This is a genomic window from Pseudomonas sp. HTZ2, from assembly GCF_033173945.1.
In the GTDB taxonomy this organism is placed as follows: Bacteria; Pseudomonadota; Gammaproteobacteria; order Pseudomonadales; family Pseudomonadaceae; genus Aquipseudomonas; species Aquipseudomonas guariconensis.
Genome location: NZ_CP137332.1, coordinates 1541128 through 1768466 on the forward strand (window position 1 = coordinate 1541128; position 227339 = coordinate 1768466).

At 62.8% G+C, this 227339-nt stretch carries 205 protein-coding genes, 1 tRNA gene, 1 other RNA gene and 5 pseudogenes (2 of these 212 only partly in view); 119 read left to right on the forward strand and 93 right to left on the reverse strand.

Annotated elements, in window-relative coordinates; all coding sequences use genetic code 11:
- Together R6G97_RS07265 and R6G97_RS07270 are read right to left on the reverse strand one after the other, a co-directional pair.
- Positions 1 to 2: a 2-nt sliver of a VOC family protein gene (locus R6G97_RS07265; RefSeq protein ID WP_043214049.1), read on the reverse strand. Its footprint begins 409 nt before the window's first position; a 2-nt sliver of its 411-nt coding sequence is all that appears in the window; its start codon straddles the left edge of the window (only 2 of its three bases are visible, at positions 1 to 2); its stop codon lies off the left edge, out of view.
- 84 nt (positions 3 to 86) lie between these two features.
- Positions 87 to 1013 carry an alpha/beta fold hydrolase gene (locus R6G97_RS07270; RefSeq protein ID WP_043214052.1) on the reverse strand — a complete coding sequence of 309 codons (927 nt, stop codon included), beginning with the start codon at positions 1011 to 1013 and terminating at the stop codon, positions 87 to 89.
- A gap of 193 nt (positions 1014 to 1206) precedes the next feature.
- Between R6G97_RS07270 and R6G97_RS07275 the strand changes: the two genes are divergently transcribed.
- Positions 1207 to 6177, forward strand: a complete 4971-nt coding sequence (locus R6G97_RS07275; RefSeq protein WP_317847947.1) for a dermonecrotic toxin domain-containing protein — start codon at positions 1207 to 1209, stop codon at positions 6175 to 6177.
- Here R6G97_RS07275 and R6G97_RS07280 read toward each other — a convergent pair.
- Positions 6171 to 8642 carry a UvrD-helicase domain-containing protein gene (locus tag R6G97_RS07280; protein ID WP_317847948.1) on the reverse strand — a complete coding sequence of 824 codons (2472 nt, stop codon included), beginning with the start codon at positions 8640 to 8642 and terminating at the stop codon, positions 6171 to 6173. The two genes, R6G97_RS07275 and R6G97_RS07280, sit on opposite strands and share 7 nt — an antisense overlap.
- Positions 8643 to 8862: 220 nt before the next feature.
- Between R6G97_RS07280 and R6G97_RS07285 the strand changes: the two genes are divergently transcribed.
- Entirely contained in the window at positions 8863 to 9561 is a 699-nt protein-coding gene (locus R6G97_RS07285; RefSeq protein ID WP_043214056.1) for a pirin family protein, read from the forward strand.
- An 11-nt stretch (positions 9562 to 9572) separates the two neighbouring features.
- On the opposite strand, the pseudogene R6G97_RS24920 reads toward R6G97_RS07285, so the two are convergent.
- From R6G97_RS24920 to R6G97_RS07295, 3 genes and pseudogenes are all read right to left on the reverse strand, one after another.
- Positions 9573 to 9668, reverse strand: a pseudogene (locus tag R6G97_RS24920) (AraC family transcriptional regulator); the annotation flags it as partial.
- A gap of 54 nt (positions 9669 to 9722) precedes the next feature.
- Positions 9723 to 10598: an alpha/beta fold hydrolase gene (locus R6G97_RS07290; protein WP_317847949.1), complete on the reverse strand. Its 876-nt coding sequence runs from the start codon at positions 10596 to 10598 to the stop codon at positions 9723 to 9725.
- Between the two features lie 21 nt (positions 10599 to 10619).
- A complete protein-coding gene (locus R6G97_RS07295; RefSeq protein ID WP_102081731.1) occupies positions 10620 to 11240 on the reverse strand; it encodes a LysE family translocator in 621 nt (206 codons plus the stop codon).
- Positions 11241 to 11385: 145 nt separating this feature from the next.
- Here R6G97_RS07295 and R6G97_RS07300 point away from each other — a divergent pair, with 145 nt between their 5' ends.
- From R6G97_RS07300 to R6G97_RS07320, 5 genes and pseudogenes are all read left to right on the forward strand, one after another.
- A complete protein-coding gene (locus tag R6G97_RS07300) occupies positions 11386 to 11868 on the forward strand; it encodes a GNAT family N-acetyltransferase (protein WP_043214063.1) in 483 nt (160 codons plus the stop codon).
- A 180-nt stretch (positions 11869 to 12048) separates the two neighbouring features.
- The gene (gene mexE / locus R6G97_RS07305; RefSeq protein ID WP_043214066.1) at positions 12049 to 13293 is read left to right on the forward strand and encodes a multidrug efflux RND transporter periplasmic adaptor subunit MexE; all 1245 of its coding nucleotides are present in this window, start codon (positions 12049 to 12051) and stop codon (positions 13291 to 13293) included.
- A 12-nt stretch (positions 13294 to 13305) separates the two neighbouring features.
- Positions 13306 to 16485, forward strand: a complete 3180-nt coding sequence (locus R6G97_RS07310) for an efflux RND transporter permease subunit (RefSeq protein WP_317847950.1) — start codon at positions 13306 to 13308, stop codon at positions 16483 to 16485.
- Positions 16482 to 17903 (forward strand): efflux transporter outer membrane subunit, encoded by a 1422-nt coding sequence (locus R6G97_RS07315; RefSeq protein WP_102081732.1) that lies wholly within the window; start codon positions 16482 to 16484, stop codon positions 17901 to 17903. The genes R6G97_RS07310 and R6G97_RS07315 overlap by 4 nt, the downstream gene beginning before the upstream one ends.
- A gap of 209 nt (positions 17904 to 18112) precedes the next feature.
- Positions 18113 to 18220 (forward strand): annotated as a pseudogene (locus tag R6G97_RS07320) (IS3 family transposase); the annotation flags it as partial.
- A 908-nt stretch (positions 18221 to 19128) separates the two neighbouring features.
- On the opposite strand, the gene yacG reads toward R6G97_RS07320, so the two are convergent.
- Genes yacG through R6G97_RS07340 form a run of 4 tightly spaced genes read right to left on the reverse strand, consistent with a single transcriptional unit; the run spans position 19129 to position 22025 of the window.
- Entirely contained in the window at positions 19129 to 19329 is a 201-nt protein-coding gene (yacG, locus tag R6G97_RS07325; protein ID WP_043209639.1) for a DNA gyrase inhibitor YacG, read from the reverse strand.
- A complete protein-coding gene (gene coaE, locus R6G97_RS07330) occupies positions 19326 to 19949 on the reverse strand; it encodes a dephospho-CoA kinase (RefSeq protein WP_043209638.1) in 624 nt (207 codons plus the stop codon). Before coaE ends, yacG begins: the two co-directional genes overlap by 4 nt.
- On the reverse strand, positions 19949 to 20815 hold the full coding sequence (locus R6G97_RS07335) for a prepilin peptidase (RefSeq protein WP_043209636.1): 867 nt from the start codon (positions 20813 to 20815) through the stop codon (positions 19949 to 19951). The genes coaE and R6G97_RS07335 overlap by 1 nt, the downstream gene beginning before the upstream one ends.
- Position 20816: 1 nt before the next feature.
- Positions 20817 to 22025: a type II secretion system F family protein gene (locus R6G97_RS07340; protein ID WP_043209633.1), complete on the reverse strand. Its 1209-nt coding sequence runs from the start codon at positions 22023 to 22025 to the stop codon at positions 20817 to 20819.
- A 218-nt stretch (positions 22026 to 22243) separates the two neighbouring features.
- Between R6G97_RS07340 and R6G97_RS07345 the strand changes: the two genes are divergently transcribed.
- The 3 genes from R6G97_RS07345 to R6G97_RS07355 all read left to right on the forward strand — a co-directional run bounded on the left by R6G97_RS07345 (position 22244) and on the right by R6G97_RS07355 (position 23965).
- Complete coding sequence (locus R6G97_RS07345) at positions 22244 to 22654, forward strand: pilin (protein ID WP_317847951.1); 411 nt, start codon at positions 22244 to 22246, stop codon at positions 22652 to 22654.
- A gap of 82 nt (positions 22655 to 22736) precedes the next feature.
- Positions 22737 to 22812, forward strand: a tRNA-Thr gene (locus R6G97_RS07350).
- Positions 22813 to 23527: 715 nt separating this feature from the next.
- Positions 23528 to 23965, forward strand: a complete 438-nt coding sequence (locus R6G97_RS07355) for an acetyltransferase (RefSeq protein WP_317847952.1) — start codon at positions 23528 to 23530, stop codon at positions 23963 to 23965.
- Between the two features lie 333 nt (positions 23966 to 24298).
- Here R6G97_RS07355 and R6G97_RS07360 read toward each other — a convergent pair whose 3' ends face one another.
- The gene (locus R6G97_RS07360; RefSeq protein WP_043209622.1) at positions 24299 to 24517 is read right to left on the reverse strand and encodes a hypothetical protein; all 219 of its coding nucleotides are present in this window, start codon (positions 24515 to 24517) and stop codon (positions 24299 to 24301) included.
- Between the two features lie 596 nt (positions 24518 to 25113).
- Between R6G97_RS07360 and R6G97_RS07365 the strand changes: the two genes are divergently transcribed.
- Positions 25114 to 25338 (forward strand): hypothetical protein, encoded by a 225-nt coding sequence (locus R6G97_RS07365; RefSeq protein WP_090346812.1) that lies wholly within the window; start codon positions 25114 to 25116, stop codon positions 25336 to 25338.
- Between the two features lie 167 nt (positions 25339 to 25505).
- On the opposite strand, the gene R6G97_RS07370 is transcribed toward R6G97_RS07365, so the two are convergent.
- Both R6G97_RS07370 and R6G97_RS07375 read right to left on the reverse strand, forming a co-directional pair.
- Complete coding sequence (locus R6G97_RS07370) at positions 25506 to 27200, reverse strand: hypothetical protein (protein ID WP_317847953.1); 1695 nt, start codon at positions 27198 to 27200, stop codon at positions 25506 to 25508.
- A 93-nt stretch (positions 27201 to 27293) separates the two neighbouring features.
- Complete coding sequence (locus tag R6G97_RS07375) at positions 27294 to 28847, reverse strand: methylenetetrahydrofolate reductase C-terminal domain-containing protein (protein ID WP_317847954.1); 1554 nt, start codon at positions 28845 to 28847, stop codon at positions 27294 to 27296.
- A gap of 261 nt (positions 28848 to 29108) precedes the next feature.
- Between R6G97_RS07375 and metE the strand changes: the two genes are divergently transcribed.
- Positions 29109 to 31403, forward strand: a complete 2295-nt coding sequence (gene metE, locus R6G97_RS07380; protein ID WP_317847955.1) for a 5-methyltetrahydropteroyltriglutamate--homocysteine S-methyltransferase — start codon at positions 29109 to 29111, stop codon at positions 31401 to 31403.
- Positions 31404 to 31579: 176 nt separating this feature from the next.
- On the opposite strand, the gene R6G97_RS07385 is transcribed toward metE, so the two are convergent.
- Positions 31580 to 32758, reverse strand: a complete 1179-nt coding sequence (locus tag R6G97_RS07385) for an acetyl-CoA C-acetyltransferase (protein ID WP_043209612.1) — start codon at positions 32756 to 32758, stop codon at positions 31580 to 31582.
- 218 nt (positions 32759 to 32976) lie between these two features.
- Between R6G97_RS07385 and R6G97_RS07390 the strand changes: the two genes are divergently transcribed.
- From R6G97_RS07390 to R6G97_RS07405, 4 genes are all read left to right on the forward strand, one after another.
- Positions 32977 to 33252 carry a PepSY domain-containing protein gene (locus R6G97_RS07390; RefSeq protein WP_317847956.1) on the forward strand — a complete coding sequence of 92 codons (276 nt, stop codon included), beginning with the start codon at positions 32977 to 32979 and terminating at the stop codon, positions 33250 to 33252.
- Positions 33252 to 33785 carry a cytochrome b/b6 domain-containing protein gene (locus tag R6G97_RS07395; protein WP_317847957.1) on the forward strand — a complete coding sequence of 178 codons (534 nt, stop codon included), beginning with the start codon at positions 33252 to 33254 and terminating at the stop codon, positions 33783 to 33785. Before R6G97_RS07390 ends, R6G97_RS07395 begins: the two co-directional genes overlap by 1 nt.
- A 152-nt stretch (positions 33786 to 33937) precedes the next feature.
- Positions 33938 to 35149: an enoyl-ACP reductase FabV gene (gene fabV, locus R6G97_RS07400; RefSeq protein ID WP_070576356.1), complete on the forward strand. Its 1212-nt coding sequence runs from the start codon at positions 33938 to 33940 to the stop codon at positions 35147 to 35149.
- Positions 35150 to 35362: 213 nt separating this feature from the next.
- Positions 35363 to 36271, forward strand: coding sequence for an alpha/beta hydrolase family protein (locus tag R6G97_RS07405; RefSeq protein ID WP_182942296.1), 909 nt, complete (start codon positions 35363 to 35365; stop codon positions 36269 to 36271).
- Positions 36272 to 36304: 33 nt separating this feature from the next.
- On the opposite strand, the gene R6G97_RS07410 is transcribed toward R6G97_RS07405, so the two are convergent.
- The 4 genes from R6G97_RS07410 to R6G97_RS07425 form a co-directional block, all read right to left on the reverse strand.
- Positions 36305 to 36646, reverse strand: coding sequence for a HopJ type III effector protein (locus R6G97_RS07410; protein ID WP_317847958.1), 342 nt, complete (start codon positions 36644 to 36646; stop codon positions 36305 to 36307).
- The gene (locus R6G97_RS07415) at positions 36639 to 36935 is read right to left on the reverse strand and encodes a DUF1244 domain-containing protein (protein WP_043209604.1); all 297 of its coding nucleotides are present in this window, start codon (positions 36933 to 36935) and stop codon (positions 36639 to 36641) included. Before R6G97_RS07415 ends, R6G97_RS07410 begins: the two co-directional genes overlap by 8 nt.
- Before the next feature lie 10 nt (positions 36936 to 36945).
- Complete coding sequence (gene folM, locus R6G97_RS07420) at positions 36946 to 37638, reverse strand: dihydromonapterin reductase (protein WP_317847959.1); 693 nt, start codon at positions 37636 to 37638, stop codon at positions 36946 to 36948.
- A 78-nt stretch (positions 37639 to 37716) separates the two neighbouring features.
- A complete protein-coding gene (locus R6G97_RS07425) occupies positions 37717 to 38289 on the reverse strand; it encodes an antibiotic biosynthesis monooxygenase (protein WP_043209601.1) in 573 nt (190 codons plus the stop codon).
- Between the two features lie 180 nt (positions 38290 to 38469).
- Between R6G97_RS07425 and R6G97_RS07430 the strand changes: the two genes are divergently transcribed.
- A complete protein-coding gene (locus R6G97_RS07430) occupies positions 38470 to 39438 on the forward strand; it encodes a MerR family transcriptional regulator (protein WP_090346821.1) in 969 nt (322 codons plus the stop codon).
- On the opposite strand, the gene R6G97_RS07435 is transcribed toward R6G97_RS07430, so the two are convergent.
- Together R6G97_RS07435 and R6G97_RS07440 are read right to left on the reverse strand one after the other, a co-directional pair.
- Complete coding sequence (locus tag R6G97_RS07435) at positions 39435 to 40028, reverse strand: hypothetical protein (RefSeq protein ID WP_043209597.1); 594 nt, start codon at positions 40026 to 40028, stop codon at positions 39435 to 39437. The genes R6G97_RS07430 and R6G97_RS07435 overlap by 4 nt on opposite strands.
- A 59-nt stretch (positions 40029 to 40087) precedes the next feature.
- Positions 40088 to 40525, reverse strand: a complete 438-nt coding sequence (locus R6G97_RS07440) for a PAS domain S-box protein (protein WP_043209595.1) — start codon at positions 40523 to 40525, stop codon at positions 40088 to 40090.
- 105 nt (positions 40526 to 40630) lie between these two features.
- Here R6G97_RS07440 and R6G97_RS07445 point away from each other — a divergent pair, with 105 nt between their 5' ends.
- Complete coding sequence (locus tag R6G97_RS07445; protein ID WP_043209593.1) at positions 40631 to 41086, forward strand: flavodoxin; 456 nt, start codon at positions 40631 to 40633, stop codon at positions 41084 to 41086.
- Between the two features lie 102 nt (positions 41087 to 41188).
- On the opposite strand, the gene R6G97_RS07450 is transcribed toward R6G97_RS07445, so the two are convergent.
- The gene (locus R6G97_RS07450; RefSeq protein WP_090346823.1) at positions 41189 to 42076 is read right to left on the reverse strand and encodes a LysR family transcriptional regulator; all 888 of its coding nucleotides are present in this window, start codon (positions 42074 to 42076) and stop codon (positions 41189 to 41191) included.
- 98 nt (positions 42077 to 42174) lie between these two features.
- Between R6G97_RS07450 and R6G97_RS07455 the strand changes: the two genes are divergently transcribed.
- From R6G97_RS07455 to R6G97_RS07470, 4 genes are all read left to right on the forward strand, one after another.
- Positions 42175 to 42561, forward strand: a complete 387-nt coding sequence (locus R6G97_RS07455) for a CidA/LrgA family protein (protein WP_043209588.1) — start codon at positions 42175 to 42177, stop codon at positions 42559 to 42561.
- Positions 42551 to 43237 carry an LrgB family protein gene (locus R6G97_RS07460; RefSeq protein ID WP_070576323.1) on the forward strand — a complete coding sequence of 229 codons (687 nt, stop codon included), beginning with the start codon at positions 42551 to 42553 and terminating at the stop codon, positions 43235 to 43237. Before R6G97_RS07455 ends, R6G97_RS07460 begins: the two co-directional genes overlap by 11 nt.
- A 176-nt stretch (positions 43238 to 43413) precedes the next feature.
- Positions 43414 to 44319, forward strand: coding sequence for an alpha/beta fold hydrolase (locus tag R6G97_RS07465; RefSeq protein WP_043209585.1), 906 nt, complete (start codon positions 43414 to 43416; stop codon positions 44317 to 44319).
- A 354-nt stretch (positions 44320 to 44673) separates the two neighbouring features.
- Positions 44674 to 47841, forward strand: a complete 3168-nt coding sequence (locus R6G97_RS07470) for a hypothetical protein (protein WP_317847960.1) — start codon at positions 44674 to 44676, stop codon at positions 47839 to 47841.
- Positions 47842 to 47881: 40 nt separating this feature from the next.
- Here R6G97_RS07470 and R6G97_RS07475 read toward each other — a convergent pair whose 3' ends face one another.
- Complete coding sequence (locus R6G97_RS07475; protein WP_182816385.1) at positions 47882 to 48664, reverse strand: IclR family transcriptional regulator; 783 nt, start codon at positions 48662 to 48664, stop codon at positions 47882 to 47884.
- A 198-nt stretch (positions 48665 to 48862) separates the two neighbouring features.
- Here R6G97_RS07475 and hmgA point away from each other — a divergent pair, with 198 nt between their 5' ends.
- From hmgA to maiA, 3 genes are read left to right on the forward strand one after another with little or no spacing between them, the layout of a single operon-like run.
- On the forward strand, positions 48863 to 50164 hold the full coding sequence (gene hmgA, locus R6G97_RS07480) for a homogentisate 1,2-dioxygenase (protein WP_102081605.1): 1302 nt from the start codon (positions 48863 to 48865) through the stop codon (positions 50162 to 50164).
- 3 nt (positions 50165 to 50167) lie between these two features.
- On the forward strand, positions 50168 to 51460 hold the full coding sequence (gene fahA, locus R6G97_RS07485; RefSeq protein WP_317847961.1) for a fumarylacetoacetase: 1293 nt from the start codon (positions 50168 to 50170) through the stop codon (positions 51458 to 51460).
- 12 nt (positions 51461 to 51472) lie between these two features.
- Positions 51473 to 52105 (forward strand): maleylacetoacetate isomerase, encoded by a 633-nt coding sequence (maiA, locus tag R6G97_RS07490; protein WP_090346825.1) that lies wholly within the window; start codon positions 51473 to 51475, stop codon positions 52103 to 52105.
- Here the strand turns inward: maiA and R6G97_RS07495 are convergent.
- Positions 52099 to 52905, reverse strand: coding sequence for a SirB1 family protein (locus tag R6G97_RS07495; RefSeq protein ID WP_043209573.1), 807 nt, complete (start codon positions 52903 to 52905; stop codon positions 52099 to 52101). The genes maiA and R6G97_RS07495 overlap by 7 nt on opposite strands.
- A 124-nt stretch (positions 52906 to 53029) precedes the next feature.
- On the opposite strand from R6G97_RS07495, the gene R6G97_RS07500 reads away from it, so the two are divergent.
- Positions 53030 to 54049 carry a Leu/Phe/Val dehydrogenase gene (locus R6G97_RS07500; protein WP_090346826.1) on the forward strand — a complete coding sequence of 340 codons (1020 nt, stop codon included), beginning with the start codon at positions 53030 to 53032 and terminating at the stop codon, positions 54047 to 54049.
- A gap of 7 nt (positions 54050 to 54056) precedes the next feature.
- On the opposite strand, the gene R6G97_RS07505 is transcribed toward R6G97_RS07500, so the two are convergent.
- Entirely contained in the window at positions 54057 to 54317 is a 261-nt protein-coding gene (locus tag R6G97_RS07505; protein ID WP_043207364.1) for a YebG family protein, read from the reverse strand.
- A 239-nt stretch (positions 54318 to 54556) separates the two neighbouring features.
- On the opposite strand from R6G97_RS07505, the gene R6G97_RS07510 reads away from it, so the two are divergent.
- Positions 54557 to 55027 (forward strand): phosphate-starvation-inducible protein PsiE, encoded by a 471-nt coding sequence (locus R6G97_RS07510; RefSeq protein WP_043207367.1) that lies wholly within the window; start codon positions 54557 to 54559, stop codon positions 55025 to 55027.
- A gap of 572 nt (positions 55028 to 55599) precedes the next feature.
- Here R6G97_RS07510 and R6G97_RS07515 read toward each other — a convergent pair.
- A complete protein-coding gene (locus tag R6G97_RS07515) occupies positions 55600 to 55872 on the reverse strand; it encodes a DUF4225 domain-containing protein (protein ID WP_090346827.1) in 273 nt (90 codons plus the stop codon).
- Positions 55873 to 56083: 211 nt separating this feature from the next.
- On the opposite strand from R6G97_RS07515, the pseudogene R6G97_RS07520 reads away from it, so the two are divergent.
- A pseudogene (locus tag R6G97_RS07520) lies at positions 56084 to 56209 on the forward strand (phosphate-starvation-inducible protein PsiE); the annotation flags it as partial.
- A gap of 3 nt (positions 56210 to 56212) precedes the next feature.
- Here R6G97_RS07520 and R6G97_RS07525 read toward each other — a convergent pair.
- The 3 genes from R6G97_RS07525 to R6G97_RS07535 form a co-directional block, all read right to left on the reverse strand.
- Positions 56213 to 56515: a DUF3509 domain-containing protein gene (locus tag R6G97_RS07525; protein WP_043207369.1), complete on the reverse strand. Its 303-nt coding sequence runs from the start codon at positions 56513 to 56515 to the stop codon at positions 56213 to 56215.
- Positions 56516 to 56641: 126 nt separating this feature from the next.
- Complete coding sequence (locus tag R6G97_RS07530; RefSeq protein WP_090346828.1) at positions 56642 to 56989, reverse strand: HPF/RaiA family ribosome-associated protein; 348 nt, start codon at positions 56987 to 56989, stop codon at positions 56642 to 56644.
- A gap of 209 nt (positions 56990 to 57198) precedes the next feature.
- Positions 57199 to 58074: a helix-turn-helix domain-containing protein gene (locus R6G97_RS07535; protein ID WP_090346829.1), complete on the reverse strand. Its 876-nt coding sequence runs from the start codon at positions 58072 to 58074 to the stop codon at positions 57199 to 57201.
- Positions 58075 to 58319: 245 nt separating this feature from the next.
- Between R6G97_RS07535 and R6G97_RS07540 the strand changes: the two genes are divergently transcribed.
- The 4 genes from R6G97_RS07540 to R6G97_RS07555 all read left to right on the forward strand — a co-directional run bounded on the left by R6G97_RS07540 (position 58320) and on the right by R6G97_RS07555 (position 62131).
- Positions 58320 to 59222, forward strand: a complete 903-nt coding sequence (locus R6G97_RS07540) for a DMT family transporter (protein WP_043207378.1) — start codon at positions 58320 to 58322, stop codon at positions 59220 to 59222.
- A 106-nt stretch (positions 59223 to 59328) separates the two neighbouring features.
- Positions 59329 to 60831 (forward strand): glucosyltransferase domain-containing protein, encoded by a 1503-nt coding sequence (locus R6G97_RS07545; RefSeq protein ID WP_317847962.1) that lies wholly within the window; start codon positions 59329 to 59331, stop codon positions 60829 to 60831.
- Positions 60828 to 61196 (forward strand): GtrA family protein, encoded by a 369-nt coding sequence (locus tag R6G97_RS07550; protein WP_306106463.1) that lies wholly within the window; start codon positions 60828 to 60830, stop codon positions 61194 to 61196. Before R6G97_RS07545 ends, R6G97_RS07550 begins: the two co-directional genes overlap by 4 nt.
- On the forward strand, positions 61193 to 62131 hold the full coding sequence (locus R6G97_RS07555) for a glycosyltransferase family 2 protein (protein ID WP_043207384.1): 939 nt from the start codon (positions 61193 to 61195) through the stop codon (positions 62129 to 62131). The genes R6G97_RS07550 and R6G97_RS07555 overlap by 4 nt, the downstream gene beginning before the upstream one ends.
- Positions 62132 to 62184: 53 nt before the next feature.
- On the opposite strand, the gene R6G97_RS07560 is transcribed toward R6G97_RS07555, so the two are convergent.
- The gene (locus R6G97_RS07560; RefSeq protein WP_043207386.1) at positions 62185 to 63159 is read right to left on the reverse strand and encodes a 2-hydroxyacid dehydrogenase; all 975 of its coding nucleotides are present in this window, start codon (positions 63157 to 63159) and stop codon (positions 62185 to 62187) included.
- 110 nt (positions 63160 to 63269) lie between these two features.
- Positions 63270 to 64211, reverse strand: coding sequence for a LysR family transcriptional regulator (locus R6G97_RS07565; RefSeq protein ID WP_043207389.1), 942 nt, complete (start codon positions 64209 to 64211; stop codon positions 63270 to 63272).
- A gap of 180 nt (positions 64212 to 64391) precedes the next feature.
- Between R6G97_RS07565 and R6G97_RS07570 the strand changes: the two genes are divergently transcribed.
- Genes R6G97_RS07570 through R6G97_RS07585 form a run of 4 tightly spaced genes read left to right on the forward strand, consistent with a single transcriptional unit; the run spans position 64392 to position 69153 of the window.
- Positions 64392 to 65918 carry an efflux transporter outer membrane subunit gene (locus R6G97_RS07570; protein ID WP_090346832.1) on the forward strand — a complete coding sequence of 509 codons (1527 nt, stop codon included), beginning with the start codon at positions 64392 to 64394 and terminating at the stop codon, positions 65916 to 65918.
- A complete protein-coding gene (locus R6G97_RS07575) occupies positions 65915 to 68092 on the forward strand; it encodes an FUSC family protein (RefSeq protein ID WP_102081613.1) in 2178 nt (725 codons plus the stop codon). Before R6G97_RS07570 ends, R6G97_RS07575 begins: the two co-directional genes overlap by 4 nt.
- On the forward strand, positions 68082 to 68282 hold the full coding sequence (locus R6G97_RS07580) for a DUF1656 domain-containing protein (RefSeq protein ID WP_043207396.1): 201 nt from the start codon (positions 68082 to 68084) through the stop codon (positions 68280 to 68282). The genes R6G97_RS07575 and R6G97_RS07580 overlap by 11 nt, the downstream gene beginning before the upstream one ends.
- 10 nt (positions 68283 to 68292) lie before the next feature.
- Entirely contained in the window at positions 68293 to 69153 is an 861-nt protein-coding gene (locus tag R6G97_RS07585) for an efflux RND transporter periplasmic adaptor subunit (protein WP_043207398.1), read from the forward strand.
- A gap of 80 nt (positions 69154 to 69233) precedes the next feature.
- Here R6G97_RS07585 and R6G97_RS07590 read toward each other — a convergent pair whose 3' ends face one another.
- Positions 69234 to 69683 (reverse strand): universal stress protein, encoded by a 450-nt coding sequence (locus R6G97_RS07590; protein ID WP_102081615.1) that lies wholly within the window; start codon positions 69681 to 69683, stop codon positions 69234 to 69236.
- Between the two features lie 179 nt (positions 69684 to 69862).
- On the opposite strand from R6G97_RS07590, the gene R6G97_RS07595 reads away from it, so the two are divergent.
- The 4 genes from R6G97_RS07595 (at position 69863) to R6G97_RS07610 (ending at position 75119) form a co-directional block, all read left to right on the forward strand.
- Complete coding sequence (locus R6G97_RS07595; RefSeq protein WP_043207404.1) at positions 69863 to 70771, forward strand: LysR family transcriptional regulator; 909 nt, start codon at positions 69863 to 69865, stop codon at positions 70769 to 70771.
- 281 nt (positions 70772 to 71052) lie between these two features.
- Positions 71053 to 72594 carry an MFS transporter gene (locus R6G97_RS07600; protein WP_043207406.1) on the forward strand — a complete coding sequence of 514 codons (1542 nt, stop codon included), beginning with the start codon at positions 71053 to 71055 and terminating at the stop codon, positions 72592 to 72594.
- A 27-nt stretch (positions 72595 to 72621) separates the two neighbouring features.
- Positions 72622 to 73683 carry an HlyD family secretion protein gene (locus R6G97_RS07605; protein WP_043207407.1) on the forward strand — a complete coding sequence of 354 codons (1062 nt, stop codon included), beginning with the start codon at positions 72622 to 72624 and terminating at the stop codon, positions 73681 to 73683.
- A complete protein-coding gene (locus R6G97_RS07610) occupies positions 73680 to 75119 on the forward strand; it encodes an efflux transporter outer membrane subunit (protein WP_317847963.1) in 1440 nt (479 codons plus the stop codon). Before R6G97_RS07605 ends, R6G97_RS07610 begins: the two co-directional genes overlap by 4 nt.
- A 113-nt stretch (positions 75120 to 75232) precedes the next feature.
- Here the strand turns inward: R6G97_RS07610 and R6G97_RS07615 are convergent, their stop codons facing one another.
- The 15 genes from R6G97_RS07615 to yaaA all read right to left on the reverse strand — a co-directional run bounded on the left by R6G97_RS07615 (position 75233) and on the right by yaaA (position 94544).
- A complete protein-coding gene (locus R6G97_RS07615; protein WP_090346835.1) occupies positions 75233 to 76057 on the reverse strand; it encodes an SDR family oxidoreductase in 825 nt (274 codons plus the stop codon).
- Positions 76058 to 76147: 90 nt separating this feature from the next.
- A complete protein-coding gene (locus tag R6G97_RS07620) occupies positions 76148 to 76612 on the reverse strand; it encodes a hypothetical protein (protein WP_043207411.1) in 465 nt (154 codons plus the stop codon).
- 161 nt (positions 76613 to 76773) lie between these two features.
- Positions 76774 to 78228 carry a mannose-1-phosphate guanylyltransferase/mannose-6-phosphate isomerase gene (locus R6G97_RS07625; protein WP_317847964.1) on the reverse strand — a complete coding sequence of 485 codons (1455 nt, stop codon included), beginning with the start codon at positions 78226 to 78228 and terminating at the stop codon, positions 76774 to 76776.
- A 33-nt stretch (positions 78229 to 78261) separates the two neighbouring features.
- On the reverse strand, positions 78262 to 78909 hold the full coding sequence (locus tag R6G97_RS07630; protein ID WP_043207413.1) for an alginate O-acetyltransferase AlgF: 648 nt from the start codon (positions 78907 to 78909) through the stop codon (positions 78262 to 78264).
- Between the two features lie 13 nt (positions 78910 to 78922).
- On the reverse strand, positions 78923 to 80080 hold the full coding sequence (locus R6G97_RS07635; protein ID WP_317847965.1) for an alginate O-acetyltransferase: 1158 nt from the start codon (positions 80078 to 80080) through the stop codon (positions 78923 to 78925).
- Positions 80081 to 80090: 10 nt separating this feature from the next.
- Positions 80091 to 81548, reverse strand: coding sequence for an MBOAT family O-acyltransferase (locus R6G97_RS07640; RefSeq protein ID WP_070576265.1), 1458 nt, complete (start codon positions 81546 to 81548; stop codon positions 80091 to 80093).
- Positions 81549 to 81670: 122 nt separating this feature from the next.
- A complete protein-coding gene (locus tag R6G97_RS07645; protein ID WP_043207417.1) occupies positions 81671 to 82777 on the reverse strand; it encodes a mannuronate-specific alginate lyase in 1107 nt (368 codons plus the stop codon).
- 7 nt (positions 82778 to 82784) lie between these two features.
- Entirely contained in the window at positions 82785 to 84230 is a 1446-nt protein-coding gene (locus tag R6G97_RS07650) for an alginate O-acetyltransferase (RefSeq protein ID WP_182942310.1), read from the reverse strand.
- A 13-nt stretch (positions 84231 to 84243) separates the two neighbouring features.
- Positions 84244 to 85806 carry a mannuronan 5-epimerase AlgG gene (algG, locus tag R6G97_RS07655; protein ID WP_317847966.1) on the reverse strand — a complete coding sequence of 521 codons (1563 nt, stop codon included), beginning with the start codon at positions 85804 to 85806 and terminating at the stop codon, positions 84244 to 84246.
- Between the two features lie 19 nt (positions 85807 to 85825).
- On the reverse strand, positions 85826 to 87304 hold the full coding sequence (locus R6G97_RS07660) for an alginate export family protein (protein ID WP_317847967.1): 1479 nt from the start codon (positions 87302 to 87304) through the stop codon (positions 85826 to 85828).
- Positions 87301 to 88812 (reverse strand): alginate biosynthesis TPR repeat lipoprotein AlgK, encoded by a 1512-nt coding sequence (algK, locus tag R6G97_RS07665; protein WP_317847968.1) that lies wholly within the window; start codon positions 88810 to 88812, stop codon positions 87301 to 87303. Before algK ends, R6G97_RS07660 begins: the two co-directional genes overlap by 4 nt.
- 13 nt (positions 88813 to 88825) lie before the next feature.
- The gene (locus tag R6G97_RS07670; protein WP_317847969.1) at positions 88826 to 89989 is read right to left on the reverse strand and encodes an alginate biosynthesis protein Alg44; all 1164 of its coding nucleotides are present in this window, start codon (positions 89987 to 89989) and stop codon (positions 88826 to 88828) included.
- Positions 89990 to 90025: 36 nt separating this feature from the next.
- A complete protein-coding gene (locus R6G97_RS07675) occupies positions 90026 to 91507 on the reverse strand; it encodes a glycosyltransferase family 2 protein (RefSeq protein ID WP_043207422.1) in 1482 nt (493 codons plus the stop codon).
- Between the two features lie 62 nt (positions 91508 to 91569).
- Positions 91570 to 92886, reverse strand: a complete 1317-nt coding sequence (locus R6G97_RS07680) for a nucleotide sugar dehydrogenase (RefSeq protein ID WP_043207423.1) — start codon at positions 92884 to 92886, stop codon at positions 91570 to 91572.
- 878 nt (positions 92887 to 93764) lie between these two features.
- Positions 93765 to 94544 (reverse strand): peroxide stress protein YaaA, encoded by a 780-nt coding sequence (yaaA, locus tag R6G97_RS07685; protein ID WP_317847970.1) that lies wholly within the window; start codon positions 94542 to 94544, stop codon positions 93765 to 93767.
- Between the two features lie 137 nt (positions 94545 to 94681).
- On the opposite strand from yaaA, the gene R6G97_RS07690 reads away from it, so the two are divergent.
- The 6 genes from R6G97_RS07690 to R6G97_RS07715 all read left to right on the forward strand — a co-directional run bounded on the left by R6G97_RS07690 (position 94682) and on the right by R6G97_RS07715 (position 99758).
- Positions 94682 to 95797: a polysaccharide deacetylase family protein gene (locus R6G97_RS07690; RefSeq protein WP_182942316.1), complete on the forward strand. Its 1116-nt coding sequence runs from the start codon at positions 94682 to 94684 to the stop codon at positions 95795 to 95797.
- Positions 95798 to 96069: 272 nt separating this feature from the next.
- Entirely contained in the window at positions 96070 to 97464 is a 1395-nt protein-coding gene (locus tag R6G97_RS07695; protein ID WP_043207427.1) for a PhoH family protein, read from the forward strand.
- Between the two features lie 165 nt (positions 97465 to 97629).
- Complete coding sequence (gene moaC, locus R6G97_RS07700; RefSeq protein ID WP_043207428.1) at positions 97630 to 98100, forward strand: cyclic pyranopterin monophosphate synthase MoaC; 471 nt, start codon at positions 97630 to 97632, stop codon at positions 98098 to 98100.
- Complete coding sequence (locus R6G97_RS07705; RefSeq protein WP_182943271.1) at positions 98100 to 98345, forward strand: MoaD/ThiS family protein; 246 nt, start codon at positions 98100 to 98102, stop codon at positions 98343 to 98345. Before moaC ends, R6G97_RS07705 begins: the two co-directional genes overlap by 1 nt.
- A 2-nt stretch (positions 98346 to 98347) precedes the next feature.
- Positions 98348 to 98794 carry a molybdopterin synthase catalytic subunit MoaE gene (moaE, locus tag R6G97_RS07710; protein ID WP_043207430.1) on the forward strand — a complete coding sequence of 149 codons (447 nt, stop codon included), beginning with the start codon at positions 98348 to 98350 and terminating at the stop codon, positions 98792 to 98794.
- A gap of 187 nt (positions 98795 to 98981) precedes the next feature.
- The gene (locus R6G97_RS07715) at positions 98982 to 99758 is read left to right on the forward strand and encodes an ABC transporter substrate-binding protein (RefSeq protein WP_090346842.1); all 777 of its coding nucleotides are present in this window, start codon (positions 98982 to 98984) and stop codon (positions 99756 to 99758) included.
- Positions 99759 to 99838: 80 nt separating this feature from the next.
- Here R6G97_RS07715 and R6G97_RS07720 read toward each other — a convergent pair whose 3' ends face one another.
- From R6G97_RS07720 to R6G97_RS07740, 5 genes are all read right to left on the reverse strand, one after another.
- Positions 99839 to 100465, reverse strand: coding sequence for a helix-turn-helix transcriptional regulator (locus tag R6G97_RS07720; protein ID WP_182942318.1), 627 nt, complete (start codon positions 100463 to 100465; stop codon positions 99839 to 99841).
- A gap of 73 nt (positions 100466 to 100538) precedes the next feature.
- Positions 100539 to 101669, reverse strand: coding sequence for an NAD(P)/FAD-dependent oxidoreductase (locus R6G97_RS07725; protein WP_090346844.1), 1131 nt, complete (start codon positions 101667 to 101669; stop codon positions 100539 to 100541).
- A gap of 10 nt (positions 101670 to 101679) precedes the next feature.
- Positions 101680 to 102630, reverse strand: coding sequence for an ornithine cyclodeaminase family protein (locus R6G97_RS07730; protein ID WP_043207434.1), 951 nt, complete (start codon positions 102628 to 102630; stop codon positions 101680 to 101682).
- Positions 102631 to 102867: 237 nt separating this feature from the next.
- Positions 102868 to 104307 carry an ATP-dependent RNA helicase RhlB gene (rhlB, locus tag R6G97_RS07735; protein ID WP_043207436.1) on the reverse strand — a complete coding sequence of 480 codons (1440 nt, stop codon included), beginning with the start codon at positions 104305 to 104307 and terminating at the stop codon, positions 102868 to 102870.
- A gap of 102 nt (positions 104308 to 104409) precedes the next feature.
- Positions 104410 to 105066: an alpha/beta hydrolase gene (locus R6G97_RS07740; RefSeq protein WP_043207438.1), complete on the reverse strand. Its 657-nt coding sequence runs from the start codon at positions 105064 to 105066 to the stop codon at positions 104410 to 104412.
- A gap of 337 nt (positions 105067 to 105403) precedes the next feature.
- On the opposite strand from R6G97_RS07740, the gene R6G97_RS07745 reads away from it, so the two are divergent.
- The 4 genes from R6G97_RS07745 to R6G97_RS07760 all read left to right on the forward strand — a co-directional run bounded on the left by R6G97_RS07745 (position 105404) and on the right by R6G97_RS07760 (position 109559).
- On the forward strand, positions 105404 to 106432 hold the full coding sequence (locus R6G97_RS07745) for an amino acid ABC transporter substrate-binding protein (protein ID WP_043207439.1): 1029 nt from the start codon (positions 105404 to 105406) through the stop codon (positions 106430 to 106432).
- Between the two features lie 65 nt (positions 106433 to 106497).
- Positions 106498 to 107676: an amino acid ABC transporter permease gene (locus R6G97_RS07750; protein WP_090346849.1), complete on the forward strand. Its 1179-nt coding sequence runs from the start codon at positions 106498 to 106500 to the stop codon at positions 107674 to 107676.
- A 10-nt stretch (positions 107677 to 107686) separates the two neighbouring features.
- Positions 107687 to 108784 (forward strand): amino acid ABC transporter permease, encoded by a 1098-nt coding sequence (locus R6G97_RS07755; protein WP_070576229.1) that lies wholly within the window; start codon positions 107687 to 107689, stop codon positions 108782 to 108784.
- Positions 108785 to 108794: 10 nt separating this feature from the next.
- A complete protein-coding gene (locus R6G97_RS07760; protein WP_043207442.1) occupies positions 108795 to 109559 on the forward strand; it encodes an amino acid ABC transporter ATP-binding protein in 765 nt (254 codons plus the stop codon).
- Positions 109560 to 109659: 100 nt separating this feature from the next.
- On the opposite strand, the gene algW is transcribed toward R6G97_RS07760, so the two are convergent.
- The gene (algW, locus tag R6G97_RS07765) at positions 109660 to 110820 is read right to left on the reverse strand and encodes a Do family serine endopeptidase AlgW (protein ID WP_043207443.1); all 1161 of its coding nucleotides are present in this window, start codon (positions 110818 to 110820) and stop codon (positions 109660 to 109662) included.
- Between the two features lie 263 nt (positions 110821 to 111083).
- Between algW and R6G97_RS07770 the strand changes: the two genes are divergently transcribed.
- From R6G97_RS07770 to cysN, 3 genes are all read left to right on the forward strand, one after another.
- Positions 111084 to 111842 carry a Nif3-like dinuclear metal center hexameric protein gene (locus R6G97_RS07770; protein WP_182942322.1) on the forward strand — a complete coding sequence of 253 codons (759 nt, stop codon included), beginning with the start codon at positions 111084 to 111086 and terminating at the stop codon, positions 111840 to 111842.
- 216 nt (positions 111843 to 112058) lie between these two features.
- Complete coding sequence (cysD, locus tag R6G97_RS07775) at positions 112059 to 112976, forward strand: sulfate adenylyltransferase subunit CysD (protein ID WP_043207446.1); 918 nt, start codon at positions 112059 to 112061, stop codon at positions 112974 to 112976.
- A gap of 15 nt (positions 112977 to 112991) precedes the next feature.
- Positions 112992 to 114893, forward strand: coding sequence for a sulfate adenylyltransferase subunit CysN (gene cysN, locus R6G97_RS07780; RefSeq protein WP_317847971.1), 1902 nt, complete (start codon positions 112992 to 112994; stop codon positions 114891 to 114893).
- Between the two features lie 285 nt (positions 114894 to 115178).
- Here the strand turns inward: cysN and R6G97_RS07785 are convergent, their stop codons facing one another.
- Together R6G97_RS07785 and R6G97_RS07790 are read right to left on the reverse strand one after the other, a co-directional pair.
- Positions 115179 to 115442, reverse strand: a complete 264-nt coding sequence (locus R6G97_RS07785; RefSeq protein WP_043207449.1) for a bacteriocin immunity protein — start codon at positions 115440 to 115442, stop codon at positions 115179 to 115181.
- The gene (locus tag R6G97_RS07790; RefSeq protein WP_317847972.1) at positions 115439 to 117787 is read right to left on the reverse strand and encodes an S-type pyocin domain-containing protein; all 2349 of its coding nucleotides are present in this window, start codon (positions 117785 to 117787) and stop codon (positions 115439 to 115441) included. Before R6G97_RS07790 ends, R6G97_RS07785 begins: the two co-directional genes overlap by 4 nt.
- Positions 117788 to 117943: 156 nt before the next feature.
- Between R6G97_RS07790 and R6G97_RS24925 the strand changes: the two are divergent.
- Positions 117944 to 118063, forward strand: a pseudogene (locus R6G97_RS24925) (hypothetical protein); the annotation flags it as partial.
- Between the two features lie 1735 nt (positions 118064 to 119798).
- On the opposite strand, the gene R6G97_RS07795 reads toward R6G97_RS24925, so the two are convergent.
- Positions 119799 to 120278: an Lrp/AsnC family transcriptional regulator gene (locus R6G97_RS07795; RefSeq protein WP_043207451.1), complete on the reverse strand. Its 480-nt coding sequence runs from the start codon at positions 120276 to 120278 to the stop codon at positions 119799 to 119801.
- A 127-nt stretch (positions 120279 to 120405) separates the two neighbouring features.
- On the opposite strand from R6G97_RS07795, the gene R6G97_RS07800 reads away from it, so the two are divergent.
- Together R6G97_RS07800 and mdeB are read left to right on the forward strand one after the other, a co-directional pair.
- The gene (locus tag R6G97_RS07800; RefSeq protein ID WP_102081625.1) at positions 120406 to 121602 is read left to right on the forward strand and encodes a methionine gamma-lyase; all 1197 of its coding nucleotides are present in this window, start codon (positions 120406 to 120408) and stop codon (positions 121600 to 121602) included.
- Between the two features lie 68 nt (positions 121603 to 121670).
- Entirely contained in the window at positions 121671 to 124361 is a 2691-nt protein-coding gene (gene mdeB / locus R6G97_RS07805) for an alpha-ketoglutarate dehydrogenase (RefSeq protein WP_317847973.1), read from the forward strand.
- Between the two features lie 158 nt (positions 124362 to 124519).
- Here the strand turns inward: mdeB and R6G97_RS07810 are convergent, their stop codons facing one another.
- On the reverse strand, positions 124520 to 124957 hold the full coding sequence (locus R6G97_RS07810) for a YhcB family protein (protein ID WP_043207459.1): 438 nt from the start codon (positions 124955 to 124957) through the stop codon (positions 124520 to 124522).
- Between the two features lie 135 nt (positions 124958 to 125092).
- On the opposite strand from R6G97_RS07810, the gene R6G97_RS07815 reads away from it, so the two are divergent.
- From R6G97_RS07815 to zapE, 3 genes are all read left to right on the forward strand, one after another.
- On the forward strand, positions 125093 to 125728 hold the full coding sequence (locus R6G97_RS07815; RefSeq protein WP_102081626.1) for an alpha/beta hydrolase: 636 nt from the start codon (positions 125093 to 125095) through the stop codon (positions 125726 to 125728).
- A gap of 25 nt (positions 125729 to 125753) precedes the next feature.
- A complete protein-coding gene (locus R6G97_RS07820; RefSeq protein ID WP_090344882.1) occupies positions 125754 to 127100 on the forward strand; it encodes a tryptophan--tRNA ligase in 1347 nt (448 codons plus the stop codon).
- Positions 127101 to 127352: 252 nt separating this feature from the next.
- Positions 127353 to 128447, forward strand: a complete 1095-nt coding sequence (gene zapE / locus R6G97_RS07825; RefSeq protein WP_090344884.1) for a cell division protein ZapE — start codon at positions 127353 to 127355, stop codon at positions 128445 to 128447.
- A gap of 103 nt (positions 128448 to 128550) precedes the next feature.
- On the opposite strand, the gene R6G97_RS07830 is transcribed toward zapE, so the two are convergent.
- Both R6G97_RS07830 and R6G97_RS07835 read right to left on the reverse strand, forming a co-directional pair.
- On the reverse strand, positions 128551 to 129447 hold the full coding sequence (locus R6G97_RS07830) for a GlxA family transcriptional regulator (RefSeq protein ID WP_167358094.1): 897 nt from the start codon (positions 129445 to 129447) through the stop codon (positions 128551 to 128553).
- A gap of 278 nt (positions 129448 to 129725) precedes the next feature.
- Positions 129726 to 130766: an NADP(H)-dependent aldo-keto reductase gene (locus R6G97_RS07835; RefSeq protein WP_043207467.1), complete on the reverse strand. Its 1041-nt coding sequence runs from the start codon at positions 130764 to 130766 to the stop codon at positions 129726 to 129728.
- A gap of 256 nt (positions 130767 to 131022) precedes the next feature.
- Here R6G97_RS07835 and rplM point away from each other — a divergent pair, with 256 nt between their 5' ends.
- The 7 genes from rplM (at position 131023) to R6G97_RS07870 (ending at position 135898) form a co-directional block, all read left to right on the forward strand.
- A complete protein-coding gene (gene rplM, locus R6G97_RS07840) occupies positions 131023 to 131451 on the forward strand; it encodes a 50S ribosomal protein L13 (RefSeq protein ID WP_043207468.1) in 429 nt (142 codons plus the stop codon).
- A gap of 14 nt (positions 131452 to 131465) precedes the next feature.
- Entirely contained in the window at positions 131466 to 131858 is a 393-nt protein-coding gene (gene rpsI / locus R6G97_RS07845; protein ID WP_043207470.1) for a 30S ribosomal protein S9, read from the forward strand.
- A 267-nt stretch (positions 131859 to 132125) separates the two neighbouring features.
- Entirely contained in the window at positions 132126 to 132719 is a 594-nt protein-coding gene (gene petA / locus R6G97_RS07850; protein ID WP_043207473.1) for a ubiquinol-cytochrome c reductase iron-sulfur subunit, read from the forward strand.
- Positions 132719 to 133930: a cytochrome b gene (locus R6G97_RS07855; RefSeq protein WP_043207474.1), complete on the forward strand. Its 1212-nt coding sequence runs from the start codon at positions 132719 to 132721 to the stop codon at positions 133928 to 133930. Before petA ends, R6G97_RS07855 begins: the two co-directional genes overlap by 1 nt.
- Positions 133930 to 134712, forward strand: coding sequence for a cytochrome c1 (locus R6G97_RS07860; RefSeq protein WP_070576202.1), 783 nt, complete (start codon positions 133930 to 133932; stop codon positions 134710 to 134712). Before R6G97_RS07855 ends, R6G97_RS07860 begins: the two co-directional genes overlap by 1 nt.
- Before the next feature lie 123 nt (positions 134713 to 134835).
- The gene (locus tag R6G97_RS07865; protein ID WP_043207478.1) at positions 134836 to 135459 is read left to right on the forward strand and encodes a glutathione S-transferase N-terminal domain-containing protein; all 624 of its coding nucleotides are present in this window, start codon (positions 134836 to 134838) and stop codon (positions 135457 to 135459) included.
- Between the two features lie 10 nt (positions 135460 to 135469).
- A complete protein-coding gene (locus R6G97_RS07870; protein ID WP_043207479.1) occupies positions 135470 to 135898 on the forward strand; it encodes a ClpXP protease specificity-enhancing factor in 429 nt (142 codons plus the stop codon).
- A gap of 52 nt (positions 135899 to 135950) precedes the next feature.
- On the opposite strand, the gene R6G97_RS07875 is transcribed toward R6G97_RS07870, so the two are convergent.
- The 5 genes from R6G97_RS07875 to R6G97_RS07895 all read right to left on the reverse strand — a co-directional run bounded on the left by R6G97_RS07875 (position 135951) and on the right by R6G97_RS07895 (position 139733).
- Positions 135951 to 136169: a YgdI/YgdR family lipoprotein gene (locus R6G97_RS07875; RefSeq protein ID WP_043207481.1), complete on the reverse strand. Its 219-nt coding sequence runs from the start codon at positions 136167 to 136169 to the stop codon at positions 135951 to 135953.
- A 118-nt stretch (positions 136170 to 136287) separates the two neighbouring features.
- The gene (locus R6G97_RS07880; RefSeq protein WP_043207483.1) at positions 136288 to 136866 is read right to left on the reverse strand and encodes a BON domain-containing protein; all 579 of its coding nucleotides are present in this window, start codon (positions 136864 to 136866) and stop codon (positions 136288 to 136290) included.
- Positions 136863 to 137456 carry a phosphoheptose isomerase gene (locus R6G97_RS07885; RefSeq protein WP_102081628.1) on the reverse strand — a complete coding sequence of 198 codons (594 nt, stop codon included), beginning with the start codon at positions 137454 to 137456 and terminating at the stop codon, positions 136863 to 136865. The genes R6G97_RS07880 and R6G97_RS07885 overlap by 4 nt, the downstream gene beginning before the upstream one ends.
- An 88-nt stretch (positions 137457 to 137544) precedes the next feature.
- Entirely contained in the window at positions 137545 to 137916 is a 372-nt protein-coding gene (locus R6G97_RS07890) for a YraN family protein (RefSeq protein WP_043207488.1), read from the reverse strand.
- Positions 137916 to 139733: a penicillin-binding protein activator gene (locus R6G97_RS07895; protein WP_090344886.1), complete on the reverse strand. Its 1818-nt coding sequence runs from the start codon at positions 139731 to 139733 to the stop codon at positions 137916 to 137918. The genes R6G97_RS07890 and R6G97_RS07895 overlap by 1 nt, the downstream gene beginning before the upstream one ends.
- 221 nt (positions 139734 to 139954) lie before the next feature.
- Between R6G97_RS07895 and rsmI the strand changes: the two genes are divergently transcribed.
- From rsmI to lpxC, 18 genes are all read left to right on the forward strand, one after another.
- Entirely contained in the window at positions 139955 to 140797 is an 843-nt protein-coding gene (gene rsmI / locus R6G97_RS07900) for a 16S rRNA (cytidine(1402)-2'-O)-methyltransferase (protein WP_208599412.1), read from the forward strand.
- 67 nt (positions 140798 to 140864) lie between these two features.
- Positions 140865 to 141224, forward strand: an RNA gene (gene rnpB / locus R6G97_RS07905) — RNase P RNA component class A.
- 311 nt (positions 141225 to 141535) lie between these two features.
- A complete protein-coding gene (gene mraZ / locus R6G97_RS07910; protein ID WP_011535546.1) occupies positions 141536 to 141991 on the forward strand; it encodes a division/cell wall cluster transcriptional repressor MraZ in 456 nt (151 codons plus the stop codon).
- Positions 141988 to 142935: a 16S rRNA (cytosine(1402)-N(4))-methyltransferase RsmH gene (gene rsmH, locus R6G97_RS07915; protein ID WP_090344890.1), complete on the forward strand. Its 948-nt coding sequence runs from the start codon at positions 141988 to 141990 to the stop codon at positions 142933 to 142935. The genes mraZ and rsmH overlap by 4 nt, the downstream gene beginning before the upstream one ends.
- Entirely contained in the window at positions 142932 to 143225 is a 294-nt protein-coding gene (ftsL, locus tag R6G97_RS07920; protein WP_043207496.1) for a cell division protein FtsL, read from the forward strand. Before rsmH ends, ftsL begins: the two co-directional genes overlap by 4 nt.
- Positions 143225 to 144955 carry a peptidoglycan D,D-transpeptidase FtsI family protein gene (locus tag R6G97_RS07925; RefSeq protein WP_167358096.1) on the forward strand — a complete coding sequence of 577 codons (1731 nt, stop codon included), beginning with the start codon at positions 143225 to 143227 and terminating at the stop codon, positions 144953 to 144955. Before ftsL ends, R6G97_RS07925 begins: the two co-directional genes overlap by 1 nt.
- Entirely contained in the window at positions 144955 to 146418 is a 1464-nt protein-coding gene (locus R6G97_RS07930) for a UDP-N-acetylmuramoyl-L-alanyl-D-glutamate--2,6-diaminopimelate ligase (protein WP_197852769.1), read from the forward strand. Before R6G97_RS07925 ends, R6G97_RS07930 begins: the two co-directional genes overlap by 1 nt.
- Entirely contained in the window at positions 146411 to 147778 is a 1368-nt protein-coding gene (locus R6G97_RS07935; protein WP_043207503.1) for a UDP-N-acetylmuramoyl-tripeptide--D-alanyl-D-alanine ligase, read from the forward strand. The genes R6G97_RS07930 and R6G97_RS07935 overlap by 8 nt, the downstream gene beginning before the upstream one ends.
- Positions 147778 to 148860 (forward strand): phospho-N-acetylmuramoyl-pentapeptide-transferase, encoded by a 1083-nt coding sequence (gene mraY, locus R6G97_RS07940; protein ID WP_043207506.1) that lies wholly within the window; start codon positions 147778 to 147780, stop codon positions 148858 to 148860. The genes R6G97_RS07935 and mraY overlap by 1 nt, the downstream gene beginning before the upstream one ends.
- Before the next feature lie 6 nt (positions 148861 to 148866).
- Positions 148867 to 150213, forward strand: coding sequence for a UDP-N-acetylmuramoyl-L-alanine--D-glutamate ligase (gene murD / locus R6G97_RS07945; RefSeq protein WP_043207556.1), 1347 nt, complete (start codon positions 148867 to 148869; stop codon positions 150211 to 150213).
- Positions 150210 to 151424, forward strand: coding sequence for a putative lipid II flippase FtsW (gene ftsW, locus R6G97_RS07950; RefSeq protein WP_043207508.1), 1215 nt, complete (start codon positions 150210 to 150212; stop codon positions 151422 to 151424). The genes murD and ftsW overlap by 4 nt, the downstream gene beginning before the upstream one ends.
- Positions 151414 to 152493: an undecaprenyldiphospho-muramoylpentapeptide beta-N-acetylglucosaminyltransferase gene (gene murG / locus R6G97_RS07955; protein WP_317847974.1), complete on the forward strand. Its 1080-nt coding sequence runs from the start codon at positions 151414 to 151416 to the stop codon at positions 152491 to 152493. Before ftsW ends, murG begins: the two co-directional genes overlap by 11 nt.
- A complete protein-coding gene (murC, locus tag R6G97_RS07960) occupies positions 152486 to 153940 on the forward strand; it encodes a UDP-N-acetylmuramate--L-alanine ligase (protein ID WP_102081629.1) in 1455 nt (484 codons plus the stop codon). The genes murG and murC overlap by 8 nt, the downstream gene beginning before the upstream one ends.
- Positions 153937 to 154893, forward strand: coding sequence for a D-alanine--D-alanine ligase (locus R6G97_RS07965; RefSeq protein ID WP_070576174.1), 957 nt, complete (start codon positions 153937 to 153939; stop codon positions 154891 to 154893). The genes murC and R6G97_RS07965 overlap by 4 nt, the downstream gene beginning before the upstream one ends.
- Positions 154894 to 154898: 5 nt before the next feature.
- Positions 154899 to 155768 carry a cell division protein FtsQ/DivIB gene (locus tag R6G97_RS07970; RefSeq protein ID WP_043207518.1) on the forward strand — a complete coding sequence of 290 codons (870 nt, stop codon included), beginning with the start codon at positions 154899 to 154901 and terminating at the stop codon, positions 155766 to 155768.
- A 14-nt stretch (positions 155769 to 155782) separates the two neighbouring features.
- The gene (gene ftsA, locus R6G97_RS07975; RefSeq protein ID WP_043207521.1) at positions 155783 to 157039 is read left to right on the forward strand and encodes a cell division protein FtsA; all 1257 of its coding nucleotides are present in this window, start codon (positions 155783 to 155785) and stop codon (positions 157037 to 157039) included.
- A 56-nt stretch (positions 157040 to 157095) separates the two neighbouring features.
- Entirely contained in the window at positions 157096 to 158292 is a 1197-nt protein-coding gene (gene ftsZ / locus R6G97_RS07980; protein WP_043207523.1) for a cell division protein FtsZ, read from the forward strand.
- 112 nt (positions 158293 to 158404) lie between these two features.
- The gene (gene lpxC / locus R6G97_RS07985) at positions 158405 to 159316 is read left to right on the forward strand and encodes a UDP-3-O-acyl-N-acetylglucosamine deacetylase (protein WP_070092350.1); all 912 of its coding nucleotides are present in this window, start codon (positions 158405 to 158407) and stop codon (positions 159314 to 159316) included.
- 60 nt (positions 159317 to 159376) lie between these two features.
- On the opposite strand, the gene R6G97_RS07990 is transcribed toward lpxC, so the two are convergent.
- Positions 159377 to 159838, reverse strand: a complete 462-nt coding sequence (locus tag R6G97_RS07990; protein WP_043207527.1) for a DUF721 domain-containing protein — start codon at positions 159836 to 159838, stop codon at positions 159377 to 159379.
- Between the two features lie 368 nt (positions 159839 to 160206).
- Here R6G97_RS07990 and secA point away from each other — a divergent pair, with 368 nt between their 5' ends.
- From secA to R6G97_RS08010, 4 genes are all read left to right on the forward strand, one after another.
- Entirely contained in the window at positions 160207 to 162945 is a 2739-nt protein-coding gene (gene secA, locus R6G97_RS07995; protein WP_043207530.1) for a preprotein translocase subunit SecA, read from the forward strand.
- Between the two features lie 229 nt (positions 162946 to 163174).
- The gene (argJ, locus tag R6G97_RS08000) at positions 163175 to 164392 is read left to right on the forward strand and encodes a bifunctional glutamate N-acetyltransferase/amino-acid acetyltransferase ArgJ (RefSeq protein ID WP_043207533.1); all 1218 of its coding nucleotides are present in this window, start codon (positions 163175 to 163177) and stop codon (positions 164390 to 164392) included.
- A 117-nt stretch (positions 164393 to 164509) separates the two neighbouring features.
- Complete coding sequence (locus R6G97_RS08005) at positions 164510 to 165142, forward strand: glutathione S-transferase family protein (protein WP_043207534.1); 633 nt, start codon at positions 164510 to 164512, stop codon at positions 165140 to 165142.
- A complete protein-coding gene (locus R6G97_RS08010; RefSeq protein ID WP_182816336.1) occupies positions 165139 to 166083 on the forward strand; it encodes a Nudix family hydrolase in 945 nt (314 codons plus the stop codon). Before R6G97_RS08005 ends, R6G97_RS08010 begins: the two co-directional genes overlap by 4 nt.
- A gap of 74 nt (positions 166084 to 166157) precedes the next feature.
- Here R6G97_RS08010 and R6G97_RS08015 read toward each other — a convergent pair whose 3' ends face one another.
- From R6G97_RS08015 to R6G97_RS08025, 3 genes are read right to left on the reverse strand one after another with little or no spacing between them, the layout of a single operon-like run.
- Positions 166158 to 166724, reverse strand: a complete 567-nt coding sequence (locus R6G97_RS08015) for a cob(I)yrinic acid a,c-diamide adenosyltransferase (protein WP_043207538.1) — start codon at positions 166722 to 166724, stop codon at positions 166158 to 166160.
- Position 166725: 1 nt separating this feature from the next.
- The gene (locus tag R6G97_RS08020; protein WP_043207541.1) at positions 166726 to 168756 is read right to left on the reverse strand and encodes a sensor histidine kinase; all 2031 of its coding nucleotides are present in this window, start codon (positions 168754 to 168756) and stop codon (positions 166726 to 166728) included.
- Positions 168757 to 168795: 39 nt separating this feature from the next.
- On the reverse strand, positions 168796 to 169713 hold the full coding sequence (locus R6G97_RS08025) for a putative 2-dehydropantoate 2-reductase (RefSeq protein ID WP_090344903.1): 918 nt from the start codon (positions 169711 to 169713) through the stop codon (positions 168796 to 168798).
- Positions 169714 to 169810: 97 nt separating this feature from the next.
- Between R6G97_RS08025 and R6G97_RS08030 the strand changes: the two genes are divergently transcribed.
- From R6G97_RS08030 to R6G97_RS08040, 3 genes are all read left to right on the forward strand, one after another.
- On the forward strand, positions 169811 to 170296 hold the full coding sequence (locus R6G97_RS08030) for a YajQ family cyclic di-GMP-binding protein (RefSeq protein ID WP_043213519.1): 486 nt from the start codon (positions 169811 to 169813) through the stop codon (positions 170294 to 170296).
- Between the two features lie 112 nt (positions 170297 to 170408).
- Positions 170409 to 171251, forward strand: coding sequence for a mechanosensitive ion channel family protein (locus R6G97_RS08035; protein ID WP_043213521.1), 843 nt, complete (start codon positions 170409 to 170411; stop codon positions 171249 to 171251).
- 193 nt (positions 171252 to 171444) lie between these two features.
- Positions 171445 to 172686, forward strand: coding sequence for an MFS transporter (locus R6G97_RS08040; RefSeq protein WP_070576162.1), 1242 nt, complete (start codon positions 171445 to 171447; stop codon positions 172684 to 172686).
- Positions 172687 to 172766: 80 nt separating this feature from the next.
- Here the strand turns inward: R6G97_RS08040 and R6G97_RS08045 are convergent, their stop codons facing one another.
- Positions 172767 to 174314 (reverse strand): AmpG family muropeptide MFS transporter, encoded by a 1548-nt coding sequence (locus R6G97_RS08045; protein ID WP_317847975.1) that lies wholly within the window; start codon positions 174312 to 174314, stop codon positions 172767 to 172769.
- Positions 174315 to 174357: 43 nt separating this feature from the next.
- Positions 174358 to 174711 carry an MGMT family protein gene (locus tag R6G97_RS08050; RefSeq protein WP_070576155.1) on the reverse strand — a complete coding sequence of 118 codons (354 nt, stop codon included), beginning with the start codon at positions 174709 to 174711 and terminating at the stop codon, positions 174358 to 174360.
- Positions 174712 to 174864: 153 nt separating this feature from the next.
- On the opposite strand from R6G97_RS08050, the gene R6G97_RS08055 reads away from it, so the two are divergent.
- The 5 genes from R6G97_RS08055 to groL all read left to right on the forward strand — a co-directional run bounded on the left by R6G97_RS08055 (position 174865) and on the right by groL (position 179539).
- Positions 174865 to 175872 (forward strand): DUF481 domain-containing protein, encoded by a 1008-nt coding sequence (locus R6G97_RS08055; protein ID WP_043213529.1) that lies wholly within the window; start codon positions 174865 to 174867, stop codon positions 175870 to 175872.
- Between the two features lie 143 nt (positions 175873 to 176015).
- Complete coding sequence (locus R6G97_RS08060) at positions 176016 to 176747, forward strand: HugZ family pyridoxamine 5'-phosphate oxidase (protein WP_090344909.1); 732 nt, start codon at positions 176016 to 176018, stop codon at positions 176745 to 176747.
- Positions 176748 to 176813: 66 nt separating this feature from the next.
- Entirely contained in the window at positions 176814 to 177275 is a 462-nt protein-coding gene (locus R6G97_RS08065) for an FxsA family protein (RefSeq protein ID WP_043213533.1), read from the forward strand.
- A gap of 276 nt (positions 177276 to 177551) precedes the next feature.
- Positions 177552 to 177845 carry a co-chaperone GroES gene (locus R6G97_RS08070; RefSeq protein WP_009395550.1) on the forward strand — a complete coding sequence of 98 codons (294 nt, stop codon included), beginning with the start codon at positions 177552 to 177554 and terminating at the stop codon, positions 177843 to 177845.
- A gap of 50 nt (positions 177846 to 177895) precedes the next feature.
- Entirely contained in the window at positions 177896 to 179539 is a 1644-nt protein-coding gene (gene groL, locus R6G97_RS08075) for a chaperonin GroEL (RefSeq protein ID WP_043213539.1), read from the forward strand.
- A 158-nt stretch (positions 179540 to 179697) separates the two neighbouring features.
- Here the strand turns inward: groL and R6G97_RS08080 are convergent, their stop codons facing one another.
- A complete protein-coding gene (locus tag R6G97_RS08080; RefSeq protein WP_043213542.1) occupies positions 179698 to 180426 on the reverse strand; it encodes a phosphatase PAP2 family protein in 729 nt (242 codons plus the stop codon).
- 177 nt (positions 180427 to 180603) lie between these two features.
- On the opposite strand from R6G97_RS08080, the gene colR reads away from it, so the two are divergent.
- The 5 genes from colR to R6G97_RS08105 all read left to right on the forward strand — a co-directional run bounded on the left by colR (position 180604) and on the right by R6G97_RS08105 (position 184324).
- Positions 180604 to 181287 (forward strand): two-component system response regulator ColR, encoded by a 684-nt coding sequence (colR, locus tag R6G97_RS08085; RefSeq protein WP_043213544.1) that lies wholly within the window; start codon positions 180604 to 180606, stop codon positions 181285 to 181287.
- Complete coding sequence (locus R6G97_RS08090; protein ID WP_317847976.1) at positions 181277 to 182605, forward strand: sensor histidine kinase; 1329 nt, start codon at positions 181277 to 181279, stop codon at positions 182603 to 182605. Before colR ends, R6G97_RS08090 begins: the two co-directional genes overlap by 11 nt.
- A gap of 106 nt (positions 182606 to 182711) precedes the next feature.
- Positions 182712 to 183392 carry a class I SAM-dependent methyltransferase gene (locus R6G97_RS08095; protein WP_182816332.1) on the forward strand — a complete coding sequence of 227 codons (681 nt, stop codon included), beginning with the start codon at positions 182712 to 182714 and terminating at the stop codon, positions 183390 to 183392.
- Positions 183393 to 183398: 6 nt separating this feature from the next.
- Positions 183399 to 184100 (forward strand): lipopolysaccharide kinase InaA family protein, encoded by a 702-nt coding sequence (locus R6G97_RS08100; RefSeq protein ID WP_043213550.1) that lies wholly within the window; start codon positions 183399 to 183401, stop codon positions 184098 to 184100.
- Positions 184097 to 184324, forward strand: a complete 228-nt coding sequence (locus R6G97_RS08105; protein ID WP_070576137.1) for a hypothetical protein — start codon at positions 184097 to 184099, stop codon at positions 184322 to 184324. The genes R6G97_RS08100 and R6G97_RS08105 overlap by 4 nt, the downstream gene beginning before the upstream one ends.
- A 116-nt stretch (positions 184325 to 184440) precedes the next feature.
- Here the strand turns inward: R6G97_RS08105 and R6G97_RS08110 are convergent, their stop codons facing one another.
- From R6G97_RS08110 to R6G97_RS08150, 9 genes are all read right to left on the reverse strand, one after another.
- The gene (locus tag R6G97_RS08110; protein ID WP_197852781.1) at positions 184441 to 187506 is read right to left on the reverse strand and encodes a multidrug efflux RND transporter permease subunit; all 3066 of its coding nucleotides are present in this window, start codon (positions 187504 to 187506) and stop codon (positions 184441 to 184443) included.
- Positions 187507 to 187519: 13 nt separating this feature from the next.
- Positions 187520 to 188671, reverse strand: a complete 1152-nt coding sequence (locus R6G97_RS08115) for an efflux RND transporter periplasmic adaptor subunit (RefSeq protein WP_317847978.1) — start codon at positions 188669 to 188671, stop codon at positions 187520 to 187522.
- A 191-nt stretch (positions 188672 to 188862) separates the two neighbouring features.
- Positions 188863 to 189960, reverse strand: a complete 1098-nt coding sequence (locus tag R6G97_RS08120) for a DUF1513 domain-containing protein (RefSeq protein WP_317847979.1) — start codon at positions 189958 to 189960, stop codon at positions 188863 to 188865.
- Between the two features lie 2 nt (positions 189961 to 189962).
- Positions 189963 to 191027: an imelysin family protein gene (locus R6G97_RS08125; RefSeq protein WP_043213561.1), complete on the reverse strand. Its 1065-nt coding sequence runs from the start codon at positions 191025 to 191027 to the stop codon at positions 189963 to 189965.
- Positions 191028 to 191045: 18 nt separating this feature from the next.
- On the reverse strand, positions 191046 to 192473 hold the full coding sequence (locus R6G97_RS08130) for a di-heme oxidoreductase family protein (protein ID WP_182816323.1): 1428 nt from the start codon (positions 192471 to 192473) through the stop codon (positions 191046 to 191048).
- Positions 192474 to 192666: 193 nt separating this feature from the next.
- Entirely contained in the window at positions 192667 to 194001 is a 1335-nt protein-coding gene (locus tag R6G97_RS08135) for an imelysin family protein (protein WP_102081634.1), read from the reverse strand.
- A gap of 140 nt (positions 194002 to 194141) precedes the next feature.
- On the reverse strand, positions 194142 to 196193 hold the full coding sequence (locus tag R6G97_RS08140; RefSeq protein ID WP_090344922.1) for a putative bifunctional diguanylate cyclase/phosphodiesterase: 2052 nt from the start codon (positions 196191 to 196193) through the stop codon (positions 194142 to 194144).
- A gap of 306 nt (positions 196194 to 196499) precedes the next feature.
- Positions 196500 to 197096 (reverse strand): superoxide dismutase, encoded by a 597-nt coding sequence (locus R6G97_RS08145; RefSeq protein WP_043213571.1) that lies wholly within the window; start codon positions 197094 to 197096, stop codon positions 196500 to 196502.
- Positions 197097 to 197353: 257 nt separating this feature from the next.
- Entirely contained in the window at positions 197354 to 197953 is a 600-nt protein-coding gene (locus tag R6G97_RS08150; protein WP_043213572.1) for a LysE/ArgO family amino acid transporter, read from the reverse strand.
- A 125-nt stretch (positions 197954 to 198078) separates the two neighbouring features.
- Here R6G97_RS08150 and R6G97_RS08155 point away from each other — a divergent pair, with 125 nt between their 5' ends.
- From R6G97_RS08155 to R6G97_RS08165, 3 genes are all read left to right on the forward strand, one after another.
- Complete coding sequence (locus R6G97_RS08155; protein WP_070576115.1) at positions 198079 to 198969, forward strand: LysR family transcriptional regulator ArgP; 891 nt, start codon at positions 198079 to 198081, stop codon at positions 198967 to 198969.
- 49 nt (positions 198970 to 199018) lie between these two features.
- Positions 199019 to 200014 carry an NAD-dependent epimerase/dehydratase family protein gene (locus tag R6G97_RS08160; RefSeq protein ID WP_090344926.1) on the forward strand — a complete coding sequence of 332 codons (996 nt, stop codon included), beginning with the start codon at positions 199019 to 199021 and terminating at the stop codon, positions 200012 to 200014.
- Between the two features lie 87 nt (positions 200015 to 200101).
- A complete protein-coding gene (locus R6G97_RS08165; RefSeq protein ID WP_043213579.1) occupies positions 200102 to 200926 on the forward strand; it encodes an ATPase in 825 nt (274 codons plus the stop codon).
- Positions 200927 to 200989: 63 nt separating this feature from the next.
- On the opposite strand, the gene R6G97_RS08170 is transcribed toward R6G97_RS08165, so the two are convergent.
- The 3 genes from R6G97_RS08170 to R6G97_RS08180 are packed head-to-tail and all read right to left on the reverse strand — an operon-like array spanning position 200990 to position 203544.
- Entirely contained in the window at positions 200990 to 202039 is a 1050-nt protein-coding gene (locus tag R6G97_RS08170; protein WP_043213581.1) for an alkene reductase, read from the reverse strand.
- A 19-nt stretch (positions 202040 to 202058) separates the two neighbouring features.
- On the reverse strand, positions 202059 to 203228 hold the full coding sequence (locus R6G97_RS08175; RefSeq protein WP_090344930.1) for an MFS transporter: 1170 nt from the start codon (positions 203226 to 203228) through the stop codon (positions 202059 to 202061).
- 13 nt (positions 203229 to 203241) lie between these two features.
- Positions 203242 to 203544 carry an ArsR/SmtB family transcription factor gene (locus R6G97_RS08180; protein WP_043213583.1) on the reverse strand — a complete coding sequence of 101 codons (303 nt, stop codon included), beginning with the start codon at positions 203542 to 203544 and terminating at the stop codon, positions 203242 to 203244.
- A 153-nt stretch (positions 203545 to 203697) separates the two neighbouring features.
- Here R6G97_RS08180 and R6G97_RS08185 point away from each other — a divergent pair, with 153 nt between their 5' ends.
- Positions 203698 to 204270, forward strand: a complete 573-nt coding sequence (locus R6G97_RS08185) for an acyl carrier protein phosphodiesterase (protein WP_182819140.1) — start codon at positions 203698 to 203700, stop codon at positions 204268 to 204270.
- 113 nt (positions 204271 to 204383) lie between these two features.
- Here the strand turns inward: R6G97_RS08185 and R6G97_RS08190 are convergent, their stop codons facing one another.
- Positions 204384 to 205172: a lysophospholipid acyltransferase family protein gene (locus R6G97_RS08190; protein WP_317847980.1), complete on the reverse strand. Its 789-nt coding sequence runs from the start codon at positions 205170 to 205172 to the stop codon at positions 204384 to 204386.
- Positions 205172 to 205927: an L-ornithine N(alpha)-acyltransferase gene (gene olsB / locus R6G97_RS08195; protein ID WP_070576097.1), complete on the reverse strand. Its 756-nt coding sequence runs from the start codon at positions 205925 to 205927 to the stop codon at positions 205172 to 205174. The genes R6G97_RS08190 and olsB overlap by 1 nt, the downstream gene beginning before the upstream one ends.
- A 134-nt stretch (positions 205928 to 206061) precedes the next feature.
- Here olsB and R6G97_RS08200 point away from each other — a divergent pair, with 134 nt between their 5' ends.
- The 6 genes from R6G97_RS08200 to R6G97_RS08225 all read left to right on the forward strand — a co-directional run bounded on the left by R6G97_RS08200 (position 206062) and on the right by R6G97_RS08225 (position 210804).
- Entirely contained in the window at positions 206062 to 206949 is an 888-nt protein-coding gene (locus tag R6G97_RS08200) for an acyl-CoA dehydrogenase (protein WP_043214961.1), read from the forward strand.
- Between the two features lie 42 nt (positions 206950 to 206991).
- Positions 206992 to 208080 (forward strand): serine hydrolase domain-containing protein, encoded by a 1089-nt coding sequence (locus tag R6G97_RS08205; protein WP_414628456.1) that lies wholly within the window; start codon positions 206992 to 206994, stop codon positions 208078 to 208080.
- On the forward strand, positions 208077 to 208373 hold the full coding sequence (locus R6G97_RS08210) for a hypothetical protein (RefSeq protein WP_043214957.1): 297 nt from the start codon (positions 208077 to 208079) through the stop codon (positions 208371 to 208373). Before R6G97_RS08205 ends, R6G97_RS08210 begins: the two co-directional genes overlap by 4 nt.
- A 44-nt stretch (positions 208374 to 208417) precedes the next feature.
- The gene (locus R6G97_RS08215; protein WP_043214956.1) at positions 208418 to 208999 is read left to right on the forward strand and encodes a YceI family protein; all 582 of its coding nucleotides are present in this window, start codon (positions 208418 to 208420) and stop codon (positions 208997 to 208999) included.
- Position 209000: 1 nt separating this feature from the next.
- Entirely contained in the window at positions 209001 to 210158 is a 1158-nt protein-coding gene (locus R6G97_RS08220; protein ID WP_070576082.1) for a phospholipase D-like domain-containing protein, read from the forward strand.
- Positions 210159 to 210237: 79 nt separating this feature from the next.
- Positions 210238 to 210804, forward strand: a complete 567-nt coding sequence (locus R6G97_RS08225; protein WP_070576079.1) for a DJ-1/PfpI family protein — start codon at positions 210238 to 210240, stop codon at positions 210802 to 210804.
- Positions 210805 to 210987: 183 nt separating this feature from the next.
- On the opposite strand, the gene R6G97_RS08230 is transcribed toward R6G97_RS08225, so the two are convergent.
- Positions 210988 to 211386 (reverse strand): nuclear transport factor 2 family protein, encoded by a 399-nt coding sequence (locus tag R6G97_RS08230; protein ID WP_043214944.1) that lies wholly within the window; start codon positions 211384 to 211386, stop codon positions 210988 to 210990.
- A 115-nt stretch (positions 211387 to 211501) separates the two neighbouring features.
- Between R6G97_RS08230 and R6G97_RS08235 the strand changes: the two genes are divergently transcribed.
- The gene (locus R6G97_RS08235) at positions 211502 to 212092 is read left to right on the forward strand and encodes a GNAT family acetyltransferase (protein WP_043214941.1); all 591 of its coding nucleotides are present in this window, start codon (positions 211502 to 211504) and stop codon (positions 212090 to 212092) included.
- A complete protein-coding gene (locus R6G97_RS08240) occupies positions 212089 to 212961 on the forward strand; it encodes a carbon-nitrogen hydrolase family protein (protein WP_182816315.1) in 873 nt (290 codons plus the stop codon). Before R6G97_RS08235 ends, R6G97_RS08240 begins: the two co-directional genes overlap by 4 nt.
- A gap of 121 nt (positions 212962 to 213082) precedes the next feature.
- On the opposite strand, the gene R6G97_RS08245 is transcribed toward R6G97_RS08240, so the two are convergent.
- Positions 213083 to 214606 carry a fumarate hydratase gene (locus R6G97_RS08245; protein ID WP_043214937.1) on the reverse strand — a complete coding sequence of 508 codons (1524 nt, stop codon included), beginning with the start codon at positions 214604 to 214606 and terminating at the stop codon, positions 213083 to 213085.
- A 255-nt stretch (positions 214607 to 214861) separates the two neighbouring features.
- Between R6G97_RS08245 and R6G97_RS08250 the strand changes: the two genes are divergently transcribed.
- Positions 214862 to 215794, forward strand: a complete 933-nt coding sequence (locus tag R6G97_RS08250; protein ID WP_102081637.1) for an iron-sulfur-binding ferredoxin reductase — start codon at positions 214862 to 214864, stop codon at positions 215792 to 215794.
- Positions 215795 to 215911: 117 nt separating this feature from the next.
- On the opposite strand, the gene pyk is transcribed toward R6G97_RS08250, so the two are convergent.
- Positions 215912 to 217363, reverse strand: a complete 1452-nt coding sequence (pyk, locus tag R6G97_RS08255) for a pyruvate kinase (protein ID WP_043214932.1) — start codon at positions 217361 to 217363, stop codon at positions 215912 to 215914.
- Positions 217364 to 217544: 181 nt separating this feature from the next.
- On the opposite strand from pyk, the gene R6G97_RS08260 reads away from it, so the two are divergent.
- The 3 genes from R6G97_RS08260 (at position 217545) to sbcB (ending at position 219930) form a co-directional block, all read left to right on the forward strand.
- Entirely contained in the window at positions 217545 to 217928 is a 384-nt protein-coding gene (locus R6G97_RS08260; protein ID WP_043214930.1) for a tetratricopeptide repeat protein, read from the forward strand.
- Positions 217929 to 218049: 121 nt separating this feature from the next.
- Complete coding sequence (locus R6G97_RS08265; RefSeq protein WP_070576060.1) at positions 218050 to 218409, forward strand: PilZ domain-containing protein; 360 nt, start codon at positions 218050 to 218052, stop codon at positions 218407 to 218409.
- A 90-nt stretch (positions 218410 to 218499) separates the two neighbouring features.
- A complete protein-coding gene (gene sbcB, locus R6G97_RS08270; protein ID WP_102081638.1) occupies positions 218500 to 219930 on the forward strand; it encodes an exodeoxyribonuclease I in 1431 nt (476 codons plus the stop codon).
- A gap of 70 nt (positions 219931 to 220000) precedes the next feature.
- Here the strand turns inward: sbcB and mvaT are convergent, their stop codons facing one another.
- Positions 220001 to 220378, reverse strand: coding sequence for a histone-like nucleoid-structuring protein MvaT (gene mvaT / locus R6G97_RS08275; RefSeq protein ID WP_043206401.1), 378 nt, complete (start codon positions 220376 to 220378; stop codon positions 220001 to 220003).
- Between the two features lie 302 nt (positions 220379 to 220680).
- Here mvaT and purU point away from each other — a divergent pair, with 302 nt between their 5' ends.
- Positions 220681 to 221532, forward strand: a complete 852-nt coding sequence (purU, locus tag R6G97_RS08280; protein ID WP_043206402.1) for a formyltetrahydrofolate deformylase — start codon at positions 220681 to 220683, stop codon at positions 221530 to 221532.
- 145 nt (positions 221533 to 221677) lie between these two features.
- Here the strand turns inward: purU and R6G97_RS08285 are convergent, their stop codons facing one another.
- The 5 genes and pseudogenes from R6G97_RS08285 to R6G97_RS24935 all read right to left on the reverse strand — a co-directional run.
- Positions 221678 to 222670, reverse strand: coding sequence for a lysylphosphatidylglycerol synthase transmembrane domain-containing protein (locus tag R6G97_RS08285; protein WP_317847981.1), 993 nt, complete (start codon positions 222668 to 222670; stop codon positions 221678 to 221680).
- On the reverse strand, positions 222667 to 223431 hold the full coding sequence (locus tag R6G97_RS08290; RefSeq protein WP_090344953.1) for a DUF2334 domain-containing protein: 765 nt from the start codon (positions 223429 to 223431) through the stop codon (positions 222667 to 222669). The genes R6G97_RS08285 and R6G97_RS08290 overlap by 4 nt, the downstream gene beginning before the upstream one ends.
- The gene (locus tag R6G97_RS08295; protein ID WP_371906704.1) at positions 223424 to 224536 is read right to left on the reverse strand and encodes a glycosyltransferase family 4 protein; all 1113 of its coding nucleotides are present in this window, start codon (positions 224534 to 224536) and stop codon (positions 223424 to 223426) included. The genes R6G97_RS08290 and R6G97_RS08295 overlap by 8 nt, the downstream gene beginning before the upstream one ends.
- Before the next feature lie 229 nt (positions 224537 to 224765).
- Entirely contained in the window at positions 224766 to 225530 is a 765-nt protein-coding gene (locus R6G97_RS24930; RefSeq protein ID WP_442800216.1) for a methyl-accepting chemotaxis protein, read from the reverse strand.
- Positions 225531 to 225620: 90 nt separating this feature from the next.
- Positions 225621 to 226640, reverse strand: a pseudogene (locus R6G97_RS24935) (HAMP domain-containing protein); the annotation flags it as partial.
- A gap of 166 nt (positions 226641 to 226806) precedes the next feature.
- Here R6G97_RS24935 and R6G97_RS08305 point away from each other — a divergent pair.
- Positions 226807 to 227339 carry the 5' portion of a helicase HerA-like domain-containing protein gene (locus R6G97_RS08305; RefSeq protein WP_043206407.1) on the forward strand. It continues 943 nt past the right edge of the window, so only the first 533 of its 1476 coding nucleotides appear in the window; it begins with the start codon at positions 226807 to 226809; its stop codon lies beyond the right edge, outside the window.

Below are 227339 nucleotides of genomic sequence, written 5' to 3' on the forward strand. Positions count from 1 at the left end.
ATGCCGCTGCTCCATATGGCGGACCCTGAAAGGGTACCCAGGCAACATAGCCCATCCCAACGCCTGCCGACAGCCCCGCCTTTTGCTTACTCGTTGACCAGACGCTGCAACTGGGCGCTGTCGTGGCTGGCCAGCACCCGCAGGATCTGGTCGACCAGCGCTCGGTCAGGCGCCTCAAGATGGAAGTGATGACCACCTGGGTGCCAGGTGATCCGGGCATGCTCGGGCAAGGCGCCCTGGCGCTGCTCGAAGCCGTCGCCAGCGAACGCCCCCTGGCGCCCCAGCATCAGGTACAGCGGGCAGGCAATCTGGCGGAGCAAGTCACAGGCCTCATGCTCGGTCAACGGCATCGGTTCGGGCAAGACCAGGCGCGGGTCGTGGCGCCAGCAGTAGCCATCGCCCACCTGCAGCAGATCGCGTAACGCCAAAAGACGTGCCGCCTCGCTCGACAACGTACTGTCCAGACGGTTGCGCCGCTGCATCAACGCCGACTCCACGTCATCGAACTGACAGCCGCCAGGCTCGGCGAACCCCTGCAGCCGGCTGCGCCGGACCATACGCTTGAGACGGTAGGCCCGGGCCAGGTGCTGGACGCGGTCATCGGCCGCCACGGTAAACGGCACGCCCATGCCATCGAGGAAGATCATGCTGGCGATGCTGCTGGTGAGCGCCGCCAGCAGCGAAGCGATGCCGGTGCCCATGCCGTGGGCCACCACATGAAAATGCCCGAGCCCCAGGCTGTCGACAACGGCCAGCATGTCCTCGGCGTGTTCCCACAAGTAATAGCCGCTGTCATCGCGCCGGTGGTCCGACCGACCATGGCCGGCCAGGTCCGGCGCCACCACGAAGCACCCATCGAGCAAAGGTGCCAGCCGCTCGAACGAAGCGGCATTGTCCAACCAGCCGTGCAAGGCGAGCACGGGGATGCCGTCCTCCGGCCCCCAGCAACGCACGGCAATTTCGACGCCATCGAGGTCTAGCAGGTGATCCTTGGGACTGCACTGCGAACGCATGAACTCTCTCCCTTGGCTTTGGCCTGGCACCCGCGCATCAGGCCGGTAACCTACCTTGGCGCAGGCAGCCTAGGCTCGCTGGCCCGCGACCGACGGTAACGTGTTCGACACCGACCCCTTGGGTGTTATCTCGCTATCACCCGCGCCACGCACCGAGACCGCTCAATGGCAGCTCTTTGTAATGGAGTTGACCATGACCACCGAGCCCCCCTTCCATCACGCACAGATCGTTCGTTCCTTGCCGACCTGGTGCAAGGCCCTGCCCGCCCAGCGCGTGCCCGACCTGCTGAGCCGGCTGCGCAAGGACTATCTCCAGGCCGATGGCAGCGCCCACGCCTGGTACACCAAAGCCAGCGCCGAGGATCAACAGGCTCTGAACACTGCCATCGACCGCCGGGACGCCAGCCGCAGGACCCTCCAGGATGCGCTGAAGCCACTCAAGGGCATCACTGACTTCTGCAAGCCACTGCTCGAAGCGCGCTTGGGCATCGATCAGCCCGTCGATCAGGCGCAGTACCACTTCCAGCCGTTCAGGCAAATCATCGAGGTGCTCACAGAAACGACCGCCGCCGTTGCCGCACAGACTGACACAGCACGCTATGAACGCGACCCCGAGGGCAAGCCGCGCAGGCTCAGCCTGCTGGAAGCGGCGCTGCACAATTTCGAAAGCGCGGACGAAGCCGGCCCCTTCAGTACCTTGCAGCGCAGCAAGAACGACGCCAGCCCGGTGACAGGCCCCGTGGCCGGGCTGACCGCTGCCGGATTCGTCAAAATCTGCCGCGACCTGGACCTTGGTCGGCAGTACCAGACGCATCTCAGCGCCCTCTATGACGGTCCTGCCTCGGCCTGGATCCAGCGCCTGTCCATCCAGGCCAGCCAGGACGAGCTGCGGGTCCAGGCATGGATTGCCCGACTGCGTGAAAAGGTGAGCGACGCAGGGCATGCTGCGCTCATGCAACTGTGCGAGAACGCCGCCAAGCCGAACTCCCAAGGCCACACTCTGAAATGCTGGCGCGTCAACCTGTTCAAGACGCCCCTGAACGAAGTGTTGGTGATCGGCCCGGACCAGGTGGAGGGGACCAACCCGTGCATGGTCTACATTCCCGGCGCACCGGATGCGCCTTTGCAGGAGTATCCGTCGGCGAGCCAAGCGGCAAGCGATCTCGCCAAGCGCATGCAGGACACTGACCTGTTGCGCTTGATGATCGGCTTCGCCCCTCACAACCTGCAAGGCGAGTTGACCACCAAGCTGCGTCAGGCCTTGTTCGTCCAAAAGCGCTTGTTCGGACGCAAGGTCCGGCTGAACAAGAAGGCGCCCAGGCTCCTCTATGAGCGCGTGGCATTGCCCGATGCTCCCTGGGTCACCCTGCACCGCGACCACGTACGCCGACTCAAGAGCGATGCCGCCAGCATTGCGGTACCCACCGCCGATGCCGATTCCAAGTCGCGCCTGGAGCGTCTGGAGCACTGGCTGTCGGTGGGGCTGGACGTGCTTAACGTCGCGGCGATGTTCGTTCCGCTGCTCAACCCGATCATGATGACCATCGGTGCAGCGCAAATCATGGGCAGCGTGTTCCATGGCATCGAAGCCTGGGAGGACGACGATACCGCCCAGGCCCTGGCCCAGGTGGAATCCATCGCGGTCGACATCGCCAGCGCAGCAACCCTTGGTGCCGGCCTCAAGGCACTGAAGGCGTCGGGCTTCGTCGATGCCCTGCAATCGATCCGACACGATGGGGAAGAACGCCTGTGGCGCCCTGATCTTACGGCTTACCAGAGCCCTGTCGAGCTGCCTGCCGAGCTGTCTGCCGATGCTCAAGGCCTGTATACGCTGGACGGTAAGCACTACGTACGCATAGAAGGCCATATGTATGCCCTCGAACAAAGCGAGCACGGCGAGTGGTCCCTGCTCCAACCCGATTCCACCGATGCCTACCGTCCGCGCCTGAGCCATAACGGCCACGGTGCTTGGCGTCTGACCCTGGAACAACCGCTGGACTGGAGCGATCTTCAACTGATGCGTCGTCTCGGGCCTGTGACCGACGGGCTGGAAGATACCGACCTGATCACGGCCATGGCTGCCACCGGTACCGATGCCGATGTGCTGCGTCGCGTGCACATCGATGGACAACGGCCACCGGCGCTGCTCATCGACGCGCTCAAGCGTTTGCGCACCGACCAGGAGACTGACGATGTCATTTCCCGTGTGCGCCACGCCAAGCCGCTTGCCGCCTACAAGCACTATGCGCTTCCGGCCCTGCCCACATTGGCAGGCTGGCCTGAGGATCATGTGATCCTCGCTTTCGAAGGCGCAGAGTCAACCGGTAACGCCACTCGATATGGCGCTGCACAAACCGCTGGCGAGGTGCAAATCAAGATTACGCGCACCGAGCTGGAACAGGGCCAACTCAGTCAGACGGTCATATCGCAGATGGCCCCGCAGGCCATCCGTGCGCTACTGTCGGGCCATAACGTGAACGAACAAAACGCCTCGGCCCTCAACGAGATCCTGGCCAATCATTTGGCGGGCCAGCGCGCGTCAATGTTCGAAAGCCTCTATAAAAGTCGCCAACCGGCCTTGAGTGCGCCAGCCCAAGTGTTGGCCCGTCAGTTTGGTGGCTTACCCGTCGATGCCCTGGACGCGATCATCGACAACGCCAGCGCCACCGAAAAACAGCGCCTGGCAGCAGGCCGCGTGTCGTTGCGCATCGCCGAGGAAGCACGGCGCCTTCAGGCCCGTGCGCGGCTGGATCGGGCCTTGTTGGGGCTTAATCGGGCAGACCTGGCCAACGCCGACAGCCAGCGCCTGGCTGACGCCTTGGCGGTGGAACAACCCGATGCCAGCCCGGATGAACGTCTTGCAGCGGCGCAGGCAGACCGGAACCTGGCAGCTCGATTGATAGGCCAGCAACCGATCAAGCCTCGTTGGCGCTCGCCGATGCGCCTGAGCGACGGGCGGGCGGGCTATCCGCTGAGCGGCAGATTCCGTTTTTCCAACCTGCTAAGAAGCGGCAGGGACGCTATCCATACCCACCTGCAAAGCCTGTATCCGGGGCTCAACCGGGAGCAGATCCGTACGCTGGCCCGAGACATGGCCCGCCACGGCGATGTTGCGGGGCAAATCAGGGTGTTGGGTGAACAACGCACCACCCTGGCCGAAACGCTGCAAAACTGGACCGATACGGGCACGGAGGATGAATACGATAACCGCCGCAGGCTCAGCCGCCTGCTCAACCGCACGTGGAGCCGCGAGGGTGGTCAGCACCTGCATCTGGACTATCTGGTGCTCGATACCCTGCCTTCGTTGCCAGTCCCGTTTCCCCATATCACCGAGCTCTCCATGGACAGTGTGCATTTGCAGACGATTCCAGAGGACTTCCTGCAGAGCTTTCCGAACCTGCAACGGTTGGAGCTGGCCAATAACCCGCAACTGGACACACGCGCCCTGTTCCGGGCACTGCGCAGCGCGCCAGGGCTACGAGCGCTGGCCCTTAACCGCACACCGCTCCAGCAACTGGATGCAGCGGCCCGCGAGGTACTGGGCGCCATGCGACACCTGCACACGTTGCACATCTCCCATGCCGGTTTGACCCTGAGCGTTGCCGACATGCAGATGCTGGCCAGGCTGCCGCTGCAGATACTGCAACTCAACACCAACGCCATCGACCTCACCCCCGGCTTGGCAGCGCATTTCAGCCAGATGACATCGCTGCGCGAACTGAGTCTCTCGGACAATCCACTGGGAAACGCCCCGCTGCTGGGTGAACTGCACAATCTCGAAGGGCTCTACCTGGACGACTGCCTGCTCACCCAATGGCCGACCGGCCTGACCGAACTGATGGAGCGGCAAGACTGCCGATTGCGCGACCTGCAGCTGAGCAACAATCACATCACCGAGTTCCCGGCGCTTGAGCGGATCCTGCAAAGCCACTTCGTCAACGAATTGCGCACCGGCAGGCGCTTGATCATCTGGACCTTCTTCGACAACGGTATCCCCGAAGAGACGGCCGAGCGCTTGCGTGGAGCAGGCGTCAGGATTCTGGAAACACGCGAGCTGCTACCTCAGCCCCCGGCGGCGAACGTGCCCGCAGTGCCCCCTGAAGTCGCGCCGGTGCAGTGGCTGGCTAACGCGACCGACGCGCAACGCGAATTGTGGAACCACATGTTCGAGGATGGCGCCTACCCGTACCTACGTGAGGTCATCGAGCGCTCCGGACGCTCGGCACAGGCACGGACCAGCCCGCAAGGGTTGGCCCGGCAAATCTGGGGGTTGCTGGAAACGGCGAGCCAGGATGAACACTTGCGTGCCCATCTGGATCGGATCGCCAGTGAGTTCCCGACCACCTGCGGCGATGCGGCTACCGACGGGCTGAGTACCCTCGAGGTAGAAGTCTTGGCGTATGACGAAAGCACCGATGGTGAGGTTGCCGGGCCACGCTTGTTCACCTTCTACGGTCGCCTGTACCGGCGCCACCAAGTAAACAAGCTGGCATCGCGTATCTATGCAACCCGGCTGAAACGTCAGGCGCAATACCTTGAATGGAAAAACCTCCCAGCCATGCAGAGGGGGCCTCTCCCAGCACTTCCTCCCCTCGATCCGCTGGATGACATCGGTCTGGAGCAATTGGGGCAAAGCCTGGTCGATGACATCGAAATACGCTTGGCCTTGCGTCAGGCAGTAGCTGCTCGGCTGGAATTTCCAGAGCCTAGCCACGAGATGCTCTACCGTCAGACCGCGATGATCTCCGATCACACGGCGGACGAGGTGGTGAACGCCGTCGAACGGTTCGAGGAGGACGAAAAAAGCGACGGGCCGCGGCAGGTCTGGATCGCCACAGAGCCGAGCTGGCAGCGGTTTCTCAAAGATCGCTATGCCCAAGACTTCGACGCCCTGACCAAGCGCTGGCAGTCAGGCCTGGATTACCTGGAGTACTGCATGGATTCTGAAGCGGAGCCTGTCGAATTTCTGGACGAGGCCGTGATCAAGGTGCTGGAGCCCGTATTGCCAGAGCAGCCATTGGATGCAGCTGGCCAGCCGCGCCGGGTAGCGGTCAACGAGGGCGTGCATCTCAAAGCGACCAGTGTACTGCTCAAAGCTCGTCGGGAAGAGGAAGAGGCCCTGCTGCTCGAGCTGACCAAGCAACAGGACCCGAACGCTCATTGACCGCGGAGGTCTTCGAAAAACGCGTGCCGGCCAGCCACCTGGCCGGACGCGCGAGGCGCACCCGCCGACTCGCCGTTGGCGGCTTCCACGTGCCAATAGCAGTGCCTGACCGCGCGGGTCACCGCGACATAGGCCAGGCGCTGCACCTCTTCCTTTTGCGCCGTGTCGAACGGCTGGGCATCACCGGCACGCCCCAGACCGGCCATGCGGTACGCCTGGTTCTTGTACGGCGAGCTGGTCAGGTACTGACAGTCGCCGAGCATGAATACGGCATCGGCCTGCAACCCTTTAGCGCTGTGATAAGTGAGCTGGCGCAGCCGACGTTGGTCGGGCGGCAAGCTAGAATCAGCTTTATAAACAGACGATAAATGCTGCTCTATCAAAGACTTATCCGAACTTCTTCGAAACAGCATCATCACCGTTTCGCCACGCGCGTAATGCTCCATCAAGGTCTCGGCCAGGGCTGCCTCATCGCGGTCGAAGACTTTGACCGGCGACAACGGCAGCTCGGCGGCCAGACCACTGGCCTTGGCCTTCTTGCCGGTGATGGCCGGCGCGCCTTTGACCAAGTGCTCGGCGGCATCGATGATGTGCTGCTGGCTGCGGTAGTTCTCCACCAACATGACTCGGGTATTGGCCGGTGACGGAAACGCCTTGGTGAACTCCATGAAGTATTTCGGCGAGCTGCCCCGCCAGCCGTAGATCGATTGCCAGTCGTCCCCCACGCACATCAATGAACTGTGACCGGCGTTGCACCCGAGGTGCATGGCCGGGCCACGTCGGCGGATCTCGGCCAGGCTCGCCCGTAGCCAACTGACGATCTGCGGGGAGACATCCTGGAACTCGTCGATCATCAGGTGCGCCAGCGGGCGCAGCAGCGGGTCGGGCAACAGGCGCAAGTTCTCCGGATTGTTCTCGCCGAACAGGGCGAACATACGGTTGTAGGTCATTACCGGTGGCGACTGGGCCAGCAGGTGCGCCTCCAGGGCTTTCCAGAACAATGCCAACGCCTCGAAGAACGCTGCATCACTGTCATCGGCCGAGAAGCTCATGCCGGCCACCGCAGTGTTCACTTCCAGCCCCAGGTTCTCGATGAAGCTGGCGGCTGCGACGAACGCATCCAGAAGCGGCGCCGGTGCCAGCTCGCCTTTGACCTTGTACTCAAAGCCGGGGCCCGCTATCGCATCACCGGCCAGCGAAGCTGCCAGGCGCTTTGCGGAGGTGTAATTGTCTAGCCATATCAGTGGCTTATCGCAGAAAGCTTGAAACAACGTTCGCTTTACAGCCCACTCCGCCCGCACCCCGAGCTTGGCGCCGGGGCGTTGGTACTGGGCACTTTCGGATGGGTCGAAACCGAGCACCACCCAGGCGTCCAGCCCTTCCAAACGGCCATGCACATGAAAACGACTGCCACGGATCTGCACCGTGTCGCGACAGGGCTCGATGCCTTTGATCGGCCAGGCCCCCGCGGCGAACCACAGGTCCTCGATCACGTCGCACAGTTCTTCGTCGCGCTGGGCCGCCAACTGGGTCACTTGTCCGCGCTTCTGCACATCGGGGTGGTCGGGGTCCAGGGGTTTTAGCTGCAATGCCTCCCGGCGCAACGTGCCGATGAGCTCGGCGAAGCGGGGGCTGGCTTGCAACAGATCGCGGTAGCAGAGATTGAGCTGTTGGCGCTGGGCATCGTTCAGGCGCAGGTCGAACGGGTTGCCGTCGGCGTTGGCTTCGCCACCTGCGGGCAGTTCCTGGCCCAGGGTCTCGAAGGCCCGCAGTTGGCCGAAGCCTGGCAGGCTGCGCACCAACGGCAGGATGCGGGAATGGAAGGTGCGCACCAGTTCCCGGGCCTGGGCTGGCTGCAGGTCGAGCTGCCACAGGGCAAAGACCTGCACCAGGCGCTTGATGAAATCCTTGCGCGATTCGCGAGTGAAGGTCACCACGGTCATGGCGTCCAGCTCATAGCCCAGGTAATGGCGCAGCAACAGGATGCGCAGCACCAGGGAGGTGGACTTGCCCGCGCCGGCGCCGGCCACCACACAAGTGGAGGGGGTGTCGCTGAAGATCAGCTTCCACTGGGCGGCGCTGGGTTGGGCCGAAGCTGGCAGGCGCTGGGCAACATCAGCCTTGAAGCGTTTTTTCAGCTCGGCGGTCAGTGGGAGACGCCAGTCGTCGAACAGGTTGGAGTCCTGGCCGGGAACGGCCGCCGCCTCGGGGCGCAGGTCACGAATCACCAGCACCTGGCGCCCCGCCTCATAGCCCTCGACGCGGCCACGCTCGTAGCCTTCACGCAGGCCATCGGCATGGCCGCTGCGCTGGCCGGTGACATGGCCCAGGAACCAGGAGTCGCGGTGCTGTGCCTGCAATCGGGTCAGGCCGCGGCCCAACAGGCGGGCGGCCAAGCGGCGAAACCAAGGCAGTTGGGCGGGTGGCGTCAGCTCGGCCGGAGCCGGGGGATGCTCGTGGGACACAGTCACTCCGTTGAAGATCGAATCAGCGGGCCATGTTCACCTCATCCGTAAAAAATCGCCAGCGAATGCTTTCAGATCAGGGTATTAGGCGATGAATCGCATGTATTTGCGCACCTAAAAGAATCTAATAAATAGATAAAAACAAGCCGATATTTACGCTTATTTTCGATCTTTGTTTGGCGCATCATGACGCCATTCCATCCATTCAAGGAGCACGACCATGCTGCAACTGCGCCCGTTCGAAAGCCTCGGCCACGCCAACCACGGCTGGCTCGATGCCCATCATCATTTCTCGTTCGCCGAGTACTACGACCCAGCGCGCATGAGCTGGGGCAACCTGCGGGTCTGGAACGATGACTTGATCGCGGCGGGCAGCGGCTTCCCGCCTCACCCGCACCGCGACATGGAAATCATCACCTATGTACGTGAAGGCGCCATCACCCACCAGGACAGCCTGGGCAACAAAGGCCGCACCGAGGCGGGGGACGTTCAGGTGATGAGCGCAGGCACCGGGATCGTGCACAGCGAGTACAACCTGGAAAAGGTCGACACTCGGATCTTCCAGATCTGGATCATGCCTGAGCGCGTCGGCGAAGCGCCTTCCTGGGGTACCCGGCCCTTCCCCAAAGGCGAGCGCGGCGAAGGTTTCGTGACCCTGGCCAGTGGCCGGGACGGCGATGAAGACAGCCTGCACATCCGCACCGACGCGCGCCTGGTGGCCGCCACCTTGCGTGCCGGTGAAACCGCCGAGTACCGCTTCGACGCCGGCCGCCGGGGCTACCTGGTGCCAGCCAAGGGATTGGTCGAGGTCAATGGGCTCAGGGCCAAGGCGCGTGATGGCGTGGCCATCGAACAAGAAGACGTGCTGCGGGTCATTGCGATCGAGGACAGCGAAATCGTCCTGGTGGATGTGGCCTGACTCCGGCCTTCACGCCCGAAGTAGGCTGACGGTGAAACCCCAAGCGTTCGGCGAAACAGTACGCTGAACGCGCTGGGGCTTTCATGGCCCACGTCCGGCGCGAGCTCACCGGATGCGATTAATCAGATGCTCCGCTCAAAGCGGACCGACTGTCGAAGGGCTCAGCGGGTTTGCAGGAAACTCATGACCTGCTCGGCCGCCGCTGCCGGGTCTTCCTGCATGAAGCAGTGCCCTCCGGCCACCTGCTGGGCACTCACCTGATGGTTCAATGCGGCCAGCCGCTGCACCGAGTGGGGTACGAAGGGATAGGTATGTTCACCGTAAAGGATGCGGGTGGGGGTCTGGATCCGCGTCAGATGGGTCCACATCCGCTCGGGAAACGAACTGAAGATTTCGACCTCGCGGCTAGGCCGGCACTTGAGCACGACACCTTCACCACATTCACCGATGGCATGCTCCACATAGGCGTGCAACGAGGCATCGGTCCAGCCTTTGAAAATGCCACGCCCTTGCAGCGAGGCCAACGCCGCCTCCCGATCCGGCCAGTGGCTGCGGCGGGTCGCAGCCTTGCGTGCCAGGGCATGGCGACGGTGCAGCCCGACCAGCGCGGCGGCACCCATCACGCCGATCATGCGACGGCTGAACAGCACCGGGTCCAGCAGCACGGCGCGCTCGAACAGGCGCGGCTCAGTGGCCAGAATCAGGCCGGTCAGCACCCCGCCAAAACTGTGCCCGACCGCGAAGCGGGGCACGTCGCCGTATTCGCCGCGTCCAGCGTCGAAGGCTTCCACCGCCAGCGCCGCGCTGCGATTCCACCCACGAAACACCCCGCCGTGGTCACTGTCGCCATGCCCCTGAACATCACTCAGCCACAGATCGAAGTGTTCACCCAAGTGCATCAGCAAGGGCTGGTAGGCCAGGCAGCAAAAACCGTTGCCGTGCATGAAGTGCAACAAGGGCCGCCCGCTGGCTGGCGAGCGCCAGCCACGCAAGGTGAAACCTTCGGAGCTTTCGTGGGACCAGGGAATCAACTGCATCGGCCTTGTGTACTCATCGGTTCAGGAAAACGCCGATTCTACAAATAGCAGCGGGTACAGCGAAATCACCAGCAGCAAGGCCATCAGGACATTGAACAGCATCAGCCAGCGCGGGTTCTGCAGGAAGTTGCGCAAAGCACTGCCAAACATCACCCAGATCCCGACGCTGGGCAAATTGACCAGTGCGAACAAGGCTGCGATGACGATCACGTTGAGCACATAGCCCTGGGCCGGCGTATAGGTGGTAATCGCCCCCACTGCCATCACCCAGGCCTTGGGGTTGACCCACTGGAACGCCGCCGCCCCCCAGAAGCCCAGAGGCTTGCGTGTGTGTGCGGCATCGCCGGAGATCGGCCCGGAGGTGGCGATCTTCCAGGCCAGGTACAGCAGATACACGGCGCCCGTGTAGCGCAGGATGCTGTACAGCGCCGGCCAGGCAGTGAACAACTGGCCCAGGCCGAAGCCCACGCCCAGCACCATCACCATGAAGCCAATGCTGATACCCAGGGCATGAGGGATCGACCGGCGCACACCGAAGTTCACCCCCGAAGCCAGCAGCATGGTGTTGTTCGGCCCTGGGGTGATCGATGAAACGAAGGCAAAGAGCACGAAGGCGGTGAGCAGATCGGCTGATCCAAGCATGGCAGGCTTCCACAAAGGGTTGTTGTGTTGTCACACTAGCCGAGCGCTTTTCTGCGCGACCCGTACAGTTGCAACAAATTGCACCGATACACATGACTGTATCTGCTTCAAACGACTTGCCCTGCCCCCTCAAGGACGTCTGCACATGAGCTTGACCATTCGCCCTGCCGTGCGTACCGATGCTGCGCAAATCCTCGCCTTCATCACTGAGCTTGCCGAATACGAACGCGCGCGCCATGAAGTGGTGGCCACCGTTGCCGACATCGAACACAGCCTGTTCGACGAAGGCAGCACCGTCCACAGCCTGATCTGTGAGCGCGACGGTGTGGCCATTGGCTTTGCCGTGTACTTCTACAGTTACTCCACCTGGCTTGGACGCAACGGCATCTACCTGGAAGACCTTTACATCACGCCCGAACAACGCGGCGACGGCGCCGGGCGGCAAGTTTTGCGGCACATTGCCCGCGAAGCCGTGGCCAAAGGCTGCGGGCGTATGGAGTGGAGCGTGCTGGACTGGAACGAGCCAGCCATCGGTTTCTACAAGTCCCTCGGCGCCGAGCCTCAGGATGAGTGGGTGCGTTACCGGCTCGATGGGGAGCGGTTGGCGCAATTTGCTGCGCAGACCTGAGACCCCGGGGCCGCGTCCCGGCCCTTACCCGTCCGGGACGCCTGGCGTCCATGTGTCCTGATCGATGATGCATGGCCACATATCATTCCGCTTGATAATAACCTTCGCGCCGTTCGATTCGTTCCCCGCGCGCAAGACTCGCAGAATCCGCCCACTATCCAATCATTGGCGGAGTTCTCCATGGAACAATCACTCAAACCCCTGCGCTTTCCCCTCGCTGCCCTGGCAGTGCTGGTGATCGCCGCGTGCGGTCGTACTCCGGAGGCTGTACAGGCTCCTGCCGCGCCCAAGGTCAGCGTGGCCAAGGTGATCGAGCAGCCGATCAACGAATGGGACGAGTTCACCGGTCGCCTGGAAGCGCCGGAAACCGTCGAGGTGCGTCCGCGAGTCTCCGGCCAGATCGACCTGGTGGCTTTCACCGAAGGCGCCCAAGTGCAAAAAGGTGACCTGCTGTTCCAGATCGACCCGCGTCCGTTCCAGGCCGAGGTACGCCGTCTGGAGGCGCAACTGCAACAAGCCCGCGCCACGGCGCTGCGTAGCGAGAACGAAGCCCGTCGTGGTGAACGCCTGCGTGACAGCAACGCGATTTCCGCAGAGCTGGCCGAATCGCGCAGCAGCGCCGCCGCCGAGGCTCGCGCCGGCGTCGCGGCGATCCAGGCGCAACTGGACCTGGCCCGCCTGAACCTGAGCTTCACCCGAGTGACCGCGCCGATCAGCGGCCGTGTCAGCCGCGCCCAGTTCACCGCCGGCAACATCGTCACCGCAGACGTCACGCCGCTCACCTCCGTGGTTTCCACCGACAAGGTCTACGCCTACTTCGACGCCGACGAGCGGGTCTACCTCAAGTACACCCAGCTGGCCCGCGACGGTCAACGCGGCCAGAGCACCCCGGTGTACCTGGGCCTGACCAACGAGACCGGCAATCCGCACCTGGGCCAGATGAACTTCGTCGACAACCAGGTCAACCCACGCACCGGCACCATTCGTGGCCGCGCGGTGTTCGACAACCGCGACGGCCGGTTCACTCCCGGCCTGTATGCCCGCCTGAAGCTGGTCGGCAGCGCCAAGTACGACGCCGTGCTGATCAACGACGAGGCCGTGGGCACCGACCTTGGCAAGAAGTTCGTACTGGTCATGGACAAGGACAACAAGGCCGCCTACCGCGCTGTGGAACTTGGGCCCAAGCTCGAAGGCCTGCGGATCGTGCGCAGCGGCCTGAGCAAGGATGACCGCATCGTGGTCAAGGGCCTGCAGCGCGTACGCCCCGGCTCGCCGGTCACGCCACAGGAAACGCCGATGGCCAGCGAAGAGACCCTTGCCACCCTGGCCCGCCAGCGCCAGGCCCTGGAAGCCAGCAACAAGGCAGCACCGGCCGTCGCCGGCGCTCGTGAAAACGTCGCCAGTGCCCAGGCACCGCGCGGTTAAGGGACCCCACCGATGAACTTTTCGAAATTCTTCATCACCCGGCCGATTTTCGCCGCCGTGCTTTCGCTGGTGCTGCTGATCGCAGGCTCCATCGCGCTGTTCAAGCTGCCGATCAGCGAATATCCGGAAGTGGTGCCGCCTACCGTGGTGGTGCGCGCCAACTTCCCCGGCGCCAACCCCAAAGTGATCGGCGAAACCGTCGCCGCACCGCTGGAGCAGGCGATCACGGGCGTCGAGAACATGTTGTACATGTCCTCGCAGTCTACCGCCGACGGCAAGCTGACCCTGACCATCACCTTCGCCCTGGGCACCGACCTGGACAACGCCCAGGTGCAAGTGCAGAACCGGGTCACCCGGACCCAGCCGAAGCTGCCCGAAGAAGTGACGCGCATCGGTATCACGGTCGATAAGGCCTCGCCCGACCTGACCATGGTCGTGCACCTGACCTCGCCGGACAACCGCTACGACATGCTGTATCTGTCCAACTACGCCATCCTCAACATCAAGGATGAGCTGGCGCGCCTGGGGGGCGTGGGTGACGTGCAATTGTTCGGCATGGGCGACTATTCCCTGCGGGTCTGGCTCGATCCGAACAAGACCGCCTCGCGCAACCTGACTGCCAGCGACGTGGTGGCGGCCATCCGCGAACAGAACCGCCAGGTCGCCGCCGGCCAGCTGGGCGCCCCGCCCGCCCCTGGCGCGACCAGCTTCCAGTTGTCGATCAATACCCAAGGCCGCCTGGTCAACGAGGAAGAGTTCGAGAACATCATCATCCGCGCCGGCGAGAACGGCGAGATCACTCGCCTGAAGGACATCGCCCGGGTAGAGCTGGGCTCCAGCCAGTACGCCTTGCGCTCGCTGCTGAACAACCAGCCGGCGGTGGCGATCCCGATCTTCCAGCGCCCGGGGTCCAATGCCATCGAAATCTCGGACGAAGTTCGCGCCAAGATGGCCGAGCTGAAGAAGGACTTCCCCGAGGGGATGGACTACAGCATCGTCTATGACCCGACCGTGTTCGTTCGCGGCTCCATCGAGGCCGTAGTGCACACCTTGTTCGAGGCCCTGGTGTTGGTGGTGCTGGTGGTGATCCTGTTCCTGCAGACCTGGCGCGCCTCGATCATCCCGCTGATGGCCGTGCCGGTATCGCTGATCGGCACCTTCGCGGTGATGCACCTGTTCGGCTTCTCGCTCAACGCGCTGTCGCTGTTTGGCCTGGTGCTGGCCATCGGGATCGTGGTGGACGATGCCATCGTCGTGGTGGAGAACGTCGAGCGCAACATCGGCCTGGGCCTCAAACCCATGGAAGCGACGCAAAAGGCCATGAGCGAAGTGACCGGGCCGATCATCGCCACCGCGCTGGTGCTGTGCGCCGTGTTCGTGCCGGCCGCGTTCATCTCCGGCCTTACCGGGCAGTTCTACAAGCAGTTCGCCCTGACCATCGCCATTTCGACCGTGATTTCGGCGTTCAACTCGCTGACCCTGTCGCCGGCCCTGGCCGCGGTGCTGCTCAAGGACCACCACGCGCCCAAGGACCTCTTCTCGCGGTTCCTGGAAAAACTGCTGGGCAGCTGGCTGTTCGCCCCGTTCAACCGCTTCTTCGACCGTGCAAGCCATCGTTATGTTGGCGGTGTGCGCCGGGTCATTCGTTCCAGCGGTATCGCCCTGTTCGTCTATGCAGGCTTGATGGGCCTGACGTACCTGGGCTTCTCGTCCACCCCGACCGGTTTCGTCCCGGCCCAGGACAAGCAGTACTTGGTGGCCTTCGCCCAACTGCCGGACGCCGCCAGCCTCGACCGCACCGAGGCGGTGATCAAGAAGATGAGCGAGATCGCCCTGGAGCAACCTGGCGTAGCCGACTCGGTGGCCTTCCCTGGCCTGTCGATCAACGGCTTCACCAACAGCCCCAACAGCGGCATCGTGTTCACCCCGCTCAAACCCTTCGACGAGCGCAAGGACCCGAGCCAGTCGGCGGCCGCCATCGCGGCGGCGCTGAACGCCAAGTTCGCTGACATCCAAGACGCCTACATCGCGATCTTCCCGCCGCCGCCCGTGCAGGGCCTGGGCACCATCGGTGGCTTCCGCCTGCAGATCGAGGACCGTGGCAACCTGGGTTACGAAGCGCTGTACAAGGAAACCCAGAACATCATCGCCAAGAGCCATAACGTGCCGGAGCTGGCAGGTCTGTTCACCAGCTATCAGGTCAACGTGCCTCAGGTCGATGCCGCCATCGACCGCGAAAAAGCCAAGACTCATGGCGTGGCGATCAACGACATCTTCGAGACGCTGCAGATCTACCTGGGCTCGCTGTACACCAACGACTTCAACCGCTTTGGCCGCACCTACCAGGTCAATGTCCAGGCCGAACAGCAGTTCCGTCTCGACGCCGAACAGATCGGCCAGCTGAAGGTACGCAACAACCTGGGCGAGATGATCCCGCTGGCGACCTTCCTCAAGGTCAGCGATACCTCGGGACCTGACCGGGTGATGCACTACAACGGCTTCATCACCGCCGAAATCAACGGCGGTGCCGCGCCCGGCTACAGCTCCGGCCAGGCCGAGGCCGCCATGGAGAAACTGCTCAAGGAAGAACTGCCCAACGGCATGACCTTCGAATGGACCGACCTGACCTACCAGCAGATCCTGGCGGGCAACACCGCGCTGTTCGTCTTCCCGCTCTGCGTATTGCTGGCCTTCTTGGTGCTGGCCGCCCAGTACGAGAGCTGGAGCCTGCCGTTGGCGGTGATCCTGATCGTGCCGATGACCCTGCTGTCGGCCATCACCGGCGTGATCATCTCGGGGGGTGACAACAACATCTTCACCCAGATCGGCTTGATCGTGCTGGTGGGCCTGGCGTGCAAGAACGCCATCCTCATCGTCGAGTTCGCCAAGGACAAGCAGGCCGAGGGTCTGGATCCGCTGGCTGCGGTGCTGGAGGCGTGCCGCCTGCGTCTGCGTCCGATCCTGATGACCTCGATCGCCTTCATCATGGGTGTGGTGCCGCTGGTGTTCTCCTCCGGTGCCGGCGCTGAAATGCGCCATGCCATGGGGGTGGCGGTGTTCTCGGGGATGATTGGCGTGACCGTGTTCGGCCTGTTCCTGACGCCGGTGTTCTTCTTCCTGATCCGCCGTTTCGTCGAACGTCGCCAAGCCCGCAAGGCCGAGCGCGCCCACTCGCTGGAGAGCCATGCATGAACCTGCTCAAACCCCTGACCCCGAGCCTGCTGGCATTGGCCCTGGCGGCCTGCGCGGTGGGCCCGGACTACCAGGCGCCGGCGACCGAGCCTGCGCACCTGGACGCCGAACTGCCGACCAAGGCCTTGGACCGCAGCCGCTTCGAGAGCATCTGGTGGAAGCAGTTCGACGACCCGGTGCTCAACCAACTGGTACAGGCATCGCTGGAAGGCAACCGTGACCTGCGCGTGGCTTTCGCCAGGCTCAAGTCAGCGCGCTCGATTCGCGAGGACGCCGAGAACGACCAACTGCCGGTGGTGACCAGCCGCGTCAGCAGCGACATCGGCAAAGGCCAGATCCCTGGCCAGACCGAGCAGCGAGTCAACAGTGAGCGCTATGACCTGGGCCTGGACATGGCCTGGGAGCTGGACCTGTTCGGCCGCATCCAGCGGCAAATCGAGGCCAGCCAAGCGCAGGAGGAGGCTGCTGCGGCCGACCTGCAGCAGTTGCAGGTCAGCCTCATCGCAGAACTGGTGGACGCCTATGGCCAACTGCGCGGCGCCCAACTGCGCGAGAAGATCGCCTTGGCCAACCTCAAGACCCAGCAGGAGTCGCGCAGCATCACCGAGACCCTGCGCGATGCCGGGGTCGGTAATGACCTGGACGTGGTTCGCGCCGATGCCCGCCTGGCCGCGGTGGAAGCGACCGTGCCACAGTTGCAGGCCGAACAAGTGCGCGCCCGCAACCGCATCGCCACCCTGCTTGGCCAGCGTCCGGATGCGCTGAGCGTGGACCTATCGCCCAAAGCCTTGCCGGCGATTGCCAAGGCCTTGCCGGTGGGTGACCCCGGCGAACTGCTGCGCCGCCGCCCGGACATCCGCAGTGCCGAACGCCAGCTGGCAGCGGCCACGGCCAACGTCGGTGTGGCCACCGCGGACCTATTCCCGCGGGTGAGCCTCAGTGGATTCCTGGGCTTTACAGCGGCGCGTGGGTCGCAGATCGGCTCGTCGGCGGCCAATGCCTGGGCTTTGGGGCCGAGCATTACCTGGGCGGCGTTCGACCTGGGCAGCGTCCGGGCCCGCCTGCGCGGCGCCAAGGCCGATGCCGAGGGGGCGCTGGCCAACTATGAACAGCAGGTGCTGCTGGCCTTGGAAGAATCGGCCAATGCTTTCAGTGATTACGGCAAGCGTCAGCAACGGCTGCTGGCGTTGATCCGCCAAAGCGATGCGAGTCGCAAGGCGGCTGACTTGGCGTCGGTGCGGTATCGGGAAGGGACTGTCGATTATCTGGTGCTGCTCGATGCGGAGCGGGAGCGGCTCAGTGCCGAGGATGCGCAGGCGCAGGGTGAGGTTGAGCTTTATCGGGGCATTGTGGCGATCTACAAGGCTCTGGGGGGCGGGTGGCAGCCTGAGGGGCAGGCGGTGGCCAGCGTTCGCTGAGGTTTTTCTAGGACTCCTTTGGTTGGTTCCTCCCCAACCGTTTGCCCTGCTGGCCTTTGGTCTGCGGGGCTTTTTTTTGAGGGGCTTGGGCTTTCAGGCTGTGTGAATATCCGGGTTTGGTGGGGGCGCCACCGGCGCTTTTCGCCTTTACGGCGACCTACTTTTGCTCTTGGGCAAAAGTAGGCAAAAACCGCTGGCTCCCACATCCCGATTACATCGAGATGTTCTATAACCCTAAACGCCGACACAGCAGTGCTATGCAGCTGTCTCCAGTAGAGTATGAGAAACGCTATTTCCTGAGCTTGGAGAGTGTCTAGAAAACCAGGGGCGATTCAGGGTTCTACGGCGTTATCCATTCATAAAGCCTGCGCTTTGGGGCGTGAGGAAGAATGCAAGGAAGCAAAATTTGTGGAAGGCGGAGCGTTGGTAGGTGGACTTTTCGCGAGCATAGGAGGTGGCGCTGTCGGCGGTAGCGGTGCTCAACTTATGTGCGTCACTTTTGGGGTATCGCCGGTTGGAAGGTTGGTTTGTACCGTTGTAGGTGGAGCAGTAGGCGGCTCGGTATTTGGTAGTTATGGTGAGGAGTTTGGGGCGTTGGCAGGAACTTCGTTATACGAAGGGTATCGTTGATGACAACTGCAGGATTAATAGGCTTGCTCATTTTGTCGTATATGGTTACGACGATTCTTTTGTTGGTTTATGTATCTTGGCGATACTTGAGCTACATCGAGTCGTTGATGCCGAGAAGCTTGGAGGTGATTTCCGCTAGGCAGGCTTATGCTGAGGCAGGAATGCCGGGGAAGATGATACGTCTGGTCTCCATTTGTATGATGCTTGCCTCTTCTAAATCTTATATAAAAAGAGGGTTGGTTGATGCCGAGGATATCAGGATCTTTCCGATAACGATAAAGCGAAGGCTAATCGCGCTTCTCTATTCAATTTACTTTATGCTTGGACTGATACTAGCTGCGAGTTACTTCTGGCCGAAGTGAACAGGCTGTGCTCGCTTAGGCGCTGGGCAGAAATTTATGAACTTTCGCATTTGATGACCCTGTGTAGAGACTGCTTTAAATTCTGTGTTGATAAAACTCCTAGCCCAATGCGCTTTATGGTTATGTTTCCGCATGGAACCATGCAGCATGGTGTTATGCAGATTTTTAGAGTCTTTGGTGTCAAAGAGAGTTAGAGCCGCAAAGGGGCGCAATGCGCCCCAAAACGCCACCGATCAATGCCTCGGCTCCAGATCCCCGGAATACAACTCATCCTCCGACTCTTCCGAAGCCGGAATCTTATGCTCCTCAGCCGCCCAGGCGCCCAGGTCGATCAGCTTGCAACGATCAGAACAAAACGGCCGAAACGGGCTTTTCTCGCTCCATTCCACAGGGGCCCCGCAAGTCGGGCAGTCAACGGTCAATGGCTGGCTCATGGCTGGCCTCCTCGTAAAGTCAGGTAAAAGTGATGCAGACGATCGATCTGCTCATGCAACCAGCCCAGGTCTCGGTCGTTGACCACCACGTCATCGGCATGGCGCAACCGCTCCTCGCGGGCGGCCTGGGCCTTGAGAATCGCCTGCACCTGTTCCGGGCTGGTGTTGTCGCGGGCCAGGGTGCGTTGGATCTGCAACTCCTGTGGCGCATCGATCACCAGCACACGCTGGGTCTTCGCGATCTGGCCGGACTCCACCAGCAGCGGCGATACATAGATCGCATAAGGCGATTCCGCCTTGGCCAGGTAGCTGAAGATTTCCTGGCCGATCAGCGGATGCAGCAACGCCTCTAGCCATTGGCGCTGAGCGGGGTCTGCGAAGATCAGCTTGCGCAGGGCTGCGCGGTCGAGCTGGCCGTCCTCCTGCAATACGCCCGCGCCGAAGCGCTCGACGATACTCGCCAGCGCCGGCCGGCCAGGCTCCACGACCCAACGCGCCGCCTGGTCGGCATCGACCAGATGTACACCCAGCTCGACGAATCGCTCGGCCGCAGCGCTTTTGCCGCTGCCGATGCCGCCGGTGAGCCCGAGAATCCAGGGGGTAAATGCCGCAGTGGTCATCAGTGTCCAAACAGTTGCAGGTAGGAGACGTACATTTCATCACCCCAGAGCACTGCGATCCAGCCCGCAATGGCCAGATACGGCCCAAACGGCATGGCCGACCCCATCGATGCTCGGCGCAAGCGCAACAGGCACAGCCCAATCACCGCCCCCACCACCGATGACATTACCAGCGTCAACGGCAATACCTGCCAACCGCCCCAGGCGCCGATCAAGGCCAGCAACTTGAAGTCGCCATAGCCCAGCCCTTCCTTGCCAGTGAGCAGCTTGAATAGCCAATACACCCCCCACAGGCTCAGATAGCCGATGGCCGCACCCCAGAGCGCATCGGGCAAAGGCGTGAACAGGCCAAAGGCATTGCACAACAGCCCCAGCCAGAGCGTGGGCATCACCAGTACGTCGGGCAGCAGTTGGTGGTCTGCATCGATCAAGCTCAGGCTCAGCAGGCACCAGGTCAACAACAGGGCGAACAACGCTTGCAGCGACGGCCCGAAATGCCAGGCCACCACTATCGAAAGCACTGCACAGCCCAGCTCCACCAACGGATAACGTGCATCGATGGCAACCTTGCACGCCGAGCAGCGACCGCGCAGCCACAGATAGCTCAGTACCGGGATGTTCTCCCAGGCGCGAATGCGATGGCCGCAATGGGAGCAGCGCGAGGCCGGCAGGCACAGGTCGAAGCGCTCATGCGTCACCACCGGCAGGCCCAGCACCTCCTGCGCCTCGCGCTGCCACTGACGCTCGAGCATGATCGGCAAGCGATACGCCAGCACATTGATGAAGCTGCCGAGCAACAGCCCCAGCAGCCCGGCGAAGGTCAGAAACAGCACCGGCTGATTGGCGAAAACAATCCAAAGATTCATGTCAGACCAAGTTACCCAGCTGGAAGATCGGCAGATACATGGCGACCACCAGGCCACCCACCACCACCCCAAGGACCAGCACGATGGTCGGCTCCAACAGGCCGGTCAACTGGTCGAGTGCCTGGTTGACCTGTTCCTCATAATGGGCCGCGGCCTTGTTCAGCATCTGGTCCAGCGTGCCACTGGACTCACCGATCGCCGCCAACTGCACCAGCATCGGCGGAAACAACCCATCCGCTTCCATCGCCTGATGCAGCCCCTGGCCGTTGCCCATGGCCTGGCGCAGCCGCCCAATCGCCTGTTCATGCACCGGCCCACCGCTCACCGCCGCCACCGTGCCCAGCGCATCGAGCAGCGGCACCCCAGCCCCATAGGCCGTGCCCAGGCTGCGGGAAAATCGCGCCAACGCCGCTTCGGCCAGCAACGTGCCGAGCACAGGCAAGCGCAACACCTGGCGAGATATCCACAGGCGGGCAGGGGCATGGCGTTGATACAGCTGGCGCAACGACACACCCAACATCACAAGCGCGCCCAGCAACCACGGCGCATGCCGCCCCAGCGCTGTGGATAAGTCGATCACCCATTGCGTGAACGGGGGCAGCGCCGAATCGAAACTGGCGAACAACCCCTGAAACCGCGGCACGACCTCCAGCAACAACAACGCCGATACCCCCAAGCCCGTCAGCAACAGCAGCAGCGGATACAGCATCGCCTTGCGCACCCGCCGCTGCAGCGCCCGGCGCCGCTCCAGCAGGTTGGCGAGTTGCTCGAGCTGCCGATCCAGCGTGCCGGACTGCTCACCCACCCGCACCAGGTTGCAATACAACCGGTCGAACCACCTCGGGTGACGCTGCAGCGCATCGGCCAGGCCCAGCCCTGCGCCCACATCCTGTTGCAATTGCGTCAGCAGCCGCCCCAGGTGTTCATCCCCACCGCTGCGCCCCATCACCTCGAATGCCTGCAACAGCGGCACCCCGGCCCTGAGCAAGGTCGCCAGTTGCCGGCTGAAGCCCGCCGCATCCGCCTTGTCGCGCCCAGCGCGCCAGCGCCACTGCACCCGGCTCGCCGGCCGCACGCGGGCAGCGCGGATGCCCTGGCGCTGTAACTCGGCCCGCACGAACGCCTGGCTGCGCCCCTCGGTGCGGCCATTGATCTTGTTGCCGTTGATGGTGGTGCCTTCCCAGGCGTACATGCGTGTCGAATGGCTCATGCAAACGTCCTTAATTGCCGCCCCGACAAGCCCCGTAACAGCTTGTCGCGTCCCTGACCGGGCGGGTTTCCCTGTTGATCACTAGAGTAGTCCAGCGAGCCCGGTCACCTGACGGGCAGGGGTGACAAAAGGTGTCGGTTCGGCTCTACTGCGCGCCTGTCTGCCCGGGGGCCGAGACTGCAACCCAGGCATAGCCGTATCAACAAGGAAAAGCGTTCATGAAAGGGCAACGGGGCATCACCCTGATCGAGCTGATGATTGTCGTGGCGATCATCGGCATCGTGGCGACCATCGCCATACCCATGTACACCAACCAGCAAGCCCGCGCCAAAGCCGGCGCCGGCCTTGCGGAAATCTCCGCACTCAAGACCGCAATGGACCTGCGCCTGAACGAAGGCAAGGACGTCACCGACGTCACCGCCCTCGGTGGCCAGCCCAGCACCGCCCACTGCGCCATCACCGCTCGCGGCACCGCCGCCGATGGCACGGCCAGCATCACCTGCACCCTCGCCGAGGCCCCCGCCAACGTGCTCGGCAAAACCCTCACGCTCACCCGCTCCGCCACCGGCTGGACGTGCACCACCAACGTCGAAGCAGACCTCGCCCCGACCGGGTGCAAGGCCTCCTGACCCAGGCGCCGGGGGAGGGGGAATAAGCGAGGCGAAACAGGCGTTTGCGTAACCGCCACGGCAGTGGTAGCGTTGCGCTCACGCCGGTGTAGCTCAGTCGGTAGAGCAGCGCACTCGTAACGCGAAGGTCGCAGGTTCGATTCCTGTCTCCGGCACCAAACATCAAGGCTTGCAGCAATGCAGGCCTTTTTTGTGCTTCGAAAAAGTGTGGCGCTGAGCGGGTTCGTGTCGCCCGCTGAAACTTCACACACCCAACCTGCGACTGCCCTACTCATCCCAGAGCCTGCACGATCCCTGTGTGAGCGGGTTCACCCGCGAACACGGGCGCAGCCCGCGCCATCCAATACATCATCTCTGGTTAAAGGTGGGCCGCTGACGAGCTAATCGTTTTCTATCGCTCTCACTACCCACTGCGGGCTGCGGCAATCTAAACACTAATTGGCACAATTCCCGACAAACGCCGCGTGCTTGGGAATCTGGAATGCGCCTGTGGATAACTAGCGTGAAGCCATTACGGTTCATGACTTTCTGCCTCTTTGGAGTATCCACAGTCTTCGGGCCGCCCAATGAGTGCTGTCGCTAATAGGAGGACGCTTTTGCTCACTAACAGGGCTGCATCTTAGTCCCTCGCTAGCTGGTCAAAACTGGCTGCTTTCGACCCTGCCAGCCCGACGACCGTCTGTTCCATCCGTATTTTTATTGACGCCCCGAAAGCCTCTCAGTATCGTCCGTCCTCCCTCCTTTCCGGCCACCTCTGCCGTGAACCGCCCAGGCGTTAACTCGCGAAGCGGTCATACAAGTTGCCGACACTTAATAGGGTTCGCTATCTACTAGTGCGCCTCATTACCTATATCAAGTGTAAAGGATGATTCTATGATCATTCGTCAGGCTACTAACGCCGACCATCCGTATCTGCTCAACATTTGGCTGCGCTCCGTTCGCGTCACTCATCACTTCCTGAAAGAATCCGATATTGAGGAATTGCTTCCACAGCTCCGCGATATCTACCTACCCGCTGTTGAGTTATGGGTTGCGGTAGATGCTGAGGACTGCCCGTTAGGTTTTGTCGGGCTCAATGAAAACCATGTAGAGATGCTCTTCATCGAGCCCGGTCTGCGAGGGAAAGGCATCGGTCGCACGCTGCTGGATCATGCCCGCAGATCGCGCAGTCAGATGAGTGTTGATGTGAATGAACAAAACCCCGACGCGGTAGGGTTCTATCTACATTACGGGTTCATTCAAACAGGTCGTTCTCCGCTGGATGGCGAGGGACGCCCCTTCCCCTTGCTACACCTGAGCCTGCCCGGCTAGGGATGTAGTCGTGAGTCGCTCCTAAGTTTCTGCTTCGGGGCGATTCAAAATCAGCTTAGGCCGATGTTGAGATCTTTGATTGGCCACGGCTTTTGAGGGTTGCTTGAACATCCGTAATGGGTCGAAAGCGGCCGGTCGTGAACGGCAACTTAAAATTCAAACTGGTCATCGCCGTGCAAAGTCTTTCGATCCGAATATGAAGGGGCTAGTTGGCCTGAGCTTGCAGGTAAATTAGTACGATTTTACGCTTGGGAGTTTGAAGGCTATCGAGCCTGAAACTGCCCCCGGTGCGGCACCTTCGAGAATTCTAGTGAAGGACTTTGGTGCCGCCTATCAGGCGCAAAGCACAACAACCCCATCCTCTTCCTCATCCGGCACTTCATCCGTGACAATCACCCGCGCATGAGCACTTCGCTCATCTTCGATCCGCAACCCGAAATACCGTTCATCGTTGTCATCCCAAAACGCTTCCACCTGGGCCATGGAGGCGTTTTCGAGGAGTACCTCGGCGCTGTGTTCCAGGATGATCGAGTAGCGTGTTTGGGTATTCATTACAAAGGGGCTCGCGAAGGCGGGGTGGTGGTGGGGGTCGTAAAAAATGCGATGCCATTATGCCGTCTTGCTGGATTTCAGCCCTAACCACTCATCGTTTCAATGACGTTTCTGTACCCAACGGTATGGCTATCCGTCGGGTTATGGCCGGGCGGGGTGGGATTTCGTAGCAATACCTTTCAGATCAAACCCCAGTCCTTGCGCTGATCGAGCCGCAGGGATAAATTCCCCCGGTCGCGGCAAATTCCGCGTCCGGGTTTGGCGACCCGAACGAAAAGGCGCAATGGCGCCCAGATCACGATTGCAGGCGCTTTTTTTGTGCCCGCAGTCTCGTATAATGGCGGCTGTGCGTGGGAGACCTTCGGGTCTGCCGAGTTCCTTTTCCTCGGTTCGCCAACCTGCGTACAGCTGCCACCCTAATCGTTTGGCGACGGTTGGCGTGGTGCTTCAAATGAAAAGGACCTCATGCATGACCATCACAAGTCTGTTCCGGATCCTCGCATCCGCTCTCCACCGCCCAACTCCTCGGGCTTCCCACCGCTTCTACCCCATCCACACCCAGGGCAACCCAACGCCAGCCCCAAGGCAGGTGCCCCATGACTGACCACGAACGCCTCACCACCCTGCAAAGCTACGTCTGGACCCTCGAACTGCTCGGCGAATCGCTGGTGCAGCGCGACGAGCAATTGGAGTGCGAGCACGAACCCCAACTGAGCTTTCGCGCCTCGGCGGGGATACATCAGGCGATCAAGATCATCAGCCGGTTGGCCAGTGAGCAGTGTGGCAAGTTGCTGGGCGATGAGGAGCGCGTAGGCCGTTAGCCCGTGATGCTTGATTGAAGCCGCGTCTTGTTGTCAGGACGCGGCTTTTGTTTGGGCTGTTGATAAGTGGAAGGGAGGGTTGGAGAGCGGTGGTGTTCTCTTCGCGGGTAAACCTGCTCCCACAGGGGGCGTGCTGCGCACACTGCTCCCACTGCGCACGCTGCTCCTTACTGCGGGTTGGCCACGTCTGCGGCCATGCTGCGCAGCAGGCCGGCCGAGAGGGTAGAGTCCGGCAGCGAGAGGATGGTGTCGTAGAGCAGGACCATGCTGTTGCAGGTCGCCTTGGGCTCATGGGTGAACCGCTCGGGGTTTGCCACGATTTCCACGGCGCGGCGGTCCTTGGCCATGACGCTCATCAGCACGCGGCGAAAGTCTTGCTCGTACACCGACAAGGGTTTGGCGTGTACCGGGTGTTTGGCCGTTTGCTCCACCACGTCGACCAGGGCTGCCAGGTCTTCGTTGGCCTGGGCTTTGGGGATCTGGTGAATCAGCTCGACTTTGGGCGTGTTGTTGTCCAGGCCGAGGAAGGTCAGGCAATGGGCCGGGTTGGTCTTGCCGAAGAACTTCATCTCCTCGACCTGCGCGCGCCAGTAGCGTAGCAGGGCGTGGTCGGGGGCACGGACCAGGTAGTTGGGCACGATGGAGGTGGCGATCAGCGCTTGGATGCCGGCCTGGATCTCGACGGTCGAGCGGCCGCTCTGCACGCCGTCGACCACGATCTTTCTCAGGTGGGCATAGTTGTCTGCGTCGTGGGCTGCCAGGGCCGCGAAGACGGGTTGCTTCAACAGGGCCTGTTCGATCTGGTTGGCGTCGCGCCATTGCGTCAGGCCAGACAGCCCGAAGTACCGGGAGTCGACCTGCTCGGTGATGATGTGCTGTTGCTTGAGGGTGTCCTTATCGGGGTACCACATGTCCGTGGGGCTGGTGGTGGTCGCGCGGGTGATGAATTCGGGCGAGGCGCCGACTCGCGAAAGTGCCGTTCTGAAGCTGGCGTTGACGTCCAGCTCGTCGCTGCCGGTGGCGCCATGGACCGAGGCGCTGTGAAAGCCGATCTGGCCTTTTTCACCGATGTAGCGTTCGCGCCCGGCGAGGAAGGCCAGGGCGCAGGCGCTCGAGCAACTGGTGCGGGTGTAGGTGATCAATTGGCGTTGCGCGATCAAGTCGGCGAGCTTGTTGGCTTCGTAGATGCGCCCGCCGGTGCTGTTCAGGTGGATGACGCGCACCTTTGGCGAGGCATCGAGCAGGTCGCGCACGGCGTCGGTGGTGCCGATGGGCAGGCCGCCGGCCACTTCGAGTTCGGTGTCGTCGCGCATCAGGCGCAGGGCGTAGGGCGGGATGTTGTCGGTGCCGCGGATCATGTCCACGCCTTCGCGCAGGATGGGGACGCCGTCTTTGACCACGCTGATTGCCATCTGGATGGCGCCCAGGCACACCAGCACCTTGGCCAGGATCGCCCAGAAGGCCTTGCCGCCGCGCGAAACGTGGGCCGAGGCCGAGCGGAACACGCCGACGAACTGCCAGACCGACACCGCCAGGATGCCCAGGTAATAGCCGACGATCAGCACGCCATGGCCCTGGGTGCCTAGCCTCATGGCGTCGCTGACGGTATCGATCGCCAGGGATAGGCCGATGATCAGCAGCGTCAGGAGAAAGCCGAACAGCCAGTAGGACACGCCGAGCGAGTACTCGCCGCGCCAGTGTTTGGCGATGAAGTTGGATGACTGGGACTGGCTAGGCTGTGCGTCTTGCAAGGTCGCCGTGCCGGTGTCGTGCTTGGCGACGGTCTTGCCGCAGTGGTGGCAGAAGTTGGCTTCGGCCGTGTGGGTGGCGCCGCATTGGGTGCAGTAGAGCGTTTCGTTCATGCCGGTCCTTGAACTGCGTTGGCTGTCCTGATGGCCGGTGAGTGTAAGTGGGGTGGGCGGGGAGGGCCACCTTTGGGCCCAATCGCCGTGGGTTCAGTTGTCCAGCTCGGGCACTTCGCTGGCGTGCAGGGCAGGTGCTTTGAGGGTGGCCTCGGTGGTCGACTGCGGCGCAAGGCCACTGCCACAGGGCTTGGCGATGGTGGTGGTCGCGGCGGGGGCTTGGAACCAGGTGGGCCAGGAGCTGCGGTGGCGGGTGTCGGCGTCGATGCAGGGGATCAGGCGTTCGGTGAGCACAGCGGTTTGCCGGACGGCCTTGGCGGTGCGGTACTTCACGCTGTGGATGCACTCGCGGTCGCCGAACTCGCAGCGGTTGAGCGTGGTGCCGCCGCAGGGGCCGTTGGCCAGGCCTTTGGGGCAGGTTTCCGGGCAGATGTAGAGGGTGTCTTCCAGGCGGCAGGTACCGCAGGTGTCGCACCCGACCAGAGGCCTTTTCGCACTGCGTTCCAGGCGATGGAGCACGCGGGCGCCGGTGGGGGTGTTCCACAGCGGGCGTTGCACGGCCCAGCCGAAGGCCTGGCTCAGTGGGTTGCGGCGGCTGAACAGCAGTGAATGCAGGCCGTGCAGCAGGTGATAGCGCGCGGTCTCCTTGGGTGAGGCGCTGACCTGGGACTGGCCCAGTCGCCAGTTGGCGCCGGGCGGGTGGAAGGTGACATCCGGCAGGCCGGGCATCTGCCAGCACGCTTGCCAGGCGGGGGCCCATTGCTCCAGCGAGTGCAGGCGTGCCTGCCAGTGTTCGAGGCTGCGCTCCAGGGCGTCCAGCTGCTCCAGGTCGTGGATGCCGGAGAGGTGGATGCCGGCATAGCCCATCAGGCGCAGGCCGATGATCTGCAGGGCCAGGCGTTCGAGGCTGCGGGCTTGGGCATGGGCCTTGGAGACCTCGGCTTCGGCGGCGAGCACATCGTGCATGGACGGGGTGACGACGATGCCGGCGACGTGCTCGAAGATCTTCGCGCGCCCCAGGGTGAGGCCCGTCACGCAGGCCGTGAGTGGCTTGGGGTGGGGCTGGCGGCGCATCCACTGGATGGCTTCGAGGTGCTTGCTGGCGTCATAGCCCAGTTGCAGGGCCAGAAAGTCCGCGCCGGCGGCGAGCTTCTTTTCGGCCTTGAAGTATTGGGCGCCGCCTTCTTCCTCGCGGTACTTGAACGGGTGCATGCCGGCGCCGAGTAGCCAGTCGGGGCGTGCCTGGCGCACGGTCTGCAGGGCAGCGATGGATTCGAGGTAGCGCACTGGGCGCTGGCCGGGGACGTGGCCGGGCAGGCGGTCGCCGGTGAGCAACAGCAGTTGGTCGAGGCCGGCGGCGTCCATCTGCTGCAACTGCTCGAGCAAGTGGTGGCGCTCGCGGTCCTTGCCGGAGAAGTGCAACAGGACCGGCAGGGGTTGCCTGAAGCTTGAATAGGCGTCCAGCGGCGACATTTCGAAGGGGCTGCCGACCCGGTCGGCGATGGCCACGGTCATGGGCCAGCCGCACAGGTGCTGGCGCGCCATGAGGGCTTCGAGGCTGGCGAAGCGCTCGCTGGAGGACTTGGGCACGAACTCCATGATGCAGACGAAGGTGTTGTCGTGCAGCGCGGTTTTCAGCTGGCTCATGGGCGCTCGGGTATCGGGTTGGGGCACGGTGGCATTGTGGGGCAGGGCGAGGGTTGGGTCATGTCCGGTTGCGTAGGGAAATGCGCTGAAAGAGACATTCGAGGTGGTTGTGCCGGCCCTTTCGCGGGTCCTTGTTGCGCTCGACCTGTTCGACGATCATGAGCAATTCTTGAGTTGATCTCAAATTTAATGAGTTTGTCTCACAATGGCTCAGCCGGGAAAATTCCCTCATTCAATTTCAAGATTTCTGAGGGATAAGACATGGCACTGGCGCACAACCTGGGCTTTCCGCGTATCGGTCGGGACCGCGAACTGAAGAAGGCCCAGGAGGCGTTCTGGAAGGGCGAGCTGGACGAAGCCGGCCTGCGCGCCGTGGGCCAGGCGCTGCGGGCCGCCCACTGGCAGGTGCAGAAGGACGCGGGGATCGAGCTGCTGCCGGTCGGCGATTTCGCTTGGTACGACCAGGTGCTGACCCATTCGCTGACCTTCGGCGTGATTCCGGCCCGCTTTGCTGGCCACGAGGGTGCCAAGCCGTCCCTGAACACCCTGTTCGCCATGGCGCGAGGCGTCAGCGACAGCTGCTGTGGCGGTGGCCACGCCCAGGAAATGACCAAATGGTTCGACACCAACTACCACTACCTGGTCCCGGAGTTCACCGCTGACCAAGCGTTCGCCCTGAGCTGGGAGCAGTTGTTCGAGGAGGTGGACGAGGCCAAGGCCCTGGGCCACGCAGTCAAGCCGGTGGTGATCGGCCCACTGACCTACCTGTGGTTGGGCAAGACCAAGGGCGCCGATTTCGACAAGCTCGAGCTGGTGGATCGCCTGTTGCCGCTGTACGACCAGATCTTCAACCGCCTGGCCGCCCAAGGTGTGGAGTGGGTGCAGATCGATGAGCCGATCCTGGCGCTGGATCTGCCCCAGGATTGGAAGAACGCCTACGAGCGCGTCTACAACATCCTGCAGCGCGCGCCGCTGAAAAAGCTGGTCACCACCTACTTTGGCGGCCTGGAAGACAACCTGGGCCTGGCGGCCAACCTGCCGGTCGATGGCCTGCACATCGACCTGGTGCGGGCGCCGGAGCAGTTCCCGACCATCCTCGACCGCCTGCCGGCCTACAAGATCCTCTCCCTGGGCGTGGTCAACGGCCGCAATGTGTGGCGCTGCGACCTGGACAAGGCCTTGGACGTGCTGCGTTACGCTGCCGAGCGCCTGGGCGATCGCCTGTGGGTGGCGCCGTCGTGCTCGCTGCTGCACAGCCCGGTGGACCTGGCCCGCGAAGATCAGCTCGATGCCGAGCTCAAGAGCTGGCTGGCCTTCGCCGTGCAGAAGTGCCAGGAAGTGGCGTTGCTGGCCAAGGCGATCAACACGCCCGAGGCCGATGAGGTGATCGAAGCGCTGGCCCAGAGCCGCGCCGTGCAGGCCAGCCGCGCCACGTCGCCGCGCATTCACAAGCCGGCGGTACAGGCTCGCGTAGCGGCGATCCAGCCCAAGGACAGCCAGCGTCAGTCGCCCTTCGCGCAGCGCATCGCCAAGCAGCGGGCGGGGCTCGATCTGCCGGCGTTTCCCACCACGACCATTGGCTCGTTCCCACAGACCTCTGCGATCCGCCTGGCGCGCCAGGCGTTCAAGCAGGGCACGCTGACCGAGGCCGACTATGTCGAAGCCATGCAGAGCGAGATTCGCCATGCCGTGCAGATCCAGGAACACCTCGGCCTGGATGTGCTGGTGCACGGCGAGGCCGAGCGCAACGACATGGTCGAGTACTTCGCCGAGCAGCTCGAGGGCTACGCTTTCACCCGCTTCGGCTGGGTGCAGAGCTATGGCTCGCGCTGCGTGAAGCCGGCGGTGATCTTCGGCGACCTGAGCCGGCCGAAGGCCATGACTGTCGGCTGGATCCAGTACGCCCAGGATCTGACCGACAAGGTGATGAAGGGCATGCTGACGGGCCCTGTGACTATGCTGATGTGGTCCTTCCCACGGGAGGATGTGAGCCGCGAAGTCCAGGCCCGCCAGCTGGCATTGGCGATCCGCGACGAGGTGCTGGACCTGGAGGCGGCGGGCATCAAGATCGTGCAGATCGACGAAGCCGCCTTCCGCGAAGGCCTGCCGCTGCGCCGTGGCGCCTGGCCGCACTACCTGGAATGGGCCACCGAAGCCTTCCGCCTGTGCGCCTCGGGCGTGCGTGACGAGACGCAGATCCACACCCACATGTGCTACAGCGAGTTCAACGATGTGATTGAGTCGATCGCGGCCATGGACGCCGATGTGATCACCATCGAGACCTCGCGTTCGGACATGGAACTGCTGGAGGCCTTCGAGCGCTTCGACTACCCGAACGAGATCGGCCCTGGCGTGTACGACATCCACTCACCGCGCGTGCCGAGCAAGGACGACATCATCGGGCTGCTGAACAAGGCGGCCCAGCGTATCCCCGCCGAGCGCCTGTGGGTCAACCCGGACTGCGGCCTGAAGACCCGTGCCTGGCTGGAGACCGAGGCGGCGCTGGTCAACATGGTGGCCGCGGCGCGGGAGTTGCGCCGTACGGCACTGGCCTGATTCGAGCCCTGAGCTGACGCTACATCGTGATGGATGTAGCGTTTTTTTTGTGCCGGCACGAGAGACGAAGTCCATCGCGGAGGCCTCGGGTGGCCTGGCGAGCGATGTGAAGCAGGCCAAGGGCAAGGTGTGAGGCCCAGGCCATAGGGGGCGCTCTGCGCCCCCCGGGCGATGGATCAGCGTTCGATCGCCAGGGCCACGCCTTGCCCGCCGCCGATGCACAGCGTCGCCAGGCCTTTCTTGGCGTCTCGCTTGATCATTTCGTGCAGCAGGGTCACCAGCACGCGGCAGCCCGAAGCACCGATGGGGTGGCCCAGGGCGATGGCGCCGCCGTTGACGTTGACGCGCTCGGCGTTCCACTCCAGCGCCTTGCCCACGGCCAGGGCCTGGGCGGCGAAGGCTTCGTTGGCCTCGATCAGGTCCAGCTCGCCCAGTTGCCAGCCGGCTTTGTCCAGGCAGCGCTGGGTGGCCGAGACAGGGCCGATGCCCATGATCGCCGGGTCCACGCCTGCACTGGCGTAGGCGCTGATCTTCGCCAGCACCGGCAGGCCCAGGGCCTTGGCCTTGTTCGCGCTCATCAGCAGCACCGCGGCGGCGCCGTCGTTGAGGCTGGAGGCGTTGCCGGCGGTGACGCTGCCGTCTTTCTTGAAGGCCGGGCGCAGTTTACCCAGGGCTTCGGCGGTGGTGCCGGGGCGCGGTTGCTCGTCGGTGTCGAACACCAGCGGCTCGCCTTTTTTCTGCGGCAGGACGATCGGGGTGATCTCATCCTTGAAGCGGCCAGCCTCGATGGCGGCCACCGCCTTGCGCTGGGACTCGGCGGCAAAGGCGTCCTGCTGCTCGCGGGTGAGGCTGTATTTTTCCACCAGGTTCTCGGCGGTGATGCCCATGTGGTAGTCGTTGAAGGCATCCCACAGGCCGTCGGTGATCATGGTGTCGACCAGTTGGCCGTGGCCCATGCGCTGGCCGGTACGGGCCGAGGGCAGGACGTAGGGCGCAAGGCTCATGTTCTCCTGGCCACCGGCGATCACCACCTCGGCGTCGCCGCAGCGGATGGCCTGGGCAGCCAGGTGCAGGGCCTTGAGGCCCGAGCCGCAGACCTTGTTCAAGGTCAGGGCGGGCACGCTGTAGGGCAGGCCGGCCTTGATCGCGGCCTGGCGCGCCGGGTTCTGGCCGGCGCCGGCGGTCAGCACCTGGCCGAGGATCACTTCGTCGACCTGGGCCGGGTCCAGTTGGGTCTGCTCCAGCAGGCGCTTGATGACGGCGGCGCCCAGGTCCACAGCGGGCACATTGGCCAGGGCACCCTGGAAGCTGCCGATGGCGGTACGGGTGGCGGCGACGATGACCACGTCGTTCATCTTGTTGTTCTCCGTGCAAGGGGTGGACGCCGGCTCGGCGTATTACCGGCAGCATCGGCGGGTTTGGTTCATTTGTTAAGTTTGTTTTTCTTTTGCATTGATCTGAAATTCAAATCAATGGAGTCGTTTCAGGGCGTCCAAAGGCCGCTGGCACTAAGCTTGGCTTCAGCTTCGCGTCGCACACTGCGGTTTCCAAAAACAAAACGGAGCTTCCCGTCATGCGCCAGATCCTGATCGCCACTGCCTTAATTTTCGCCAGTGCCAGTGCCAGCGCCTTCGCCGAACCCAAGTGCACCACTGCCGAGCGCAGCACCTGGCAGGACGCCGACCAGTTCCAGGCCCAGCTCAAGGAGCAGGGTTATCGCATCAACAAGTTCAAGATCACCAAGGGCAACTGCTACGAGATCTACGGCTTCGACAAGGACGGACGCAAGGTCGAGATCTACCACGACCCGGTGAGCGGCAAGGCGGTCAAGAGCGAGATCCATGACTGATGGCCAGCGTGCGGCTCTGGGACCCCTTGCTCAGGTGCTGCCACTGGTCGCTGGTGTTCGTGTTCTTCGCCAACTCGTTCTTTAACGAGGAAGGTGACGACTGGCATCAGTGGTTGGGCTATTACGCACTCGGTGTGGTGAGCGTGCGCCTGGTGTGGGGGTTCGTCGGGCCGCGCAGTGCGCGCTGGGCGGACTTCTGGCCGACCCCGACGCGCCTTGCGGCGCATGCCCGGGCCTTGCGGCGGGGTGAGCATTACCACCGACTGGGTCATACGCCGATCGGCGGTTTGGTGATGGTGCTGATGCTCACCTGCGTCGTGGGGCTGGGAGTGACCGGCTGGTTGTCCCAGGAGGTGGATGCCCTGTGGGGCGTCGATTGGCCCAACGATGTGCACAGCTTCCTGGCCAACGCGCTGCTGGCGCTGGTCTGCGTGCACCTGCTCGCGGCACTGGTCGAAAGCCTGCGCCTGAAGGAAAACCTGCCCCTGTCGATGCTCACCGGGCGACGGCGTCAGCCCCAAGACCCGCGATGACTGCATGCCTGAGCGCCAGGTTGTTTTTGAATCGCGCCAATCACCCCCGTAATATGTGTCGGATAACCTGCGGGGGTAGTCTCACCCTCTGATCAAACGGAACCGTCCCCTGCGGCGCGCTTCCTCGGCACAAACCTGAAGAGGTACAGACATTGGCCATCATTCATCCTAAGGTTCGCGGTTTCATCTGCACCACGACTCACCCGAAGGGCTGCGAGCTCAACGTCCGTGACCAGATCGAAGCCACCCGCAAGCTGGGCGTGCGCGAGGATGGTCCGAAGAAGGTCTTGGTCATCGGCGCATCCAGCGGCTACGGCCTGGCGGCACGCATCACCGCAGCCTTCGGCTTCAAGGCCGACACTCTGGGCGTGTTCTTCGAAAAGCCGGGCACCGAGACCAAGGCCGGTACCGCGGGTTGGTACAACGCCGCTGCCTTCGACAAGTTCGCCAAGCAAGCCGGCCTGTACAGCAAGTCGATCAACGGCGATGCCTTCTCCGACGAAGCCCGCGCCAAGGTCATCGAGCTGATCAAGAACGAAATGGGCGGCAAGGTCGACCTGGTCGTCTACTCCCTGGCCTCGCCCGTACGCAAGCTGCCGCAGACCGGTGAACTGGTGCGCTCGGCACTCAAGCCGATCGGCCAGCCGTACAAGTCGACCGCCATCGACACCAACAAGGACACCATCATCGAGGCCAGCATCGAGCCGGCCACCGAGCAGGAAATCGCCGACACCGTCACCGTCATGGGTGGCCAGGACTGGCAGCTGTGGATCGACGCCCTGAGCCAAGCCGACGTGCTGGCCGAAGGCGCACGCACCGTGGCTTTCAGCTACATCGGCACCGAAATCACCTGGCCGATCTACTGGCACGGCGCCCTGGGCCAGGCCAAGCAGGACCTGGACGAAACCGCCCTGCGCCTGGACAAGAAGCTGGCCAGCGAAATCAAGGGCGGCGCCAACGTAGCGGTGCTCAAGTCGGTGGTCACCCAGGCCAGCTCGGCCATTCCGGTGATGCCGCTGTACTTGTCGATGGTCTTCAAGATCATGCAGGAGAAGGGCGTTCACGAAGGCACCCAGGACCAGCTGGACCGCATGTTCCGCGACCGCATGTACCGCGCCGACGGCGCACCGATGCCGGTGGACGAGAAGGCCCGCCTGCGTCTGGACGACTGGGAACTGCGCGACGACGTTCAGGACGCCTGCAAGGCCCTGTGGCCGCAAGTGACCACCGAGAACCTGTTCCAGCTGACCGACTATGCCGGTTACAAGAAGCAGTTCCTCAATCTGTTCGGCTTCGAGCGTGCTGACGTCAACTACGACGAAGACGTCGCCACCGATGTGAAGTTCGACTGCATCGAGCTGTAAGCCTGTCGCCCCACCGTTGGGGCGATACTCGCTGAAGCCTGCAAGCCCTCTCGCAGGCTTCGCCAGTGCCCACACGCGCAGCGCCTTCCAGGTGTTGCGCGGGCTCCGTGGGAGCAGGTGTAGCCTGCGACGGGCTGCGCAGCGGCTCCTGCTAGGGGATGGCTGAAGACGCTTTTTTTGCTAGCGTTGGCGCACCACTGCAGGGAGCGCGTCATGAGCAGCCTGACCCAGCCCGCCACCGCCTTTCGCCACAGTACCGCCGACGGCTACAGCCTCGGAGGCTTCCTCTGGCGCCACGCTTCCCCCGACCCCCAGCGCCCGCTGGTGATCATCAATGCCGCCACCTCGGTGCGCTGCCGTTACTACTCGCGTTTTGCCGACTACCTGTTCGCCCAGGGCTTCGACGTGCTGACCTACGACTACCGGGGTATCGGCGAGTCGCGGCCGGCTTCGTTGCGCGGCTTCAAGGCGTCGTGGAGCGACTGGGGGCGGCTGGACTTCGAGGCGATGCTGCAACTGGCCGCCGAGCGCTTCGCGGGCCAGCCGGTGGATGTGGTGGCGCACAGTTTCGGCGGCTGCGCGGTGGGGCTGGCGCCGTCCGGCGGGCGGGTGCGACGGGTGGTGATGGTCGGCGCGCAGTTCGCTTACTGGCGCGACTATGCGGCGAACGAGCGCTGGCGGCTGGTAGGCAAATGGCATGTGGTGATGCCGTTGCTGACCCGACTGTGTGGTTACTTTCCCGGCAAGCGCCTGGGCTGGATGGAGGACACGCCGGCGGGTGTGGTGCACGACTGGACCACTCGCACGCCGCGCTACGAGCACCGCCCCAGTGGACGAACGCTGGCGCAGTTGCCGTTCGCCCAAGTGCAGGCGGCGACCTTGGCGATCAGCCTCGCGGACGACCCGTTCGGGACCGTGGCGGCGACCGAGCGGTTACTGGGCTACCTTCAGCACGCCGAGCGGCGGCACCTGCGGTTGGCGCCTGGAGATATCTCGGTCGCGCAGATCGGGCATTTCGCGTTCTTCCATGACCGCTTCCGCGAGACCCTCTGGCCGATTGCCCTGGCCTGGTTGCAGCAGGGCAGGCTGCCTGAAGCGGTACCGGGACGGATCATCAGCTGAGGTGGCCTGGGCCGCAAAGCGGCCCCGGCGATATCAGGCGTTACGCTTGAGCGGCTGCTCGGCGAAGGTGACGCCGGCCAGCCCGTGCTTGAACAGTGCACGGATGTTGCCATGGTCGCTGCCTTCGGGGGTGGCCAGCACGCTGCGGTAGTGCTCGCCGAACGCCAACAGGGCTTCCTGGTCGCTCAAGCCTTCGAGCAGGGCCAGGCCCAGGGTCTTGCACGAGCCTTCGTTCTGGCCGGCGGCGTTCTCGACGCCACCATTGCTGAAGGCCTGGGGCTGGTAGCTGTAGTTCGCGGCGATGAACGCCAGGGTGTCGGCGAAAACATGCTCGCCGCTGGCGAGGCTGTTACGCAGGGTGGACAGATCAGTCACGTGGCTTTCCTTTTTCGAACGCCGCTTGTTGGTCGGCGCTGGCTTCTTTCTGGTACTGGGCTTTCCAATCGGCATAGGGCATGCCGTAGACCTTCTCCCGGGCATCGTCCAGGCTGACGTCGATCTGGCGCTCGTCGGCGGCGGCCTTGTACCACTTGGACAGGCAGTTGCGGCAGAAGCCGGAGAGGTTCATCAGGTCGATGTTCTGCACGTCGGTACGCTTTTGCAGGTGTTCGACCAGGCGCCGGAACGCGGCGGCCTCGAGTTCGAGCTGTTGTTGCGGGGTCATGGGGCTTCCCTCAGGTCATGCGGTTCTTCAGGTGGCGGCCACCGTTGATGACCACCTGGCTGCCGGTGCTGTATTGGCTTTCGAGCAGGAACATCACCGCCTCGATCAGCGGGCGGGCGCCGGGCTCGAACTCCAGCAGGGCTTTTTTCAGGGTCTGCTGGCGGTAGGCGTCGTCGCCACCTTCCTTGAGGATCAGCAGGCCCGGCAGGATACCGTTGACGCGCACCTTCGGCGCGTATTTTTCGGCGAACGACAGCACCATGTTCTGCAGCGCGGCCTTGGTCGCGGCGTAGCCGATGTGGCTCTTGCTGCCGCGTGAGGAAGTTTCGTCGCAGATGTGGATGATGTCGGCCTTCTCGACCTTGCCTAGCAAATCGCCCAGGGCCAGGTTGAGGTGATAGGGCGCCTCGACGTGCAGGCGGAACATGGTCTGCAGGTTGTCCAGGCCATCGTCCAGCCACAGCGAGGCGTTGTGGATGATCGCGCGCAAGCCGTCGTAATGGCTTTGCAGGTACTCGATCAGCGCCTGGCGGTCGGCCTCCTGGCACAGGTCGGCGCGAAACTGCACGATGTTCGGGTGGGGCGTTTGTGGGTGAATGCTGCGGCTGGCGCTGACCACCGTATGGCCGGTCTGTGCCAGTTCAAGGGCCAGGGCCAGTCCGACGCGCTGGCTGGCGCCGGTGACGAGGATTGGGCTGTTCATGATCGGGGCGTCAACTTGTCTGTCCTTGCATTGATGCCCCAGCATACCCGAACTGTTTCGCTCTTGTGCGGCTGCGCCTCAGCGGCTGCGCAGCCCGCGCGATGCCTGGCCGGTGGCAGGTACTGTTGGGTTCAGCCAGCCGGCCAGCAGACGGGTGGACAGCGGGATGAACAGATAGACCATCACCGGCGTCAGGGCCAGGGTGCTGATCAGTACCCGTGGCAGCAGATCCAGCGGCGCCAGCCAGTGGCCGAACAGCACGTTGAACAGCAGCGAGACCGGAAAGAATGCCAGCCAGATGGCGGTTGCTTGCTTCCAGCGTGGCGGTTTTTGCACTGTATTGGTGCCGAACCAGTCGTCCAGGCCGCTGACGCGCCTCTCTTTGGGGCGCTCGAACAGGCCGTCGCCACGTTGCAGCCAGGCCCGACGCGAGGCCGAATGCTCCCAGGCGTGCAGAGTGGATTCGTTGGTGAAGCGGAAGATGATCTGGAACTCATCGCCCTCGGCCGGTGGCGCGAGGATGCCCGAGCCCAAATAGCCGGGGAAGTCGGTGGCCAACTGCTCGCCTTCATGAAGCCAGGCCAGCAGGTCCTGGTAACGGCCATGGGCGGCGCGGCGCGACACCATCAGGGTGACGGGAGGGGTAGACATCGTGTATCTCCTGGCGACGGGGCTGGCGGGTAGCTGGCCCCTAGGCTTACATCGCCCGGGGTGGTGGGCGATGCGAGCAGGCTTGCAAGAATCGGGCACGGATTATCGCTCAGGATTCGTGACCGGTCAGTGTCAGCCGGCGGATGGTTGCACTGACCTGGCGGAGTGTCCCGGCGTAGAATGCAGAATCTGAAACAAGAGGCGTTGTCCGTGCACATCAATGATCAGGTGGCCACCTCGGCCGGCCTGGAACACCAAGAGCTGTTCCCCATTCGCGAAGTGGCCCGGCTGACCGGTGTCAACCCTGTGACCCTGCGCGCTTGGGAGCGCCGCTACGGGTTGATCCAGCCCACCCGCACCGACAGTGGCCATCGTCTCTATTCCCAGGCCGATATCGACGATATCCGCAGCATCCTCGGCTGGCTGGAGCGTGGCGTGGCGGTGAGCAAGGTGGGCAGTATCCTGGCCCGCAATCAGGGCGTGACGCAGGATGGCCAAGGCGCCGGCAATGCCGAGGAGCTGGCCGGCTGGCGCGGCCAGGTGCAGGAGGCGACACAGCGTTTCGATGGCCTGGCACTGGAACGGTTGTTCGACCAAGTGTTTGCCTGCCATGCCCTGGACGCGGTGTTCGATGAGGTCTTCATGCCTGTCTGGCGCGGCTTGCGAGCGGGGCAGGGCAGTTTTGGCCGGGTCAGTGAGTGGTTGTTCCTCGACCAGTTTTTGCGAGGCAAGGTGCTGCTGAGACTGCAACTGTCGCGCGGGCCCTGGAGCCAGCGCGTGGTGCTGGCGCCGTTGTCGGGCCAATGCCATGAGCTGGAGTTGCTGGTGGCGGGGCTGTTGCTGGGCAGCGACGAGGTGGGCGTCACGGTGCTGGCGACCGGGCAGCCCATGGAGGAGCTGGCGCTGGTGTGCGAGCGCCTCGCGCCCGATGCCTTGGTGATGTTCTCCCATCAGCCCCCCACTCAGGCGCTGGGCAAGCGCCTGGCGCGGCTGACCCTCGGCGTTGGGTGTCCGGTGGTGCTGGCGGGGGAGGTGGCGGAGCTGGCCCAGGAACAGCTGGGCGGTAGCCCGGTCGCCTGCCTTGGCGCGCAAGGCAGCCTGATGCGCAGGCGCTTGCGCCAGTACCTGGCCGGGCAGTTGGATACTTAGGCGTGCATCTGCTGATGGGCCTGGAGGATGTACTCGCGCAGGCGCTCGAGGTCGTCGGCCGGGCTGCGGGACAGGTCGTAGGCGGCCAGGTCCGGGCCGATGCGCCGGCGCAGCACGCCTTTGAGGCGGATGGGTTCGATGCCCTCGGGGGCGAAGTTCAGGGCGAAGCGCACCGGCGCCTCGGGTAGATCCCGCACTTGCACCAAGGTGCCTTTGGAGGAAATGTCCCGGATCCACAGGCCGCTCTGCTTGCCATGGGTATCCAGCAGCGGGGCCGGCTGCTCCAGCGAAAGACGCCAAGGGCGCGGGGTGGGGCCTTCTTCGAAGATTTCAGGCGAACCCACCTGCAGATGCACGGCATGGAACTCGTCTTCGACCAGCTGCAGCGGGAAGCTGATCTGCTGGTTGTTGTACTGGGCCTGAAGCGTGACTTGCTCATTAGCCACCAGGCGGGCGAGCAGTTCCTGCACATGGCGGTCGCCATTGACCAGCAGACTCGACATGGAGTCGGACACATTGAACTGGGGCGAATGCTGCATGTCCTGGATGAAATCCAGTTCGTCCTGGGTCAGGAGGGCATGTGCTTGCATGATCGGGCTCGAAGGTAGCGATTTCTTCAAGGGGATTGACCGCGCGCAAAGCGCTTCGTTCAGCTACGTTCGTCGGATTCCAGCGCGTGCAGCCGGGCCTGCGCTTGGGCCAGTGCCCGCTCCAGTTCTACCTGACGGCTGACGTCCTTCTGGATGCCGATGAAATAAGTGCGCTGGTCGGCGGGGTTGTGCACCGGCGTAATCGACAGCTCGTTCCAGAAGGCGCTGCCATCTTTGCGGTAGTTGCGCAGCACCTCCCGGCATGGCCGGCCTTCGGTCAGGGCCCTGCGGATTCGCGCGCGGCCGAGTTGGTCGCGATCATCGGCCTGCAGGAAGCGGCAGTCCTGGTAGAGAATTTCGTTGCGGGCATAGCCAGTCAGGCGTTCGAACGCTGCGTTCACGTAGATCAGGATGGTGTCGTCGCCTTCCTGTTCGGCGACCACGATTCCGTCGTTCGACGCATCGATCATCGATTGCAGCAGTTGCGCGTTGATCATGTCCGGGCCTTGGGCAAGCGGGGGACTTTGGTGGGAGTGCGGCCTTTTGCCACGGGTGAATGCTAGTATCCTACGTTTTCACTCAGTTTCGGAATCCTCTGCCCGATGAAAGTCGCCATTATTTCAGGCTCGGTGTATGGCACCGCCGAAGAAGTCGCCCGTCACGCCGAGTCTGTGCTCAAAGCCGCCGGTTTCGATGCCTGGCATGCCGCCCGTGCCAACCTCCAAGACCTGCAGGGCTTTGCCCCGGATGCCTTGCTGGCCGTGACCTCCACCACTGGCATGGGTGAGCTGCCGGACAACCTGATGCCGCTGTACAGCACGATCCGCGACACCCTGCCGGCGGCCTGGCGAGGATTGCCCGGCGCGGTGATCGGCTTGGGCGATTCCAGCTATGGCGATACCTACTGCGGTGGTGGCGAGCAGATGCGCGAGCTGTTTGCCGAACTGGGCGTGCGGGAAGTACTGCCGATGCTGCGCTTGGATGCCAGCGAGACCGTGACCCCCGAGGCTGATGCCGAGCCGTGGCTGGCTGAGCTGGCGGCGGCGCTCAAGGTTTGATACGGGCGCATACCTAACACGGCCCGTTCGCGGGTGAACCCCTACAAGCTCAACGCAATCCTTGTGGGCGCGGGTTTACCCGCGAACAGGACGTCGCCGCGGCTACAGGCCTGACGCAGGCCGTTCGCGCACCAACTGCAACCACGCCTGTGCTGCTTTCGACAGGTAGGCCCCACGGCGCCAGATGAACGCGATGTCCCAGCGCAGATCCGGTGGGTTCAATGGCACCCGCACCACGCCTGGACGTTCCAGAGCCCGCGCCACGACCCGCGGCAGCAGCACCACCCCTTGCCCGGCCGCCACCAGTGCGGCCAGAAAGTCCGCTTGCCCGCTGCGTCCCCCTTCCTTGGGCGTGAAACCTAGTTGTTGGCAGGCACCGAGCAGCCGGTCATTGAGCACGAAACTGCGCTGATACAGCAGAAATGGTGTGTCCGCCAACTGCAGCAACTCGATCTGGAGCTCCTTCGCCAAGGCATGCGCCTGGGGCAACAGCGCATCGAGCGGCTCATCGCAGAATGGCTGGTACTCGAACGCCGGGTCCGTGGGCGTGATGCAACCGCCCAGCTCCAGTTCGCCACTGCTGACAGCCTGTTCCACCGTGCGGCTGCCGCCCTCGATCAGCTGGATCGAAATGTTCGGGTGACGCCGCCGGTATTCGGCGAACAAACCGGCGAACAGCGCATCGCTGCCCAGCAGCGGCAAACCCAGGCGCAGTTCGCCGCGGGCCATCTGGCTGAGATCGTCCAGCTCGTTTTGCAGCTCCTGGCGCTGGCGCAGCAATGCCTCGCCGCGTGCCAGGACGATGCGCCCGGCGGCGGTCAGGTGCAATTGCGAGCCTTGGCGCTCCAGCAAGGGCTGACCTAGGGCCTGCTCGAGTTGCGCGACTTGTTTGCTCACGGCGGACTGGCTGATGTGCAGGGTCTGCGCCGCCTGGGTGAAGCCCCCGCGGTGCACGACTTCGATGAAGCTGCGAAGCTGCTTGAATTCCATGTTTCGAATTCCGTTTTGGAATGGTGATCAGTCTAACAATTCGCTTCTGGCCTAGGCAGGGCAAATCTAGAATGGACCCCAGCCGAGGACCCTTCCCAATGAAACCCGCCTTACTGAAAAAATACCTGCGCCTGCTCGTCGAGCTGGCGGTCCTGCTTGCCTTGTTTCTGCTCGGCGGCCAGCTTTCCACTTGGCTGGGATGGCCGATCCCGGGTGGGGTGATGGGCTTGGCCTTGCTCCTGCTGTTGTTCGCCTGCGGCGTGCTCAAACCTGCCACCCTGCAGGCCGGCGCGGGTTGGTTGATGGCTGAAATGCTGCTGTTTTTCATTCCGGCGCTGATGAGCCTGCTGGACTACGGTGGCCTGCTGCGCAGCGAGGGTTGGCGCATCCTGCTGGTGATCGCAGTGAGCACCCTGATGGTGATGGTGGTGACCGCCGTCACGGTGGAACTGGTCTGCCGCTGGAGGCTGCGCCATGAGCCTTGAGCCAATGCCGTTGTTCTGGCTTGTCCTGACCCTTGTTGCTTACTTGGGCAGCCGCTGGTTGTACCGGCGCAGTGGGCGCTATGTCCTGTCGCCGCTGATTCTGGTGCCGGCATTGCTGTTGGCGGTGGCCGTGCCGCTGCACACTGCGTATGCCGAGTACGCGCGCGACACCCACTGGTTGATGGGCGTGCTGGGCCCGGTGACCGTGGCCTTCGCGGTGCCGATCTGGCAGCAACGGATGATGCTGGCGCGCCATTGGCCGGCGCTGCTGGTGGGCATGCTGGCCGGCAGCATGGCTTCGATCGCCAGCTCCTGGGGCCTGGCGCACCTGCTGGCACTCGACAATGCGGTGAGCCGGTCGTTGTTGCCGCGCTCGATCACCACGCCCTTTGCCATGCCCTTGGCCCAAGACCTGGGCGGCGTGCCGGAGCTGACGGCGGTGTTCGTCATGTTCACCGGCGTACTTGGCGCCATGTTCGGGGGCGTGTTGCTGCGCGTGCTGCCTTTGCGTACGCCCCTGGCCCGTGGCGCGCTGTTTGGCGTCGGTGCCCATGGCGCCGGGGTCAGTCGGGCGCAGGAGGTGGGCCGTGAGGAAGGCTCGGTGGCCGGCTTGGTCATGGTGCTCACCGGCCTGCTCAACCTGTTCGCCGGCCCCCTGTTGGCAAGACTGCTGTGACCGTTCGTGCCCCTGACCCGCAAAGCCAGCAAGCTGGCTGCCAACGCAAGTTTCGTCGCCCGGTGTGCTGGCTAGACTGAGCCTCGACATAGAGAGCACATGTAAGTGCCGAGGTAACTTGCAATGAACGCAGCCCTGCCTTATGACGCCAACACTTATCTACCGGGACAACACTGATGCCACTGGCCGAAATACCATTGTGCGTCTGGCGTACCCGAGCTCAGAGTTTTGCCTTTCGGGGCCAGACCATCCGCTACTGGACAGCAGGGCAGGGAGAGCCACTGCTTCTACTTCACGGTTTCCCCACGGCCAGCTGGGATTGGCACTACCTGTGGGTACCCTTGACCCAGCGCTTTCGTGTGGTCGCTTGCGACATGCTCGGCTTTGGCGACTCGGCCAAGCCGCTGGACCATGACTACAGCCTGATGGAGCAAGCCGACCTGCAACAGGCCTTGCTCGCCCATCTGAACATCGATCAGCCTGTACATCTGCTGGCCCACGACTACGGCGGCACCGTTGCCCAGGAGTTGCTGGCGCGCCACTGTGAACAACGCATCGAGATCGCCAGCTGCGCGTTCCTCAACAGTGGGCTGTTCCCAGAGTGCTACCAGGTCTTGCTGGTGCAAAAGCTGCTGCTCAGCCCCCTAGGCTGGCTGGTGTCCCGCAGCTTTGGGCGCGATGACCTGGTGCGCAACGTCAGCCATATCTATGGCCCTTGCACGCACCCGAGCGAAAGTGCCCTGGATGATTATTGGAGTCTGATCGTTGCCAATCGCGGCACGCGCATCCTGCACAAGCTGATCGGTTACCTGCCCGAGCGACGCCTGCACCGTGAGCGCTGGGTGGGCGCCTTGCTGCGACGATGTGTACCGCTGCGTTTCATCAATGGCGTGGCCGATCCGCTGTCAGGCGCGCGGATGCTCGAGCGCTACCGGCAGTTGGTACCCGATCCCGACACCGTGGCGCTGCCGGGCATTGGGCACTATCCCCACACCGAGGCTCCGCAACAGGTGCTGCGCCATTACCTGTCGTTTCGTGAACAGCCGATGATCGAGGCGCCACGCAAGGTGGCCTGGTCCTAGGGGGTTGCAGGCATAAAAAAGGCCGCTGCATCGCAGCGGCCAATCGAGACGTTAGATCAAGGAGCTTCAAAATCAACGTCGGTGAACCTTGGTGGCCCGAAAGGCTGGGGGGCGCCTTCGTACCGATCCAATGCCGTAAGAATAGGTGTATCTCGAGGTGGGAAAAACACCTCCTTATGACATTCACCTTTACATTGCCGGTGATAATCCTTCCCCTGGTCTCGAGGCTCATTGCGGCGTTTTCAGTAGGTTCTTCAGGTCTGAACGTAGGTTAGTACACCTGCATTTCCATCAGCTTTGTTCTTTCTGATTTCTGCACATTGCGATTTCCTACATTGCATTGAGACAGAAGTCATGAATTTTCCCTTGACCTTTCCTTCCACGGTCTCGCCTGTCGCTGGCCAGGATGTCCTGAGCGCTTTGGTCGTGTTGACCATGATGATGCAGGCCGAAGTTGCGCTTGCGCCCGGCTTGCCGCCTCGTGTTACGCCTGTCGACGATCCCGAGCGGTGGCTGGACGAACATTGGCAGGTCAAAAGCGATCACTGGTGGATGGAGCAGTCCCCGCTGCTGAATGAACAGCTTCGGGCGTTGCTGACTCTGCAGGTGCGAGCCCGTGCCTTGCGTCGTGGCGCTCCCAGACAGGACATCGAAGCTCTGCTGCCAGACGCTGATCCCGTCTTTGCATCCGTCTCACTGAAGACGAAAGAGGGTGAGCTGGTGCGTATTCCTGGCTTTGTGGCGTTGTGCGATAACCCCTATGACGATGAGCTGTCTTTCGTCCTCTACGGCTTGGGGGCCGGTGTCTGGTTCGATAGCCATCAACGTATGGTCGAGACATTGGTCCGCTACCTGCGGGCGGATAATTGCTGGACACAGGGTCTGCCCGCCCGAGCGCGTGCGGCCCTGACGGACACCACGTCCGTGGAGCTGGTGTTGAGGCCGCTGCGGAGTCGACCTGAGGTGTATCTGCTTGAAGATATGCAGTTGCTGCAACGCCGGCTGGTCATCGACGGGCTTGCTGCTGAGCCTGAAAACGGTGAGGGTGCCGTTGCCCTTGTGCCCTTGTTCGAACAACTCCAAGCAAGCGTGGCCGATGCCGTCGGTGCTTTGCGCAAGGACCTGGCGCCGCAGTGGTTGCGACACCTGTCGCCTGCCGAGCGCGAGCGGTTGGCGAAGCTGCATCAGGTTGTGAACGAAACCGAGCGCCAACTGGCCGAGCAAACTCAGCACAGTGACTTCTACACCTATGCCAGCCAGCAACTTGACGCTTGGTTGACCGCTAAAGGGTTTGCGCAATTGTCTGCCGAACAGGTACGACTGCATGTCAGACACGACTTCACAGCGGATGCGCCGCCGCAAATGGTTTCACTGCTCGAATGGGTCTGTGGCGGTGCTTACCATGGCAAGCGCCTGGCAATGACGATCCAGCACGAGGGCCTGCGCAATGCCCTGGGCGACCAAGGCGTATGGTCGCTCGCCAATGAATTACAGCTGCATCGAGGTTATGTCGAGCACGTCGAGCAGACCTATGCCCTCGACGAAAACCGCTATCTGCTGAGCAGAGCGCTGGATGCCAGGCTGCAACTCGCCAGGCAGGCGGCGGACTTCCAGGGCCTTGATCGCAGAGCGGTGCGGTTGCTCGAGCAGGCCACACAGGACACATGGGCGCAGCGCTCCGGAACAAGCACCATCACGGTGGCCCTGTTGTCCATCAATGGCGAAATGCTTCTGACCGATCATCTGTACATCTACAGCGATGATATCCATGTGCTCTATGCGCCCGGGTCGCCGGCGGGCGATCTGCAAGCGTTCAACTCACCTGGGCAGATGAGTTTCGCGCTGGGGGCACTGACCGCCATGCCTGCGGGGCGCGACTACCTCGTCGAGCGTGTCCGCCATGCCGACCGTCCTGCGTTGAATCGATATCTGACGCGTATAGCCAGCCTGCCTCAGGAATGGTCACGCGAGACGATCACCCTGCATCCGCAGGACATTGACGGCTGGCAGCAGGTGATCCAGCACTGGACCGAGTTGAGGGTGATGAAGATTCTCGACGATCTCGAAGAGATCCGGCCGGTGGTACCTGCCAGGCCGGACGGGACGCTGCAACGACGCGTGGACGACATCGACCACGAGTTGCGCGTGCTGATGACGGATTACCAGGCAGCTGCCCAGGTGCCGACGTTCATGGCCTATGCCCGTGACCGCGTGAGCGAGCGCATCAATCGTTTCCCGGGCAAGAAGGAGGGATGGATCGATGCCGATACCGTTCTGGTCGAGTTGGAGCATGGCGTTCGTCAGTCCTTGACCCAAGTGGTGGCCAGCGGATACCCCGCGGATTTCAATTTCAGGGACTTCGCCAGGCTGACGTCGACCGTGGGCCAGGACCTGTCCCATTTGAGCAACCGAGCGATCGATGGTTACATCCGGGCCGCCAGGCTCGGTGAGGGGTACTGCGATGAGATCCGCAAGAGTTATCTCGACCCGGACGCAGATGCCCAGTCCAGGCCGCTGGAGCTGCATCGCCACATCACAGGCATGAAAATTCAACGCGATTGTCTGGTGGAGCTGCAGAGCGGACGCCTCAGCGACGCGCATGCCGACTGGCTGAAACCGGTCTGCATGGCATTTCATCGGGGCAGTTTCGTCGACGATTGCAAATTGGCAATGCTGAAGATCAACGGGGCCGCTGTAGTCGGTGGGTACCTGCTGCAGTCGCCCCAGGCCAAGGGCACTTTGGTCTATCTCAGCGATGGGCCTGGTGGGCGGTACCTTTATACGGTCGAGGATTTTGTCGAGCAGTGGCGAAGCGATGCTCTGCAGGACTGGGTCTACGCGCATGTCTCGATTGACGATGAGCTGTTGATCCGCGAACTCAATGAGAGCGTGCGAAACGATGACTTCGCCGATGCGTCAGAAAGCAAGGGAAATGCGAGGATCGCCCGGTCGTTGCAGGTGCTGTACAACATCCGGGATCTTTCGGTTGCTCTACGCCAGCGTATACAGCGCTTGCTGGCCGATGCGAAACGCGATGCCTACAGCGCGGCGAGGCGTATCACCCAAGAGGTGTTCTGGCTGGTCGGTCTGGTGGCGGATGTCATCGCCTTGGCGTTCCCGCCGGCGCGAATCGTTCTGGGCTTCATCAAGGCCGGCGCTGGGTTCTACCGCAGCCTCGCGGCGTTGCGTGATGGCGATAAGACGGCAGCACTGTTATCCCTGCTCGGAGCCGTCGCCAGCTTGCCCGGGATTACGGATGTGGTGAAGTTCTATGGTACCCAGCTGGTTGATCGAGGCAGCAAACTCTGGTCGACGTTGTTTCCTGGGGAGTCATCCGCACTGAGTCTGTGGGTGAAGAACCAAGTCGAGGCACTCAAAGCGTTCTATGAGCGGCATGAGGTGTTCAAGGAGCTTGGCTCGGGTGCTTTCCAACCGTTGAATAAACGATTCGAGGAAGAGTTGTCGTGGTATACGCAACTGGTTGCTTCCACAGAGCAATCAGCCCCTCGTCAGTTCACCTGAGGCCGCCATCGGGGTCAGGGACGGCACCTCAACGCATGAGCTAGGCCGCTGGCTCATACCCCATACGCTTGCTGACGGCGCCTGCCGCCGCCAGCAAGCGCTTCGCCGCCGGTCCCTGTTCGTCGGCATGGAAGATCGACGTCGGACCGACCACCGTCATCACCGCGGCAATCTGGCCCATGGCGTTGAACACCGGCGCGGACAGCGCGTCCACGCCGGGCATCAGCAAACCGTGCACGTGATGCAGCCCGCGTGCACGGATCTGGGCCAGCACGGGCTCGTAGTCGCTGAATGACTGGTCCATGGCGGCCAGCTCCTGGTCGCGCAGTTCCACTGTCTCGCGTTCGGGCAGGTGGGCGGCGAACACCAGGCCTGTGGACGAACTGAGCAGCGGCAGGACCGAGCCGATCTGCGTGACCACCGTCACCGCGCGCACCGCAGGCTCGATGCTGACCACCGTCGCCCCCTGATTGCCCCACACCGCAATGAAACAGCTTTCGTTGAGCTCGTCGCGCAGTTGCGACAGGGGCAGCGCCGCGACCTTCAGCACGTCGATGCTACCCAGCGCCGCCATGCCCACCCGCAGTGCCTCACGGCCCAGCCCATAATGGTTGGTGGCAGGATCCTGCTCGGCGAAGCCGCTGGCGATCAGCGCCTGCAAGTAGCGATGCACCTTGCTCGCCGGCATGTCCACGTGTTCGGCCAGTCGCGACAGCGACGTGGATGGAGAGAGTTCGGCAAGGGCTTTGAGAATGTCGGTGCCGACTTCCGCCGAGCGGACCTTCTGCTTGCCGTTGTCGGCAGGGGAGCTGGCTTTGGCCATGGGATGGGAATCCAGGGGAGACAGGTGGGCGTCTTTATAGCTTGACGCCTTTCGGCAATCAAATTACGTTATTCGTAATCTGATTACGATAAAAACAATGCAGACGCGCTGCAACGCCTGGAGTACTCACCGGAACGCGCCGGACAGGGCCAGCAGCCAGCTGCCAGCAACGGCTCTCATCGAGCCCGGAGGCACCCGATGAATCTCGATTCTTCCCCTGATCTTCAGTACCTGAGCGGCTTCGGCAACGAGTTCGCCAGTGAAGCGCTGCCCGGCGCCCTGCCGGTCGGGCAGAACTCCCCACAGAAAGCCCCTTACGGCCTGTACGCCGAACTGCTCTCGGGTACCGCATTCACCATGGCCCGCAGCGAGCTGCGTCGTACCTGGCTGTACCGCATTCGTCCCTCGGCGCTGCACCCGCGCTTCGAGCGTCTGGAGCGTCAACCGCTGACCGGCCCGCTGGGCCAGATCACCCCCAACCGCCTGCGCTGGAGTCCCCAGTCGATCCCGTCCGAGCCCACCGATTTCATCGAAGGCTGGCTGCCGATGGTGGCCAACTCGGCCTCGGAGAAGCCGGCTGGCGTGAGCATCTACATCTATCGTGCCAATCGTTCCATGGAACGGGTGTTCTTCAATGCCGACGGCGAACTGCTACTGGTGCCGGAGCAAGGCCGCCTGCGCATCGCCACCGAACTGGGGGTGATGGAAGTCGAGCCGCTGGAGATCGCCGTGATCCCTCGGGGCATGAAGTTCCGCGTCGAGCTGCTCGACGGCCAGGCCCGTGGCTACATTGCCGAGAACCATGGTGCCCCGCTGCGCATCCCGGACCTGGGCCCGATCGGCAGCAATGGCCTGGCCAACCCGCGTGACTTCCTGACCCCAGTGGCGCGCTACGAAGAGGTCAGCGGGCCAGTGCAACTGGTGCAGAAGTTTCTCGGCGAACACTGGGCCTGCGAACTGCAGCACTCGCCGCTGGATGTGGTCGCCTGGCACGGCAGCAACGTGCCGTATAAGTACGACCTGCGTCGCTTCAATACCATCGGCACGGTCAGCTTCGACCATCCCGATCCTTCCATCTTCACCGTGCTCACCTCGCCGACCAGCGTCCACGGCATGGCCAACATGGACTTCGTGATCTTCCCGCCACGCTGGATGGTGGCCGAGAACACCTTCCGTCCACCTTGGTTCCATCGCAACCTGATGAACGAATTCATGGGCCTGATCCAGGGGGCCTACGACGCCAAGGCTGAAGGTTTCCTGCCGGGCGGTGCCTCGCTGCACGGTGTGATGAGCGCCCACGGGCCAGACGCCGAAACCTGCGAGAAGGCCATCGCCGCGGACCTGGCGCCGCACAAGATCGACAACACCATGGCATTCATGTTCGAGACCAGCCAGGTGCTGCGTCCGAGCCGTCATGCCCTCGAGTGCCCGCAACTGCAGGCCGACTACGATAGTTGCTGGGCCACCTTGCCGAGCACCTTCAACCCGAATCGGAGATAACCCATGAACCAGACCGCCATCGCCCGTAGCTGGGTCGAGCACGCCAACGGGCACAGCGACTTCCCGTTGCAGAACCTGCCCCTGGGCATCTTCAGCCGTCCAGGCCAGGCACCGCGTTGCGGCGTAGCCATCGGTGACGCGATCCTCGATCTGGAAGCCGTGCTGGGCGCCGGCCTGTTCGACGGCCAGGCCAAGGTCGCTGCCGAAGCCACCCGAGGCGGCGCGCTGAATGCGTTCCTCGCCCTGGGCCGTGAAGCCCGTGTGGCCCTGCGCGAGCGTTTGATGGTGCTGCTGGGCGAGCACAGCGAGCATCAAGCGGCCTTGAAGGCTGCCCTGTATCCGGCCAGCGAGTGCCAGCTGCACCTGCCTGCGAAGATCGGCGACTACACCGACTTCTACGTAGGCATCGAACATGCCAAGAACGTGGGCAAGCTGTTCCGCCCGGACAACCCGCTGCTGCCCAACTACAAATACGTGCCGATCGGTTACCACGGCCGTGCCTCCACCATCCGTCCCTCCGGTACCGACGTGCGCCGTCCCAAGGGCCAGACCCTGCCGGCCGGGCAGACCGAACCGAACTTCGGCCCGTGTGCGCGTCTGGACTACGAGCTGGAATTGGGCATCTGGATCGGCCAAGGCAACGACATGGGCCAGCCCATCCCGGTGAGCGACGCCGCTGAGCATGTGGCCGGCTACTGCCTGCTCAACGACTGGTCCGCGCGCGATATCCAGGCCTGGGAATACCAGCCACTGGGCCCGTTCCTGTCCAAGAGCTTCATCACCAGCATCTCGCCCTGGGTGGTTACCGCCGAAGCCCTCGAGCCGTTCCGTTGCGCCCAGGCGCCGCGTCCTGAAGGCGACCCGCAGCCTCTGTCCTACCTGCTGGACAAGCGTGACCAGGCCGCGGGTGCCTTCGATATCGAACTGGAAGTGCTGCTGGTTACCGAGAAGATGCGCGAGCAGGGCCTGCCAGCCCATCGCCTGACCCTGAGCAACACCCGCAGCATGTACTGGACCGTGGCCCAGATGGTGGCTCACCACAGTGTCAACGGTTGCCAGTTGCAGCCGGGTGACCTGTTCGGTTCGGGCACGCTGTCCGGCGCCACGCCCGGCTCGTTCGGCAGCCTTCTGGAGATCACCGAAGGTGGCAAGCATCCGGTGGAGCTGGCCAGCGGCGAGGTGCGCAAGTTCCTGGAGGACGGCGACGAGATCATCCTGCGTGCCCGCTGCATCCGTGACGGCGTGGCGAGCATCGGCTTCGGCGAATGCCGCGGCAAGATCATCTCGGCCAACTGAGAGGTCAGGGCGATGGAGCTGTTCACCTATTACCGTTCCACTTCCTCGTATCGGGTACGCATCGCCCTGGCGCTCAAGGGGCTGGATTACCAGGCCCTGCCGGTCAACCTGCTCAAGGGCGAGCAGCGTGGGGCGCACTACCTGGCGCTCAACCCCCAGGGGCGAGTGCCCGCGCTGCGGACCGATGGCGGGGAGTTGCTGGTGCAGTCACCGGCGATCATCGAGTATCTCGAAGAGGTTTATCCACAACCTGCGCTGTTGCCGGCCAGTGCCGAGTCTCGGGCCAAAGTGCGGGGTGTGGCGGCGATCATCGGCTGCGACGTCCACCCGCTGCACAACGTCAGCGTGCTCAACCAGTTGCGTCAGTTGGGCCATGACGATACCCAGGTCAACCAGTGGATCGCCCACTGGATCGGCCAGGGCCTGGCGGCGGTGGAACAATTGATCGGTGATCGAGGCTTCTGTTTCGGTGACGAGCCGGGGTTGGCAGATGTCTACCTGATCCCTCAGCTCTACGCCGCCGAGCGATTCAATGTCGACCTCAGCGGCTATCCACGCATCGCTCGCGTGGCTGCTTTGGCACAGGCACACCCGGCCTTCGCCAAGGCGCATCCCTCCTGCCAGCCGGACACCCCGGCTCAGTGAATCGAACGCTTGGTCGACGGGAGTTGGCCAAGCCGTTCGCTCAATTTCAGACGTTGGATCGGGTCGTCGGTCAGCAGCAAGGCGTGCTCCAAGTCATAGCGCTCGGCCTGGGGGCAATCCAGGTGCTGGTAGAGCGTGGCGCGGGCCAGGTAGTCGCTTGCCAGTACCGGGCCTAGTTGCATCACCCGTTCGGCGTCGATCAAGGCGGCCAGGTCGTTTTCGTTGCTGCTGTGCAGATGACGCAGGTTGCGCGACAGGCGCTGGAGCATCTGCATGGGGGCTGCGCTGTGCATGTGTTCGGCGCTCAACGGCATATGGGGACCGAACTGGCGGGCCAGCAGTTCTCGGCAGTCGGCGGGGTACAACCGTCGTCCGCCACAAGGATCGAGCAAATGGTCGGCCCCGGGCACACGCAGCAGGAAGTGGCCGGGGAAGTTCACGCCCTCCAGGGGGATCGATAGGCGTCGCGCCAGTTCCAGGGCGAGGATGGCCAGGGTCAACGGCTGGCCGCGGCGGCGCTGCAAGACTTTGTCCATCAACGCCACCTGGGGTCGCAACGGATGGTATTCATCCTGCGCGAAACCCAGGGCATTGAGTTGACGCAGCAGGGGCTGGGCCAGCTCGTGGAGCGGCAGCATTGGCAGGTTGGCGCTGATTTCTCGCTGCAAGTCGTGCACTTGGGCGAGGCTCGCCGCCGGGTCCACCGTCCGGTCGTGCTCGGCCGCTATCCACAGCGTTGCTTCCAGCAGGGCGACAGGCTCGCGATCCAGGCAGGCCAAGCAGGCTTGACGTGGGTTCATGGGCACTCTCCGCATACGCTTATCTTTTAGCCTTGGCGCGTGCTTTCGTCCAGTGGTCCGCCAGAGGCTCGGAGCCTGGCGGCCTGCCTATACTGGAAGGAGCACCTCTCGGGGGAGCCCGTTGATGTTCGCGCTCATGCAAAGCACCCGCACCCAGTCCTTGCACCTGTGCATCGACCCGCCAACAGGCCTCAAGGCCGTCGTGGTCATTCATAGCGAGCAGTTGGGCCCGGCCATGGGCGGCTGTCGCTATCTACCCTACGCCGATGATGAAAGTGCCATGACCGACGCCATCCGTCTGGCCCAGGGCATGAGCTACAAGGCGGCATTGGCGGGCCTGCCTTTGGGGGGCGGCAAAGCGGTGATCGTGCGCAATCCGCATGTGGAAAACCGCGCCGCGCTGTTCGAAGCATTCGGCCGGTTCATCGATACCCTGCAGGGGCGCTTCATCACCGCCGTGGACAGCGGCACCTCCACCCTGGACATGGACTGCATCGCCCAGACTACACCCCATGTCACCAGCACCACAGCCTCAGGCGACCCGTCGCCGCATGCCGCGATGGGTGTGTTCGCGGGCATTCGCGCCACGTCCATGGCGCGTTTGGGCAGCGATAACCTGGAGGGGCTGCGCATCGCTGTGCAAGGCTTGGGCAATGTCGGCTATGCCTTGGCCGAACAGTTGCACGCGGCGGGCGCGGAATTATTGGTCAGCGACCTGGATCCTGGACGCGTACGCCTGGCCGTGGAGCAATTGGGGGCACATCCTGTGACCAACGACGCGCTGATCAGCACTCCCTGCGACATCTTTGCCCCCTGTGGCGTCGGGCCGGTGCTCAATGGCCAGAGCGTGATGCAGTTGCGCTGCGCTGCCGTGGCAGGCGCGGCGAACAACCAGCTCACTACGCTGCAAGTGGCGGATCAGCTGGAAAATCGCGGCATCCTCTATGCGCCGGACTACGTGATCAATGCCGGTGGCCTGATCTATGTGGCCCTGACCCACCGGGGCGAGGACCTGGGCACCATCACCGCACACCTGGCGCGCATTCCCACGCGGCTGACCGAAGTGTTTGCCCATGCCCAGGCGGAGAAGCGTTCGCCAGCGCGGGTGGCGCAGATGCTGGCGGAGCGGTTGCTCTACGGATGAGCCTGGGTCATTCAGCCTGATTCTCAAGCAGCTCGGCCAAGGCATCCGGCTGGTTCTTGAAGGCCCGGGCGAACACGTCGCGGTTCTTGGCCATGTAGATGCCGGCTTCCTCGACTTGCTGTTCGCTCAACGATGGCACGGCCTTTTGCAGCACCTCGGCCAGGCGCTCGGCCAGTTCGAGCATTTTGTCGTGACGGTCTGCTTCGGCCTTATCCATGAACAAGCGCTCCGGGTCGCGGCTGCTGCGGTACACCACTTCGACGGCCATTCATCACCTCTGTGCCTTTTGCTGTTGGGGTTATGGGTTAACTGTATTTATATACAGTACTCGCTCCAGCCACCGTGATGCAACTCAAGTGATGGCCTTTTCCCTTCAGAGCCTAGCCCACAGGTGTCTTGCGGCAATTGGTCGCCTTCCAAGGCAAAGGCCTGGCCTTTTTACTGCATGCACAAGCGTCACAGAGGTGACGCATCATCCTTCAGCTCGTATCGGGGAAAACGAACATCGTGAACATCAAATGGGCAGAAAAACTACGCAAGGGCCTGCATGGCTCGGCGGACTCGCTGGGCAACCTGTGCGTCGAGGCGTTCCACTACCTGGCGTTGTTCGGCATCGGCGCCATCACTGCCTATGCGGCGGTGGTGACCTTCCTGGACATGCTGGGCAAAGGTGGGGTCAGCGTCGATGACATCCTGCTGCTGTTCATCTACTTGGAGCTGGGGGCAATGGTCGGTATCTATTTCAAGACCAACCACATGCCGATCCGCTTCCTGCTGTATGTGGCGATCACCGCGCTGACCCGTCTGCTGATCGGCGATGTCTCGCACCACAAAGCGCCAGACGTCGGGCTGCTGTATCTGTGCGGCGGCATCCTGCTGCTGGCGTTTTCGATTCTTGTGGTGCGCTACGCCTCGTACCGCTATCCGTCCACCAAGGTGCTCGATGCCAATGGCAAAGAGGTCGAGGACGGCAAGTAGGGGTCAGTTGGCCAGGCCTGGGCCATGCTGTTGTTGCTCGGTTGCGAACCCGGCGCTGAACGGGTTGAAGAGTAGCCGTGTCCCCAGGGATATGAAGTGTGTTCGCGCAAAGGCCAGACTAGGCGAAACGGGGTCAGAAAGCGAAGTGCGCTGGAGTGCATGAGCATTCCGAGCCCCGTTTAAACGTAGTATGGGCGAGTGCGGATACATTCCGTACAGAGTCTAGGTGTTCAAGGTGTGCAGCTGGGAAACATTGAGTTCACTGTCGTGACAAGTATCGTCTTGGACTGTCTTTGCTCGGCAGACAAAATATTTGAAGCAGGGCGCTTATGAACGCGATCCAGCGGATTATATAGTCACCTCCCAAAAAATCTCGGGAGGGTAGATAGAATAAAACATAGCCATAACGGGCTACGCTGAGTTGGGTCGCTCCCCAGAGTATAAGTGGTGCAAGAAAAATTAAAAATACTCTAGGGGTAAGACGTGCTCCGGAAATTATTTTTGATGTCGAGTGGAAGGCCAAGAAGGCTATCAGGGAGATCAGTAGGTATAAGGCCTCCATCAGTAACGGGTTACTGGTCACCGCTTTGACTCTCCATATATAAGGCGTTGAGGGTGGCGGTGTCGGAGATGGCTTCAAATGCTAATGCCGCTTTGCTTGATTTCTCATATCCTCGAACATAATCGCTGCGTACATACCTAAATAAACGCCATGCATCTGGTTTCAATATCAGCTTACTAAGGCTGTAGGCCGAAAGAGCCAAGTCGACGGAACCATAAGCCATATTTCCTTCCAAGGCGCCTGCTCCCACTCTTTTTGCAGCCTGTTGGTAAGCCTTCCTCACTGAGCACAATCTGAGCGACCGGCCGATAAATTGCCTCTATTTCATACATATTATTGGACATTCTGCCGTGCCCCAGCGATACGAAACTTCTGGCATAGACTGAGAAATAGTCATCGGTTTTTTTATTGCACGCAGGCGTACCGGCTCTCCGGGATCTAGTAATCGCCTGATGCTAGATAGCGTATTGGGGTGCGTTGCGCGGAAGCCGCATCTGTACCTGTGCGGCGGCATCCTGCTGCTGGCGTTTTCGATTCTTGTGGTGCGCTACGCCTCGTACCGCTATCCGTCCACCAAGGTGCTCGATGCCGATGGCAAAGAGGTCGAGGACGGCAAGTAGGGGTCAGTTGGCCAGGCCGGCGGCGGGGAAGCGGCGTGGTGTCTGGTGGGGGGCTTGGGTGAGGGCGGCCAGGACCTCCAGCGGGTTCTGGCCCAGTTCGATGGCCAGCCCCAGGCGGATGCTGTCGATCACCCGCTGCAGACGCTGCGGGTCATTGCGCTGGGCGGCGGTGATGAGGCGTTTGGCGACCACACCGCTGTCGTCGGAGAGGGTGAGCATGATGCTGCCGTCCAGGCGTTCGATGCTCAGGTTGACCCGGTACTCGGGGGCGAAGGCGTCGCTGATCTGGTCGAAGGGATTGTGCATGGTCGGGCTGTCTGCAATGAATGACTGCAGAGGTTGACCGACTGAGCGCGCGGTTGGTTCAGGGCCATTGATCGGTGGACATGAAAACGCCCGGCAAAGCCGGGCGTTCTTTGTCGATCGCGAGGTTCAGGCTTCAGGGTCGCTCATCTGAAGTACCCCACGTTTGCTGCGCAACTTGCCGTAGAAGTGCTCCAGCGCGTTGTTCAGCTTGCTGGCGGCGCCATCCACAGCCTGGTCCAGGGACGTGGCGGTGTGGGTCACGGAAATCGGTTGATGGCCTTTCGGGCGAGCCTCCATCTGGCAGCGTTTGTCATGTGGGCCGGGCTTGGCGCCGTTCTCGTCACGCAGGTGGACCTCGATGCGGGTTAGGTCGTCCTCGTAGCGTTCGAGTGTGCTTTCAAGCGTGCTGCGAACCCACTCGTTGAGCCGGATGTTGCCTTCGATGTGATTGCTGCTGTTGACCTGGATTTGCATGATTCAATCCTTATTCAGCTTGCTCGCAAGAGACGCGCCTAGGCCTTTGAGGCCCTTGGAATTTCTTCGCCTCTTGACCCTAAAGTCAGCCAACGGCGAAACGAAATCAAGCCCCTTTAGAAAATAAATTTTCTGTTGCAAATCGGCCTTGGCAAACCGCCGAAACATGCTTCTGGTGCTGATGCGCCCGGCGAACGTGCGCTCGTTGCTCAGCCGGAGAAGGCCGCCCGGTAGTCCCCGGGCGTCGCGCCCAGGGCCTGGCGGAAGCGGTTGCTGAAGTGGCTGGCGCTGGCGAATCCACATAGCAGGGCCACCTGGCCCAGCGGCAACTGGCCCAGGCGCAACAGCTGGCAGGCGCGGTTGAGGCGGCGGGCCAGCAGGTACTGGTGCGGCGGCAGGCCGAAGCTTGTACGGAACATGCGGGCGAAGTGGTATTCGGACAGGTTGCAGCGCACGGCCAGCTCGCCCAGGGTGATGGGTTGGTCCAGGTGCGCTTCGATGTACTCCACCAGCTGCCGGCGCTGGTGCGGTGCCAGGCCGCCCTTCAGGCGCAGGCCCTGGCGCAGACCTGCCTGGCTGAGCACGGCGTGGTCGACAATTTCGTGGGCCAGGCTACTGGCCAAGAGACGCTCGCCGGGTTCGTCCCAGTCCAGGGTCACCAGTTGGCGGAAGCGTCGGGCCTGTTGCGGATCATCGAGGAAGGTCGCCTCTTGCAGCTGCATTTCCCGCGGTTCGCGGTCGAGCAGGTGCAGGCAACCCAGGGCGAACTGGGCCTCGCTGATGTAGAGGTGGGCCAGGCGGATGTGCCCATTGACCACCCAGTTGGACTCGTGACCTGCGGGCATGATGCACAGTTTGTCCGGCGCGCCTTTGTCGGCCGGGCGCTGACGTCGGAAGGTGCCGGTGCCGTCGGCGATGTAGCACGACAGGGTATGGTGGCTCGGCGCCTGGTAGTCGCGGGCATCGTCGCGATTGCTCCACACCGCTGCAGCCAGGCCGTCGCCCAGGTGCGCGCTCAGCTCCAGGCGGGCATTGGGGGAGGCGTGCATGGCGTTGAAAACTTGCAATTGGGTCAGTGGGGTCATCGGCGATTCCTCGTGTTGCCATCCTACTGCGTGGCGTTCGGGCTGACAGCCCCGGGGATGGCAAATGCGCAAGTTTGTGCAAGCGCAGGCATCGGCGGCGGGTGGAGACTGGAGATCACGACGAGGGCTGGGCCCTCGATCACAGGCTTCGCCTGCAGGTGCCGCTGAGCCTTGTGGGCGCTGGCGAAGCCTGCGATGGGCTGCAACGCAGCCCCAGCTCTTGTGACCGCCACGGAAGTCCTGCCATGAACCTCTCGCTCTATCTGCTCACTGTCCTGATCTGGGGCACCACCTGGATCGCCCTGAAACTGCAGCTGGGCGTGGTCGCCATCCCGGTGTCGATCGTCTATCGCTTCGCCCTGGCCGGGTTGATCCTGTTCGCCATCCTCTTGCTCACCCGGCGCCTGCAACCGATGAACCGCCGCGCCCACCTGGTGTGCCTGGCCCAGGGTTTTTGCCTGTTCTGCGTCAACTTCATGTGTTTTCTCACCGCCAGCCAGTGGATTGCCAGTGGGCTGATCGCCGTGGTGTTCTCTACCGCCACCCTATGGAACGCACTCAACGCGCGGATCTTCTTTGGCCAGCGTATCGCCGCCAATGTGTTGGGTGGTGGTGCCTTGGGGCTGGTGGGCCTGGGCCTGCTGTTCTGGCCGGAGCTGTTCAGCCACACCGCCAGCCGCGAGACCTTGTACGGCCTGGGCCTGGCGTTGCTGGGCACATTGTGTTTCTCGGCGGGCAACATGCTTTCCAGCGTGCAGCAGAAGGCAGGGCTCAAGCCCATGACCACCAACGCCTGGGGCATGGTGTATGGGGCGATGATGCTGGCACTGTACTGCCTGCTCAGCGGCATTCCCTTCGACATGGAATGGAACACCCGCTACATCGGTTCGCTGCTGTACCTGGTGATCCCGGGGTCGGTCATCGGTTTCACCGCCTACCTGACCTTGGTCGGACGCATGGGGCCGGAGCGGGCGGCCTACTGCACGGTGCTGTTCCCGCTGGTGGCGTTGAATGTCTCGGCCGTCGCCGAGGGCTACCAGTGGACGGCGCCAGCGCTGCTGGGGCTGGTGGCGGTGATGGCGGGCAACGTGCTGGTGTTTCGCAAGCCAAAGGCCAAGGTGATGGGGCGTGCGGTCGGCGTGAGGTAGGCGACGGCCCTCTGGTGCGGTTCTTTCATGGGGAAGCCCGCGAATACCGCGCGTCAGATTCGCCGGTGTCTACACTAGGCCAGACCTTTTATCGTTGGATCCGGCCATGTCGACACTGTCAGCCTGGGACCGACACCTGTCGTACCGCCAGGTGCAGTTGCTGTGCCTGCTCGCCCTCGGCCTGCACCTGATCCCGCTGTTGCTGGCTGACTACCCGTACATGGACGACAGCTGGCGCGGGCATCTGGCCGGCAATGCCTGGGCAGTCGAGGGGCGGGTGATGAACGACCTGTTCTACGGCGCGCTTGGCTTCGGCGATGGGGCGCCGAACCTGTTCCCCTTGCCGCTGTTGCTGGCAGGCACGGCGGCCGCCCTGGCCCTGGCCCGCCTTGTGCGTCACTATTTCGTCGCTCCCACCGCCAGCGCGGTACTGGTGGTGCTGCCGCTGTGGTATCAACCGTTCTTCCTGCAAAACCTCTCTTACCAGTACGACGGACCGACCATGGCACTGGCGCTGGCCGCCTGTGTGCTGGCCATCACCCTGGAGCCTGGCAGCTGGCGACAGATACTCTGCGGCGCACTGCTGGTGGCGGTGGCGCTGGCTTTCTACCAGATCAGCCTGAACGTGTTCGCCGGGCTGTGCGGTGTGGAGGTCATGCGCCAGGTAATGCTGGGCAAGCGGTGCGGCCAGGTCTGGCGCCATGCGCTAGGGCGCCTGGGCCAGGCGCTGGGCGGTTGTGCGCTGTATGGGCTGACGGCCTATCAACTGATGACGCCCTTGCGCCAGGGCTTGCTGCCTGTCGAGGGGCCTTGGCCGTTCATCACTGTGGCACGGCTGGAGGTGATCGGCGAGCGAGTGGGGTTGTTGTTCACGCCGGGCACCACGTGGTGCTGCCTGGTGTTGATCGCGCTCGCGATCGTCGCGCTGGCCCGGCAGCTCTGGCGTGTGCTGGACGGGCAGGGCAGCGTCGGCGCCCGGGTCGGCTTATGCCTGGCGTTGCTGGTGCCGATACCGGTGATTCTGCTGCTAATCCCCGGCATCACGTTAGTGTTCGCCGATTTCAACGATGGCGCGCGCACCTTGATGGGCCTGGGCGTGCTCATGCTGCTGGTGCTGCTGCTCGCCCATGAGGCGCTCAGTGAAATCCACCCGCGCCTGGGCTGGCTGCTGGTGATACCGCTGTTGTGCATGCTGTCGTTCGCCTTCGCCTACGGCCGCGTGCTGATCGTGCAGAAGACGCTGCACCAGGCCGTCACCTTCGCCCTGGCCCACGACATCAGCGCCCAGCCCTCGCTGGCCAGCGCCCGACGCTACTACGTGCTGGGCATCGACTCTGGCGGCCAGTGGTTGCCGGCCGCCAGTGGCTCGTTCAAGGCCATGCCGGCGCTGCGTTATGTGCTCAACATCAACTACCTGCTGCTCCCGGAAATGATGCCGCGTGTAGGCCTGAGCAACTTCGGCTCGCATCCGCCGCTGGACCGTCGACAGGTGCTGGCGCGTAGCCCGCAACCTGTAGTGCGGGGCAAGTTCTATGACATCCATGGGGTGGGCGATACCGTCTACGTGCTGATGAAAAAGCCCCGCGACCCCGAGCGCTACCGTTGGTGAACCTTCGGCGCTTCGCCCGCTATGGCGTGGTCGGCCTGGTCAACACAGGCGTGCACTGGCTCGTGTTCTTCGTGCTGCACCTGGTCCTTGGGCGCAGCCAGGCGCTGAGCAATGTATTGGCCTTTGCCGGGGCGGCGAGCCTGTCCTACCAGCTCAACGCCCGCTACACCTTCTTCGCCCGGCCAGGCGGCAAGCGCTACCTGTTGTTCCTGGCGGGTATGGGAGGGCTGAGCCTGGCCATGGGGGCGGTGTCCGACTGGGCGCGCCTGTCGCCCTGGTTGACCCTCGTGGCGTTCTCCACGGTCAGCCTGGTGGTGGGCTATAGCTATTCGCGCACTGTAGTGTTCAGACGGAGGGCGCCATGAACATTTCCCTGATCGTGCCGGTGTACAACGAGCAGGACACCCTGGAGCGCTTCTACCGCGCCGTGCGGCGCGAGCCGTCGTTGCAGGGCATGACAGTGGAGATTCTGTTCATCAACGATGGCAGCACCGATGGCACCGAGGCCATCTGCGCAGACCTGGCTATGCGCGATGAATGGGTCACGGTGATCAATTTCTCGCGCAACTTCGGCAAGGAGTCGGCGCTGTTCGCCGGGCTGGAGTACGCCGAGGGCGATGCCATGGTGCCGATCGATGTCGATCTGCAGGACCCCATCGAGCTGGTCGCGCAGATGGTCGAACGCTGGCAGCAGGGCGCCGACGTGGTCCTGGCCAAGCGCCGCGACCGGGCTGCCGATACGCCGTTCAAGCGCTGGAGCGCGCGGCTCTATTACCGCCTGCACAACCGCATCGCCTCGACCCACATCGAGGAGAACGTCGGTGATTTTCGTCTGCTCGACCGCAAGGTGGTCGCCGCGATCCGCCAGTTGCCGGAGCAGCAGTTGTTCATGAAAGGGGTATTGTCGTGGGTGGGGTTTCGCACCGAAATCATCGAGTACGACCGGCCGCCGCGGGTCGCGGGCAACAGCAAGTTCAGCGTCTGGCGACTGTGGAACCTGGCGCTAGACGGCATCACCTCGTTCAGCACCGTGCCCTTGCGGCTATGGACTTACGTAGGCGGTGGGGTGTCGCTGTTCGCGTTTGCCTTTGCGGTGTACATGGTGGTCGACAAATTGCTGTGGGGGACCGATGTGCCGGGATATCCATCGTTGATGACGGCCATTTTGTTCCTGGGCGGGGTGCAGCTGATCGGCATCGGCATCCTGGGGGAGTACATCGGGCGGATCTACCAGGAAACCAAGCACCGGCCGCGCTATGTGGTGCGCAAGGTCGTCGGCAGGCGGCGCAAGATCAGGTAGTGCGGCGCTGAGGCCTTCGTGGGTTCACCCGCGAAGGCCTCCTGAAACACGACTCAGCCCTTCCAGACCTGCGGGTTGACCAGGTCCCGAGGTCGCTCGCCCAACAGCGCCGCGCGCAGGTTGTCGATCGCCCGATTGGCCATGGCTTCGCGGGTTTCAGCGGTGGCGGAACCCACGTGTGGCAGGGTCAGGGCGTTGGGCAGCGTGAACAGCGGCGAGTCGGCCAGCGGCTCTTTCTCGTACACGTCCAGCCCGGCACCGCGAATCGTGCCGCTCTGCAGCGCCTCGACCAGCGCCGCCTCGTCCACTACCGGCCCGCGGGAGACGTTGACCAAAAAGGCGCTGGGCTTCATCAGTTTGAGCTCGCGGGCACCGATCAACTTGCGCGTGGCCTCCGACAACGGCACCACCAGGCACACGAAGTCGGCTTCGGCCAGCAGTTGCTCCAGGCTGCGGTATTGGGCTCCAAGCTCCTGTTCCAGCGCGGGCTTGCGGTTGTTGCCGCTGTACAGCACCTGCATGTTGAAACCGAAGCGGCCGCGCCGGGCGATGGCGGCGCCGATGTTGCCCAGACCGACGATGCCAAGGGTCTTGCCATGCACGTCGCTGCCGAAATGGGCTGGGCCGACGGTGGCTTGCCAGTGGCCAGCCTTGGTCCAGGCGTCGAGCTCGGCGACCCGGCGCGCACAGCCCATGACCAGGGCGAAGGCCAGGTCGGCGGTGCTTTCGGTGAGCACGTCGGGGGTGTTGGTCAGGGCGATGCCGCGCTCGTTGAAATAGTCCAGGTCGTAGTTGTCGTAGCCGACCGAGACGCTGGAGACCACCTCCAGCTTGCCTGCGCCCTCGAGCTGCGCCCGGCCGAGCTTGCGACCGACGCCGATCAGGCCATGGGCCTGGGGCAGGGCTTCGTTGAACTGGGCGGCGATGTCACCGTGCTTGGGGTTGGGCACGATCACGTTGAAGTCTTGCTGCAGGCGTTCGGCCATGGCCGGGGTGATGCGGCTGAAGGCCAGGACGGTCTTTTTCATCGGGCTACTTCTCATGGCAAAAAATTGAAAGCTACAAGCTTCACGCTTCGAGCGGCAAGAAAAGCCGGGCGGCGTGGGCCTGGTTTTTTCTTGCGGCTTGAAACTTGCGGTTAGCGACCGCTCTCGTGGATCTTCAGGTCCGCCTCGTGGGCGGCGAGGATTTCCGGCAGCGAGTTGCGCAGGTATTCGACCCAGGTCTTGATCTTGGCATCCAGGTACTGGCGCGAGGGGTAGATTGCGTAGAGGTTCAGCTCCTGCAGACGGTAGTCGGGCATGATCCGCACGATGCTGCCGTCGCGCAGGCCGTCGATGGCCGAATAGATCGGCAGCACACCCACGCCCATGCCGCTGCGGATCGCCGTCTTCATGGCGTCGGCCGAATTGACCTGGAACGGCGAGCTGGTGATGTTGACCACCTCCTGGCCTTCCGGACCGTCGAACAGCCACTTCTCCAGCGGGATCACCGGGCTGACCATGCGCAGGCACGAATGCTTGAGCAGGTCGGATGGTTTGTGCGCGGTGCCGTGCTTGGCCACGTACTCGGGCGAGGCGCAGACGATGCTGTAGGTGATGCCCAGACGCTGGGAGACGAAGCCGGAATCCGGCAGCTCGCTGGCCAGCACGATGGACACGTCATAGCCCTCGTCGAGCAGGTCTGGTACGCGGTTGGCCATGGTCAAGTCGAAGGTCACGTCCGGGTGCGACTCACGGTAGCGGGCGATGGCATCGACCACGAAGTGCTGGCCGACGCCGGTCATCGAATGCACCTTCAACTGCCCGGCCGGGCGGGCGTGGGCATCGCTGGCTTCGGCCTCGGCTTCTTCGACGAAGGTGAGAATCTGTTCGCAGCGCATCAGGTAACGCTTGCCCGCCTCGGTCAGAGCGATGCGTCGGGTGGTGCGGTTGAGCAGCCGAGTTTGCAGATGGGCTTCCAGGTTGGAGACCGCCCGCGAGACGTTCGCGGTGGTCGTATCCAGTTGCGCCGCGGCGGCAGTGAAGCTACCGAGTTGGGCTACGCAACTGAAAGCACGCATGTTTTGCAGGGTGTCCATGGGTCACTCTCAAGGTAGAGGACAAAATTGTGACATGAAGTAACCAAAAGGGTCTTCAGACTAAAGCCGGATTATCACTGTTTTGGTAACAAAGATTCGCAGGAATATGCGCTTATCGCCAGTGCGACCGCCCCCTAGAATTGCCCGGCCTCTTCACCTCATCCTCGGGAAATCGCAGCTGTGCCGCGTCGCATCATCAGAGCGCTGAATGCGCTCAGTGCCTGTGCCCTTAGCCTCACCTTGAGCGGCTGTATCGGAACCTGGGGCATCGCCCCGCAAAGCAAGACGCTGCAAGCCAACACCCTGACCACCGACGACGCGATCCGCGAAGCTGCCACCGACGCCCATTGGCCGGCGCAACAGTGGTGGCGTGCCTATGGCGACCCGCAGTTGGACCGCTGGGTCGAGCTGGCCCAGAGCGGCAGCCCGACCCTGGCCATGGCCGCGGCGCGGGTGCGCCAGGCCAAGTCCATGGCCGGTGTGATCGAGTCGGCGGAAAAGCTCCAGGCCAACGGCCAGGCCACCCTCAAGCGCCACAACTGGCCGGAAGATCAGTTCTATGGCCCTGGCGCGCTGTCCGGGGCCAACACCTGGGACAACAACGCCGCCATCGGTTTGAGCTACGCCCTGGATCTCTGGGGCCGTGAGCGCAATGCCAGCGAGCAGGCCGTGGACCAGGCGCACATGAGCGTTGCCGAAGCCCGCCAGGCCCAGCTGGAGCTACAGAACAACGTGGTGCGCGCCTACATCCAGCTGAGTCTGCACTTCGCCCAGCGCGATATCGTCCAGGCCGAGCTGGAGCAGCAGGAGCAGATCCTCGCCCTGGCCAAGCGGCGTCTGGACAGCGGCCTAGGCACGCACTTCGAGGTCAGCCAGGCCGAGGCCCCTTTGCCTGAAACCCATCGTCAGCTCGACAGCCTCAACGAAGAGATCGCCTTGACTCGCAACCAGTTGGCCGCCTTGGCTGGCAAGGGGCCGGGGGAGGGCGCGCAGATCCAACGCCCCACCCTGAGCCTTGGCGCACCGCTGAAGCTGCCGTCGAACCTGCCCGCCGAACTGGTCGGCCAGCGCCCCGATGTGGTCGCCAGCCGCTGGCAGGTGGCGGCCCAGGCTCGTGGCATCGATGTGGCTCACGCGGGCTTCTTCCCCAACGTCGACCTGGTCGGCAGCCTGGGCTTCATGGCCACCGGCGGTGGCCCTCTGGAGTTTCTCACCGGGCGCAAGTTCAACTACAACGTGGGCCCGGCCATCAGCCTGCCGATCTTCGATGGCGGTCGCCTGCGCTCGCAACTGGGCGTGGCATCGGCGGGCTATGACATGGCGGTGGCGCGCTACAACGAAACCGTGGTCGGTGCGCTGAAGAACATCTCCGACCAGCTGATCCGCCGCGAGTCGATGAAAGAGCAGTCGCACTTCGCCGCACAGAGCGTGGCTGCCGCGCAGAAGACCTATGACATCGCCATGGTCGCCTTCCAGCGCGGGCTGACCGATTACCTGAATGTGCTCAACGCCCAGACCCTGCTGTTCCGTCAGCAGCAGATCCAACAGCAGGTCCAGGCCGCGCGCCTGAGCGCCCATGCCGAGCTGGTCACCGCCCTCGGTGGTGGGCTGCAGGCCGGCCAGGACGTACCGGACGAGCAACGCCAGGTGGCGCCGAAAACGCCTGCGACCCTGGCCATTTTCGACACGCCGAGCCACGCCGAATGAGCACATCGAGCCTGCCCCTGCGCTGGCTGCAGAGCCTGGAATGGCGCCGGGGCTTCTTTGCCTGGGCGCGCACCGACGGGGTGACCTGGGTCTACATCTTCAAGGTCCTGGCAGCCGCCTTCATCACCTTGTGGCTGGCCATGCGTCTGGAGCTGCCGCAACCGCGCACGGCGATGATCACCGTGTTCATCGTCATGCAGCCACAGAGCGGGCATGTGTTCGCCAAAAGCTTCTACCGGGTGCTCGGCACCCTGGCGGGCTCGGCGATGATGGTCGCGCTGGTCGCGCTCTTTCCGCAGAACACCGAGCTGTTCCTGCCCAGCCTTGCGTTGTGGGTCGGCCTGTGTTCGGCCGGCGCCATGCGCTACCGCACCTTCCAGGCCTATGGTTTCGTGCTGGCCGGGTATACCGCGGCGATGATCGGCCTGCCGGTGTTGCAGCACCCCGACCAAGCGTTCATGGCGGCGGTGTGGCGGGTGCTGGAAATCTCCCTGGGGATCCTGGTGTCGACCTTGGTCAGCGCGGCGATCCTGCCCCAGTCGGCCAGCGCCGCCATGCGCAACGCCCTGTACCAACGCTTTGGCGTGTTCGCCGGGGTGGTGGTCGAGGCCCTGCGTGGCGACAGCCAGCCGGACCGCTACGAAAGCAGCAACGTGCGTTTCATCGCCGAGGCCGTGGGCCTGGAGAGTCTGCGCAACGTCACCGCCTTCGAAGACCCGCACATGCGCAGGCGCTCGGGCCGGCTGGTACGCATGAACAGCGAGTTCATGGCCATCACCACCCGCTTCAACGCCCTGCACAGTCTGCTGGAGCGCCTGCGCGCCCGTGGGCCGTTGCAGATCGTCGGGGCCATCGAGCCGGGCCTGGCGACCCTTGCCGAATTGCTCGACCCCTATGTGGGCCGCGCCCTGACCGACGCCGATGCGCTGCGCCTGACCCTGGAGCTGGCGGCCTACAAGGAAGGGCTGCAAGCCCAGGTGCGCGGCCTGCGCGCCGACTACCTCGAGACCGAGCCCAGCGAGTCGGACCTGCTCGACTTCCACACCGCCTTCGAGCTGCTTTACCGCTTCGTCGACGAGATGTACAGCTACGCCCAGACCCACGCCTCGCTCGCCGCCCACAGGCACGAGCGCGAACAGTGGGACGAGCCCTACGTGGCCCAGACCAGCTGGCTGGTGTCGCTGGCCGCCGGCGTGCGTGCCTCGGCGGTGCTGTTGCTGCTTGGCAGCTACTGGCTACTCAGCGACTGGCCAAGCGGCGCCATGATGACGCTGATCGCGACAGTCACCGTTGGGCTGTCGGCTGCCTCGCCGAACCCCAAACGCATGTCGTTCCAGATGGCGTGCGGAACGATGATCGGCGCCTTCGTCGGCTTCTTCGAGACCTTCTTCGTCTTCCCCTGGATCGATGGCTTCCCATTGCTGTGCATGGTGCTGGCGCCGGTGTTCGTGCTCGGGGCGTTTCTGTCCTCGCGCCCGGCCTATGCTGGCTACGGGATCGGCCTGCTGGTGTTCTTCGCCATCGGCTCGGTGCCGAACAACCTGACGGTGTACGACCCCTACGTGTTCATCAACGATTACATCGGCATGGTCATCGGCATGCTGGTCTGCGCCGCCGCCGGGGCGATCATCCTGCCGCCCAACAGCCGTTGGCTGTGGAGCCGCCTGGAGCAGGACCTGCGTGAGCAAGTGCTATTCGCCATCACCGGTCGCCTGCGCGGATTGGGCTCGGCGTTCGAGAGCCGTACCCGCGACCTGCTGCACCAGGCCTACGGTTTGGCTGCCGGCCGGCCGCAGGTGCAGAGCGAGCTGATGCGCTGGATGTTCACTGTCCTGGAAATCGGCCACGCGATCATCGAGCTGCGCAAGGAACAGGTGCGCGCCCCGATCCACCCGGCCTATGCCGAAAGCCAGCCCTGGCGCCAGGCCATCCGCGTGATGGGCCGGGCCTTGGCGCGGCTGTTCCTGCAGCCCAACGCCAGCAACCACGAACGCGCCCTGGTGGCGGTTGACCATGCCATCAGCCGCGTGCAGGCCACCGACGAACCCTTCGCCCGGCACTTCGACACCTCGGTGTTGCGTCGGGTGCAGAGCTACCTGCATTTCATTCGTACGTCCCTGCTCGACCCCAAGTCGCCCCTGGCTCCGGCCAAAGGATTGCACCATGCCTCGTGAAATCGCCTTCCATGGCGTGTACATGCCCACCATGACCTTGATGTTCCTGTTCGCCGCAGGCCTGGCCTGGGGCCTGGACCGCTTCATCGCAAGCCATGACGGCTACCGCTTCTTCTGGCACCCGGCGCTGCTGCGCCTGTGCCTGTTCATCTGCCTCTTCGGCGCCATGGCGCTGTCTGTCTACTGGTGAGAATCCTTCGATGAAAAAATTCTTCAGCCTGATCGCCACCCTGCTGGTGCTGGCGGGCGCCGTGGTGATCGGTCGCCAGTTGTGGCTGCACTACATGACCACCCCCTGGACCCGTGACGGCCGGGTGCGCGCCGACATCATCAACGTCGCTGCTGACGTGCCGGGCTACGTGGTGGACGTGCCGGTCAAGGACAACCAACGCGTGAAGAAGGGGGACCTGCTGATCCAGATCGACCCCGAGCATTACCAGCTGGCGGTGGACCAAGCCAAGGCCCTGGTCGCCTCGCGCAAGGCCACGTGGGAGATGCGCAAGGTCAACGCCAAGCGCCGCGCCGACCTGGACAACCTGGTGATCTCCAAGGAAAACCGCGACGACGCCAGCAACATCGCAAGCGCCGCGCTGGCCGACTACCAGCAGGCCCAGGCCCAACTGGCGGCCGCCGAACTCAACCTCAAGCGCACGCGGATCATTGCCACGGTCGATGGCTACGTCACCAACCTCAACATCCACAAGGGCGACTACGCCCGCACCGGCGAGGCGGTGATGGCGGTGGTGGATGAGAACTCGTTCTGGGTGTATGGCTTCTTCGAGGAGACCAAGCTGCCCCACGTGAAGGTGGGCGACCAGGCCGAACTGCAGATGATGAGCGGCGAGCGCATCAAGGGGCATGTGGAGAGTATCGCCCGCGGCATCTACGACCGCGACAACCCGCAGAGCCGCGAGCTGATCGCCGACGTGAACCCGACCTTCAACTGGGTGCGTCTGGCCCAGCGGGTGCCGGTGCGCATTCATATCGATCAAGTGCCGGAAGGCTTTTTGCTGGCGGCGGGGACCACCTGCACGGTGGTGGTCAAGCCGAGCGAGGGCTGATCCGAATTCGGCATTGAGGCTCCTGACGCATTCGCGGGTTCACCCGCGAATGCGTCGGTGGCAGCACCGAGCCTGTTGGCTTATCCCGCCGCCCCGACCAACACCGGAACCTGCACCCGGTCGATCACCTTCGCGCTTATCGATGGATCCAGCAGCCGCCCGAGCCGCGACAGATGGCGGTGGCCCATGATGATCAGTTCGCATTCCAGCGCCCTGGCCTTGCCGACGATGGCCTCGACGGGCTCTGCGGCGACCATGCAGCCATGGCTGCTGAAACCTGCCTTGCGCAACGCACGTACCGCGGTGGCCACGGCCTGGTCTGCCAGGTGCTGTTCTTCGCAGGCGGCCGGATACTCCTGCTGTTCCTCTTCGGTGTAGGCCATCGGGTGATCGTGCACGGCGAAGGTCGTGTCGATGGCCAGCAGCACGTGCAGTTCGTGCTCGCCGGGCCGGCAGTAACGCTGGGCGAGGTCGAGCAGGGCGCTGGTGGCAGGGGAGGCGTCGATGGCGATCAGGACCGGGCGGGGCATGGAGGTTCCTTCGGTTCGGTGGTGGCCTTGTTGCGGGTTCACCCGCGAAGCTGTGCGCACCATTCTTGATCGTCCATCGCGTTGGATAAATGGCCCACCACGCACGGGGACATTGCGCCAGACGCAACCATCCGGCCTGATAAGATGTCCTTTCCCACAGCTGTCACGGAAAACGGCCCATGCAATTGCCCGACATGAACCTGCTCGTCGCCCTCGATGCCCTGCTCGATGAGGGCAGTGTGGTCGGCGCGGCGCAGCGCATGAACCTCAGCCCCGCCGCGATGAGCCGCACCCTGGGGCGGATCCGCGATGCCCTGGGCGACCCGATCCTGGTGCGCGCTGGCCGTGGCCTGGTGCCCACGCCCCGAGCCCTGGCCCTGCGCGAGCAGGTCTCGGCCTTGGTCGAGCAGGCCGGGCAGGTGTTTCGCAGTGGCGATGAGGTGGATCTGCCGAACCTGGAGCGGGCCTTCAACATCCGCACCAACGACCTGTTCATCGCCCTGTACGGCGCCCAGCTGTTGCGCATGATGCACGAGCAGGCGCCGCGCACGGTGCTCAGGTTCGTGCCCGAGAGCCCGGGTGGCGATGACGACAGCGTGCTGCGCGACGGGCGCACCGATTTGATCATCAGCTCGACCGTGGAGTTGGGTCCGGAGATCAAGGTGCAGAGCCTGTTTCACACCGAATACATTGGCCTGGCGCGCCGCGACCACCCGATCTTCGACGCCCAGATCACCCCGCAGCGCTTTGCCGCCTACCCGCAGATCAGCGTGTCGCGACGCGGCCGGGCTAACGGGCCGATCGATGTGGAACTGGCCAACTTCAAGGCTCAGCGGCGCGTGGCGCTGATCACCCCGAGCTTTCATTCGGCGATGTTCTCGCTACCGGATTCCGACCTGATCCTGCCGATGCCGGCCAACATCCTCAACAGCGTGAACAAGCTGGGCCTGCCGCTGCGCTCGTTCCAGATCCCGCTGCCGCTGGAGCAGGTGACCGTCATGCAGGCCTGGCACCCGCGCTTTCAGAACGACCCGGCCCATCGTTGGTTGCGTCAGACGCTCAAGGCCTGCTGCAGCGTCGATCCCTGACGGGGCCATTCGCGGATCAATCGGAGCGACGATCACCGCAGATTCATTAGGCGCGGGTTCAGCCGTGACCACGGGCGCAGCCCGTGCCATGCGCCGCGTCGTCTGATTTCGCGGGTAAGCCCGCTCACACAGGGGATATGTGGGCGCGGCGACTCCCCCCCTAACAATTGTGTCGATTGCGTCTGGTGCAACATAAAACTGCCAATAAGTCAGTTTTCGTCAGCATTCGACCTTCTTAGACTTCCCTCCTGCCTTGAATTTGTTGCTGGAGATGTCTGTCCATGAGTTCCCTGTCCGCGCCTTCCGCCGTGCCTGTCGCCGCTCCGGCGCCTGCAGCACCGGTGCAGACGGCGTTCGGCCTGCGGGTGGTGGTCGGGCTGTTCGGCGTGTTGTTGGCGGTGCTCTGCGCCGGACTCAATGAGGCGGTGACGAAAATTTCCCTGGCCGACATCCGCGGCGCCATGGGCATCGGCGCCGATGAAGGCGCCTGGCTGCTGGCGGTGTATTCGGCCGCCTCGGTCTCGGCCATGGCCTTCGCGCCTTGGATGGCCGGCACCTTTTCCCTGCGCCGCTTCACGTTATGCGCGACCGGTCTGTTCGCCGTGCTAGGCCTGGTCCAGCCCTTCGCGCCCAATCTGCACAGCCTGATGCTACTGCGCATCGTCCAGGGCCTGGCATCGGGGGCCTTACCGCCGATGCTGATGACCGTGGCGCTGCGCTTTCTGCCCCCGGGTATCAAGATCTATGGCCTGGCCTGCTATGCCCTGACCGCGACCTTCGGCCCCAACCTGGGCACGCCATTGGCGGGCTTGTGGACGGAATATGTCGGTTGGCAGTGGGCGTTCTGGCAGATCATCCTGCCGTCGGGTCTGGCCATGTTCTGCGTGGGCTGGGGCTTGCCCCAGGACCCGCTGCGTCTGGAGCGTTTCAAGCAATTCGACTGGCGGGGCGTGGTGCTCGGCCTGCCGGCCATCAGCTGCATCGTCCTGGGCTTGTCCCTGGGCGATCGTTGGGGCTGGTTCGATTCGCCGCTGATTTGTTGGCTGCTCGGTGGTGGCGTGCTGCTGCTGGTGCTGTTCATGTACAACGAATGGTCCGAGCCACTGCCGTTCTTCCAGCTGCGCCTGCTGACGCGGCGCAACCTGAGCTTTGCCCTGGTGACACTGGCCGGCGTGCTGATCGTGCTCTCGGGCGTGGGCAGCATCCCTTCGGCGTACCTGGCGCAGATCCAGGGCTATCGCCCGGCGCAGACCAGCCCGTTGATGATGCTGGTGGCCATGCCGCAATTGATCGCCCTGCCGCTCACGGCAGCGCTGTGCAACATCCGTGCGGTGGACTGCCGCTGGGTGCTGGCGCTGGGCCTGGGGATGCTGGCGGTCTCCTGCGTGGGCAGCAGCCTGTTGACCTCGCAATGGATCCGCGGCGACTTCTACCCCTTCTACCTGCTGCAGGTGTTCGGTCAGCCGATGTCGGTGCTGCCGCTGCTGATGCTCTCCACCAATGGCATGACGCCCCAGGAAGGCCCGTTCGCCTCCAGCTGGTTCAACACCGTCAAGGGGCTGGCCTCGGTGATCGCCACCGGGCTGCTGGACGCCCTGGGCACCGTGCGTCGGCATTTTCATTCCAACCATCTGGTGGACAGCCTGGGCAACGCGCCACTGGTCGATGACCAGGCGGCAGGCCTGGCCCGGCGCCTCCACGAACAAGCCCAAGTGCTGACTTCGGCCGACCTGTACCTGGTCATGGCCGGTGTCGCCGTGGCCCTGATCTGCCTGATTCCTTTCGTGCCTACCCGGATCTACCCACCGCGTGCGGTGGCCTGACGCCTGGATGAATTCGAGACTGTAGAAATGACCAACAACCGCAAGACACTCGTGATCGGCTCGGTGCTCGCCGTGGCCGTGCTGGCTGCCCTGGTGACCCCCTGGATGCTGGGCAGCGACCACCGGCAAAGCACCAACGATGCGTATGTGACCGCCGACTACACCGTAGTCGCGCCGAAGGTGCCAGGTTTCATCAAGGAAGTGCTGGTCGAAGACAACCAGCAGGTCAGCGCCGGCCAGTTGCTGGCGACCATCGATGATCGCGACTACCGCGCGGCCCTCGACGCCGCCCAAGCCCAATTGCTGGTGGCCAAGGCGCAGAGCGCCGATGCTCGCGCCACCCTCGAGCGTCAGGCGTCGTTGATCGCCCAGGCCGAAGCGGCGGTGAAGGCCGCCCAGGCCGAAATGGCCTTTGCCGATCATGAAGTGACCCGCTACAGCCGCCTGGCAGAGCAGGGCGCCGGTACCGTGCAGAACGCCCAGCAGGCGCGCAGCCGTGTCGAGCAGGCCCGCGCGCGTCTGGCCAACGCCCAGGCGGCGTTGGTCGCCACGCGCAAGCAGGTGGACATCCTCACGGCCCAGGTGGCGAGCGCCGAGGGCCAGCTCAAGCGTGCCGAGGCTGGCGTTGAGAAAGCCCAATTGGATCTGTCCTACACCCGCATCACCGCGCCGGTGGATGGCATGGTCGGCGAGCGTGCCCTGCGCATCGGTGCGTACGTCAATCCGGGCGCGCGTCTGCTCTCGGTGGTGCCGCTGCAGCAGGCCTACGTGGTGGGCAACTTCCAGGAAACCCAGCTCACTCACGTGCAGCCGGGCCAGCCGGTGAGCATCAGTGTCGATACTTTTTCCGGGGAGAAACTGCACGGCCATGTGCAGAGCATCGCCCCGGCCACCGGCGTCACCTTCGCCGCGGTCAAGCCAGACAATGCCACCGGCAACTTCACCAAGGTGGTGCAGCGTATTCCGGTGAAGATCGTCTTCGATGATGGCCAGCCACTGCTCGAGCGCCTGCGGGTGGGGATGTCAGTGGTGGCGACCATCGACACCGACGGCGACACCCTCGATGGCAAAGCGGTGAGCGCGCGATGAAGGCGGTAACACGCATTAGCCCTCTGCTGCTGGCGGTGATGCTCGCCGGCTGCACCCTCGGGCCGGATTTCAAGCGCCCCGAGAGCCAGGCGCCCCAGGCCTGGGCGCAGCTGCAAGGCGAGGCGGCGGCAAGTCAGCCGACCGCCGAGCCGCTGGAGCTGCGCTGGTGGGACAGCTTCCACGATGCCCGTCTGAGCGCGCTGATCCAGCGCGTCGCCGAACGTAACCTTGACCTGCAGATGGCCAGTGCGCGCCTGCTGCAAAGCCGCGCCTTGCGCAGCACCGTGGCGGCCGACGAGGTGCCTCCGGTGGATGTGAACGCCGGCTACAGCCGCGCGCGCAACAGCGCCGAAGGCCTGAACGACCCGTCTGGCAAAGCGGGCAAGTCTGCCTTCAATCTATGGCAGGGCGATCTGGTCGCAGGCTGGGAGCTGGACCTGTGGGGACGGGTACGTCGCCAGGTCGAGGCGGCCGATGCTTCGGTGCAAGTGGCCGAGAACGACCGGCGCGGCGTACTGCTGGCGCTGTTGTCCGAAACGGCAGGTGATTACATCCAGTTGCGCGCGGTGCAGCACACCCTGGAAGTCACCCAGGACAACCTCAAGGTCGCCCGGCACAGCCTCAAGCTGTCCCAGGAGCGTCAGGCCGAAGGCGTCGCTACGCGCCTGGACGTGGCCCAGGCCAGCGCCCAGGTGGCGTCGATCGAGGCGCGTTTGCCCACGCTGGAGGCGCGCCGCGACGACCTGATCAACGCCCTGAGCCTGCTCGCCGCGCAACCTCCGCGTAGCCTGCAAAGCGAGTTGCTGGCCCCTGGCGATTTGCCGACACCGCAGCAGCGCTTTGCCATCGGCCTGCCGTCAGCGCTCGCCGAGCGCCGTCCTGATATCCGCCAGGCCGAGGCGCGGCTGCACGCGGCTACCGCCAGCATCGGCGTGGCCAAGGCCGACTTCTACCCGAGCATTCGGCTCTCCGGCAGCGTGGGCTTGCAGGCCATGCAGCTGTCCGACTTCGGTGCGTGGGATGCCAGGCGTTTCGCCTTCGGCCCGCAGTTGTCGTTGCCGATCTTCGAAGGCGGGCGCCTGAAAGGCACGCTCGAGCTGCGTGAGGCGCAGCAGCAGGAGGCGGCGCTCAATTACCGCAAAGTGGTGCTGAGTGCCTGGCATGAGATCGACGATGTGCTGCGGTTGTACAACGCCAGCCAGTTGCGTCGCGATCATCTGGCCGAGGCGGTGAGACAGAACCGCGTCGCGCTGGAGACGGCCCAGCGACAGTACGTGGAAGGGGCGGTGGACTTTCTCAATGTGCTGACCGTGCAGAGCGCGCTGCTGGCCAGCGAGGAGCAGTGGATCGACAGTTCGGCGGCAGTGTCCCAGGCGCTGGTGGGGTTGTACAAAGCCCTGGGCGGTGGCTGGCAGGCGTTCGACGAGAAGGCCTAAGGGGCCGCTATGCGGCCCGTCCCAGGCTTCGCCAGCGCCCACAGGTACTGTGGCTTTCAAGGGCCGCAGGGCACCTGTGGGCGGGGGGTAGCCGCGAAAGGCGCTGCGCCGTATCAGAGTGGGCGCAGCAACCCGAAGCGTTTGCGCAGCACCTTGTCCAGCAACCGCCGGGGCAGCAGCCGGGCCAGCAGCGGCAGGGCCGTGCTGCCATTGCCCAGGCGTACCATGGCAGGCGTCGGGCGCTTACGGGTCGCTGCCAACAGCCCTTGGGCGAACACCGCGGCTGGCGTGGGTTTGTCCTGGGAAGCTCGGGCCCGCGCCTGGATGTAATCGCGCAACGGCCACCACGGCGAATCCGCCGCCAGCACGCCTTCGGCTTCACGTTGAGCGTTGTCGGCGAACTGCGAGGCGATGGCTCCGGGCTGCACTTCCATCACGCGAATGCCGAACGGCGCGAGCTCCAGGCGCAGGGCATCGCTCAGGGCATTCACGGCCGCCTTGGAGGCGCAGTAGGCGCCAGCGAACGGGGTGACCAGTACACCCGACACGCTGCCGATGTTCACCACCAGGCCCCGGTTGCGACGCAGCAGCGGGAACAGCGCGCGGGTGACCCCGACCACGGCAAAGACATTGGTCTCGAACTGCTGGCGCATGGCCTCGACGCCACCGTCGAGCAGGGGCCCCATGGCGCCGTAGCCGGCGTTGTTGATGAGGATGTCCAGACCACCATGGCGGTCCTGCAGCTCGTCGGCCAGACGCGCCAGGTCATCGGGGTGAGTGACATCCAACTGCCGCGCCGCAAAGCCTGCGGCGGCCAGTCGTTCGACATCCTCGGGCTTGCGGGCGGTGGCCCACACGTGGTGGCCGGCATCGCGGAAGGCGTCGGCCAGGGCGCGGCCGATGCCGCTGGAACAACCGGTGATCAGGACGGTGGGCATGGGTTCAGGCCTGTTGGCAGAGGGGATGGATATGAACTTGTGTCGGCTCCCTCGCGGGTTACTCGCGAACGGCTCGACACCGGCAACACATTAGTTGGCGAATGTACCTTGCAGATGTTCGGCACGAAATTCCAATGTCTGCGGCCGGTACCCACTGCGCAGCGGCGGCAGGGGCAGGCAGTCGGTCCATTCGGCGCCCGGTTGCAGCTCGCCGGGGCCTCGGTAGCGCGGGGCGTTGTAGGTGTTCTCGGCCAGGTTGACGGTGTCACCTGGGGCATAGGCGGCGACGCGCCAGCGCAGTTCGGTGAGGGGCACTGAATTGCCGTTCTTCATGTGCACCTGCAAGGTGCGATCGGCAGGGCACTTGTCGGGGGCGTAGCTCAGGCGCAGGTCCAGGCGCGCCAGCTGCGAGGCTTCGCGACTGTCCTGCCACACCACCCCGAGTGCCACCAACCCGAGGCCGAACACCGCCGCCAGGGAAATCGGCAAGGCCTTGGCCGGGTAGCGCAGCAGCAGAACCAGCCAGGTGAGGATGAGCAGGGCGCCAATGAGCATGTCGTCCAAATTCCGTTTCGAGGATTTGGGTATCTTGGAGTTGCGAGCTTCAAGCTTCAAGCGGCAAGCCACAAGAAAAAAGCAGGGCGGTGGTGAATCCGAATGGTCGGTTCACGCCGCCCTGCTTTTTTCTTGCAGTTTGCCGCTAGCGGCTAGCCGCTCTACTGCGCAATGGTCTTGATCGAGATGCCGCGTTCCACTGGCGTCGAGGTGCGGCCATAGACATCTTCGAAGCGCTCGATGTCATCTTCGCCCAGGTAGCTGCCGGACTGTACTTCGATGATCTCCAACGGGATCTTGCCTGGGTTGCGCAGGCGGTGGACCGAGGCGATGGGGATGTAGGTCGACTGATTCTCGGTGAGCAGGAACACGTTCTCGTCGCAGGTCACCTCGGCGGTGCCGGACACCACGATCCAGTGTTCGGCGCGGTGGTGGTGCATCTGCAGCGACAGGCTCGCGCCCGGCTTGACGGTGATGTGCTTGACCTGGAAGCGTCCGCCCATGTCCACCGAATCGTACGAGCCCCACGGGCGGTATACCTCCAGGTGGTTCTGGGTCTCGCTGCGGCCTTGCTGGTCAAGGGTGTTGACCAGTTGCTTGACGCCTTGGACCTTGTCTTTGTGGGCGATCATCATGGCGTCCTTGGTCTCGACCACCACGATGTTCTCCAGGCCGATCACCGAGACCAGCTTGCCGTTGCCGTGGATCATGCAGTTGTGGCTGTCTTGCACCACCACGTCGCCCTTGGTGACGTTGCCGTTGTCGTCTTTCTCGTGCACTTCCCACAGCGACGACCAGCAACCCACGTCGCTCCAGCCGGCCGACAGCGGTACCACGCAGGCACGCTGGGTCTTTTCCATCACCGCGTAGTCGATGGAGTTGTCCGGGCAGCAGGCGAAGGTCGCAGCGTCGATGCTCAGCACGTCGCTTTGTTCGTCGCTGCGCTCCAGGGCCAGAAGGCAGGTGTCGTAGATGTCCGGGTCGTGCTTTTTCAGCTCTTCGAGGAAGCGGCTGGCGCGGAACAGGAACATGCCGCTGTTCCAGAAGTAACCGCCGGCGCGGACGAACTCGTTGGCGCGCTTCTCGTCGGGTTTCTCGACGAACTGCGCCACGCGCGCCACGCCCTCGGGCAGCAGGGCGTCCTGGCTGGAGCGGATATAGCCATAGCCGGTTTCAGGCTTGGTCGCCGGCACACCGAACAGCACCATCTCGCCGCGCTCGGCGGCCACGGTGGCCAAGGCCAGGGCGCGTTGCAGGCCCTTCTGGTCCTCGATCACATGGTCGGCCGGCAGCACCAGCATCAGCTCGTCGCGGCCTTCGTTGACCAGCTTCATCGCGGTGATGGCCACCGCAGGCGCGGTGTTGCGACCGAAGGGCTCCATGAGGATGCCCTGGGTCTGCAAGTTGAGTGCGGCCAGTTGCTCCTGGACGATGAACTTGTGGTCCTTGTTGCAGACCACGATCGGGCTGTCCATGCCTTCGAACACCAGGCGCTCCAGGGTTTGCTGGAACAGGGTGTGCTCACCGGTCAGGGCCAGGAACTGCTTGGGGAACTGCTTGCGCGACAGAGGCCACAGACGCGAACCGCTACCACCAGAAAGAATTACCGGAATCATGATGTTTCTCCAAAAGGTCGATAGGGGTTTGAATCAGTTGCTGGCAACGGGACGGGTGACCCAGACCGGCGACAGGTTGCTGCCGGAACCTGTGACATAGAGCACCGCGGCTTCACCGCGCTCGAGGGCGACCGGCTTGAGGTCGCTGACTTTCTTGTCGCCTTCGTAGAGGGCCAGGCTGACCTTGACCGGGTTGATCTCGCGCTCGCCACGGCCTTTGGCGGCCACAGGCTTGACCACTTCGGTCTTGCCGTCGGCAGTCTTGAGGGTCAGCGACTGGTCGCTCAGGTTCTGCACGCGCACCAGGGCTTTCTGCTTGTTCTTGAACGGGGGTTCTTCGATCAGTTGCGGGCTGCCGCCAGCGTTGTTGACCAAGGTGTAGTACTTGTCCGCGGCCAGTTTGACCGGGACGCTCTTGCCGCCGACCTGGGCGGTGTAGTCACCTCCGGGCAGGAAGCTGAAGTCGCTGCTGGCCTGGGCGCCGACCGGCTTGATCTGGGTGTTGCCCACCGACGCCGCGGCAGGGCTGGAGGAGGCGTTGTACAGGCGCACGAAGGTCGAGCCTTTTGGCGCGCTCGGGCCATAGAGCGCCGCATCGGCGCCGGCCAGGGCCTGCAGCGAGAGCAGGGACAGGCCCGCAGCGAGGGTGAAGGCTTTAGCGAAGGAAGGTTTGTTGGTCATGTTGATGTCCTCTTCAGTGAACCGTCCGATTGGACGACAGGGCCAGGTTTTCTTCGGTCTTACGGGTGTTCTTCAGCTGGGCGATCCAGGTCGGATCGAAGGCGCTGAGGTCGTTCTTCATTGGCAGATAACGTTCGGGGAATTCCCACACCACCACTTGCGGGGGAGCGTCCTTGAAGGCGTCGCTCTGCAGGTACTTGAGCATTGGCAGCAGGGGGCCATGGCCGTCTTCGGCGTAGTTGGCCACGTCGCTGCGCAAGGCTTGCTGCAGGGCGCCGAGGAAGTTCCAGTGCGGGTTGGCGCTGTAGCTGGTACCGACCAGCGCCACCGGGATCCGGGTTTCGGCGAACAGCGCGTCGCCTGCTTCACCTTCGGCCTCGACCGGACGGGTGCTGCGTTGCTGCAGGTTGTCCGGTGAGGGCAACAGGTTGCTGAACAGTGGGTCCAGCGGCAGGAAGTTGGTCAGGTCGCCCTTGTAGGGGCTGGTGGCGCCGGCTTCGGTGATGAACGCCTGCGGGTCGCCATTGAGCAGGCTCTGGCGCGACACCGCCTCGGCCAGGGCCTGGGCCGCGACCTCGGCACCCATGGGCGTCCAGTGGGTGTCGGTGCGCAGGAACACCTGGCCACGGGCCTTGGCCTGCTCCAGGGGCGCGAGCAGATCCGGAGCGAAGACTCCGGCCTGGCGGGCCTGGGCGTGGAACTGGTTGTACAGGTTCTCGTGCAGGCTGGCCGGTTGGTCCTTGCCCAGGTACTCGGAATAGATCCGCGCCTTGGCCGGGACGATCGCCAGCACCAGCTGCGTGCCCTGGCGATGCAGGGTGTCGCGCACGCCGCGGATCAGCGCCAGGTTCTCCTGCATCAGCTGCTCGGCGCCGGCAGTGGGCTTGAACTCCTCATCGCTGAACAGCCACTGCTCGCGGCCCAGCACGACGCCCGGGCGGCCTTCGTTGAACAGCTTGTAGTCCAGCGCCGCCCACAGGTTGGTGCCGATGCGTTTGATCGGGAACTGCTCGTCGTAGTGGGTCTCGGCGGCCTTGGCCAGCTTGCCGTTGAGCAGGGTCATCTGCTCGGTGCGGTTGAAGCTTTCAAGGCCGCCCACCGACCAGGCGCCAAGCCCGGTCAGCAGGCCCAGGAACGACAGGGAATAGGTGATGCGTAGTGTCCGGTTCATGGTCCTGTCCTCAGAACTGGAAGTAGAGGAACGGCGAGTAGCTCTGCGCCGAGAGCTTGAGCACCGAGGCAACGAACAGCAGCAGGACCAGGGCGCGGGTCATGACGCGGGTCCAGTCCAGGCCCACGGAGCCGTCGGCGTTGATCTGCACCGGGGTGGCCTTGGGCGTGGGCTTGGCGTTGCGGTAGAAGTCGCGCAGGCCGAACACCGCCAAGGTGACGTAGGCGACCACCAAGGTCGCGACCTGCAGGCCGGTGAGCTGGGCGCGGTTGAGTTCCGACAACTGCCACTCACCGAAGCTGAACATGGCGCCGTACATGCGGCCGGCCACGTGCAGGTTCTCGGCGCGGAAGATCACCCAGCCAACCACCACCAGCAGGAAGGTAAACGCCCACTTGATCGGGTTGAAGCGCTGCGGGTTGGTGTCGATGCCCAGGGCGCGCTCGATGGCCAGCCAGGTGCCATGCCAGGCGCCCCAGATGATGTAGGTGAAGTTGGCGCCGTGCCAAAGCCCGCCCAGCAGCATGGTCAGGAACAGGTTGCGGTAGGTGTTGAAGGTGCCTTTGCGGTTGCCACCCAGGGTGATGTAGAGGTAATCACGCAGCCAGGTCGACAAGCTGATGTGCCAGCGCCGCCAGAACTCGGTGATCGACTGGCTGATGTACGGCTGCTTGAAGTTCTCCATGAAGCGAAAGCCCATCATCAAGCCCAGGCCGATGGCCATGTCGCTGTAGCCGGAGAAATCGAAGTACAGCTGCGCGGTGTAGGCCAGTGCGCCCAGCCAGGCATCGCCCGTGGTCGGGTTCTGCAGGGCGAAGCAGTGGTCGGCGACCACCGCCAGGGTATCGGCGATGAACACTTTCTTGATGAAGCCCTGCATGAAGCGGGTGCAGCCTTCGGAGAACTTGTCCAGGGTGTGGGTGCGGTTGTTGAACTGGTCGACCAGGTCCTTGAAACGCAGCACGGGGCCGGCGATCAGGTGCGGGAAGATCGCCACGAATGCCGCGAAGTCGATCAGGTTGCGCGTGGCCGGGGTGTCGCCGCGGTACACGTCGATGATGTAGCTGATCGACTCGAAGATGTAGAACGAGATACCGATCGGCAACAGCACATGGGTGAGGATGAATGGTTCCAGGCCGAACGACGTGATGATCGCGTTGAGGCTCTCGACGCCGAAGTTGGCGTACTTGAAGTAGCCCAGAATCGCCAGGTCGACTGCCACACCCAGCAGCAGCCAGCGTTGGGCCGGCTTGGTACGCACGCCCGCGGCGCCGACTTTGAGGCCGATCCAGTAGTTCCACAGGGTGACACCGGCGAACAGTGCCAGGAAGTCCACCCGCCACCAGGCATAGAAGATGTAACTGGCGATCAACAGCAGCAGGTTGCGATAGCGTTGCCCGCTCAAGTAATACAGGCCGAGGAAGATCGGCAAGAACAGGAACAGGAACACGTTGGACGAGAAGACCATCCCGGTTCTCCTTTTTTGTTCACAGCATCCGGGGCACAGCGCCCCCCAAACCCCCCACTCGAAAGTGGGAGATACCTAGGCCCTGTGGGAGCGGGCTCACCCGCTTCCCACAGGGTGTCGTGTCACTTCTTGCTCTCTGCGCTCGGGTCGTAGACCCGGGTCAGGTCTCCGCCTAAGCGGAAACTGTTGAACGGCTGCATGCCGCGCTTGCGCTGGAGGGTGTCGCCACTGCACGCATAGAGGCTGCAGTAGGGCTCCATCCACGAATACTTGCTGTCGATCTTCAGGTCGTGCATGTCCTGTTTCTCGCCGTTGCGGGTCTTGAACGCGCTCGGATCCTTCGACCCGCTGAGCACTCGTTGCGCCAAGCGCTGCAAGGCGTTGTTGTTCTCGCCACGCACGTCCACGCCGTTGACCTGGGCAAAGCTTGCGATCATCGCCAGCGGCGGCAGGGCGTAGTTGTGGTAGGCCAGGGCTCGCTGCTTGCGCTTGAGCTCGTTGGGTAAAAAGCCCTGTTCGTCCACCTGGTTGGCGCCGACCTTGTATTCCTTCACCGCCCAGTCGAACAGGTCGCGCCGGTCGGTGGCCACGGCGGTGGCCATCACCGACCAGGCCGCCCAGTAGCTGTGGTTGTTGATCTTCTCCAGCGGCAGGTCGCTCCAGTCGCGCACGGTCTGTTCGGCCAGGCGCGCCAGCCATTTCTCGATCAGCTCGGCCTCGGCCTGGTGCGCGGCCAACGGCTGGGAGTTGGAGAACTTAAGGCGCAGCCACGAGCCGCTCATGCTGCCCAGCGCCCATTTGCGCATCGACTTGCCGGTGTGGTTGTAGTCGGTGGACGCCAGCGCATCGGCCCGCGCCCAGGTACCCAGCCAGGTCAGGGCGCAGTCGAGCTGGGCCGGGCGGCCATCGCGCATGTACTGGCCGACCATCTTGCTGACGCCACGCTCGAGCGTGGTGATGTCCTCGGTGGATTGGCGGAAGGCCTTTTCGGACGCCTTGTTCAGGGTCGCACGGGCACCGTCGGAGCCTTCGTACTTGCTGCGAAACTGCAGGGGGCCGGTGTAGGGCTTGGGCGCCGGTTCGCAGCGGAAGTTGCCGTCGCCTTTCTTGAGCTTCTCGATGCCTGCGTAGTAGCCCTGTGGCGGCACCAGGCTGCCGGCCTGCGCGGCCGGGCCGAACAGGGCCAGGGCGAGCAGGGCAGGTGCGGTGATTGTGCGCAATGGGTTCATGGTCGCCTCACTGGCCGGCCTGCGCGGTGTTCTGCGCATGACCGGCGAAGTTGTTGCGTTTGCACAGCTTGGCCTCGACTTTCTGGGTGCCGGTTTCCGGCCCCTGGATCTCGAGGGCGAGCAGGTTCTGACTGGCCCAGTCCTCGTCTTCGCGCATCTGGAAGACGAAGCGGCCGTCGGTGTCGGAGGTTTCCGGCTTCTCGATCTTGATGTCCTCGTGGCGGCCGTTGAGGTACCAGAGGGTGGCCTGCAGGACCTTTACCGAGGTGTCCTCGAACTTGATGTCCAGCTGGTGATTGCGGTTGATCAGGTCTTTGATCACACCGCCCTTGCCGTTGACCATCAGCTCGTTCTTACCGGGCTTGAGGGTGGCGCTGGCGCTCATCTGGGCTGGACGGTCGTCACAGCCATCGTCGAGCAAGGCGAGGATCTGGCGCCAGATGGTTTCCTGGTCCAGGCGGTACAGCGGCGAGAACTCCCAGATGAGGATCTTCGGTGGGTTCTTTTTGAATTCTTCACTGCCCAGGTACTGGATCATCGAACCTTCCAGGCCACCACCGGGGAAGGCGACGTTGAGCACGTCGGCACCGATGTACTGCTGCAAGAAACCCGAGAAGTTGTAGTTCTTGCCGCTGTGGCTGGTGCCGACCAGGGTGATCTTGGCATTGCCCGAATCGCCGAACAGGTCGTCGCCATCGCTCGCACCGCCCTTGGGCTCGGTGGCGAACTGGTCCATGTACTGCACCGCATAGCTGGTGCCGCAAAGTTGCCCGGCGACGTTGTGCAGGGTACCGGTCTTGCCCATGCGGCCGGACTTGTGGGTTTCGAATTCCTTGCGCGGGATGCCTTCGAAGGCTGGCATCTTGTGTACGGTGTCGGCCACGATCTTGGCCGCGCGCTCAGCGCCGTAGGGCGTCCAGTGCTGGTCACCGCGGAAGTAGAAGTCCTTGCCCTGGTCGGCGGCGGCCAATTGCTCGTTGGTCAGCGGCGACAGGTCGGGCACGTTGTAGCCCATGCTGGCGAAGCGCTTGAGCATGGCCTGGTAGTTGCCCAGCGCCTTTTGATAATCGAAGGCGGCTTTCTCGGCGGGGTTGAGCATGTTGCGGTTCACCAGGCCACGGGTTGGCTGGTACACCAGCACCAGTTCCACGCCGCGTTTCTTGAACGCGTCATGTACCTGTTGCAGGCGTTTGTAGCCGGCCGGGGTGGTGTTGAATTCGGTGCGCAGGTCTTCGCGGGTACGGAACAGCCAGTCGCCTTTGGCCTGGACCAGAGTCGTGAAGTTCTGCTGGTAGCGGGTCACGTAACGGCTGGCGTCGTGGGCCTCTGGGCACAGCTGGCAGCAAGGCTCGGCGGTGAAGCTCGGGGCCTGCACATCGGCGGCGCGCACGCCCTGGCTGATGGCCAGGAGGGCGGCGGACAAGCCGAGCAGTTTCATCAGATGCGGAGTCATGGTCTGGGCTTCCTTAATCGATCATTTCGGTCTGGCGTTCGACCGGGTCGATCAGCACGGCCTTCTGCTGGCGCACCAGCAGGTCGAGGATTTCGTCCTGGCGCTCGCCGAGCACGCCGTTGAGGCTGATGCCGTTGGCCTTGCGCGGGGCGAGCATGGAGACCTTGTAGAGCTCGACCGACAGCGGCGAGTCGATCGACAGGGGACCGGAGCCATTGGCCGCCAGTTCACCGCCGACCACGATCAGCGAGACTTTGGCATCGAAGGGGTCCAGGGCGATGTCGCGGTCGGTGTCGGAGAGGTCCTTGATGTGCCCGTACACGCCCACCAGGCCGTTGGCCATGGCGAGGTTTTCGTACAGGCGGATGTTCACGCTGTTGCGCACGCGGATGCCGTGCCGGCGGTTGTTGAGCAGCTTGTTGCCGTAGATCAGGTTGTCGCCACTTTCGTACAGCGTGATGCCGTCGGTGTGGTTGCGGTAGATCTCGTTGTAGGCCACCAGGTTGTTGACGCTGTTACGGTCCAGGACCACGCCGGAGAGCTTGTTGTCGTAGCTCTTGTTGTTGATGATCCAGCTGTCGTTGACCTCACGCGAGACGATGATCCCGTGCTTTTTCTTGGTGCCGTACACAGTGTTGCCGGCGATGATCAGGCGGTGCGAGCGGTCGTGGGGGTCGATGCCGTAGACGATGTTGTCGCGATAGGTGTTGTCCTTGATCACGAAGTCCTGGGTCTCGTAGCAATAGAAGCCGTACCACATGTCGCTGAATTCGGAGCCGATGATCCAGCCGGTAGGTTCCGGACGGCCCATGCGCTTGGCCATGTTCGGCGTGTACTGGGAGATACTGACGCCATACGACTTGGACTTGGCGTAGCCGAAGCTGGCCATCTTGCTGTTGACGATGTAGGTCTCGGTACCGCCCCAGGACAACAGGAACGGACGGAACTCGTCCGGCTTGCGGAAGGTGGCGGGGCCGTTGTCCTTCTCGCGCCAGGCGGTGACCTGGGTGTCGGTGACGAACAGCTTGCCGTCGTTGATCAGGAATGACCCGCCCTCTTGGGACAGGCGCAGTTCCTTGACCTTGCCATTGATCTCCAGCACGCCCTTGCGCCCGACCACGATCGGCAGGCGTGCCAGGTACACGCCCGGCTCGGTTTCGCGCAGGTACTGCTTGGGCACCTGCTTGCTCAACTGCACCAGGTCCAAATGGCCATCATCGATGAAGATCGCCTGGGGAATGCCCTGCTGGCGACGAACCCACTCGGCGCCTTTGTTGTCGCCGCCGATGAACTCCTTGAGCGATTCCTCCTGGAGCATGCGGCGCACGCTGACCTTGCCTTTATGGCTGCGGTCGAGCTTTTTCTGAACCGCTTCGGCGGTGTAGCCGGAGAGGTCGGGCAGCTTGGGCGGGTCCATCTGCAACGGCTCGATCGGCGCGCTGGAGACCGTGTAGGTCTTGGCCTGCTGCAATTCCTTGACCACCGGCTTGACCGGCTCGGCATAGGCCAGGCCGCTGCTGGCCAGCAGCAAGGCACTGGCCAGCAGGCCATGGCGAAAATGCGGGTGAAGGTTCATGAGTGTCCTCTCCCGGGCCTCAATAGCGCCAGATCACGTCGACGAAGGCGCGGTGCATGTAGGAATCAGCTTCGCTGCCGTAGGCATAGCCTGGCTTGAACACGCCGGCACGCAGGCGCACCAGGGCCGACGGCTCGTCGATGGCTTGGCTCATCGAAGCCGGCAGCAGGCCTTGCTTGAAGTACTTGGTGACCACCACGTCCATTTCCTGGCCCAGGTCCTTCTCGCCATTGATCAGCGGACGGTTCACACCGTTGTCCTCGACCACCGCGTTGATGCCGCTGGAACCGATGTTCTGCTGGTCATCGACGCGCCAGAACTTGTGGTAGATGAAGCTTGCGTCATAGTCGTCGCGCAGTTGCCAGGAGGCGAACAGGGTGGCCGCCTGCAGGTTGCCCAGCTCGCCACGGAAGGCTTCGCCGAAGCGGTGCACGCGAGAGCGGGTGCCGGTGAAGTTGGAGCGGTTGCTCTCGAGCCCGGTCTGCTCGTAGTTGCTCGAACCGTCGCTGCCGCCACCGCCGCTGCCACGGGCATAGGCCGCACCGACCTGCCAGTTGGGGTCCAGACGCAGGCGTACACCCAAGTCGGTGGCCCAGGCGTTGACATCGCCGCTCTGCTTGCCGGTGGCAACTTGGTCGTTGCCCACGGTCTGGGTGCTGAGGGTGTCGCGATCGCCGGTCAGCCAGGTGACGCTGCCCCAATAGTTGACGGTGTGGTCGTTGCGCCAGTTGTAGGCGTCGCTGTTGGCCTCCAGGCCCAGCCAGGTCAGATCGCCCGTGCGGGTCTTGTCCAACGGGTCGACGGTTTCACCGGGGTCTTTCAGGCTGCCGCTGTCACTGGAGTGGTGGGCGCGCACGCCGACCCAGTGCCCAGGTGTCCACTGGGTGGCAACGTTGCCGTACACGTGGGTGCGGTCCTTGTCCTCGGGCGCAAGCTCGGTGAGGTCGGTGCGGTATTCGCTGAAGCGCTGTGCCACGCCCAGGTCGGCCTTGAGCAGGGTGGTGTCGAAGGTCCAGTTCAACGCTTCGATGTTGGTGTCGCGCCACATGCCGTCGTCGCTGCGCAGGCGTTGGCGGCCCAGGCGCAGCTGTTCGCCTGGGTAGGGCGTGAAGCCGCTGTAGCCGACCCAGAACTCGCGCATGGCCAGGTAGCTCTTGTCCGGCTTGCGGCTGTCATCGGCGTTGTCCACGGTGCTGCCGTCCTCGGACTGGCGCAGCGTGTCGGTCTCGATGATATCGGTGGCGGCTACTGCCTGGCCCATGGCGAAGGCGCTCCAGTTGCCGCGTTCGCCGTAGACCCAAGGGCGCAGGTCAAGGCCCAGGCCGTTGACGTCACCGCCGGAGCGGGTGCCCAGGTCGCGGTCGTCCTCGGATTGGCCGGTGATCTTGATGTCCAGGCCGAAGTTCTTCTCGGCGGTCATGTCCGCCAGGGTCGGGCACGACCACAGCAGGGCGAAGCTCAGGCCAATGCCGGCTTTCACGAAGGGATTGAGCGTCATAGCGAGTCCTCACCGTCTACTTCTTCTTTTGCGTCGTCTTGCAGGGCTTCGAAGGCCAGGGGGTTGGAACCGACCTGGGCCATGCTGCCGCGTGCCTGCTTTTCCTGGTCCAGCAGGCGCTGGGCCTGGTTGCGCTGGTCAGGGCTCAATTGCGTGTCGAGCTTTTGCAGCAGCTCGGTCGATTGCGGCGACGGGTTGGCCTGGGCCAGTTGGGCGAACACCCAGGCGTTGGCCGGAGCAGGGCGGATGCCATGACCTTCGCTGAACAGTTGGGCCAGGGCGTAGTCGGCGCTGTTCTGCCCGCCACGGGCGGCACTGAGCAGGTGGTCGACGGCTTTTTGCGGCTCGACGTGGCCCAGGTAGCCACGGCGGTACAGCTGGCCGAGGTAATAGTGGGCGCTGACCTCGCCGGCGGCGGCGGCGGCCTGCAGGTGTTCTTCGGCTTTGCTGGCGTCGGCCGGGAGCGTCTTGCCTTCGTAGTAGAGGCGGCCGAGCAACAGTTCGGCGCGGGGCTGCTGGGCCTGACGGCCCTTTTCTATGTAGGCGAGCAACTGGTCGTTGTCGCCCAGCTCCGGGAAGTCGTACACCAACTGCGCCAGGCTCACCCAGGAAGCCGGATTGACCGGGGCGACTTGCTCGAGCAGCTCCTTGGCGGTCTTTTCGTCGGTCTGGCCCAGGCTGCGGTCTGCCAGCACGCGGGCGACGCTGTCGACCCGGGTGGCCGGCACGATGCCACGACCATAGGCGGCCTTGAGCTGCTGGATCAGTGCGGCCTGCTGGTCGGGCTGGGCGCGCTTTTGGTAGACGGTGGCCAGTTCCACATAGCAGATGTCGGTGGTGTCCAGCGCGGCCTTGCAGATTTTTTCGACGTCGCCCAGGTGCTGGTCGTAGGTGCCCTGGGTGCGGTAGAGCAGCACCTGGGCCAGGCCCGCCTCGGGGTTACCGGCGGCGCGCCACTGGTCGATCTGCTGCTGGGCGTTCACCTTGGGGAAGCTCTGCGGGTATTGCAGGTAGAGCATCGCCAGCGGGATCAGGGTGTTGCGCTCGCCTTGCTGGGCGGCGAGCTTGAGCAGGGTTTCGGCCTCCTCGCGCTCGGCCTGGGTAGTGCCAGGCTTGGCCACCAGCAGGCGACCCAGGCGTGCCTGGGCTCGGGGCGAGGTGGCAGCGGCGGCGCGGTAGGTGGCCTCGGCTGCCTTGAGCTTGGCAGGGTCCTGGCTGGCGACCTGGATATCGGCCAGGCCCACTTGGGCATCGCTGTAGCCAAGGTCGGCCAGGGCCTTGTAATTGCGCTCGGCCAGGGCGGTGTCCCCGCGCTTCATGGCCTCGTTGGCTAGGCGCTGGTCGGGCAGGCCCGAGCAGCCGGCCAGGGCGACGGCCAAGGCCAGGCCGCACCAGGCCAGCGGGCGAATGCTGCGCGCAGGGCTCGATTCGATCCCTATGGGAGCGGGTTTACCCGCGAACAAGGCCCCGGCCGCTTGCAGCGGTGTCATACGGTTCGAAGGGTTCATGGTCCGATCCCTCTTACAGCCCGCGGGCTACGGCTTTGTCGATCAGCCAGTCCAGGGACGGGCCGCGATCGGCGTTGACGGCCGCCGGGCGACCGGCCAGTTCTGCCGGCAGGCCACTGTCAGGCTTGATCTGCACGCGGATATCCGAGGCCAGGTCTTCGCTGTTGAGGCTGGCGCTGCTGATGATCTTGCCGGTGCGCATCTCGTCTTCGCCGGCCACTTGGAACTGCACGCGGGTGCCTGGCTTGACCTGGTCGAACTGGCGATAGCTGAAGCGCGCCTCGACCATCGGGTTGGTGGTGCGTGGCACCAGTTGGAAGATCGGCTGGCCCTTGCTGGCGTACTGGCCGTCATCCACCAGCTGGCGGGCGACGACGCAGTCGCATGGGCTGGTGAGCGTGCCGGAGAGCTGCTTGCCGAACAGCTCCTCGACCTTGGCGGGCTCGAGCTGCGAGTCGTCCAGATGGCCTTTGAGCAAATCGAGCATGCTGGTGCTGAAGCTTGCCAGCGGCGCGCCCTTGACCACCTGGGCGCCGTTTTCCACCAGGCTCTGCACACTGCCGTCGCGCGGCATGGTGACGTTGGTGGTGGGCACCGAAACCACACCGGCCTCGGCGTGGCTGACGAAGTACATGCCGTACAGCGACTTGGCGATGAAGCCGAACGCGGCCACGCCGACCACGAACACGCCCAGGCTGACGGTCACCGCGCGCAGGCGACCGAAGGCCGAGAGCCCCGAGCCGCTGTCTTTCTGCTTGCGTGCCTTGGTGAAGTTGTCGCGTTGCAGGGTGCTGAGCACGCCGCCGACGTTGATCATCTCGCCGGACAGGAAGGTAGTGATGATATGGCGCAGGGTGGCCACGTCGCGCGGTTCGAGGTTCTGGAACTGCACGCCGGTGCGACCGGTGCTCTGGTAGGAGCGCACCTGGAACTCGACGTCCATGGACAGGCCCAGGTTGTCGACCGTGAACTGCAGGCGACCGCGCAGCACATCGCCGACGTTCAAGGGTTTGCTGGTATGGAAGGACAGGCCCCCGGCGGAGAGATCGTCCACCTTCACATCGTGCGGTTCGCGATTGCGGTCCAGGTAGCGCAGCTTGGCAGGGATACGTACCCGGACATGCTGGCGCTGGGCTTCGGACTCATGCACGACATTGGCGTTCACGGCGGTATTCATGGCGATTTCGTTCCTGTTAGATCCGTTCCGGGGGGCTCACACGACCATGAACAGCACAGCGACGAAGATGCTGGCTGCCGAGAAGGTCATGGTCCGTGAAGACCAGGTGTTGAACCATTGTTGAAAGCTTTCGAGGTCACGCTTGAGGGCAGTCGGCTGGCGGGTCCAGGACTGCTTGTCGAGGCGGAAGAACACGTAGATCTTCATCAGCGCGCCGACGATCTGGTTGTAATAGAGAATCAGCGGGTAGGCCGGCCCCACGTTATGGCCCGAGCACAGCAGCATGATGGTGAGGATCAGGCGGGTGATGCCGATCCACAGCAGGTACACGAGCAAGAAGCCCATGCCGAACTTGAGGCTGGCGATCACCGCCACCGTCAGGCCCAGCAGGCTGGTCCACATGGACACGCGCTGGTCGAGCAGGACGATGCAGGTGAACAGGCCCAGGCGCTTGAGGCCCAGCCCCAGGGCGCGGGAGTTCTGCCGCAGGTTGTTGCCGTACCAGCGGTACATCAGCTTGCGGCTGGCCTTGATGAAGCTCTTCTCCGGTGGGTGCTCGACCGTGTTGATCGCAGCGTCCGGCACGTAGAAGGTGTCGTAGCCCAGGCGCATCAGGCTGAACCAGCTGGACTTGTCATCCCCAGTGAGGAACTTGAAGCGGCCCAGGCGCCAGTGGTGCAGCGAGTCGCTTTCCACGTCGGCGATGAACTCAGGATCGGTCACCACGCTTGCGCGGAACATCGACATGCGCCCAGTCATGGTCAGCACGCGCTTGGACAGGGCCATCGAGCACATGTTGATGTGGCGCTGGGCGAAGCGCAGCTTGTGCCACTCGCTCATGATGTAGCCGCCGCGCACTTCGCAGAATTCGTTGGTGGTCAGGCCACCGACATTGGGGAACAGCTTGAACCACGGCACGGTCTTGCGGACCACGCCTTCACCGAGCACGGTATCGCCGTCGATCACCGCCACCACGGCATGCTCGTCCGGCATCATCCGCGAGATGGCCCGGAAGCCATAGGCCAGGCCATCGCGCTTGCCGGTACCGGCGATGCGCACGAAGTCCAGGTTGACGTGGGCGGGCGGGTTGTACTTGGCCCACAGGCTCTTGACCAGCAGCTCATCGGACATCTCCACCAGCGAGCAGACCACGGTGGTGGGGAAGCCGCATTCGATGGCCTCGCGGATCACCGAGCTGTACACCTGCGCGGTGGTCAGGGCATCGATGCGAAAACTGGTGACCATCAGGTACACGTGGGACGGGTCGGCAGCTTTGCCCAGCTTGCGTACCTTGCGGCGCAGATAGGGGTAGACGCCGTAGAGGAACACCATGCCACGGATGAAGTGGGTGGCGCCCATGGAGTAGCGCCAGATGCCGACCGCGCCGACCAGGAAGATGAAGTGCTTCGACTGCGAGTCGAAGATGTCGCTGGGCAAGGCCAAGGCGATCAACATGAGCAGGCTCATGTAGAGCAGCCATCCGGCGCACTGCAGCAGCACTGTCTGGAGTCTTTGCATGTTCAGCATCCGTCGCGCGAATCAGGGGGAAGGGCAGCGGTCGCCCGCTGCCCGGCCGGGGGTTACCAGCAGATGCCTTCGGTGCGGCTGGTGGTGCAGGTCGGCTTGGTCATGAAGCCGACCAGGTCGATCACTTGCTTGCCTTCCGGTGCCTGCTGAGCGAGGGCGCGGAACTTCTCGTCGCGGTTGCCCAGGACGATCACGTCGGCGTTGTCGATGACGTGTTGAAGATCGTCATTGAGCAGCGAGGACACGTGGGGGATCTTCGACTCGATGTATTCCTTGTTGGCGCCGTGGACACGGGCGTACTGGACGTTCTGGTCGTAGATGTTCAGCTCGTAGCCTTTGCCGATCAGGCGCTCGGCCAGTTCCACCAGCGGGCTTTCGCGCAGGTCGTCGGTGCCAGCTTTGAAAGACAGGCCGAGCAAAGCGACCTTGCGTTTGTCGTGGCTTTCGATGATGTCGAAGGCGTTCTGCACCTGGGACTCGTTGCTGCGCATCAGCGAGTCGAGCAGCGGAGCTTTCACGTCGAGGCTGGAGGCGCGGTAGGTCAGGGCACGCACGTCCTTGGGCAGGCACGAGCCGCCGAAGGCGAAACCTGGGCGCATGTAGTACTGCGACAGGTTCAGGACTTTGTCCTGGCAAACCACGTCCATCACGTCGCGACCATCGACACCCACCGCCTTGGCGATGTTGCCGATTTCGTTGGCGAAGGTGACCTTGGTGGCGTGCCAGACGTTGCAGGTGTACTTGATCATTTCGGCCACTTCGACCGGCTTGCGGATGATCGGTGCGTCCAGTTCCTCGTAGATGGCCTGGAGCACGTCGCCGCTGGCCTTGTCCAGCTCGCCGATGACAGTCATCGGTGGGCGGTCGTAGTCGGCGATGGCGGTGCTTTCACGCAGGAACTCCGGGTTGACCGCGACACCGAAGTCGACGCCGGCTTTCTTACCGGAGCAGTCCTCGAGGATCGGGATGACCACGTTCTTGACGGTCCCCGGCAGCACGGTGCTGCGCACCACGATGGTGTGGCGACGCTCGGTGTCGCGCAGCACGTAGCCGATCTCGCGGCACACCGACTCGATGTACTCAAGGCCCAGGTCGCCGTTCTTCTTGCTGGGAGTGCCGACGCAGATCATCGACACATCGCTGGCGCGGATGGCTTCGGCGAAATCGGTGGTGCCACGCAGGCGGCCGTTGGCGATGCCTTGCTGCAGGAGCTGTTCCAGACCCGGCTCGACGATGGGCGACTTGCCCTGGTTGATCAGGTCGATTTTGGTCTTGGACACGTCCACGCCAATCACTTCGTGACCCCGTGCCGACAGGCAACCTGCACAGACCGCACCCACATAACCCAAACCAAAGATGCTGATACGCATCGTATTCACCTCGTGTGTTTATCACGTCGGCTCCTTCGCAAAAGAGCCGGACCGGGTTGATTAACCAGCAGTTTTCGGGCGCACGGTGCCATGGCGATTGCACATATCACCGAACGCAGGCATGAATAAATCCAGAGCGCGCAAAGTTGTGCACTCAAAGTTGGCAGTTAAATGGCCAGTATTAAAAGGCGTGCCCTGAAATGCAGCCGTCTTTATTGCAGTGTGCTATTACGCCTACTGCTGTGCTTGCTCTTTCAATTGGAAAAATCCTATGAAATCAACCACTAGGACGATTAGTAGGGGCGCGTCTCTCCTTCGTGGACAGGGCTTTCGGTTGATACCGTTGCGTCTGTCGAAGTTATCGGAGCCGGTAGTGGATACCGGCCGGTTGTCATCTGTAAGTCATCTCTCACGACACCCGCAAGAAAATCGTTACGGGTCCTATGAGCGATTGCCGGTAGCAGAAGTTCCAAGGTGGGTTCTGCAGGTATGAAAGATTTCTAAATATTTTTTCAGTGGAAAATACTTTCAATCTGATAGCACGTATCAGTTTCACCCCTATATATAAAGGGCGAAAACGACGTGGGATGGTTATATGCCAGCATGCGAAAATTTTTTTCAAAATTCGTCAAAAAACTACGAACGGTCTTATGGCGTTTTGCAATAACGGCTGGGCAGTGGTTTTTTTGACGTCGAAATTATGACGAGATAGCCATTTGAAGCCTGCCCCATTGCAGGGCTGTCGGATGCGGTGAGACGACCAGTAGCAGCAGCTGTCTTGTTCAGGGGTGTCCTCTTCGCGGGTTTACCCGCGAAGAGGCCGGTGCAAGCAACGCAAGACTGTTGCTCCCACTGTTAATGCGCAGGACCTGAAGGTCTTACTCGCCAGGGTGGTCGCGCAGGAACACCAGGTGGTCTGGCTTGGACTGTTCGGCACTGTAGTAATAGCCCTGCACATCGAAGCGCTTGAGCTGTTCGGGGTCGTTGATGCGCTCCTGGATCACGAAGCGGCTCATCATTCCGCGGGCTTTCTTGGCGTAGAAGCTGATGATTTTGTACTGCCCGTTCTTCCAGTCTTTGAAGTCGACATTGATCACCCGTGCCTTCAGGGCGCTGCGCTTGACCGCGCTGAAGTACTCGTTGCTGGCCAGGTTCAGCAGGATGTCATCGCCTTGATCGGCCAGGGCCTGATTCAGCCATTCACTGATGCGCGTGCCCCAGAAGGCATAGAGGTCTTTGCCGCGGACGTTGGCCAGCTTGGTGCCCATTTCCAGGCGGTAGGGCTGCATCAGATCCAGCGGGCGCAGCAGGCCGTAAAGGCCCGACAGCATGCGCAGGTGGTCCTGGGCGTAGCTGAAGTCGTCCTCGCCGAGGCTTTCGGCGTCCAGGCCTGTGTACACGTCACCCTTGAACGCCAGCAGCGCCTGCTTGGCGTTGGCCGGGGTGAAATCCGGGGTCCAGCTGCCGAAGCGGGCGGCGTTGAGGCCGGCGAGCTTGTCGGAAAGGTGCATCAGTTCACTGATTTGTGCGGGTGTGAATTCGCGCAGTTGGGTGATCAACACCTGGGAGTCGTCCAGGTACTGGGGTAGGGTGAACCGCTGGGTCACCGGCGGGGTGTCGTAGTCGAGAGTCTTGGCGGGGGAAATCACCGTCAGCATCGGGTCGGCTCCTGGAATCGTCGAGGCGGATTCTACGGGCTGGGGCCGGCAAGACCAAATTATCGCGACGATAGTCACGGACCATCGCCCAACGCCACGTTATAGTGCGTGTCATGTTGCTGCGGAGAGCTTGATTCGTGCGTATTGCCTTCGTCCTGCTGGCCGGCCTGCTGAGCCTTGCCGCCCAGGCTGCCCCTTCGCCCCAGGCCACCCTGGACCGCACGCTGTGGCCTGAACAACTGGACAGCCCGGCGTTGTTCGATGTCGCTTCGCGGGCCGAAATCCTGTCGTTCGCCCAGGTGCTGCAGGAGAGTGAAATGCTCGACGAGCCGGCTCTGGCGGCGCGCCTGCAACTGCGCCAGATCAACCTGGCGGTGATACGTGCGGTGCGCGCGCGCATGTGGCAGCGGCTATGGGAAAACTATCAACAGGCCCAGCGCAGTTGCGAGCAGGATGCTTCCTTCTGCTATCCGCTGGAGTCCATGGCCGAACTGCGGACCCTGGCCGCCACTTTCACCTCCGGCGTGGGCGAGTTCTATACCGGCTGGCTCGAGCCCAGCCGGGCATTCCACACCCGTTACCTGGATGAACAACTGCGCAAGGCGGCGTTGTTCCCTCAGACCAGCAGCGAGGTCGAGCGCCTGTCGGACAGCGAGCGCACAGGCGATGAACTCAACGACCGGGTGTTCCTGCTGACATTCGTCGGTGGCCCCACTCCCGCGGGCGGTGCCACCGACGAGCTGGCCGATTATCTGCGCCGGCAGAAGCTCGGCGGCCTGTTCTTCGTGCTCGGTAACCGCTTGCAGCAGCGCGCCCCTGTGGGGGCGCTCTATACCGGGCAATGCGTGGGCATCCAGGGCTGGGAGTACCGCTCCCATGCCCAATGGCTGGACTGGCAGGATTCGCTGCGCCGGGCCCAGGCCCGGGTCCAGTCCGACCTGCCGGCGCAGTATGTGCCGTTGTTCCGCCCGCCGTACGGGCAGCGTCGTGCCGATGGCGAGGCATTCATGGCCAGCCAGAGGCTTCAGGTTTCGCTGTGGGAGATCGACGCCCAGGATGACAGTGCGCTCAGCGCCGAGGCCTCGGCACATCGGGTGCTGACCTTGATGCTGTTGTGGCGCAAAGGGGTGATCCAGTTCCACGACAACCTGCCCAAGGCGCAAACGGCGCTGGATTGGCTGTTGCGCAACACGGCGCAGAGTGGAATCGGCTGGGAAGATTGCCGGGATTATGGGCAGCGTGATGGGGCTTGATCTTTGACTCTAGTCCCGCTCACGGCTCAAGCCAAGTCCTGAACGTCAATCGGAAAAATAAAGTTCAAAGGAACGTAAAAAGACTTTTTTTGGTCATCATTAATGCGGTATGTAGGTACCAGACAGCCGAATCCTGCAGCACAGGTGGCGTCATCCAGGCCCTCCTTGCCAGGTGCGCTCCCCGCCCGTAACGACGCGGATACGGGGAGAACGGCGGTCACTCTGCGGCGCAGCATTACGCGTCGTGTGGCTTTCACATAAGGTGACCGAGTATGGATGACCAAGGACGCAATTCTTCCTCCACCCAGCCAATCCTGTATGTGCTCGATACCAATGTCCTGATCCACGATCCAAACGCTTTGCTCAACTTCGAGGAGCACCATGTCGCCATTCCGATGACGGTGCTGGAGGAACTCGACAAGCTCAAGACCGGCAAACACACCATCGCCGCCGAATGCCGCCAGGCCATCCGCCTCATCGACCAGACCCTTGGCGATGCCTCGCCCAGCGACGTCGAGCAGGGCGTGCCGATCCAGCGTGGCAAGAGCGGGCCCAAAGGGTTCCTGTCGATCCTGATGAGCCCACGCAACGAGCCAAACCGGCTGCTGCCCGAAACCCTCAACGACAACATCATCATCAACCAACTCCTGGAGTTGCGTGCCCGCCGCTGCGATCTGGACGTGGTGCTGGTGACCAAGGACATCAACATGCGCCTGAAGGCGCGTGCCTGCGGCATCGCCGCGGAGGACTACAGCACCGACCAGTTGGTCGATGACGTCTCCTTGCTGTCCAAGGGCTACCACTCGGTGACCGGCTCGTTCTGGGATCGCGTCAGCAAGGTCGAAACCCGGCAGGAGCGTGGTCGCACCTGGCATCGGGTACAACTGACCGACAACCTGCCGGCAGTGCACGTCAATGAGTTCATCATCGACGAACAAGGCTTCGTCGGCTGGATCAAAGGCATCCGTGAAGACGAACTGCTGCTGCTCGACCTGCACCAGGAGCCGTTGCTGCACCAGGAAGCCTGGGGGCTGAAACCCCGCGACATCCATCAGAGCCTGGCGTTGTTCGCCTTGCTCGACCCAGATATCCACCTGGTCAACCTGACCGGCGCCGCCGGCTCCGGCAAGACCATCCTGGCGCTTGCCGCCGCCATCGAGCAGACCATGGTCAGCAAGCGCTACCGGCGCATCATCGCCACCCGCAGCGTGCAGGGGCTGGACCAGGAGATCGGCTTCCTGCCGGGGACCGAGGCCGAGAAGATGGAGCCTTGGCTGGGCGCCATCACCGACAACCTCGAAGCCCTGCACATGGATGACGAGAGTACCCACGGTAGCGTCGAGTACATCCTCGAGCGGGTCCCGTTGCAGTTCAAGTCGCTGAACTACATCCGTGGGCGCAGCTTTCAGCAGAGCCTGATCCTGATCGACGAGTGCCAGAACCTCACCCCGCACCAGATGAAGACCATCATCACCCGTGCCGGGGCAGGGTCCAAGGTGGTGTGCCTGGGTAACCTGGCGCAGATCGATACCCCTTACCTGTCGGCCACCAGCTCCGGGCTGACTTATCTCACCGAACGCTTCAAGGACTTCCCTCACGGCGTTCATATCACCTTGCAGGGCGTGCCACGCTCGGTGCTGGCCGAGTACGCCGAGTCCCACCTGTAAACCCCAGTCTGCCGGGCGGTTCGCCGCCCGGCTTCTGCGATGTCCTCTACGCCGATTAACCCGCTCCCATGGCGGCCAGCGGGATTTGGCCTGCCCGCGACACAACCACTGCTCAAAGCTGACCTGCGGGTTTACACTCTTTGTTCCCTTCACAGGAGCAATGCAGTGCTGACTCATCTCGATTCCCAGGGGCGCGCCAACATGGTCGACGTCACCGAAAAGGCCGTGACCGCGCGTGAGGCGGTGGCCGAAGCGCGGGTGCGCATGTTGCCGCAGACGTTGCAGATGATCGTCGACGGCGAGCATCCCAAGGGCGATGTGTTCGCCGTGGCGCGCATCGCCGGGATCCAGGCGGCGAAGAAGACCAGCGACCTGATCCCGCTGTGCCACCCGCTGATGCTCACCAGCGTCAAGGTCGAGCTCAACGCCGAAGGTTCTGATGCGGTGCGCATCGTCGCCCGTTGCAAGCTGGCCGGGCAGACCGGTGTGGAAATGGAAGCGCTGACTGCCGCCAGCGTTGCGGCGCTGACGATCTATGACATGTGCAAGGCCGTCGACAAAGGCATGGTGATCGAGCAAGTGCGCCTGCTGGAGAAGCTCGGCGGCAAGAGCGGCCATTACCAGGTGGAGGCGTGATGAAGGTTCAGGTGGTGTATTTCGCCCGTTATCGTGAATTGCTAGGGGTCGATGGCGAGCCGCTCGAAGGTGCCTTCGCGACCCTGGACGACGTGCGCCAGGCCTTGGTGGCCAAGGGCGGGCAATACGAGGTGCTGGCCGAGCAGAACTTGATGTGCGCACGCAATCAGGATCTGAGCAAGCTGGCCGAGCCGGTGGAGGAGGGCGACGAAGTGGCGTTCTTCCCGCCGGTCACGGGAGGTTGAGCATGGGCGTTCGAGTACAGGAGCAGGCCTTCGATCCAGGCCTTGAGGTCAATGCGATGCACGCGGCCAACGTCGGCGTGGGCGCAGTGGTAGGGTTCGTTGGCTATGTGCGGGATTTCAACGATGGCCGTGAAGTGGCGGGGATGTTCCTCGAGCATTACCCAGGCATGACCGAGAAAGCTCTGGCCAAGATCGTCGTCGAGGCCGAGCAGCGCTGGCCACTGCTCAAGGTCGAGGTGCTGCACCGCATCGGCGCGCTGGAGCCGGGCGAACCGATCGTCTTTGTCGGCGTGGCCAGCGCTCACCGTCAGGCGGCGTTCGATGCCTGCAATTTCATCATGGACTACCTCAAGACCCGGGCGCCGTTCTGGAAGAAAGAGAACACCCAGGATGGGCCGCGTTGGGTCGAAGGTCGGCAAAGCGACCAGGATGCCGCCGGTCGCTGGTGAACCTGGCGGGGCACGGGCGGGCCGGATGCGTCTGCCCTTGCCGCACGTTGTGGTTGGTAGTTGAGTTTCTATACAAAAAAGTCCAGTATGGAATCATAAGTACAAAATGATTCCAGGCAGCCTTGCGCCTGTCACCTTTCCTCTGTCTTGCACCACACCTCCAATAACGAGCGAGAGAGATCCCCCCATGAAAAAGCTCATCCTGATCAGCGGTCTGGCCCTGGGCCTGTTGGCCGGTAGCAACCTGTACGCTGCCGAGAACGTCCTGCGCATCGGTATCGAGGCCGCCTACCCGCCGTTTGCCTCGAAAAACGACAAGGGCGAAATCGTGGGCTTCGATTACGAGATCGGCAATGCCCTGTGCGCGCAGATGAAGGTCAAATGTGTCTGGAACGAGGTCGAGTTCGACGGGCTGATCCCCTCGTTGAAGGTCAGGAAGATCGATGCGGCCCTGTCGTCGATGACCATTACCAAAGAGCGCAAGCAATCGGTGGACTTCACCCACAAGTACTACTTCACGTCATCGCGCCTGGTGATGAAGAAGGGGGCGGTGGTCGATGACCAGTACCAGAGCCTCAAAGGCAAGACCATCGGCGTGCAGCGTGCCACCACCACCGACCGCTACGCCACCGAAGTGCTCGAGCCCATGGGTGTGAAGGTCAACCGCTACAGCAACAACGAAGAGATCTACATGGACCTGGCGTCCGGGCGTGTGGATGCCATTTTTGCCGATACCATTCCCCTGGAGGACTTCCTGTCGATGCCTCGTGGCGCCGACTTTGCCTTCGTAGGGCCGGAGCTGAAGGACCCCAAGTACGTCGGTGAAGGTGCCGGCATCGCGGTGCGCAAAGGCAACACCGAACTGGTGAGCCAGCTCAATAGCGCCATCGATGCCATTCGTGCCAACGGCGAATACCAGAAGATCCAGGCCAAGTACTTCAAATCGGATATCTACGGCGACTGAAACACTGCGCTGGGGGCGCCTTGCGCCCCTTTTCCGACCGCTGCGCAGCCCCGGCAATCGTCAAGGGACCTCTGCAGCGCTCAGGCCTTGAGTTCCTTCAAGTGCTTGTACACCGTCGCCCGTCCCATTCCCAGCACGTTGGCCACGTAGTTGGCCGCACTCTTGCCCTTGAAGGCACCCTCGGCATGCAGGGCCAGGACCAGCTCGCGCTTGTGATCGCGGGTCAGCAGGTTAAGGCTCAACTGACGCTGGCGCAGCCAGCCGTTGAGGAAGGTGTTGATACGTTCCTGCCAGTCATCGCGAAACAGCGCGTCGGGTTGGGGAATCAATCGGCTGGGTGAAAGGAATAGATCCAGCGCCGCCTTGGCGTTCTCGAACAGCGAGATATTCAGATTGATGCACAGCATGGCCAGGGGTGTGCCTGCGGCATCGCGCAACACGGTGCTCAACGAGCGGATCTTCTGCCCGTCCCAGTTGAGTTTTTCGTAGGGGCCGATGTTGGTTTCATCGGTACCGTGCTCGAGCATGTCTTCCAGGGCCGCATCGTCGCCGATCTCGCGTTTGGACAGGTTGTTGGCGATGTAGTCGATCTTCTGGGTGCGCAGGTCGTGCAGCACCACTTCGGCGTGGGGGAAGAACAGGGTGGCGATGGCATCGGCGATGGCCCGGTAGTTTTCCAGGGCCGGGTCAGGGCGAGGGGATGGCATTGAGGCAGGCTCCAGGCTGTGTCAGCGCCCTGCGGCGAGGGCGCTGCGAGTGTGCCGCAATCGCGGCGGCGCGTCATCCCGACAGGCGTGCCGGGGATAGCATGGCGGCCGTCAGGCCAAAGCCATGCAGGTGATCCGGCAGCGCCTCGCCACGCACCAGGGCGGCGCTGGCCTGGCCCATGGCGGGTGAGGTCTGGATGCCGTAGCCGCCTTGGCCCGCGACCCAGAACAGCCCAGGCACCTGCGGGTCGAAGCCGGCGACCAGGTCGCCGTCAGCAACGAAACTGCGCAGCCCGGCCCAGGTGCGGGTAGGACGGCGGATGCGCAGGGTGGTGACTTCCTCGATCTGATAGATGCCTAAGGCGATGTCGAGCTCTTCGGGTTGTACATCGTGCGGCTCCACCGGGTCGGCATTGGCGGGAGAGCCCAGGAGCATGCCGGCATCCGGCTTCATGTAGAAGGATTCATCAAGGCTGACCAGCATCGGCCAGTGGTGGCAGTCGACGCCCTCGGGGGCGGCGAAGATGAAGGCAGCGCGGCGCTTGGGTTGCAGGCCGAGGGGACGAGCGCCGGCCAGTACCCCGATGTGGTCCGCCCAGGCGCCCGCGGCGTTGATCAGCACGGGGGCGCTGAAACTGCCCTGGTTGGTATGCACCTGCCACAGCCCTTGGGCGTCACGCTCCACCCGTTGCACCTCGCAATCGCTGCGCACTTCGCCCTGTTGCCGGCGAATGCCGCGCAGGTAGCCTTGGTGCAGGGCATCGGTGTCGATGTCGCTGGCGCTCGGGTCGTAGAGGGCGCCATGGACTTTGTCCCGACACAGCACCGGCAGGCGGGCGCAGGCCTGGTCGGCATCGAGCAGCTCGAATTCGGGCACGCAGGCCTTGGCGCTGAGGTACTGGCGTTGCAGTTCGGCCGGATCGCCGTTGAAGTCCACGGTCATCTCACCGCGCGGGGTGAGCAGAGGATGCTCGGCGAAACCACTGGGCGGATGATCGAAAAAAGCACGGCTGGCGAGGGTCAGGGCGCGTACCTGTGGCGTGCCGTAGGCGGCGGTGTAGAGCGCCGCCGAACGGCCGGTGGAGTGATAGCCAGGCTGGGATTCGCGCTCGAGCACTAGCACGCGGCCATGGGCGGCGAGCCAGTAGCCGGTGGAGGCGCCGGCGATACCGGCGCCGACGATGATGTAGTCGGCAGTCTGCATGCTGTTCTCCTCAGGCTTCGCGCAGCAGCTGATACAGGGCATTGGCCAGGGCAATGTCCTCCAGGCCCAGTCCGATGGAGCGGAAGAAGGCATGGCGCTGGTAGGCCGGCGCGGCGGCGTCGCCACTGAGCAGTTGCGGCAGGTCGCCGACGATCGCGTCTGCCTGCCACCCCAACTGCTCGGCGGCGATGCGCATTTCGCCTGCGCTTGCGGGGGTGGTTACCCGGTAATCGCAGTAGACATCCATCTCGGCCAGGCAGGCTGGCGGGATTTCATGGGCGCGTACGGCATTGGTGCTGATCGAGGTGATCAGCGCAGGTTTGCTCAGCGTGCGTGGGTCGATGACTGGCACGGCCGAGGAAGTGCAGAGCATGATCACGTCGGCATCATCCAGGGCCTGCTCGAGGTTTTCCATCAATTGCAGGCGGCTGTCGAGGCCGGCCAGGTGTTCGCGTTGCCCTGCGCTCTGTTGGCCCAGGCTGGGGGAATACAGGCGAATGTCCTGCCAGTCGCGCAGGCCGCGCACATAGTGCAGGTGAGCGCGGGCGATCGGGCCGCTGCCGATCACCGTCAGGCGGCGGGCATGGCCTGGGGCCAGCGCGTCGATGGCCACGGCAGTGGTAGCGGCGGTGCGGGCGGTGGTCAGTTCGCCGGCGTCGCAGAGCATCAGAGGTTGACCGCTGTCCATGGACATCAGCAGGGTCCAGGCGGTGACCAGGGGGCCTTGGTCACGGACGATGTAGGGCGAGGTTTTTACCCCATAGACCCGCTCCGTGGCCAACACGCCGCCATAGTTGATGAAGTCGCCCCGGCCAGCCGGAAACTCCACCAGTTGTTGGGGCGGCTGTACCGCCTGGCCACGGGCCAGGTCACGGAACAGGTTGCGCAGGATGTGCGGGACATCCACCTGGGCGAGCAATTGGCGGGCGTGTTGTTGATCGACGACGAGGGGCGCGGTCATACGAAGCTCCAGATAAACTATTTTTTCCATTATGGACTTTTTGTTTATTTGGACAATATCGCAGGCGCAAAAAGGTTGCGGCGCAATTCGGCGCCAGAAAGGGAGGGGTAGAGAAAGCAGGGGTGGGGCTTGGCCCGCAGAACAGGCCCTGCGGCTCGGAGCAGGGCCTGTGGGAGCGGTCTTGCCGGGGCGCCGGACCGCTCGGGAAGGGGCAAAAGGTGCCCCAAGGTACACGGCTCAGTGATGCTTTCGCGGTATCGACTTCAGCAGTTCGTCCGGTGGCATCTCGCACTTGATCTTGCGCCCCAGCAGCTCTTCGATAGCCGGAAGCTGGTAGGCATCGTCCTCGCCGGCGAAGCTGATCGATACGCCGCTGGTCCCGGCACGGCCGGTACGGCCGATGCGGTGTACGTAGTCGTCCGGGTCTTCCGGCAGGGTGAAGTTGATCACGTGGCTGATGCCGTCGATGTGAATGCCACGGCCGGCCACGTCGGTGGCCACCAGCACCGCGATGCGACCTTCGCGGAAGTTCTCCAGGGTGCGGATGCGCTTGTGCTGCGGCACGTCGCCCGACAACTGGGCGGCGTTGATGCCGTCACGCACCAGGCGCTCTTCGATGCGGCGCACTTCATCCTTGCGGTTGGCGAAGACCATCACCCGTTCCCACTTGTTCTGCGTGACCAGGTTGTACAGCAGCTTGTACTTGTCGCTGCTGGCCACTGCATAGACGTGCTGTTCGACCGTTTCGCTGGCCACGTTCTCCGGCTCGATCTCGACGATGGCCGGGTTGGTGGTCCACTGCTTGGCCAGGTTCATCACGTCATCGGTGAAGGTGGCGGAAAACAGCAGGGTCTGACGCTCGCTCTTGGGCGGGGTCTGGCGGATGATCTGCCGGACCTGGGGGATGAAACCCATGTCGAGCATGCGGTCGGCTTCATCGAGCACCAGCACCTCGACCATGTCCAGATGCACTTCGCCGCGCTGGTGGAAGTCCAGCAGGCGGCCTGGCGTGGCTACGAGGATGTCGCAGTGACGCGCTTCCAGGGCCTTGAGCTGCTTGTCGAAGTCCATGCCGCCGACGAACGTCATGACGTTCAGGCCGCTGTACTTGGTCAGGGCCATGGCGTCCTTGGCGATCTGCACCACCAGCTCGCGGGTCGGCGCGATGATCAGCGCGCGCGGCTCGCCCATGTAGCGTTCCTTGGGCGGCGGTACCTGCTGCAGCTGGGAAATGATTGAGATCAGGAACGCGGCGGTCTTGCCGGTGCCGGTCTGGGCCCGGCCGATGGCGTCCTTGCCGCGCAGGGTATGACCCAGCACCTGGGCCTGGATCGGCGTGCAGTACGGGAAGCCCAGGTCATGGATGGCATGCATCAGTTCGTTGGAAAGCTTGAAGTCATGGAAGCGGGTCTTGCCCTCCTGGGGCTCGACCACGAAGTCTTCCGGCTTCCACAGGCTGGCCTGGGGCTTGGGTTTGCGTTCGCGACGTGGCTTGTCCTTGGCGGGCTTGTCGTCGCGAGTGGGGGACGTGGCCTCGGGCGTATTGACCGGCGAGGCTGGGGGCGCCGGCGGTTCGACCGCAGGTGCAGGTGGGGGCGTCATAACGCCGGCGGCAGGCACGTTGGCCTGGGGTGCGGCGTCGCCCTTGGCGAAAATTTTCTTGAGTGCCTTGAGCACGATCGTCTCGTCAACTGGTTAAGGAATGTACGCCCGGCAGTGTAATGCAAGAACCGGGCAGGGCGTAGTGCGGTGCGCCTACAACTACAGCAGATTGCACCGCTAGCGCAGGTGGCGCACCAGCCAGTTGTAGATATCGTTGATTTCCTGGGGCACTACTTCGTGTTCCATCGGGTATTCCTCCCAGGCCACTTCGACGCCCCACTGCTTGAGGTGCTCATAGGCCGTGCGGCCCATGGACGGGATCACCACCGGGTCGTGCACGCCGTGCAGGCAGAGGGCCGGAGTGCGCTGCTGGCAGGCGCTCAGCTGATGGTTTTCATTGAAAGTGGGCGCGTAGGTGGACAACGCCAGTACACCGCCCAGGGCCTCCTGCCACTTTATATAGGCCGTGTGCAGCACCACCGCGCCACCCTGGGAGAACCCCGCCAGGAAGATGCGCGTCAGGTCGATGCCCTTGGCTCGCTCGGCTTCGATCAACGCCACCACCTGATCGGCGGACGCTTCCAGCTGCGCTTCGTCGATAGCGCGCGCAGGCGTCATGGCCTTGATGTCGTACCAGCTGGGCATGGCGTAGCCGCCGTTAATCGTTACCGCGCGTGTCGGCGCCTGGGGCATAACGAAGCGGGTGCTGAGCAGGTGTTCCTGCAACGCTTCGGCCACCGGTAGGAAGTCGTAACGGTCGGCCCCCAGGCCGTGCAACCAGATAACACAGGCGTCTGCGGTGTTCTGGGGTTCGAGGATCAACGGGTTGGTCATGACTGCTCCGAAAGTGTGCGCACGCGCCTGATCGAGTGCATGAAATAAAGGCGTGCATGGGTAATGCCACAAGAAGATGTCGCAACTCTACAACTTTTCCTGCTTGACGACCCCTTAAACGCTTGAGCCCGAGACTGTGGTACGCCCTTTGCTATGAATCAACCGATGCGAGGGGATGGCCGGAGACGGTAACACCCCTCGTGCGGATAGAAGGCTGTCACCAGAACGGCCCATTGCGCCAATTGACCCGATAACAAGCCAACAAGGGGTCGGATGCGCCTCATAAGGGTGCGGTGCAATTCCGGCTCGATACAACAAGAGCGATTGGAGGTTGTGAATGAAGATGTTGAAAACCACCCTGGCAGTCCTGACCGCTGCCGCTGCGCTGGGCGCCACCAGCTTCGCCCACGCTGGCGCTACGCTAGATGCGGTAAAGAAGAAGGGCTTCGTCCAGTGTGGCGTGAGTGACGGCCTGCCGGGCTTCTCGGTACCGGACAGCACCGGCAAGATCGTCGGTATCGATGCCGATGTGTGCCGCGCCGTGGCCGCCGCCGTCTTCGGCGACGCGACCAAGGTCAAGTTCAGCCAGCTCAACGCCAAAGAACGCTTCACTGCGCTGCAATCGGGTGAAGTCGATGTCCTGTCGCGCAATACCACCTGGACCAGTTCGCGTGATGCCGGGATGGGCCTGGTATTCGCCGGCGTGACTTACTACGACGGCGTCGGTTTCCTGGTCAACAAAAAGCTGGGCGTCTCCAGTGCCAAGGAGCTCGATGGCGCGACCATCTGCATCCAGGCCGGTACCACCACTGAGTTGAACGTCTCTGACTTCTTCCGTGCCAACGGCCTGAAGTACACCCCGATCACCTTCGACACTTCCGATGAAAGCGCCAAGTCGCTGGAATCCGGTCGTTGCGATGTGCTGACCTCCGACAAATCGCAGCTGTTCGCCCAGCGCTCCAAGCTGGCGGCGCCAAGCGAGTATGTAGTACTGCCGGAAACCATCTCCAAGGAACCTCTGGGCCCGGTCGTGCGCAAAGGGGACGAGGAGTGGTTCAGCATCGTCAAGTGGACCCTCTTCGCCATGCTCAACGCCGAAGAGGCAGGCATCACCTCGAAGAATGTCGAGGCCGAGGCCAAGTCCACCAAGAACCCCGACGTCGCTCGCCTGCTCGGTGCCGACGGCGAGTACGGCAAGGACCTGAAGCTGCCCAAGGACTGGGTGGTGCAGATCGTCAAGCAGGTGGGTAACTATGGCGAAGTGTTCGAGAAGAACCTGGGCCAGAGCACTGACCTGAAGATCGATCGTGGCATGAACGCCCTGTGGAACAACGGCGGCATCCAGTACGCGCCACCAGTGCGCTGATGGTTGCACCTGCGGCGGCACCGCGCCGCCGCAGGTTGTTCGATCCCATCCTTTCGGGGCATTACATGCAAAATCAAATTGGCGCGCAGAAGGGGTTTTCCCTGAGCGATCCACGTGTGCGCGCGTGGCTGTTCCAGATCGTCACGGTGGTCTTCGTGGTCGGCCTGGGCTGGTACCTGTTCCACAACACGCAAACCAACTTGCAACACCGGGGCATCACCTCGGGTTTCGACTTTCTCGAGCGCAGCGCAGGCTTCGGCATCGCCCAGCACCTGATTCCCTACGTGGAGTCGGACAGCTACGCCCGGGTGTTTCTCATCGGCCTGCTCAACACCCTGCTGGTTACCTTCATCGGCATCATCCTGGCAACGCTGTTGGGCTTCATCATCGGTGTGGCGCGGCTGTCGCCGAACTGGATGATCAACAAGCTGGCAACAGTCTATGTCGAGACGTTCCGCAACATTCCGCCGTTGTTGCAAATCCTGTTCTGGTACTTCGCGGTGTTCCTGACGCTACCGGGGCCGCGGGGCAGCATCAACCTGCAGGACACTTTCTTCATCAGCAACCGTGGCGTGAACATGCCCGGTGCCTCCATGGCCGAGGGCTTCTGGCCATTCGTGGGCGCCGTGGTGCTGGCGATCGTCGCCATCGCGCTGATGGTGCGTCTTGCCAACAAACGCTTCGATGAAACCGGCGAGCCGTTCCACAAGTTCTGGGTGGGGCTGCTCATGTTAGTTGGCATCCCAGGCGTGTGCGTGCTGCTGTTCGGCAATCCGTTGAGCTGGGAAGTGCCGCAGCTCAAGGGCTTCAACTTCGTCGGTGGCTGGGTGCTGATCCCTGAGCTGCTGGCCCTGACCTTGGCGCTGACCATCTATACCGCAGCGTTCATCGCCGAGATCGTGCGTTCGGGCATCCGTTCGGTCAGCCATGGCCAGACCGAGGCTGCGCGCTCTCTTGGCCTGCGCGAGGGGCCGACCCTGCGCAAGGTGATCATCCCCCAGGCATTGCGAGTGATCGTGCCGCCGCTGACCAGCCAGTACCTGAACCTGGCGAAGAACTCGTCCCTGGCGGCCGGCATCGGCTACCCGGAAATGGTCTCGCTGTTCGCCGGTACCGTGCTCAATCAGACCGGTCAGGCCATCGAGGTGATCGCCATCACCATGAGTGTCTATCTGGCCATCAGCATCAGCATTTCGCTGCTGATGAACTGGTACAACAAGCGCATCGCGCTGATCGAGCGGTGAGGATACGCCAGTGACTGCCCATGTTTTCAAACCTGACATGCCGCCACCGGTCAAGACCGTCGGCGTGCTCGCATGGATGCGTGCGAACCTGTTCTCCAGCTGGCTGAACACCCTGTTGACGCTGTTCGCCCTGTACCTGGTGTGGCTGATCGTGCCGCCTTTGGTGCAATGGGCGTTCATCGATGCCAACTGGGTCGGCACCACCCGTGCCGATTGCACCAAGGAAGGCGCCTGCTGGGTGTTCATCCAGCAACGCTTCGGCCAGTTCATGTACGGCTACTACCCGGTGGAGTTGCGCTGGCGGGTCGACCTGACTGTCTGGCTCGCCGTGCTGGGCGCCGCGCCGTTGTTCATCAAGCGTTTCCCGCGCAAGGTGGCCTATGGCTTGGGCTTTCTGGTGCTGTACCCGATCATCGCCTACACCTTGCTGCACGGTGGCTATCTGGGGCTGAGCACGGTGCCGACCAGCCAGTGGGGCGGCCTGATGCTGACCTTGGTGATCGCCACCGTCGGCATCGTCGGTGCCTTGCCCCTGGGCATCCTGCTGGCGCTGGGACGGCGTTCCAACATGCCGGCGGTGAAGGTGGTCTGCGTGACCTTCATCGAGTTCTGGCGTGGCGTGCCACTGATCACTGTGCTGTTCATGTCCTCGGTGATGTTGCCGTTGTTCCTGCCTGAGGGTATGAGCTTCGACAAGCTGCTGCGGGCGATGATCGGGGTGATCCTGTTCCAGTCGGCCTATATCGCCGAGGTGGTCCGCGGTGGGTTGCAGGCCATCCCCAAGGGCCAGTACGAGGCGGCTGCGGCCATGGGCCTGGGCTACTGGCGGTCGATGGGGCTGGTGATCCTGCCTCAGGCGCTCAAGCTGGTGATCCCCGGCATCGTCAACACCTTCATTGCCCTGTTCAAGGACACGAGCCTGGTGATCATCATCGGCCTGTTCGATCTGCTCAACAGCGTCAAGCAGGCTGCGGCCGACCCGACCTGGCTGGGCATGGCGACCGAGGGCTATGTGTTCGCCGCCTTGGTGTTCTGGATTTTCTGTTTCGGTATGTCCCGCTACTCCATGCACCTGGAGCGCAAGCTGGACACTGGCCACAAGCGTTAGGAGTCTCGAAATGAGTGAAGCGATCAAGCAGCCTGTCGGCCCCGAAGGCATCATCCAGATGCAGGGTGTGAACAAGTGGTACGGGCAGTTCCACGTACTGAAGGACATCAACCTCAATGTGCGTCAGGGCGAGCGCATCGTGCTGTGCGGGCCGTCCGGCTCGGGCAAGTCCACCACCATCCGTTGCCTCAATCGCCTGGAGGAACACCAGCAGGGGCGCATCGTCGTCGATGGCGTGGAACTGACCAACGACCTCAAGCAGATCGAAGCGATCCGCCGCGAGGTGGGCATGGTGTTCCAGCACTTCAACCTGTTCCCGCACTTGAGCATTCTGGAAAACTGCACCCTGGCACCGATGTGGGTGCGCAAGATGCCCCGGCGCAAAGCCGAGGAAATCGCCATGCACTATCTGGAGCGGGTGCGCATTCCCGAGCAGGCGCACAAGTATCCGGGGCAACTGTCCGGTGGCCAGCAGCAGCGGGTGGCGATCGCCCGCGCCCTGTGCATGAAGCCCAAGATCATGCTCTTCGACGAACCGACCTCGGCGCTGGACCCGGAGATGGTCAAGGAAGTGCTCGATACCATGGTGGGGCTCGCCGAGGACGGCATGACCATGCTCTGCGTGACCCACGAGATGGGCTTTGCCCGGACCGTGGCGAACCGGGTGATCTTCATGGACAAGGGTGAGATCGTCGAACAGGCTGCGCCGGATGACTTCTTCGACCGGCCGCGCAGTGATCGGACCAAGCTGTTCCTGAGCCAGATCCTGCATTGATGTGACGGGGGCCGCGGCGCGGCCCTTTCGCAGGCTTCGCCGGTTCACCGCTTTGGGAGGGGTGCAAGCCTGCACCAGGGCTGCAAAGCAGCCCTTTTTGTTACTTTTCTTCTTGGGCGGCGACCGGCGCAGGTGGCGGTCGCAGCCCCACCTCGGCGATCAGCTTGAGCTGTTGCCCGTTGCGCATCACTTCGATGGTGATCTTCTCGTTGGGCTTGATCCGCGCCACCTGGTTCATCGACTTGCGACCATCGCCGGCAGGTTCGCCGTTGATGCTCATGATCACGTCGCCCAGTTGCAGACCGGCACGTTGGGCCGGACCATCGCGGAAGATGCCCGCCACGACGATGCCTGGACGACCCTGCATGCCATAGGACTCGGCCAGCTCCTGGCTCAGCGGCTGCACCTCGATGCCCAGCCAGCCACGAATGACCTGGCCATGCTCGACGATCGATTTCATCACCTCCAGCGCCAGCTTGACCGGGATGGCGAAGCCGATGCCTTGGGAGCCGCCGGACTTGGAGAAGATCGCGGTGTTGATGCCGATCAGGTTGCCGTTTGCGTCGACCAGGGCGCCGCCGGAGTTGCCGGGGTTGATCGCCGCGTCGGTCTGGATGAAGTCTTCGTAGTTGTTCAGGCCCAGCTGGTTGCGGCCGGTGGCGCTGATGATGCCCATGGTCACGGTCTGGCCGACGCCGAAGGGGTTGCCGATGGCCAGGGACACGTCGCCGATATGGATATTGTCGGAGCGACCGATGGTGATCGCAGGCAGTTTCTTCAGGTCGATCTTCAACACCGCGAGGTCGGTTTCCGGGTCGCTGCCGATGACCCGGGCCAGGGTCTCGCGACCGTCTTTGAGCGCCACCACGATCTGGTCGGCACCGCTGGTCACGTGGTTGTTGGTCAGCAGATAGCCTTCGGGGCTCATGATCACTGCCGAACCCAGGCTGGACTCCCAACGCCGCTGCTTGGGCAGGTTGTCGCCGAAGAAGCGGCGGAATTGCGGGTCTTCGAATAGCGGATGGGCACTCTTGTTGACCACCTTGGTGGTGTACAGGTTGGCCACTGCCGGCGCGGCCAGCGTCACGGCATCGGCATAGGACACCGGGCCCTGCACGATCCGCGAGGTCTGCGGAGCCTGCTGCAGGTTGACGTCCTGGCTGGGCAGGCCGACCCACTGGGGAAAGCGCTGGATGATCAGCAGGGCGACCAGCACACCGGTAAGCAGGGGCCAGCCAAAGTAACGCAGAGCCTTGAGCATCGAATGAATCCTGGGAGTAGGGCAGGGGCCAGTGGCTACGCAGCAGGGGTGCGAGCGCGCGCGATCATACACCTGAAAGCGTTGATCAGGCGACGGTCTTGAACGTGGTGCAGCGTCCGCGGGTTTACTCGCGGATGAGCGTGCCACGAGCTGATCCCCAGGCGGGTTGCAGCCGGTTTCCCCGAAGCCGGCGACGGCCCATAATGGCGGCCATTATACGGGCGTTGTGCCCGCCGAACGTGCAGATTTCGAGGAGATTTTCCATGGCCGTCGCCCTGAACACTCTGGTCGAGGAAGCCGAGCGCTACCTGGGCAGCGCGAAGATCCAAGACTACTGCCCCAACGGCCTGCAGGTCGAAGGCCGTCCGCAGGTCAGCCGGATCGTCAGCGGCGTCACTGCCAGCCAGGCATTGCTGGATGCGGCAGTTGAGGCCGAGGCCGATCTGGTGCTGGTGCACCATGGTTACTTCTGGAAAGGCGAGAACCCGTGCATCACGGGCATGAAGCAGCGCCGGATCAAAACCCTGCTCAAGCATGACATCAGTCTGCTCGCCTACCACCTGCCGCTGGACGTACACCCTGAGGTGGGCAACAACGTGCAGTTGGCCCGTCAACTGGACATCACCGTCGAGGGGCCGCTGGACCCGCAGAACCCCAAAGTAGTCGGTCTGGTGGGCTCTCTGGCCGAGCCGATGTCGGCACGCGATTTTGCCCGCCGGGTGCAGGAAGTGATGGGGCGTGAGCCGTTGGTGATCGAGGGCGAACAATTGGTGCGCCGGGTCGGTTGGTGCACAGGTGGCGGTCAGGGCTACATCGACACAGCCATCGCTGCCGGCGTGGATCTGTTCCTCAGTGGCGAGGCGTCCGAGCAGACCTTCCACAGCGCCCGGGAGAACGGCGTCAGTTTCATCGCGGCCGGGCACCATGCCACCGAGCGTTACGGCGTGCAGGCGCTGGGCGACTACCTGGCACGGCGCTTTGCGGTGGAGCACCTGTTCATCGACTGCCCCAACCCCATCTGATCTCGGCCATTTCAAAGGTGAACCCGCTCCCGCAGAGGATTGGCTGTGGCAGCGGGTTTTGCCGCGAAGGCGCGCTCCACGTCCCCAAACCCGCAGTCATATCGTTAGATTCTTTCGGTCTAGTCAGCCTCCTAAATAGAATCAGGCGCTGTGATACAGTTCCTCGCTCGAACACGGCCCGCAGGCCGTCCATAAGATCGTTTTTCGTGAGTAGCCATGGTCGACAAACTGACGCACTTGAAACAGCTGGAGGCGGAGAGCATCCACATCATCCGCGAGGTGGCCGCCGAGTTCGACAACCCGGTGATGCTGTACTCGATCGGCAAGGACTCCGCCGTGATGCTGCACCTGGCGCGCAAGGCCTTCTTCCCAGGCAAGCTGCCGTTCCCGGTGATGCACGTCGACACCCAGTGGAAATTCCAGGAGATGTACCGCTTCCGCGACAAGATGGTCGAGGAGATGGGCCTGGAGTTGATCACCCACGTCAACCCTGAAGGTGTGGCGCAGGGCATCAACCCGTTCACCCATGGCAGCTCCAAACACACCGACATCATGAAGACCCAGGGCCTGAAGCAGGCGCTGGACAAGCATGGCTTCGACGCCGCGTTCGGCGGCGCCCGCCGCGACGAGGAGAAGTCCCGCGCCAAGGAGCGTGTGTATTCGTTCCGCGACAGCAAGCACCGCTGGGACCCGAAGAACCAGCGCCCGGAGCTGTGGAACATCTACAACGGCAAGGTCAACAAGGGCGAGTCGATCCGCGTCTTCCCCCTGTCGAACTGGACCGAGCTGGACATCTGGCAGTACATCTACCTCGAAGGTATCCCGATCGTGCCGCTGTACTTCGCTGCCGAGCGTGAAGTCATCGAGAAGAACGGCACCCTGATCATGATCGACGACGAGCGCATCCTCGAGCATCTGACCGATGAAGAGAAAGCGCGCATCGTCAAGAAGAAGGTGCGTTTCCGTACCCTGGGCTGCTACCCGTTGACGGGTGCTGTCGAGTCGGAAGCCGAGACCCTGACGGACATCATTCAGGAAATGCTCCTGACCCGTACGTCCGAGCGCCAGGGCCGCGTCATCGACCACGATGGCGCCGGTTCCATGGAAGACAAGAAACGCCAAGGCTACTTCTAATTTCAGGGTTACTCCATGTCGCACCAATCTGATCTGATCAGCGAGGACATCCTCGCCTACCTGGCCCAGCACGAGCGCAAGGAACTGCTGCGCTTTTTGACCTGCGGCAACGTCGACGACGGCAAGAGCACCCTGATCGGGCGCCTGCTGCATGACTCGAAGATGATCTACGAGGACCACCTCGAGGCCATCACCCGTGACTCGAAAAAGGTCGGCACCACCGGCGAGGAAGTGGATCTGGCGCTGCTGGTCGACGGTCTGCAGGCCGAGCGCGAGCAGGGCATCACCATCGATGTCGCCTACCGCTATTTCTCCACCGCCAAGCGCAAGTTCATCATCGCCGACACTCCGGGCCACGAGCAGTACACCCGCAACATGGCCACCGGCGCCTCGACCTGCGACCTGGCGATCATCCTGGTCGATGCGCGCTATGGCGTGCAGACCCAGACCCGTCGCCACAGCTACATCGCCTCGTTGCTCGGCATCAAGCACATCGTCGTCGCGGTCAACAAGATGGACCTGAAGAACTTCGACGAACAGGTCTTCGAATCGATCAAGGCCGACTATCTTAAGTTCGCCGACGGCATCAACCTCAAGCCGTCGAGCCTGCACTTCGTGCCGATGTCGGCGCTCAAGGGCGACAACGTGGTCAACCGCAGCGAGCGTTCGCCGTGGTACACCGGCCCTGCGCTGATGGAAATCCTCGAAACCGTGGAAGTGGCGGCCGACCGCAACTTCACCGACCTGCGCTTCCCGGTGCAGTACGTGAACCGTCCGAACCTGAACTTCCGCGGCTTTGCCGGCACCATCGCCAGCGGTGTCGTGCACAAGGGGGACGAAGTGGTCGTGCTGCCGTCGGGCAAGAGCAGCCGGGTCAAGTCCATCGTCACCTTCGAAGGTGAGCTGGAAAACGCAGGCCCAGGCCAGGCCGTGACCCTGACCATGGAAGACGAGATCGACATCTCCCGTGGCGATTTGCTGGTGCATGCCGACAACGTTCCGCCGGTCACTGACCAGTTCGACGCCATGCTGGTATGGATGTCCGAGGAGCCGATGCTCCCAGGCAAGAAGTACGACATCAAGCGCGCCACCAGCTACGTGCCGGGCTCGATCGCCAGCATCACCCACAAGGTCGATGTGAACACCCTGGAGCAGGGCGCTGCCAGTGCCCTGCAACTGAACGAGATCGGTCGCGTCAAGGTCAGCCTGGATGCCGCCATCGCCCTGGACGGCTACGACAGCAACCGCACTACCGGCGCGTTCATCGTCATCGACCGCCTGACCAACGGTACCGTCGGTGCCGGCATGATCATCGCCCCGCCAGTCCTGCCGCACGGCAGCACCGGCCATCATGGCAAGCTGGCCCACGTCTCCACCGAAGAGCGTGCCCTGCGCTTCGGCCAGCAGCCAGCCACCGTGCTGTTCAGCGGCCTCTCCGGTGCCGGCAAGAGCACCTTGGCCTATGCCGTGGAGCGCAAGCTGTTCGACATGGGCCGTGCGGTCTATGTACTCGACGGTCAGAACCTGCGCCACGACCTGAACAAGGGCCTGCCACAGGACCGCGCCGGTCGTACCGAAAACTGGCGTCGCGCCGCCCACGTGGCGCGCCAGTTCAACGAAGCCGGCATGCTGACCCTGGCCGCCTTCGTGGCCCCGGACGCCGAAGGTCGCGAGCAGGCCAAAGCGCTGATCGGCAAGGAGCGCCTGGTCACTGTCTACGTCCAGGCCTCGCCGATCGCCTGCCGCGAACGCGACCCTCAAGGCCTGTACGCTGCTGGTGGCGACAACATACCAGGCGAAAGCTTCCCGTACGATGTGCCGCTGGACGCGGACCTGGTGATCGATACCCAGACCACCAGCGTTGAAGAGGGCGTCAAGCAGGTGCTGGATGTGCTGCGTCAGCGCGGCGCGATCTGATCCGCTTGCCATAAACAGAAAACCCCGCTTCGGCGGGGTTTTTTGTTTATGGCACCTGACTAGTTGCGCAACAGGCGCCGGGTCTGTTTTTCGGTCCTGATCATTTCCAGGTGCCGGTCATAATCGCTGCGTTGCGCGCACGCTGGGCTGTAGGGGGACATGTCGCAGTTGAAGTGTTGATCTGGGTTGTCTGGCGCCAGGTAGGGGCCGCCGGCGCTACAGGCTGATAGGAGCAGGAGGCCGGTGAGCGCTGACGTTTCATAAGGGGCCTTGACTGGCCCAATTTTATGAAGCTCTGAAGCCGTCCTTGCCATTTGCCAAGCGCCACTCTTTGACAATTCGAACAATTTGCTCTGGCTTTCCTAATTCAGCCGTTTCTGGCCAGAAAATTAGATCAGTCCCCAGCGGGTGTTCGGTAATGTTTTCAAAATGATCCAGTAATGGGTCCAGTATTTCATCAGGGCTGGATCCGTTTGTCTCGAATATTAATTTTAAAAAGTCGAGGAACTCTGATTCAGTATAGTCAGAGATTTTGCTTTTCTCTTTCATGGCTGCTCTCCGTAATGAATTTGTAAGTGAGCTTTTGGGGTGACGACTCGAATATTGTCATGGTCGTAGACCGCACCGCCTGCTGAAACAGGAATGTGATGATGAAGTACAAAAGTAGACTGTGACTTGTGCCGATCAATACTTTGTACTTTTGGAGCTAGCCCTGATGCCATGCGCTTCAGGTTGGCTTCGGAGAACTGGGCGGAAAGTTGATTGTCTTGTGCCACCGCTTTCCAAATATCCTCTCGGAATTCTTTCATGTCTCGCACCGCTTTACCCGATAGCGCCTTTGAAATCTGCGATGGGATAGGCGCTCCTGAGCTACGCGCTTGATCTCCAAGCCAGACGCCGGAGGTGGGCAAGCCTTGCCCATAATGTTCCCCCGGATCCAGACGAGGATCTTTGAATATCACCAGTATCGGTGGCAAACCCGAATCAGCCGGAAAGGTAACGATCAGCCGTTCTTGATCCAGCAAATCCAACGCAGGATAGCCCTGTTGCTCCGTCTTGACCGGATTCAAGCTGCTGCCGGTGTAGACGACAGCGCCGGGCGGGATGGGGGGCAGGCTGGTGGGGCTCCCATGTTCGCTACCTGGTGCGTTGGCGGGCGTCCAAGTAAGAATGCGCTGCGGGTTGTCCAGTGCCAGGCTGTAAACTTGGCGTTGGCTGTCGAACGTGGCGGCGCGAACAGGAACCGCCCGACCTCCGGGGGTGAGGTACAGATCTAGTTCGGCCCCGCTCCCGCTGCTTGCGATCAGATAAGGCAGGTCGATACTTTCCGATTTCAGAGCCAGGGCTGCTAAGTCTGGTCTGTCAGGTGTAGAAAGGTCTGTGAGAGGGACGCTGACCAGGTAGCGCCGTTCGCTGTTTCCCAATGTCGAAGGCCAAGCCAGAAACAGAGTGCCAACAAGGATGTTACCGACCACTGGCGCTGCAATGCGGGCCAAACCAGTCACGGCCTCCTGTATGGCGTTTTGCAGTGCAATGTAGGCTGTTTGTGGAATCGCGAAGGTGGCTGCACCGATAGGAAGCGCCAGCGGTAAGGAGACCGAAGCGCCTTCCAGCGCGATAAAACTGATCTTTTGGCGTTCAGCTTCAGCCCTCTGCTGAGCTTCTTTTGCTCTGCGTTCAGCCTCGGTTTTTTGGCGCGCGAGCTCTTCGGCTTTGCGCGCTGCGTCCGCTTTTTGCTGAGCCAACTCTTTGGCTTTGCGTTCAGCTTCTGCTTTTTTGCGAGCCGCTTCCTGCGCGTTGGCGGCGGTTCGCTGTTGCTCCACTCGTTTTGCACGGGCATTCAGTCCGGAAAATGCCGTCAGTGTGTCGTTCAGTATCCGAGCAGACTCTTTGTTGAGCAGTGACTTGTGATAGTCGAGCCAACGTGGCCCGACACCTTTGAGCTGTTGATGTTGGATCAGGCTATCAAGTGCTTCCAGCTCAGCGCTTGTCAGAGGTGCCTTAATGTTGGGATTGGCCTTGAGATAAGGGGTTATCGCTTTAGCCCTATTAGCAGCCAACGTCCGTAGTGCTTGTTCATAGTAGGCGAACGTTTGTACCGAGTTTTGTTGGCTTGCCTTCGGAGATGCCCTCAGTAAATCATTTTGTAAGAAGCCAGGGAGGGCCTGGAAATAAAATATTTGTTCGATCCGGATGGCGTCGGCTTTTTCATCGAGGGTTTTTATTGTTAGGGCGTAATCAAGTTGGGCAAGATTTTCAGTGGTTTCCAACGCTTTCGCTGTGGCATGAAGGTGCGGGCGGATGGCTTCGAATATTCGGTCAATTATTTTTCGCTCATGGGCGGATTGTAAAGAGGTTTCGTATCCCAAGAATGCCGCATCTAGTTTGTTTTTCTTCAGGAGCTTCGTGCCTTTGGAAATAAAATAGATTGGGGGTTTGTAGAAGATGTTGCTACCCCAGAATGAAAGCTCTCTTTCAAGGTGAGTGGTGTATTCGCTTCGTTTGCTGTGGATGAGTTCAAACAACCCACGCTGTTCGGCTTTGGCTTTAATGTAAGGAGTGGCGCCTTTTGAAATATGGCGAATTTTTGCTTCGTTGATTTCGATCTCTATTGTTTTGGAAAGCGCTTTGTAGCGAGGCGCCATTTTTTTATTGATATCAGCATTGATGCCTTTTAATTCGTCAAATAATATAGTGTTCCAGCCAGGTATGATGTCATGACGCGGGCGTTGAGACCCTTGCCCCTCTCCCCTACGTGGGCCTTCGTTCAGTCCCCAGCCACCCGAGCCGTTTCCACCGCCACCTATGCCACCTGTAAATGGCTTGTCGCGATAAGCATTGATATAGAGGCCTTCATCTAGATAATAAGTGCTTCCGATTTTTTGTGGGGCCATGAGCCTCTCCAAGTTGAACGGTCATGGAGATTATTGAGAATTGGCTGAGAGGATTCTGTCGCGTATATAGCAGGGCTGTGAACGAAGGCGCGGTAAGCGCCGTAGGAGCACGTTGTAGGATTCATATGTACCTTCTAACTATGGAACTACACCCTGGGGAAAAATTTTCCATACGATGTGCCGCTGGACGCGGACCTGGTGATCGATACCCAGACCACCAGCGTTGAAGACGGCGTCAAGCAGGTGCTGGATGTGCTGCTGATCCGCTTGCCATAAACAGAAAACCCCGCTTCGGCGGGGTTTTTTGTTTATGGCACCTGACTAGTTGCGCAACAGGCGCCGGGTCTGTTTTTCGGTCCTGATCATTTCCAGGTGCCGGTCATAATCGCTGTGTTGCGCGCACGCTGGGCTGTAGGGGGACATGTCGCAGTTGAAGTGTTGATCTGGGTTGTCTAGCCCGAGGTAGGGGCCGCCGGCGCTACAGGCTGATAGGAGCAGGAGGCCGGTGAGAAGTGATTGTTTCAAGAGGCCTAGTGCTGGGGTAGCTTGATCCATCGAAAGTACTCCTGATAGTCCATTTGCCGTTCGTGGCCATGCCGGAAAGGATCCATGTCGCATTTGAAATGAACCGCTTATCGGTTGGGGAAGAATAAAGGCATTTGTTATTGCGTCCTGCTAGAAAGATTACTGATAGAGCGGTCAGCTCTTTAATGGTTGAGTAGGGTAAGCCGCTCATTGATTATTCGTTTGTGGGGGTGACGTGTTTTGGATTTCTAAGTCTGACAAGTAAGCCTGGTAAAATCTGGATTGTATGTTGTGCGACACCTCGGCTGCGGCTGTAGGGAGAGTCTGATGACTATAGGGGGAGGGTTTCCGGTTCGCTTAGGCTTTGCACGACTTGTAATTGTTGTGGGGCTAGTTTTGGTAGGCCGGCTTTACCAAGCCCTTTCAGCTCAATAATTAAAGGTGGTGTAATGGGGAAGTATTCAAAAGTGAAGGTTGCACGATTCAGCGGGTCTGGAGGTACCGTCCTTCCTCCCAACCAATCTATGCGTGCGGGCGATTTCATAAAATCTCCTAATGGGCGCTATGCGCTGCGTCTTCGCCCTGATGGAATCTTAGTACTTGAAGATCGTGGCGCTGTAATCTGGGTGGCTAACGAGAAACAACCGCACAGCGACACTTTCAAATTGAGAAAGCGGGAAACACTTCACTTCGTTATCCAGAATTCTGGCTTTCTCTATGATCCATCCCGTGGTCGGGTATGGTCCGCTCAAGCTACAGAGACTCGAGACAAGTCCTATTGGCGTCATAATCACCTAGGGGTAACCGATACAGGTAATCTGGAAATTTATGATGGAAGGAATGGAGAGATTAGATGGGCGCGCTCAAGGTTTGTGCCAAGCCGCCTTCGGCGTAGGGAAAAGATATGGCCGCACTCTGACCTGCCTGAGCTACCTCCGCTATTCCAAGTAAAGCATGATTATCCCTAGCTGTAGGGGTAGCCGAATATAAGTAGTTCCAAGTTTAATATCCTGGGTCTGGTGACATGGCTTGGAGTTTTCGGCTGACTGTAGATAAGAATGTATAATGGGCTTAGCGTTGCGGCTTTTGAATCAGTTTGTAATGCTCTTGATAATCTATTCTTCTTTCGCAACCTTGCCGATAGGGGTCCATGTCACATTTGAATTTTATGTCTTGTCTATCAGGGATCCACATCCAGTCGTTGCCGCACCCGGAAAGAAAAAACATGAGCATAAGGTTGAGGTGTTTCATGGTGTGCTCGCGCATCTAAGGGGGCATTTATTTTCACCACGAACCCTGTTGCGGGATACTTCATTTTTTCACAAGCTTAAGTAGGAAGCTCTCCTCGTTAGCGGGAGACGGGTCTTACATAGGAGGGTGGTGCATGCCTTCATGGGGGCATAGATGAATCGACCGGATGAAAACATGCGCTAGTTAGTTTTTGTGGTGTCGTGTGGAGTCGCTGGGTATAAGGTTTTCAGCTATTTCATATGTGTTTTTCCGACACCGGAATCACTCGGCGTTCCTTCACCGCCTTGTACGAAAAGCTCGAATAGATCTCTTTAACGCCCGGCAAACGCTGCAACACCTCCCGGGTAAATTCCCCGAACGATTCCAGGTCCCGCGCAAGGATCTCCAACAAGAAGTCATAGCGCCCGGAAATGTTGTGGCAGGAAACGATCTCGGGGATTTCCAACAGCCGTTTCTCGAAGGCCAGGGCCATTTCCTTGGTGTGCGAGTCCATCATGATGCTCACGAAGGCGGTCACGCCAAAGCCCAGTGACTTGGGCGAGAGGATGGCTTGATAGCCGGTGATGTAGCCGTTGTCCTCCAGCAGTTTGACGCGACGCCAGCAGGGCGAGGTGGTGAGGGAAACCTGGTCGGCAAGTTCAGCGACGGTGAGGCGGGCATTGTCCTGCAAGGCCGCGAGCAGGGCGCGGTCGGTGCGGTCTAGGGTCGAAGGCATGATTTGCCCTCCTGGTGTTTGGTTTGTTGTTTTTATGCCAAAAGATAGGCGAATGCGTGGGCGATTTTGGAAAATTACCCGCGACCCGGTGGCATAAGCTTATAACAAACCATCAGAGGCTGTTGCCATGCGCGACTCCAATAACAACACCGGTTTTTCAACACGGGCCATCCATCATGGCTATGACCCGCTTTCCCACGGCGGCGCGCTGGTGCCGCCGGTGTATCAGACCGCCACCTATGCCTTCCCGACTGTCGAGTACGGCGCCGCCTGTTTTGCAGGTGAGGAGAGTGGGCATTTCTACAGCCGCATTTCCAACCCGACCCTGGCCTTGCTCGAACAACGCATGGCATCGCTCGAAGGTGGCGAAGCAGGACTGGCGTTGGCCTCGGGCATGGGCGCCATCACCTCGACGCTATGGACGCTACTACGTCCGGGCGATGAGCTGATCGTTGGGCGTACCCTGTACGGCTGCACCTTTGCCTACTTGCACCATGGCATCGGCGAATTCGGAGTCAAGATCCAGCACGTTGACCTTAACGACGAAAAGGCGTTGAAGGCGGCCATAACCTCTAAGACCCGGATGATCTATTTCGAAAGCCCGGCCAACCCCAACATGCAACTGGTCGATATCGCGGCCGTCGCACAGGCGGTGCGTGGTCGCGACATCCACGTCGTGGTCGACAATACTTACTGCACGCCCTACTTGCAGCGTCCGCTGGAGCTGGGTGCCGACCTGGTGGTGCATTCGGCCACCAAGTACCTGAGCGGCCATGGCGATATCACTGCGGGCCTGGTGGTCGGGCGCAAGGCGCTGATCGACCGGATCCGCCTGGAAGGCCTGAAGGACATGACCGGCGCGGTCCTCTCGCCTCACGATGCCTCGCTGCTGATGCGCGGCATGAAGACCCTTGCCCTGCGCATGGAGCGCCACTGCAGCAACGCTCAGCAGTTAGCCGAGTACCTGGCGCGCCAGCCCCAGGTGGAGTTGATCCACTATCCGGGCCTGCCGAGTTTTGTCCAGCATGCGTTGGCTCAGCGGCAGATGCGCCTGCCGGGCGGGATGATCGCGTTCGAGCTCAAGGGTGGGATCGAGGCGGGGCGTCGGTTCATGAATGCCCTGCAGTTGTTCAGTCGGGCGGTGAGCTTGGGCGATGCGGAGTCACTGGCCCAGCATCCGGCGAGCATGACCCATTCGAGCTATACGCCGCAGGAGCGCGCGCACCATGGCATCTCTGAGGGCCTTGTGCGGCTGTCGGTGGGATTGGAAGACATCGATGACTTGGTGGCTGATATCGCCCAGGCATTGAAGGCCTGCGCCTGAAGCCGCGCCAAGCGCTGTGCGAGCGGGTTTACCCGCGAATCGTGTCCGGAAACCGAAGGAAAAGCCCGATGGTGGCGATGATGAATCCGAACGAGCCATTGACGGCCCAGGATACCGACCTGGACAGCGACCCGGCTGAAACCCGCGAATGGTGCGAAGCGCTCGAGTCTACCCTGGCCCATTGCGGCCCGGCGCGGGCGCGCTATCTGCTGCAGCGCTTGCAAAGCCATGCCCTGGAATTGGGGCTGGCGCGCGATACCTTGCCGTTCTCGGCCTACCGCAACACCTTGTCGGTAGAGCAGCAAGGCGCCTATCCGGGCGACCTGGAGATGGACGAGCGCATCACTGGCATCCTGCGCTGGAACGCGCTGGCCATGGTGGTGCGGGCCAATCATGCCTATGGCGATCTGGGTGGGCATATCGCCAGTTATGCCTCGGCGGCGGAGATCTTCGAGGTGGGCTTCCAGCACTTTTTCCGGGGCGAGAGCGGTGGCGAGCGACGCTCGGCAGACCTGGTGTTCTTCCAGCCTCATTCCGCCCCGGGTATCTATGCCCGGGCATTTCTCGAAGGGCGTTTGAGCGAGGCGCAACCGACCAGCTATCGCCAGGAAGTCGCCGGCAATGGCCTGTGCTCTTACCCACACCCTTGGTTGATGCCCGACTTCTGGCAGTTTCCCACCGGTTCCATGGGGATCGGTCCGCTCAATGCCATCTACCAGGCGCGTTTCATGCGCTATCTGCAGCACCGTGGTGTGCTCGAGACGGAGTCACGGCATGTCTGGGGCGTGTTCGGTGATGGCGAAATGGACGAACCGGAGTCCACCGCAGGCCTGACCCTGGCGGCGCGCGAAGGCCTGGACAACCTGACGTTCATCGTCAACTGCAACCTGCAACGCCTGGATGGCCCGGTGCGCGGCAACGGGCAGATCATCCAGGAACTGGAAGCGCTGTTCAGCGGCGCCGGTTGGAACGTGATCAAGGTGCTCTGGGGCTCGGAGTGGGATGCTCTGTTCGCCCGCGACCATGACCATGTGCTGCTGCGTCAACTTGCAGCGACGCCCGATGGCCAGTTCCAGACCCTTGGCGCCAACGACGGCACCTACAACCTGGAGCATTTCTTCAACCAGCACCCGGCACTGCAACAGCTGGTGGCGCACATGAGCTCCGACGAGATCAACGCCCTCAAGCGTGGCGGTCATGATTTTCGCAAGCTATACGCCGCCTATGCCGCGGCCAAGGCATGCAAGGGCCGGCCGACGGTGATCCTGGCCAAGACCAAGAAGGGCTATGGCATGAGCAGCGCTGGCGAGTCGCGGATGGCTGCGCACCAGGCCAAGAAGCTCGACGTTCAGGCACTGCTGGTATTTCGGGATCGCTTCCATCTCCCCCTGTCGGACGAAGCCGTGGAGCAACTGCGCTTCTACCGGCCTGGCGAGGACAGCCCGGAGATGCGTTACCTGCGCAAGCAGCGTGCTGCGTTGGGCGGGCCGTTGCCGATGCGGCGCAGCGACTGTCCTCGCCTGCCGTTGCCGGATCTTGAAACCTTCGGTGGTTTTGCCTTGCACGCTGAGGGCAAGGAAATGTCCACCACCATGGCCGCCGTGCGCCTGCTCGGCCACTGGTTGAAGGCGCCGGAGCTGGGTCCGCGGGTGGTACCGATCGTCGCCGATGAGGCGCGTACGTTCGGTATGGCCAGTTTGTTCAGACAGATCGGTATCTATTCGTCTTGCGGGCAGCGTTACGAACCTGAGGATGCCGGGTCTTTGCTCACCTACAAAGAGGCGCGTGACGGCCAGTTGCTCGAAGAGGGCATCACCGAGGCAGGGGCGATTTCTTCCTGGGTAGCGGCGGCCACGTCCTACGCGGTACACGGCGAGCCTATGTTGCCGGTGTACATCTATTACTCGATGTTCGGATTCCAGCGGGTCGGTGACCTAATCTGGGCTGCCGCCGATCAGCGCGCCCGTGGCTTGTTGCTGGGTGCTACCGCCGGGCGCACCACCTTGGGTGGCGAAGGATTGCAGCACCAGGACGGCTCCAGCTTGGTGATGGCGGCCTTGGTGCCCAACTGCCGGGCCTGGGACCCATGCTTTGCCGGCGAGCTGGCCGTGATTCTCGATCATGCAGCCCGGCGCATGCTGGTGGAGCAGTGCGACGAATTCCACTACGTGGCGGTGATGAACGAAAACTATCCACAGCCCTCGTTGCCCGAGGCGATGCGCGGCGATGTGCTTCGCGGCATGTACCGTTTCGCCAGGCAGCAGGCCCTGCAGCCACGTGCCAAGGTGCGTCTGCTGGGCTCGGGGGCGATTCTGCGCGAGGTGATTGCCGCCAGTGAGCTGCTCGCTACCGAATGGCAGGTGGACAGTGATGTGTTCAGTGTCACCAGTTTCAGCGAACTGGCACGCGAGGCACGGGAAGTGCAGCGAGCGGCGACCCAAGGGCGAGGCGGGGTCAGCCACGTGAGCCTGTGCCTGGCGGGTGATGACCCGGTGGTTGCCGCCACAGACTATGCCCGGGCCTGGCCGCAGTTGATCGCCGAATACGTACCGGCACCTTACATGACCCTGGGTACCGATGGCTTCGGGCGCAGCGATACACGTCAGCAACTGCGGCGGTTCTTCGAGGTGGATCGTTACGGTGTGGTGATGGCAGCGCTGTACAGCCTGGTCAGGCAGGGGCGGTTGGACGAGCAGGTATTGGAGCAGGCGAGGGCGCGGTACGAAATCGCTGGCGGGGTGGCCCCTTGGTGTCGATGAGCGGCAGCTTGGCAAGGGCTTGTGTTTGAAGGCAAGCCCATTTCGTCCTCGTGGTGCTTTGCAGCTCATCGCAGGCTTCGCCAGCTCTTATGGGCGTTGCTAGGAAGTTGCTTACAAACGCCCACAAAAAAAGGCCTCTTGCGAGGCCTTTTTCATGTTCAGCGTTTTAGGCCGTAGCTCTCGTCGAGCATGCCCGGCGAGTTCGGCGCCTTGGGCGCGTAGTCGCGAGGCACTTCGGCGGTGTCCTTCGGCGGAGTCAGGCGATCACGCGGGCCCTGGGCCGCTTCGGAGTGCAGGGCGGCCAGCAGGCGCTGGCGGGTCACGTCGTCGAGGGCCAGACGGTTGGCGCCGTCGGCCAAGTGGTCCTGGACGTCCTGGTAGCTCTGGGTCAGTTTCTTGACCAGCGCTGCTGTGCTGTTGAAGTGGGTGACCACTTCGTTCTGGTAGCTATCGAAGCGCTGCTGGATGTCATCCAACTGACGCTGGGTGCTGCTGGGCGCTGCGTTGGGCAGCAGACGGGCGACGACAAAGCCCACCACCACGCCGACGACGAGGGCCAGGGTCGGCAACAACCAAACAAGGAGCGAGAGTTCCACGAGTCCTTCCTCTATAAACGGCTTTGCTTTACGTTAACGGCTCAGACCTGCGCTGTATACCGCGAGCGATCGCAAATCAGAACAGAATTCTTCAGCTAGACGAGTCGACCTTCACCGAGGTCACGGAGTAGTGCCTTGCTTATCCGCGAAACCCCCTTGTTCATTGATGGCCCGAGCGGCCAGCTGGAAGCCTTGTACCTGGATGTGGCCGACGCCCGCGGTGCGGTGCTGATCTGCCATCCCAACCCGGTCCAGGGTGGCACCATGCTCAACAAGGTGGTCTCGACCCTGCAGCGCACCGCCCGTGATGCAGGTTACATCACCTTACGCTTCAACTACCGCGGCGTGGGTCAGAGTGCGGGCAGTCATGACATGGGGGCCGGCGAGGTCGCCGATGCCGAGGCGGCCGCGGCCTGGCTGCGGGCCAAGCACCCTGAGCTGCCGCTGGTGCTGATGGGCTTCTCCTTCGGCGGATTTGTCGCGGCCAGCCTGGCCGGACGCCTGGAAGCCGACGATGTGGCGTTGCAGCATTTGTTCATGATCGCCCCGGCGGTAATGCGCTTGAGCGAGCAGTTCCCGCTGGCCCAGCGTTGCCCGCTGACCGTGGTGCAGCCGGACACCGATGAAGTCGTCGATCCTCAGCTGGTCTACGACTGGTCCGACAACCTGCAGCGCCCCCATGAGCTGCTGAAAGTGGCAGAATGCGGACACTTTTTCCATGGCAAGCTGACCGATCTGAAGGATCTGGTGCTGCCGCGTCTTTCGAACTGAGCCAAGCCTGATCAAGCGAACACCCATGACTACGCGTATTCTCACCGGTATCACCACCACCGGAACCCCGCACCTGGGCAACTACGCCGGCGCCATCCGCCCTGCGATCGTCGCCAGCCAACAGCCCGGTGCCGATTCGTTCTATTTCCTGGCCGACTACCACGCCCTGATCAAATGCGACGATCCGCTGCGCATCCAGCGCTCGCGTCTGGAAATTGCCGCCACCTGGCTGGCCGGTGGCCTGGACCCGGACAAGGTCACCTTCTACCGCCAGTCCGACATCCCAGAGATTCCCGAGCTCACCTGGCTGCTGACCTGCGTCGCCGCCAAGGGCCTGCTCAACCGCGCCCATGCTTACAAGGCCTCGGTGGACAAGAACGTCGAAGCCGGCGAAGACCCGGATGCCGGCGTGACCATGGGCCTGTTCAGCTACCCTGTGCTGATGGCCGCGGACATCCTGATGTTCAACGCCCACAAGGTGCCGGTCGGTCGTGACCAGATCCAGCACGTGGAGATGGCCCGCGACATCGGCCAGCGTTTCAACCACCTGTTCGGCCAGGGAAAGGACTTCTTCACCTTGCCGGAGGCGGTGATCGAGGAAACCGTGGCGACGCTGCCGGGCCTGGACGGTCGCAAGATGTCCAAGAGCTACGACAACACCATTCCGCTGTTCACCAGCGCCAAGGACATGAAGGACGCGATCTCGCGCATCGTCACCGACTCCCGCGCGCCGGGCGAGCCGAAGGATGCGGACAACTCGCACCTGTTCACCCTGTTCCAGGCCTTCGCCACCCCCGCGCAGGCGGCCGAGTTCCGCGAAGAGCTGCTGCAGGGCATTGGTTGGGGCGAGGCCAAACAGCGCCTGTTCCAACTGCTCGACGGCCAGTTGGCCGAAAAGCGCGAACACTATCACCAATTGATCTCGCGCCCCTCGGACCTGGAAGACATTCTCCTGGCCGGTGCGGCCAAGGCCCGCAAGAGCGCCACGCCGTTCCTCGAGCAACTGCGCGAGGCAGTGGGCCTGCGTTCGTTCCGCACCAGTGTCCAGGCCAGCACCGAAGTGAAGAAGAAAGCCGCCAAGACCGCGCGCTTCGTCAGTTTCCGCGACGACGATGGCAGCTTCCGCTTCCGTTTGCTGGCAGCCGATGGCGAACAGCTGCTGCTTTCGCGCAGCTTCGCTGACGGCAAGAGCGCCGGCGCTGTTAGCAAGCAGTTGCAGCAGGGCGGTGAGGCCGATGTGCGCGTCGACGGCCTGGGCTTCTCGCTCTGGCTGAACGGTGAGCAGGTGGCCGATGGGCCACAGTTCCAGACCGGCGAGGCCCGTGACGCCGCCATCGAGAGCCTGCGCGCGGCATTGCAGCCTCAAGACTGAGGCGTAGGGTCCCGGCTGTTCGTCGGTATCGACGGATGAATCCGTTGCCATAAGTCCTGCGGTGTCAATGAGAACGCTGCTGTACCTGTGGGAGCGGGTTTGCCCGTGAAAGGGCCGGAACAGACAAGCCGGATAGAGGCTTGTGTACCGGTAGCTTACGGCCCTGCGGCGCGATGGCCGTATGTATGATTGCCATTAAGCGGGCCTGTCGCTACAGTGACGGCCCGTTTTTTGTTGCCTCGCTAACGAATCATGACGCCCCTCGAACGATATCAAGCAGATCTGAAACGTCCCGACTTCTTCCATGATGCGGCGCAGGAAACTGCGGTGCGTCACCTGCAGCGCCTGTACGATGACCTGTTGGCGGCGCAGAACAACAAGCCGGGCGTGTTCGGCAAGCTCTTCGGCAGGAAGGAGCAGGCACCGGTCAAGGGCTTGTACTTCTGGGGGGGCGTGGGACGCGGCAAGACCTATCTGGTCGACACTTTCTTCGAGGCGCTGCCGTTCAAGCAGAAGATGCGCACGCACTTCCACCGCTTCATGAAGCGTGTTCACGAAGAGATGAAAACCCTCAAGGGGGAGAAGAACCCGCTCACCATCATCGCCAAGCGCTTCTCTGAGGAAGCCAAGGTGATCTGCTTCGATGAGTTCTTCGTGTCCGACATCACCGATGCCATGATCCTCGGCACGTTGATGGAAGAGCTGTTCAAGAATGGCGTCACCTTGGTGGCGACTTCGAACATCGTCCCCGACGGCCTGTACAAGGACGGCCTGCAACGCGCGCGTTTCCTGCCGGCTATCGCGCTGATCAAGCAGAACACCGAGGTGGTCAACGTCGACAGCGGGGTCGACTACCGCCTGCGTCACCTGGAGCAGGCCGAGCTGTACCACTTCCCGCTCGACGAAGCCGCCCATGAAAGCCTGCGCCAGAGTTTCCGTGCCTTGACGCCCGAGTGCACCCAGGCTGTGGAAAACGACGTGCTGGTGATCGAGAACCGCGAGATCCAAGCCATCCGCACCTGCGATGACGTCGCTTGGTTCGACTTCCGCGCCCTGTGCGACGGCCCGCGTAGCCAGAACGACTACATCGAGCTGGGCAAGATCTTCCATGCCGTGTTGCTGAGCAATGTCGAGCAGATGGGCGTGACCACCGACGACATCGCCCGCCGCTTCATCAACATGGTGGATGAGTTCTACGACCGCAACGTCAAATTGATCATCTCCGCGGAGGTCGAACTCAAGGATTTGTACACCGGCGGCCGCCTGAGCTTCGAATTCCAGCGCACGCTCAGCCGCCTGCTGGAGATGCAGTCCCACGAGTTCCTGGCGCGGGCGCACAAGCCCTGAGGGAAGCTACAAGCTACAAAAAAGCCAGAGCAGTTCGCGAACTGCTCTGGCTTTTTCTTTTTCTCGTGGCTTGCCGCTAGAAGCTTGCCACTCAAGAAAGCCCTCAGGCTTCCTGCACGAACTGCTGCCGGTACTGATTCGGGGACAGTTCGGTGTGCTGACGGAACAGCCTGGCGAAGAAGCTGGCGTCGTCGTAACCCACTTCATAGCTGATGGTCTTGATGCTCTTGCGCGTACTCGACAAGAGCCCCTTGGCCGTCTCGATACGCAGACGTTGGAGGTAATGCAGGGGCTTGTCGCCGGTGGCGCTCTGGAAACGGCGCATGAAGTTGCGGATGCTCATGCCGTGGTTGCGCGCTACGTCCTCGAAGCGGAACTTGTCGGCGAAGTGCTCCTCCAGCCAGTGCTGGATCTGCAGGATGATCAGGTCCTGGTGCAGCTTCTGTCCGCCAAAGCCCATGCGTCCCGGGGTATAGCTGCGCTGGACTTCGTAGAGGATGTCTCGGGCCACGGCGCGGGCGACGTTGGGGCCGCAGAATCGCTCGATCAGATAGATGTACAGGTCGCACGCCGATGTGGTGCCGCCAGCGCAATACAGGTTGTCGGCGTCGGTCAGGTGCTTGTCCTGGTTCAGCCGGACATTGGGGAAGCGCTCTGCGAAGCTGTTGAAGAAGCGCCAGTACGTAGTTGCCTCCTTGCCATCGAGCAGGCCTGCCTCTGCCAGCCAGAACACACCACTGGCCTCGCCGCACAAAACCGCACCGCGGGCATGCTGCTCGCGTAGCCAGGGCAGGACCTGGGGGTAACGCTGTTGCAGGTTATCGAAGTCTTCCCAGAACGCCGGGAGGATGATCACGTCGGCATCGACCAGGCCGCTGTCGACCGGTACCTGCACATTGCTGAAGCTGTCCACGGGCTTGCCGTCCGGGCTCACCAGGCAGATCTCGAACATCGGTTGCAGCCCCAGGCCCAGCTGCTTGCTGTAGCGCAGGCTGGCCAGGTGGAAGAAATCCTTTGCCTGCATCAGTGTCGAGGCGAACACCTTGTCAATGGCCAGGATGCTGACGCGCCGCAACGACGCGGAGGGTTGGGTAAACATCATTGTCATTGTTCTTATAGGGTAGAGTGGTCAATCACCGGCTGGATCGTCTTATTTTTTCTGTTGGGCTGCAAGCTTCTTCAAGCGGTAAGTGGCAAGCGGCAAGCGGCAAGAAAAAAGCCAGAGCAGTCCGCGGACTGCTTTTGCTTGCCACTTGCAGCTTGCCATTGCCGCAGCCCTCAAGGCGCCGGGTTGGGCTGGTCCTGGTGGATGGCCTCGATGGCTGCAAGCAATTCATCGCTGAGGGTCAAGGCCTGGCTGTCCAGGTTGCTTTGCAGTTGCTCAACGCTGGTAGCGCCAATGATGTTGCTGGTCACGAACGGCTGACGGGTGACGAAGGCCAGGGCCATCTGGGCCGGGTCAAGACCATGCTGGCGGGCCAGCTGCACATAGCGGCTGCAGGCGGACACAGTCTGCGGATTGGAGTAGCGCGAGAACCGGCTGAACAACGTCAGGCGTGCCTGTGCCGGCCGTGCGCCGCCTTCGTACTTGCCCGAGAGCATGCCGAAAGCCAGAGGCGAATAAGCCAGCAGGCCGCACTGCTCACGGATCGCCACCTCCGCCAGGCCTACCTCGAAGCTGCGATTGAGCAGATTGTAGGGGTTCTGGATCGACACGGCTCGCGGCCAGCCGCGAGTCTCGGCCAGGTGCAAGAACTTCATGGTGCCCCATGGCGTTTCGTTGGACAGGCCGATATGGCGGATCTTGCCGGCGCGCACCTGTTCGTCGAGTACTTCGAGGGTTTCTTCCAGTGGCGTGAACAGGTCGTGAGGCAGATGCTGGTAGCCCAGTTTGCCGAAGAAGTTGGTGCTGCGCTCGGGCCAATGCAGCTGGTACAGGTCGATGCGATCGGTGTGCAGGCGCTGCAGGCTGTCCTCCAGCGCAGCGACGATATGCTGGCGGTTGTGCTTGAGCTGGCCGTCGCGGATATGGCTGATGCCGTTGCCGGGACCTGCGACTTTGCTCGCGAGGATCCAGTCGTCGCGATCGCCATGACGGCGGAACCAGTTGCCGATGATGCGCTCGGTGGCGGCGTAGGTTTCGGGCCGTGGCGGCACCGGGTACATCTCTGCCGTGTCGATGAAATTGACCCCGCTGGCCTTGGCCAGTGCGATCTGGGCAAAGGCCTGGGCTTCGTCGTTCTGTTCGCCCCAGGTCATGGTGCCCAGGCACAGGGCGCTGACATTGAGGTCGGTTCGGCCGAGTTGGCGATATTCCATGGGGTACCGTCTCCTGCAAATCGAACCATCAAATCAGGTTGAATTTTTTTCTGCAATCTGGATAATTCGGCACCTCTCCGTGTGGCGGAAGTGATGCACCACCATGCAGGAGGAACCCTTGTCGAACATTGGACGCGCCGACCCGAGCCCCCAATAGCGTCCGTGTGCGGCTGCGCGCTTGCCCTTGGCAAGCTGTGCACTATCCAGTAAGATTCGCCGTCTATTTTTCGCTGGGCGGCCTCTGAGGCTTTAGAGAATGAAAACTTTTACTGCTAAACCGGAAACAGTAAAGCGCGACTGGTACGTAGTTGACGCCGCTGGTCAGACCCTGGGTCGTCTGGCTACCGAAATCGCTCGTCGTCTGCGTGGCAAGCACAAGCCAGAATACACCCCTCACGTTGACACCGGCGACTACATCGTCGTCATCAACGCCGAGCAGGTACGTGTCACTGGTGCCAAAACTTCGGACAAGATGTACTACTCCCACTCCGGTTTCCCAGGTGGCATCAAGGAAATCAGCTTCGAGAAGCTGATCGACAAAGCCCCTGAGCGTGTCATCGAGACCGCGGTCAAAGGCATGCTGCCGAAGAACCCGCTGGGTCGCGACATGTACCGCAAGCTGAAAGTGTACGCGGGTGCTGCTCACCCACACACTGCTCAGCAGCCTCAAGAACTGAAGATCTAACGGGATAGTTCATTATGTCGGCGACTCAAAATTACGGCACTGGCCGTCGCAAGACCGCAACCGCTCGCGTTTTCCTGCGTCCGGGCACTGGTAACATCTCCATCAACAACCGTTCTCTGGACGTGTTCTTCGGTCGCGAAACTGCTCGCATGGTTGTTCGTCAGCCGCTGGAACTGACCGAGACCGTTGAGAAGTTCGACATCTACGTCACCGTTTCCGGTGGTGGTGTCAGCGGTCAAGCCGGTGCGATCCGTCACGGTATCACCCGCGCTCTGATGGACTACGACGAATCCCTGCGTGGCGCTCTGCGTCGTGCTGGTTACGTCACCCGCGACGCTCGTGAAGTCGAGCGTAAGAAAGTGGGTCTGCGTAAAGCGCGTAAGCGTCCTCAGTACTCCAAGCGTTAATACCGCTTCGGCAGTCGAAAAAAAGCCCGGTTCCGTTTATGGAGCCGGGCTTTTTTTATGTCTTGAACTAACCTGTCAGCATGTCAGTGACAACTTGCCGCATAGACGCAGATCAAGCAAAGCGAGGGTTGCAGCCCGCCTGGGGGGTAATCACCTTGTCAGTGTGTGGACTTGTTCCTTACCATTGCGGCCAACTTTAAGTGCCACAGACACAACTAAGTAGATGCCTGATCCAACAGGCCAAAGCAGCTGATGGGAGAGGACTGAATGAGCAATGACGGCGTCAACGCAGGCCGGCGCCGCTTCCTCGTAGCCGCCACATCCGTGGTAGGCGCAGCGGGGGCAGTGGGGGCTGCGGTACCGTTCGTGGGGTCATGGTTCCCCAGTGCCAAGGCGAAGGCCGCCGGCGCACCGGTGAAGGTCAATATCGCCAAGGTCGAACCAGGTCAGCAGATGGTGGCTGAGTGGCGGGGGCAACCTGTGTTCATCGTGCGACGGACTGAGGAGATCCTCGGGAATCTCAAGAAAATCACCGGGGAATTGTCCGACCCCGAATCCAAGGCTTCGGTGCAGCCGACCTATGTCGACCCGCAAAATCGCTCGATCAAGCCCGAAATCCTCGTCCTTGTTGGCTTGTGCACCCACTTGGGTTGTTCGCCGACCTTCCGTCCCGAGGTTGCGCCCGCCGACCTGGGGCCGAAATGGGTCGGGGGCTACTTCTGCCCTTGCCACGGTTCGCACTATGACCTGGCTGGTCGCGTCTACAAATCGCAGCCGGCACCTCTCAACCTGCCAGTGCCTCCGCACTCGTATGAGTCGGACGACATCATTGTCATCGGCATCGATCAGGAGAAGGCATGATGAGCAAGTTCATGGACTGGATTGATGCTCGCTTCCCCGCGACAAAGATGTGGGAAGACCACCTGAGCAAGTATTACGCGCCCAAGAACTTCAACTTCTTGTACTTCTTCGGCTCCCTGGCGCTGCTGGTGCTGGTCAACCAGATCGTTACCGGTGTGTGGTTGACCATGAGCTTCACGCCCTCGGCGGAAGAGGCATTTGCCTCGGTCGAGTACATCATGCGTGACGTCGAATATGGCTGGATCCTGCGCTACCTGCACTCGACCGGCGCCTCGGCGTTCTTCATCGTTGTGTACCTGCACATGTTCCGCGGCCTGCTCTACGGCTCCTACCAGAAGCCGCGCGAGCTGGTCTGGCTGTTCGGCATGCTGATCTACCTGGCGCTCATGGCCGAGGCATTCATGGGCTACCTGCTGCCATGGGGGCAGATGTCGTACTGGGGCGCCCAGGTGATCATCTCGCTGTTTGGTGCCATTCCGGTGATCGGGGGTGACCTGACCCAGTGGATCCGTGGCGACTACCTGATTTCGGGTATTACTCTGAACCGCTTCTTCGCTCTGCACGTGGTTGCCCTGCCGATCGTGATCCTGGGTCTGGTGGTGCTGCACATCCTCGCGCTGCACGAAGTGGGTTCGAACAACCCGGACGGCGTCGACATCAAGAAGAAAAAGGATGAAAACGGCATTCCGCTCGACGGTATCCCGTTCCACCCGTACTACACCGTCAAGGACATTGTCGGCGTGGTGGTGTTCCTGTTCGTGTTCTGTGCGGTGGTGTTCTTCTTCCCTGAAATGGGCGGTTACTTCCTGGAAAAACCGAACTTCGAGCAGGCCAACGCCTTCAAGACCCCTGAGCACATCGCGCCGGTCTGGTACTTCACGCCGTTCTACGCGATCTTGCGTGCTGTCCCTGACAAATTGTTCGGCGTGATCGCCATGGGGGCCGCCATTGCCGTGCTGTTCGTGTTGCCCTGGCTTGACCGCAGCCCAGTGCGCTCGATGCGCTACAAGGGCTGGCTGAGCAAAGTGTTCCTGCTGGTGTTCTGCATTGCCTTCGTGATTCTCGGTGTCTTGGGCGTACTGGCGCCTACGCCGGGTCGGACCTTGCTGTCGCAGGTCTGCACCGTGCTGTATTTCGCCTACTTCCTGTTGATGCCGTTCTACACAAGGCTCGAGAAGACCAAACCGGTTCCGGAAAGGGTGACTGGCTGATGAAAAAGCTAATTGCAGTACTGTTCCTGGCAATGATGCCCGCCTTGTCCTTCGCCGCCAGCGAGCACGGCCCGGTGCTGGACAAGGTCGATATCGATCTGACCGACAAAGCCGCCATGCAGGATGGCGCGCGTACCTTCGCCAACTATTGCATGGGCTGCCACAGCGCCAAGTTCCAGCGCTATGAGCGCGTGGCCGACGACTTGGGCATTCCGCACGAGCTGATGCTCGAGAAACTGGTATTCACCGGTGCCAAGATCGGCGATCACATGAAGATCGGCATGCAGCCAAGCGATGCCAAGACCTGGTTCGGTGCGGCACCGCCCGACCTGACCCTGGTCGCTCGTGTGCGTGGCACCGACTGGCTGTACACCTATCTGCGCAGCTTCTATGAGGACAAGTCGCGTCCTTATGGGGTCAACAACAAGGTGTTCCCGAACGTGGGTATGCCCAACGTCCTGGTTGGCCTGCAAGGTAACCAGGTGATCGGTTGCAAGCAGGTGCAGATGGTGGTCGACGGCAAGAAGCAGTTTGACCCGCTGACCGGCAGCCCGTTGACCCATGAGGCCTGTGACCAGCTGACCATCGAGCCGAAATCCGGTACCCTGACGCCCGAGCAGTTCGACGAGAAGGTCAAGAACCTGGTGACCTTCCTGGCCTATTCGGCCAACCCGGTCAAACTGGAAAGCCAGCGCATCGGTACCTATGTGTTGCTGTACCTGGCTTTCTTCTTCGTATTCGCCTATTTGCTCAAGCGCGAGTACTGGAAGGACGTGCACTGATCACGCAGTAGTTTCTGGTAGTTGAACGCGCCCTGGGGCGCTCCATCGCTGATGCGGTGGAGCCCTCCAGGGCGCGTTTGCATTTAGAGTTTCACAAAGCATCCCCATGCGAGGAGGCGCTACATGGGCGCAACCAACCGGTTAGCCTGCTATTCCGACCCCGCTGATCATTATTCTCACCGGGTACGCCTTGTTCTCGCCGAGAAGGGCATCAGTGTGCAGATCGTCGATGTCGATCCTGCGCGTCTGCCGCCCAAGCTGGTCGAAGTAAACCCCTACGCCAGCGTGCCGACCCTGGTCGATCGCGATCTGGCCCTGTACGAATCGACCGTGATAATGGAGTACCTCGAGGAGCGTTATCCGCATCCGCCGCTCATGCCGGTTTATCCGGTGGCGCGCGGCAACAGTCGGCTGCTGATGCATCGTATCCAGCGTGACTGGTGCGCGTTGGCCGATACGATTCTCGATGCGCGCAGCACGGAGGCGGCGCGCGTTGATGCGCGTAAAGCGTTGCGCGAGAGCCTGACCGGCGTCTCTGCGTTGTTCGGAGAATTTCCTTGCTTCATGAGTGAGGAGCAAAGCCTGGTCGATTGTTGTCTATTGCCCATATTGTGGCGGTTGCCGGTATTGGGTATCGAATTGCCGCGGCAGGCCAAGCCGCTATTGGATTACATGGAGCGGCAGTTTGCCCGCGAGCCTTTTCAGGCGAGCCTGTCCGCTGCAGAACGTGAAATGCGCAAGCTTTAAGGAGCCGTTGATGAACTCCAGTCGCCCCTATCTGGTTCGAGCGCTGTACGAGTGGATCGTCGACAACGATTGCACCCCCCACATGCTGGTCAATGCTGAGTTTCCAGCGGTCCAGGTTCCCCAGGGATTCGCCAGCGATGGTCAGATCGTCCTGAACATCTCCCCTAATGCCGTGCGTAACCTGCACATGGACAACGATGCGGTCAGTTTCGAAGGTCGCTTCAGCGGCGTGGCGCATTCGTTGTTCGTGCCTGTGGGTGCGATCTTGGGTATCTATGCCCGGGAGAATGGCCAGGGCATGGTCTTCGAGCTGGAGCCGCCACTGGACAGCGATGAGCTGGACGACGAGGGTGTCGAGCCTGATGATGATGGGCCGCCGGAGGGCGGTGGTCAGCCGCCACGTCCCAGTGGCCGACCCAGTCTCAAGGTGGTCAAGTAATAAAAAAGGCGATCCGGATGGATCGCCTTTTTTGTTGGCTTCAGGGCTTGGCTTACAAGTCTTGAATGCTGCGGACCTGGTCCTTGTTGACGCGGGTGCGCTTGCCATCCAGTTGCTCGAACTCGTAGAAGCCGGCATCGCTGTCGAACTTCGGTGCGTCGACGGTCTGGATTTCACGGCCATCGTTGAGGGTGATCTGGCTTGGGGTCGAGCAGCCGGCCAGGGCGGCGAAGGCGCCGATTGCGAGGACGGACAGCAGGGACTTCTTCATGGGTACTTCCTGAGGATAACGAGGGGTGGAACGAAACTTGGGGCAGCGTGCCGCTCCGCAGGGGGATCACTGCAGGAGCGGGCTGGTATCGCGGTCAGGCGTTACGCTGCCAGGTGGGTCAGTCGATGTACTCGAACAACTTGACGATCTTCTGCACACCCGACACGCCCTGTACCACGTTGGTGGCGGCGTTGGCTTCCCCTTGGGTCACCAGGCCCAGCAGATAGACGATGCCGTTCTCCGTGATCACCTTGATGCGGGTGCTGGGCACATTGGCATCGCCCAGCATCTGGGCCTTGATCTTGGTGGTCAGCCAGGCGTCGTTGTTGCGGGCGAGGATCGAGGATGGCTGCATGACCTGCAGCTCGTTGTGGACCTTCTTGACGCGTTGGACCTGGCTGGCGGTTTGTTCGGCCAGGCTCTTGAGGTCTGCACGTGGGGTCTGGCCGGCCAACAGGACGATGCCGTTGTAGCTGCTGACGACAATGTGAGAGCCCTTGTCGAGGTCGGCATTGGCTTTGGCGATGTTGACCGAAACCTTGGTCTCGATCAGCGAGTCATCGATCTTGCTTCCGATGGTGCGGGTGCCGCGATCGTCCTCGATGGGCGAGTTGCGGGTGGAGGTCAGTACCGAGCTGCAACCCGAGATGCTCAGGCACAGGGTCAGGGCCATCAGGCCGAGGCGCTTGGGGTTCATTCTTCACTCCCGAACAGTTGGCTGTCGATCAGGTCGCACAGGCAATGGATCGCCAGCAGGTGGACTTCCTGGATTCGCGCGGTGATGTTCGACGGCACGCGAATCTCCACGTCTTCAGGCAGCAACAGCGAGGCCATGCCTCCACCGTCGCGCCCGGTCAGTGCCACGACGATCATTTCACGGTCGTGCGCAGCCTGGATCGCTTGTATCACGTTGGCGGAATTGCCGCTGGTAGAGATCGCCAGCAATACATCCCCGGGCTGCCCCAGAGCACGGATCTGCTTGGAGAAGACCTCGTTGTAGCTGTAATCGTTGGCGATCGACGTGAGGGTCGAGCTGTCGGTGGTCAGGGCGATGGCTGGCAGGCTCGGGCGTTCACGCTCGAATCGATTGAGCAGCTCCGAGGAGAAATGCTGGGCATCGCCTGCCGAGCCGCCGTTGCCGCACGCGAGCATCTTGCCCTCGTTGAGCAGGGCATTGACCATGACCAGGCTGGCCTGCTCGATGTGAGGTGCCAGGATGTCCATCGCCTGTTGCTTGGTATCGATGCTGGCCTGGAACAGCCGGCGAATTCGGGATTGCATGTCCATCTGGTGTGACCTTAAGAGGGGCGGTGGCCAGCGCGACGCGCGACAGGAACCAGCCCGCGAAACATAGAGCTAAAAAATCGGAATGGGTTCAGCATTCGAAGGCGTTTTTCAGCCATTGCAGCGGTTGGCCCGCGTGGTGGCTGCCCTGCAGGGCGACAACGTCGAAGCGGCAGGGCTGATCGGCCCAGCGAGGCTCCTTCTGCAGGAACAGGTTGGCGGCTAGCGCCAGTCGCTTCTGCTTGCGTGTGTCGATGCTCCCGACGGCTCCGCCGAAGGCCGCATGCAACCGGTAGCGGACTTCGACGAATACTACTGTATCGGCGTCGAGCATGACCAGATCGAGCTCACCGCCCTTGCATCGCCAGTTGCGCGCCAGCAGCTGCAAACCGTGCCCTCGAAGAAATGCGAGGGCGTGGTTTTCCGCAGCCAGGCCTGCGCTGGCAGGCGATGCGTCGGGCATCAGCGAGGGGTATCCGGCAGGCGCTTGACTTGGCCGCCAGAGAACTCGGCCCAGGGCAGTTGGCGTTCGACGCGCTGGCTGGGGTTCATGGTCAGGCTGCCGGAGAGGCCCTCGACTCGGTTGTCAGGCAGGGCCTTGAGCTGGTTCAGGCGCGGCGCCAGGCTGTAGGCGTCGACACCCATGGCGTACAGGCGCCCGAGGCTGCCGGCGGCCTGAGGCCACTGCTGGACCACTTGCTGACGCAAGCTGTTGGTGGAGTCGAGCAGCCATGGGGTTTCGCAGAAGCGAATGCCGTTCATGTCGTTGTACTGGTTCACGTCACCGCTGGCGCTGTACAGGTTCGAGGTGGCGTAGACCGGAACGTCACCGGCGTACTGGAAGTTCAGGGTCGGCTTGATCTGCTGCGCCTGTTGTGGAGTAGAGGCGAGGAAGATGAAGTCGATATCCTGGCGACGCGAAGGTTGTGCGGCGATGGTGCCGCCGACAGTGCTTTGCAAGCTCTTGGCGCGGCCTTCGCTCTGACGCAGTTGGAAGAGCTCGGCGATCTGCTGGGCGAGGGCGACCGGCTGGGCGATGCGTTCGGCGGCCAGCAGGGTGCCGCCATGGCTCTCCCAGTCCTGACGGAAGGCGGCCAGCACGCGGTCACCCCATTCACCGCTTGGCACCAGTGCCACGGCGCGAACCATGCCGTCGGCCCGGGCGCGGCGGGAGACTTCGCGGGCTTCGTCCTCGGCGGCAAGACCGAACTGGAACAGTTGTGGCGGTGCTTTCTGGCCGGCATCGGCGTAGTTCAGCGCCAGGGTGGTGATCGGCAGTTGCGGGTAAGCCGCGAGCTTTTTCACCAAGGGTTTTTCCAGCGGGCCGACGACCAGCTGTACACCGGCGGCCTGGGCCTGGCGGTAGAACTCGTCGAGCGAGGTCATGCGCGAGCTGTCGAAGACCTGTACGGCCGGCGCAGGTTGACCGGACTGCTGAGCCTGGAAGTGAGCGGCCATGAAGCCGTCACGCAGGGCGCGGGCAACGCCGGCCAGTGGGCCTTCCTGAGGCAGCAACAGGGCGATCTTGGTCAGCGGCTGGCTGGCCAGTTCCTTCAGTTTGACCAGGGCCTGCGGCAGTTGCTTGGCGGCTGGGTGATCCGGGTGCTGATCGCGCCAGGTATCAATGGCTGCCTGTTGTTGCTCCAGGGTGCCAGCACGCTTGACGGCCAGCGCCAGGCTCGTCCAGCCGGCGAGGGTTTCGTTGCTGGCAGGCTGTTGCAATTGCTCGGCCGGCAGCGAGGCGACGAGGGCCCAGATGGCGTCGTCGTTCGCGGCAGCGGCCTTGCCGCTGAGCAGCGGGGCAAGCAGGACACGCTGCTGGGCGGCGGCCAGGGTCTGGCCGTCGGCCTCCAGGGCGGCGGCGTGGACGCTGTAGGTACGTGCCTGCTGGTCCTTTGGCAGTTCGTCCAGGCGTTGCAGGCTCGGATGGGAGAGGGCGCTCAGGGCCGCCTTGGGCTGGTTTCGGCTCATGGCGAGCTCGGCGGCCAAGGTGCTGGCGAACACTTGTTGGGCAGGCTTGAGCGAGTCCATCGGGACCTGCTCGAGAATGCGTGCGGCGCGTGGGTAGTCCTTCTGCTTGTAGGCCAGGTCGGCGGCGCTAAGGCGCAGGAGCGCGGCATCTTCCGCGGACTTGCTGGTGGCTGCCTTGTCGAGCAGTTGCTCGATGCTGGCATCCGGGGTGCGCGGCAGTTCACCCAGGCTGGATGAGGGCGAGCTGGCGCAAGCTGCCAGCAGGGCAGCGAAGCAGAGGGCTGTGAACAGCCGCAGGCAAGCGATCATGTAAAAGTCCTGTTACTCGATCAAGGTGGCCGGCAATTGTACCCAAGCGTCGGCCGGGGCGCGATGTTGCTGACGTGGAATCCTTCACTATAGGTCGTCTGCAGGAGCAGGTCCGTGAAGTTCTTTGCGCGCTGTTGCGGGTGCTCGGGCTACAATGGCGCCTTTGATCCACAAGACAGGTGTGCGCAGTGACTGATGTTGCAGGGGCTTCGAAATCCATGATGGGCACGCTTTATGTCGTCGCCACGCCGATCGGCAATCTGGACGACATGAGTGCCCGGGCCCTCAAGGTCCTGGCGAATGTGGCGCTGATCGCTGCTGAAGATACCCGTCACTCGGTGCGCCTGCTTCAGCATTTCGGTATTGACACTCCACTGGCAGCTTGCCACGAACACAACGAGCGAGATGAAGGCGGGCGGTTCATCACTCGGCTTCTGGCGGGAGACGACGTGGCCTTGGTATCGGATGCCGGCACGCCGCTGATCTCCGATCCAGGCTACTACTTGGTGCGCCAGGCGCGTGCGGCAGGGGTGCAGGTGGTGCCAGTGCCCGGCGCCTGCGCATTGATCGCCGCGTTGTCGGCGGCGGGGCTGCCGTCGGACCGATTCATTTTCGAAGGCTTCCTGCCGGCCAAGGCGGCGGGCCGCCGGGCCCGGCTCGAGCTGGTCAAGGAGGAGCCGCGGACCCTGATTTTCTATGAAGCCCCGCACCGCATCCTCGAATGCCTGGAGGACATGGAAGCGGTGCTCGGTGCGGATCGCCCGGCAGTGCTGGGGCGTGAGCTGACCAAGACCTTCGAGACCCTCAAGGGGTTGCCGCTGGGTGAGTTGCGCGCCTTTGTCGAGGGCGACAGCAATCAGCAGCGCGGTGAGTGTGTGGTGTTGGTCGGTGGTTGGAGCGCACCTGAGGATGAGCAAGCCATCAGCGGCGAAGCGCAGCGGGTGCTCGACCTGTTGCTGGCGGAGTTGCCGCTCAAGCGCGCGGCTGCGCTGGCGGCGGAAATCACTGGCGTTCGCAAGAACTTGCTCTATCAATTTGCCCTGGAAAAACAGAAAGCCAAATAGTGGCAAATTGATATTCTTTGGTGCGTCACTTGTTCTTGAGCGCGCCTGCCGTTAACCTTGTCGGCGGAGAGTCGATCGGACAGTCGCTGCCTTCTTTTGTTCCGCAAAAGAGGGGGGAGGAAAGTCCGGGCTCCATAGGGCAGAGTGCCAGGTAACGCCTGGGGGGCGCGAGCCTACGGAAAGTGCCACAGAAAACAACCGCCTAAGCACTTCGGTGCCGGTAAGGGTGAAAAGGTGCGGTAAGAGCGCACCGCACGACTGGTAACAGTTCGTGGCTAGGTAAACCCCACTCGGAGCAAGACCAAATAGGGTTCCTTACGGCGTGGCCCGCGTCGGAACCGGGTAGGTTGCTAAAGGCGTCCAGTGATGGCCGTCGTAGAGGAATGACTGTCCTCGACAGAACCCGGCTTACAGATCGACTCTCCACCTTCCTCCTTCCCTGCTTGAATCGATAGCAGATATGTCCTGGTAATACCGAAAAATTCTTACTCTTAATAAATCACTTTAACTTCACGCTGCATCTGTCCGCGTGTCTTTGATTTTTCTCGCCAAATTTCTTCGCTGGTAGTCGTTCCTCCTTCCTTTGTTGCGCTAAATCGCCGTCCTGTAAGGGATTTCCTTATGAACGTGCCTTGACGGTGTGGCGGACGGATTCCTATAGTGTGCGCAAGTGGCAGAAAGTGGGATGAAGTGGGTTTTCTGACCAAATAAAGCTAACCTCAGTGGGGAATCGCAGCCGTGTTCCGCGGAGCCAACGCCGTCAGCCTCGATGCAAAGGGCCGACTCGCCATGCCGAGTCGGTACCGTGACGAGCTCGATTCGCGTTGCAATGGTCAATTGATCGTGACCATTGACGCAGTAGACCCCTGCTTGTGTGTTTATCCCCTCGATGAGTGGGAACAGATCGAAGCCAAGTTGCGTGCCTTGCCGTCGTTGCGTGAGGAAAACCGCCGCCTGCAGCGTTTGCTGATCGGCAATGCGGTGGACCTGGAGCTCGATGGCAGCGGTCGTTTCCTGGTGCCGCCCCGTCTGCGCGAATACGCCAAGCTCGACAAGAAGGCGATGCTGGTGGGGCAGCTGAACAAATTCCAGCTGTGGGATGAAGATGCCTGGAACGCGGTTTCGGCAGCCGACCTTGCAGCTATTCAACAACCGGGCGCCATGCCCGATGATTTGCGTGACCTGATCCTGTGACGATAGATAGCGGCTTCAACCACATCACCGTGCTGCTCGACGAGGCTGTCGAGGCATTGGCCCTGCGCGCCGACGGTTGCTATCTGGATGGCACCTTCGGGCGGGGTGGGCACAGTCGCCTTATTCTCAGCAAGCTCGGGCCGCAAGGACGGTTGCTGGGTTTCGACAAAGATCCACAAGCGATTGCGACAGGGCAAGCGCTGGCGGCCGAAGACGGCCGCTTTGTCATTGTGCAGCGCAGCTTTGCCGAGATGGGCGATGAAGTCGCGCGACGTGGCCTCGATGGCAAGGTCAGCGGCATTCTGCTGGACCTGGGCGTCTCCTCGCCGCAATTGGATGACCCCGAGCGTGGCTTCAGTTTCCTCAACGACGGCCCGTTGGACATGCGCATGAATCCCGACCAGGGCATCAGCGCCGCCGAGTTCATCGCCACTGCCCCCGAAGACGAAATCGCCCGGGTCTTCAAAGAATACGGTGAGGAACGTTTCGCCAAGCGCATGGCGCGCGCCGTCGTGCAGCGCCGAGAGCAGCAGCCGTTCACTCGCACGGGTGACCTTGCCGAAGTGCTCAAGGTCGCCAACCCTGCCTGGGAAAAGGGCAAGAATCCCGCCACCCGCGCCTTCCAGGGGCTGCGTATTCACGTCAACAACGAACTGGGCGACCTCGAGACCGGCCTTGAAGCTGCTATCGAGGCGCTGGAGGTTGGTGGCCGACTGGCGGTGATCAGCTTCCATTCGCTCGAGGACCGCATCGTCAAGCTGTTCATGCGCAAGCTGGCCAAGGGCGAGGCAGACAACCTGCCGCGCAACCTGCCGGTGCAGCACAAGGTCTTCGAACCCCGGATCCGCCTGATCGGCAAGGCGCAGTTCGCCTCCGATGCAGAGCTTCAGGCCAACCCGCGCGCACGCAGTGCCGTGATGCGGGTGGCGGAGAAACTGCGGTGAGCCGGCTGTTTGCCAAACCTTTGCCAGGCGGAAGCTTCCTGATGCTTCTGCTGTTTATCGGTGTTCTGGTGTCGGCGATCGCCGTGTCTTACAGCGCCCACTGGAACCGCCAGTTGCTCAACACTCTCTATGGCGAGCTTAACGAGCGTGACAAAGCCCAGGCCGAGTGGGGTCGGTTGATTCTCGAGCAAAGCACTTGGACCGCCCACAGCCGTATCGAGAACCTGGCCAGCGAGCAACTGAAAATGCGTGTGCCGGCCGCTGACGAAGTGCGGATGGTGGCGCCATGATGAAGCTCGAAGGCGCACTCTACCCCTGGCGCTTCCGGGTTGTGATCGCTTTGCTGGCGCTGATGGTCGGCGCCATCGCCTGGCGTATCATCGACCTTCAGGTGATCGACCGTGACTTCCTCAAGGGCCAGGGCGATGCCCGCAGCCTGCGTCATATTCCTATTCCCGCGCACCGTGGCCTGATTACCGACCGCAACGGTGAGCCGTTGGCCGTCAGTACGCCGGTCACCACCCTGTGGGCCAACCCCAAGGAAATGCAGGTTGCCCGTGATCGCTGGCCACAACTGGCTGCCGCGCTTGGGCAGAACGCTCAGCAACTGACCGAGCGCCTGACCCAGCAAGCCAACAAAGAATTCATTTACCTGGTCCGCGGGCTGACGCCGGAGCAGGGCCAGCAGGTGCTCGACCTCAAGGTGCCGGGCGTCTACGGCATGGAAGAGTTCCGCCGCTTCTATCCGGCGGGCGATGTCACCGCGCACATGGTGGGCTTCACAGACTTGGACGACCATGGTCGCGAAGGGGTCGAGCTGGCCTATGACGAGTGGCTCGCCGGGGTGCCTGGCAAACGCCAGGTGATCAAGGATCGGCGTGGTCGGCTGATCAAGGACATCCAAGTCACCAAGAACGCCAAGGCCGGCAAGACCTTGGCGTTGTCCATCGACCTGCGCCTGCAGTACCTGGCCACCCGTGAGCTGCGCAATGCCATCGCCGAGCAGGAAGCCAAGGCCGGCAGCCTGGTGATCATGGACGTCAAGACCGGCGAGGTCCTGGCGATGGTCAACCAGCCGACCTACAACCCGAACAACCGCCGCAGCATGTTCCCGGCGGCCATGCGCAACCGGGCGATCATCGACGTGTTCGAGCCGGGCTCCACCGTCAAGCCGATCTCCATGAGTGCGGCCCTGCAGAGCGGCCGCTGGAAACCCACCGACAAGGTCGAAGTATATCCGGGCAGCCTGCAGATTGGCCGCTACACCATCAAGGACGTGTCCAAGAGCGAGGGGCCGATCCTCGACCTGACCGGCATCCTGATCAACTCCAGTAACGTCGGCATGAGCAAGATTGCTTTCGACATCGGTGGCGAGGCGATCTATCGGGTCATGTCCCAAGTCGGCCTGGGGCAGTACACCGGCCTGGGCTTCCCGGGCGAGCGTGTCGGCAATCTGCCCAACCACCGCGAATGGCGCAAGGCCGAGACCGCCACCCTGTCCTACGGCTATGGCGTTTCGGTGACGGCCTTGCAGTTGGTGCATGCCTACGCGGCGATTGCCAACGACGGCAAGATGGTGCCGCTGTCGATTCTCAAGGTCGACAAGGCGCCGGAAGCCGTGCAGGCGATTCCGGCCGACACCGCCGAAACCGTCCAGGCCATGTTGCAGCAGGTCATCGAAGCTCCGCGCGGTGTGTTCCGCGCCCAGGTGCCGTTCTATCACGTGGGAGGTAAGTCCGGTACCGCGCGTAAGGCCACTGTCGGTTCCAAGGGCTACACCGAAAACGCCTACCGTTCGCTGTTCGCAGGATTCGGTCCGATGAGCGATCCGCGCTACGCCATCGTGGTGGTCATCGATGAGCCGAGCAAAGGTGGCTATTTCGGCGGCCTGGTCTCGGCGCCTGTATTCAGCAAGGTGATGTCGGGCACCCTGCGCCTGATGAACGTTCCGCCAGACAACCTGCCGCCCCCCGCGACCCAGCAGGCCAGTGCAGTACCCGCCAATGGAGGGCGTGGTTGATGACAATGCCATTGAGCAAGCTTTTCGCCCATGCCAGCCGCGATCCACTGATCCGCGAGTTGACGCTCGACAGCCGCCAGGTGCGGCCGGGCGACCTGTTCCTGGCTGTTCCAGGGGCGAAGGTCGACGGCCGCGAGCACATCGCCGATGCCTTGGCCCGCGGCGCCGCCGCCGTGGCCTATGAAGAGCAGGGGGCGAGCGTTCTGCCGATCACCGAGGCGCCGCTGATTCCGGTGCGCGGCCTGATTGGCCAACTGTCGGAAATCGCCGGGCGGTTCTATGGCGAACCAAGCCGTCAGCTGGATCTGGTGGGTGTCACCGGCACCAACGGCAAGACCAGCGTTACCCAACTGGTGGCCCAGGCCCTTGATGCCCTGGGGCAGCGCTGCGGGCTGATCGGCACGCTGGGCACAGGTTTCTATGGCGAGCTACGCAGCGGCCGCCTGACCACACCTGACCCGATCGCTGTGCAGGCGACCTTGAACGACCTCAAGCATGGCGGCGCCAAGGCCGTGGCCATGGAAGTGTCGTCCCATGCCCTGGAGCAGGGCCGTGTCGCGGCACTGGCATTCGACATCGCGGTGATGACCAACCTGTCCCGTGATCACCTGGACTACCACGGCAGCATGGAGGCCTACGAGGCTGCCAAGGCCAAGCTGTTCGCCTGGCCGAACCTGCGTTGCCGCGTGGTCAACCTGGACGATGAGTTCGGTCGTCGCCTGGCCCAGAGCCACGGCGAGTCCCGTCTGATCAGCTACAGCCTGCTGGATCCGACCGCCACGTTGTTCTGCAAACAAGCCCGCTTCGATGACGACGGCGTGCGTGCTGTGCTGGTGACCCCGCAGGGCGAGCATGCGCTGCGCAGTCGTCTGCTGGGCCGCTTCAACCTGAGCAACATGCTCGCTGCGGTGGCCACCCTGCTCGCGCTGGACTACCCGTTGGACGAAATCCTGAAGGTCACCCCGCAGCTGCAGGGCCCTATCGGGCGCATGCAGCGCCTGGGGGGTGGCGAGAAGCCGCTGGTGGTGGTCGATTACGCCCATACGCCCGATGCGCTGGAAAAGGTCCTCGAAGCCCTGCGTCCGCACGCCCATGGTCGCCTGCTGTGCCTGTTTGGCTGCGGTGGCGATCGTGATCGCGGCAAGCGTCCGTTGATGGCGGAAGTGGCCGAGCGCCTGGCTGACCGCGTGCTGGTCACCGACGACAATCCGCGTACCGAAGACCCGCAGCGGATCTTCGATGATATTCGCCCTGGGTTCGCCAAGCCGGCCGACGTCGAATTCGTCGCCGGCCGAGGCAATGCCATCGCCCATCTGATCGCCACCGCTGCCGCCGACGATGTCATCGTCCTCGCTGGCAAGGGGCATGAGGATTATCAGGAGATCAATGGCGAACGCCATGACTTCTCCGATCTGGTCGAGGCCGAGAAGGCACTTGCAGCCTGGGAGGCTCCGCATGCTTAAGCCCATGACACTTAGCCAGCTGGTCGCGCCGCTCGCGGGACGCCATGTCGGTGCCGATGCGAGCTTCAGCGGCGTCAGCATCGACAGCCGCACCGTGGGGGCCGGACAGTTGTTCGTCGCTCTGGCCGGGCCGCGTTTCGATGGTCACGACTATTTGGCTGACGTCAAGGCCAAGGGCGCCGTGGCTGCGCTGGTGGAGCGCGAAGTGGAAGGCGTCGACTTGCCACAGCTGGTGGTTGCCGACAGCCGGCTCGCCCTGGGCCAGCTCGGTGCCCTGAACCGCGCTGCCTTCGACAAGCCGGTCGCGGCCATCACCGGTTCCAGCGGCAAGACCACGGTCAAGGAGCTGCTGGCCAGCATCCTGCGCACGCGCGGCTTGGTACTTGCCACTCGCGGCAATCTCAACAACGACCTCGGCGCACCGCTGACCTTGCTGGAGATTTCCCCGGAGCACAGCGCAGCGGTGATCGAGCTGGGCGCCTCGCGTATCGGCGAGATCCGCTATACCGTCGGTCTGACCCAGCCTCAGGTCGTCATCATCAACAACGCCGGGACCGCCCACGTTGGCGAATTCGGCGGTCCCGAGAAGATCGTCGAGGCCAAGGGCGAAATCCTCGAGGGCCTGGGCGAGGGCGGCACGGCTGTCCTTAATCTGGCCGACAAAGCCTTCGAGGTCTGGCGCAAGCGCGCCGGCCAGCACCGCATCCTCAGCTTTGCACTGGACAATCCTCAGGCTGATTTCCACGCCAGCGACATCGGGCGCGACGCCCGTGGCTGCCCGTCCTTCACCTTGAACGGGCCGCAAGGCTCGGTGAAGGTGCAACTGAACCTGCTGGGCACCCACAACGTCAGCAACGCGCTGGCCGCCGCCGCCGCTGCCCATGCCTTGGGCGTGAGCCTGGAAGGCATTGCAGCCGGGTTGGAGGCAGTCCAGCCAGTCAAAGGCCGCACCGTTGCCCAGATCGCTGCCAACGGCGTGCGTGTGATCGACGACAGCTACAACGCAAATCCCACCTCGATGTGCGCTGCCATTGATATACTCGCCGGCTTTTCCGGACGCACCGTTCTGGTGCTCGGGGATATCGGCGAACTGGGGCAATGGGCAGAAGAAGGCCACCGTCAGGTGGGTGACTACGCCCGCGGCAAGGTCGACGCCCTGTACGCGGTGGGTACCAACATGGCCCACGCGGTCGCGGCGTACGGCGCCAATGGCCGCCATTTCACCACCCAGGCTGAGCTGATCGATGCCGTTCGCGCCGAGACTGCCAGTGACACCACTATCTTGATCAAGGGTTCGCGCAGCGCTGCGATGGAAAACGTCGTGGCGGCCTTGTGCGGTCCCAGCGGGGAGAAACATTAATGCTGCTGCTGTTGGCCGAGTATCTGCAACAGTTCTACAAGGGCTTCGCGGTCTTCCAGTACCTGTCCCTGCGCGGGATCCTGGGTGTGTTGACCGCGCTGTCCCTGGCGCTGTGGCTCGGGCCGTGGATGATCCGCACCCTGCAGATCCGCCAGATCGGTCAGGCTGTCCGTAACGACGGCCCGCAATCGCACCTGTCCAAATCCGGCACCCCTACCATGGGCGGTGCCCTGATCCTGTCTGCCATCGGCATCAGCACACTGTTGTGGGCCGACCTGACCAACCGCTACGTCTGGGTCGTACTGATCGTGACCATGCTGTTCGGCGCCATCGGCTGGGTCGACGACTATCGCAAGGTGATCGAGAAGAACTCCCGTGGCTTGCCGAGCCGCTGGAAGTACTTCTGGCAATCAGTGTTCGGTCTGGGCGCGGCAGTGTTCCTTTACACCACCGCACCGACCAGCGTCGAGACCACCCTGATCGTGCCGATGCTCAAGGACCTCACCATTCCCCTGGGCGCGTTCTTCATCGTGCTGACCTATTTCGTCATCGTCGGCTCGAGCAACGCGGTCAACCTGACCGACGGCCTCGATGGCCTGGCGATCATGCCAACCGTGATGGTCGGCGGCGCCCTGGGCATCTTCTGCTACTTGTCCGGCAACGTTAAGTTCGCTGAATACCTGCTGATCCCGTACGTACCGGGGGCAGGTGAGCTGATCGTGTTCTGCGGCGCGCTGATCGGTGCCGGCCTGGGCTTCCTGTGGTTCAACACCTACCCGGCCCAGGTCTTCATGGGTGACGTCGGCGCGCTGGCGCTGGGCGCTGCGCTGGGCACCATCGCCGTCATCGTTCGCCAGGAAATCGTCCTGTTCATCATGGGCGGCGTGTTCGTCATGGAGACCCTGTCGGTGGTGATCCAGGTGGCCTCCTTCAAATTGACCGGCAAGCGGGTGTTCCGCATGGCGCCGATCCATCACCATTTTGAACTCAAGGGTTGGCCCGAGCCGCGGGTGATCGTCCGATTCTGGATCATCACCGTGATTCTGGTGCTGATCGGCCTTGCCACCCTGAAACTGAGGTAAGTGAGCGTGTCATTGATCGCTTCCGACCAATTCCGCATCGTTGTCGGCCTCGGCAAGAGCGGCATGTCCCTGGTTCGCTTCCTGGCGAGCCGGGGCATTGCCTTTGCGGTCGCCGATACCCGCGAGCAGCCGCCGGAACTGGAAACCCTGCGTCGTGAATATCCGCAGGTGGAAGTGCGCTGTGGCGAGCTGGACGTGGACTTCCTGTGCCGCGCCAACGAACTCTATGTCAGCCCTGGCCTGGCCCTGGCCACCCCGGCCCTGCAGCAGGCTGCGGCCCGCGGCGTGACGCTGTCCGGCGACATCGAGTTGTTCGCGCGTCATGCCAAGGCGCCCATCGTGGCGATCAGCGGCTCCAATGCCAAAAGCACCGTGACCACCCTGGTCGGCGAAATGGCCGCCAAGGCGGGCAAGCGTGTGGCGGTGGGCGGCAACCTGGGTACGCCGGCGCTGGATCTGCTGGATGACACGGTGGAACTGTATGTTCTGGAGCTTTCCAGCTTCCAGCTGGAGACCACCGACCAGCTCAACGCTGAAGTGGCCACTGTGCTGAACATCAGCGAAGACCACATGGACCGCTACAGCGGCCTGCCGGCCTATCACCTGGCCAAGCACCGGATCTTCCGTGGCGCTCGCCAGGTGGTGGTCAACCGCCAGGATGCCTTGAGCCGGCCGTTGCCGGTCGAGGGCCGCCCGTGCTGGACCTTTGGCTTGAACGTTCCAGACTTCAAGGCTTTCGGCCTGCGTGAGGTGGACGGCGAGAAGTACCTGGCCTTCGAATTCCAGACCCTCATGCCGGTGCGTGAACTGAAGATCCGCGGTGCCCACAATCAGAGCAACGCCCTGGCCGCCCTGGCCCTGGGTCATGCCGTGGGCCTGCCGTTCGCGCCGATGCTCGAAGCGCTGCGTGAGTTCACCGGGCTCGCCCACCGTTGCCAATGGGTGCGTGAGCGCAACGGTGTCAACTGGTACGACGACTCCAAGGCCACCAACGTCGGTGCTGCCCTGGCGGCGATCGAAGGTCTGGGAGCGGATATCGACGGCAAACTGGTGCTCATCGCCGGTGGCGACGGCAAGGGAGCGGACTTCTCGGCATTGCGTGAGCCGGTGGCGCGTTTCTGCCGCGCCGTGGTCCTGCTGGGGCGGGATGCCGAGCGCTTGGCCCAGTCGCTGGGCGAGGGCGTGCACCAGGTTCGGGTCAAGACCCTGGATGAAGCCGTGCAGCAATGCGCCGAGCTGGCCGAGCCAGGCGATGCCGTGCTCTTGTCGCCGGCCTGCGCCAGCCTCGACATGTTCAAGAACTTCGAAGAGCGCGGACGTCTGTTCGCCCGGGCAGCGGAGGGGCTGGCATGATCTTCGGCATCCTCAAGCCTTATCCATCGCCGCTGATCAGCGGCCGCGGCATCGACCTGGACTTCGCCTTCCTCGCCGGTTGTCTGGCGCTGCTGGGCCTGGGCCTGGTGATGATCACCTCGGCCTCCTCGGAAGTGGCCGCAGTGCAGTCGGGCAACCCGCTGTATCACATGTTCCGCCATCTGGTGTACGTGGCCCTGGGCCTGGTCGCCTGTGGCGCGACCATGATGGTGCCGATCGCCACCTGGCAGCGCATGGGCTTCATGATGCTGGTCGGTGCCTTTGGCTTGCTGTTCCTGGTATTGGTGCCAGGCATTGGCCGGGAAGTGAACGGTTCCATGCGCTGGATCGGCTTCAGCTTCTTCAACGTCCAACCCTCCGAGATTGCCAAGGTTTTCGTGGTCATCTACCTGGCCGGCTACCTGGTGCGCCGCCAGCAGGAAGTCCGTGAGAGCTGGATGGGCTTCTTCAAACCCTTCATCGTCCTGCTGCCCATGGCCGGCCTGCTGCTGATGGAACCGGACTTCGGCGCCACCGTCGTGATGATGGGCGCAGCCGCAGCCATGTTGTTCCTCGGCGGGGTGGGGTTGTTCCGCTTCAGCTTGATGGTGGTGCTGGCGGTGGTGGCGGTGTTCATTCTGGTCCAGGCCCAGCCCTACCGGATGGCGCGTCTGATCACCTTCACCGATCCCTGGGCCGACCAGTTCGGCTCCGGCTACCAGCTGACCCAGGCACTGATTGCCTTCGGGCGTGGCGAATGGCTGGGCGTGGGCCTGGGCAACAGCGTGCAGAAGCAGTTCTACCTGCCTGAAGCGCACACCGACTTCGTGTTCTCGGTCCTGGCCGAGGAACTGGGCGTGGTCGGCTCGCTGTGCACCGTGGCGCTGTTCGTCTTCGTCACCGTGCGGGCCCTGTACATTGGCCTGTGGGCGGAAAAGGCCAAGCAGTTCTTTGCCGCCTACATGGCGTTCGGCCTGGCGTTCCTGTGGATCGGCCAGTTCCTGATCAACATCGGCGTGAACGTCGGCCTGCTACCGACCAAAGGCCTGACCCTGCCGTTCCTCAGCTACGGCGGCAGTTCGCTGGTGATCTGCTGTGCCTGCGTGGGATTGCTGCTGCGCATCGAGTGGGAAAGCCGCACGCACCTGGGCAGCGAGGAGCACGAGTTCAAGGAAAGCGATTTTGCCGAGGAGACCTACCATGGCCGCTGACGGCAAAAACGTTCTGATCATGGCCGGTGGCACCGGGGGGCATGTCTTCCCGGCCCTGGCCTGCGCCCGTGAATTCCAGGCCCGTGGCTACAGCGTGCATTGGCTGGGTACCCGGCGCGGTATCGAGAACGAACTCGTGCCCCAGGCAGGTCTGCCCCTGCACCTGATCCAGGTCAGCGGCCTGCGCGGCAAAGGCAAGCTTTCGCTGCTCAAGGCGCCGTTCACGCTGGTCAAGGCGGTGCTCCAGGCGCGACGTATCATCCGTCAGCTCAAGCCGGTCTGCGTGCTGGGCTTTGGCGGCTACGTGACCGGCCCGGGCGGTGTTGCCGCGCGGCTGTGTGGTGTGCCGCTGGTCATCCATGAGCAGAACGCCCGCGCCGGTACCGCCAATCGGCTGCTGGTGCCGCTGTCGGCGCGAGTCTGCGAAGCTTTCCCGGACACGTTCCAGGCCAGCGGCAAGCGCCGCACTACCGGCAATCCGGTGCGCCCGGAGCTGTTCCTGGAGGCACCACGCGCCCCGTTGGCCGAGCGCCGCGCACGCCTGTTGGTGCTCGGTGGCAGCCTGGGTGCGGAACCATTGAACAAATTGCTGCCTAAGGCCCTGTCGGAAGTGCCTGCGAGCCTGCGCCCCGAGGTGTTCCATCAGGCCGGCAAGCAACACGCGCCGATCACCGCCGAGCGTTATCGCGAGGCGGGGGTCGAGGCTCAGGTAGAGCCCTTCATCAAGGACATGGCCCATGCCTATGGCTGGGCTGACATGGTGGTATGCCGGGCGGGTGCCCTGACCGTCAGCGAACTGGCTGCGGCAGGCCTGCCCTCGGTGCTGGTGCCTTTGCCCCACGCCATCGACGACCACCAGACCCACAACGCCCAATACCTGGCTCGTGAAGGCGCTGCCTTCCTGATGCCACAAGCGACAACTGGCGCAGCGCAGCTCGCTGAACGCCTGAACGAGGTGCTGATGCAACCCGAGAAACTCAACACCATGGCCAGCACCGCACGGCGCCTGGCCAAACCTGCCGCAACCAGCACCGTGGTCGATATCTGCCTGGAGGTGGCCCATGGTTGAGAGCCAGAAAGCCATGCCCCAGCCGAAAATGGGCCGCATCCGTCGCATCCACTTCGTCGGTGTCGGCGGCGTGGGCATGTGCGGCATCGCCGAAGTGCTGCTGAACCTGGGCTACCAGGTGTCCGGTTCGGACCTCAAAGCGTCCCCGGTCACCGAGCGCCTGGAGTCGTTCGGCGCCGAGATTTTCGTCGGCCACCGTGCCGAGAACGCCGCCAACGCTGATGTACTGGTGGTGTCCAGCGCCATCAATCCGGCCAACCCGGAAGTCGCCACCGCTCTCGAGCGGCGCATTCCTGTGGTGCCGCGCGCCGAAATGCTCGCCGAGCTGATGCGCTACCGTCATGGCATCGCCGTGGCCGGTACCCATGGCAAGACCACCACCACCAGCCTGCTGGCATCGGTGTTCGCCGCCGGCGGCCTGGATCCGACCTTCGTCATCGGTGGGCGCCTGACCGCAGCCGGCACCAACGCCCAGCTCGGCACCAGCCGCTACCTGATCGCCGAGGCCGATGAGAGCGACGCCAGCTTCCTGCACCTGCAACCGATGGTCGCGGTCGTCACCAACATCGATGCCGACCACATGGCCACCTACGAAGGCGACTTCAACAAACTGAAGAAAACCTTCGTCGAGTTCCTGCACAACCTGCCGTTCTACGGTCTGGCCGTGATGTGCCTGGACGATCCGGTGGTGCGCGAGATCCTGCCACAGGTCAAGCGTCCGACCGTCACCTACGGCTTCAGCGAAGAAGCTGACGTGCGCGCCATCAACGTTCGCCAGGAAGGCATGCAGACCCACTTCACCGTGTTGCGCCGCGACTGCGAGCCATTGGAGGTTTCGGTCAACATGCCGGGCAACCACAACGTGCTCAATGCCCTGGCCACCATTGCCATCGCCACCGACGAAGGCATCAGCGACGACGCCATCGTCCAGGGCCTGTCCGGCTTCCAGGGCGTGGGCCGTCGTTTCCAGGTGTACGGCGAGCTGCCGGTCGAAGGCGGCAGCGTGATGCTGGTCGACGACTACGGACACCACCCGACCGAAGTGGCCGCGGTAATCAAGGCCGTGCGTGGCGGTTGGCCGAGCCGGCGTCTGGTGATGGTCTATCAGCCGCACCGCTACAGCCGCACCCGCGACCTGTACGACGACTTTGTACAGGTACTGGCCGACGCCAACGTATTGCTGCTGATGGAGGTCTACCCGGCCGGCGAGGAGCCGATCCCGGGGGCCGACAGTCGCCAGCTGTGCCACAGCATCCGTCAGCGCGGCCAACTGGACCCGATCTACATCGAACGGGGTGTCGATCTTGCGCCGCTGGTCAAGCCATTGCTGCGCGCCGGCGACATCCTGCTGTGCCAAGGCGCCGGTGACATCGGCGGCCTGGCCCCGCAACTGATCAAGAGCCCGCTGTTCGCTGGCGCCGTCGCCAGCCAGGAGAAGTCGAAATGAGCAGCGCCTACGACAAATTGCACTCGACCCTGGACGTAAAAGCCTTCGGTCGCGTCGCTGTGCTGTACGGCGGCAAGAGCGCCGAGCGCGAGGTGTCGCTCAAGTCCGGCAAGGCGGTGCTCGAAGCGCTGACCAGCGCCGGTGTCGACGTGGTCGGCATCGATGTGGGCGATGACCTGCTGGCACGCCTGCAGAGCGAGAAGATCGACCGCGCCTTCATCATTCTCCACGGCCGTGGGGGAGAAGATGGCAGCATGCAGGGCCTGCTGGAGTGCCTGGACATTCCCTACACCGGCAGCGGCATCCTGGCGTCTGCGCTGGCGATGGACAAACTGCGCACCAAGCAGGTCTGGCAGAGCCTGGGCATTCCGACCCCGCGCCATGCCGTGCTGGGCAGCGAGCACGATTGTGTCGAGGCCGGTAAGGAACTGGGCTTCCCGTTGATCGTCAAACCGGCCCATGAAGGTTCCAGTATCGGCATGGCCAAGGTGAACAACGAGCAGGAGCTGGTCGCTGCCTGGCGCGATGCCGCCCGCTACGACTCCCAGGTGCTGGTCGAGCAGTGGATCCATGGTCCGGAGTTCACCGTGGCCGTGCTGCGCGGTCAGGTGCTGCCTCCGATTGCCTTGGGCACGCCGCACGTGTTCTACGACTACGACGCCAAGTACCTGGCTAACGATACCCAATACCGCATCCCGTGCGGCCTGGACAACGCCAAGGAACAGGAACTGATCGAACTGACCGCACGCGCCTGCGATGCCATTGGCATCGAAGGCTGGGGGCGTCTGGACGTGATGCAGGACGAGCAGGGCCGGTTCTGGCTGCTCGAAGTCAACACCGCACCCGGCATGACCGACCATAGCCTGGTGCCGATGGCGGCCCGCGCGGCCGGTCTGGACTTCCAGCAACTGGTGCTGGCGATCCTGGCCGAAAGCGTAGCGACGCGAGGTTAAGAGCCATGCACGGCGCGATGATACGTCAGCAGCAACCCGTTACCGGCCGTAGCAAGCCGGTGCCGCGTGGTGCCAGCCGACTGGTGGCCGACGAGCCCGTATCGGCGCGCCTGCCGCGGCCCAGCCTGGGCGGCCTCAAACGCTTGCTGTGGCCGGTGTTGCTGGTCGCTGCAGGCTTCGGGGCCTATGAAGGCGCCGTGCGCCTGATGCCGTATGCCGACCGGCCGATCACCAAGATCGCCGTGCAGGGCGACCTGAGCTACATCAGCCAGCAGGCAGTGCAGCAGCGGATCGCGCCGTACGTGGCCGCAAGCTTCTTCAGTGTCGACCTGACGGCGATGCGCCTGGAGCTCGAACAGATGCCATGGATCGCCCATGCCGAAGTCCGCCGGGTATGGCCGGACGAGGTGGTGATCCGCCTGGAAGAACAGTTGCCGGTGGCGCGCTGGGGCGACGAAGCCTTGCTCAACAACCAAGGCCAGGCCTTCACCCCGCGCGAACTGGCCAACTACGAGCACCTGCCGCAGCTGTTCGGGCCGCAGCGCGCTCAGCAACAAGTCATGCAGCAGTATCAGGTATTGAGCCAGATGCTGCGCCCCCTGGGCTTTTCCATCGCTCGCCTGGAGCTGCGCGAGCGAGGCAGTTGGTTCCTCACCACCGGCGCGGGTAGCGCCGGGCCTGGGATCGAGCTGCTGCTGGGGCGCGACCATCTGGTGGAGAAGATGCGCCGTTTCATTGCCATTTACGACAAGACACTCAAAGAGCAGATCACCAACATCGCCCGCGTTGATCTGCGGTACGCCAACGGGCTTGCCGTTGGCTGGCGGGAACCGATTGCACCGACGACGGCCCAACCCGCCGTTGCGAAGAATTAGAGAGAGGCAGGACCATGGCAAACGCGCATAGCGGCAAAATGATCGTCGGGCTGGACATCGGCACCTCCAAGGTGGTGGCGCTGGTGGGTGAGGTGGCCGCTGACGGCACACTGGAAATCGTGGGCATCGGTACTCATCCCTCCCGCGGCCTGAAGAAAGGCGTGGTGGTGAACATCGAGTCCACCGTGCAATCGATCCAGCGCGCGGTGGAAGAGGCGCAGCTGATGGCCGGCTGCCGTATTCACTCGGCGTTCGTCGGCGTCGCCGGTAATCACATTCGCAGCCTCAACTCCCACGGCATCGTCGCGATTCGCGATCGCGAAGTCAGCACCGCTGACCTCGAGCGCGTACTGGACGCCGCCCAGGCCGTGGCCATCCCGGCAGACCAGCGGGTGCTGCACACCCTGCCGCAGGACTACGTGATCGACAACCAGGAAGGCGTGCGCGAGCCTCTGGGCATGTCCGGTGTGCGTCTGGAAGCCAAGGTCCACGTGGTCACCTGCGCAGTCAACGCCGCCCAGAACATCGAAAAGTGCGTGCGCCGCTGTGGTCTGGAAATCGACGACATCATCCTCGAACAACTGGCGTCGGCCTATTCGGTGCTGACCGATGACGAGAAGGAACTGGGCGTGTGCCTGGTGGACATCGGTGGTGGTACCACCGACATCGCCATCTTCACCGAGGGTGCCATCCGCCACACCGCGGTGATCCCGATCGCGGGCGACCAGGTGACCAACGATATCGCCATGGCCCTGCGGACCCCGACCCAGTACGCCGAGGAAATCAAGATCCGCTACGCCTGTGCCTTGGCCAAGCTGGCCGGCGCTGGCGAGACCATCAAGGTGCCGAGCGTGGGCGACCGCCCACCGCGCGAGCTGTCGCGCCAGGCCTTGGCCGAGGTGGTGGAGCCCCGTTACGACGAGCTCTTCACCTTGATCCAGGCCGAGCTGCGTCGCAGCGGCTACGAGGATCTGGTGCCGGCCGGCATCGTCCTGACCGGCGGCACCTCCAAGATGGAAGGCGCTGTGGAACTGGCCGAGGAAATCTTCCACATGCCGGTGCGCCTTGGCGTACCGCACAGCGTTCGGGGGCTCAGCGATGTCGTGCGCAACCCGATCTATTCCACCGGCGTGGGCTTGCTCACCTACGGCCTGCAAAAGCAGACCGAGGACCTGCCCCTGACCGGCAACAGCAGCAACAACAGCTATGGCGATGAACCGAAGGCTCCGGTGCTTGAACGATTCAAGCGTTGGGTCCAGGGCAACTTCTAAGTTTCAAAGCAGTAGTGGTAGGCGCAAAAACTAGAGAACAGTTAAGGAGAGGGAAAATGTTCGAGCTCGTAGACAACGTCCCGCAAAGTCCGGTCATCAAAGTGATCGGTGTCGGTGGTGGTGGTGGCAACGCCGTCAACCACATGGTCAAAAGCAACATCGAAGGCGTCGAGTTCATCTGCGCCAACACCGATGCCCAGGCGCTGAAGAACATCGGCGCGCGCACCATCCTGCAGCTGGGTACCGGTGTCACCAAGGGCCTGGGTGCCGGTGCCAATCCGGAAGTCGGCCGTCAGGCCGCGCTGGAAGACCGTGAGCGTATCGCTGAGGTGCTGCAGGGCACCAACATGGTCTTCATCACCACTGGCATGGGCGGCGGTACCGGTACCGGTGCTGCGCCGATCATCGCCGAAGTGGCCAAGGAAATGGGCATCCTCACCGTTGCGGTGGTGACCCGTCCGTTCCCGTTCGAAGGTCGCAAGCGCATGCAGATCGCCGATGAGGGCATCCGCATGCTGGCCGAAAGCGTCGACTCGTTGATCACCATCCCCAACGAGAAGCTGCTGACCATCCTGGGCAAGGATGCAAGCCTGCTGTCGGCCTTCGCCAAGGCCGATGACGTACTGGCTGGCGCCGTGCGTGGTATCTCCGACATCATCAAGCGTCCGGGCATGATCAACGTCGACTTCGCCGACGTGCGCACCGTAATGGGTGAGATGGGCATGGCGATGATGGGTACCGGCTGCGCCAGCGGTCCGAACCGTGCCCGCGAAGCCACCGAGGCGGCGATCCGCAACCCGCTGCTCGAAGACGTCAACCTGCAGGGCGCCCGCGGCATCCTGGTGAACATCACCGCAGGTCCGGACCTGTCCCTGGGCGAGTACTCCGACGTCGGTAGCATCATCGAAGCCTTCGCCTCCGACCATGCCATGGTCAAGGTCGGCACCGTGATCGATCCGGATATGCGCGACGAGCTGCACGTGACCGTGGTTGCCACTGGTCTGGGCGCACGTATCGAGAAACCGGTCAAAGTCGTCGACAACACTCTGCAGAGCGCGGCCGCCGCCTACGAGGCGTCCAACCCTGCACCGGTGCGTCAGGAGCAGCCTGCCGTCAATTACCGCGACCTGGAGCGTCCGACCGTGATGCGCAACCAGGCCCACGGAGGTGCCGCAGCAGCGGCTAAACTCAACCCACAGGATGATCTGGACTACCTCGACATCCCGGCGTTCCTGCGTCGCCAGGCCGATTAATGGAATTTATCAGGGGTATAGGGGTGATTGGTGTTCAGCAAAGGCCGGGTCTGTTATCATCCCCAGCCTTTGTTGATACCTGTTCGCAATTTGCGCTGAAGCGGCCAAAGCCATGATTAGACAACGCACCCTGAAGAATACCATCCGTGCCACAGGTGTCGGCCTGCACTCCGGGGAGAAGGTCTACCTGACCCTCAAGCCAGCGCCTGTGGACACCGGCATCGTCTTCCGCCGTGCCGACCTCGACCCCGTCGTCGAGATCCCGGCCCGTGCGGCCAACGTCGGCGAGACAACCATGTCGACGACGCTGGTCAACGGTGACGTAAAGGTCGATACGGTCGAGCACCTGCTCTCCGCCATGGCGGGCCTGGGCATCGATAACGCCTACGTCGAGCTCTCCGCCTCGGAAGTACCGATCATGGATGGCAGCGCGGGCCCCTTCGTATTCCTGATTCAATCCGCCGGCCTGGAAGAACAGGACGCCGCCAAGAAGTTCATCCGCATCCTGCGCGAAGTGACGGTGGAGGAGGGCGACAAACGCGCCACCTTCCTGCCTTTCGACGGGTTCAAGGTGAGCTTTGAGATCGACTTCGATCATCCGGTACTGCGCAACCGGACCCAGAGCGCCAGTGTCGACTTCTCCAGCACGTCGTTCGTGAAGGAAGTCAGCCGCGCCCGTACCTTCGGTTTCATGCGTGACATCGAGTACCTGCGCAAGCACAACCTTGCGTTGGGCGGCAGTGTGGAAAACGCCATCGTGGTCGATGAGGACGGCGTGCTCAACGAAGACGGCCTTCGTTACGAAGACGAATTCGTCAAGCACAAGATCCTCGATGCCATCGGCGATCTCTACCTGCTGGGCAACAGCCTGATCGGCGAGTTCAAGGGCTACAAGTCCGGACACGCGCTGAACAACCAGTTGCTGCGCAAGCTCATCGCTGAGAAGGACGCCTGGGAAGTGGTCACTTTCGAAGATGCCAGCACGGCACCGATCTCCTACATGCGCCCTGTTGCGGCCGTGTAAGTTCGAACACTCTCTAGTTCATTGAGGCCACCTTCGGGTGGCCTTTTTTATGGGGCGTTTTCAGCCCTTTTCCTTGCCTTGGGCATGCGCTGCCAGCCGTTCCAGGGCTGCCCGCAGCTTGGGGTCGGCGATGCCCTCGGCCGAATCGCGGATACTCTCGGCGGCCTTGCAGGACAGCTCCACACCTTGGCCATCCCGTTTGGCCGGCACCAGCGGGGGTTGCACCTTGAACAAGATGCGCTGCAAATTGCCGAATGCCTCCAGTGCCTGAAGCTGGCGTTGCAGGCGCTTCTGCTGATAGCGCAGACGCGTAGCCCAGTGACCGTCCGTCACCACCAGCAGCAAGGTGCCATCTCGCCAGGACGCCACATGGCAATGCTCGCGAGCGGCCGGTTGCAGCTGGCTTTCCAGCAGACGCTGCAAATGGGCCAAGCGCTCGGCCTGGTTGAGCAGCAGGCGCAGTGGCCTGGCCTGACGCAACAGCGCGGCCGGAGGCTGGGCGGGGGAGGGCTTGTAGGCCATGGGGGTACGCAGGTGGTTACAGATTGGCCATCTTAACAGAAGCCATGGCGCTGGACTGACCGCAGGACACTCCCGCTGTGGCGGTTTTATAGCTCAATTGAGAGGGCAGGCTGACCTGCAAGGCCGGCAACCCCATGATCTCTTTGGGAAATGTCCCTGAGACGTTTCATCTTCCAGCACCTTGAACTTGTTCGAAAAGGCCTTATGTTAGGAGGGCCCCCGCCAAAGCGCTGTGCCAGCATCGTGGAAATCCACCACTTTCCTCACCATCGTTTCCGGGTAGAATGCTCGTTCGCATGCGGCCTCAGGGCTGCACGGGCGACTCATGGGGCCGCCCTCCATCCCTACGTGTGGAAGATCCTGCCGATATGTTTGCGCCTTTGTTAAAAAAACTTTTTGGAAGCAAGAACGAGCGTGAAGTCAAACGCATGCTCAAGACGGTGAACATCGTCAATGCCTTCGAAGAGAAGATGGTGGCCCTCTCCGACGAGCAGCTGCGGAGCAAGACCGCAGAGTTCAAGGAGCGCCTGGCCAAAGGCGAGACCCTCGACCAACTGCTGCCGGAAGCCTTCGCCGTGGCCCGCGAGGCCGGCAAGCGTGTCATGGGCATGCGTCACTTCGACGTGCAGCTGATCGGCGGTATGACCCTGCACGAAGGCATGATCGCAGAAATGCGTACCGGTGAAGGCAAGACCTTGGTCGGTACCCTGGCGGTCTATCTCAACGCGCTGTCCGGCAAGGGGGTGCACGTGGTGACCGTCAACGACTACCTCGCCCGCCGCGATGCCAACTGGATGCGCCCGCTGTACGAGTTCCTCGGTCTGTCCGTGGGCATCGTGTCGGCTTTCCAGCCGCCGGAAGAAAAGCGCGCTGCCTACGCCGCGGACATCACCTACGGCACCAACAACGAATTCGGTTTCGATTACCTGCGCGACAACATGGCGTTCAGCCTGGAAGAGAAGTTCCAGCGTGAGCTGAACTTCGCCGTGATCGACGAAGTCGACTCGATCCTCATCGACGAAGCCCGTACGCCGCTGATCATCTCCGGCCAGGCCGAGGACAGCTCCAAGCTGTACATCGAGATCAACCGCCTGATCCCGCGCCTGAAGCAGCACATCGAGGAAGTCGAAGGCCAGGTCACCCAGGAAGGCCACTTCACCATCGACGAAAAGAGCCGTCAGGTGGAGCTCAACGAAGCCGGTCACCAGTTCATCGAGGAGATGCTGACCCAGGCCGGCCTGCTGGCCGAGGGCGAGAGCCTCTACTCGGCGCACAACCTGGGCCTGCTGACCCACGTCTATGCCGGTCTGCGCGCCCACAAACTGTTCCATCGCAACGTCGAGTACATCGTCCAGGACGGCCAGGTCCTGCTGATCGACGAGCACACCGGTCGTACCATGCCGGGCCGCCGTCTCTCCGAAGGCCTGCACCAGGCCATCGAAGCGAAGGAAAACCTGAACATCCAGGCCGAGAGCCAGACCCTGGCTTCGACCACCTTCCAGAACTACTTCCGCCTCTACACCAAGCTGTCCGGTATGACCGGCACCGCTGACACCGAGGCCTTCGAGTTCGCCCAGATCTACAACCTCAACGTGATGGTCATTCCGCCGAACAAGCCGTTGGCGCGCAAGGACTTCAACGACCTGGTGTACCTGACTGCCGACGAGAAGTACGCCGCGATCATCGCCGACATCAAGGAAAGCATGAAGCAGGGGCGTCCGGTGCTGGTCGGTACCGCCACCATCGAGACCTCCGAGCACATGTCCAACCTTCTGAAAAAAGAAGGTATCGACCACAAGGTGCTCAACGCCAAGTACCACGAAAAAGAAGCCGAGATCATCGCCCAGGCCGGTGCGCCAGGTGCGCTGACCATCGCCACCAACATGGCCGGCCGTGGTACCGACATCCTGTTGGGCGGCAACTGGGAGGCAGAAGTCGCCGCCCTTGAGAACCCGAGCGCCGAGCAGATCGCCCAAATCAAGGCCGACTGGCAGAAGCGTCATCAACAGGTGATCGAGGCCGGTGGCCTGCACGTGATCGCGTCCGAGCGTCACGAGTCCCGCCGTATCGACAACCAGCTGCGTGGTCGTGCCGGTCGTCAGGGCGACCCAGGCTCGAGCCGCTTCTACCTGTCTCTTGAAGACAGCCTGATGCGTATCTTTGCCTCCGACCGCGTGAAGAACTTCATGAAGGCGCTGGGCATGCAGTCCGGCGAGGCCATCGAACACCGCATGGTCACCAATGCCATCGAGAAGGCCCAGCGCAAGGTCGAGGGTCGCAACTTCGACATCCGCAAGCAGTTGCTCGAATACGACGATGTGGCCAACGAACAGCGCAAGGTGATCTACCACATGCGCAACAGCTTGCTGGCCGCCGAGAACATCGGTGACACCATCGCCGAGTTCCGCCAGGAAGTGCTCGATGCCACCATCAGCCAGCACATCCCGCCGCAATCGCTGCCTGAGCAGTGGGACGTGGCAGGCCTGGAGGCCGCGCTGGCCAGTGATTTCGCCATCAAGCTGCCGATCCAGCAGTGGCTCGACGAGGACGAGCGCCTCTACGAAGAGACCCTGCGCGAGAAGCTGCTCCACGAAATCACCACTGCCTATAACGAGAAGGAAGACCAGGCTGGCATCGAGGCCCTGCGCACCTTCGAGAAGCAGATCCTGCTGCGCGTGCTGGACGATCTGTGGAAAGACCACCTGTCGACCATGGACCACCTGCGCCACGGTATCCACCTGCGCGGTTATGCGCAGAAGAACCCGAAGCAAGAGTACAAGCGCGAATCCTTCACCCTGTTCCAGGAACTGCTGGAGTCGATCAAGCGCGATACCATCCGCGTGCTTTCCCACGTCCAGGTTCGCCGCGAGGATCCGGCCGAAGAAGAGGCCCGTCTGCGCCGCGAAGCCGAGGAACTGGCTCAGCGCATGCAGTTCCAGCATGCTGCTGCCCCTGGCCTGGAAAGCGAGCAGCAGCTCGCCGAGGAAGGCGCCGAGGTGGCTGTGGCTGCCGCGCCGGTACGCAACGAGCAGAAGCTGGGTCGCAACGAGCCGTGCTGGTGCGGTTCGGGCAAGAAGTTCAAGCACTGCCACGGCCAGATCGAGTGATCGGATAGCCCTGGCGCTGACTGTTGATCAGGGCTGCTTTGCAGCCCACCGCGACACAAGGCCGCTACCACAGGTGCAGCGCGTGACTCCAAAACGCTGCAACCTTGTGATAGCGGCCTTGTGTCGCAAAAGGGCCGCATAGCGGTCCCGCTCTTCCATCCGCGCGTTGGCCGCTATTAAGATCGTGCGGCATCGCCACATCCCCTTTGGTTTCTCTAGGAGCGCTTACATGGCTGTTGGTCTTGGTCCTTTGCCCACCCTGCACCCGGTTCCCGGTTTCGAACTCGGCATCGCCTCGGCGGGTATCAAGCGCCCTGGGCGCAAGGACGTGGTGGTGATGCGTTGCGCCGAAGGGTCCAGCGTCGCCGGTGTGTTTACCCTCAACGCCTTCTGCGCAGCGCCTGTGATCCTGTCCAAGCAGCGCGTGCAGGGCACCGTGCGCTACCTGCTGACCAACACTGGCAACGCCAACGCAGGTACCGGCGCACCGGGCCTGGCCGCTGCCGAGCGCACCTGTGCCAAGCTGGCGGAACTGGCGGGCGTGGAGGCCAGCGCTGTGCTGCCGTTTTCCACTGGCGTGATCGGCGAGCCGCTGCCGGTCGAGAAGATCGAGGGCGCGCTGCAAGCTGCCCTGGATGACCTGTCGGAAAACAACTGGGCCGAGGCCGCCACCGGCATCATGACCACCGACACCCTGCCCAAGGGGGCCAGCCGCCAGTTCCAGCACGACGGCGTGACCGTCACCGTGACCGGCATCAGCAAGGGCGCCGGGATGATCCGTCCGAACATGGCCACCATGCTCGGCTACATCGCCACCGACGCCAAGGTGGCTCCTGCGGTGCTTAAGGACCTTCTGCTCGATGGCGCCAACAAGTCGTTCAACCGCATCACCATCGACGGCGATACCTCGACCAACGACTGCTGCATGTTGATCGCGACCGGCAAGGCCGATCTGCCGGAAGTCACCCAGGCCAGCGGTGCGCTGTTCGAGGCCCTGAAAAAGGCTGTCTTCGAGGTGTGCATGGAAGTTGCCCAGGCCATCGTTCGCGACGGTGAAGGCGCGACCAAGTTCGTTACCGTTCAGGTCAACGGTGGTGGCAATCACCAGGAGTGCCTGGACGTCGGCTACGCCGTGGCCCACTCGCCGCTGATCAAGACCGCGCTGTTCGCCTCCGACCCCAACTGGGGCCGCATCCTCGCCGCCGTCGGCCGTGCCGGCGTGCCCGCGCTGGATGTCAGCCTGATCGACGTGTTCCTCGATGATGTGTGCATCGCCAGCAAGGGCGGCCGCAGCCCGAGCTACACCGAGGACCAGGGCGCCAAGGTGATGGCCCAGGAAGAAATCACCATTCGCATCGAGCTTGGTCGTGGCCAATGCAGCGAAACCATCTGGACGACCGACCTGTCCCACGAGTATGTGAAGATCAACGCCGAATACCGCACCTGATGGCCTCTTCGCGGGTAAATCCGCTCCCATGCAGCATATGCAAACGTTGTGGGAGCGGGTTCGCCCGCGAAGCGCTGCACAGCAGTCCCTAGTATTCCGATCCAATGGAGCCGAACCATGAGCTATCACCTGATCATCGGCGACAAGCTGTACTCATCCTGGTCGCTACGCGGTGCCCTGGCCCTTGAGCTGGCTGGCGTGCCGTATGAAGAGACGCTGATCACCCTGAACCAGCCCGATACCCGCAAACGTATCCTCGAATTCTCCGCTACCGGCAAGGTGCCGCTGCTCAAGACCGAGCACGGCGTCATCGCCGACTCCTTGGCCATTGCCGAATACCTTGCCGAACGTCATCCCGAGGCCCAACTGTGGCCGGCGGACATCGCTGCCCGTGCCCAGGCGCGTTCAGCGTGTGCGCAGATGCACAGTGGTTTCATGGCGCTGCGCAGCACGATGCCGTTCGATCTGTCTCGCGATGAAGCGTTGGAGAACATGCCGCTGGACGTGCAAGTCGATATCGACCGAATCGTTGCCCTGTGGTCTGAGTGCCGACTGGCGGCCAAGGAGCCTGGGCCGTTCCTGTTCGGCAAGCCGAGCCTGGCCGATGCGTTCTTCGCGCCGGTGGCGGTGCGTCTGCGCACCTACCGCGTCGAAGTTCCGGCCGAAGCGGCCGCTTACATTGAAACCATTTATCAATGGCCGGCCTTCCAGGCCTGGCAGAAGGCTGGCCTGGCGGAGCGAGAAGGGTGAAACGGATTCATGTTGTTGCGGCGGTCATTCGTGGCGCAGACGGGCGCATCCTGATTGCCCGACGCGCCGATACCCAGCACCAGGGCGGCCTGTGGGAGTTCCCTGGCGGCAAGGTGGAAGAGGGTGAGGCCGTCGAGGTGGCGCTGGCGCGTGAGTTGCGCGAAGAGCTGGGTATCGAGGTGACGGGCTCGCGACCACTTATCAAGGTCAGCCACGACTACCCGGACAAACAGGTGCTGCTGGATGTCCGTGAGGTGGACGCCTTCACCGGCGAACCCCATGGCGCCGAGGGCCAGCCCCTGGCTTGGGTAGCGCCACGGGACTTGGGGCAATACGAGTTCCCTGAGGCCAACAAGCCGATCGTTGCTGCCGCGCGACTGCCGGACCAGTACTTGATCACCCCCGATGGCCTGGAGGCGCCCGAATTGCTGCGCGGCATCCAGAAGGCCATCGCAGGCGGCATCCGTCTGATCCAGCTGCGTGCGCCGGACATGTACGATCCCAAATACCGTGATGTGGCAGTGGATGCGGTCGGGCTGTGTGCCGGCAAGGCCCAGCTGATGCTCAAGGGACCGCTGGAATGGCTGGGCGACTTCCCGTCGGCGGGGTGGCACCTGACGTCCGCACAACTGCGCAAGTACGCCGCCAATGGGCGACCGTTCCCGAAGACGCGCTGGTTGGCGGCTTCGTGCCACAACGCTGAAGAGCTGGCCTTGGCCGAGCAGATGGGAGTGGATTTCGTCACCTTGTCGCCTGTGCAAGCGACCCAGACTCATCCAGAGGCTACCCCGTTGGGTTGGGAGGAGGCTGGGCGGTTGATCCAGGGGATCAATCATCCGGTGTTCCTGCTGGGAGGGGTTGGCGCCGGGGAGCGTGAGCGTGCCTGGGAAGCTGGTGCCCAGGGCGTGGCAGGTATCCGGGCGTTCTGGCCGCAGTCCTGATCTCGGTCATTGGCCGGTAAACCCGCTCGTACACGGTCAACACCTTCCCTGTATGAGCGGGTTTAGCTGCGATATCAGGCCTGCGGTTTGGCCGCAGCCTGCCACAGCACCTCTGCGACCCCTTGGCGACGCCCGATGATCCGCGCTGCGACGAACAACAGATCGGACAGCCGGTTGATGTACGCCAAGCCCACCCCATCCAGCGGCTCGATGGCATTCAACTGCTGGCACCGACGCTCTGCGCTGCGCGCCTGGCTTCGACACACGTGGGCCTGGGCCACCAGCGCCGAACCACTGGGCAGGATGAAGTTCTTCAGGGGGCCGAGCTCCTCGTTCCAGCGATCGATGGCCGCTTCCAGCCGCTCTACTTCGACTTGGTCCAAGGCTTGATAGCTGGGCATCGCCAATTCGCCGCCCAGGTCGAACAGCCGGTGCTGACAAGGCGCCAGAATCTCGATCAACTCCTCCAGCCCTTCGCTCTGCAGCCCGGCGAGCAGCACGCCCAGTTGACTGTTGAGGCTGTCCACCTCGCCGATCGCCTCGATCCGCGGATGATCCTTGGGTACCCGGCGACCGTCGCCAAGGCCTGTTTCGCCCTTGTCGCCGGTGCGGGTGTAGATCTTCGACAGCCGATAGCCCATGTCATGCCTCCGAGTTGGCCGACGCCATCGGTGCCGGCTGACCAAGGGGCAGGCGCAGGGTGAAACAGGTGCCCTGGCCGGGTGCGGAGTGAACCTCCATCTGCCCCTTGTGGTTGTTGGTGATGATGAAGTACGAAACCGACAGGCCAAGCCCTGTGCCCTGGCCGATCTCCTTGGTGGTGAAGAATGGTTCGAAGGTGCGTTTGCGCACCGACTCCGGCATCCCGACGCCGTTGTCTTCGACCTGGATTTCCGCCCAGGGCGGGTTGAGCCGGGTACGCAGGACGATACGCCCAGGTTCGGCTGGTTGTGGCCGTTGATGGATGGCCTGGGCTGCATTCTTGAGCAGGTTCAGCAGCACTTGCTCCAGCTCGTTGGCGGTGCAGGGCACCGGCCCCAATGCGGGGTCGAACTGGCGCACGATGTTTTGCCCTTTGAAGTCGAAACCGACCGTCAGGTCGAAGTCGTTGCCCGCGATTTCCACCGCCTGGTCGATCAGGGCCGGCAAGTCGCAGGGCACCAGTTGTCGGTTGCTGCGGCGGCTGAAGCTGAGCATGTGGGTAACGATTTTCGCCGCCCGTGCACCGGCCTGCTGGATGCCGTCGAGCAACTGCGGTACGTCGCGGCTTTCGAGGTAGCGGTTGACGGTCGCCAGGTCGATGTCCAGCTCCGCGGCCTGCTCCTGGTTGCGTGGCAGTTCAGGCGATAGCCGTCGGCGAATGTTCTGTACGTTGTGCAGGATGGCCCCGAGCGGGTTGTTGATCTCATGGGCCATGCCGGCGGCCAGCCCCCCCACCGACAGCATTTTTTCCGATTGCACCATCATCTCTTCGAGCGACAGACGCTGGGTGATGTCGTCGATTCGAATCACCACCCCCCGGCCTCCGCCGCCGGTCAAGGGGTAGAAGGTCAGGGCATAGTGGCGCAGGTCCTCGCCCTTGGGCCAGGTGACCCGTTCGATTTTCGCCACTCGGTGTTTCTCGACGCTTTCCTTGAGCTGCGGGAGGAACGGCTTGAGCGGTTCGAAGGCAATGAAGATCGGCTGGTTCAACGCCTCATCCAGGGGCGTGCCCGAGAGCACGGTCGCTTCGTGGTTCCATTGGGTCACGTAGAGCTGCTCGTCAAGGGCGATCAGGGCCGAGGGCATGGAGTCGATGATGCTGTTGAGGTAGTTCTGGAAGCCTGTGAGTTTTTTCTCGATCTTGCTGCGCACCTGGACTTCCAGCTCCAGCTTGCGGTTGGTATGGCGGGTTTCCTCGGCCAACCCCTGGGCTTGGTCATAGGCCATCTGGAACTCGTCACGCGTGCGCTTGAGCTGCTGCTCGCGCGCCTCGATGCGCGAGAGCATGGTATTGAACGCCTCGGCCAGGCTGCCGATCTCGTCGTCGTTGCCACGCTGGGCGCGCAAGGCGTAGCTCTCCTCGCGGGTGACCTGACGGCTGAGCTCCTCCAGCTGGTTGATCGGTTGGGTGATGAGGCGCTTGATTTGCCGGGCAATGACCATCCACAGCAGGATGCTGAACACCAGGATCGCCAGGCTGGCGGTCAGAGTGCCGGTGTAGAAGGCCACGGGCAATTCGCTGCTGGCCACCAGCAGCAGGTGCGCTGGCGGGCCGCCGTCGCGAGGCAGGCGGATCAGCTGGGTGCTGCGAAACTCCATCAGGCGCCAGCCATCGATGTTGCGAAAGCGTTTGGGCAGCGCCAGCGGCTCGCCGTGTTGCAGTTGGGCCAGCATGCGTCCGTCACTGCCGTACAAGGCCGCCGCACGCAACGGGGTGTAGCTGTCGAGCTCCTTGAGCAGTGCCGTGGCCGTTTGCGGTGAGTCGCCGGCGCGGGCCGACAGCTGAGGGTTGGACACCAGCCGGCCGATGGTCTGCAGGGCTTGGGGCGCCATGCTTTCCTGGGTGATCCAGTAGGCGGCGCTGATGAACGTGAGGTTGGCCACCAGCAGGATGGTGACCAGCAGTACCAGCAGGGCCGCCAGCAGTTTCTGCCCGACCGGGAGATTTTCCAGGCGTTGGCGCAAGGTCATGGGCGAGGGTGCGTCCTCTGTGCGGTTGAAGGGCCAGCATCAGTCGCTGGGCAGGCCACGGGCCTTCAAGTTATCGACCAGGCGCTGGTGCAACTGTTCCAGGTGCGGCAGCTCCAGGCCATGGCGGGCAGCGGCCCGGCAGGCGTGGCCAAGCAGGTAGTGCACTTCGGTGCGACGGCCATGGCGAACATCCTGGTACATGGAAGAGTAGTTGGCCGCGGTGGCCAGAATCACCCGTTGCACCTGTTCATCCAGGCCCTCGGCGGCTTCTGGCTGGCCGCAACGACGCAGCAGATCGGCCAGTTCGACGCACAGGGTGGAGACTTGCTCCAGGTGTGCCAGCAGACCACCGTTGTGGCAGTCGTGAAGTACAGTCAGCGGGTTGATTGCGCAATTGAGCGCCAGTTTGCGCCACAGGCGGGTGAGGATATCCACCGTCCATTCGGCGGGGATGGCGGCATCGTGCAGATCGTCGAACCATTGCGGCACGGACGGGTTCACGGGATCGCCCAGCCAGTTGAAGCCTTGCCCGGCAAAGCGTACGCGCCAGTCGTCCTCGCGGAAGGCGCCTTCGGTACTGGAGGCGAAGATGCACCGGGCGTGAGGCACCTGATCGGCCACTTCATCCTGGCTGCCCAGGCCGTTTTGCAGCAGCACCAATTCGGCGCCCGCGGCCAGGCGAGGCGCCAGACGGGCGATGGCAGGCGCGGCGTCATACGCCTTGCAGGCCACCAGTAGGCGGTGGATAGGCGCGTGGGCCTGGTCGGTTTCGGCGGGAATCGCGTAGTGGCTGGTCAGGTCCTGCTCCAGCAAGGTCAGGCCGCCGGCGGCCTGGTACGCGGCCAGGCGCTGCTCGTCACGCAGGATCAGGCGGACCGCCTTGCCCGCGCGGGCCAGGCGACAGGCCCAGAGGCTGCCGAGGCTACCGGCGCCGAGAATATGCCAGGTGCTGCTCATCTGCGTTTCGCAACCCGTTATAATGAGCCCGCATTTTAACCGTCAAACCTGGCGCGCTCCATCCGACCGAGCGCGCTTTTATTTTTGGAGAACAACCATGCCTTCGTTCGACGTGGTATCGGAACTGGACAAGCACGAAGTCACCAACGCCGTGGACAACGCGGTGAAGGAACTGGACCGTCGCTACGACCTCAAGGGCAAGGGCAGCTTCGAGTTCAAGGACAAGGAGCAGACCGTGCTTCTGACCGCCGAGGCGGAATTCCAGCTCGAGGCGATGATCGAGATCCTTCGCCTGGCACTGGTCAAGCGCAAGATCGACGTCAAGTGCCTGGAAGTCAAGGACGCCTACCCTTCGGGTAAGGAAATGAAGCAGGAAGCCAAGTTCCGCGAGGGCATCGACAAGGATCTGGCCAAGAAGATCGTTGCCACCATCAAGGACGGCAAGCTGAAGGTCCAGGCCGCCATCCAGGGCGAGCAGGTGCGCGTCACCGGGAAAAAGCGTGACGACCTGCAGGAAGCCATCGCCCTGCTGCGCACCAAGGAGTTCGACATGCCGCTGCAGTTCAACAACTTCCGCGACTGATCAGGTATCGCAGGAACCTTGATGGCGTATTGATGTCCATGAGGCCCTGAGGCCGCGGAATTTCCGCGGCCTGTTTTTTCGTGTATGTGTCATCCGGCATCAGGAGATGAATATGGATTTGAACGCTGAAGTCGATCAGCTGGTCCGCCAATCGCAGACCTGGATCCCTTTGATCATGGAATACGGCAGCCGTGTGGCGCTCGCGCTGGTGACCCTGGCCATTGGTTGGTGGGTCACCAACAAGCTCAGCGCTCGCTTGGGCAAGCTGGTTGGGATGCGCAACCCTGATCCGGCGCTGCAAAGCTTCATCAGTACCATCGCCAATATCGTGCTGAAGATTCTGCTGGCGATCAGTGTGGCTTCGATGATCGGCATCGAGACCACCTCGTTCGTGGCGGCCATCGGTGGTTCTGCCCTGGCCATCGGCCTGGCCCTGCAGGGTAGTCTGGCGAACTTCGCGGGCGGCGTGCTGATCTTGCTGTTCCGCCCGTTCCGTATCGGCGACTGGATCGAAGCCCAGGGCGTGAGCGGCACCGTCGACAGTATCCAGATCTTCCACACCGTGCTGCGCACCGGTGACAACAAGACCGTGATCATGCCCAACGGCAGCTTGTCCAACGGTATCGTCACCAACTTCAACCGCCAGCCCACCCGCAAGGTCGTGTTCGATGTGGGCGTCGATTATGACGCCGACCTGCAGAAAGCCCGCAATGTCCTGCTGGACCTGGCCAAGGATCCACGGGTCCTGCAGGATCCCGCCCCGCAGGCGGTGATCTCCACCTTGGGCGACAGTGCGATCACCGTGTCCCTGCGTGTGTGGGTCAAGACCGCCGATTACTGGGACGTGATGTTCATGCTCAACGAGCATGCTCGCGATCGCCTCAAGGCCGAAGGTATCGACATTCCCTTCCCGCAGCGGGTCATCCGCGTGGTGCAGGAGCCGGCTGTGCAGTAAGCTGCACCGCACGACGTACTGTCGCGGGGCAAGCCCGCTCCTACCGATGCAGCGCAAGTGGTCAGCGCGCATACGATCGGTGGAGTGGGGCTTGCCCCGCGATGCGTTTTCTCTCCATTACACTTGTTCACAGCCTGATCCTGTCATTTCTGGCATATAGGCTGATCCCTCCTGTTTCCAGCTGTTTTTCATCATGAAGCCATTGCTGCATATCACGCCCCTGCGAGCCTTGCTGTTCGCACTTACCCTGGCCCTGTTCGAATTGCTGACGTATCTCGCCAGCGATGCGGTCATGCCCGCCATGCCTGTGGTGGTCGACGACCTCAAGGCCAGCCCCGAGTACATTCCCCACGCCCTGAACCTGTACCTGCTCGGCGGTGTACTGTTGCAATGGCTGATCGGTCCGCTGGCCGATCGCTACGGTCGTCGCCCGCTGTTGCTGGCTGGTTGCGCGTTCTTTGGCGTGGCTTGCCTGGCCACGTACTGGGTACACGACATTGGCCTGTTCAATCTGCTGCGCTTGTTGCAGGGCGTAGGTCTGGGCTTCGTCGTCACGGTCAGCTACCCGGCGCTGAACGAGGCCTTCAGCGAAGCCGATGCGGTACGCATGATGGCCTTGTTGGCCAACATCGCCCTGCTATCGCCGCTATTGGGCCCATTGGTGGGCACCTTGCTGTTGCAATGGCTGGACTGGCGCTGGTTGTTCCTGGCGTTCGCCGCTGGCGCGGTGCTGACCTGGCTGCTGCTGTACCGGTTGATGCCGGAGACTCTGGGCGTAGAGCGGCGCGATGGCTCGCGGTTGCCCTTCACGCCGATTCACCTGTTGCCGCTGCTGGCGGGTTATGGCCAGTTGCTGGCCAACCGCCGCTTCGTCGCGGGCAGCGCGGCGCTGGGTTTGGTGGGCTTGCCACTGATCGGTTGGATCGGCCTGTCGCCTGTGCTGTTGATCAGTGACGAGGGCCTGAGCACGATGGAGTATGCGCTGTGGCAATTGCCAGTGTTTGGCGGGCTGATTCTGGGCAACTTGATCATCAACCGCATCGCCGACCGCTATCCGTTGCCCAGCCTGGTACGCGGTGCGCTGTGGCCCTACCTGGCGGGGCTGTGCCTGATGGTCGTGGCCACCTGGACCTGGCCGACGGTGACCAGCCTGGTCGCGGGGATGTCCCTGTATGCCTTGGGCCTGGGGGTGGCCAATGCGGTCCTGTACCGCATGACCCTGTTCTCCAGCGAGCAGAGCAAGGGGCTGGTATCGGCCATGCTGGGCATGATCACCATTGCCCTGTTGGGGCTCGGTGGCGCGTTGCTGGCGATGTTGGGGGCGGGGGCGAGCCTGCTGCACTTCGCGTTGGCGGCAGGTATTGCCGGGGCGCTGGCGCTGTGGCCGTTGTGGTACGTGGTGGGTGGGCGCCGGGACGAAGGAGCCGTGGCCTAGGCGCTGTACGAAATATTTCCGTACTCACTCACTGGAAAGCAAACCCTGGGTTTGGGGGGCCGCAAGGCGGCCCCTGTTCCTCAAGGGCGCTCGGCCGCGGAGTCTTCCACCGGCGCCTGTTTGCCTCGACCGGCTTCCTGATGCCAGTGCAAGGCGATCAGGATCAGGGTCGGCACGCCGAGCAGGGCGGTGATCAGGAAGAAGTCATGGTAGCCGAACTTCTCTACCAGCACGCCCGAATAGCCACCGATCAAACGTGGCAGCAAGAGCATGATCGAGCTCAGCAGGGCGTACTGGGTCGCCGAGAACTTCAGGTTGGTCAGGCTCGACAGATAGGCGACGAAGGCCGAGGTGGCAAGGCCCGAGCTGAAGTTGTCCAGCGAGATGGTGACCACCAGCATCTCCAGGTTCGGACCCATATCGGCCAGCATCAGGAACAGGATGTTGGTCGCCGCCGATGCCGCACCGCCGATGAACAGGATCGGCAGGATGCCGAAGCGTACGATCAACAGGCCACCGATACCCGCGCCGACCAAGGTCATGATCAAGCCGAAGATCTTGCTGACGCTGGCGATCTGGTCCTTGGTAAAGCCTTGGTCGATGTAGAACACGTTGGCCATCACACCCATCACGGTATCCGACATGCGATAGGTGGCGATCAGGCCCAGCAGCAGCAGCGCCTGCCAGCGATAGCGCAGGATGAAGTCGTTGACCGGTGTCAGCACAGGCGCCAGGCCCCGCCGGCCCAGGGACGACAGGCAGGCCCAGGTCAGCAGCACATAGAGAATCAGGCGCAGGAAGGCACGGTCCTCGATCAGCAGGTCCAGAACCGTCGCGTCGCCGGAAATCACGCTCGACCATCCGGTATTGAACATCTGGGTGAAACTCGCCGGTACCGATACCAGCAGGATGATCAGCACGAACACCGACGCCAGCTGGTGTACCAGACCATAGCGCGCCGCCGACAGCTGAGTGCGCATGGGCACCGGCGGTTCGCGCATCACCAGCGTGGTGAACACAGCTGGCAGCATCAGCACGCCGAACAGTACGTAGGTGCCGGTCCAGGCCTGATGCAGGTAGCTAAAGCCGGTGGAACCGAACCATTCGGCGAAGAACAGGGCGCCGGCGGTGGCGAGCAGGGCGGAGACCCGGTAACCGGCCATGTAACTGGCGGCGAGGGCGGCCTGGCGCTGGTCATCGGCGATTTCCAGGCGGTAGGCGTCGACGGCGATGTCTTGGGTGGCCGAGGCAAACGCCACCAGCACGGCCAGGGCAATCAGCCAGGAAAGGTGCTTTTGCGGGTCGCACAGCCCCATGCCGACCAGGCCGATCATCACCAGCATCTGTGAAAGCAGCAGCCAAGAGCGGCGACGGCCCAGAGCGCCGAGCACTGGCAGGCGCCATTGGTCGAGCAACGGTGACCAGACCCACTTGAAGGCGTAGGCCAGGCCAATCAGGCTGGCATAGCCGATGGTTTCGCGGGCAACGCCGGCTTCCCGGAGCCAGACCGACAATGTCGAAAACACCAGCATGTAGGGCAGGCCGGCGGCGAAGCCGAGCAACAAAAGCACCAAGGTCGACGGGCTGGCATAGGCAGCGAGCGCAGCGCGCCAGGTTTTACGGGGCATGGGCCAACATCTGCCTCAAGTTTGCGAAAACAAAACGCGCACTCTAACCGCTGTGCTCCATTGGACGCCAGCCGTGACGCGACATATCCACGCGATTGTTCCTGACTGTCACGCCTTCTGCACGCAATCGTGCGCGCTGTTCGTCTCCTGACGGGGTGCCCAACGCCAGGCTCAGGCGACCGCCGGCTCCGAGCACCCGATGCCAGGGCAAGCGGGTGTCTGCAGGCAGTTGTCCGAGAGTGCGACCCACCCAACGCGCCGCGCGGCCGAGCCCTGCGAGCTCGGCCAGCTCACCGTAGCTGACCACCTTGCCGGGTGGAATCTCGCCGAGCACCGAGTACAGCGCCATTCGTCGGGCCTGGGCCTCGTCGGTGGAGGCGTGTGATGAACCGGACATCAAAGGCCCCCTGGCCTGCAGATGAAAGCGGACCAACGGTCGGGATAAATGAGAGTGGAACTCAACGGCATGGTCTGGGTCTGTCCTTGCTCTGGTCGTGGCGATCTGGATAATGCCCGGCTTTTTTCGTCAAATCGAACCTGTAGTCAGCTTATGTATTCTAGAACCCTGCTTTTCATTCTCGCTGTCTTGTCCTGCGTGCCGGCGTTTGCCGACACGGTATGGATGAAAAACGGCGACAGGCTCAGTGGCACGATCAAGGTCTTCGATGGTGGCAAGCTGTTGTTGCAAACCACTTACGGCGGTGCCATCGCCTTGGACTGGAAGCAAGTGCAGACCCTGGAAAGCGACCAGGAACTGCTGGTCAAGCAGGACGCCTATAGCGGTGAAAAGGCCAAGTCGCTCAAGGCCGCCGAGCCCGGCAAGGTCACTCTGGCCAATGGCGATGTCCCCAAGACCGTGGACCTTGCCAGCATCGAGCAGATCATGAAGCCTCAGCCGCTGGTCGAAGACTTCCTGTGGAAAGGCAATGTGGACCTGGCCATGGACTACAAGCGCGCCGAGAACGATACCGACGACTACGACATCAGCTTCAAGACCACCGCCCGCCATGGCCGCTGGCGGCACAACGCCGAAGGCGAGTACAACCGCGAGACCAAGGACGACGTCACCACCACCAATAACTGGAGCGCCGAATACGCACTGGACCGCTTCATCACCGACAAGTGGTTCTGGCAGGGGCGTATGGAATACAAGCGTGACCATGTCGAGGACCTGGCTCGCCAGCGCACCGTGGGTACTGGCCCGGGCTACCAGTTCTGGGACGACGAGTTGGGGGCTTTCTCCCTTGGCTCGCTGATCAACCGCACGGATTTCGAATACCGCGATGGCGGCAAGGACAATTTCTATTCCGCTGCCGTGAAGTGGGACTACAACCGCTATCTGATCGGCAAGAGTGTCGAGCTGTTCACCCGCGGCGAGGTGGGTAAACCGCTGGGCGGTGTGGCGAACTATGCGCTGGATGCCGAGGCAGGCCTGCGCTACAAAGTCACCGAATGGGCCTCGCTCAACCTCAAGGCAGAGAAAGACATCATCAGCGGCACGCGTGACAGCGACCTGGACAAAACCCGCTACACCGCAGGCTTTGGCGTGACCTGGTAAGCGCCTGGGCTGCCACGCAGCCCTTCGCTAAGAGAGCGCCAGGTAGCAAGGCAGTGCGCCCTGGCGCGTGGGGAATCTATGGCACCCGACAGGGATAATGCTTATCTTGTCAGCCAACCAGTCCGCCACCAGGAGCGCCTTTCGTGAGTGACAACGCCCTGCGCCCCGCCCGAGAACTCCTGCTCAAGGAATACCGCGGCGTGCTTTCGACCCATTCCAAATCCATGCCCGGCTATCCGTTCGGCTCCGTGGTGCCGTACTGCCTTGACGCCGAGGGGCACCCGCTGATCCTCATCAGCCGCATCGCCCAGCACACGCATAACCTGCAGAAAGATGCCAAGTGCTCTCTGCTGGTGGGCGAGCGCGATGCCGAGGATGTCCAGGCGGTAGGGCGCCTGACGGTGATGGCCGAGGCGCACAAGCTCACCGACGAGGCCGCCATCGAAGCGGCGGCCGAGCGTTATTATCGTTACTTTCCCGAAGCGGCCAACTACCACAAGGCCCATGATTTCGATTTCTGGGTCCTGCAGCCAGTGCGCCACCGCTACATCGGTGGTTTCGGCGCAATCCATTGGCTCGACCAGGTCACCTTGGCCAACCCCTTCGCCGGCAAGGTCGAGGCGAGCATGATCGAGCACATGAACAGTGATCACGCCAATGCCATTGCGCATTACGTAGCGCTGACCGACCTGCCGCGCACCGCACCTGCCGAGCTGGTCGGCATCGACAGCGAGGGCATGCACCTTCGCATCGGCCAGGGTATCCACTGGTTGGCTTTCCCCCAGGTTTGCAATACGCCGATACAGGTTCGCGAAGCCTTGGTCTTGCTGGCCCGCGCCGACCAATGGCCGGTTACGGCGAAAGTCGAGGGTTGAAATGCCGAGTCCACGCATCCATCTGGTGGTCGTAATGGAAGGTTTTCTTCCGCCGAGGATCCTTTGATGCGTGCTTTTCTATTGCTGTTTCTGATTTTTCCGGTGCTGGAGCTGTTCGTCTTCGTCAAGGTCAGTGCCGCCATCGGTTTCTTCCCGGCGCTGCTGCTGATCATCGCCGGTTCCGCTTTGGGTGTGCTGGTCATGCGGGTGGCCGGGCTGGCCACCGCCCTGCGCGCCCGTGAGAGTCTGCAGCGCGGCGAACTGCCCGCCGAGGACATGTTCCAAGGCATGATGCTGGCGCTGGGCGGTGGCCTGCTGTTGCTGCCGGGCTTCATCAGCGACGTGTTGGGCCTGCTGTGCCTGTTGCCTTTCACCCGTCATCTCGCCGCACGCAAGATGCGTCAGCGCGCCGAAGCCCAGGCCATGCGCCAGCGGGCCTTCCAGGATGACCCGTTCCAGCCTCGTCCCAACGATGCCGGCCATCGCCCCAATGTGATCGAGGGTGAGTACGAGCGGCACGACAAGTAACGTTCCAGGGGCCGCATCGCCTTCGATCGCAGGTAAAGCTGCGATGGAAGGCGATGCGGCCCTCGCTTTTTTCAAGTCGATGAAAAATTTTCCGAGCCAAGCCTTGTAATTGATTTTGCCGACCACATGTATGGGTCACCGCAAGGTTTCTGGTGGCGACACCAGACATATATACGGGGTTCGTCCCGTGCGAGCCCTGACCGGCAACGCCGGACCGTATCAACCCGCCGGTATCGACACCGGCCGATGAAAACCACAATTTGGGAGAGATCGACAATGAAGCTTCGTCCTCTGCATGACCGCGTCGTCATCCGTCGCAGCGAAGAAGAATCGAAAACCGCTGGCGGTATCGTCCTGCCGGGTTCGGCCGCTGAAAAACCAAACCGCGGCGAAGTCGTCGCCGTCGGCACCGGTCGCATCCTGGACAACGGCGAAGTTCGTGCCCTGGCCGTCAAAGTGGGCGACAAAGTGGTCTTCGGCCCTTATTCGGGCAGCAACACCGTCAAAGTCGACGGCGAAGACCTGCTGGTGATGAGCGAGAACGAAATCCTCGCTGTCGTCGAAGGCTGATTCCCCTCCCGGTTTCCAGAAGCATTCTAGAATTCAAGGATTAAACGATCATGGCTGCTAAAGACGTAAAATTCGGCGATTCCGCCCGTAAAAAAATGCTGGTTGGCGTTAACGTTCTGGCTGACGCAGTAAAAGCGACCTTAGGCCCGAAAGGCCGTAACGTTGTCCTGGCCAAGAGCTTCGGCGCTCCGACCATCACCAAGGACGGCGTTTCCGTTGCCAAGGAAATCGAGCTGAAAGACGCCTTCGAGAACATGGGCGCCCAGCTGGTCAAGGAAGTCGCTTCCAAGGCCAACGACGCTGCCGGTGACGGCACCACCACCGCTACCGTTCTGGCTCAGGCCATCGTCAACGAAGGCCTGAAGGCCGTTGCCGCCGGCATGAACCCGATGGACCTCAAGCGCGGCATCGACAAGGCCACTGCTGCCATCGTCGCCGAGCTGAAGAACCTGTCCAAGCCTTGCGCCGACTCCAAGGCCATCGCCCAGGTAGGTACCATCTCCGCCAACTCCGACAGCTCCATCGGTGAAATCATCGCCGAAGCCATGGAAAAAGTCGGTAAAGAAGGCGTCATCACCGTCGAAGAAGGCTCGGGCCTGGAAAACGAACTGTCCGTCGTAGAAGGCATGCAGTTCGACCGCGGCTACCTGTCGCCTTACTTCGTCAACAAGCCGGACACCATGGTTGCCGAGCTGGAAGGCCCGCTGCTGCTGCTGGTCGACAAGAAGATCTCCAACATCCGCGAACTGCTGCCAGTGCTGGAAGCCGTTGCCAAGGCCGGCCGTCCGCTGCTGATCGTTGCTGAAGACGTCGAAGGCGAAGCCCTGGCTACCCTGGTCGTCAACAACATGCGCGGCATCGTCAAGGTCGCGGCTGTCAAGGCACCTGGCTTCGGCGACCGCCGCAAGGCCATGCTGCAGGACATCGCCACCCTGACTGGTGGCCAGGTCATCTCCGAAGAAATCGGCCTGACCCTGGAAACCACCACCCTGGAGCACCTGGGTAACGCCAAGCGCGTCATCCTGTCCAAGGAAAACACCACCATCATCGACGGCGCAGGTTCCGACGCTGACATCGAAGCACGCGTCAAGCAGATCCGTGCCCAGATCGAAGAAACCTCTTCGGACTACGACCGTGAGAAGCTGCAAGAGCGTCTGGCCAAGCTGGCTGGCGGTGTTGCCGTGATCAAGGTCGGTGCTGGCACCGAAGTCGAGATGAAAGAGAAGAAAGCCCGCGTTGAAGACGCCCTGCACGCTACCCGCGCAGCCGTCGAAGAAGGCGTGGTGCCTGGCGGTGGTGTTGCCCTGGTTCGCGCTCTGCAGGCCGTTGCCGAACTCAAAGGCGACAACGAAGACCAGAACGTCGGTATCGCTCTGCTGCGTCGCTCGGTCGAAGCACCGCTGCGCCAGATCACTGCCAACGCCGGCGACGAGCCAAGCGTTGTCGCTGACAAGGTCAAGCAAGGTTCGGGCAACTACGGCTACAACGCTGCTACCGGCGAATACGGCGACATGATCGAGATGGGTATCCTGGACCCAGCCAAGGTCACCCGTTCGGCTCTGCAAGCCGCAGCTTCGATCGGTGGTCTGATGATCACCACCGAAGCCATGGTTGCCGACCTGCCGGAAGACAAGCCAGCTGCAGGCGGCATGCCTGACATGGGCGGCATGGGTGGCATGGGCGGCATGATGTAAGCCAGCCTCACCCGCTGCATGAAAAAGCCCCGCCTAGTGCGGGGCTTTTTCTTGGGCGTGTGTTTTGCTCCGGTGGCGCAGCTTCTCGCGGGTAAACCCGCTCCCACAGAACGATGTGGCAGCTGGCGACAGCTTGCGATGGGGCGCACAGTGCTCCTTCAGGCCACGCTGCGTTGAGGCACTGCCTCCAGCGCAATGCCTCGGCGATACAAGACCAGGTAATAGCAGCCCAGCCCGATCAACCAGCAGAAAACCGCCGTCCATACGTTGTGCGACAGGAAGTGTGCCCCTTGCAGCATACGGCCGATGGACAGCACGGTACCGGTCACGAACGCTACGGTGAAGGCTGCACGGGCCAGACGTGGTCTGCGATCGCGCAGCATGAAGAACAGCGCAAACAGGCTGAAACCCGTTGCCGCGTGGCCGCCTGGCCAGCAGCGGCCAGGCTTGTCGGTTTGCGGACGATGCTCCATCAATTTGCTATAGGTTTCCTTGCCGCCGAACTGGCTCAGGCTCCAGGGGCACTGGACTTCGGTCACCGCCTTGAGTGGGGTGACGAAGGAGGTGGAGAGCGCCAGCGCCAGTACCAGGCAACCCAGTTCGCGACGCCAGCCGAACAGGCGCGACCAGAAGAAGCTGGCGATGAAGGCGACAATGGACAGCAAACCCATGACGATCACGATCTGCTTGACCCGGTCATGCAGGATGTTTTCCAGAAAATAGCTATGACGGCCGATGAATGCCCCAGCCACTGGGTCGAAGGCCAGATTGGCCACGTCCATGTCCAAAGAGGTCCACTCACTCAGGAGCAGGGCCACCACGGTGGCCAGCGGAATACCCAGGTACAACCAGAGGTTGATCGGGCGGGGGCGGGTGGTTTCTTGCATGACGACTCCAGGGACGATAAATGCCGGGCATTGTCGGCCTGCGGCTATCCTGGGTTCGTGAAGGATCAGTGAAAAATACGTCAGCAACGGCCAAATGCCCTAAGGCTGGCGCGGCGCGGGCGATGGCCTTAAGCTGCGCCTGCCGCGCAGAGCGAAAGCGTCGTACAGGAGAAACCGATGCGCATTCTACTGGTTGAAGACAACCGCGATATCCTCGCCAACCTGGCCGACTACCTTGGGATGAAAGGCTATACCGTCGACTGCGCTCAGGATGGCCTGTCAGGGCTGCATCTTGCCGCGACCGAACACTACGACCTGATCGTGCTCGATATCATGCTGCCTGGGATCGACGGTTACACCCTGTGCAAACGCCTGCGCGAAGATGCCCGCCGTGATACCCCGGTGATCATGCTCACCGCCCGCGATCAGCTCGATGATCGCCTGCAGGGCTTCCGTTCCGGCGCCGACGATTATCTGCTCAAGCCTTTTGCCCTGTCGGAGCTGGCAGCGCGTATCGAGGCAGTGCTGCGACGCTCTCAGGGGGGCGGCCGACGCACGTTGCAGGTCGCTGATCTGAGCTATGACCTCGACACCCTGGAGGTCACTCGCCAGGGCCGCCTGCTCAAGCTCAACCCGGTCGGCCTCAAGCTGCTGGCCGTGCTGATGCAGAAGAGTCCGCACGTGCTGCGCCGCGAGGTGCTGGAAGAAGCCCTCTGGGGGGACGACTGCCCCGACAGCGACAGCTTGCGCAGCCATGTACACCAGTTGCGTCAGGTCATCGACAAACCCTTCGAGAAACCGTTGCTGCATACCGTCCATGGCGTCGGCTATCGCCTCGCCGAGGGCCGTGATGGAGTTTAAGCAAAGTCTTGCCCAGCGCATCATCATCGCCTTTGCGTTGATGAGCGCCCTGGTGGCCGGAGCCTTCGCTTTCGGCATCGTCGCCACGGTCCACCTGGTCGAGGAGCGTTTGATCTCCGCCGTGCTCGGTGGCGATCTGCAGCGCTTGTTGCGCATGGACAGCATCAGCGACTGGAGCCACCGGCCCCGTCCTGACCAGCTGTTCTACTTCAGTGGCGGGCGTGACGATTTCGAACTGCCCAAGGACTTGCGGCACCTGACGCCGGGCTTCCACGAGGTGTTCCGCGACCAGCTTTCCTATCACGCGATGGTCGAGATCGTCGATGGCCGGCGCTACGTGCTGCTGCAGGACCAGAGCGATTTCGAAGAGCGCGAGCGGGTGCTGTTCGCGGTCGTGGTGGTGGGCTTCGTGCTCAGCCTGGTATTGGCGGTGACCCTGGGCTGGCTGTTGGCAAGGCGAGTGATGGCCCCGGTGATCCGCCTGGCCCGGCAGGTCCGCCACCGGGACCAGTTGCTGGGCCTGGCACCCCCGCTGGCCCCGGACTATGCCGCGGACGAGGTCGGGCAGTTGGCCGTGGCCTTCGACGATACGCTCGGCCGCTTGCGCGATGCACTGACCCGCGAGCGGTTGTTCACCAGCGATGTCAGCCATGAGCTGCGCACGCCGCTGATGGTGCTCGCCACCTCCTGCGAACTGCTGATGGAGAATCCCAACCTGGACAGCCGTTCACGCAGCCAGGTGGAGCGCATCGCGCGGGCGACCGAGGAGATGCGTGAGCTGGTCAAGACCTTCCTGATGCTGGCCCGTGCCCAGCGCGATGAAGGCGCCGTCGCTTCGCAGGCGACCTTGAGCGAAGTGGCCGACGACCTGGTAGGGGTTTGGCGCGATACCATCGAACAGAAGGGCCTGACCCTTTATTACGACGGCCGGGTCAGTGCGAGCCCGGTGTTGTACAACGCGACGTTCCTGCAATCGGTGATGGGCAATCTCCTGCGCAATGCCGCCCACTACACCGACAGTGGCTACATTTGTCTGAGCCTGGAACCGAACGGTTTCAGCGTCGAGGACAGCGGTGTGGGCATCCCTGAGGAGCAGCGCGAAGCGATGTTCCGCCCCTTCGTGCGCGGTGACGAACGCCGTGGCGAGGGCCTGGGTCTGGGGTTGTCGCTGGTGCAGCGGATCTGCGACGACCAGGGCTGGCGCGTCACCCTGACGGCGACGTTGCCTCATGGCTGTCGCTTCCAGGTGGACCTGAGCAGAGGCAAGGCGATTACAGCGGACAGCGAGGCCGGCGACCAAGCCCCACTGTTGGGGTGATACCTGAAATATGCTGTTGCAGGCATGACGGATTTTTCACATGGGCATAACCTGATTCCAACGCTTCGCTCCGTAGAGTGGGTGGAATTGAATCAGGAGATGCCCAATGCGGAGCCCGATCAAACTCCCATTTTCCGAGAAGTATGACCGTCAGCATGCCCAGGAGTACTTCCTCAAGCATCAAGATGGTCTGGCACGCCGCCTTTCCCATTACCGTGACGAACAACTGGCCCGCCGCGCCCTGGCGCTTGCAGGGGAGCCTGGCCTGGTACTCGACCTGCCGTGTGGTGCAGGGCGTTTCTGGCCGCTATTGGCGGAAAAGCCCAATCGGGTGATCATCGGCGCCGACAATTCCGCCGACATGATCGAGACCGCCTGTACTTCCCAGCCGCCAGAGGTGGTTGCCCGGGTGCGACCCTTGCAGACTTCCGCATTCGCTATCGATTTGCCGGACAACGCGGTGGACAGCATTTTCTGCATGCGCCTGTTCCACCACATCGGCGATGCCGACCACCGCAAGACGATCCTCTCGGAGTTTCATCGGGTCAGCCGCGACAGCGTGATCCTGTCGCTGTGGGTCGATGGCAACTTCAAGGCCTGGCGACGCAAGAAGCTCGAGCATCGGCGCAGTGCGAAGGCCGCGCAGGGCAGTTATCAAAATCGCTTTGTGTTGCCGGTTGATACCATCGAAAATGAGTTTGTTACAGCCGGTTTCAGAATTCAGGACCGTCTGGATTTCCTGCCATTGTATGCGATGTGGCGGGTATACGTATTACGCAAGGGGTAGGTGTTCATGGCAGTGGCCGGCAATGCGATGTCCGATTTCGAGTACTACTGGCAGCAACAGGGTGAATGGGTGGAGGAGCCCAACCAGCGGCGCGGTGGGGAGAGTGGTGTGCAGCGTCTGAGCGACGCGAAGGGCAAGGTCCTGTATGCCAAGCGTCAGGTCGGTCACATCTATCGCAGCCTGCGCCATCCGTTCGGCCGCCCGACGGTACTGCGTGAGCTGGATGCCCTGAACAGTTTCGAGCAGCTTGGCGTGCGTGTGCCGCGGTTGGTGTTCGCTGGCGCCGAGCGCGGCGCCGATCACCAATGGCGAGCCCTGCTGGTGAGCGAGGCGCTCGACGGGTTCGTCGACCTGGACACCTGGCATGCCGAAGGCGCCCGCGAGCGTTACCCGCAAGTGCTGCACGAACGCATGCTCAAGGAGCTGGCCGACAATCTGGCGCGCATGCACTTGGGCCATTGGCAGCACGGCTGCCTGTATGGCAAGCATGTGTTCGTCAAGGTCATCGGCGAGGGCGAGAAGGCCCGGGCCGAAGTCGCGCTGCTGGACCTGGAAAAGTGCCGCCGGCGCATCAGTTGCCAGCGCGCAGCCGCCAAGGACCTGCGCCAATTGCGGCGCCATTCGTCACTCAACGATGCACAGTGGCAGAGCCTGCTCTATTTTTACCAGATGGCGTTTGGCAGCGCTGTCAAAGGGTTAGAGCAATGAAACTAGAAATCGCTCGAGCTTTGTTCCTGGTCGCGGCACTGGCAGTGACCACCGCTGCTGTGGCGGCGTGGGAAGAGCCTAGACCGGCGGTGTTCAGCAAGGCCGAAATCGGTGGCCTGTGCGCGGTGCCCCGCGAAGTGAAGCAGCAGAATACGGCCCAGCCGGATCATGACCTGTTGCTGTTCCTGTTCGGTATGCGCCAAGGGCTGCGACCGTTCGGTTGATCGAGCGCGTGATGGTGAAGCGCCAGGGGCCCAATGAAGGGCCCCTGGCGTTTTTTATTGCCCGCCAATTTTGTTTGTATTGACCGCATCGCGGGTAAAACCCGTTCCCAAAGGGATCAGGGCGGACCTGGTGGGACCGGGGGTACCCGTGAAGACGTCGCCACGGTCCGGTGCGCCAACAGCGTGTAGATGCTGGGCAACACGAACAGGGTGAACAATGTGCCGATCGACATGCCGGTGGCGATGACCATGCCGATGTCGAAGCGGCTGACCGCACCGGCCCCGGTCGCCAGGATCAACGGCACCATGCCGAATACCATAGCTGCGGTGGTCATCAGCACCGGCCGCAGGCGTATGGCTGCGGCGACTTCTATGGCCTCGCGGGCATCCACGCCCATCCGCTCGCGCAACTGGTTGGCGAACTCGACGATCAGAATGCCGTGCTTGCTGATCAGGCCGATCAGCGTCACCAGCCCCACCTGGGTGTAGATGTTCATGCTCGAAACGCCGAGGAACAGCGGCAACAGGGCGCCGCAGATGGAGAGCGGCACCGTGACCAGAATCACCAGCGGATCCCTGAAACTTTCGAACTGCGCCGCCAGCACCAGGAAGATGATCGCCAGCGCCAGACCAAAGGTGACCCACAAGGCGCTGCCTTCCTGGACGAACTGCCGTGCGGTGCCAGCGTAATCGAACGAGAACCCTTCCGGAGCCTCCTCTTGGGCGATCGCCTGCACGGTCTGCAGCGCCTCGCCGACACTGACCAGTGGAAAGCCCTGGATGATCGCCGAGTTCAGTTGCTGGAATTGGTTGAGCTGGCGGGGCCTTGCGCGGTCGCTGACGGTGATCAGGGTCGACAAGGGCAGTAACTGGTCCTGATCGTTCTTCACGTAGTAGTTGTTCAGCCAGCCGGCGTTGTCCCGGTAGGGCCGTTCGACCTGGGCGATGACTTTGTAGCTACGCCCCTCAAGGGTGAAACGGTTGATTTCGCCCTCGCCCAGCAACGTTGCCAGGGTGCCGCCCAGATCATCCATGGACACGCCCATCTGCGCTGCCTTGTCCCGGTCGATGTCCACCACCACCTCGGGCTTGTCGAAGGCCAGGTCGATGTCGAGGAAGGCGAACTTGCCTGATGCCTGGGCGCGGGCCTTGATCCGTTCGGCCACCTCCAGCAGGGCAGGGTAGTCGCCTGCGGTATTGATCACGAACTGGAACGGCAGGCCTTCGCCTGTGCCCGGGAGCGACGGCAAGTTGAAGCCGAAGATCTGCAGTCCGCCGATTTCTTCCAGTTTGGCTTGCACCAGCGGCAACAACTCCATCTGGGTGCGCTCGCGTTCGTTCCAAGGCTTGAGCAGAAAGCCCCCGATACCGCTCTGCACCCCATTGAAGCCGTTGATCTGGAACGATGAGTAGTACTCGGGGAAGGTCTTGAACACCGGTGTGAACTGATCGGTGTAGGCGTTGAGGTAGTCCAGGTTGGCCGTTTGCGGGGCATTGCTCATCATGAAGATCACCCCCTGGTCCTCGTCCGGCGCCAGTTCGTTATGGGTGAACATCAAGAGCACCGGGATCAGGCACAACACGATCACGGCGAACACCAGCACCACCGGCCGGCTGTTCAGGGTGCCGTGCAGCAGGCGTTGGTAGCGGACCTTGAGGCCGTCGAACAGCACGTCCAGGCGATGGGCAAGACCGCTGGGGTTCTGTTCGTGGCGCAGCAGCAGGGCGCACATCATCGGCGACAGGGTCAGGGCGACGATGCCGGAGATGACCACCGCCCCGGCCAACGTCAGCGCGAACTCCTTGAACAGCGCGCCGGTCAGGCCTGTGAGAAAGCCGATGGGGGCATAGACCGCCGCCAGGGTGATGGTCATCGACACCACCGGCATGGCGATCTCCCGAGCGCCTTCCAGGGCGGCCTCGAAGGGCGTCTTGCCTTCTTCCATGTGCCGGTGGATGTTCTCCACCACGACAATGGCGTCATCCACCACCAGGCCGATGGCCAGCACCATGGCCAGCAAGGTCAAAAGGTTCAGCGAGTAACCCATCATCTGCATGAAGAACAATACGCCGATCATCGACAGCGGAATGGTCACCACCGGGATGAGCACCGAGCGCAGGGCACCCAGGAACAGGAACACCACGACAATGACGATCAGCACGGCCTCGCCGAGGGTCTTGATCACCTCATCGATGGAAGCCTGGATGAACAAGGTCGCGTCGTAGGCGATGGAGACCTTGAGATTCGACGGCAACTGCGCTTCCAGCGTCGGCATGATCCGCCGGACTTCCTTGATCACCTCCAGCGGGTTGGCGGCGGGGGTGGCCTTGATGCCGATGTACACCGAAGGCGTACCGTCGAAGGAGCTGACCGTGTCGTAGTTCTCCGCGCCCATTTCCACCCGCGCTACATCGCCCAGCAGCACACGCCTGTCGCCGACGGTCTTGACCGGCAGCTTGGCAAAGGCCTCGGCGGATTTGAGCTCGGTGGTGGCGTTGATGCTGGTGACCACGTACTCGCCTTTGACTTCGCCGGCAGCGGAGAGAAAGTTGTAGCGGCGGACCGCGTTGGTCACGTCGGTGGCCGCCAGGCCAAAGCCTGCCAGCTTCACAGGGTCCAGCCAGATGCGCATGGCGAACACCTGATTGCCGAGGATTTCCGCCTCGGCCATGCCAGGCAGTGTGGCCAGCTTGGGCTGGATCACACGCGAAAGGTAATCGGTGATCTGTGGGTTGCTCATCTGCTGGCTGTAGAAGCTGATGTACATCAGGGCCGAGGCGTCGGCGGCCTCTTTGCTCAGCACCGGGTCTTCGGAGTCCTGGGGCAGCTTGTTACGTACCTCGTTGGCCTTGGCCAGCAGTTGCGTGAACAGGCGGTCAGTGTCAGCGCCGATGCGTGCATAGACCGAGATCACCGAGAAGTTCTGGCGGCTCACCGAGGTCATGTAGTCGATGCCGTCGGCGCTGGCCAGGCTCTGTTGCAAAGGTTGGGTGATATAGCCCTGAATGGTCTCGGCATTGGCCCCGGGATAGGCGGTGGTCACCGTGATCAGGGCGTTTTCCATCTGCGGGTATTGGCGGATCTGCAGCTTGCTCCAGGCCTGGAAGCCCAGCAGCAGGATCAACAGGCTGACCACGCTGGCCAGGACCGGGCGGCGGATGAACGGGTCGGTGAACGCCATGCCAGCCTCCTGATCAGTTGGCGCCGGAGGCGCGCTGGCCGTCCAGCTGGAGGGCTTTGTCGTGGCTGATGCGGATGGCCGTGCCAGGCGTGAGCTTCAGCTGGCCGGCGGTCACCACCTGTTCACCCGCCTTGAGGCCTTCGCCCACCACCACTAGACCATCACGACGTTCTCCGGTCTTGACCGTTCGCTGTTCGGCGACCAGTTGCGGCTGGCCGTCGGCGGCCTTTTCCACCTGTCCGTTCTTGTCTTTCTTCTGGGCGACCACGTACACCGAGTTGCCATAGAGCGTGTAGGTAATGGCGCTTTCCGGTACCACCACTTGAGGTCGCGGGTCGGGCAACAGCACCAGCAAACTGGCGAACATGCCAGGCAGCAGCTTGCCGTCGGGGTTGGCCAGGGTGGCGCGCAGCAACAGGTTGCGGGTGCTTTCCTCGACCTTGGGGTTGATGGCGCTCAGGCTGGCAGGGAAAGTCTGGCCCGGGTAGGCCGCCACTTGCACCAGCACCTGCTGGCCGAGGCTCAGTTGGGGCAGGGTTTGCTCGGGCACGTTGAAGTCGACATACAGGCTGGAGAGATCCTGCAGGGTGGCGATCACTGTGCCGCTGGCGAGGTAGTCGCCCACGTCCACCTGGCGAATACCGATGGTGCCGCTGAAGGGCGCGCTGATGCTTTTCTTGGCCAGGGAGGCCTTGAGCTGGTCGACGACGGCCTGGTTGCGTCGGTACTGGGCGGTGAGGCGGTCGAACTCGCCGCGGGAAATCGCCGAATCGCCAACCAACTGGCTGCCCCGGCCGAAGTCCACCTTGGCCAGGCCCAGGTCTGCCTGGGCTGTGCCGAGCAGTGCGGTCTCCTGGTCGTGGTCCAGTTGCAACAGAAGCTGGCCGGCCTTGACCTTCTGGCCCGACTCGAAATGCAGCGATTTGACTGTGCCGGCCACTTCCAGGCTCAACTCGACGCCCTGGAACGCCTTGAGACTGCCGATCGCAGGCAGACGCTCCTGCCACTGGCGCTCTTCGGCCACTGCCGCAGCGACGCTGACCGGCGGTTTCGGTGCGGAGAACATCTGGATCTGCTTGTAGATCGAGAACGCCTTGATGCCACCTAAGGTCAATACGATCAGCAGGACCACGGCCAACATGATCAGCATGCGGCGGCGCAGCATAGTCCGGTTCCTTGGATAGTTGTTGTTCGTCTGGCACGACAACGGGCGATCCTGCCCACGTGCGGATGGGAGAAGTATTGCCTGTTTTTCAGGGATGGGGGAAGGCGGGGATGGACAGGTGGTCGCCGATGGGCGAACACGCAGGTTTGCAGCCCTTTCGCGGGGTGGCCGCGAAAGGGCCGTGCGGTCCCCTAGGCCAGGTGCAGGTGGTTGTCCCAGAACCCGGACGGCAGGTTCAGCGGCTGGGCGACCAGCTCTGCTTTGCGGCAGTCATAGAACCGGCAGCGCCCTTGGCCTGAGGTGACCACGAAACCGTCCTTCACCGCGCCCACGCCCGCACAGTCGGGCATCGGCGCGTCGAGCTTGACCGCACCGCTGTCCAGGTCCCAGATGAACAAGCGGTTGGCCCGTGGTGCGGTCAACGCCACCAGGCGCAGGTCGCTGTGGATGGCGACGCTGGCGGTGTACTGGGCCATCGACTGCAACTGTCGCTCGGGCACCGGGAAGGCCTTGAACGGTTCGCCTGGACGCTTGATCGCGAGCAATTCGGCGGTCTCGTGGGCATCGCCCATGAACTGCTGGCAGGCGGCGATGGTGCCGTCGCTGCCGACGGCCAGATGGCGCACGCTGTTCATCTGCTGGGCGAGGGTTTCCTTGCTCAGCAGGGTACCGTCGCGCCGCATCAGCACCAGGCTGGGCTCCATGGCGTCGAGGTTCATTTCCACCCGGCTTTCGGCCTCGGTGCGGATACCGCCGTTGGCCACCACCAGGGTTTCGCCGTCCGGCAGCCAGGATACCTGGTGCGGGCCGATGCCGTGGGTAGCAATCTCACCGCTGTGGACCAGGCGATCACCTTCGAAGCGGTAGATGCCCAGCACGCCACGCCCCGGATCGGTGGTGTCGTTCTCGGTGGCGTACAGCCACTCACCGCTTTTATGAATCACCGCGTGGCCGTAGAAGTGCCGGTCCGGTTGCGAGGTGACGGTCTGCAGCAGGCGCCCGTCGCGCAGGTCGATCAGGTAGCTTTCGGTGCCTGGTCGACGTGCCACGAACAGGGCGATCGGCCGCTCGGGGTGGTTGATGATGTCATGGCAACGCTGGGCCACCTGGGTGGCGAACACCTGGGTGCCGTCCAGACGGTAACCGACGGCATAGTGCCTGCCGTCGCCATCGTCGCGCGCCGAGAGCAGCAGGGGTTCGCTGGCGCTGTTGCGAAACAGGCTCCAGCCGCCCAGGGTGAGGGCGCTGAGCACGACGCTACCGAGTTTGAGGGCCTGGCGTCGCAGCATGATCAGTCACCGTCGTTGGCATTGAAGCCCAGCTGGATGTTGAGTGCCTTGGCCAGGTCACCTTCGTGCAGGCGGTGGACGGCGTTGAGGCTGTCGTAGATCTGGTCGAGGGTCTGTTTGCCAGCGTCGTCGGCCAACAGTTCGCCCAACGGCTTGTCGTTGGCCTCCAGCAGCTTGAGCGAGGCGGCGTAGGCGTCGTCGATCTTCTGCGCCAGGGCAGCCTGGTCCTTGCCCAGCAAGGCGCGCAGGCCCTGGTTGTCGACGCCGACCCAAACCGCCTGGGCGGCCTTGAGGCTGGCTTCCAGGCTCTTGAGCGAGGACTGGCTGCGCCAGGCTTCGGCCTGCAGCGGCTGGGCGATGCCCTTGCTCTGGCGGCCCATCGGAGCGCCAAGCTTCTTCTTCAGGGTGTCCAGGGCGGTGACCTGGGCACGCAGCAGGTCGGCGATCGCCTCGTGGGAATCGGCGTAGCGCTGGTTGGGGAACTTGGTCATCTGCGAGAGCATGCCATCGGTGCTGTTCCAGCCTTTGAGGATCTCCTCGGCCAGGGCCTTCTGGTGCTCGCCGATGGCCACCAGCAATGGGCAATAGCGGGCCTTCTGCTCAGGCGTGGCGACGTCCGGCTTGCTGTCGAACAGGATGTATTCGTAGGCGGACAGGCCGCGTACCACGACGCTGGACTTGCCCAGTGTCTCGGCGTCAATCGGCTTGTCGCCGGCGACCAGTTGCTCGACCTGACGGCCGACCAGGTTTTTCTTGTCGGGCCAGAACTGGACTTGCCAGGCGCGGTTACCTTCGGCCAGCGGGCCGACCAGCAGCGGTTGCAGCTCGGCCCAGGCCTTTTGGGCGTTGAGGAAATCGGCGCGCGCGGTCTCGAGCGACTCCTTGCCTTCGCAATAAGCCAGGGCGCTGGCGGCCAGCTGGCGGTCGGCTTCGACCCAACGGCTGTAGGTCGGCAGGATCACCTGCTTGGCGATGGCGGCGGAGGTCACAGCCTGCGGGTCCTGGGGCGAGCAGGCACCGAGGGCGAGTGCGGCGAGGCTGGTGAACAACAGTTTGGGTCGGAACATTGCCCGGCTCCTTGCGCGTTAAAGTGAGTTCAAAAAGGCCAGCAGCGCAGCGCGTTGCTCGGCATTGAAGGTCAGTACATGGTTGCGCGCCGCTTCGGCTTCGCCGCCGTGCCAGAGCACGGCCTCCAGCAGATTGCGGGCGCGGCCGTCATGCAGGAACTGGGTGTGGCCGCTGACCGTTTCGGTCAGGCCGATACCCCACAGTGGAGGGGTACGCCAATCCTGCCCGGAGGCTTTGAATTCGCTGCGGTTGTCGGCCAGGCCTGGCCCCATGTCGTGCAGCAGCAGGTCGCTGTACGGCCGGATCACCTGGTTGGCCAGTTCGGGTTCGTGGGTGTCGGGGCCGGTGGTGAACTGCGGGGTATGACAGCCTTGGCAGCCGGCCTGGAAGAACAGGTTCTTGCCGGCCAATACCTGGGGCGCGCCGACGTCGCGGCGCGCCGGCACGCCTAGATTACGGGTGTAGAAGGTGACCAGGCGCAGGATATTGTCGCTGACTTCTTTCTCGCCGCCTGTGCCGTCGCCGTTGGGGGCGGCCAGGCAATCGACCTGGGCAGGCGTGCAGTCATCGACCGGCTGCAAGGTGCTGGTCAGGCCCATGTCGCCGGCAAAGGCATGGACGTTCTGCTGGTTCACGTTGGGCTGCCCGGCTTTCCAGCCGAAGCGGCCGAGCACGGTCTTGTTCGTCGTCTGGTCCCAGACCTGGTTGGGGCGTCCACGGATGCCATCGCCGTTGCGATCGTCCGGATCGGCATTGGCAAGGATTGCGGCCTCCGGGATCGCCTCCAGCAGGCCCAGGCCGATCATCGGCGGGGCCACACGGGCGGAGAAACGGGTATCGGGGTGCATCGGTCCGTAGCCGAGCTGGGTGATCTGCAGCGCCGGACGACGCAGCTCCACCACATGGCCGTCCTCGAAGGTGACGGTCTCGCTGGTGTAATCCACCCGCACCTTGCCCTCCGGTGCCACGCCGGGGACGGCCATGTCTTGCAGTTGCGTGCCATACACCGGCTCCGGCACCACGCCCAGGCGTTCGATTTCCTTGGCGTATTGCGCCTGATCGGGAATCGACAGGCGCACCAGCATCGAGACCGCGTTGCTGGCGTCGGGCTCAGGTGGATGGCCACGCCCATCGCGCACATGGCAGTTCTGGCAAGCGTTGGTATTGAACAGCGGGCCCAAGCCATCACGGGCGGTGGTGGTGGAGGGGGCGATCACCCAGGGGTTGCGGAAGAAGCTGTTGCCGACACTGAAGTCCAGGCGCCGCTCTGGCGAGAGATTGGCCGAGGGCAGGGAAAAGGCGTTGCGGTCGCTGCGCTGCACGGTGGCCTTGCCGGCGGAAAGGGCTTCGCCGGGCTCGGCCTGGGTGAAACGCGGGGCGTCATCACAGGCGGCCAGGGCGGCGACCAGCAGCAAGGGAGAGAGTCGGAGCAGCGACGCGGGCATCGAGGATCCTGGGTGAGTGCTAAAAAACCGGCGTGCAAGCTTAGCAGGGTGACGGAATTTGAATAAGAGCAATTTGCAATTGCCTTGATGAAATCGATGTCAGGTTGTCGTTGGCTCGCGTCTGCGGCAGTGAATTTTCCGGCCATGAAAAAGGCGGCCCGAAGGCCGCCTCTGTCGAACCACTGGATCCGGATCAGAATTCGTGATCGGCGGTGTCCGGGTTCAGGTTGGCGATGCCCAGCTTGCCGGCGGCTTGCTCGATCGAGCCGGTCTGCTTGACCAGGGATGCGATGGCGTCACGCACGATCTGGTTGCCAGCAGCGTTGTCAGCCGCGATCAGCTGGTCGTAGTGTTCGCCTTTGAGGGCGTGGTCGACCATGACCTGGATCTTCGCCTCGGTGGCTTCCAAGTCCGCCTTGAGGGTGGCGTCGGTGGCCGGATCGACCTTGGCGACCAACTCCGACAAGCTCGGGCCGCTCAGCTTGGAGCCGTCGGCGCGGGTGTACTCGCCCAGGTAGACGTTGCGGATACCCTTGGCGTCGTAGAAGTGCGAGTAGTGGGTGTTGTCGCTGAAGCAGTCCTGCTCGTCTTCTGGCGAGTTGGCCTCCAGGGAGACCTTCATGCGCTCACCGGCCAGTTCGCCCAGCGACAGGCTGCCCATACCGAACAGCATTTTGCGCAGACCATCGGCCACAGGCTCGGCCTCCAGCTTGGCGCGGTAGTTGTCGCTGACGTTCGGCGCCCAGTTGGCGACCATTTCTTCCAGATCCTGGACCAGCAGTTGGGTCACGGCCTTCAGGTAGGCGCGACGGCGCTCGTTGTGACCGCCAGTGGCGCCTTGGCCTTCCAGGTAGTCCGAAGCCGGGCGGTTGCCGGCGCCTGGGCCGGTGCCGTTGAGGTCCTGGCCCCACAGCAGGAATTCGATGGCGTGATAGCCGGTGGCGACGTTGGCCTCGGAACCGCCCAGCTCGTTCAGGCTGGCCAGTTTCTCAGGGGTGATGTCCTTGACGTCGACCTTTTCTTCGCCGACCTGGACTTCGGTGTTGGCAATGATGTTGGCGCTGGCCGCTGGGTTGCCCAGGGCGTGCTCGTAGCTCTTGTCGACGTAATCGATCAGGCCTTCGTCCAGAGGCCATGCGTTCACCTGGCCTTCCCAGTCGTCGATGATGGTGTTGCCGAAGCGGAACACTTCGCTCTGCAGGTACGGCACACGAGCCGCTGCCCAGGCTTGCTTGGCAGCCATCAGGGTCTGGTCGTTGGGCTTGGCCAGGAAGGCGTCGATGGCGGTCTGCAGGGTCTTGGCGGTGCTCAGCGAGTCGCTGTAGACGGCGTGGACCATCTCGGCATAGTGCTTGACCACGGCCTTGCCGGCCGCTTCGTCGACAGCCCCGGGCGCTGCGGTGGCGCTTGCGGCAGCCGGTGCCTGGGCTTGCGGCGCGGCAGCCTTGTCATCCTTGCTCTCACCGCAACCGGCGAGGGCGATGGCGATGGCCAGCAGACTGGCGGAGGCCAGAGGCATTCGAATCATTGTAGGTATCCTGCGTCGTGAGGTTGGACAGTGTGGCCTGCGAAACCGCAACATAATGCGAAAGATTTGCATTTTGTGTAAAGGGGCAGGTGCGCAATTCATGCGCAAGGGTCGCTTTCGCGATCAAGCGGTCGCTGGGGTCAGAACGCGGTGACTTGGTTGCGCTGCGCGTGCTTGAGGAAGGCCGTCAGTTCGCGAGCCGACAGCGGCTTGCTGTAGTGGTAGCCCTGACCCTCATGGCAGCCCTGGGCGATGATGTAGGCTTCCTGCTCGGCGGTTTCCACGCCTTCGGCGATCACCTGCATGCCCAGGCTCTTGCCTAGCTGGATGACAGCCCGGACGATGGTGGCGTCGTCATCGTCATCCAGCAGGTCCTGGACGAAGCTCTTGTCGATCTTGATCTTGTCCAGCGGCAACGACTTCAGGTAGCTGAGCGAGGAGTAACCGGTCCCGAAGTCATCGATGGCGATCAGCGCCCCGGAGCGGCGCAGGCTCAGCAAGTGCTGGGCGGCGGTGCTGATGTCCTCCATCAGGCCGGTCTCGGTCACCTCCAGCTCCAGGCTGCGCGGGGGCAGGCGGTAGATCTGCAACAGGTTGTTGACCACCCGGGGCAGCTCGCTGTGGTGCAGCTGCACGGTGGACAGGTTGACGGCCATGCGCAGGTCGCTGAAGCCCAGGTCGTGCCATTCACGCAACTGTCGGCAGGCCTGGTCGAGCACCCACTCGCCGATGCCGATGATGCTGCCGTTCTGTTCGGCCAGAGGGATGAACTGGTCGGGCGGAACCATGCCCAGCTCTGGGTGCTGCCAGCGCAACAGGGCTTCGACGCCGACCACACGGTGATCGCGGTAGCTGATCTGGGGTTGGTACACCAGGTACAACTGGTTGCGCGGCAGGGCTTCGCGCAGGTCTTTTTCCAGCTCGCGGCGCCGACGCATCTCGCTGTCGACGCTGGCGATATAGAACTGGTAGCGGTTACGGGAGCGGGCCTTGGCCAAGGTCATGGTCTGCTCGGCTTTTTGCAGCAGTTTCTCGGTGCTGTCGCCATCTTCGGGGAACAAGGTGATGCCGATGGTAGCGCGCAGCCGGATGTTCTGGTGATCCAGGGGGAAGGGCATTTCCAGGTCGTCGAGGATGCTCTGGGCGAGCTCGGCGGCCTCGTACGGTTGTTCGATGTCGGCCTGGACCAGGGCGAACTGGTCCCCACCGAGCCGCGCCAGGGCGCCGAGGCGGCCGCTGTGGGCACGCAGGCGGTCGGCCAAGGCCAGCAACAATTGATCGCCGACTTGATAGCTGAATTGCTCGTTGATGCCCTTGAAATCGTCCAGCCCCACGCACAACACCGCGACCCGGCGCTGCAGGCGGCCACCATCGACGAGAATCTTGTCCAACTGCTGCTGGAATTGCTGGCGGTTTGGCAGCCCGGTGAGGAAGTCGTACTGGGCCATGCGTTGTAGGCTGTTCTCGGCTTCGTGGCGCAGGTGGGTGTTGCGTTCGATGGAGGCCAGCAACTGGTTGGCGGTGTTGACCCACAGCCCCAGCTCGTTCTTTTCATGGCCCTTGAGCAGCGGGATCTCATGCTGGCTGGGGCGGTCGGGATTGATCTGGGTGAGGTGCTCGATGAGCTTGGACAATGGCTTGGTCAGCAGCCAGTGATAGACCAGATACAGCACCAGGCCCATGGCGAGCGCGCGCAGCACCCCGGAAATGAAGATGATCACTGCATTGATCAGAAAGCCTTCGCCATAGGTGGCCGTGTCCAGGGTGATGCTCAGGTCGCCGTAATACTCGCTGTACGGCCCACGGCCGACCAGTTGGGTGGTGAAGGTCCTTTGCTGACCGAGGATCAGGTCGGTCAGCCAGCGTGCGGGCGTGTCCTGAAGCGGACGGGATTTTTCCGCGAGCATGGTTTCGTTGGGGTGGCCGATGGAGGCCGCGCGCACTGAAGCGTCCTGGAACAGGCCTTCCATGACCTGCATGCCCATCTCCCGGTCAAGGCTGTAGACCGCTTGGGTAGACGGGTCGCGGAACATGTCGAGGATGCGTTGGGCATCGTTGTTGACGGACTGGCGGGTCTTGTAGGCGTCATAGACGATCTGCGCGCAGCTGAGGACAACGCCGACAGCCAGCGCCGAGAGCAGCACGACCCTGAGCAACTTGACCGACAAGCTGTCCCGAAATTCCAGCTTCAATGGGGTTTCCTTAATCCATGCGCATGCCATTATTTTGCCATTACCTTTGGCAATACACTATCGACCGATTGTCGCGACAGGTGACGGCCGTCGTTCATCCTCTCATGGGCAATATATCGGTTGTGGGGACTGGCGACTTGAGTGCGCTGTATCAACTTTCCAGAAGATTCATGTTAGCGCGCTATCGGGTGTGGGCAAGCGCCGGCGAGGCGTGTGTGTGCGCGAGGGCCTCATAGGCGAAATCTGCACAAAAAAAAATCCGACGCATGAGCGTCGGATTTCTTGGATCGAAGGTTACCCCAGGCATCAGGCCTTGAAGGTTTTGCCTTCGAACTGCTCGGCCACGAAGGCCCAGTTGACCAGGTTCCAGAACGCCTCGACGTACTTAGGACGCAGGTTGCGGTAGTCGATGTAGTAGGCGTGTTCCCAGACGTCGCAGGTCAGCAGCGGGGTGTCGCCGCTGGTCAGCGGGTTGCCGGCGCCGATGGTGCTGGCCAGGGCCAGGGAACCGTCGGCCTTCTTCACCAGCCAGCCCCAGCCGGAACCGAAGGTGCCGACGGAAGTCTTGGTGAACTCTTCCTTGAACTTGTCGAAGGAACCGAAAGCCTTGGTGATGGCATCGGCCAGGGCGCCGGTTGGCTGGCCGCCGCCGTTTGGCGACAGGCAGTTCCAGTAGAAGGTGTGGTTCCAGACTTGAGCGGCGTTGTTGAAGATGCCACCCGAGGAGGTCTTGACGATGTCTTCCAGGGACTTGCCCTCGAATTCGGTGCCTGGGACCAGGTTGTTCAGGTTCACGACATAGGTGTTGTGGTGCTTGTCGTGGTGATACTCCAGGGTTTCCTTGGAGATGTGCGGCTGCAGGGCATCGTGGGCGTACGGCAGCGGCGGCAATTCAAAAGCCATGGTGGATCTCCTGATTCAGGTCTGTTCGCGGTTTGCGCAAGGCCGATCACGGGCGGCCCGAGGTGCGTCAGCGCGTTTGACACGCTTTGCGACGCAAGGGCTGGATCATAGCACCGGCCCTTGCGCATAACCACGCAACAAACATAGGGAATAGTGGGCGCTGCGAGCTTCACGCAAGCGTCAAGCTTCAAGCTTCAAGTTGGAAGAGGGCGCCGTGTCTGCCTTTGGCTTGCAGCTTGCAGCTTAGAACTCACCCTTCAAGAAAAGATCAATTGCGCGGCGACGGCGAACATCATCACAGCCACCATCAGGTCCAGCAGGCGCCAGGTGGCTGGACGGGCGAGCCATGGCGCAAGCCAGGCCGCGCCCAGCGCAAGGGTCGAGAACCACACCAGCGAGGCACTGGCGGCGCCGGCCACATAGGCCCCAGGTACGGTCTGTTGGGCGCCCAGCGAGCCGATCAGCAGCACGGTGTCGAGGTAGACATGAGGGTTGAGCAGGGTCACTGCCAGGGCGCTGAGCAACACCGCGCGACGCGAGCGCATGCCTTGGCCTTGCTGGTGTTGCAGGCTCTGCTTGGAGCACGCGCTACGCAGTGCCTTGGCCCCGTACCAAATGAGGAACACCGCACCGCCCCAGCGTGCGACCGCCAGCAAGGTCGGGTTGTGAGCCAGGACCGTGGCCAGGCCGAACACCCCGGCGGCCACCAGGATGGCATCGCAGATGATGCACAGCGCGGCCACCGGCAAGTGATGCTCGCGGCGCAGGCTCTGGGCCAGGACGAAGGCGTTCTGTGCGCCGATGGCCATGATCAGGCCGAATGCCACCAGCATGCCGTTCAGATAGCTTTGCCACATAACAGGAACACTCCACTGACGCCGAACAAGCGCCGGCGTTGATTACCCAAGAAGATGCTGGCCATTGTGAGGAAATGCCCTGTATAAGAAAAACAAATAAAGCTGATCTGGCATTAGAGAAATAGATGTTCGACTACAAGCTGCTTGCCGCCCTCGCTGCCGTCATCGAACAAGGCGGTTTCGAACGTGCTGCTCAAGTTCTGGGCCTGTCGCAATCGGCCATTTCCCAGCGCATCAAGCTGCTCGAGGCGCGGGTCGGCCAGCCGGTGCTGGTGCGGGCCACGCCACCGAGCCCCACCGAGGTGGGGCGACAGTTGCTCAACCATGTGCAGCAGGTGCGTCTGCTTGAGCGTGACCTGCAGCGCCAGGTCCCGGCGCTGGACGAGGAAGGCCTGCCCGAGCGCCTGCGTATCGCCCTCAACGCCGACAGCCTGGCGACCTGGTGGGCGGGTGCGGTGGGGGATTTCTGCGCGGGGCAGCAGGTGTTGCTCGATCTGGTAGTCGAAGACCAGGAGGTCGGCCTCAAGCGCATGCGTGCCGGCGAAGTGGCGGCGTGCCTGTGTGGCAGCGAGCGGCCGGTGGCCGGCGCGCGCAGCGTGTTGCTGGGGGCCATGCGTTACCGGGCATTGGCCAGCCCCGCGTTCATGGCCCGGCACTTTGCCCAGGGGTTCGAGGCCCGGCGCCTGGCGCGGATCCCGGCAGTGGTGTACGGCCCGGATGATTTCCTGCAACACCGCTACCTGGCTTCGTTGGGCATCGAGGGCAGTTTCCTGTATCACCTGTGCCCTTCGTCCGAAGGGTTTCTGCGCATGACCGAGGCCGGTGTGGGGTGGGGGTTGGTGCCGGAATTGCAGGCCCGCGAACAACTGGCCAGCGGCCAATTGGTGGAAATCTGCACCGATACCCCCATCGACGTGCCGTTGTACTGGCATCATTGGCGCAATGGCGGGCAGTTGCTCGCTCAGCTGACCGAGCACCTGCGCCATACGGCGTCGAGCTGGCTGGTGCCCTTGTAGGCGCGGACGGCGTCAGCTGCATCTGTAATTTGGCAAGGCGGAGTGTTACATGCGAATTCTGGTCACCGGTGCGAGCGGCTTCATCGGCGGGCGCTTTGCGCGCTTTGCCTTGGAGCAGGGCCTGGAGGTGCGGGTCAATGGCCGGCGCGCCGAGGGCGTTGAGCATCTGGTCAAGCGCGGCGCCCAGTTCATTTCTGGCGACCTAGGCGATGCCGAGCTGGCCCGGCGGCTCTGTCAGGGTGTCGACGCGGTGGTCCATTGCGCTGGCGCCACCGGCCACTGGGGTCGCTATCAGGATTTTCACCAGGGTAACGTGGTGGTCACCGAGAACGTGGTGGAAGGCTGCTTGAAGGAGCACGTGCGGCGCCTGGTGTACCTGTCGTCGCCGTCGCTGTACTTCAATGGCTCTTCGCGTCTTGATATCCGCGAGGAGCCATTACCTCGGCGATTTCATGACCTTCAGGCGTCGACCAAGCGCCTGGCCGAACAGAAGGTCTTCGGCGCCCAGGAGTTCGGCCTGGAAGTGCTGGCCCTGCGACCGCAACGGGTCACCGGCGCGGGCGATGCCGGTTTCTTCCCAAGGCTCATGCAGCTGCAGCGCAAGCGCCGCCTGGCCATCATCGGCAATGGCCTTAACAAGGCCGATTTCACCAGTGTGCACAACCTTAACGAAGCCCTGCTCAGCGCTCTGTTCGCCGATGAGCAGGCGCTTGGCCAGGCCTACAACATCAGCAACGGCCAACCGTTGCCGCTGTGGGATGTGATCAATTACGTGATGCGCCAGATGCAGCTGCCCCAGGTTACCCGCTACCGTGGCTATGGCCTGGCCTACAGCCTGGGCGCGTTGAACGAGGCCGCCTGCCTGCTGTGGCCAGGCCGTCCACAACCGACCCTGTCGCGCCTCGGGGCGCAGATGATGAGCAGGGATTTCACTTTGGATATCAGCCGCGCGCGGCAACATCTGGACTACCGGCCCAAGGTCAGCCTGTGGACCGCGCTGGATGAATTCTGCGCCTGGTGGAAGAACGTGCCCGGCCAACAATGAACCCCGGCCGAGGATAATGGTCATCAGTGCGCCGCTCTGGCGGTTTATACTCATGCCTCTTTGCTATTACTGTGGTTGAAAGCCTCCATGCGTAACGACCCCCTCGACGATTTCGACGATGTGCCGACCCTGCGTGCCGGTACTCCGGATGATGATGAACTGCTCCCGGCGCACGTGGCACGGAGCCGGCGCAAGGCCGCGCGTCCGGCCAGCACGGGCCCGCTGTGGGCGCTGCTGGGGGCCTCGGTCATCGCCCTGGCGGGCCTGGGATGGTGGAGCTTCCAACAGATCTCGCTGATGGAGCAGCAGTTGGTAGCGACCCAGGAGAGCTTCGCCCGGATCAGCGAAGAAGCCGCGGGGCGACTTCAGGCGATCAGCGGCAAAGTCGAGGCCAGCGAGTCCAGTGTCAACACCGGTAGCGAGGCCTTGAAGCTGCAGATCCGCCAGTTGAAGGCGAGCTTGGCCGAGCAGAGCAAGCAGCAGCAGGGTGTGGCGGGCCAGGCGGGGGATCTGGGCAAGCGTCTGGAGCAGGTCTTGGCCGATACCCGTGCACAGCAAAAAGCGGTGACAGAATTGCAGAGCCAGTTGCAGGCGCAGCTCAAGGCGGTCAATGGTGAGTTGGCCGCGCTCAAGTCCGGCCAGCTCGATGGCGGCAAGCTCGACGGCCAGATCAAGAGCCTGAGCAGCGAAGTGGCGAGCCTGAAGAAACAGGGTAATCCCAGTGCGGCGATCGAGAGCCTGGAGCAGGACGTGCTGGTGCTCAAGAGTCAGATCGACAACCGCCCGGCACCCAGCGCCGGTGGGGCTTCGGTGCAGGAGTTCGATGCCTTCCGCAGCCAGGTGACCCGCAACCTCAATACCTTGCAGAGCCAGATCCAGAACCTGCAACAGCAGATCAACGCCCGGCCTTGAATCTACTGAGCTGTGTTCGCGGGTGAACCCGCTCCCACAAGGCTTGTAGGAGCGGATTTACGATCACATCCGCGGATAGTCGATGTAGCCCACCGGCCCTTTGGCGTAGAAGGTCTCCGGGCGCGGCTCGTTCAGCGGCGCATCGGCGGCCAGACGGGCGGGCAGGTCGGGGTTGGCGATGAATGGGATGCCAAAGGCCACCGCGTCGGCTTTGCCGCTGGCCAGCGCCGCGTTGGCACTGGCTTTGTCGAAGCGCTCATTGACGATGTACGGGCCACCGAAGGCTTCCTTGATCAGTGGGCCGATGCTGTCGTCGGCTTCTTTCTCCCGCGAGCAGATGAATGCGATGCCGCGCTTGCCCAGCTCCCGAGCGACATAGCTGAAGGTCTCGGCGCGGTCGGCATCGCCCATGTCATGGGCGTCGGCCCGTGGTGCCAAGTGCACGCCTACACGATTGGCGCCCCACACCTCGATCGCCACGTCGGTCACCTCCAACAGCAGACGAGCACGGTTTTCCAGGGAGCCGCCGTAACGGTCGGTGCGCTGGTTGGTGCTGCTTTGCAGGAATTGATCGAGCAGGTAGCCGTTGGCCCCGTGGATCTCTACGCCATCGAAGCCGGCCGCCTTGGCATTTTCGGCACCGGTGCGGTAGGCCTCGACGATGTCGGCGATTTCTTCGGTCTCAAGGGCTCGTGGCGTCGGGTACTCGGTGATCGGACGGATCAAGCTGACGTGGCCCTTGGGCTGGATCGCGCTCGGGGCCACCGGCAGTTCGCCGTTGAGGTACTGGGTGTGGGAGATGCGCCCGACGTGCCACAGCTGCAGGAAGATGCGCCCACCAGCCCCGTGCACGGCCTTGGTGACGTTGGTCCAGCCGCGCACCTGTTCGTCCGACCAGATGCCGGGAGTGTCAGGGTAGCCAACGCCCATGGGGGTCACCGAGGTGGCCTCGCTGAGGATTAGCCCGGCGCTGGCGCGTTGCACGTAGTACTCGGCCATCAATGCGTTGGGCACTCGGCCTTCGTCGGCGCGGCAACGGGTCAATGGGGCCATGATGATGCGGTTGGGCAGTTGCAGGTCGCCCAGTGTGATCGGATCGAAGAGCGTGGTCATTGGCGTAGCCTCGCGAGGGTCAGTTGGAAGCGGTTGCCAGTTCGGCGTTGCCGCCGCGCTGGTGGAAGGTAATCAAGGTGACGATCAGCGCCAGGATCGCCAGGGCAGCCGCGGCCAAGGGCACGCGGGTCAGGCCGAAGCCGTGGGCGATGACACTGCCGCCGACCCAGGCGCCCAGGGCATTGCCCAGGTTGAAGGCACCGATGTTCAGGGTCGACACCAGGTTGGGTGCGGCCTTGCCGTAAGTCACCACGTTGACCTGCAGGGCAGGCACGGCGGCAAAGGCGGCGGTGGCCCAGAGGAACAAAGTGATCTCGGCAGGTACCAGGGCCGTGCTGGTCCAGCTCAACGCCGTGGACACCACTGCCATGGCGGCGAACACACCCACCAGAGTCGCCCCCAGGCGGCGGTCGGCGAGCTTGCCGCCGAGGATGTTGCCCACGGTCAGGCCCAGGCCGATCAACAGCAAGGTCCAGGTGACGCCACGTGGCGATACGCCGGTGACGTCGCCGAGCAGGGGGGCGACGTAGGTGAACAGGGCGAACATCGAGGCCGAGAACAGCACGGTCATGCTTAGCGACAGCCAGATGCCGGCCCCCTTGAGGGCGCCCAGTTCGGCGCGCATGTCGACTTTCTCTTCCTGGCGCTGCAGCGGCAGGTAGCGCACCAGGCCGATCAGTGCAATCACGCCGATGGCGGTCACCGCCCAGAAGGTCGAGCGCCAGCCAGCGGCCTGGCCCAGCGCAGTCCCCAAGGGCACGCCGAGCACGTTGGCCAGGGTCAAGCCGGTGAACATCAGGGCCACGGCCGAGGCGCGGCGGTTGGCCGGTACCAGGCTTGCCGCCACCACCGAGCCGATGCCGAAGAAGGCGCCATGGCACAGGGCGGTCACCACGCGGGCGAACATCAAAAGGTCATAGTCCGCGGCCACCGCGCAGAGCAGGTTGCCGACGATGAACACGCCCATCAGCGTCACCAGCGCGGCCTTGCGCGGCAGACGCGCAGTGGCCAGGGCCATGAACGGTGCGCCGATGGCCACCCCCAGGGCGTAGCCGGTCACCAGCCAGCCGGCACCGGGGATGGTCACCCCCAGGTCCTGCGCCACATCGGGCAGCAGGCCCATGATGACGAATTCGGTGGTGCCGATGGCGAAGGCGCTGAGCGCCAGGATCATCAGGGAAAGAGGCATTGCAAGGTCCTTGTCAGAGCTCTTGGCTCATCTGCTGGAGGAACGCCTGGATGGTGTCCTCGTTGCGTTTGAAGAAGTGCCACTGGCCGATCTTCTGGCTGCTGATGAGGCCCGCGCGCTGCAAGGTGGCCAGGTGGGCGGAGACGGTCGACTGCGACAGGCCGCAGCGTTGGTCGATTTGCCCGGCACAGACGCCGTATTCGGTGCTGTGCTGCTGGTCGGGGAACTGCGCAGCCGGGTCCTTGAGCCAGGTGAGGATTTCTCGCCTTACCGGGTGGGAGAGGGCTTTTATTATTTCGTCGAGATCAAGAGGCATGGTGGGACTCATGGTGTGTAGCGTTATATCGCGATGAGGCGAAATATAAATCGGTATTTCGCGATATACAAATATGAAGAGGTTCTTAGCTGAGCGCGAATCGCTATATCGCGTTATAACGATATGGTTCCCGTGAGTGCTAGACTGGGCGCCATGAACTACCTCGCACACCTGCATCTGGGCGGCCGAGAGCCGCAACAACTGCTCGGCAGCCTGTATGGCGATTTCGTCAAAGGTTCGCTGCAAGGGCGCTTCCCGCCGGCCCTCGAGGCTTCGATTCGTCTGCACCGCCATATCGACAGCTACACCGACAGCCACCCGCTGGTACTGGCGGCGCTGGCGCGCTTTCCCCGTGAGCGGCGGCGTTTTGCCGGGATCGTCCTGGATGTGTTTTTCGACCACTGCCTGGCGCGGCACTGGGACGATTACGCCGAACAGCCGCTGTACGCCTTCACCGGAGACTTCTATCGCGTACTACTCGCCGAGCCGGCACTGCCCGGGCGGCTGGCGCATATCGCCCCGTTCATGGCCGCAGACGACTGGCTGGGCGCCTATGGCGATTTCGACACGCTGGAGCAGGTGTTTCGCGGTATCGCCCGGCGGTTGTCACGGCCGGAAGGCATGGACGGGGTGATGGGGGAGTTGGAGGTGTTGTACGAGCCGTTGTTGGCGGATTTTCGCGAGTTCTATCCGCAGTTGCAGGCTTTTGCGCTGGCGAGTCGGTGAACCTTCATACGACCGTACGGGCCTTTTCGCGGGTAAACCCGCTCCCACAAGGCACCGCCACCCTTATCGGAGCGGGTTTACCCGCGAAAGGGCCGATTGGACCGCCACACGACTTAGGCCGCCTTCGCTTGCCGTCGCGGCACCGCTTCCCACCCGTCGGCGCCATACAAGGCCAGCTGCACCGCCTGCTGTGCCTGGAACGCCAGCACCGCCCGCTCCTTGCCTAGGCTGGGGATCGGCTCCAGCAGCTGGATGATCACTTCCCCGTGCGGCTGGCGGAACAAACGCATCAGGTGAGACACCAGGTCGTCATCGCCAATGAACGGTGCGATCGGGTCCGCTTGACCGTTGCGCAGGTACTGGATCGCCACCGGCTGCACCGGGGTGCCTTGGTCGATGGCGCCGGCCAGCAGCCGGCCATGGAAGGTACGCAGGGCGCGGCCGTCGGTGGTGGTGCCTTCCGGAAAGATCAGCAGCGGCCGTTGCTGGCCCAACTGCTCACCGATCTGCTGAGACAGACGCTGGCCGTCACCACCGCCACGGTGGATGAACAGGGTGCCGGCTTTTTCCGCCAGCCAACCGGCCAGCGGCCAGTGGCGCACTTCGGCCTTGGACAGGAACGACAGCGGCGTGAGCATGCCAAGCAGGGGGATGTCGGTCCAGGACACATGGTTGCTGACCCACAGCATCGGCTGTAACGGTAAAGGGCCAATCACTCGGACCTCGAAGGGCAGGGCGGCGACCAGATACCGCATGAACAGGCATGTCCAGCGCTGGCGCCGTTGGCAGGAAGGCTTCAGGCCCAGGCGTTCTCCCAGGGTGATCGCGCTGGCCATGACGATGCCCAGTGCCAGCACCAGCAGCAGACGCGACAGGCGGGCGAATGCCCGCAATCCAGGCATCACACCGCCGCCTTGAAGTGGCGGGCGTAGCGCGGGCAGAGGTCGTCGCGCTTGAGCAGGATGAACACATCGGCGACCTGGAAATCCTCGTCCCAGCACGGTTCGCCGCAGATCTTCGCGCCCAGGCGCATGTAAGCCTTGAGCAAGGGCGGCATTTCGGCGATGACGTTGTTCGGCAGGGCCAGGGTCGGCAGTGGTTTTTTCGGCTCGGCCCGCAGGTGCTCGGTGCACAGGTAGCGTTCGCGCAGACGCTGCATGATGGCGTGGGCCTGCACGCCGCCGTCCTGCATGGGAATGCTGGCGCACCCCATCAAGTAGTTGTAGCGGCCTTCGTTGAGCACTTCGGCGAGCTCGCCCCAGAGCACGGCAATGGTGCCGCCATTGCGATAGGCCGGGTCGACGCAGGTACGGCCCAGCTCCAGGATCGGCCCCTGCAGTTGCAGCAGGCCGTGCAGGCTGAACTCTTCTTCGCTGTAGAAGCGTCCCAGGCTGCTGGCGGCCTGGTGGTCGAGCAGACGGGTAGTGGCGACCAGTTGGCCGGTGGCCAGGTCACGCACGCCGATGTGGCGACAATGGATGTCGTAGTCGTCCATGTCCAGGCCCAGTTCCGCGCCCTTGAGCTTGGCCTGGAATTCGGCGCTGAACACTTTGAAGCGCAGGGCCTGTGCTTCCTGAAGCGCCGTGGCGCCGACCAGGCGTTCGGCTTGCAGACGGCGTTCAGTGCTGGTGTCGCCAGAGCGTGCGGTCCGAGTCATTGCGAGTCTCCATGAGCCAGCCAAGGGTTGCGGCCGGTCGACTTTGTTGTGCAAAGTCAGCCTAGGTACGCGCGGTGTCACCCCCGTGAAGCTTTGGTGATGCTTGCGTGACAACCCCTGACGAGGAGCCTGCGATGCCCTGGTTGCAACGAGTCAACGACCCCTACCGCCAGCCCGAGGCCCAAAGCCTGGGTGAAGGCTACGCCGCCCTGCTCGAGCGTCTCGGGCCAGTCTCGCCCTTCGAGCTGGCGGTGCTCGGTGGGCGGGCGATGGCGACGCCGGGGCTGGCTTTTCTAGTCGGTTACCAAGCGGCCCTGCGTGTGCTCTGGCCCAGTGCCCCGGCCAGCCTGGGTGCCTTGTGTGCCACCGAGCGGCGCAGCGTGCGGCCGGCGGACATGCAGACCCGCCTTGAGAACCTGCGCCTGACCGGCAGCAAGGATTTCGTCACAGCCGGGCTGGACGCCGAATGGCTGCTGGTGGCGGCGCGCAGCGAGGCTGATGGCGAGAAGCCTCGACTGCAACTGGCGGTGGTCTATCCGGGTGAGGCAGGGGTGACGCTGGAGGCCTTGCCCACCTTGCCGTTGATGCCCGAAGTCGGCCATGCGCGCCTGCAGTTGCACCAGGCCGCCTGCGAACGGCTCGCCGGTGATGGTTGGGATGCCTACGTCAAACCCTTCCGCTCGTTGGAAGACCTCTACGTGCTCGCCGCGCTGGTGGCCTGGCTGTATGGCGTCGGTCAGGAAAGTGCCTGGCCCCAGGACCTGCGGCTGCGTTTACTGGGCCTGCTGGGTGGATGCGCCGAGGGCAGCCGACAGTGCGCCGACAGCGCCGCCTGCCACTTGCTGCTGGGCGGTCTGTTCGCCCAGTTCCATGCGCTGCGCGAGACGATCGACAAAGCCCTGGCGGGCGGGCCGCCTCACTGGATGCAGTTGTGGCAGCGCGATCAGGGCGTGCTGGCGCTGGCCACGGCGGCGCGGGAGAAGCGCCTGCACAAGGCCTGGGCCGCTGTCGGATTGTCATGAAACCCTGGCAGGCTCGCCCGTTCAGCCACGTGAGGGGCGGCCATGGGCAGGTTGGGGAAATTGCTGGGCATTCTGGCAGGGGTGAGCGTTTCGGCGTGGGCCGAGTCGTGGCCGGATCCACAGTGGCAGCGCGAACCTGCGGCCATCGACTGGCAGGCGGTCGAGGCCTATGCCTTTCCCGACCGCGACGAGACCGGGCGCACGGGTGTGCGCAGCGATGCGCTGCTGGTCATCCGTGACGGGCGTATCCTGTATGAGCGCTACGTCGCGCCCACCCGTGCCGACACCACGCACCTGACCTGGTCGATCAGCAAGAGTGTGCTGGCCACTGTGCTGGGGGTAGCTTACGGCGAAGGGCGCTTTACCCTCGATGCGCCGGCATGGCACTACTATCCGCCGCTCAAGGTGCATTCGGAACTGCGCATCGTCGACCTGCTGCATTGGGCCAGCGGCCTGGCCTGGCAGGAGGACTACGAATACGCACCGCTCAAGTCCTCGGTGGTGGCCATGCTGTATACCCGTGGCCGTAAGGACATGGCTGCCTTCACCGCAGCGCAGCCGGCCGAGGTGGCACCGGGCGAGCGCTTTCGCTACTCCAGTGGCGACAGCAACCTGCTGGCGGCGGCCTTGCGCGGCATGCTGCCCCCCGACAGCCGTGATGACTACCCATGGCAGGCGTTGTTCGAGCCCTTGGGTATTCGCCGCGCAGTCTGGGAGCGCGATAGCGCCGGCACCTACGTGGGCTCCTCCTATCTTTATTTGAGTGCGCGAGACCTGGCCCGCATCGGCCTGCTGATGCTGCGTGATGGGCGTTGGCAAGGGCGGCAACTGTTGCCAAGGGACTGGGTGGCGTTCAATCGGCAGCTGTTCGAGCGGGCCGAGGCGATCCCGGACGAGGCCAATCCTGGCGGGCACTGGTGGCTCAACCAGCCGTTGCCGGGCCAGCCGGCGCCATGGCCGGACGCTGCCCAAGACGTCTATGCCGCACTGGGTCATTGGGGCCAGGCACTTTATGTGGTGCCTTCGCAGAAATTGGTGATCGTGCGTTACGCCGATGACCGCGATGGCACCTACCAGCACAACGAACTGCTCAAGCGGGTGTTGGCGGCCGTTGCGGGGGAGGGCCGATGAAGCGCGTCCTGCTGTTGTTGATGGTGGCGTTGCTGGTGTGGGCGTGGCACGAGCGTCAGGCGTTGGCGGATTTTCCAAGCATCCTGTCGGCCTACTCGGCCAAGGAGTACTGCTCGTGCCGCTTCGTCATGGGCTTCGATGAGGTCTACTGCCGGGGTTATGTACAGCAGTACCTGCCCTTGGGCAGGTTGGAAGAGGACCACGCGCGACGTCGGGTGCTCGCTGAAGGCTTGGGGCGGCGCAATCAGGCAGCCTGGGTGAACGCGCGGGAGGGCTGCCGCTTGCTGCCGTGAAGGCGGGCGGGTAAGGTTGACGGCCTTGTTACACGAGATTTCAAATGTTCAAACTGCCCCGTCTACTGCCTGCTCTGCTCATGGCCTTGTGCCTGCCTGCCCATGCCAGCTGGCACCTGGATGGCGAGTCCTCACGTTTGTCTTTTGTCACCAGCAAGAATGGTGACACCTCCGAGGTGCATCGCTTCCTGGTGTTCCATGGCAAGGTCGACGGCAAAGGCAATGCCCAGGTCAGCATCGAAATGGATTCGGTCAGCGGTGGCATACCGCTACGTGACGAGCGCATGCGCAACGAGCTGTTCCAGGTCGCCAAGTTTCCCGAGGCCCTTGTGCAGACGAAGATCGACCTGCGCCCCATCAACGACCTGGCCAATGGCGCCCAGGTCGAACTGCGTTTGCCGGTGACTGTGACCCTGCATGGGCAATCGCACCGCTACGACACCTTGCTGCTGGCCACCCGTCTGGATGAACGTCGTTTCCAGGTGGTAACCCTGGAGCCGTTGATCCTGCGTGCCGAGGAGTTCGATCTGTTGCCGGGGCTGGCGTCCCTGCGCAAGCTTTCCGGTGTTGCGTCCATCAGCCCATCGGTGCCGGTGAGTGCGGTGCTGATCTTCTCCGCCCGCTGACATGCCGGGGCCGGTCTTCCCCTGGCGGGATGGCAACGAGTTCGAACTGCTGATCGACGGCCCCGAATTCTTTCCGCGCATGCTCCTGGCGATCGTGCGCGCCGAATTCCAGGTCGATCTGGAGCTCTATCTGGTCGAAGCCGGTCGCTGTGCAGATGCGGTGGTCGAGGCCTTGGAGCAGGCCGCCAGCCGTGGCGTGCGGGTTCGCTGCCTGTTCGACGATTATGGCTCGCTGGCCTTCCCCTCAGCGTTGCGCCAACGCCTGGAGGCGGCGGGCGTACAGGTGCGCTACTACAACCGCCTGCGTTGGCGGCGTGGGGTTCGCAACCTGTACCGGGACCACCGCAAGCTGTTGCTGGTCGATGAATGCTGGGCAGTGGTGGGCGGGACGGGCGTTACCGATGAATTCTGGACCCCAGGCGTCGACACCAGCGAATGGCATGAAGTGATGGTGCGAATGGAAGGCCCCATCGTCACCGACTGGCAACTGTTGTTCGATCGCCAGTGGCACGCCAACAATCGGCGCACCGCCTGGCGGCCAGCCGAGGGCTTTGGCCTGCCCCGCCTGCCGCGGGTGCCCGCCCAAGGCCAGGGCATGGGCCGGGTGGCCTACGCCGACGCCCGTCAGCATCAGGACATCTTGCACTCGCTGGTGCGTGCCCTCAACAGCGGCCAACGGCGCATCTGGCTGGCCACACCGTACTTCCTCCCGACCTTCAGTGTGCGTCGCTCCCTGCGACGAGCGGCGCAGAAGGGCATCGACGTGCGTCTATTGCTCACCGGCCCGCGCACCGACCACCCGGCGGTCCGTTACGCCGGGCACCGCTATTACCCCCGTCTACTGCGCGCCGGCGTTCGGATCTTCGAGTATCAGCCGTGCTTCCTGCACCTGAAGATGGTGCTGGTGGACGAGTGGGTCAGTGTGGGGTCATGCAACTTCGATCATTGGAACCTGCACTTCAACCTCGAGGCCAATGTAGAAGCCCTCGACCCGCCCCTGACGGCGGCGGTGGCCGCCAGCTTCGAGCGAGACTTCGCCCTCAGCCAGGAAGTCGACCTGGCACGCTGGCATGCCCGGCCCTTCTGGCGTCGGCTGCAGCAGCGGTTGTGGGGGTGGCTCGACCGGCTGGTGGTCAATCTGCTCAATCGTCGCGACTAGACCTGTGGTGAGTACCCGTACACGCTGAAGCGGACTATCGTGCAGGGATTGTTCCCATGCAACGGAAGGGGTGGATGCGATGACGGCCAAGAAAATTCTCATGCTGGTGGGTGACTTCGTCGAGGACTACGAAGTGATGGTGCCGTTCCAGGCACTGAAGATGGTCGGGCATACGGTGCATGCGGTGTGTCCGGAGAAGCTGGCCGGGCAGACGGTGCGCACGGCGATCCATGACTTCGAGGGCGACCAGACCTACAGCGAGAAGCCTGGGCACAACTTTGCCTTGAACTTCGATTTCGTGCAGGTTCGGGCCGAGGGGTACGACGCGTTGGTGATCCCCGGTGGCCGGGCGCCTGAGTACCTGCGCCTGGATGAGCGGGTGCTGGCGCTGGTCAAGGCCTTCGACCAGGCGGGCAAGCCGATCGCGGCGGTGTGTCACGGGGCGCAGTTGCTGGCGGCGGCAGGTGTGCTGGAGGGGCGTGAGTGCAGTGCGTATCCTGCGTGTGCACCTGAGGTACGGTTGGCGGGGGGGCGGTTTGTGGATATCGCTCTGGACCAGGCGCATGTGGATGGGAATCTGGTGACGGCGCCTGCCTGGCCGGCGCATCCTGCCTGGTTGGCGGCGTTTCTGCGGGTGCTTGGGTAGTTTCTTGGGCTAGGTCGGTGTCGGTGTCGGTGGTTTCATTCATTTGAGTTGTTGACGCTGACTCACCGTTTCGCCCTTACGGCGGGTCACTTTTGCCCAAGAGCAAAAGTAGGTCGCCGTAAGGGCGAGAAGCGCCATCAGCGCCCCCACCAACATTGGATATTCACACGCTCCTCAAAAAGCTCAACCTACCTGCTCAACCCAATCATTCAAGTTGTAGTAATTGGTCACCCGAGCAATCTTCCCACAATGGATATAGAAGAACGCCCCCGCCGGCAGCACATACGTCTGTCCGTTGGCCGGTGGCAGCCCTTCGTCGTCGGCCAGGTACTCCCCATGTACGGTGAACTCCGCCGCCGCACGGCTCCCATCGGCATTCTGCATCACCACGATGTCCGCCAGACGCTCCCGGTAGCAGCGGTTCATCTTGTCCATGAACGCTGCAAACGCCGCTTTGCCCATCTGCCGCTCACCCTGGTTGATGTCGTGAATCACATCTTCGCTGAGCAATCCGAGGAAGGCGGGCATGTCGCCAGCATTGAAGGCTGCGTAATAAGCGTTCACAAGTTCGGTAGCGGTCATGGCAATGTTCCTGTCGTGTACGGGAAAGGGGATGGCTTGGGCCGGATGATAGGGTTTCCCCTCAAGCCCGGCTTAGCCGAGCGCGTCATCCACATCGACAAAACGACCGCTAAGCATGGAAATCCGCCTGTTGCACGGCGCCGCGATTGCGCCTTACATCGATGACCTCGCTCGCCTGCGCCTTTCGGTGTTTCGCGAGTTTCCCTACCTTTACGACGGTACGCCGCAGTACGAGGCCGACTACTTGTCCACCTACGCCCGCTCCGGGCGCAGCCTGGCGGTGCTGGCCATCGACCAAGGGCAGGTGGTGGGGGCCTCCACGGGCCTGCCTCTGGTCGACGAGACGCCTGAATTCCAACAGCCGTTCCTGGCCCAAGGGCGCGATCCTGCGAGCGTCTACTACTTCGGCGAGTCGGTGCTATTGCCGGCTTACCGGGGCCAGGGCTTGGGTGTGCGCTTTTTCATCGAGCGCGAGTCTTACGCTCACAAGCTCGCCGAATTCGACTACTGCGCGTTCTGCTCGGTCGAGCGGCCGGCCGGGCATCCCCGGCGTCCTGCCGACTACAAGCCCTTGCACGGCTTTTGGCGCAATCGGGGCTTCCTGCATGAGCCGTCGCTGCGCACGACCTATGCCTGGCGCGACCTCGACGAGGAGCAGGCATCGGCGAAGATCATGTCCTTCTGGCTCAAGGAACTACCCTTGTGATCCGTCTGGCCGCTTGCCAGTACGCCATCGAGCTGCACACGACCTGGGCGGCCTATGCCGAGCACCTCCAGAGCTTGTGCGCCGAGGCTGTCGAGGGCGGCGCGCAGTTGTTGCTGCTGCCTGAGTATGCGGGGCTGGTCCTAAGTGGCCAGTTGCCCTCTGAGCAACGGAGCGACCTGAAGGGATCGATCGCTGGGATCCAGCCGCTGATCGAGCCCTGGCTTGCCTTGTGCGAGGGAATCGCTCGGCGCTGGGGAATCTATCTGCAGCCAGGCAGCCTGCCGGTGCTCGAGACGGACGGGCGCTACCGCAACCGTGCCTGGTTGTTCGGACCGGACGGCGTGCTGGGTTATCAAGACAAACTGATCATGACCCGCTTCGAGCGTGAGCAATGGGACATCGCTGCTGGTGAAGGGCTCAAGGTGTTCGATACGGCGCTGGGACAATTGGGCATCCTGATCTGTTACGACAACGAATTCCCCCTGCTCGCCCGATACTTGGCCGAACGAGGCGCCGACTTGATCCTGGCCCCAAGCTGTACTGACACCGAGGCTGGTTATCACCGGGTGCGCATCGGTGCCCAGGCCCGAGCACTGGAGAATCAGATCGCGGTGCTGCAAAGCCCGACGGTGGGTATGGCGCCTTGGTCGCCGGCGCTTGACGAGAATATCGGACGGGCAGGGCTGTTCGTGCCGCCGGATTACGGCATGCCGAGTAATGGGGTGATTGCCGAGAGCGCCGAGCTTTGCCCTGATGGCAGTCGCTGGCTGCTGGGTGAAGTCGATCTGGAGGAAGTACGTCGGGTTCGACGCGAAGGACAGGTGTTCATCCGGCGGGACTGGCCGGAGCAGTTCGACAGAATTGGATAGGACAGTTGCGGCCCCTTCGCGGGTGAACCGGCTCCTACGAACGCTCCACTGTTTTGGAGTTCAGTGGATGCCCTGTGGGAGCGGGTCCATCCGCGAAGACGGCGCCGCTGCTACATCAGGCTTACTTCACTTCAACCGCAAGGCTCTGCGCGATCTTGCTCTGCCACAGGGCGGGACCGGTGATGTGCACCGACTCACCGTTGCTGTCCACCGCGACGGTGACCGGCATGTCCTTGACCTCGAACTCGTAGATCGCTTCCATGCCCAGCTCGGCGAAGGCCAGGACCTGGGACTTGCGGATTGCCTGGGCCACCAGGTAGGCGGCGCCGCCAACGGCCATCAGGTACACCGCTTTGTTGTCCTTGATCGCCTCGATGGCGGTCGGGCCACGCTCGGACTTGCCGATCATGCCCAGCAGGCCGGTCTGCTCGAGGATCTGGCGGGTGAACTTGTCCATGCGGGTGGCGGTGGTCGGGCCGGCAGGGCCTACCACTTCGTCACCGACCGGATCGACCGGGCCGACGTAATAGATGAAGCGGCCTTTGAGGTCGACCGGCAGCTCTTCACCGCGGTTGAGCATCTCGACCATGCGCTTGTGCGCGGCGTCACGACCGGTGAGCATCTTGCCGTTGAGCAGCAGGGTCTCGCCCGGCTTCCAGCTGGCGACTTCTTCCGGGGTGATCGCATCGAGGTTGACGCGGCGGGCGCTCGGGCCGGCTTCCCAGACGATTTCCGGGTAGGCGTCCAGCGACGGCGCTTCCAGCTCGGCCGGGCCGGAGCCGTCCAGCACGAAATGGGCGTGGCGGGTGGCGGCGCAGTTCGGGATCATGCAGACCGGCAGCGAGGCGGCGTGGGTCGGGTAGTCCATGATCTTGACGTCGAGCACGGTGGTCAGACCGCCCAGGCCCTGGGCACCGATACCCAGCTGGTTGACCTTCTCGAACAGCTCCAGGCGCAGTTCTTCGATGCGGTTCTGCGGGCCACGGGCCTTGAGCTCATGGATGTCGATGGACTCCATCAACACTTCCTTGGCCATGACCGCAGCTTTCTCTGCAGTGCCGCCGATGCCGATACCCAGCATGCCAGGCGGGCACCAGCCGGCGCCCATGGTCGGGACAGTCTTCAGGACCCAGTCGACGATCGAGTCGGATGGGTTGAGCATGGCCATCTTCGACTTGTTCTCCGAGCCACCGCCCTTGGCTGCGACGTCGACCTCGACCTTGTCGCCGGGCACGATGGAGTAGTGGATGACGGCCGGGGTGTTGTCCTTGGTGTTCTTGCGGGCACCGGCGGGGTCAGCCAGGATCGAGGCGCGCAGGACGTTTTCAGGCAGGTTGTAGGCGCGACGCACACCCTCGTTGATCATGTCGTCGACGCTCATGGTGGCGCCATCCCAGCGCACGTCCATGCCCACGCGCACGAACACGGTGACGATACCGGTGTCCTGGCAAATCGGGCGGTGGCCGGTGGCGCACATGCGCGAGTTGATCAGGATCTGGGCGATGGAGTCGCGCGCAGCGGGCGACTCTTCACGCAGATAAGCCTCGTGCATCGCCTGGATGAAATCGACGGGGTGGTAGTACGAGATGAATTGCAGGGCGTCGGCAACGCTCTGAATCAGGTCGTCTTGCTTGATCACGGTCATGCAGCGCGCTCCTCTTAAAGACGGGAACATTCAAAAAGGCTCTTCCGACACAGCCGACCAGCGCGTCGAAACACCTTGCAAGGCGCGCCGGCAGGCAGTGGCCGACGCAAAAGGGCGCGGCAGTATAGCGCGCATCGATGCCCGGCACACCTGCGCGTGGTCTGGACCAAGGTCGGCACGCTGTGGGCATCCTTTTTGCTCAATTGCCGGGCAAGCCCTAGAGTGGGCGCAGTGATGTGTGGAGATGTTTCGATCATGCCCGAACTTCGCGTCGGCGAGCACCGCTGGAGCGTGCCGGCCGCCAGCAACCTGCTCGACGCCCTCAACGAGGCCGGCTATGCCGTGCCCTACAGCTGCCGCGCCGGCAATTGCCACGCCTGCCTGGTGCATTGCCTGGAAGGCCAGCCCGAGGATGCCATGCCCGAGGCCTTGAGCAGTGAGCAGCGCGAGCAGGGCTGGCGCCTGGCCTGCCAGTGCCGGGTGAACGGCGATCTGCAGGTCGCCGTCTTCGACCCGCTGACCGACGGCTTGCCTGCGCGGGTCTGCGAGCTGGACTGGTTCGGTGACGTATTGCGTTTGCGTCTGCAACCCGAGCGGCCTCTGCGCTATCAGGCAGGCCAACATCTAGTGCTGTGGCAGCAGGGCGTTGCACGGCCTTATTCGCTGGCCAGCCTGCCAGGCGAGGACAGGTTTCTGGAGTTTCATCTGGACTGCCGCCTGCCGGGTGCCTTTTGCGATAAAGCCAGGCATTTGGTCGTCGGCGACGGACTGCGCCTGGGTGAGCTCAGGGGCGGTGCCCTGCACTACGACGCCGGGTGGCAGGATCGGCCGCTATGGCTGCTGGCGGCAGGGACAGGGCTTGGGCCGTTGTGGGGGATTCTGCGCGAGGCGCTGCGACAGGGGCATCAGGGGGAGATCAAGGTGATGCACGTGGCGCGGGATCGCCAGGGACATTATCTGGCTGGCCCCTTGAATGAGCTGGCGAGCCGTTATCCACAGGTGAATGTGTGCTGCGTGACCGCAGAGGCGTTGGAGGAAGCGTTGGCGGGGCTGTGCCCTTCGTCGCGACAGACGGTGGCGCTTGCGTGCGGAGCGCCGGGCAGTGTGGAGCAGTTCGCGCGGCGGCTGTTCATTGCCGGTGTGCCGAGGAACCAGGTGTTTGCCGATGTGTTCACCGAACATGCCTGAGTGAACAGAGGAGGGCGTTGCCCTCCTTTCGCGATGCAAGGCCGCCCCCACAGGTAAAGCGGTGGGCGCTGGCCAAGCCTGCGATGGGCCGCGAAGCGGCCCCAGGGTCCGACAACATCAGACCAGCGGGTCACCCACGTGCAGGATCTTCATGCCGTTGGTGCCACCGATGGTGTGGTAGCTGTCGCCTTTGGTCAGGATCACCCAGTCACCCTGTTGCACCAAGCCGCGCTTGAGCAGTTCGTCGACGGCCGCCTGGCTGACCTTTTCGGCTGGCAGCGAGGCTGGGTCGAAGGCGATCGGGTAGACGCCGCGGAACAGCGATGCACGCGCCTGGGTGGCACGGTGCGGCGACATGGCGTAGATCGGCACGTGCGAACGCAGGCGCGACATGATCAGCGGGGTGTAGCCGCTCTCGGTGAGGGCGATGATCGCCTTGACGCCCGGGAAGTGGTTGGCGGTGTACATCGCGGCCAGGGCGATGCTTTCGTCGCAACGTTCGAACGTCGTGTGCAGGCGGTGGCTGGATTTCTGGCTGGTCGGGTGCTTCTCGGCACCTTGGCAGACGCGGGCCATGGCCTTGACCGCTTCGATCGGGTAGGCACCGGCGGCGCTTTCGGCGGAGAGCATGACCGCGTCGGTGTTGTCCAGCACGGCGTTGGCCACGTCGGACACTTCGGCGCGGGTCGGCATCGGGTTCTGGATCATCGACTCCATCATCTGGGTCGCGACGATCACCGCTTTGTTGTTGCGGCGGGCATGCTGGATGATCTTCTTCTGGATGGCGATCAGCTCGGCGTCGCCGATTTCCACGCCCAGGTCACCACGGGCGACCATTACCGCGTCGGAGGCTGCGATCAGGTTGTCCAGAGTCTCGTCGTCGGCGACGGCCTCGGCGCGTTCGATCTTGGCCACCAGCCAGGCGGTGCCACCGGCTTCGTCGCGCAGCTTGCGGGCATATTCCATGTCGCTGGCGTCACGCGGGAAGGAAACGGCCAGGTAGTCCAGGTCCATCTCTGCAGCCAGCTTGATGTCGGCCTTGTCCTTCTCGGTCAAGGCCGGCGCGGTCAGGCCGCCACCTTTGCGGTTGATGCCTTTATGGTCGGACAGCGGACCGCCGATGATCACCACGCAGTGCAGGGCGTCGGCGGTCGCGGTTTCGACGCGCATGACCACGCGGCCGTCGTCGAGCAGCAGCTCGTCGCCGACACCGCAGTCCTTGACCAGGTCGGGGTAGTCGATACCGACGATTTCCTGGTTGCCTTCGGTCAGCGGATGGGCGGTGGAGAAGGTGAATTTGTCACCGATCTTCAATTCGATGCGCTTGTTGCTGAATTTGGCGATGCGGATCTTCGGACCCTGCAGATCGCCCAGCAGCGCGACGTGGCGGCCATTCTTGGCGGCGATGTCGCGGATCAGGCGGGCGCGGGCCTTGTGCTCGTCTGGAGTGCCGTGGGAGAAGTTCAGGCGCGCCACGTCCAGGCCGGCGAGGATCAGTTGTTCGATCACTTCCGGTGAATTGCTGGCGGGGCCCAGGGTGGCGACGATTTTGGTACGGCGGATGGTCATGCACAGACTCCTATAGTGAAGCGCAGCGAAAGGCTACTCCTGAATATCGCTGTAGTCATTGTTCCGTTGCACTACCTCACCAGTTGGCAGGGTGGCGTTTGAACGGGCGGGGTATGCTTGCAGATGCATGTGAAGATTTGCCGCGCCAGGCCGATACACTGTCCATCAAAGGAGATCCCCCATGCGAGCCCTGATCGTTTTAGCCGTCGCGGCCAGTGTCGTCGGCTGCACCCGCTGGTCGATGGACCATCACCTGAACAATGCCTACCGAGCCTATGACCGGGGCGACTGCCAGCGTGTGATGCTGGAGCTCTCGCAGGTGGACCGCACCAGCCGGGCACGGCCGTTCATCCATCCGGAAGTTTCGATGCTGCGTGGCCAGTGCCTTGAGCGTCAGAAGCTCTACATGGACGCGGCCCAGACCTATCAGTACCTGATGCAGCGTTATCCACAGAACGAGTATGCCTACCGCGCCAAGGCGCGCCTGCAGACCCTCGAACAGCTCGGGCACCTGCGTGGCGAGTCGGCGGTGGCGACGCCTGCGACCGGTACACCTTGGCGTTAACACCAAGGTGTTCTTGATTTCATGGAAATGCCGAGTCGCGCTGAGCTAATCTGTTAACCAGATGTAACGCTCACCGCCAGTACCTTGTCTTCCTGGCATCAGGTACGGATCGCGCCACGCCATGTTTATTCAACGCCATATAGAACGCCACCAGTTGCCTTGTGTCCTCAAGGTCTACAACCGGTTCACCGACCAGCAGATCGGCTACTTGGGCAATGCTTCGGAAGACGGCCTGATGTTGATCAGCCATCTGCCGGTACTGGTGGGGCCGGATTTCGAGTTGCAACTGCGCCTGCCGGTGGTTGGTGGCGGGGTGCAATGCATCAATCTTACCGCCAGTTGCCTGTGGTGCCGTGAGGATCAGACCCCCGGCCACTACGACGCCGGTTTCATGCTGTTGCAGCCCCCGCGCGAATACGACGACTTCGTCCGGGCTCTGCGCAACTACTTCAGCTTCCGCCCCATCAACGCCTCCGCCTGAGTCTTCGGCAACGCGCTGCAGCGAATTCGTGGGTGCGGACCGGCCTGTCAGGTCGCTAGACTCTGGTCGACCTTGTTACAGGAAGACCCCGTGAGCTCCAGCATCTTCTGGCACGACTACGAAACCACCGGCATCAATCCACGCTGCGACCGTCCGCTGCAGGTCGCAGGCGTGCGAACGGACTTTGAACTCAACGAGATCGAAGCGCCTATCAGCCTCTATTGTCGTCCCAGCGACGATATCCTGCCGCACCCGGCCGCCTGCCTGGTCACCGGCATCACGCCCGCGCAACTGGCCCGTGAGGGGCTATGCGAAGCCGAATTCATGACCCGGGTCCATGCGCAACTGGCCCGTCCCGGCACTTGTGGCGCAGGCTACAACACCCTGCGTTTCGATGACGAGGTCACCCGCTACAGCCTCTACCGAAACTTCTTCGACCCCTACGCCCGAGAATGGCAGGGCGGCAACAGCCGCTGGGACCTGATCGACGTGGTGCGCACCGCCTATGCCTTGCGCCCGGAAGGCATCGTCTGGCCGCAGCAGGACGGTCGCACCAGTCTGCGCCTTGAACTGCTGAGCAAGGCCAACGGCATCGACCATGGCCACGCCCACGAAGCGCTTTCCGACGTACGGGCAACGATCGCCTTGGCTCGCCTGATTCGCCAGAAGCAACCCAAGTTATATGACTGGTTGTTCCAATTGCGCAGCAAGCACAAGGTGATGGAGCAGATCCGTCTTTTGCAGCCGCTGGTACATGTATCTGGCCGCTTCTCTGCAGAGCGTAATTATCTGGGGGTGGTATTGCCATTGGCCTGGCATCCACGTAATCGGAATGCACTGATTGTGTGCGACCTGCACCTGGATACCTTGCCGTTATTGCAAGAGACCACAGAAACATTACGACAATGTTTGTATACCCGGCGTGACGAATTGCCTGATGGACAATTACCCGTTCCGCTGAAGTTGGTGCACATCAATCGTTGCCCGGTCGTGGCCCCGTTGACGGTATTGCGCCCTGTCGATCAGCAGCGGCTGGGTCTGGATATGTCGCAGTTGCAACGTCGTGGGGAACAATTGGCCGAGCAACAGCATATTTGGCAGGACAAGCTCGAAGGCATTTACAGCGGCGATGAGTTCGCGGCTAGCGAGGACCCTGAGCAACAGTTGTATGATGGTTTTCTGGGAGACCGAGATCGTCGCCTCTGTGATCAAGTGCGCGCCCTTGACCCTGTGCAATTGGGACAGGGGCACTGGATGTTCGATGACTCGAGGATGTCAGAGCTGTTATTCCGTTATCGGGCAAGAAACTTCCCCGATACCTTGAGTGCCGAGGAGCGGCAGCGTTGGTTCTCGTTCTGTCAGCAGCGCTTGAGCGACCCGCGACTGGGCGCGCCGAACACGCTGGGTGACTTCGAGCAGGCTTGCCAGAGCGCCCTGGCAACGGCAGATGCTGCCGGAAGGGGAGTATTGGAGGCGTGGCAGGCACATGTTCAGCAGTTGAAGGCGCAATATCAACGCTAAGGTGCACGCCCAATAAAAACGCCGGCAATGTGCCGGCGTTTTTATTGGGCGTGTGAGAGGCAGCCAGCTGTCAGTCCAGCAGTGTTGCCCAGCCTTCAACCACATCGCCACCCCATTTGGCTTTCCATTCTTTCAGGGTCTTGTGGTTGCCGCCTTTGGTTTCGATCACTTCGCCATTGTGCGGGTTTTTGTACTGCTTGACCTTGCGAGCACGCTTGGTGCCAGTGGTCTTGACCGCACCGCGCGGAGCTTTGCTCAGTTTGGATTCTGGATCCAGCAGGGCAATCACGTCACGCAGGGACTTGGAATATTCGCCCATCAGTGCGCGCAGTTTGCCTTCGAACTCGAGTTCTTTCTTCAGTTTGTCATCTTGCGACAGGTTGGCCAGACGGGCCTGAAGTTCCTTGATGGCTTCTTCGGTAGCGCGGTATTCGTTGATCAGGGACATGGAGTGGTCCTTAGTGCAATGTTCAAAGAGAAACAGTTCGGGCCAATAATAGACAGGCGATACTCTCAAGTAAACAATTAAAAAGGCAATAAACTGTTAATTGTCGTGGGGCAATGCAGGCATTTGGTTAAGAAAATTTTACATATCGCCCGACAAATTCATCATTTCCTACGTGGTCGGCTCAGTTGGCAGCTTTGCCCCTCGCGGGCCGAGCGTGTGTGCTGTAGCGGGCAATCATTACTGCGTTTTTTCTGGCGGGCCGCTAGAATGTGCGCCTTTGCGAAGTTTCCGGAGTCTCCTTCATGCGCACCTATCGACTGGTGATTGCCTGCCCCGACCGTGTCGGCATCGTGGCAAAAGTCAGTAATTTCCTGGCCCTGTACAACGGCTGGATCAACGAAGCCAGCCACCACTCCGATGAGCAGAGCGGTTGGTTCTTCATGCGCCATGAGATCCGCGCCGAATCCCTGCCATTTGGCATCGAAGCGTTTCGCGAGGCGTTCGCGCCGATCGCCGAAGAGTTCTCCATGACCTGGCGGATCACCGACTCGGCCCAGAAGAAACGCGTGGTGCTGATGGCCAGCCGCGAATCCCACTGCCTGGCCGATCTGCTGCATCGCTGGCACACCGACGAGCTCGATTGCGAAATTCCCTGCGTGATCTCCAACCACAACGACCTGCGCAGCATGGTCGAGTGGCACGGCATCCCGTTCTTCCATGTCCCGGTCGATCCCAAGGACAAGCAACCGGCGTTTGCCGAGGTCTCGCGTCTGGTCCAGGAGCATGGGGCCGATGTCGTGGTGCTGGCGCGCTACATGCAGATCCTGCCGCCGCAGCTGTGCCAGGAATACGCCGAAAAAGTCATCAACATCCACCACAGCTTCCTGCCATCGTTCGTCGGCGCCAAGCCGTACCACCAGGCGGCGCTGCGTGGCGTGAAACTGATCGGTGCGACCTGCCACTACGTCACCGAAGAGCTGGACGCCGGTCCGATCATCGAGCAGGACGTGGTGCGTGTCACCCACGCCGACAGCATTGAAGACATGGTGCGTTTCGGTCGTGACGTGGAGAAGATGGTGCTGGCCCGCGGCCTGCGCTACCACCTGGAAGACCGTGTCTTGGTGCATGGCAACAAAACCGTGGTGTTCGACTAAGCGCCGATGGCCGATCCCCGCGACAAGGCTGCGGCGGCGTCGCCGCCCACTCTGGGCGAGGGGTGCCTCGCTCGCTTCGATCTCGAGCGCTTGAGCGAAGAGGCTGGCACCCACTTCCCGGATGCCGCCGCGCTCTGGCGCCAGCTCAACTCGCCTGACGACGCCAGCGCTCCAGCAACGGACGCGCCAACAGGCAAACGAATACCGGGCCCCCGGCGATCAGGTAGAAGTAGTAAGTGACCGCGCGCCAGATCAGGATCGCCGCCGCCGCCGTAGAGCTGCCCACCAGGGGCGTCAGCAGGCTCGCCGAGGTCAATTCGGCGGCTCCGGCTCCGCCTGGCAGCAGGCTGAACTGCCCGGCGCTGAGTGACAGGATCTGCACCAGAAAGCTTGGAATCCACGAAAGCTCCACACCCAGCCCTCGCAGAACCAGGTACAGCACGCTGTAGCGCAGGCTCCAGTGCACACAAGTCAAACTGAAAACCAGAATCAGGATGCGCTTGGGCAGGCGCCAGGTGTCCGTCAGTGCATGGACGAAACGCAACAGCTTGCGCGCCCATTGCCGTCTGCGCCGCGCCGACATGCCCAAGCGGCGTAGTAACCGGCCGTTCAGGCGCATCACCGTGCGCCGGTAGCGCAGCAACGCGAGAATCCCAAGCAGCGCCGAACACAGCAACAGGGCGCTGCCCAACAGCATGCTCTGCTGGTTATGTCCCAGGCTGTGGAACAGGGCATAGCCTGCAATCGCCAGCATCGCGCAGAAGAAGAACACCAGATCGTTCAACTGATCCATGGCGAACACCGCACCGCTGCGCGCCGGGCCGATACGCTCGCGCGCCAGCAGGGCCATGAGGGTCAATGGTCCGCCGCTGCCGCCAGGGGTGGTACAGATGGCGAATTCGGTGGCCATGACCACACCCAGGCTGCGTACCCGGCCGAGGCGTGCCCCTTGTTGGCCGAGCAGCAGCCGCAGGCGCACGGCATTGATCACCCAGCACAGCAGGATCATGCCCAGTAGCACAGCCATCAGGCTCGGGGCAAAGGCGCGTAGGCGCGCCAGCAAATCGCTGCCACCGAGCAAGGTGGGTACCAGCAACGCCAGCAGCAGTGCCAGGCCCAGCCAGCCCAGGCGGTTCATGCCTGGACCTGACGCGCCAGCCAGGCGGATTTGGTCAGGGGTTGACGTCCCTGCGCTAGCAACGTTTGCAATGTCTGCAACCAGTAGTCGCGAGAGGCCGGATGACGCATATCCACGGGATGCAGGCCAAGGCGCAGCGTGGCTGCATTGCGCCAGCGTCGCCCTTGCCAGTCGCAGATCATCCGCGAAAGCCCCCGTCGCCAAGCACTGCGGGCGCTCCACACCAAGCCGGGGGCCTGGATGGCGGTGAACTCCGGGAGGCGATAGAGGTGCTGGGGCGTGCTGGTGTAGCGCAGCGGCAACCGACGCAGGGCCTGGCGTGTGCCTTCGCTCATCAACCAGGCCGGGGCGACGAAACCGGCCACCGGCCAGCCGTGGCGGTCGAACACTTCCAAGCCGGCTTCCAGGCGCAGCAGGGCCTCGGCCTCATCTAGCCCATAGAATTCGCCTTCATGGGTGTAGATTCGGCGCATGAAGAACTCGCGGGCGCTGCGCGGCGGGGGCCCATCATCAGCATGGAAATAGCCGTGCAGGGCCAGCTCGTCGCCCTGTGCCAAGCGTCGTTCGAGCAAGCGGCAGAAGGTCGGCGAGCGGGACAGGGGATTGCGATGATGGAAGTCCGGCACCACCAGCCATGTCATGGGCACGTTGCCCAGGCGTTCCACGGCCTGGACGAACGGCTGGTAGTCCGGCCAGGTTTCGGGCGCGACATCGTGCAGCACCAGCATCAGGCTACGCGGCGCGGCGTCTGTCTCAACCATGGGCGCGTACCTGCGGCTGGTGACCGAGCACGGCCTGGTAGTGCTCCAGCAGGCCATCGACCACATGGTCCCAGGCGTAGTGCAGTTCGACATGACGACGGGCCTGGGCTCCCAGCCGACGGACACCGGCCTCGAAGGTTTCGCGCACAGCGTTAGCCATGGCCTGGGCGTCATTGGGGGTGCACAGGCGTCCGCAGCGTTCATCGACGATTTCACTGAAGGCGCCGGCACGTACCGCGACCACGGGCAGGGCACTGGCCATGGCCTCGAGGATAACCAGGCCGAAGGTTTCCTGATCGCCTGCATGTACCAGCAGGTCCGCACTGGCGAACAGCCGGGCGACCTCTTGAGGTGGGCAGAAATGGTCGATGACACTGACATTGTCCGGCACATTGGCGGGCATGTTCGAGCCGACCAACAATAAATGATAGTGGCGGCCCAATCGCCTCATGCAGTCGAGCAGCACCGGCAGGTTCTTCTCCCGCGAGCCACGCCCGGCGAACACCAGCAGGCGCGTGGTGTCGGGGATTCCCAGTTCGGCCCGAAGGCCCGGATCGCGGTGTTCGGGGTTGAAGGTGCACAGGTCGACGCCCAGGTGTTGCACATGCACGTCCTTGACGCCTAGCCGACACAGCTTGTCAGCCATCACTTGGCTGGGCGCCAGCACGCGGTCGAAGTTGCCGTACAGTTTGCTGACATAGGCCTCGACGTTGGGGGTGAACCAGTTGCCCATGCGGTTGCTCACCAGCAGCGGCAAGTCGGAGTGGTAGAAGCCGATTACCGGTACGTCGAGCTTGCGCCGCGCTTCCAGGGCGGCCCAGGCCGTGAGGTAGGGGTCACCGACTTCGATCAGGTCAGGCTGCAGGCGCCGCAACACGTTGCACCAAGGGGCCAGGCGGACGGGAAAGCGGTAGCCGTTGCCAAAGGGCAGGGGCGGCGCCGGCACCTGGTAGATGCCATCGGCATCGGTGGCGCTGGCGCCAGGAATCAAAAGGCTGTGACGCACGCCGGGCCTGGCGTCGAGTCGGCGATGTTTGGCATCAAGATAGGTACGTACGCCGCCACTGGCCGGGGCGTAGAACATGGTGATGTCAGCGATGTGCACGATCAGCATCCCTCCGGGATCGTCTTCGGGTCTGTCATCGGGCTGCGATGAGCAGGCGATGACGCGCCTAAAGGTTGACCTTACTGAAGGATAGTTTGTTCGATCGGAGGGAGGCAGCGGTCAGCGTCAAGCTGCAGGGTGCGAGCTGCAAGCTTCAAGCTGCAAGAGCCAGCGGCGCCCTGCCTGCTGTTCTTGCGGCTTGAAGCTCGAAGCTTGCGGCTTGAAGCTCTTAGATCCGGAAACTGCCGACCAGATGCTTGAGGCGGGTGGCTTGCTGTTCCAGGTCCGTGCAGGCGCGTAGGGTAGCCTGCAGGTTCTCGACGCCCTCCTGGTTGAGCATGTTGATTTCGTTGATGTCCATGTTGATCGAGTCGACCACGGCGGTTTGCTCCTCGGTGGCCGTAGCCACCGACTGGTTCATGCCGTCGATTTCGCCGATACGCACGGTCACGCTGTCCAGGCGCTCGCCGGCCTGGTTGGCGATCTCCACGCTGTCCTGGCTGTGGTGCTGGCTCTGACCCATGGTTTCGACCGACTCACGGGCACCGACCTGCAGCTCCTCGATCATGTTCTGCACTTGCTGTGCCGATTCCTGGGTGCGGTGGGCGAGGTTGCGTACTTCGTCGGCGACCACGGCGAAACCGCGGCCAGCCTCGCCTGCACGGGCGGCCTCGATCGCCGCGTTGAGCGCCAGCAGGTTCGTCTGTTGGGAAATGCTGGTGATCACCTCGAGAATCTGGCCGATGTTGACGGTCTTGTTGTTGAGCGTCTCGATGTGGGCGCTGGAGGTGACGATCAGGTCGGACAGGCGATTCATCGCCTCGATGTTGCGCTCCACCACCTGCTGGCCTTCTTCGGCCAGCAGGCGCGCCGAGGTGGCGTGCTGAGAGGCCTGGGCCGCGTTGCCGGCGATCTCCTGGGCAGCGGCGCCGAGCTCGTTGATGGCGGCGGCGACGCTGTTGGTGCGGTTGGCCTGCTCGTCGGAGTTTGCCATCGACGAGTTGGAGGCACTGATCACCCGCAAGGCCACTTCGTTGACTTGTTCGGTGGCCGAGGACACTTCGCGGATCGAGGCGTGGATACGCTCGACGAAGCGGTTGAACGCCGTGCCGAGGATGCCGAACTCATCGTGTTGATGGATCTGCAGGCGCTTGGTCAGGTCGCCTTCACCCTCGGCGATGTCTTCCATCGCACGGGTCATGGTGTGCAAGGGCTGCATCAGCACGCGGATCAGTAAACCCAGCAGGGCAATGATGATGACCACCGCCACGATCGTCGCGATCACCGCCGAGGTGCGGAAGGTGCTGAGCATGGCGAAGGCTTTGTCTTTATCTACCGACAGGCCGATGTACCAGTTGGCCGAAGGCAGCCCCTTGATCGGGGTGAAGGTCAGCAAGCGAGCCTGGCCGTCGGACTCGACTTCGGTCAGCTCGCCGGACAGCTTGGGTGTTTGCTGTGGGAACAGGTCCGACAGCGACTTCATCACCAAGTCTTTGTTCGGATGTACCAGGATCTTGCCTTGGTCGTTGACCAGGAAGGCGTAGCCCATGCCGCCGAAGTCCAGCGAATTGATGATGTCCACAAGGCCGTCGAGGGCCAGGTCCCCACCGACCACACCGACAGTGCTCGAGACCTTGCTGAGGATACCGATGACCATCTTGTTGGTGGTCAAGTCGATGTAGGGTTCGGTCAGCATGGCGCCACTGGCGTTCATGCCGTCCTTGTACCAGGGGCGCACGCGAGGGTCGTAGCCGTCGGGCATCTTGGAATCGGGACGCACGCTGAAGCCGCCGTCCACCTTGCCCAGGTAGACGGTGAGAAAGCTCGACAGTAGGGCTTGCTGACTCATGAAGGTTTCGGCATTGGCCGGATTCTGTGCGATGTTCTGCGACAGGTTTTCCACTAACTTGATTCGGCCATCGAACAGGTTGCGAATGTTGGTCGAGGTGGATTCGCCCATTTCAGCCAGATAACTCTCCAGGTCGGCGCGAATGGCATTACGCTGGAGATAATCGTTGTAGAGGGTGAACAGGCTGAAGGCGAGTATCACGATCAAAGACGCCGCCAAGAGAATCTTGTGGCTGAAACGTAGGCTTTTGTTCATGGCGTGGTCCGCTAAGGTTTTTATCGGGTCGTTCGCACGAAGGCAGCTTGAAAACAGTGCAACAATCACCGGAGGTCCTTTTCGGGATGTTCCTGTCTTTCAGAATGAGTAGCACCACGGGGTATCGGCCGTTATGCGGCAAAGCTTGAATAGAGGATGAAAGAAGATGTCGGATACTTCGCAAATAGTTGTGGGGGCGGGGCCTGACGGCCAGCCAGTGAGCCAAGCCATGCGCCTGGCCAACCGTCATGGGCTGGTTGCCGGTGCCACAGGGACGGGCAAGACCGTGACCCTGCAACGCCTGGCCGAGGTCTTCAGCGATGCGGGAGTTGCGGTGTTCGCCGCCGACGTGAAGGGCGACCTGTGCGGCCTGGGGGCAGCCGGAGCCCCGCAGGGCAAAGTGGCCGAGCGTATCGCCGCAATGCCGTGGTTGGGCCACCGCCCTCAGGCCTATCCCGTGACCTTGTGGGATATTGCAGGGGAGTCGGGTCATCCCTTGCGAACGACACTCAGTGAAATGGGGCCTCTGTTGTTGGGCAACTTGCTGGAACTGACCGACAGCCAGCAGGCAGCACTATACGCAGCCTTCAAGGTGGCTGACCGCGAAGGGCTATTGCTCCTGGACCTCAAGGACCTCAAGGCGCTGCTCGGGCACTTGAAGGACAACCCGCAATTGCTGGGTGAGGACAGCGCATTGAT

Coding starts and splice junctions, on each gene's coding strand:
- maiA (WP_090346825.1), top strand. CDS start 51,473: ATGGAGCTGTTCACCTATTACCGTTCCACTTCCTCGTATCGGGTACGC.
- R6G97_RS07540 (WP_043207378.1), top strand. CDS start 58,320: ATGAACCTCTCGCTCTATCTGCTCACTGTCCTGATCTGGGGCACCACC.
- R6G97_RS08055 (WP_043213529.1), top strand. CDS start 174,865: ATGTATTCTAGAACCCTGCTTTTCATTCTCGCTGTCTTGTCCTGCGTG.
- R6G97_RS08125 (WP_043213561.1), bottom strand. CDS start 191,027: ATGTTCCGACCCAAACTGTTGTTCACCAGCCTCGCCGCACTCGCCCTC.
- R6G97_RS07730 (WP_043207434.1), bottom strand. CDS start 102,630: ATGACCGCGCCCCTCGTCGTCGATCAACAACACGCCCGCCAATTGCTC.
- R6G97_RS07385 (WP_043209612.1), bottom strand. CDS start 32,758: ATGAACGACGTGGTCATCGTCGCCGCCACCCGTACCGCCATCGGCAGC.
- R6G97_RS07425 (WP_043209601.1), bottom strand. CDS start 38,289: ATGTCTACCCCTCCCGTCACCCTGATGGTGTCGCGCCGCGCCGCCCAT.
- folM (WP_317847959.1), bottom strand. CDS start 37,638: ATGAACAGCCCAATCCTCGTCACCGGCGCCAGCCAGCGCGTCGGACTG.
- R6G97_RS07890 (WP_043207488.1), bottom strand. CDS start 137,916: ATGCCCGACGCATCGCCTGCCAGCGCAGGCCTGGCTGCGGAAAACCAC.
- R6G97_RS07855 (WP_043207474.1), top strand. CDS start 132,719: ATGAGCAAGTTCATGGACTGGATTGATGCTCGCTTCCCCGCGACAAAG.
- R6G97_RS07605 (WP_043207407.1), top strand. CDS start 72,622: ATGACCAACAACCGCAAGACACTCGTGATCGGCTCGGTGCTCGCCGTG.
- R6G97_RS07545 (WP_317847962.1), top strand. CDS start 59,329: ATGTCGACACTGTCAGCCTGGGACCGACACCTGTCGTACCGCCAGGTG.
- R6G97_RS07610 (WP_317847963.1), top strand. CDS start 73,680: ATGAAGGCGGTAACACGCATTAGCCCTCTGCTGCTGGCGGTGATGCTC.
- R6G97_RS07875 (WP_043207481.1), bottom strand. CDS start 136,169: ATGAAGAAGTCCCTGCTGTCCGTCCTCGCAATCGGCGCCTTCGCCGCC.
- murC (WP_102081629.1), top strand. CDS start 152,486: ATGGTTGAGAGCCAGAAAGCCATGCCCCAGCCGAAAATGGGCCGCATC.
- R6G97_RS07750 (WP_090346849.1), top strand. CDS start 106,498: ATGCAAAATCAAATTGGCGCGCAGAAGGGGTTTTCCCTGAGCGATCCA.
- moaE (WP_043207430.1), top strand. CDS start 98,348: ATGGGCGTTCGAGTACAGGAGCAGGCCTTCGATCCAGGCCTTGAGGTC.
- murG (WP_317847974.1), top strand. CDS start 151,414: ATGGCCGCTGACGGCAAAAACGTTCTGATCATGGCCGGTGGCACCGGG.
- R6G97_RS08080 (WP_043213542.1), bottom strand. CDS start 180,426: ATGCAAGAAACCACCCGCCCCCGCCCGATCAACCTCTGGTTGTACCTG.
- R6G97_RS08045 (WP_317847975.1), bottom strand. CDS start 174,314: ATGCCCCGTAAAACCTGGCGCGCTGCGCTCGCTGCCTATGCCAGCCCG.
- R6G97_RS08110 (WP_197852781.1), bottom strand. CDS start 187,506: ATGGCGTTCACCGACCCGTTCATCCGCCGCCCGGTCCTGGCCAGCGTG.
- R6G97_RS08135 (WP_102081634.1), bottom strand. CDS start 194,001: ATGATTCGAATGCCTCTGGCCTCCGCCAGTCTGCTGGCCATCGCCATC.
- R6G97_RS07820 (WP_090344882.1), top strand. CDS start 125,754: ATGACTACGCGTATTCTCACCGGTATCACCACCACCGGAACCCCGCAC.
- R6G97_RS08095 (WP_182816332.1), top strand. CDS start 182,712: ATGCGGAGCCCGATCAAACTCCCATTTTCCGAGAAGTATGACCGTCAG.
- mraY (WP_043207506.1), top strand. CDS start 147,778: ATGCTGCTGCTGTTGGCCGAGTATCTGCAACAGTTCTACAAGGGCTTC.
- R6G97_RS07800 (WP_102081625.1), top strand. CDS start 120,406: ATGCGCGACTCCAATAACAACACCGGTTTTTCAACACGGGCCATCCAT.
- R6G97_RS07795 (WP_043207451.1), bottom strand. CDS start 120,278: ATGCCTTCGACCCTAGACCGCACCGACCGCGCCCTGCTCGCGGCCTTG.
- R6G97_RS08205 (WP_414628456.1), top strand. CDS start 206,992: ATGGGCAGGTTGGGGAAATTGCTGGGCATTCTGGCAGGGGTGAGCGTT.
- R6G97_RS07725 (WP_090346844.1), bottom strand. CDS start 101,669: ATGCAGACTGCCGACTACATCATCGTCGGCGCCGGTATCGCCGGCGCC.
- R6G97_RS07865 (WP_043207478.1), top strand. CDS start 134,836: ATGGGCGCAACCAACCGGTTAGCCTGCTATTCCGACCCCGCTGATCAT.
- R6G97_RS08175 (WP_090344930.1), bottom strand. CDS start 203,228: ATGCCTCTTTCCCTGATGATCCTGGCGCTCAGCGCCTTCGCCATCGGC.
- R6G97_RS07740 (WP_043207438.1), bottom strand. CDS start 105,066: ATGACCAACCCGTTGATCCTCGAACCCCAGAACACCGCAGACGCCTGT.
- R6G97_RS07590 (WP_102081615.1), bottom strand. CDS start 69,683: ATGCCCCGCCCGGTCCTGATCGCCATCGACGCCTCCCCTGCCACCAGC.
- R6G97_RS08225 (WP_070576079.1), top strand. CDS start 210,238: ATGACGGCCAAGAAAATTCTCATGCTGGTGGGTGACTTCGTCGAGGAC.
- R6G97_RS07745 (WP_043207439.1), top strand. CDS start 105,404: ATGAAGATGTTGAAAACCACCCTGGCAGTCCTGACCGCTGCCGCTGCG.
- cysD (WP_043207446.1), top strand. CDS start 112,059: ATGGTCGACAAACTGACGCACTTGAAACAGCTGGAGGCGGAGAGCATC.
- R6G97_RS08230 (WP_043214944.1), bottom strand. CDS start 211,386: ATGACCGCTACCGAACTTGTGAACGCTTATTACGCAGCCTTCAATGCT.
- R6G97_RS08250 (WP_102081637.1), top strand. CDS start 214,862: ATGCCCGAACTTCGCGTCGGCGAGCACCGCTGGAGCGTGCCGGCCGCC.
- R6G97_RS08120 (WP_317847979.1), bottom strand. CDS start 189,960: ATGCTGCGACGCCAGGCCCTCAAACTCGGTAGCGTCGTGCTCAGCGCC.
- R6G97_RS07290 (WP_317847949.1), bottom strand. CDS start 10,598: ATGCAGTTGATTCCCTGGTCCCACGAAAGCTCCGAAGGTTTCACCTTG.
- R6G97_RS08265 (WP_070576060.1), top strand. CDS start 218,050: ATGTTTATTCAACGCCATATAGAACGCCACCAGTTGCCTTGTGTCCTC.
- R6G97_RS08260 (WP_043214930.1), top strand. CDS start 217,545: ATGCGAGCCCTGATCGTTTTAGCCGTCGCGGCCAGTGTCGTCGGCTGC.
- R6G97_RS07625 (WP_317847964.1), bottom strand. CDS start 78,228: ATGATTCCGGTAATTCTTTCTGGTGGTAGCGGTTCGCGTCTGTGGCCT.
- lpxC (WP_070092350.1), top strand. CDS start 158,405: ATGATTAGACAACGCACCCTGAAGAATACCATCCGTGCCACAGGTGTC.
- R6G97_RS07600 (WP_043207406.1), top strand. CDS start 71,053: ATGAGTTCCCTGTCCGCGCCTTCCGCCGTGCCTGTCGCCGCTCCGGCG.
- R6G97_RS08145 (WP_043213571.1), bottom strand. CDS start 197,096: ATGGCTTTTGAATTGCCGCCGCTGCCGTACGCCCACGATGCCCTGCAG.
- mvaT (WP_043206401.1), bottom strand. CDS start 220,378: ATGTCCCTGATCAACGAATACCGCGCTACCGAAGAAGCCATCAAGGAA.
- R6G97_RS07300 (WP_043214063.1), top strand. CDS start 11,386: ATGAGCTTGACCATTCGCCCTGCCGTGCGTACCGATGCTGCGCAAATC.
- R6G97_RS24930 (WP_442800216.1), bottom strand. CDS start 225,530: ATGGCAAACTCCGACGAGCAGGCCAACCGCACCAACAGCGTCGCCGCC.
- R6G97_RS08165 (WP_043213579.1), top strand. CDS start 200,102: ATGCGTAACGACCCCCTCGACGATTTCGACGATGTGCCGACCCTGCGT.
- coaE (WP_043209638.1), bottom strand. CDS start 19,949: ATGACCACTGCGGCATTTACCCCCTGGATTCTCGGGCTCACCGGCGGC.
- R6G97_RS08235 (WP_043214941.1), top strand. CDS start 211,502: ATGGAAATCCGCCTGTTGCACGGCGCCGCGATTGCGCCTTACATCGAT.
- R6G97_RS07885 (WP_102081628.1), bottom strand. CDS start 137,456: ATGGACATGCAATCCCGAATTCGCCGGCTGTTCCAGGCCAGCATCGAT.
- R6G97_RS07705 (WP_182943271.1), top strand. CDS start 98,100: ATGAAGGTTCAGGTGGTGTATTTCGCCCGTTATCGTGAATTGCTAGGG.
- R6G97_RS07430 (WP_090346821.1), top strand. CDS start 38,470: ATGCAGAATCTGAAACAAGAGGCGTTGTCCGTGCACATCAATGATCAG.
- hmgA (WP_102081605.1), top strand. CDS start 48,863: ATGAATCTCGATTCTTCCCCTGATCTTCAGTACCTGAGCGGCTTCGGC.
- R6G97_RS07720 (WP_182942318.1), bottom strand. CDS start 100,465: ATGCCATCCCCTCGCCCTGACCCGGCCCTGGAAAACTACCGGGCCATC.
- R6G97_RS08105 (WP_070576137.1), top strand. CDS start 184,097: ATGAAACTAGAAATCGCTCGAGCTTTGTTCCTGGTCGCGGCACTGGCA.
- R6G97_RS08090 (WP_317847976.1), top strand. CDS start 181,277: ATGGAGTTTAAGCAAAGTCTTGCCCAGCGCATCATCATCGCCTTTGCG.
- R6G97_RS08050 (WP_070576155.1), bottom strand. CDS start 174,711: ATGTCCGGTTCATCACACGCCTCCACCGACGAGGCCCAGGCCCGACGA.
- groL (WP_043213539.1), top strand. CDS start 177,896: ATGGCTGCTAAAGACGTAAAATTCGGCGATTCCGCCCGTAAAAAAATG.
- R6G97_RS07560 (WP_043207386.1), bottom strand. CDS start 63,159: ATGAAAAAGACCGTCCTGGCCTTCAGCCGCATCACCCCGGCCATGGCC.
- R6G97_RS07635 (WP_317847965.1), bottom strand. CDS start 80,080: ATGAACCGGACACTACGCATCACCTATTCCCTGTCGTTCCTGGGCCTG.
- R6G97_RS08100 (WP_043213550.1), top strand. CDS start 183,399: ATGGCAGTGGCCGGCAATGCGATGTCCGATTTCGAGTACTACTGGCAG.
- R6G97_RS07860 (WP_070576202.1), top strand. CDS start 133,930: ATGAAAAAGCTAATTGCAGTACTGTTCCTGGCAATGATGCCCGCCTTG.
- R6G97_RS07695 (WP_043207427.1), top strand. CDS start 96,070: ATGGATGACCAAGGACGCAATTCTTCCTCCACCCAGCCAATCCTGTAT.
- R6G97_RS08030 (WP_043213519.1), top strand. CDS start 169,811: ATGCCTTCGTTCGACGTGGTATCGGAACTGGACAAGCACGAAGTCACC.
- R6G97_RS07445 (WP_043209593.1), top strand. CDS start 40,631: ATGAAAGTCGCCATTATTTCAGGCTCGGTGTATGGCACCGCCGAAGAA.
- R6G97_RS07275 (WP_317847947.1), top strand. CDS start 1,207: ATGACCACCGAGCCCCCCTTCCATCACGCACAGATCGTTCGTTCCTTG.
- argJ (WP_043207533.1), top strand. CDS start 163,175: ATGGCTGTTGGTCTTGGTCCTTTGCCCACCCTGCACCCGGTTCCCGGT.
- R6G97_RS07575 (WP_102081613.1), top strand. CDS start 65,915: ATGAGCACATCGAGCCTGCCCCTGCGCTGGCTGCAGAGCCTGGAATGG.
- cysN (WP_317847971.1), top strand. CDS start 112,992: ATGTCGCACCAATCTGATCTGATCAGCGAGGACATCCTCGCCTACCTG.
- algW (WP_043207443.1), bottom strand. CDS start 110,820: ATGCTCAAGGCTCTGCGTTACTTTGGCTGGCCCCTGCTTACCGGTGTG.
- ftsA (WP_043207521.1), top strand. CDS start 155,783: ATGGCAAACGCGCATAGCGGCAAAATGATCGTCGGGCTGGACATCGGC.
- R6G97_RS07465 (WP_043209585.1), top strand. CDS start 43,414: ATGCCACTGGCCGAAATACCATTGTGCGTCTGGCGTACCCGAGCTCAG.
- R6G97_RS08070 (WP_009395550.1), top strand. CDS start 177,552: ATGAAGCTTCGTCCTCTGCATGACCGCGTCGTCATCCGTCGCAGCGAA.
- R6G97_RS08160 (WP_090344926.1), top strand. CDS start 199,019: ATGCGAATTCTGGTCACCGGTGCGAGCGGCTTCATCGGCGGGCGCTTT.
- fahA (WP_317847961.1), top strand. CDS start 50,168: ATGAACCAGACCGCCATCGCCCGTAGCTGGGTCGAGCACGCCAACGGG.
- R6G97_RS07630 (WP_043207413.1), bottom strand. CDS start 78,909: ATGACCAACAAACCTTCCTTCGCTAAAGCCTTCACCCTCGCTGCGGGC.
- R6G97_RS07315 (WP_102081732.1), top strand. CDS start 16,482: ATGAACCTGCTCAAACCCCTGACCCCGAGCCTGCTGGCATTGGCCCTG.
- R6G97_RS08215 (WP_043214956.1), top strand. CDS start 208,418: ATGTTCAAACTGCCCCGTCTACTGCCTGCTCTGCTCATGGCCTTGTGC.
- algG (WP_317847966.1), bottom strand. CDS start 85,806: ATGAACCTTCACCCGCATTTTCGCCATGGCCTGCTGGCCAGTGCCTTG.
- R6G97_RS07930 (WP_197852769.1), top strand. CDS start 144,955: ATGACAATGCCATTGAGCAAGCTTTTCGCCCATGCCAGCCGCGATCCA.
- R6G97_RS08290 (WP_090344953.1), bottom strand. CDS start 223,431: ATGGTTGAGACAGACGCCGCGCCGCGTAGCCTGATGCTGGTGCTGCAC.
- R6G97_RS07675 (WP_043207422.1), bottom strand. CDS start 91,507: ATGCAAAGACTCCAGACAGTGCTGCTGCAGTGCGCCGGATGGCTGCTC.
- colR (WP_043213544.1), top strand. CDS start 180,604: ATGCGCATTCTACTGGTTGAAGACAACCGCGATATCCTCGCCAACCTG.
- R6G97_RS07990 (WP_043207527.1), bottom strand. CDS start 159,838: ATGGCCTACAAGCCCTCCCCCGCCCAGCCTCCGGCCGCGCTGTTGCGT.
- R6G97_RS07340 (WP_043209633.1), bottom strand. CDS start 22,025: ATGAGCCATTCGACACGCATGTACGCCTGGGAAGGCACCACCATCAAC.
- R6G97_RS07595 (WP_043207404.1), top strand. CDS start 69,863: ATGCAATTGCCCGACATGAACCTGCTCGTCGCCCTCGATGCCCTGCTC.
- mdeB (WP_317847973.1), top strand. CDS start 121,671: ATGGTGGCGATGATGAATCCGAACGAGCCATTGACGGCCCAGGATACC.
- R6G97_RS08210 (WP_043214957.1), top strand. CDS start 208,077: ATGAAGCGCGTCCTGCTGTTGTTGATGGTGGCGTTGCTGGTGTGGGCG.
- R6G97_RS07970 (WP_043207518.1), top strand. CDS start 154,899: ATGCACGGCGCGATGATACGTCAGCAGCAACCCGTTACCGGCCGTAGC.
- R6G97_RS07615 (WP_090346835.1), bottom strand. CDS start 76,057: ATGCCCACCGTCCTGATCACCGGTTGTTCCAGCGGCATCGGCCGCGCC.
- R6G97_RS07715 (WP_090346842.1), top strand. CDS start 98,982: ATGAAAAAGCTCATCCTGATCAGCGGTCTGGCCCTGGGCCTGTTGGCC.
- R6G97_RS07880 (WP_043207483.1), bottom strand. CDS start 136,866: ATGAACCCCAAGCGCCTCGGCCTGATGGCCCTGACCCTGTGCCTGAGC.
- R6G97_RS07645 (WP_043207417.1), bottom strand. CDS start 82,777: ATGAACCCATTGCGCACAATCACCGCACCTGCCCTGCTCGCCCTGGCC.
- R6G97_RS07395 (WP_317847957.1), top strand. CDS start 33,252: ATGGCCAGCGTGCGGCTCTGGGACCCCTTGCTCAGGTGCTGCCACTGG.
- R6G97_RS08185 (WP_182819140.1), top strand. CDS start 203,698: ATGAACTACCTCGCACACCTGCATCTGGGCGGCCGAGAGCCGCAACAA.
- R6G97_RS08155 (WP_070576115.1), top strand. CDS start 198,079: ATGTTCGACTACAAGCTGCTTGCCGCCCTCGCTGCCGTCATCGAACAA.
- R6G97_RS07895 (WP_090344886.1), bottom strand. CDS start 139,733: ATGATCGCTTGCCTGCGGCTGTTCACAGCCCTCTGCTTCGCTGCCCTG.
- R6G97_RS07470 (WP_317847960.1), top strand. CDS start 44,674: ATGAATTTTCCCTTGACCTTTCCTTCCACGGTCTCGCCTGTCGCTGGC.
- R6G97_RS07415 (WP_043209604.1), bottom strand. CDS start 36,935: ATGACCCCGCAACAACAGCTCGAACTCGAGGCCGCCGCGTTCCGGCGC.
- R6G97_RS07310 (WP_317847950.1), top strand. CDS start 13,306: ATGAACTTTTCGAAATTCTTCATCACCCGGCCGATTTTCGCCGCCGTG.
- R6G97_RS08065 (WP_043213533.1), top strand. CDS start 176,814: ATGCGTGCTTTTCTATTGCTGTTTCTGATTTTTCCGGTGCTGGAGCTG.
- R6G97_RS07760 (WP_043207442.1), top strand. CDS start 108,795: ATGAGTGAAGCGATCAAGCAGCCTGTCGGCCCCGAAGGCATCATCCAG.
- R6G97_RS08025 (WP_090344903.1), bottom strand. CDS start 169,713: ATGAGCAGCACCTGGCATATTCTCGGCGCCGGTAGCCTCGGCAGCCTC.
- pyk (WP_043214932.1), bottom strand. CDS start 217,363: ATGACCATCCGCCGTACCAAAATCGTCGCCACCCTGGGCCCCGCCAGC.
- R6G97_RS07935 (WP_043207503.1), top strand. CDS start 146,411: ATGCTTAAGCCCATGACACTTAGCCAGCTGGTCGCGCCGCTCGCGGGA.
- R6G97_RS08005 (WP_043207534.1), top strand. CDS start 164,510: ATGAGCTATCACCTGATCATCGGCGACAAGCTGTACTCATCCTGGTCG.
- R6G97_RS07345 (WP_317847951.1), top strand. CDS start 22,244: ATGAAAGGGCAACGGGGCATCACCCTGATCGAGCTGATGATTGTCGTG.
- R6G97_RS07565 (WP_043207389.1), bottom strand. CDS start 64,211: ATGGACACCCTGCAAAACATGCGTGCTTTCAGTTGCGTAGCCCAACTC.
- R6G97_RS07440 (WP_043209595.1), bottom strand. CDS start 40,525: ATGATCAACGCGCAACTGCTGCAATCGATGATCGATGCGTCGAACGAC.
- petA (WP_043207473.1), top strand. CDS start 132,126: ATGAGCAATGACGGCGTCAACGCAGGCCGGCGCCGCTTCCTCGTAGCC.
- R6G97_RS08200 (WP_043214961.1), top strand. CDS start 206,062: ATGCCCTGGTTGCAACGAGTCAACGACCCCTACCGCCAGCCCGAGGCC.
- R6G97_RS07355 (WP_317847952.1), top strand. CDS start 23,528: ATGATCATTCGTCAGGCTACTAACGCCGACCATCCGTATCTGCTCAAC.
- R6G97_RS07535 (WP_090346829.1), bottom strand. CDS start 58,074: ATGACCCCACTGACCCAATTGCAAGTTTTCAACGCCATGCACGCCTCC.
- R6G97_RS07620 (WP_043207411.1), bottom strand. CDS start 76,612: ATGCTCATTGGCGCCCTGCTCATCCTCACCTGGCTGGTTCTGCTGCTG.
- R6G97_RS07770 (WP_182942322.1), top strand. CDS start 111,084: ATGGCCGTCGCCCTGAACACTCTGGTCGAGGAAGCCGAGCGCTACCTG.
- R6G97_RS07370 (WP_317847953.1), bottom strand. CDS start 27,200: ATGAACGAAACGCTCTACTGCACCCAATGCGGCGCCACCCACACGGCC.
- R6G97_RS07555 (WP_043207384.1), top strand. CDS start 61,193: ATGAACATTTCCCTGATCGTGCCGGTGTACAACGAGCAGGACACCCTG.
- R6G97_RS07500 (WP_090346826.1), top strand. CDS start 53,030: ATGTTCGCGCTCATGCAAAGCACCCGCACCCAGTCCTTGCACCTGTGC.
- R6G97_RS07455 (WP_043209588.1), top strand. CDS start 42,175: ATGAAACCCGCCTTACTGAAAAAATACCTGCGCCTGCTCGTCGAGCTG.
- R6G97_RS07585 (WP_043207398.1), top strand. CDS start 68,293: ATGAAAAAATTCTTCAGCCTGATCGCCACCCTGCTGGTGCTGGCGGGC.
- mexE (WP_043214066.1), top strand. CDS start 12,049: ATGGAACAATCACTCAAACCCCTGCGCTTTCCCCTCGCTGCCCTGGCA.
- yacG (WP_043209639.1), bottom strand. CDS start 19,329: ATGAGCCAGCCATTGACCGTTGACTGCCCGACTTGCGGGGCCCCTGTG.
- R6G97_RS07295 (WP_102081731.1), bottom strand. CDS start 11,240: ATGCTTGGATCAGCCGATCTGCTCACCGCCTTCGTGCTCTTTGCCTTC.
- R6G97_RS07925 (WP_167358096.1), top strand. CDS start 143,225: ATGAAGCTCGAAGGCGCACTCTACCCCTGGCGCTTCCGGGTTGTGATC.
- R6G97_RS07525 (WP_043207369.1), bottom strand. CDS start 56,515: ATGCACAATCCCTTCGACCAGATCAGCGACGCCTTCGCCCCCGAGTAC.
- R6G97_RS07965 (WP_070576174.1), top strand. CDS start 153,937: ATGAGCAGCGCCTACGACAAATTGCACTCGACCCTGGACGTAAAAGCC.
- R6G97_RS07335 (WP_043209636.1), bottom strand. CDS start 20,815: ATGAATCTTTGGATTGTTTTCGCCAATCAGCCGGTGCTGTTTCTGACC.
- R6G97_RS07650 (WP_182942310.1), bottom strand. CDS start 84,230: ATGACTCCGCATCTGATGAAACTGCTCGGCTTGTCCGCCGCCCTCCTG.
- R6G97_RS07450 (WP_090346823.1), bottom strand. CDS start 42,076: ATGGAATTCAAGCAGCTTCGCAGCTTCATCGAAGTCGTGCACCGCGGG.
- R6G97_RS07460 (WP_070576323.1), top strand. CDS start 42,551: ATGAGCCTTGAGCCAATGCCGTTGTTCTGGCTTGTCCTGACCCTTGTT.
- R6G97_RS07530 (WP_090346828.1), bottom strand. CDS start 56,989: ATGCAAATCCAGGTCAACAGCAGCAATCACATCGAAGGCAACATCCGG.
- R6G97_RS07435 (WP_043209597.1), bottom strand. CDS start 40,028: ATGCAAGCACATGCCCTCCTGACCCAGGACGAACTGGATTTCATCCAG.
- R6G97_RS07640 (WP_070576265.1), bottom strand. CDS start 81,548: ATGGTCTTCTCGTCCAACGTGTTCCTGTTCCTGTTCTTGCCGATCTTC.
- R6G97_RS08015 (WP_043207538.1), bottom strand. CDS start 166,724: ATGGGCTATCGGCTGTCGAAGATCTACACCCGCACCGGCGACAAGGGC.
- zapE (WP_090344884.1), top strand. CDS start 127,353: ATGACGCCCCTCGAACGATATCAAGCAGATCTGAAACGTCCCGACTTC.
- R6G97_RS07580 (WP_043207396.1), top strand. CDS start 68,082: ATGCCTCGTGAAATCGCCTTCCATGGCGTGTACATGCCCACCATGACC.
- R6G97_RS08190 (WP_317847980.1), bottom strand. CDS start 205,172: ATGCCTGGATTGCGGGCATTCGCCCGCCTGTCGCGTCTGCTGCTGGTG.
- secA (WP_043207530.1), top strand. CDS start 160,207: ATGTTTGCGCCTTTGTTAAAAAAACTTTTTGGAAGCAAGAACGAGCGT.
- R6G97_RS08180 (WP_043213583.1), bottom strand. CDS start 203,544: ATGCCTCTTGATCTCGACGAAATAATAAAAGCCCTCTCCCACCCGGTA.
- algK (WP_317847968.1), bottom strand. CDS start 88,812: ATGAACCCTTCGAACCGTATGACACCGCTGCAAGCGGCCGGGGCCTTG.
- R6G97_RS08035 (WP_043213521.1), top strand. CDS start 170,409: ATGGATTTGAACGCTGAAGTCGATCAGCTGGTCCGCCAATCGCAGACC.
- R6G97_RS07505 (WP_043207364.1), bottom strand. CDS start 54,317: ATGGCCGTCGAAGTGGTGTACCGCAGCAGCCGCGACCCGGAGCGCTTG.
- R6G97_RS07835 (WP_043207467.1), bottom strand. CDS start 130,766: ATGGAATATCGCCAACTCGGCCGAACCGACCTCAATGTCAGCGCCCTG.
- R6G97_RS07660 (WP_317847967.1), bottom strand. CDS start 87,304: ATGACGCTCAATCCCTTCGTGAAAGCCGGCATTGGCCTGAGCTTCGCC.
- ftsZ (WP_043207523.1), top strand. CDS start 157,096: ATGTTCGAGCTCGTAGACAACGTCCCGCAAAGTCCGGTCATCAAAGTG.
- R6G97_RS07475 (WP_182816385.1), bottom strand. CDS start 48,664: ATGGCCAAAGCCAGCTCCCCTGCCGACAACGGCAAGCAGAAGGTCCGC.
- R6G97_RS08150 (WP_043213572.1), bottom strand. CDS start 197,953: ATGTGGCAAAGCTATCTGAACGGCATGCTGGTGGCATTCGGCCTGATC.
- ftsW (WP_043207508.1), top strand. CDS start 150,210: ATGATCTTCGGCATCCTCAAGCCTTATCCATCGCCGCTGATCAGCGGC.
- R6G97_RS07405 (WP_182942296.1), top strand. CDS start 35,363: ATGAGCAGCCTGACCCAGCCCGCCACCGCCTTTCGCCACAGTACCGCC.
- R6G97_RS07785 (WP_043207449.1), bottom strand. CDS start 115,442: ATGAAAGAGAAAAGCAAAATCTCTGACTATACTGAATCAGAGTTCCTC.
- rsmI (WP_208599412.1), top strand. CDS start 139,955: ATGGGCACGCTTTATGTCGTCGCCACGCCGATCGGCAATCTGGACGAC.
- R6G97_RS07375 (WP_317847954.1), bottom strand. CDS start 28,847: ATGAGCCAGCTGAAAACCGCGCTGCACGACAACACCTTCGTCTGCATC.
- R6G97_RS07680 (WP_043207423.1), bottom strand. CDS start 92,886: ATGCGTATCAGCATCTTTGGTTTGGGTTATGTGGGTGCGGTCTGTGCA.
- metE (WP_317847955.1), top strand. CDS start 29,109: ATGGCACTGGCGCACAACCTGGGCTTTCCGCGTATCGGTCGGGACCGC.
- R6G97_RS07870 (WP_043207479.1), top strand. CDS start 135,470: ATGAACTCCAGTCGCCCCTATCTGGTTCGAGCGCTGTACGAGTGGATC.
- R6G97_RS07670 (WP_317847969.1), bottom strand. CDS start 89,989: ATGAATACCGCCGTGAACGCCAATGTCGTGCATGAGTCCGAAGCCCAG.
- R6G97_RS07790 (WP_317847972.1), bottom strand. CDS start 117,787: ATGGCCCCACAAAAAATCGGAAGCACTTATTATCTAGATGAAGGCCTC.
- R6G97_RS08245 (WP_043214937.1), bottom strand. CDS start 214,606: ATGACCGTGATCAAGCAAGACGACCTGATTCAGAGCGTTGCCGACGCC.
- rplM (WP_043207468.1), top strand. CDS start 131,023: ATGAAAACTTTTACTGCTAAACCGGAAACAGTAAAGCGCGACTGGTAC.
- R6G97_RS08130 (WP_182816323.1), bottom strand. CDS start 192,473: ATGCCCGCGTCGCTGCTCCGACTCTCTCCCTTGCTGCTGGTCGCCGCC.
- R6G97_RS07270 (WP_043214052.1), bottom strand. CDS start 1,013: ATGCGTTCGCAGTGCAGTCCCAAGGATCACCTGCTAGACCTCGATGGC.
- R6G97_RS08020 (WP_043207541.1), bottom strand. CDS start 168,756: ATGACCTTGCGCCAACGCCTGGAAAATCTCCCGGTCGGGCAGAAACTG.
- R6G97_RS07495 (WP_043209573.1), bottom strand. CDS start 52,905: ATGAACCCACGTCAAGCCTGCTTGGCCTGCCTGGATCGCGAGCCTGTC.
- R6G97_RS07360 (WP_043209622.1), bottom strand. CDS start 24,517: ATGAATACCCAAACACGCTACTCGATCATCCTGGAACACAGCGCCGAG.
- yaaA (WP_317847970.1), bottom strand. CDS start 94,544: ATGCTGACGGTGATTTCCCCCGCCAAGACTCTCGACTACGACACCCCG.
- R6G97_RS08115 (WP_317847978.1), bottom strand. CDS start 188,671: ATGCTGCGCCGCCGCATGCTGATCATGTTGGCCGTGGTCCTGCTGATC.
- purU (WP_043206402.1), top strand. CDS start 220,681: ATGCGCACCTATCGACTGGTGATTGCCTGCCCCGACCGTGTCGGCATC.
- olsB (WP_070576097.1), bottom strand. CDS start 205,927: ATGACTCGGACCGCACGCTCTGGCGACACCAGCACTGAACGCCGTCTG.
- R6G97_RS07365 (WP_090346812.1), top strand. CDS start 25,114: ATGACTGACCACGAACGCCTCACCACCCTGCAAAGCTACGTCTGGACC.
- R6G97_RS08285 (WP_317847981.1), bottom strand. CDS start 222,670: ATGAACCGCCTGGGCTGGCTGGGCCTGGCACTGCTGCTGGCGTTGCTG.
- R6G97_RS08040 (WP_070576162.1), top strand. CDS start 171,445: ATGAAGCCATTGCTGCATATCACGCCCCTGCGAGCCTTGCTGTTCGCA.
- R6G97_RS08170 (WP_043213581.1), bottom strand. CDS start 202,039: ATGACCACGCTCTTCGATCCGATCACACTGGGCGACCTGCAACTGCCC.
- R6G97_RS07390 (WP_317847956.1), top strand. CDS start 32,977: ATGCGCCAGATCCTGATCGCCACTGCCTTAATTTTCGCCAGTGCCAGT.
- R6G97_RS07285 (WP_043214056.1), top strand. CDS start 8,863: ATGCTGCAACTGCGCCCGTTCGAAAGCCTCGGCCACGCCAACCACGGC.
- R6G97_RS08220 (WP_070576082.1), top strand. CDS start 209,001: ATGCCGGGGCCGGTCTTCCCCTGGCGGGATGGCAACGAGTTCGAACTG.
- rpsI (WP_043207470.1), top strand. CDS start 131,466: ATGTCGGCGACTCAAAATTACGGCACTGGCCGTCGCAAGACCGCAACC.